176 protein-coding genes and 7 pseudogenes (2 of these 183 cut by a window edge) are annotated in these 230,686 nt (G+C 71.1%); 87 read left to right on the top strand and 96 right to left on the bottom strand.

Features of this window, described 5'->3' with window-relative positions; genetic code table 11:
* On the top strand, nucleotides 1-1,408 hold the 3' portion of the coding sequence (gene htpG, locus MQE23_RS39110; protein WP_243381603.1) for a molecular chaperone HtpG. It extends 491 nt beyond the left edge of the window; only the last 1,408 of its 1,899 coding nucleotides appear in the window; the start codon falls outside the window, past its left edge; it ends in the stop codon at nucleotides 1,406-1,408.
* 12 nt (nucleotides 1,409-1,420) lie between these two features.
* On the opposite strand, the gene MQE23_RS39115 is transcribed toward htpG, so the two are convergent.
* Together MQE23_RS39115 and MQE23_RS39120 are read right to left on the bottom strand one after the other, a co-directional pair.
* The gene (locus MQE23_RS39115) at nucleotides 1,421-1,651 is read right to left on the bottom strand and encodes a twin-arginine translocase TatA/TatE family subunit (RefSeq protein ID WP_020270641.1); all 231 of its coding nucleotides are present in this window, start codon (nucleotides 1,649-1,651) and stop codon (nucleotides 1,421-1,423) included.
* On the bottom strand, nucleotides 1,639-2,292 hold the full coding sequence (locus MQE23_RS39120) for a hypothetical protein (RefSeq protein WP_243381604.1): 654 nt from the start codon (nucleotides 2,290-2,292) through the stop codon (nucleotides 1,639-1,641). Before MQE23_RS39120 ends, MQE23_RS39115 begins: the two co-directional genes overlap by 13 nt.
* A gap of 143 nt (nucleotides 2,293-2,435) precedes the next feature.
* Here MQE23_RS39120 and MQE23_RS39125 point away from each other — a divergent pair, with 143 nt between their 5' ends.
* A complete protein-coding gene (locus tag MQE23_RS39125) occupies nucleotides 2,436-2,822 on the top strand; it encodes a BlaI/MecI/CopY family transcriptional regulator (protein ID WP_020270639.1) in 387 nt (128 codons plus the stop codon).
* A gap of 6 nt (nucleotides 2,823-2,828) precedes the next feature.
* The gene (locus tag MQE23_RS39130; RefSeq protein WP_243381605.1) at nucleotides 2,829-3,980 is read left to right on the top strand and encodes a M56 family metallopeptidase; all 1,152 of its coding nucleotides are present in this window, start codon (nucleotides 2,829-2,831) and stop codon (nucleotides 3,978-3,980) included.
* 13 nt (nucleotides 3,981-3,993) lie between these two features.
* Here the strand turns inward: MQE23_RS39130 and MQE23_RS39135 are convergent, their stop codons facing one another.
* The 6 genes from MQE23_RS39135 to MQE23_RS39160 all read right to left on the bottom strand — a co-directional run bounded on the left by MQE23_RS39135 (nucleotide 3,994) and on the right by MQE23_RS39160 (nucleotide 11,934).
* Nucleotides 3,994-5,022, bottom strand: a complete 1,029-nt coding sequence (locus MQE23_RS39135; protein WP_037667589.1) for a sporulation protein — start codon at nucleotides 5,020-5,022, stop codon at nucleotides 3,994-3,996.
* A gap of 143 nt (nucleotides 5,023-5,165) precedes the next feature.
* Nucleotides 5,166-7,631 (bottom strand): CBM35 domain-containing protein, encoded by a 2,466-nt coding sequence (locus tag MQE23_RS39140; protein WP_020270635.1) that lies wholly within the window; start codon nucleotides 7,629-7,631, stop codon nucleotides 5,166-5,168.
* Between the two features lie 100 nt (nucleotides 7,632-7,731).
* Entirely contained in the window at nucleotides 7,732-8,556 is an 825-nt protein-coding gene (locus MQE23_RS39145; RefSeq protein WP_020270634.1) for a carbohydrate ABC transporter permease, read from the bottom strand.
* Nucleotides 8,553-9,476, bottom strand: coding sequence for a sugar ABC transporter permease (locus tag MQE23_RS39150; protein ID WP_243381606.1), 924 nt, complete (start codon nucleotides 9,474-9,476; stop codon nucleotides 8,553-8,555). The genes MQE23_RS39145 and MQE23_RS39150 overlap by 4 nt, the downstream gene beginning before the upstream one ends.
* 2 nt (nucleotides 9,477-9,478) lie before the next feature.
* On the bottom strand, nucleotides 9,479-10,810 hold the full coding sequence (locus MQE23_RS39155; RefSeq protein WP_020270632.1) for an ABC transporter substrate-binding protein: 1,332 nt from the start codon (nucleotides 10,808-10,810) through the stop codon (nucleotides 9,479-9,481).
* 86 nt (nucleotides 10,811-10,896) lie between these two features.
* On the bottom strand, nucleotides 10,897-11,934 hold the full coding sequence (locus tag MQE23_RS39160; protein ID WP_020270631.1) for a LacI family DNA-binding transcriptional regulator: 1,038 nt from the start codon (nucleotides 11,932-11,934) through the stop codon (nucleotides 10,897-10,899).
* A gap of 133 nt (nucleotides 11,935-12,067) precedes the next feature.
* Between MQE23_RS39160 and MQE23_RS39165 the strand changes: the two genes are divergently transcribed.
* Nucleotides 12,068-14,173, top strand: a complete 2,106-nt coding sequence (locus MQE23_RS39165; RefSeq protein ID WP_037667596.1) for an alpha-galactosidase — start codon at nucleotides 12,068-12,070, stop codon at nucleotides 14,171-14,173.
* Nucleotides 14,174-14,261: 88 nt separating this feature from the next.
* On the opposite strand, the gene MQE23_RS39170 is transcribed toward MQE23_RS39165, so the two are convergent.
* From MQE23_RS39170 to MQE23_RS39180, 3 genes are all read right to left on the bottom strand, one after another.
* Entirely contained in the window at nucleotides 14,262-15,410 is a 1,149-nt protein-coding gene (locus MQE23_RS39170) for an acyltransferase family protein (RefSeq protein WP_243381607.1), read from the bottom strand.
* Nucleotides 15,411-15,585: 175 nt separating this feature from the next.
* Nucleotides 15,586-17,220, bottom strand: a complete 1,635-nt coding sequence (locus tag MQE23_RS39175) for a cellulase family glycosylhydrolase (RefSeq protein ID WP_243381608.1) — start codon at nucleotides 17,218-17,220, stop codon at nucleotides 15,586-15,588.
* A 112-nt stretch (nucleotides 17,221-17,332) separates the two neighbouring features.
* Nucleotides 17,333-18,433, bottom strand: coding sequence for a GDSL-type esterase/lipase family protein (locus MQE23_RS39180; protein ID WP_243381609.1), 1,101 nt, complete (start codon nucleotides 18,431-18,433; stop codon nucleotides 17,333-17,335).
* 139 nt (nucleotides 18,434-18,572) lie between these two features.
* Between MQE23_RS39180 and MQE23_RS39185 the strand changes: the two genes are divergently transcribed.
* From MQE23_RS39185 to MQE23_RS39220, 8 genes are all read left to right on the top strand, one after another.
* Nucleotides 18,573-19,121, top strand: coding sequence for a GNAT family N-acetyltransferase (locus MQE23_RS39185; RefSeq protein ID WP_037667577.1), 549 nt, complete (start codon nucleotides 18,573-18,575; stop codon nucleotides 19,119-19,121).
* Between the two features lie 185 nt (nucleotides 19,122-19,306).
* Nucleotides 19,307-21,610 (top strand): iron uptake transporter permease EfeU, encoded by a 2,304-nt coding sequence (efeU, locus tag MQE23_RS39190; RefSeq protein WP_243381610.1) that lies wholly within the window; start codon nucleotides 19,307-19,309, stop codon nucleotides 21,608-21,610.
* Nucleotides 21,611-21,657: 47 nt separating this feature from the next.
* Nucleotides 21,658-22,941, top strand: a complete 1,284-nt coding sequence (gene efeB, locus MQE23_RS39195) for an iron uptake transporter deferrochelatase/peroxidase subunit (RefSeq protein ID WP_037673234.1) — start codon at nucleotides 21,658-21,660, stop codon at nucleotides 22,939-22,941.
* Between the two features lie 265 nt (nucleotides 22,942-23,206).
* Entirely contained in the window at nucleotides 23,207-24,061 is an 855-nt protein-coding gene (locus MQE23_RS39200; protein WP_037673232.1) for an ABC transporter permease subunit, read from the top strand.
* Nucleotides 24,058-24,945: a carbohydrate ABC transporter permease gene (locus MQE23_RS39205; RefSeq protein ID WP_037673227.1), complete on the top strand. Its 888-nt coding sequence runs from the start codon at nucleotides 24,058-24,060 to the stop codon at nucleotides 24,943-24,945. The genes MQE23_RS39200 and MQE23_RS39205 overlap by 4 nt, the downstream gene beginning before the upstream one ends.
* A gap of 27 nt (nucleotides 24,946-24,972) precedes the next feature.
* The gene (locus MQE23_RS39210) at nucleotides 24,973-26,625 is read left to right on the top strand and encodes an extracellular solute-binding protein (RefSeq protein ID WP_020276682.1); all 1,653 of its coding nucleotides are present in this window, start codon (nucleotides 24,973-24,975) and stop codon (nucleotides 26,623-26,625) included.
* A gap of 43 nt (nucleotides 26,626-26,668) precedes the next feature.
* Nucleotides 26,669-27,724 carry a LacI family DNA-binding transcriptional regulator gene (locus MQE23_RS39215; RefSeq protein WP_037673230.1) on the top strand — a complete coding sequence of 352 codons (1,056 nt, stop codon included), beginning with the start codon at nucleotides 26,669-26,671 and terminating at the stop codon, nucleotides 27,722-27,724.
* 22 nt (nucleotides 27,725-27,746) lie between these two features.
* Nucleotides 27,747-29,675, top strand: a complete 1,929-nt coding sequence (locus MQE23_RS39220; RefSeq protein ID WP_243381611.1) for a DUF2264 domain-containing protein — start codon at nucleotides 27,747-27,749, stop codon at nucleotides 29,673-29,675.
* Between the two features lie 5 nt (nucleotides 29,676-29,680).
* Here MQE23_RS39220 and MQE23_RS39225 read toward each other — a convergent pair whose 3' ends face one another.
* From MQE23_RS39225 to MQE23_RS39250, 6 genes are all read right to left on the bottom strand, one after another.
* On the bottom strand, nucleotides 29,681-31,174 hold the full coding sequence (locus tag MQE23_RS39225; RefSeq protein ID WP_020276678.1) for a tripartite tricarboxylate transporter permease: 1,494 nt from the start codon (nucleotides 31,172-31,174) through the stop codon (nucleotides 29,681-29,683).
* Between the two features lies 1 nt (nucleotide 31,175).
* On the bottom strand, nucleotides 31,176-31,715 hold the full coding sequence (locus MQE23_RS39230) for a tripartite tricarboxylate transporter TctB family protein (RefSeq protein ID WP_020276677.1): 540 nt from the start codon (nucleotides 31,713-31,715) through the stop codon (nucleotides 31,176-31,178).
* Entirely contained in the window at nucleotides 31,712-32,695 is a 984-nt protein-coding gene (locus MQE23_RS39235; protein ID WP_037673228.1) for a tripartite tricarboxylate transporter substrate binding protein, read from the bottom strand. The genes MQE23_RS39230 and MQE23_RS39235 overlap by 4 nt, the downstream gene beginning before the upstream one ends.
* 150 nt (nucleotides 32,696-32,845) lie before the next feature.
* Complete coding sequence (locus MQE23_RS39240) at nucleotides 32,846-36,163, bottom strand: M48 family metalloprotease (RefSeq protein ID WP_243381612.1); 3,318 nt, start codon at nucleotides 36,161-36,163, stop codon at nucleotides 32,846-32,848.
* On the bottom strand, nucleotides 36,160-36,693 hold the full coding sequence (locus MQE23_RS39245; RefSeq protein WP_082320061.1) for a hypothetical protein: 534 nt from the start codon (nucleotides 36,691-36,693) through the stop codon (nucleotides 36,160-36,162). The genes MQE23_RS39240 and MQE23_RS39245 overlap by 4 nt, the downstream gene beginning before the upstream one ends.
* A 128-nt stretch (nucleotides 36,694-36,821) precedes the next feature.
* Entirely contained in the window at nucleotides 36,822-38,369 is a 1,548-nt protein-coding gene (locus tag MQE23_RS39250) for an alpha/beta hydrolase (protein ID WP_020276673.1), read from the bottom strand.
* Between the two features lie 334 nt (nucleotides 38,370-38,703).
* Here MQE23_RS39250 and MQE23_RS39255 point away from each other — a divergent pair, with 334 nt between their 5' ends.
* The 7 genes from MQE23_RS39255 to MQE23_RS39285 all read left to right on the top strand — a co-directional run bounded on the left by MQE23_RS39255 (nucleotide 38,704) and on the right by MQE23_RS39285 (nucleotide 45,233).
* Entirely contained in the window at nucleotides 38,704-39,819 is a 1,116-nt protein-coding gene (locus tag MQE23_RS39255; protein WP_037673207.1) for a Gfo/Idh/MocA family oxidoreductase, read from the top strand.
* Nucleotides 39,816-40,742 carry a PmoA family protein gene (locus MQE23_RS39260; RefSeq protein ID WP_243381613.1) on the top strand — a complete coding sequence of 309 codons (927 nt, stop codon included), beginning with the start codon at nucleotides 39,816-39,818 and terminating at the stop codon, nucleotides 40,740-40,742. The genes MQE23_RS39255 and MQE23_RS39260 overlap by 4 nt, the downstream gene beginning before the upstream one ends.
* The gene (locus tag MQE23_RS39265; protein ID WP_243381614.1) at nucleotides 40,736-41,497 is read left to right on the top strand and encodes a cupin; all 762 of its coding nucleotides are present in this window, start codon (nucleotides 40,736-40,738) and stop codon (nucleotides 41,495-41,497) included. The genes MQE23_RS39260 and MQE23_RS39265 overlap by 7 nt, the downstream gene beginning before the upstream one ends.
* A gap of 61 nt (nucleotides 41,498-41,558) precedes the next feature.
* Nucleotides 41,559-42,842 carry an ABC transporter substrate-binding protein gene (locus tag MQE23_RS39270; protein WP_037673205.1) on the top strand — a complete coding sequence of 428 codons (1,284 nt, stop codon included), beginning with the start codon at nucleotides 41,559-41,561 and terminating at the stop codon, nucleotides 42,840-42,842.
* Nucleotides 42,839-43,777, top strand: a complete 939-nt coding sequence (locus MQE23_RS39275) for a sugar ABC transporter permease (protein WP_020276668.1) — start codon at nucleotides 42,839-42,841, stop codon at nucleotides 43,775-43,777. The genes MQE23_RS39270 and MQE23_RS39275 overlap by 4 nt, the downstream gene beginning before the upstream one ends.
* Complete coding sequence (locus MQE23_RS39280) at nucleotides 43,774-44,634, top strand: carbohydrate ABC transporter permease (protein WP_243381615.1); 861 nt, start codon at nucleotides 43,774-43,776, stop codon at nucleotides 44,632-44,634. Before MQE23_RS39275 ends, MQE23_RS39280 begins: the two co-directional genes overlap by 4 nt.
* A gap of 5 nt (nucleotides 44,635-44,639) precedes the next feature.
* Nucleotides 44,640-45,233 carry a hypothetical protein gene (locus MQE23_RS39285; protein WP_243381616.1) on the top strand — a complete coding sequence of 198 codons (594 nt, stop codon included), beginning with the start codon at nucleotides 44,640-44,642 and terminating at the stop codon, nucleotides 45,231-45,233.
* 196 nt (nucleotides 45,234-45,429) lie between these two features.
* On the opposite strand, the gene MQE23_RS39290 is transcribed toward MQE23_RS39285, so the two are convergent.
* On the bottom strand, nucleotides 45,430-46,137 hold the full coding sequence (locus MQE23_RS39290) for a phosphatase PAP2 family protein (RefSeq protein ID WP_020276665.1): 708 nt from the start codon (nucleotides 46,135-46,137) through the stop codon (nucleotides 45,430-45,432).
* A gap of 131 nt (nucleotides 46,138-46,268) precedes the next feature.
* On the opposite strand from MQE23_RS39290, the gene MQE23_RS39295 reads away from it, so the two are divergent.
* Nucleotides 46,269-46,925: a class I SAM-dependent methyltransferase gene (locus tag MQE23_RS39295; RefSeq protein WP_243381617.1), complete on the top strand. Its 657-nt coding sequence runs from the start codon at nucleotides 46,269-46,271 to the stop codon at nucleotides 46,923-46,925.
* A 12-nt stretch (nucleotides 46,926-46,937) separates the two neighbouring features.
* On the opposite strand, the gene MQE23_RS39300 is transcribed toward MQE23_RS39295, so the two are convergent.
* Nucleotides 46,938-49,190 (bottom strand): heavy metal translocating P-type ATPase, encoded by a 2,253-nt coding sequence (locus MQE23_RS39300; RefSeq protein ID WP_243381618.1) that lies wholly within the window; start codon nucleotides 49,188-49,190, stop codon nucleotides 46,938-46,940.
* Nucleotides 49,191-49,193: 3 nt separating this feature from the next.
* The gene (locus MQE23_RS39305; protein ID WP_020276662.1) at nucleotides 49,194-49,406 is read right to left on the bottom strand and encodes a cation transporter; all 213 of its coding nucleotides are present in this window, start codon (nucleotides 49,404-49,406) and stop codon (nucleotides 49,194-49,196) included.
* A gap of 195 nt (nucleotides 49,407-49,601) precedes the next feature.
* Between MQE23_RS39305 and MQE23_RS39310 the strand changes: the two genes are divergently transcribed.
* Complete coding sequence (locus tag MQE23_RS39310; protein WP_243381619.1) at nucleotides 49,602-50,561, top strand: DUF748 domain-containing protein; 960 nt, start codon at nucleotides 49,602-49,604, stop codon at nucleotides 50,559-50,561.
* A 77-nt stretch (nucleotides 50,562-50,638) separates the two neighbouring features.
* Here the strand turns inward: MQE23_RS39310 and MQE23_RS39315 are convergent, their stop codons facing one another.
* From MQE23_RS39315 to MQE23_RS39325, 3 genes are all read right to left on the bottom strand, one after another.
* Nucleotides 50,639-54,475 carry an HEXXH motif-containing putative peptide modification protein gene (locus MQE23_RS39315; RefSeq protein WP_243381620.1) on the bottom strand — a complete coding sequence of 1,279 codons (3,837 nt, stop codon included), beginning with the start codon at nucleotides 54,473-54,475 and terminating at the stop codon, nucleotides 50,639-50,641.
* A 360-nt stretch (nucleotides 54,476-54,835) separates the two neighbouring features.
* Nucleotides 54,836-56,671 carry a glycoside hydrolase family 15 protein gene (locus MQE23_RS39320; RefSeq protein WP_243381621.1) on the bottom strand — a complete coding sequence of 612 codons (1,836 nt, stop codon included), beginning with the start codon at nucleotides 56,669-56,671 and terminating at the stop codon, nucleotides 54,836-54,838.
* 74 nt (nucleotides 56,672-56,745) lie between these two features.
* Nucleotides 56,746-57,525 carry a DeoR/GlpR family DNA-binding transcription regulator gene (locus MQE23_RS39325; protein ID WP_037673186.1) on the bottom strand — a complete coding sequence of 260 codons (780 nt, stop codon included), beginning with the start codon at nucleotides 57,523-57,525 and terminating at the stop codon, nucleotides 56,746-56,748.
* Nucleotides 57,526-57,643: 118 nt separating this feature from the next.
* Between MQE23_RS39325 and MQE23_RS39330 the strand changes: the two genes are divergently transcribed.
* Both MQE23_RS39330 and MQE23_RS39335 read left to right on the top strand, forming a co-directional pair.
* A complete protein-coding gene (locus MQE23_RS39330) occupies nucleotides 57,644-58,525 on the top strand; it encodes an SIS domain-containing protein (RefSeq protein ID WP_020276657.1) in 882 nt (293 codons plus the stop codon).
* Between the two features lie 13 nt (nucleotides 58,526-58,538).
* A complete protein-coding gene (locus tag MQE23_RS39335; RefSeq protein ID WP_020276656.1) occupies nucleotides 58,539-59,399 on the top strand; it encodes a class II fructose-bisphosphate aldolase in 861 nt (286 codons plus the stop codon).
* Here the strand turns inward: MQE23_RS39335 and MQE23_RS39340 are convergent.
* Nucleotides 59,389-60,522, bottom strand: a complete 1,134-nt coding sequence (locus MQE23_RS39340; RefSeq protein WP_243382900.1) for a methyltransferase — start codon at nucleotides 60,520-60,522, stop codon at nucleotides 59,389-59,391. The two genes, MQE23_RS39335 and MQE23_RS39340, sit on opposite strands and share 11 nt — an antisense overlap.
* Before the next feature lie 77 nt (nucleotides 60,523-60,599).
* Between MQE23_RS39340 and MQE23_RS39345 the strand changes: the two genes are divergently transcribed.
* The 7 genes from MQE23_RS39345 (at nucleotide 60,600) to MQE23_RS39375 (ending at nucleotide 66,988) form a co-directional block, all read left to right on the top strand.
* On the top strand, nucleotides 60,600-61,241 hold the full coding sequence (locus MQE23_RS39345; RefSeq protein ID WP_243381622.1) for an alpha-ketoglutarate-dependent dioxygenase AlkB: 642 nt from the start codon (nucleotides 60,600-60,602) through the stop codon (nucleotides 61,239-61,241).
* A 37-nt stretch (nucleotides 61,242-61,278) separates the two neighbouring features.
* Nucleotides 61,279-62,520, top strand: a complete 1,242-nt coding sequence (locus MQE23_RS39350) for an ROK family protein (protein WP_243381623.1) — start codon at nucleotides 61,279-61,281, stop codon at nucleotides 62,518-62,520.
* Nucleotides 62,521-62,639: 119 nt separating this feature from the next.
* Entirely contained in the window at nucleotides 62,640-63,224 is a 585-nt protein-coding gene (locus MQE23_RS39355) for a TetR/AcrR family transcriptional regulator (RefSeq protein WP_243381624.1), read from the top strand.
* A 76-nt stretch (nucleotides 63,225-63,300) separates the two neighbouring features.
* Nucleotides 63,301-64,647 carry an MFS transporter gene (locus tag MQE23_RS39360; RefSeq protein ID WP_243381625.1) on the top strand — a complete coding sequence of 449 codons (1,347 nt, stop codon included), beginning with the start codon at nucleotides 63,301-63,303 and terminating at the stop codon, nucleotides 64,645-64,647.
* 25 nt (nucleotides 64,648-64,672) lie between these two features.
* Entirely contained in the window at nucleotides 64,673-65,431 is a 759-nt protein-coding gene (locus MQE23_RS39365) for an SDR family oxidoreductase (protein WP_020274721.1), read from the top strand.
* Nucleotides 65,432-65,655: 224 nt separating this feature from the next.
* On the top strand, nucleotides 65,656-66,546 hold the full coding sequence (locus MQE23_RS39370; protein WP_243381626.1) for an NAD(P)-dependent oxidoreductase: 891 nt from the start codon (nucleotides 65,656-65,658) through the stop codon (nucleotides 66,544-66,546).
* Nucleotides 66,547-66,565: 19 nt separating this feature from the next.
* Nucleotides 66,566-66,988 (top strand): PPOX class F420-dependent oxidoreductase, encoded by a 423-nt coding sequence (locus MQE23_RS39375; RefSeq protein WP_243381627.1) that lies wholly within the window; start codon nucleotides 66,566-66,568, stop codon nucleotides 66,986-66,988.
* 19 nt (nucleotides 66,989-67,007) lie between these two features.
* Here MQE23_RS39375 and MQE23_RS39380 read toward each other — a convergent pair whose 3' ends face one another.
* The 3 genes from MQE23_RS39380 to MQE23_RS39390 are packed head-to-tail and all read right to left on the bottom strand — an operon-like array spanning nucleotide 67,008 to nucleotide 69,066.
* Nucleotides 67,008-67,916 carry a phosphotriesterase gene (locus MQE23_RS39380; protein ID WP_243381628.1) on the bottom strand — a complete coding sequence of 303 codons (909 nt, stop codon included), beginning with the start codon at nucleotides 67,914-67,916 and terminating at the stop codon, nucleotides 67,008-67,010.
* Complete coding sequence (locus tag MQE23_RS39385) at nucleotides 67,913-68,491, bottom strand: DUF4865 family protein (RefSeq protein WP_243381629.1); 579 nt, start codon at nucleotides 68,489-68,491, stop codon at nucleotides 67,913-67,915. Before MQE23_RS39385 ends, MQE23_RS39380 begins: the two co-directional genes overlap by 4 nt.
* An 11-nt stretch (nucleotides 68,492-68,502) precedes the next feature.
* Complete coding sequence (locus tag MQE23_RS39390; protein WP_243381630.1) at nucleotides 68,503-69,066, bottom strand: TetR/AcrR family transcriptional regulator; 564 nt, start codon at nucleotides 69,064-69,066, stop codon at nucleotides 68,503-68,505.
* Between the two features lie 186 nt (nucleotides 69,067-69,252).
* Here MQE23_RS39390 and MQE23_RS39395 point away from each other — a divergent pair, with 186 nt between their 5' ends.
* From MQE23_RS39395 to MQE23_RS39405, 3 genes and pseudogenes are all read left to right on the top strand, one after another.
* Nucleotides 69,253-69,534, top strand: coding sequence for an SHOCT domain-containing protein (locus MQE23_RS39395; RefSeq protein ID WP_037671134.1), 282 nt, complete (start codon nucleotides 69,253-69,255; stop codon nucleotides 69,532-69,534).
* Nucleotides 69,531-70,019 (top strand): annotated as a pseudogene (locus tag MQE23_RS39400) (ATP-binding cassette domain-containing protein); the annotation flags it as partial. The gene MQE23_RS39395 and the pseudogene MQE23_RS39400, both read left to right, overlap by 4 nt.
* Nucleotides 70,019-70,798, top strand: a pseudogene (locus MQE23_RS39405) (ABC transporter permease); the annotation flags it as partial. The pseudogenes MQE23_RS39400 and MQE23_RS39405, both read left to right, overlap by 1 nt.
* 53 nt (nucleotides 70,799-70,851) lie before the next feature.
* Here the strand turns inward: MQE23_RS39405 and MQE23_RS39410 are convergent.
* Nucleotides 70,852-71,385, bottom strand: a complete 534-nt coding sequence (locus MQE23_RS39410) for an ATP-binding protein (protein ID WP_243381631.1) — start codon at nucleotides 71,383-71,385, stop codon at nucleotides 70,852-70,854.
* Nucleotides 71,386-71,568: 183 nt separating this feature from the next.
* Complete coding sequence (locus MQE23_RS39415; RefSeq protein WP_020274729.1) at nucleotides 71,569-71,892, bottom strand: hypothetical protein; 324 nt, start codon at nucleotides 71,890-71,892, stop codon at nucleotides 71,569-71,571.
* Between the two features lie 402 nt (nucleotides 71,893-72,294).
* Between MQE23_RS39415 and MQE23_RS39420 the strand changes: the two genes are divergently transcribed.
* Entirely contained in the window at nucleotides 72,295-73,419 is a 1,125-nt protein-coding gene (locus MQE23_RS39420; protein WP_020274730.1) for a PLP-dependent cysteine synthase family protein, read from the top strand.
* A 34-nt stretch (nucleotides 73,420-73,453) separates the two neighbouring features.
* Here the strand turns inward: MQE23_RS39420 and MQE23_RS39425 are convergent, their stop codons facing one another.
* Both MQE23_RS39425 and MQE23_RS39430 read right to left on the bottom strand, forming a co-directional pair.
* Nucleotides 73,454-73,924 carry an SRPBCC family protein gene (locus tag MQE23_RS39425; RefSeq protein WP_037671138.1) on the bottom strand — a complete coding sequence of 157 codons (471 nt, stop codon included), beginning with the start codon at nucleotides 73,922-73,924 and terminating at the stop codon, nucleotides 73,454-73,456.
* A 63-nt stretch (nucleotides 73,925-73,987) separates the two neighbouring features.
* On the bottom strand, nucleotides 73,988-74,818 hold the full coding sequence (locus MQE23_RS39430) for a DeoR/GlpR family DNA-binding transcription regulator (RefSeq protein WP_020274732.1): 831 nt from the start codon (nucleotides 74,816-74,818) through the stop codon (nucleotides 73,988-73,990).
* A 281-nt stretch (nucleotides 74,819-75,099) separates the two neighbouring features.
* Here MQE23_RS39430 and MQE23_RS39435 point away from each other — a divergent pair, with 281 nt between their 5' ends.
* Nucleotides 75,100-77,511 carry a hypothetical protein gene (locus tag MQE23_RS39435; RefSeq protein ID WP_243381632.1) on the top strand — a complete coding sequence of 804 codons (2,412 nt, stop codon included), beginning with the start codon at nucleotides 75,100-75,102 and terminating at the stop codon, nucleotides 77,509-77,511.
* On the opposite strand, the gene MQE23_RS39440 is transcribed toward MQE23_RS39435, so the two are convergent.
* The 4 genes from MQE23_RS39440 to MQE23_RS39455 form a co-directional block, all read right to left on the bottom strand.
* Nucleotides 77,481-79,922: a right-handed parallel beta-helix repeat-containing protein gene (locus MQE23_RS39440; protein WP_243381633.1), complete on the bottom strand. Its 2,442-nt coding sequence runs from the start codon at nucleotides 79,920-79,922 to the stop codon at nucleotides 77,481-77,483. The genes MQE23_RS39435 and MQE23_RS39440 overlap by 31 nt on opposite strands.
* Nucleotides 79,923-80,151: 229 nt before the next feature.
* Nucleotides 80,152-80,757: a hypothetical protein gene (locus MQE23_RS39445; protein ID WP_243381634.1), complete on the bottom strand. Its 606-nt coding sequence runs from the start codon at nucleotides 80,755-80,757 to the stop codon at nucleotides 80,152-80,154.
* 173 nt (nucleotides 80,758-80,930) lie between these two features.
* Complete coding sequence (locus tag MQE23_RS39450; protein WP_243381635.1) at nucleotides 80,931-81,758, bottom strand: MOSC N-terminal beta barrel domain-containing protein; 828 nt, start codon at nucleotides 81,756-81,758, stop codon at nucleotides 80,931-80,933.
* Nucleotides 81,759-81,803: 45 nt separating this feature from the next.
* Nucleotides 81,804-82,232, bottom strand: a complete 429-nt coding sequence (locus MQE23_RS39455) for a DUF6643 family protein (RefSeq protein ID WP_020274738.1) — start codon at nucleotides 82,230-82,232, stop codon at nucleotides 81,804-81,806.
* 296 nt (nucleotides 82,233-82,528) lie between these two features.
* Here MQE23_RS39455 and MQE23_RS39460 point away from each other — a divergent pair, with 296 nt between their 5' ends.
* On the top strand, nucleotides 82,529-83,797 hold the full coding sequence (locus MQE23_RS39460) for a TerD family protein (RefSeq protein ID WP_051185649.1): 1,269 nt from the start codon (nucleotides 82,529-82,531) through the stop codon (nucleotides 83,795-83,797).
* Nucleotides 83,798-83,825: 28 nt separating this feature from the next.
* On the opposite strand, the gene MQE23_RS39465 is transcribed toward MQE23_RS39460, so the two are convergent.
* Nucleotides 83,826-85,019: a glycosyltransferase gene (locus MQE23_RS39465; protein WP_243381636.1), complete on the bottom strand. Its 1,194-nt coding sequence runs from the start codon at nucleotides 85,017-85,019 to the stop codon at nucleotides 83,826-83,828.
* Nucleotides 85,020-85,058: 39 nt separating this feature from the next.
* Between MQE23_RS39465 and MQE23_RS39470 the strand changes: the two genes are divergently transcribed.
* Complete coding sequence (locus MQE23_RS39470; protein ID WP_243381637.1) at nucleotides 85,059-85,844, top strand: aspartate/glutamate racemase family protein; 786 nt, start codon at nucleotides 85,059-85,061, stop codon at nucleotides 85,842-85,844.
* A 190-nt stretch (nucleotides 85,845-86,034) separates the two neighbouring features.
* On the top strand, nucleotides 86,035-86,589 hold the full coding sequence (locus MQE23_RS39475) for a hypothetical protein (protein WP_020274095.1): 555 nt from the start codon (nucleotides 86,035-86,037) through the stop codon (nucleotides 86,587-86,589).
* Nucleotides 86,590-86,601: 12 nt separating this feature from the next.
* Here the strand turns inward: MQE23_RS39475 and MQE23_RS39480 are convergent, their stop codons facing one another.
* A complete protein-coding gene (locus MQE23_RS39480; RefSeq protein ID WP_243381638.1) occupies nucleotides 86,602-87,627 on the bottom strand; it encodes an O-antigen ligase family protein in 1,026 nt (341 codons plus the stop codon).
* A 298-nt stretch (nucleotides 87,628-87,925) separates the two neighbouring features.
* Here MQE23_RS39480 and lnt point away from each other — a divergent pair, with 298 nt between their 5' ends.
* The 4 genes from lnt to MQE23_RS39500 all read left to right on the top strand — a co-directional run bounded on the left by lnt (nucleotide 87,926) and on the right by MQE23_RS39500 (nucleotide 92,959).
* Entirely contained in the window at nucleotides 87,926-89,542 is a 1,617-nt protein-coding gene (gene lnt / locus MQE23_RS39485) for an apolipoprotein N-acyltransferase (RefSeq protein ID WP_243381639.1), read from the top strand.
* 67 nt (nucleotides 89,543-89,609) lie between these two features.
* Nucleotides 89,610-90,089 carry an NUDIX domain-containing protein gene (locus tag MQE23_RS39490; RefSeq protein WP_020274091.1) on the top strand — a complete coding sequence of 160 codons (480 nt, stop codon included), beginning with the start codon at nucleotides 89,610-89,612 and terminating at the stop codon, nucleotides 90,087-90,089.
* A 54-nt stretch (nucleotides 90,090-90,143) separates the two neighbouring features.
* Entirely contained in the window at nucleotides 90,144-90,944 is an 801-nt protein-coding gene (locus tag MQE23_RS39495; protein WP_037670531.1) for a 3-hydroxybutyrate dehydrogenase, read from the top strand.
* Between the two features lie 74 nt (nucleotides 90,945-91,018).
* On the top strand, nucleotides 91,019-92,959 hold the full coding sequence (locus MQE23_RS39500) for a GAF domain-containing protein (RefSeq protein WP_037670529.1): 1,941 nt from the start codon (nucleotides 91,019-91,021) through the stop codon (nucleotides 92,957-92,959).
* Between the two features lie 79 nt (nucleotides 92,960-93,038).
* On the opposite strand, the gene MQE23_RS39505 is transcribed toward MQE23_RS39500, so the two are convergent.
* The 7 genes from MQE23_RS39505 to MQE23_RS39535 form a co-directional block, all read right to left on the bottom strand.
* A complete protein-coding gene (locus MQE23_RS39505) occupies nucleotides 93,039-94,424 on the bottom strand; it encodes an MFS transporter (RefSeq protein WP_243381640.1) in 1,386 nt (461 codons plus the stop codon).
* Nucleotides 94,425-94,707: 283 nt separating this feature from the next.
* On the bottom strand, nucleotides 94,708-96,198 hold the full coding sequence (locus MQE23_RS39510) for a glycoside hydrolase family 43 protein (RefSeq protein WP_279345172.1): 1,491 nt from the start codon (nucleotides 96,196-96,198) through the stop codon (nucleotides 94,708-94,710).
* Between the two features lie 14 nt (nucleotides 96,199-96,212).
* Nucleotides 96,213-97,022, bottom strand: a complete 810-nt coding sequence (locus MQE23_RS39515) for a cupin domain-containing protein (protein ID WP_243381642.1) — start codon at nucleotides 97,020-97,022, stop codon at nucleotides 96,213-96,215.
* On the bottom strand, nucleotides 97,019-97,942 hold the full coding sequence (locus tag MQE23_RS39520) for a PmoA family protein (RefSeq protein ID WP_020274085.1): 924 nt from the start codon (nucleotides 97,940-97,942) through the stop codon (nucleotides 97,019-97,021). The genes MQE23_RS39515 and MQE23_RS39520 overlap by 4 nt, the downstream gene beginning before the upstream one ends.
* On the bottom strand, nucleotides 97,935-99,062 hold the full coding sequence (locus tag MQE23_RS39525; RefSeq protein WP_020274084.1) for a Gfo/Idh/MocA family oxidoreductase: 1,128 nt from the start codon (nucleotides 99,060-99,062) through the stop codon (nucleotides 97,935-97,937). Before MQE23_RS39525 ends, MQE23_RS39520 begins: the two co-directional genes overlap by 8 nt.
* 268 nt (nucleotides 99,063-99,330) lie before the next feature.
* Nucleotides 99,331-101,046, bottom strand: coding sequence for a substrate-binding domain-containing protein (locus MQE23_RS39530; RefSeq protein ID WP_243381643.1), 1,716 nt, complete (start codon nucleotides 101,044-101,046; stop codon nucleotides 99,331-99,333).
* A gap of 91 nt (nucleotides 101,047-101,137) precedes the next feature.
* Nucleotides 101,138-103,138, bottom strand: a complete 2,001-nt coding sequence (locus MQE23_RS39535; RefSeq protein ID WP_243381644.1) for a DUF4978 domain-containing protein — start codon at nucleotides 103,136-103,138, stop codon at nucleotides 101,138-101,140.
* Nucleotides 103,139-103,620: 482 nt separating this feature from the next.
* Between MQE23_RS39535 and MQE23_RS39540 the strand changes: the two genes are divergently transcribed.
* The 6 genes from MQE23_RS39540 to MQE23_RS39565 all read left to right on the top strand — a co-directional run bounded on the left by MQE23_RS39540 (nucleotide 103,621) and on the right by MQE23_RS39565 (nucleotide 112,541).
* Complete coding sequence (locus MQE23_RS39540; protein ID WP_243381645.1) at nucleotides 103,621-105,420, top strand: RICIN domain-containing protein; 1,800 nt, start codon at nucleotides 103,621-103,623, stop codon at nucleotides 105,418-105,420.
* A 270-nt stretch (nucleotides 105,421-105,690) separates the two neighbouring features.
* A complete protein-coding gene (locus MQE23_RS39545) occupies nucleotides 105,691-106,719 on the top strand; it encodes a LacI family DNA-binding transcriptional regulator (RefSeq protein ID WP_279345173.1) in 1,029 nt (342 codons plus the stop codon).
* Between the two features lie 548 nt (nucleotides 106,720-107,267).
* A complete protein-coding gene (locus MQE23_RS39550; protein ID WP_243381646.1) occupies nucleotides 107,268-108,581 on the top strand; it encodes an extracellular solute-binding protein in 1,314 nt (437 codons plus the stop codon).
* A 55-nt stretch (nucleotides 108,582-108,636) separates the two neighbouring features.
* Nucleotides 108,637-110,697: a beta-galactosidase gene (locus tag MQE23_RS39555; RefSeq protein ID WP_243381647.1), complete on the top strand. Its 2,061-nt coding sequence runs from the start codon at nucleotides 108,637-108,639 to the stop codon at nucleotides 110,695-110,697.
* 37 nt (nucleotides 110,698-110,734) lie between these two features.
* Nucleotides 110,735-111,640, top strand: a complete 906-nt coding sequence (locus MQE23_RS39560) for a sugar ABC transporter permease (RefSeq protein WP_243381648.1) — start codon at nucleotides 110,735-110,737, stop codon at nucleotides 111,638-111,640.
* Nucleotide 111,641: 1 nt separating this feature from the next.
* Nucleotides 111,642-112,541: a carbohydrate ABC transporter permease gene (locus MQE23_RS39565; RefSeq protein ID WP_020274075.1), complete on the top strand. Its 900-nt coding sequence runs from the start codon at nucleotides 111,642-111,644 to the stop codon at nucleotides 112,539-112,541.
* Nucleotides 112,542-113,277: 736 nt separating this feature from the next.
* On the opposite strand, the gene MQE23_RS39570 is transcribed toward MQE23_RS39565, so the two are convergent.
* On the bottom strand, nucleotides 113,278-113,736 hold the full coding sequence (locus MQE23_RS39570; protein WP_243381649.1) for a hypothetical protein: 459 nt from the start codon (nucleotides 113,734-113,736) through the stop codon (nucleotides 113,278-113,280).
* Nucleotides 113,737-113,768: 32 nt separating this feature from the next.
* Here MQE23_RS39570 and MQE23_RS39575 point away from each other — a divergent pair, with 32 nt between their 5' ends.
* From MQE23_RS39575 to MQE23_RS39585, 3 genes and pseudogenes are all read left to right on the top strand, one after another.
* Nucleotides 113,769-114,794, top strand: coding sequence for a maleylpyruvate isomerase family mycothiol-dependent enzyme (locus MQE23_RS39575; protein ID WP_243381650.1), 1,026 nt, complete (start codon nucleotides 113,769-113,771; stop codon nucleotides 114,792-114,794).
* Nucleotides 114,795-114,820: 26 nt separating this feature from the next.
* Nucleotides 114,821-115,498 carry a M15 family metallopeptidase gene (locus MQE23_RS39580; RefSeq protein ID WP_243381651.1) on the top strand — a complete coding sequence of 226 codons (678 nt, stop codon included), beginning with the start codon at nucleotides 114,821-114,823 and terminating at the stop codon, nucleotides 115,496-115,498.
* A 10-nt stretch (nucleotides 115,499-115,508) separates the two neighbouring features.
* Nucleotides 115,509-116,339: pseudogene (locus MQE23_RS39585) on the top strand (MerR family transcriptional regulator); the annotation flags it as partial.
* Between the two features lie 840 nt (nucleotides 116,340-117,179).
* On the opposite strand, the gene MQE23_RS39590 reads toward MQE23_RS39585, so the two are convergent.
* The 13 genes and pseudogenes from MQE23_RS39590 to MQE23_RS43705 all read right to left on the bottom strand — a co-directional run.
* Complete coding sequence (locus MQE23_RS39590; RefSeq protein ID WP_243381652.1) at nucleotides 117,180-119,111, bottom strand: glycosyl hydrolase 53 family protein; 1,932 nt, start codon at nucleotides 119,109-119,111, stop codon at nucleotides 117,180-117,182.
* A 107-nt stretch (nucleotides 119,112-119,218) separates the two neighbouring features.
* Nucleotides 119,219-119,623: pseudogene (locus MQE23_RS39595) on the bottom strand (carbohydrate-binding protein); the annotation flags it as partial.
* A 639-nt stretch (nucleotides 119,624-120,262) separates the two neighbouring features.
* Nucleotides 120,263-121,261: pseudogene (locus tag MQE23_RS39600) on the bottom strand (family 43 glycosylhydrolase); the annotation flags it as partial.
* A gap of 136 nt (nucleotides 121,262-121,397) precedes the next feature.
* On the bottom strand, nucleotides 121,398-122,747 hold the full coding sequence (locus MQE23_RS39605; RefSeq protein ID WP_128092613.1) for a right-handed parallel beta-helix repeat-containing protein: 1,350 nt from the start codon (nucleotides 122,745-122,747) through the stop codon (nucleotides 121,398-121,400).
* A 506-nt stretch (nucleotides 122,748-123,253) separates the two neighbouring features.
* Nucleotides 123,254-124,123, bottom strand: coding sequence for an SGNH/GDSL hydrolase family protein (locus MQE23_RS39610; protein WP_243381653.1), 870 nt, complete (start codon nucleotides 124,121-124,123; stop codon nucleotides 123,254-123,256).
* A 33-nt stretch (nucleotides 124,124-124,156) separates the two neighbouring features.
* On the bottom strand, nucleotides 124,157-125,227 hold the full coding sequence (locus MQE23_RS39615; protein WP_243381654.1) for a rhamnogalacturonan acetylesterase: 1,071 nt from the start codon (nucleotides 125,225-125,227) through the stop codon (nucleotides 124,157-124,159).
* A gap of 69 nt (nucleotides 125,228-125,296) precedes the next feature.
* Nucleotides 125,297-126,355 (bottom strand): glycosyl hydrolase 53 family protein, encoded by a 1,059-nt coding sequence (locus MQE23_RS39620; RefSeq protein WP_243381655.1) that lies wholly within the window; start codon nucleotides 126,353-126,355, stop codon nucleotides 125,297-125,299.
* A 982-nt stretch (nucleotides 126,356-127,337) separates the two neighbouring features.
* Entirely contained in the window at nucleotides 127,338-128,576 is a 1,239-nt protein-coding gene (locus MQE23_RS39625; RefSeq protein ID WP_243381656.1) for a glycoside hydrolase family 5 protein, read from the bottom strand.
* Between the two features lie 242 nt (nucleotides 128,577-128,818).
* Nucleotides 128,819-129,703 (bottom strand): alpha/beta hydrolase, encoded by an 885-nt coding sequence (locus tag MQE23_RS39630; protein WP_243381657.1) that lies wholly within the window; start codon nucleotides 129,701-129,703, stop codon nucleotides 128,819-128,821.
* A 522-nt stretch (nucleotides 129,704-130,225) separates the two neighbouring features.
* Nucleotides 130,226-131,218, bottom strand: a complete 993-nt coding sequence (locus tag MQE23_RS39635; protein ID WP_243381658.1) for a PaaX family transcriptional regulator C-terminal domain-containing protein — start codon at nucleotides 131,216-131,218, stop codon at nucleotides 130,226-130,228.
* 235 nt (nucleotides 131,219-131,453) lie between these two features.
* Nucleotides 131,454-132,725 (bottom strand): serine/threonine-protein kinase, encoded by a 1,272-nt coding sequence (locus MQE23_RS39640; protein ID WP_279345174.1) that lies wholly within the window; start codon nucleotides 132,723-132,725, stop codon nucleotides 131,454-131,456.
* Nucleotides 132,726-133,079, bottom strand: a complete 354-nt coding sequence (locus MQE23_RS39645) for a putative Serine/threonine-protein kinase AfsK (RefSeq protein ID WP_020274060.1) — start codon at nucleotides 133,077-133,079, stop codon at nucleotides 132,726-132,728. It lies immediately after the preceding gene.
* A 21-nt stretch (nucleotides 133,080-133,100) separates the two neighbouring features.
* Nucleotides 133,101-133,384, bottom strand: a pseudogene (locus MQE23_RS43705) (hypothetical protein); the annotation flags it as partial.
* Between the two features lie 292 nt (nucleotides 133,385-133,676).
* On the opposite strand from MQE23_RS43705, the gene MQE23_RS39655 reads away from it, so the two are divergent.
* Nucleotides 133,677-134,291, top strand: coding sequence for a GPP34 family phosphoprotein (locus tag MQE23_RS39655; protein ID WP_243381660.1), 615 nt, complete (start codon nucleotides 133,677-133,679; stop codon nucleotides 134,289-134,291).
* Between the two features lie 42 nt (nucleotides 134,292-134,333).
* On the opposite strand, the gene MQE23_RS39660 is transcribed toward MQE23_RS39655, so the two are convergent.
* The 3 genes from MQE23_RS39660 to MQE23_RS39670 all read right to left on the bottom strand — a co-directional run bounded on the left by MQE23_RS39660 (nucleotide 134,334) and on the right by MQE23_RS39670 (nucleotide 139,187).
* Nucleotides 134,334-135,476, bottom strand: a complete 1,143-nt coding sequence (locus MQE23_RS39660; protein WP_243381661.1) for an acetamidase/formamidase family protein — start codon at nucleotides 135,474-135,476, stop codon at nucleotides 134,334-134,336.
* A gap of 271 nt (nucleotides 135,477-135,747) precedes the next feature.
* Entirely contained in the window at nucleotides 135,748-137,970 is a 2,223-nt protein-coding gene (locus MQE23_RS39665; protein ID WP_243381662.1) for a cytochrome P450, read from the bottom strand.
* A gap of 134 nt (nucleotides 137,971-138,104) precedes the next feature.
* Nucleotides 138,105-139,187, bottom strand: a complete 1,083-nt coding sequence (locus MQE23_RS39670; protein WP_243381663.1) for an NAD(P)-dependent alcohol dehydrogenase — start codon at nucleotides 139,185-139,187, stop codon at nucleotides 138,105-138,107.
* A gap of 73 nt (nucleotides 139,188-139,260) precedes the next feature.
* On the opposite strand from MQE23_RS39670, the gene MQE23_RS39675 reads away from it, so the two are divergent.
* The 8 genes from MQE23_RS39675 to MQE23_RS39710 all read left to right on the top strand — a co-directional run bounded on the left by MQE23_RS39675 (nucleotide 139,261) and on the right by MQE23_RS39710 (nucleotide 150,072).
* Nucleotides 139,261-140,709: an aldehyde dehydrogenase family protein gene (locus MQE23_RS39675; RefSeq protein ID WP_020274055.1), complete on the top strand. Its 1,449-nt coding sequence runs from the start codon at nucleotides 139,261-139,263 to the stop codon at nucleotides 140,707-140,709.
* A gap of 10 nt (nucleotides 140,710-140,719) precedes the next feature.
* On the top strand, nucleotides 140,720-141,919 hold the full coding sequence (locus MQE23_RS39680; protein ID WP_243381664.1) for a helix-turn-helix domain-containing protein: 1,200 nt from the start codon (nucleotides 140,720-140,722) through the stop codon (nucleotides 141,917-141,919).
* Nucleotides 141,920-142,172: 253 nt separating this feature from the next.
* Entirely contained in the window at nucleotides 142,173-143,195 is a 1,023-nt protein-coding gene (locus tag MQE23_RS39685) for a zinc-binding dehydrogenase (RefSeq protein WP_020274053.1), read from the top strand.
* Nucleotides 143,192-144,571, top strand: a complete 1,380-nt coding sequence (locus MQE23_RS39690; RefSeq protein ID WP_243381665.1) for an amidohydrolase family protein — start codon at nucleotides 143,192-143,194, stop codon at nucleotides 144,569-144,571. Before MQE23_RS39685 ends, MQE23_RS39690 begins: the two co-directional genes overlap by 4 nt.
* A gap of 738 nt (nucleotides 144,572-145,309) precedes the next feature.
* Nucleotides 145,310-146,398, top strand: a complete 1,089-nt coding sequence (locus MQE23_RS39695) for a BMP family ABC transporter substrate-binding protein (RefSeq protein ID WP_020277371.1) — start codon at nucleotides 145,310-145,312, stop codon at nucleotides 146,396-146,398.
* 28 nt (nucleotides 146,399-146,426) lie between these two features.
* Nucleotides 146,427-147,983 carry an ABC transporter ATP-binding protein gene (locus tag MQE23_RS39700; RefSeq protein ID WP_243381666.1) on the top strand — a complete coding sequence of 519 codons (1,557 nt, stop codon included), beginning with the start codon at nucleotides 146,427-146,429 and terminating at the stop codon, nucleotides 147,981-147,983.
* Nucleotides 147,980-149,161 (top strand): ABC transporter permease, encoded by a 1,182-nt coding sequence (locus MQE23_RS39705; protein ID WP_243381668.1) that lies wholly within the window; start codon nucleotides 147,980-147,982, stop codon nucleotides 149,159-149,161. The genes MQE23_RS39700 and MQE23_RS39705 overlap by 4 nt, the downstream gene beginning before the upstream one ends.
* Complete coding sequence (locus tag MQE23_RS39710) at nucleotides 149,158-150,072, top strand: ABC transporter permease (RefSeq protein ID WP_243381670.1); 915 nt, start codon at nucleotides 149,158-149,160, stop codon at nucleotides 150,070-150,072. Before MQE23_RS39705 ends, MQE23_RS39710 begins: the two co-directional genes overlap by 4 nt.
* Before the next feature lie 131 nt (nucleotides 150,073-150,203).
* Here the strand turns inward: MQE23_RS39710 and MQE23_RS39715 are convergent, their stop codons facing one another.
* Nucleotides 150,204-151,238 (bottom strand): aldo/keto reductase, encoded by a 1,035-nt coding sequence (locus tag MQE23_RS39715; RefSeq protein WP_243381671.1) that lies wholly within the window; start codon nucleotides 151,236-151,238, stop codon nucleotides 150,204-150,206.
* A gap of 187 nt (nucleotides 151,239-151,425) precedes the next feature.
* Between MQE23_RS39715 and MQE23_RS39720 the strand changes: the two genes are divergently transcribed.
* Nucleotides 151,426-151,878 carry a VOC family protein gene (locus MQE23_RS39720; RefSeq protein WP_020277377.1) on the top strand — a complete coding sequence of 151 codons (453 nt, stop codon included), beginning with the start codon at nucleotides 151,426-151,428 and terminating at the stop codon, nucleotides 151,876-151,878.
* Nucleotides 151,863-152,258 carry a nuclear transport factor 2 family protein gene (locus MQE23_RS39725; protein ID WP_020277378.1) on the top strand — a complete coding sequence of 132 codons (396 nt, stop codon included), beginning with the start codon at nucleotides 151,863-151,865 and terminating at the stop codon, nucleotides 152,256-152,258. Before MQE23_RS39720 ends, MQE23_RS39725 begins: the two co-directional genes overlap by 16 nt.
* Nucleotides 152,259-152,649: 391 nt before the next feature.
* Here the strand turns inward: MQE23_RS39725 and MQE23_RS39730 are convergent, their stop codons facing one another.
* The 3 genes from MQE23_RS39730 to MQE23_RS39740 form a co-directional block, all read right to left on the bottom strand.
* Nucleotides 152,650-153,171 (bottom strand): flavin reductase family protein, encoded by a 522-nt coding sequence (locus tag MQE23_RS39730; protein WP_243381672.1) that lies wholly within the window; start codon nucleotides 153,169-153,171, stop codon nucleotides 152,650-152,652.
* A 229-nt stretch (nucleotides 153,172-153,400) separates the two neighbouring features.
* The gene (locus MQE23_RS39735) at nucleotides 153,401-154,063 is read right to left on the bottom strand and encodes a nicotinamide mononucleotide transporter family protein (protein WP_020277382.1); all 663 of its coding nucleotides are present in this window, start codon (nucleotides 154,061-154,063) and stop codon (nucleotides 153,401-153,403) included.
* Nucleotides 154,064-154,274: 211 nt separating this feature from the next.
* On the bottom strand, nucleotides 154,275-155,369 hold the full coding sequence (locus MQE23_RS39740; RefSeq protein ID WP_243381673.1) for a substrate-binding domain-containing protein: 1,095 nt from the start codon (nucleotides 155,367-155,369) through the stop codon (nucleotides 154,275-154,277).
* A 290-nt stretch (nucleotides 155,370-155,659) separates the two neighbouring features.
* On the opposite strand from MQE23_RS39740, the gene MQE23_RS39745 reads away from it, so the two are divergent.
* Genes MQE23_RS39745 through MQE23_RS39760 form a run of 4 tightly spaced genes read left to right on the top strand, consistent with a single transcriptional unit; the run spans nucleotide 155,660 to nucleotide 158,872 of the window.
* On the top strand, nucleotides 155,660-156,520 hold the full coding sequence (locus tag MQE23_RS39745; protein ID WP_243381675.1) for a fumarylacetoacetate hydrolase family protein: 861 nt from the start codon (nucleotides 155,660-155,662) through the stop codon (nucleotides 156,518-156,520).
* Nucleotides 156,521-156,554: 34 nt separating this feature from the next.
* Nucleotides 156,555-157,718: an amidohydrolase family protein gene (locus MQE23_RS39750; protein WP_243381676.1), complete on the top strand. Its 1,164-nt coding sequence runs from the start codon at nucleotides 156,555-156,557 to the stop codon at nucleotides 157,716-157,718.
* A gap of 27 nt (nucleotides 157,719-157,745) precedes the next feature.
* Entirely contained in the window at nucleotides 157,746-158,519 is a 774-nt protein-coding gene (locus MQE23_RS39755; RefSeq protein WP_243381678.1) for an aldolase/citrate lyase family protein, read from the top strand.
* Complete coding sequence (locus MQE23_RS39760) at nucleotides 158,516-158,872, top strand: cupin domain-containing protein (protein WP_243381679.1); 357 nt, start codon at nucleotides 158,516-158,518, stop codon at nucleotides 158,870-158,872. The genes MQE23_RS39755 and MQE23_RS39760 overlap by 4 nt, the downstream gene beginning before the upstream one ends.
* Nucleotides 158,873-158,947: 75 nt before the next feature.
* Here MQE23_RS39760 and MQE23_RS39765 read toward each other — a convergent pair whose 3' ends face one another.
* From MQE23_RS39765 to fdxA, 3 genes are all read right to left on the bottom strand, one after another.
* A complete protein-coding gene (locus tag MQE23_RS39765) occupies nucleotides 158,948-159,742 on the bottom strand; it encodes an IclR family transcriptional regulator (protein WP_020277388.1) in 795 nt (264 codons plus the stop codon).
* Nucleotides 159,743-159,943: 201 nt separating this feature from the next.
* Nucleotides 159,944-160,942, bottom strand: coding sequence for an NAD(P)/FAD-dependent oxidoreductase (locus tag MQE23_RS39770; RefSeq protein WP_020277389.1), 999 nt, complete (start codon nucleotides 160,940-160,942; stop codon nucleotides 159,944-159,946).
* Nucleotides 160,939-161,253, bottom strand: coding sequence for a ferredoxin (gene fdxA / locus MQE23_RS39775; RefSeq protein WP_037674122.1), 315 nt, complete (start codon nucleotides 161,251-161,253; stop codon nucleotides 160,939-160,941). The genes MQE23_RS39770 and fdxA overlap by 4 nt, the downstream gene beginning before the upstream one ends.
* Before the next feature lie 205 nt (nucleotides 161,254-161,458).
* Here fdxA and MQE23_RS39780 point away from each other — a divergent pair, with 205 nt between their 5' ends.
* The 6 genes from MQE23_RS39780 to MQE23_RS39805 all read left to right on the top strand — a co-directional run bounded on the left by MQE23_RS39780 (nucleotide 161,459) and on the right by MQE23_RS39805 (nucleotide 167,238).
* Nucleotides 161,459-162,811, top strand: a complete 1,353-nt coding sequence (locus MQE23_RS39780; RefSeq protein WP_243381681.1) for an aromatic ring-hydroxylating dioxygenase subunit alpha — start codon at nucleotides 161,459-161,461, stop codon at nucleotides 162,809-162,811.
* Nucleotides 162,808-163,332: an aromatic-ring-hydroxylating dioxygenase subunit beta gene (locus MQE23_RS39785; protein WP_020277392.1), complete on the top strand. Its 525-nt coding sequence runs from the start codon at nucleotides 162,808-162,810 to the stop codon at nucleotides 163,330-163,332. The genes MQE23_RS39780 and MQE23_RS39785 overlap by 4 nt, the downstream gene beginning before the upstream one ends.
* A gap of 21 nt (nucleotides 163,333-163,353) precedes the next feature.
* Complete coding sequence (locus MQE23_RS39790; RefSeq protein WP_020277393.1) at nucleotides 163,354-164,565, top strand: VOC family protein; 1,212 nt, start codon at nucleotides 163,354-163,356, stop codon at nucleotides 164,563-164,565.
* Nucleotides 164,562-165,722 carry a hypothetical protein gene (locus tag MQE23_RS39795; RefSeq protein WP_243381683.1) on the top strand — a complete coding sequence of 387 codons (1,161 nt, stop codon included), beginning with the start codon at nucleotides 164,562-164,564 and terminating at the stop codon, nucleotides 165,720-165,722. The genes MQE23_RS39790 and MQE23_RS39795 overlap by 4 nt, the downstream gene beginning before the upstream one ends.
* Nucleotides 165,723-165,814: 92 nt before the next feature.
* Nucleotides 165,815-166,591 carry a CoA transferase subunit A gene (locus MQE23_RS39800; protein ID WP_037674092.1) on the top strand — a complete coding sequence of 259 codons (777 nt, stop codon included), beginning with the start codon at nucleotides 165,815-165,817 and terminating at the stop codon, nucleotides 166,589-166,591.
* On the top strand, nucleotides 166,591-167,238 hold the full coding sequence (locus tag MQE23_RS39805) for a CoA transferase subunit B (protein ID WP_037674095.1): 648 nt from the start codon (nucleotides 166,591-166,593) through the stop codon (nucleotides 167,236-167,238). Before MQE23_RS39800 ends, MQE23_RS39805 begins: the two co-directional genes overlap by 1 nt.
* Before the next feature lie 244 nt (nucleotides 167,239-167,482).
* Here the strand turns inward: MQE23_RS39805 and MQE23_RS39810 are convergent, their stop codons facing one another.
* Both MQE23_RS39810 and MQE23_RS39815 read right to left on the bottom strand, forming a co-directional pair.
* Nucleotides 167,483-168,556, bottom strand: a complete 1,074-nt coding sequence (locus MQE23_RS39810; RefSeq protein ID WP_037674098.1) for a TauD/TfdA family dioxygenase — start codon at nucleotides 168,554-168,556, stop codon at nucleotides 167,483-167,485.
* A 114-nt stretch (nucleotides 168,557-168,670) separates the two neighbouring features.
* On the bottom strand, nucleotides 168,671-168,811 hold the full coding sequence (locus tag MQE23_RS39815) for a hypothetical protein (protein WP_020277398.1): 141 nt from the start codon (nucleotides 168,809-168,811) through the stop codon (nucleotides 168,671-168,673).
* 1,017 nt (nucleotides 168,812-169,828) lie between these two features.
* Here MQE23_RS39815 and MQE23_RS39820 point away from each other — a divergent pair.
* Nucleotides 169,829-170,317 carry a GNAT family N-acetyltransferase gene (locus MQE23_RS39820; RefSeq protein WP_082320100.1) on the top strand — a complete coding sequence of 163 codons (489 nt, stop codon included), beginning with the start codon at nucleotides 169,829-169,831 and terminating at the stop codon, nucleotides 170,315-170,317.
* A gap of 258 nt (nucleotides 170,318-170,575) precedes the next feature.
* On the opposite strand, the gene MQE23_RS39825 is transcribed toward MQE23_RS39820, so the two are convergent.
* The gene (locus MQE23_RS39825; protein ID WP_020277401.1) at nucleotides 170,576-171,199 is read right to left on the bottom strand and encodes a TetR family transcriptional regulator; all 624 of its coding nucleotides are present in this window, start codon (nucleotides 171,197-171,199) and stop codon (nucleotides 170,576-170,578) included.
* On the opposite strand from MQE23_RS39825, the gene MQE23_RS39830 reads away from it, so the two are divergent.
* Nucleotides 171,198-171,566, top strand: a complete 369-nt coding sequence (locus MQE23_RS39830; protein ID WP_082320101.1) for a helix-turn-helix transcriptional regulator — start codon at nucleotides 171,198-171,200, stop codon at nucleotides 171,564-171,566. The genes MQE23_RS39825 and MQE23_RS39830 overlap by 2 nt on opposite strands.
* Here the strand turns inward: MQE23_RS39830 and MQE23_RS39835 are convergent.
* Together MQE23_RS39835 and tal are read right to left on the bottom strand one after the other, a co-directional pair.
* Nucleotides 171,511-172,761: an FAD-dependent oxidoreductase gene (locus tag MQE23_RS39835; protein ID WP_243381684.1), complete on the bottom strand. Its 1,251-nt coding sequence runs from the start codon at nucleotides 172,759-172,761 to the stop codon at nucleotides 171,511-171,513. The two genes, MQE23_RS39830 and MQE23_RS39835, sit on opposite strands and share 56 nt — an antisense overlap.
* Before the next feature lie 2 nt (nucleotides 172,762-172,763).
* On the bottom strand, nucleotides 172,764-173,885 hold the full coding sequence (gene tal, locus MQE23_RS39840) for a transaldolase (protein WP_243381685.1): 1,122 nt from the start codon (nucleotides 173,883-173,885) through the stop codon (nucleotides 172,764-172,766).
* 373 nt (nucleotides 173,886-174,258) lie between these two features.
* On the opposite strand from tal, the pseudogene MQE23_RS39845 reads away from it, so the two are divergent.
* The 6 genes and pseudogenes from MQE23_RS39845 to MQE23_RS39870 form a co-directional block, all read left to right on the top strand.
* Nucleotides 174,259-174,360: pseudogene (locus MQE23_RS39845) on the top strand (regulator); the annotation flags it as partial.
* A 336-nt stretch (nucleotides 174,361-174,696) separates the two neighbouring features.
* Complete coding sequence (locus MQE23_RS39850; RefSeq protein ID WP_279345203.1) at nucleotides 174,697-174,930, top strand: GTP cyclohydrolase I; 234 nt, start codon at nucleotides 174,697-174,699, stop codon at nucleotides 174,928-174,930.
* A 152-nt stretch (nucleotides 174,931-175,082) separates the two neighbouring features.
* A complete protein-coding gene (locus tag MQE23_RS39855; protein WP_243381687.1) occupies nucleotides 175,083-175,595 on the top strand; it encodes a dihydrofolate reductase family protein in 513 nt (170 codons plus the stop codon).
* Nucleotides 175,596-175,724: 129 nt separating this feature from the next.
* Nucleotides 175,725-178,586, top strand: coding sequence for an ABC transporter permease (locus MQE23_RS39860; RefSeq protein WP_243381688.1), 2,862 nt, complete (start codon nucleotides 175,725-175,727; stop codon nucleotides 178,584-178,586).
* Between the two features lie 44 nt (nucleotides 178,587-178,630).
* Nucleotides 178,631-179,344 (top strand): ABC transporter ATP-binding protein, encoded by a 714-nt coding sequence (locus tag MQE23_RS39865; protein WP_020277407.1) that lies wholly within the window; start codon nucleotides 178,631-178,633, stop codon nucleotides 179,342-179,344.
* Nucleotides 179,345-179,457: 113 nt separating this feature from the next.
* Nucleotides 179,458-179,664: a hypothetical protein gene (locus MQE23_RS39870; RefSeq protein WP_020277408.1), complete on the top strand. Its 207-nt coding sequence runs from the start codon at nucleotides 179,458-179,460 to the stop codon at nucleotides 179,662-179,664.
* A gap of 557 nt (nucleotides 179,665-180,221) precedes the next feature.
* On the opposite strand, the gene MQE23_RS39875 is transcribed toward MQE23_RS39870, so the two are convergent.
* Genes MQE23_RS39875 through MQE23_RS39890 form a run of 4 tightly spaced genes read right to left on the bottom strand, consistent with a single transcriptional unit; the run spans nucleotide 180,222 to nucleotide 183,986 of the window.
* On the bottom strand, nucleotides 180,222-182,123 hold the full coding sequence (locus tag MQE23_RS39875; RefSeq protein ID WP_243381690.1) for an ABC transporter ATP-binding protein: 1,902 nt from the start codon (nucleotides 182,121-182,123) through the stop codon (nucleotides 180,222-180,224).
* Nucleotides 182,120-182,671 carry a hypothetical protein gene (locus MQE23_RS39880; RefSeq protein WP_243381691.1) on the bottom strand — a complete coding sequence of 184 codons (552 nt, stop codon included), beginning with the start codon at nucleotides 182,669-182,671 and terminating at the stop codon, nucleotides 182,120-182,122. Before MQE23_RS39880 ends, MQE23_RS39875 begins: the two co-directional genes overlap by 4 nt.
* Before the next feature lie 8 nt (nucleotides 182,672-182,679).
* A complete protein-coding gene (locus tag MQE23_RS39885; RefSeq protein WP_243381693.1) occupies nucleotides 182,680-183,243 on the bottom strand; it encodes a MauE/DoxX family redox-associated membrane protein in 564 nt (187 codons plus the stop codon).
* 5 nt (nucleotides 183,244-183,248) lie between these two features.
* Nucleotides 183,249-183,986: a BTAD domain-containing putative transcriptional regulator gene (locus MQE23_RS39890; RefSeq protein WP_243381695.1), complete on the bottom strand. Its 738-nt coding sequence runs from the start codon at nucleotides 183,984-183,986 to the stop codon at nucleotides 183,249-183,251.
* A gap of 299 nt (nucleotides 183,987-184,285) precedes the next feature.
* On the opposite strand from MQE23_RS39890, the gene MQE23_RS39895 reads away from it, so the two are divergent.
* Nucleotides 184,286-184,852, top strand: coding sequence for a PadR family transcriptional regulator (locus MQE23_RS39895; protein WP_020275198.1), 567 nt, complete (start codon nucleotides 184,286-184,288; stop codon nucleotides 184,850-184,852).
* A gap of 80 nt (nucleotides 184,853-184,932) precedes the next feature.
* Entirely contained in the window at nucleotides 184,933-186,651 is a 1,719-nt protein-coding gene (locus MQE23_RS39900) for an acyl-CoA dehydrogenase family protein (RefSeq protein ID WP_020275199.1), read from the top strand.
* Nucleotides 186,652-186,756: 105 nt separating this feature from the next.
* Here MQE23_RS39900 and MQE23_RS39905 read toward each other — a convergent pair whose 3' ends face one another.
* On the bottom strand, nucleotides 186,757-189,426 hold the full coding sequence (locus tag MQE23_RS39905; RefSeq protein WP_243381696.1) for a SpoIIE family protein phosphatase: 2,670 nt from the start codon (nucleotides 189,424-189,426) through the stop codon (nucleotides 186,757-186,759).
* Nucleotides 189,427-189,626: 200 nt separating this feature from the next.
* Here MQE23_RS39905 and MQE23_RS39910 point away from each other — a divergent pair, with 200 nt between their 5' ends.
* Nucleotides 189,627-190,748 carry a PP2C family protein-serine/threonine phosphatase gene (locus MQE23_RS39910; RefSeq protein ID WP_051185662.1) on the top strand — a complete coding sequence of 374 codons (1,122 nt, stop codon included), beginning with the start codon at nucleotides 189,627-189,629 and terminating at the stop codon, nucleotides 190,746-190,748.
* 93 nt (nucleotides 190,749-190,841) lie between these two features.
* Here the strand turns inward: MQE23_RS39910 and MQE23_RS39915 are convergent, their stop codons facing one another.
* Genes MQE23_RS39915 through MQE23_RS39930 form a run of 4 tightly spaced genes read right to left on the bottom strand, consistent with a single transcriptional unit; the run spans nucleotide 190,842 to nucleotide 194,117 of the window.
* Nucleotides 190,842-191,771: an ABC transporter substrate-binding protein gene (locus MQE23_RS39915; RefSeq protein ID WP_243381698.1), complete on the bottom strand. Its 930-nt coding sequence runs from the start codon at nucleotides 191,769-191,771 to the stop codon at nucleotides 190,842-190,844.
* Nucleotides 191,772-191,780: 9 nt separating this feature from the next.
* A complete protein-coding gene (locus tag MQE23_RS39920; protein ID WP_020275204.1) occupies nucleotides 191,781-192,443 on the bottom strand; it encodes an ABC transporter permease in 663 nt (220 codons plus the stop codon).
* Between the two features lies 1 nt (nucleotide 192,444).
* A complete protein-coding gene (locus MQE23_RS39925; protein WP_243381700.1) occupies nucleotides 192,445-193,086 on the bottom strand; it encodes an ABC transporter permease in 642 nt (213 codons plus the stop codon).
* On the bottom strand, nucleotides 193,083-194,117 hold the full coding sequence (locus MQE23_RS39930; protein ID WP_243381701.1) for an ATP-binding cassette domain-containing protein: 1,035 nt from the start codon (nucleotides 194,115-194,117) through the stop codon (nucleotides 193,083-193,085). Before MQE23_RS39930 ends, MQE23_RS39925 begins: the two co-directional genes overlap by 4 nt.
* Before the next feature lie 141 nt (nucleotides 194,118-194,258).
* Between MQE23_RS39930 and MQE23_RS39935 the strand changes: the two genes are divergently transcribed.
* Nucleotides 194,259-195,821 (top strand): aromatic amino acid ammonia-lyase, encoded by a 1,563-nt coding sequence (locus MQE23_RS39935; protein ID WP_128092646.1) that lies wholly within the window; start codon nucleotides 194,259-194,261, stop codon nucleotides 195,819-195,821.
* Between the two features lie 94 nt (nucleotides 195,822-195,915).
* On the opposite strand, the gene MQE23_RS39940 is transcribed toward MQE23_RS39935, so the two are convergent.
* Complete coding sequence (locus MQE23_RS39940; RefSeq protein WP_037671618.1) at nucleotides 195,916-196,524, bottom strand: GPP34 family phosphoprotein; 609 nt, start codon at nucleotides 196,522-196,524, stop codon at nucleotides 195,916-195,918.
* Between the two features lie 333 nt (nucleotides 196,525-196,857).
* Here MQE23_RS39940 and MQE23_RS39945 point away from each other — a divergent pair, with 333 nt between their 5' ends.
* On the top strand, nucleotides 196,858-198,969 hold the full coding sequence (locus tag MQE23_RS39945; protein WP_243381703.1) for an acyltransferase family protein: 2,112 nt from the start codon (nucleotides 196,858-196,860) through the stop codon (nucleotides 198,967-198,969).
* A 33-nt stretch (nucleotides 198,970-199,002) separates the two neighbouring features.
* On the opposite strand, the gene MQE23_RS39950 is transcribed toward MQE23_RS39945, so the two are convergent.
* The 8 genes from MQE23_RS39950 to MQE23_RS39985 form a co-directional block, all read right to left on the bottom strand.
* A complete protein-coding gene (locus MQE23_RS39950) occupies nucleotides 199,003-201,558 on the bottom strand; it encodes an amino acid adenylation domain-containing protein (RefSeq protein ID WP_243382907.1) in 2,556 nt (851 codons plus the stop codon).
* 113 nt (nucleotides 201,559-201,671) lie between these two features.
* Complete coding sequence (locus MQE23_RS39955; protein ID WP_020275212.1) at nucleotides 201,672-202,496, bottom strand: SDR family oxidoreductase; 825 nt, start codon at nucleotides 202,494-202,496, stop codon at nucleotides 201,672-201,674.
* Between the two features lie 36 nt (nucleotides 202,497-202,532).
* Nucleotides 202,533-203,261, bottom strand: coding sequence for an alpha/beta fold hydrolase (locus MQE23_RS39960; protein ID WP_020275213.1), 729 nt, complete (start codon nucleotides 203,259-203,261; stop codon nucleotides 202,533-202,535).
* 50 nt (nucleotides 203,262-203,311) lie between these two features.
* Nucleotides 203,312-203,524: an MbtH family protein gene (locus MQE23_RS39965; protein ID WP_020275214.1), complete on the bottom strand. Its 213-nt coding sequence runs from the start codon at nucleotides 203,522-203,524 to the stop codon at nucleotides 203,312-203,314.
* 22 nt (nucleotides 203,525-203,546) lie between these two features.
* A complete protein-coding gene (locus MQE23_RS39970) occupies nucleotides 203,547-207,545 on the bottom strand; it encodes a non-ribosomal peptide synthetase (RefSeq protein WP_243381704.1) in 3,999 nt (1,332 codons plus the stop codon).
* A 57-nt stretch (nucleotides 207,546-207,602) separates the two neighbouring features.
* Nucleotides 207,603-213,851, bottom strand: a complete 6,249-nt coding sequence (locus MQE23_RS39975; RefSeq protein ID WP_243381706.1) for a non-ribosomal peptide synthetase — start codon at nucleotides 213,849-213,851, stop codon at nucleotides 207,603-207,605.
* Between the two features lie 6 nt (nucleotides 213,852-213,857).
* Nucleotides 213,858-221,489, bottom strand: coding sequence for a non-ribosomal peptide synthetase (locus tag MQE23_RS39980; RefSeq protein ID WP_243381707.1), 7,632 nt, complete (start codon nucleotides 221,487-221,489; stop codon nucleotides 213,858-213,860).
* On the bottom strand, nucleotides 221,486-222,784 hold the full coding sequence (locus MQE23_RS39985) for a cysteate synthase (RefSeq protein ID WP_037673769.1): 1,299 nt from the start codon (nucleotides 222,782-222,784) through the stop codon (nucleotides 221,486-221,488). Before MQE23_RS39985 ends, MQE23_RS39980 begins: the two co-directional genes overlap by 4 nt.
* Before the next feature lie 429 nt (nucleotides 222,785-223,213).
* Between MQE23_RS39985 and MQE23_RS39990 the strand changes: the two genes are divergently transcribed.
* Together MQE23_RS39990 and MQE23_RS39995 are read left to right on the top strand one after the other, a co-directional pair.
* Entirely contained in the window at nucleotides 223,214-224,164 is a 951-nt protein-coding gene (locus MQE23_RS39990; RefSeq protein WP_243382909.1) for a thiamine pyrophosphate-dependent enzyme, read from the top strand.
* Nucleotide 224,165: 1 nt separating this feature from the next.
* Entirely contained in the window at nucleotides 224,166-226,340 is a 2,175-nt protein-coding gene (locus tag MQE23_RS39995; protein ID WP_243381709.1) for a 2-oxo acid dehydrogenase subunit E2, read from the top strand.
* 97 nt (nucleotides 226,341-226,437) lie between these two features.
* Here MQE23_RS39995 and MQE23_RS40000 read toward each other — a convergent pair whose 3' ends face one another.
* The 5 genes in view from MQE23_RS40000 to MQE23_RS40020 are tightly spaced (each overlapping or abutting the next) and all read right to left on the bottom strand, a layout consistent with a single transcriptional unit that may run on beyond the window.
* Complete coding sequence (locus tag MQE23_RS40000; RefSeq protein WP_243381711.1) at nucleotides 226,438-226,860, bottom strand: hypothetical protein; 423 nt, start codon at nucleotides 226,858-226,860, stop codon at nucleotides 226,438-226,440.
* Complete coding sequence (locus MQE23_RS40005; protein WP_243381712.1) at nucleotides 226,857-227,801, bottom strand: Gfo/Idh/MocA family oxidoreductase; 945 nt, start codon at nucleotides 227,799-227,801, stop codon at nucleotides 226,857-226,859. The genes MQE23_RS40000 and MQE23_RS40005 overlap by 4 nt, the downstream gene beginning before the upstream one ends.
* Nucleotides 227,798-229,027 carry an Ldh family oxidoreductase gene (locus MQE23_RS40010; protein WP_243381714.1) on the bottom strand — a complete coding sequence of 410 codons (1,230 nt, stop codon included), beginning with the start codon at nucleotides 229,025-229,027 and terminating at the stop codon, nucleotides 227,798-227,800. The genes MQE23_RS40005 and MQE23_RS40010 overlap by 4 nt, the downstream gene beginning before the upstream one ends.
* On the bottom strand, nucleotides 229,024-230,460 hold the full coding sequence (locus tag MQE23_RS40015; protein ID WP_243381715.1) for a M20/M25/M40 family metallo-hydrolase: 1,437 nt from the start codon (nucleotides 230,458-230,460) through the stop codon (nucleotides 229,024-229,026). The genes MQE23_RS40010 and MQE23_RS40015 overlap by 4 nt, the downstream gene beginning before the upstream one ends.
* A protein-coding gene (locus tag MQE23_RS40020) for a sugar phosphate isomerase/epimerase family protein (RefSeq protein ID WP_020277127.1) crosses the window boundary here: on the bottom strand, nucleotides 230,453-230,686 show its end. It continues 726 nt past the right edge of the window; 234 of the gene's 960 nt are visible here — the last part of the coding sequence; its start codon lies off the right edge, out of view; its stop codon occupies nucleotides 230,453-230,455. Before MQE23_RS40020 ends, MQE23_RS40015 begins: the two co-directional genes overlap by 8 nt.

A 230,686-nucleotide genomic window follows, 5' to 3' on the forward strand; every position in this document is an offset into this window, starting at 1 on the left:
GAAGGTCGACGACGCCCCGCAGGGCACCTCCGTGACGCTCCACCTCAAGCCCGCCGACCCGGAGAACCAGCTCCACGACTACACCTCGCCGTGGACGATCAAGGAGATCGTCAAGCGGTACTCGGACTTCATCACCTGGCCCATCCGGATGGTTCCGGAGCAGGGCGACGGCCAGGACGCGCCCGAACCCGAGACACTGAACTCGATGAAGGCCCTGTGGGCGCGGTCGCGCGACGAGGTGTCCGACGACGAGTACCACGAGCTGTACAAGCACATCAGCCACGACTGGCGCGAGCCGCTGGAGACGATCCGGCTCCAGGCCGAGGGCACCTTCGAGTACCAGGCCCTGCTCTTCGTGCCCTCGCACGCCCCGCACGACCTGTTCACGCGGGACTTCAAGCGCGGCGTCCAGCTGTACGTGAAGCGCGTCTTCATCATGGACGACTGCGAGGCGCTGCTGCCGCCCTACCTCCGCTTCGTGAAGGGCGTCGTCGACGCGCAGGACCTCTCGCTCAACGTCTCCCGCGAGATCCTCCAGCAGGACCGGCACATCCGGATGATGCAGCGCCGGCTGACGAAGAAGGTCCTCTCCACGGTCAAGGAGATCAAGACCAAGGACGCCGACCGCTACGCCACGTTCTGGCGGGAGTTCGGCACCGTCCTGAAGGAGGGCCTGGTCACCGACTCCGAGAACCGGGACGCCATCCTCGCCGTCGCGTCGTTCGCCACCACGCACGCCGAGGACGAGCCGACCACCCTCGCGCAGTACGTGGAGCGGATGAAGGACGGCCAGGAGGACATCTACTACATCACCGGTGAGTCCCGGCAGAGCATCGAGAACTCCCCGCACATGGAGGCGTTCCGGGACAAGGGCATCGAGGTCCTGCTGCTCACCGACGCGGTCGACGAGGTGTGGGTCGACGCCGTCGGCGAGTACGAGGGCAAGAAGCTGCGCTCCGTCGCCAAGGGCGAGATCGACCTGGACGGCGAGAAGGACGAGAAGGCCGACGGGGAGCGGGAGAAGCAGGCCGAGGAGTACGCCGGACTGCTCGGCTGGATGCGGGAGCAGCTCGACGAGGACATCAAGGAGGTGCGCCTGTCGGCGCGGCTCACCGTCTCCCCGGCCTGTGTCGTCTCGGACGCGCACGACCTGACCCCGGCCCTGGAGAACATGTACCGGGCGATGGGCCAGGAGGTGCCGCGCACCAAGCGGATCCTGGAACTCAACCCCGACCACCTGCTGGTGAAGAACCTGAACCAGGCGTACAAGGAGCGCGAGGACCGCTCGGGCCTCGTCGAGTCCGCCGAACTGCTCCACACGCTGGCGGTGCTCGCCGAGGGCGGCCAGCCCAAGGACCCCGCACGCTTCGTCAAGCTCGTGGCCGACCGCCTGGAGCGCACCCTGTAGGCAGGGGCAGGATCAGCGGGGGTCCGGGGCGTCCGCTGCCCGCGCGCCGGGCGGGACGACCTCGCCCTGGACCACCCGCGGCGCGGGGGCCGTCCCGGCCTCCTCCTCCTTCGCGGCACGGGCCTCGGCCTTGAGGATGCGGGCCGACTTGCCGGCCGACCGGGCCAGTTCGGGCAGCTTCCTGGCCCCGATCACGGCTATGACGACGATGAGGATGATCGCGAGCTCGCTCAGTCCGAACATGGTGTCCTGTCCTTTCTCGCCCGGGCCGGGCACGGCGCGAGCGTATCGGGCGGGGAGCCCGGTGTGATCCCCGCCTCGGTGGGCGCGACCGCCGGATGCCCGAGCAGATGGGGCAGCATGCCGCGGTCGAGCAGGGCCTGCCGCCAGGCGAGCCGGGCGTGCTCCACGCGCTCGGCCTGCCGGCCCAGTGCCGAGAACAGCAGCGCGCCCAGGGCGAGGAGGCCGGTCACGGCCGCGACGAGCGCCATCGTCCAGCCGGCCGCGACGAGCGAGCCGGGCAACGGGCCCGGCGCGTCCGCGACCTGCAACAAGCAGCCGAGCAGTAGCAGGCCCCCGGCGGACGCCCCCGCCACGAGCGGCGTGAGCACCGCGAGGGCGGGCAGCAGACTGCCGGTGGCGAGCGGGCGCCGCGCGTCCAGCCGGGCGGCCGTCCGTACGGCGAGGTAGGCGCGGTACGGCTCGCCGGCCGCCGCAGTGATGTCGTCGGCGTGCGCGAGCGCGTGGGCGCGCAGGTGCGCGGCGGTCCGGCCGGTCGGGTCGGCGCGCACGGCGCCGTGGATGTCCGCGGTGCGCAGAGCCTGATCCAGTACCGCTTCGAAGTCCGCGCGGTCCTCGGGGTGGAGGCGGGGCGGATCGGCCACAAGGTCTCCTTCTCGGTTGCTGTGTCGGACGTCGGTACCGAGCGCATTTAAATCTACAGCACTGTAGAAGTAGGCGGGGTCGGGTCCGCGGATCTATACGATGTCCGCACGGGCACGGCAGGGCGGCGAAGGGAGGCAGGGCGGTGACGGATCCCGGGCAGCGGCCCCGGCGGGGGCAGGGCGAGCTGGAGGCGCTGGTGCTGTCGGCACTGCGGGAGGCGGACGGTCCGGCGACGGCCGGCTGGGTGCAGGAGCGCCTCGGCGGCGACCTCGCGTACACGACGGTGATCACGATCCTGACCCGGCTGCTGGGCAAGGGCGCGGTCACCCGGGAGCGGGTGGGCCGGTCCTTCGCCTGGACGCCCGCCTCGGACCAGGCGGGCCTGGCCGCCCGGAAGATGCGCAAGGTGCTGGACGCCGAGAGTGACCGCGAGGCCGTGCTGGCGAGCTTCCTCACCGGCCTCGACCCGGACGACGAACGGCTGCTGCGCGACCTGCTGGATCAGGCTCACGGCGAGGGGGAAGGCTGAAGCCTCATGGGGGTCTTCGTCTTTCTGCCACTGGTTCTCCCGCTCACGGCCTGGCCGGTCGCACGCCTGGCCGAACAGCATCTGCACCCGCGTACCGCGACCCGGTTACTGACCGCGATGGCGGCGGTGCTGGCGCTGTGCAGCACGGTGTGCCTGGGGCTGGTCATGGTGGTCGGCACGGCCCAACTGCCCGGCAACCCGCTGCCCGACGGCTGGTCGGACCCCGAGGTGCGGGCAGCGGTGCCGTACGACGAGGTCGTCGGAAAGGCCGCGATTCCCGCGCTGTGCGTGGTGGTCGTCGCCTGCGCCCGCACGCTGTGGCGGCACGCCCGGGTGCGCCGCCAGGCCCACCGCGCACTGTCCGGGCTGCCGGACACGGAGGTGGCCGTCCTGCCGGACGGCATCCCGTACGCGTATGCGCTGCCCGGTGGCCGCCGGGGCGGTGGTGTGCTGCGAGGCCTTCGCGAGGGCGGTCGAGTGCTGCGTGGCGGGCGCCATGGCAGTGGTGTGCTGCCGGGCCGTCGCGAGGACGGTGGTGGGCTGGATGTCGGTCGCCAGGGCGGCGGGTGCCAGGACAGTAAAGGCCTGGGTGAGGGTCGCCGGGGCGGTGGTGCTCCGCGCGGCGGTGCCGGGCGCCGTGTCCGTCGTCGGCGTGGCGGGCGGGTCGTGGTGACCACCGCCCTGCTGGAGCGGCTCCGGCCGGCCGAGCGGCGGGCCCTGTTCGCCCACGAGCGGGTGCACCTCGCCGCCCGGCACGACCGCTTCCTGCTCGCCGTCCAGCTCGCGGCCCGGGCGAACCCGTTCCTGCGGCCGCTGCGCACCGCCGTGGCGTACACGGCCGAGCGGTGGGCGGACGAGGAGGCGGCCCGGGCGATCGGCAGCCGCCGCACGGTGGCGCGTGCCATCGGCACGGCCGCCCTCGTCTCCCGTGGCACCCCCGCGCCCACGCTCGCCGGACTCGCCGCTCCGGGCCCGGTGCCGCGCCGGGTGGCGGCCCTGCTCGGCCCGCCACCCGCCGTACGCGCCTGGCCCCCGGTGTCCACCTCGGTCGGACTGGCGGCCTGGGGCGCGGCCGCCGGGACGGCCGTGTCGGCGATGTCCTCCGCGAACTCCGCCGTCACGATGGTGCTCATCCTGCATGCGGCGACACCTCTTTGAGGGGGGCGGGGCCTCAGCCCTCCTCTTCCTCCTCGCCCTCGAAGAAGTCCCCGACCTCGTCGATCACTTCGTCCGCGACCATGCCGCCGACGACCCCGGCCGCGAGTCCGGCCGCGCCCGCCGCGACGGCGGTTCCCATGCCGGGACCCGAGCGGTGGCCGTCATGGTGGTGCCCGCCATGCCCACCGTGCCCGTGGCCGCCCGGGCCGAACGCGACGGGAGAGTCGTGGCCCATGGGTGAGCCGTATCCCGCGGGGGAGCCGTACGAGGCCCGGTGCTCGACCAGTTGCCGGATCCAGCCCTCGACGGTCGCGGCCCAGTCCTGGTGCTCGGTCCCCTCGTGGGAGACCGTGAAACGGGTCAGCGCGTCGTGGCCCGGCGACAGGAAGCCGCCGCGCTTGTCCGCCTCCAGCACGACCTCCATACCGCCCGGGCTCGCCAGGAACGTCAGCTCGATCTCGTTGACCTGGTGTGCGTACCGGGGGGACGGGACGAGTTCGATCTCCTGGTAGAAGGGCAGTTGCTGGCCGGTGCCGCCGATGCGGCCGTATTCGAGGTCGGCCGACCTGAAGCCGAACCCGAGCCCGCCGAGGGCTTCGAGTACTGCCTCCTGCACGGGCAGCGGTGTGACGTTCAGCTGGTCCAGGTCGCCCTTGTCCTTCGCGCCGGCCACCGACAACTCGGTGCGCACACCCAGGACGACGCCCAGGCTCTGGCCGTGCAGCTCGGTGACCGGCGTCTCCCAGGGCAGGGTCACGCTGAACGGCACGCCACGCCGCTCGCCCTCGGCGAGCCGGAAGCCGCCGCCGACGGTGAAGCGGCCGAAGGCGACGAAGCCCTCACTCTCGCCGCCCTGGTGCTCGGCCTCGACCCGGGCCACCAGCTCCAGGGTGATGTGCTCGATGTCGAAGTCGGCTTTGCCGCCCACCAGTCGGACCTCACCGGTGAGCGTGCCGCCGGGCCGGACGGGAGCCGGGTCGAGGACCGTGTCGACCGTGGGGCCGCCCACGCCGAGCGCGCCGAGCAGTCGTTTGAACACCATGGTGGCGTTCACTCCTCACATGCGTGTACGAACGTTCTACAAGCATGTAGAAGTATAGGGGACGCATGACGGACGTGATCTTGCGCGTCGGTTGCGGAGGAGAACCGCTCACTCCTCCGCAACCGCACCCGTCATCGTGCGCTTCAGCCCACGACCCGGCCCAGCTCGATCCGGTCGATGTTCGGCGCCCAGGCGCTCGCGTTGCCGAACGTCACCTTGTTCGCGCCCTTCGCCAGATCGACCGGGACACCGACGGTCCAGTAGTCGTCCCAGCTCCAGGTGTTCTTGAAGGTGACCTTCACCGGGTCCGCGGTCCCGACCGTGATGTCCGCCGTACGGGACATGATGTCCGTGTTGTAGGCGTGACCGTTGTCCCGGCGGTCGTTGTGCGCGTAGTGCACGACCAGCAGATAGCGGCCGGACCGGGGTGCGTCCACCGTGAACTCGGCGGTGCTGGAAGCGCTGTTGCCGAGCCAGCCGATGTACGAGCCGGCCGACGCGTGCGGGGAGTCGACGAGCTTGGCCCCGCCGGCGAGCGTGGCCTTGGCGCCCTCATAGGTGAGGGTGCCGGCGGCCGAGCCGTCGCCGGAGACGTCGAGCGAGCGGACGGCGGAGTGGCCCGACGTCATCGCGATCCGGTTGTTGCCCGCGACCAGGTAGAGCCGCAGCGGGCGGCCGGGCGCGGCCGTGACCGTCTCCCCGTGCAGCGAGAGCTTCACGGCCGCCGAGGTCCGCGGCACCACCGTGTAGTAGCCGTCGCGCGGGGCGTAGACGTCGAACACCGCCTTGTCACCGGAGCGCAGGACCAGGGAGCCCGTGCCCACGCCGGCCGACGAGGTGTAGTCGTACGACGGCTTGCCGCCGATGTCCGCCAGCGTGGCCTCGTAGGAGGCGGAGGGCGCGCCCGTCCGGCTGGTCAGGTCGATCCGGTCCAGGGTGACCTCGGCGTCGCCCTTGGACAGGGTCAGCTGGTGTGTGCCCGCCTTCAGCTGGACGCGGACGTCCTTCTTCGCGCGGTACGTCCAGTTCTCGGTGGAGGGGTAGGTGACCGTCACCGGGTCGCCGCCGTCGACCGACAGCTTCTGCGTGGCGGGGCCGCCGGACTGGTTGCCGTACAGGATCGCCAGGTCGTACGTGCCGTCCTTGGGCACCGTCACCGAGAAGGCGACCCTGCTGCCGGGCTGGTTGAGCGAGCCGACGTCCTTGGTGCCGGAGGCCGCGTAGCCGTTGGCGTTCTGGACCGTGCCCTGCGTGTAGACCTTGCCGTCGGTGATGGCCGCGTCCTCGGCCTCGTACGAGGCGGACCACGGGACGGAGGCGGCGGACGGGGTGCCCGAGCCGCCGGGAGTGAGGACGACCCGGTAGGCCGACATCTTGTGCAGGCCGCGCAGCGGCACGGTCACCGAACCGTCGTCCGCGACCTTCACCTTGGTGCGCGCGAGGACCTGCGGCGCCGCGTGCTGCCCCTCGTAACCGGACCAGGCGGCCTCGGCGACGGTCGCGGTGACCGTACGGCCGAACACCGACCGGGGGACATTGCGCACGACCACGTCCGAGTCGGCCGCGGAGCCGCCGAGCAGGACCTGCGCCTGGCGGCGGGAGGTGTCGAGGGAGGCCAGCCCCTGGAGTGTGTCGATGGTGTTGGGCTGCGGCGGCGTCACCTTCACGGTGTTCCCGGTCATGCCCGCGTACCAGCGGAACAGCCACCAGCCGCCGTTGGGGATGTTCGAGCGCACCACGTGGCCGCTGAGGTTGCCGGCCGCGTCCCAGTAGGCCATGTTGGCGTACACCTTGTTGCGCTCGAACATCGAGACCCACTGCACGAGCTGCCCGGGCACGGACAGGTCGCGGCGGTTGGCGTACTCGTCGATGTTGATCTTCAGCGGGGCTATGCCCGCCTCGCGCTCCAGCTTGCGGTAGTCGTCGTAGTGCGCCTGGAAGTCGCGCAGCGAGCCGGAGCCCAGCTCGTGCCAGGTCATCACCTGGGGGAGCACGTTCTCGCGCTTGGCGAAGGCGAGGAAGTCCTTCAACAGGCGGGTGTGGTACGCGGCTTCGTTGGGACCGGCGATCCGTGCGTCCGGGTCGATCGCGCGGATCCGCTGGTACACCGTCTTCCAGTCCTTGAAGAACCGGTCGCGGTTCTTCTCGTACTGGGCCTGGTCGGAGACGTCGAGCTTGTACCAGATCTGGTCGGGCTCGTTGAACGGGATGTAGACGAAACGCTCGCTGTTCGGGTCGGCCGAGACCTCCTTGGCGATCTTGTCGACCTTGGGGAGGTAGTCGTCGATGCCGAGGTCCTCGTACGGCCACTTGGCGTAGATGTCCTGCATCATCACGTTGATCTCGCCGCCGCCGGTGCGGAAGAACGACTTGGAGACGGTGAGCGCGTCGCCGTTGGGGTGCTGCGCGCCGCCCTCCGGCTTCTGCGAGATGCTGGTGATCTTCAGCGGCTCCATCGCGGCGTCGCTGGGCACACCGTCGTCACTGAGGCCGTACAGCGAGCCGTTGGCGCCGAGCATCACCGGGCCCTCGGAGGCTTTGAGGTCGACGGTGAGGCGCTGCGGGTCGGCTGCTGCCGCGTTGCCGGCTGCGGGGAGGGTGGCTGCCATGGCGGCTGCTCCAAGTAGTGCTGCTATCAAGGCGGTTCTGGGACGAGACCTCGTACCGGCTCTCGTGCGGGCGGGGGTGATCACGCTGCTGGACCTCCAGTCACTTCACGGCTCCACTGGTGATTCCGGACACGATCTTTCGCTGGCCGACGAGGAACACGGCGACCATGGGCAGGCTCATCACCACGACGTACGCGAAGACGAGATGCCAGTTGTTGAGGTAGAGCTGGGCGCTGGCGACCTGGTAGAGGTTGAGCGGCAGGGTCGCCCGGTCTCCGCCGCCGAGGACGAAGAACGCGTAGAAGATGTCGCTCCAGGCGTAGAGCATCACCATGATCGTCGCGGTGGCGATCACGGGCCGGAGCAGCGGCAGGACGATCCGCCAGAAGATGCGCGACGGGCTCGCCCCGTCCATCCGGGCGGCCTCCTCCAGTTCCATGGGGATGGCCCGGATGAAACCGGTCATGAAGAAGATCGACGTCGACAGGTACATCCCGGTGTAGACGGCGATCATGCCGGGGCGGGTGTTGGACAGCCCCAGTTGCCGCAGCTCCATCACGATGGTGATGACGGCGGGCGGCAGCAGCAGTCCGCTGATGCACAGCGCGTACGCCGCCGAGACCAGCTTCGACTTGCGCCGGGCGAAGACCCAGGCGGCGCCCGCGCCCAGGATCAGCACCAGGATCACCGAAGGCACCACGACCAGCAGCGAGTTGAGGAAGCCGCGCAGCATCTCGCCCTGGCTGACGGCGTCCGCGTAGTTGCTCGCGGGCTGCCAGTGCCGGGGCAGGTCCAGGTTCGGCTTGATCGCCTCGGCCTGCGGCTTGGCCGAGGTGACGGCGACCAGCCACAGCGGCACGCCCACGGCCAGCGCGGCGAGCAGGACGACGAGGGAGGGGCGGCCGTACCGCCACACCGCGGTCACAGCAGCTGCTCCCTTCGCCGGAGCCCCACGACCAGCGGGATCGCCACGGCGACCACCACCAGGAACAGGACGAGGCTCATCGCGGAGGCCTGCGCGTACAGGCCCTGCCCGAAGATCCGGAACATGTAGATGTTGAAGACCTCGGTGGAGGCCGCGGGGCCGCCGCCCGTCGTGGCCTGCACGATGTCGAAGGTGTTCATCGAACCGATGAGCGCGGTGGTGACGTTGAAGGTGACGGCCGGCGCGAGCATCGGCCAGCGCACCGACCAGAAGGTCCGCCAGGGCCCCGCGCCGTCGCACTTCGCGGCCTCCAGCATCTCGCCGGGGATGCCCTTGAGCCCGGCCAGATAGATCAGCATCGACAGGCCCATCCACTTCCACCCGTGAATGAGCGTGACGATCACCAGCGTCCAGGTCGTCGAACCCAGCCACGGAATGTCCGTGCCCAGGACGGAGTTGACGGCCCCGTCCTGGTCGAGCAGCGCCTGGAAGACGTAACCGGTCGCCAGCGCCGAGATCAGCACCGGCAGGAAGAAGACCGCACGGAAGAACCGGTTGAAGCGGCTGTCGTCCTCCAGCAGCAGCGCCAGCACGAGCCCGAAGCCGTTCTGGAACAGTGCCGCCAGCAGCGCGTACACCAGGGTCGTGCGGATCGCCCGCAGCAGCGAACCGTCCTCGGCGATGGTCCGGAAGTTGTCCAGGCCCGTGAAGGCGATGTCCGCGTGGTACGAGGACCAGTTGGTGAACGGGTAGTAGAAGTTGAGCAGGTTGGGCACCAGGAAGAAGCCCGCGAAGACGACGATCGCGGGGAGCGCGAACCACCAGGGGTGGTGCACTGCGGCGCGAGGCAGCCGTCCCACGCCCTTCGGTGCGCCTTGTGCAGCCGGCTGCTTGCGCGTACGTACGACCGTGTCCGCCATGGTCAGAACCCGGGGGCGCCCTGGGCCTTGGCCACCTGCGCGAACTGGTCCTGGATCGCCTGCGCGACCTGCTGCGGGCTCTTCTTGCCGAAGATCATGTCGGCCAGGTAGAGGTGGGTGTCGGGGGCGACGATCGCCTTGGCCTGGAAGACACCGATGGCCTTGGGCAGGGCGGCCACCTGCGCCTTGGACGTCTCGGGCAGGCCGTCGGGGGTGGGCACGGACGGCTGCACGGACGGGATCTTCATCGTCTTGATGTAGTCCGGGTAGTCCGGGCCGAGCCAGAAGGCGAGGAACTGCCGGGCCGCGTTCTGCCGCTTCTCGTCACCGGTCTTGAAGGCGACGACACCGTTGGTCTGGTCGGGGGAGTACAGGCCGGTGGCCGAGGAGTTGGCGACCGGGAACCAGCCGATCTTCTTGTCGAGCTCGGCGGTGGAGTACTTGGCCTGCAACTGGCTCTGGAAGGACGTGACGTTGAGGACCATGCCGGCGTCGCCCTTCCACAGGGCGTCGGCCTGCCCGGTGAAGGTGCCCGTCCGGTAGTTCTTCTGGGCCAGCCCGGCGTCGAGCAGCTTCTCCTTGTACTTCTTGATCGCGCCGACGACGACCGGGTCGGTCCACTTCTTCTTGCCGGCGTTCAGGTCCGCCCACCACTGCCGGTCGAGGTCGGTGAGCTGGACCTGCATCTGCCACTGGAGCGGCCACTTGTCGCCGCCGGCCTCGTAGAAGGCGGCCGCGTCCGTCTTGTCGACGACCTTGTGCCCGAGGGCGAGCAGTTCGTCGTAGGACTTCGGGAAGTCCTTCTCGCTCAGCCCGGCCTGCTTGAAGACGTCCTTGTTGTAGTAGACGCCGAGCATGGCGGGGCTGGTGACGATCGCCGCGTACCGCTTGCCGTCGATCATGCCGAGGGACTTCTCGGTGTCGCCGAGCTTGGACTCCCACGGCTCCCCGTCGAGGGTGAGCAGGTTCTGCTTCGGCTGGACGAACGGCAGCGTGGAGATGGACGGCTGCCAGAACATCAGGTCGGGGCGGTCGCCGGAGGCGAGCTTCGTCGGCACGTTCTGCTCGTAGAGGTCCGGGATCGCCTGGGTGTCGACCTCGGCGCCGGTGGCCTTCTCGAAGGCGTCGATGACCTGCTTGGGCGCGTTCACCGTGTTCTGCGCGGTCCACATGGTCAGCTTCACGCCGTCCAGCCGGGCGGTCGGATTCACCGCCGTCCGCTTGGCGTCCGAACCGTCCGAACCGGAGTCCCCGGCGGTGGGGTCGCTGCACGCGGTGGCGGCCAGGCCGGCGGCGCATATCAGCGCCAGGGCGGGGAGAGCTCTTCTCTTCATCTCGTGCCTTTCGGAGCAGGCGGTTCGGTTCACAAAGCGGGACTCACAACTGCTGGGCTCGTGCTGGCTGTTCAGGCATCGGTGGTTCAGGCCCCGGCGGGCGGTGGCCCCGAGCTCTCCCGCACCACCAGTTCCGGCACGGACACGGGGTGCGGGGCGACCGGCGCGGACTCCTCCAGCACGCCGTGCAGCAGGGCGAACGCGGACCGCCCGAGGCCGGTGAAGTCCAGGCGTACGGTCGTCAGGGACGGGGTGAGGAAGGCGGAGTGCGGGGCGTCGTCGAAACCGGCCACGCTGACCTCGCCCGGCACCGAGCGGCCGGACTCGTGCAGGGCGCGCAGCACGCCGAGCGCGAGGTCGTCGTTGCCGCACAGGATCGCGGTGACGGACTGGTCCTTCGCCAGCTTCAGCCCGGCCGCGTGCCCGCCCGCCGGACCCCAACTGCTCTGCACGGGGCGGGGTTCCGGGGCGCCGGCCTCCTTCAGCGCCTGCCGCCAGCCGCCGGTGCGGGCGCTGGTGCGGCGGGTGCTGGACGGGATGGCCACGTAGTGCACGGTCGCGTGGCCGAGCGAGAGCAGATGGCGGGTCGCCTGGTAGGCCGCCTCGCGGTCGTCGGCCCACACCCACGGGCGGTCGCCGCCGGGCGGGGTCGCCGGAGTCTCGACCACACCCACCACCGGCAGCCCGGCGGGCACGGCTCCCAGCGCCCGGACACCGGCCGGATCGTAGGCGATCACGATGATCCCGCCGCCGGCATCCGCCGCGCGCTGCACCTCGGCGGCGACGGCCGCGTCCTCGGCGGATTCCAGGACCCCGATCCCCACCGCGTACGACGCCGCGCGGGCGGCCTCCTCGATGCCCTGGAGGATCGAGGCGTAACCGTAGTGGGTGGTGTTCGCGGTGAGCACGGTCACGGCCCGGCTGCGGCCGCTGGCCAGGGCGAGGGCGGTCGCGTTGCGGCGGAAGCCCAGCTCGTCGATGGCGGCGAGCACCCGCTCCCGGGTGGACGGCCGGACGCTGGGATGGCCGTTGATCACCCGCGAGACCGTCTGGTACGAGACCCCCGCGGCGGTCGCGACGTCCCTGATGCTCGCCGGGCGCCTTGTGTGACCGGTCACATTCATGCGAGGATTGTGACCGGTCACACTTGGGTCGTCAAGAGACCGTAACGAGGGATTCACGCGGACCTCCGCTCCCCGAGGACGGGACGGGGTCAGGAGGGGGAGCACCTTGACCGGCACGGCGGATGCGGCGCACATGGCCTCCAACCAGCGGCAGGACGAGTTCACTTGGGGACATCAGGCCCTCCGGGCCGGGTTCGCGATCGCCGCCGACGGGACCCTGCGGCTGGTCCGCCTGGCCCACCCCGACGACGACCGCCCCGCCGCCCCGCACTCCGCGCTCCCGCTCGTGGAGCTCACCGCCCTCGGCCACGGCAGCGGCTGGTCCGGCCCCCGCTTCACCGGCACGGCCTTCGGCGCCCGGCTCGCCTACCGGACCCACCGCACGGAAAGACGCGACGGCTGGGAGTGGCTGACCATCGAACTCCACGACCCGGACACCGGGTTGACGGCCTCAGTCGAACTCACCTCACCCACCGGCGTGTCGGCCCTCCGCTCCCGGGTCCGCCTCCGCAACGAGGGCAGTGCACCCCTGGTCGTCCAGTCCGTCAGCAGCCTCCTGCTCGGCGGCCTGCCCGCGCCGGACACCCTCGACGTCCACCGGGCCCGCAACGACTGGCTCGCCGAGTGCCGTTGGTACACCGAGCCGCTGCGCGCCGCCGTCGCCGACATCCACGTCGACGTCCACCAGCACGACAGCCGGGCCGCCCTCGCCCTCACCGGGCGCGGCAGCTGGCCCACCGACGGCCATCTGGCCATGGGCGCGCTGACGGAGCGCGGCGGCGGCCGGGCCTGGGTCTGGCAGGTCGAGTCCCCCGCCGGCTGGCGCTGGGACCTGGGCGAACACGCACACGGCACCTACCTGGCGCTGAACGGCCCGACCGACGCGGAACACCAGTGGCGGGTCCGGCTCGCCCCGGGCGAGGAGTTCACCACCGTGTACGGGGCCCTGGCGCTGGGCTCCGACCTCGACTCCGCCATGGGCGCCCTGACCTCCTACCGCCGGGCGGTCCGCCGTCCGCACCCGGACCACACCGCCCTGCCCGTCGTCTTCAACGACTACATGAACACCCTGATGGGCGACCCGACCACGGCCAAGCTCCTGCCGCTGATCGACGCCGCCGCCGACGCCGGCGCCGAGTACTTCTGCATCGACTCGGGCTGGTACGACGACGACACCCGGGGCTGGTGGGACAGCGTCGGCGCCTGGCAGCCCTCGCCGCGCCGCTTCCCCGACGGCGGCATCCCGGCCGTCCTGGACCGGATCCGGGAGCGCGGGATGGTGCCCGGGCTGTGGCTGGAGCCGGAGGTCGTCGGCGTGCGCAGCCCCGTCGCGGCAGAACTGCCCGACGAGGCGTTCTTCCAGCGCGACGGCGTGCGCCTGGCCGAACAGGGCCGCCACCAGCTCGACCTGCGGCACCCGGCCGCCCGCGCCCACCTCGACAAGACCGTGGACCGCATCGTCGGCGACTGGGGCGTGGGCTACCTCAAGCTGGACTACAACATCGTGGTCGACCCCGGCACCCAGGCACCCGGCGACCTCGCACCGGGAGCCGGGCTGCTGGGCCACGCCCATGCCTACCTCGACTGGCTGTCCGGCGTACTGGACCGCCACCCCGAGCTCGTCGTGGAGAACTGCGCCTCGGGCGGCATGCGCATGGACGGCGCCACCCTGGCCGTCGCCCAGCTCCAGTCCACCAGCGACCAGCAGGACCCCCTGCGCTACCCGCCCATCGCTGCCGCCGCGCCCACCGCCGTCCCGCCCGAACAGGGCGCCGTCTGGGCCTATCCGCAGCCCGGCTTCGACGACGACCTGATCACCACGACCCTCGGCGGGGCGCTGCTCGGCCGTATCCACCTCTCTGGCCACCTCAACCGCATGTCGGAACACCAGCTGGCCCTCGTGCGGGATGCCGTCGCGGTCTACAAGTCGATCCGCGGGGACCTCGCGCGGGCCCTGCCCTTCTGGCCGCTCGGCCTGCCCGGCTGGACGGACGAGTGGCTCGCCCTGGGGCTGGGAGTCCCCGGGGGCCGCACGGCGTACCTGTCGGTGTGGCGGCGCGGAGGACCGGCCGAGCTCCGCGTCCCCGTCCGGCACCTGGCGGGCCGGACCGTCCGCGCGGACGTCCTGCACCCGTCCTCCGCGCAGGCGGGCCGGGCCGTCTGGGACGGGGACGGGCTGACGGTGTCCGTGCCGCGCACGCCCGGTGCGCTGCTGATCCGGCTCACGCAGGACGAGTAGGCGGGACGCCGGACGGTTGGCGCTGCGCGGACGGTCGGCGGGACGCCGGACGGACAGCGGGGCGTGGCGGTTGGCGGGGCGCCGGGCGTCAGCCGTGTGCGGTGCTTCCCTCGCGGACGGCGTTCCGGTCCCGCGCCTGCTGATGAGCGTCCCGGCGGAACGCCCACGTCATGTCGGGCTCCATCACCCAGCGGAACAGCCGTCGCACCGGCGGGGTGCACAGCGCGGTCACGAGCACCGCGGCGAAGACCGTCACCACGACCACGCCCCCGGGCTGGTGAACCCAAGCCGGTTCGTACCAGCCCCAGAACTTGGAGCCCTGGGCGACGAAGCCGTGCAGCAGGTAGCCGTACAGCGTCCCGGCGCCCAGCACCGTGAACCACGCCCGGCGCCCGGGCACCCACGCCAGGAAGCAGGCCACCAGGACCAGCGAACAGCCGAAGGTCGCCAGCGTCATCACGGGACCGTACCAGGCGGGCGCGCCGAGTTCCCCGGCACTGTCGCGGTGGTAGAACCAGGCGCCGGTCATCCGCGGGACCGCCCAGTAGGCCACGACGACCGCGGCGGCGAAGACCGGCACGGCCAGCACACGCGCCGAGCGGCGGCGCACCAGCCGGAAGTGCTCGGGCTTCAGCAGCAGACCGAGGACGAAGTACGGCAGGAACTGAAGGGTGCGTTGCAGGTCGAGATCGTTGCCGACGGACGACGAGAGCGTCGCCAGCATCGCGATGACGAGGGCGATCGGCAGCGGCCACCGCACGCGTCGCCACACCGGCGTCGTCAGCCGCCAGATGAACAGCGCCGCAAGGAACCACGTCAGATACAGCGGATCCAGCAGGCTGACCGGCCGGTCGGGCTCCTGGTCCGTCCAGCGGGTGAACAGGGTGTACGCCGTCTCGAAGACGACGTACGGCACCGCGAGCCCGGTGACCAGACGCCTGATGCGCCCCGGGCTCGCGTCGAAGGAGCGCGAGAAGTAGCCGGAGATGACGATGAACGCCGGCATGTGGAAGGCGTAGACGACCATGTAGAGCGCGCTGACCGCCCGGCTGCCGTCCCGCAGCGGCTCCCAGGCGTGCCCCATGGCCACCAGCACGATCGCCAGGTACTTGGCGTTGTCGAAGAACGCGTCGCGCTGTCCGGCCTCCTTCGGCGGGGCGGCGGCGCGTGAGGTACCTGCCCCGGTCTCGCCGCTTCTGCTCCTCACGGCCTGCATGCGCAGGGTGTCCTCGCTCATCGCACCTCCCGCGCACGGTGCTGGGGACACGGACGGGCGGGTACACGTCTTGCCGGAGTGACGGCGGTGGGGTGCCGGTGCGACATCCCCGCCGCCTCACCACTCCGGCCTGGCGTAAACCGCTTTCTGGTGCGGATGTTGCGCGGATCACACCCAGGTGGGTGACGCCGCCCGGTCAGCTCACCGAGCAGGCCGCGCCGTTCAGCGTGAACGCCGTCGGGCTGGGGTTCGCCGTCGCCCGGGAGGCCGTGAAGCCCAGGGTGACCGAGCCCGCCGCGGGGATCGTCGCGGTGTACGAGGCGGCCGCGACGCTGACCTCGGAGCCGCTCTGCGTCGCCGTGCCGCCCCACAGGTTGGTGATGCGCTGGCTGTCCGGGAAGGCCCAGCGCAGCGTCCAGCCGTTGATCGCCGACGTGCCGGTGTTGCGCAGGGTGATCTCGCCCTGGAAGCCGCCGGGCCAGCTGCCCGTCACCCGGTAGCCGACGCCGCAGGACGACGATGAGCCGCCGGAGGAGGTCGTGAACGTCACCGTGGCCGAGCGGGGCGAACGGTTGCCGGCGGCGTCACGGGCGTAGACGGCGAAGGTGTAGGAGGTGGCGGGGGACAGGCCGGTGAGGGTGGCGGTCGTGGTGGCCGTGCTGGTGGCGACCGTCTCGCTGCCGCCGCTGACCCGGACGACGTCGTAACCCGTGACGCCGGTCGCGTCGGTGGCGGCGCCCCACTTCAGGGTGGCGGACGAGGAGGTCACGCCGGAGGCGGCCGGGGCGCCGGGAGCCGTCGGGGGAGTGGTGTCACCGCCGCCCGAGGAGTAGATCGCGGCCTCCTTGGCGGTGGCGGCGATGCCGTTCGCGCCGTTGAAGAGCCGCTGCCCCCAGCTGGTGAGCTGGTCCGGGTCGAAGTTCGTGACCATGTCCAGGTACTCGACCCCGCCGCCGTTGCCGCTCCAGGACCAGCCGAGGTAGCCCAGGCGGAGCTGCTGGGCGACGGCCAGGATGGTGTCCTCGTCGGGATTGCCGTCCGAGTGGTCATGGCCGAACTCGCCTACGACGATGGGCAGTTTCGCCGTGACGAAGCGGTTCAGATAGTCGGTGATCTCGGCGGCGGTGTCGAAGACGCCGTACATGTGGATCGAGAAGATCGTGTTGGCGTCCGGGTCCGCGGCGAAGACCGAGGCGGCGTTGTCCCGCATGGTGAAGGCCCAGTCCTGACCCCAGTTGGGCGCGTCGACCATGATCGTGTGGTCGAACCCGGCGGTGCGGAGCTTCTGGATGGCCGCCTTGGTGTCGGCCGTCCAGCTCGCGTAATTGGTGTTGCCGTACGGCTCGTTGCCGATGTTGACGATGACGTAGTCCTCCTGACCGGTCAGCGCGCTCTGCACGCTGATCCAGTAGTCGGCGGCACGGGCGAGCGTGGCGGCTCCGCTCTGTTCGCCGTACCCGGTGGTGTCGTGTACCTCCAGCACACAGATCAGCCGGTTCTGCTTGCACTGGGAGACGACGTTCGCCACGTCGGCGGTGTCGTTGCGGGTCCAGCGGTCACCGCTGGAGAGGACCACGCGGACGGTGTTGGCGCCCTTGGCCTTGATGTGCGCGAGGGAACTGATCCGGTCCGGGAACCAGGTGTGGGCGTGGTTGACGCCACGCATCACGAAGTCGTTCCCGGACGCCTCCAGCAGCCGGCCGTTGTCGATGCGGAAGCCGGTGGGGGCGGCGTGCGCCGGTGTGCCGAGGGAGAGGAAGGAGAGCAGGAGGGCGAGGAGGGCGACGGCCACGGTGGCCACGCGTGGGGTGGGGGCGGTACGGGATCTCATGGCGGCTCCAGAGGTGGGGGGCGAATGGGATGGGGCCTGTTCCGGGTCTCGTCCGGTCCCGGGGAGGGAGCGGTGGGTGTGCTGCCGGGCCGGTCCTGACCCGTGCCGGGTGTCAGTTGGCGGAACTCTTCGCCGTGCACGTGACGGTCGCCGCCGGGGCGCCGGCCGTTGCCGGGGCGGTGGCGACGAAACCGAACGTGGCGCTCGCGCCGGGCGCCAGCGCCCCGTTCCACGCCGCGTTCGTGACCGTCGCCGTACCGTCCGCGGCCGTGGTGAGGGTGCCGTTCCAGACCTGGCCGATGCGCGCGCCGCCCGCCGGTACGACCGTCGCGGTCCAGCCCGAGGCGGCGGAGGCGGACGTGTTCGTCACGGTCACCTCACCCTGGTAGCCGCCCTGCCACGTGGAGACGGCTCGGAAGCGCGCGGTGCAGGCCGCGGGTTCACCCGGGCCACCGGGGTTTTCCGGGACACCCGCGTCGAGGACGGCCTTGAGGGCCGGGAACCAGCGGGCGGCGATCTTGTCGTCACCGGAGGCGTTGGGGTGCACACCGTCGTTGGTGTCCGTGGCCGTGCTGAAACCCGTCCACTGGTCGACCACGGTGATCGGGGAGCGCTCGGTGCCGGTCGCCCGGGCCCAGTCGGGGATCCGCGCGTTGAAGTCGACGACGCGTTGCGCGCAGGCCGCGCAACTGGCCGGGTTCATGGGGATGAGCTGCGCGACGAGGATCCGCATGTCCGGATTCGAGGCCCTCATCTGCGTCACGAGCTTGGTGTAGGCGGCGAGGATGCGGTCGGGGGTGATGCTGCTCCAGACGTCGTTCGTGCCGAAATGCATGACAACGATGTCCGGGCGCGTGGCCGCGAGCCTGCCCGGCATCAGGTTCTGGTCGGCCACGTTGGTCACCAGCTCGCCGCCGTGACCCTCGTTGTCGCCGTCGTGCGCCTGTCCGCAGCCCTGCGGCGGGAGGGTGCCGACGAAGTCGATGTCCGTGTATCCGCTGTTGTGCAGCCGGTTCCAGAGCACCGCCCGCCAGCAGCCCGGCGAGCCGGTGATCGAGTCGCCGAGCGGCATGACGCGGACGGGGTCGGCCGCCGCCGGTGCGGCAGTGGCGCGGGGCGCCAAGGTGATGCCGAGGGGGAGGAGCAGGGCGGCCAGGAGGCCGAGAACCGGGACGATCCGTAAGTGTGAGGACGAGCGGCGGGTTCCGCGCATGGTGATCCCTTCCCTGGATGAGGTGGGAGCGCTCCCATGCATCAAGCCATTGTTGTCATTGACGCGTCAAGGGGGGCGGGTACGCAACCAGGTCATTTCTTTCGGATCGCTCTCGCGCGCCTGCGATAGGTTGCCCGCCATGACTGGATTAGGACCTGTCGCCTGGCCACCTGCCCCGACAAAGACCGAACGGCTGGTGCTCCGCGAGTCAGAGGCCCGCGACCGGGCGGCGTTCATCGAACTGTTCGCCTCGCCGGAAGTGGGCACCTACCTCGGAGGCCCTCGGCCGCGTGCTGAGCTCGAACGCGCGGTGCCCGAGGTGCCTGGGAGGCGCCCCGGCCTGTTCGTGATCGATCTCGACGGAGCGATGATCGGCACGGTCACGCTCGACCGGCGTGACGCGGAACGCCCGGGTCGCGTCCGTCCGGAGGGCGGAGACGCCGAGCTCGGCTACATGTTCCTGCCTCAGGCGTGGGGACGCGGGTACGCCGCCGAGGCGTGCGCGGCGGCACTCGACTGGTTCGCCGACGCGCTTCCCGGTGAGCCGGTGGTGCTCTGCACCCAGACCGCCAACGACCGCTCGATGCGCCTCGCGGCGAGGCTGGGGTTCACCGAGGTGGAGCGGTTCGAGGAGTTCGGCGCCGAGCAGTGGTTCGGCGTGTGGTCCTCGGCCGCGTCGTCCGGTTGAGCCGGGCCCGGCACCCTCCGCCGGGCCCTGACGGGGAGTTCGGGCTTGGACTTTTGCCGTGCCATGAGGCATTCATGACCGGATGCCCAGAGAGCCGAGGTCATGATGGTCGGCGTCGGTAAGGCATGCCTTGGCTAACTCGCTTGCGCGGTGGCCGGGGCGGAGGGCCGGGAGGGCCGCAGCACATGTGGGACGACGCGTTTCCCAGCTTTCTGATCGGGCTGAGGGAGGGACTGGAAGCCGGTCTCATCGTCTCCGTGCTGGTCGCCACCCTCGTGCGGGCGGGCGCCAAGTCCCGTCTGCCGCAGGTGTGGACCGGCGTGCTGGCCGCGATCGCGCTCTCGATGAGTTTCGGCGCGGTCCTCACGTTCACCGCGGCGTCCCTGTCCACCGCCGCACAGGAGGCCTTCGGGGGAACGCTGAGCATCGTGGCAGTCGCCTTCGTGACCGCGATGGTGTTCTGGATGCGCCGCTCGGCCCGCAGCCTGGCGGGCGAGATCAAGGAGAAGGTCACCGGGGCACTGACCATGGGCGCGGGCGTGCTGGTCCTCACCTCCTTCCTGGCGGTGGGGCGCGAGGGCCTGGAGACCGCCCTGTTCCTGTGGACCACGGCCCGCGCGGCACACGAGTCCGCCGGGCCGCTGACCGGCGCGGGAATCGGGCTCGTGCTCGCGGCGGTGCTGTGCTGGGGGCTCTACCGCCGGGTGCTCTCCATCAACCTCACCCGCTTCTTCACCGCCACCGGCGCCGTCCTCATCGTGATCGCCGCGGGCGTGCTCGGCTACGGGCTGCGTGACCTCCAGGAGGGCGGGGTCCTGCCCGGCGGGGCGGCCTACGCCGTCGACCTCAGCGGCAGCGTCGACGCCGGGTCCTGGTACAGCACCCTGCTCCAGGGCGTGCTCAACCTGACGCCGACGATGACGTGGCTTCAGGTGGCCGGGTACGCCGGGTATCTCGGCGTGGTGATGACGCTGTTCGTGAGGGGGGTACGGGGGGCTGCCCCGGCCCTGAGCCCGAGCCCGACACGGCCCGCACCCGGGACACCGGCCCCGTCCGGGCCCGCGTCCGTGACACCGGCTCCAACTGGTGCCGCGCCCGCGACGGGTACGCCCGCGCTCGCAGCCCCGCGTACGGCCGAGCCCGCGACGCCGGCCCCGTCCGGGCCCGCGTCCGTGACACCGGCTCCAACCGGGGCCGCCCCCGTGACGCGTACGGCCGAGCCCGCGACATCGGCTCCGTCCAGGCCCGCGCCCGCGACACCGGCCCCGTCGGGGCCCCCGCCCCGCCCCGCGAAGGCCCCATCGCCCAAGCACACTCCCGCACCCACCCGCCACCGCCCCGCCTGGCTCATCCCCGTCGCCGTGGTCGCCGTGCCCGCGATTCTCGCCGGGCTCGTCGTCGCCCTGGCACGCCCCAAGCCCGCCGGGGGCGAGACGGTCGCCGTCTCCGCCAAGGACTGCGGTCAGGGCTTCACCGCGCCCGAGCCGGGGCGGCAGACCTTCCAGATGCGCAACACCGGCGACCAGACGTCCGAGGTGTACCTCATCGACCCGGGCACCAACGCGGTCTACGGCGAGATCGAGGGCCTGGCCCCCGGCACCACCCGGGACCTCGTCGCCACCGTGGCGGGCGGTACGTACGCCTGGCGCTGTGTCCCCACCGACGGCAAGGCCGTCACCTCCAGGGCGGTCCGGGTCGCCGGCGCCGCCGGTGCCAGGGCCGTCGCTCCCGTCTCCGCGAAGGATCTCGCGGGACCGCTGCGGGCGTACAAGGCGTACGTCGACCGGGGCCTGGCCACCCTCGTCACCGAGACCCGGACACTTGGCGACGACATCCGCAGCGGGCACCTGGACCGGGCACGCGCCGACTGGCTGACCGCGCACCGCACCTACGCCGCCCTCGGCGCCGCCTACGGCACCTTCGAGGACTTCGACCAGAAGATCAACGGCCGGCCCGACGGGCTGCCGGGCGGGGTCCACGACAAGGACTTCACCGGCTTCCACCGGATCGAGTACGGGCTGTGGCACGGTCGGCCGGCCGGTGAGCTCAAGGGCCCGGCGGGGCAACTCGCAGCCGACGTAGCCGGGTTGCGGAAGGCCTTCCCGCATCAGGACTTCGACCCCTCCGACCTGCCCCTGCGTGCCCACGAGATCCTGGAGAACACCCTCCAGTTCGAGCTGACCGGCGACACCGACCAGGGCAGCGGCACCGGACTGGCCACGGCCGAGGCCAACCTCGCCGGTACCCGCGAACTGCTCACCGTCCTGCGGCCGTTGCTCACCACCCGGGCCCCGCATCTGCTCCCGACCGTCGACGCGGACAGCGCACGGCTGCGGACCCTGCTCGACGCCCAGCACCGCGACGGCCGCTGGACCCCCGTCGACCGGCTCGGCCGGACCGCCAAGGACCGGATCGACGGCGCCATGGGGCAGCTCCTGGAAGACCTGTCGCCCGTGCCGGACCTGCTCGAGATCAGGAAGTCCGCGTGAGCACCGGACGCCGCGGGCACCACGAACACACCGAAGGGAACGTCCCCATGCCGTCCGCCGACACCCCTCCGCAGGGCTGCCCCGCCCACGCCGGCCGCCGTTCCTTCGTCAAGACGGCCCTGGGCGCCGGAGCCGCGGGCGCGGTCCTCGCCGGGGGAGGCGCGGCCCTCGCCGAGACGGGCGGCAGCACGGCACAGGCGGCCGGGGCGTCCGAGGAGGCGAATGCCGCCGCCGTGCCCTTCCACGGCACCCACCAGGCCGGAATCCTCACCCCTCAGCAGAAGGCCGCCGCCTTCGTCTCCTTCGACGTCATCGCCGGCGACCGCGCGGAACTGGCCGACCTGCTGCGGACCCTGACCCAGCGGGCCCGTTTCCTCACCGCCGGCGGTACCCCCGCCGACCTCGGGGTCGGTGCCCCGCCCTCGGACAACGGCATCCTCGGCCCGGTCGTCCCGGCCGACGCGCTCACCGTGACCGTCGGCGTCGGCGCCTCCCTCTTCGACGACCGCTACGGACTCGCCGAGGCGAAGCCGCGCCGGCTGACGCCCATGCGCACCTTCCCCAACGACAACCTCGACCCGGCCCAGTGCCACGGCGACCTGTCCCTCCAGATCTGCGCGGCCCGGCAGGACACCGTGCTGCACGCGCTGCGCGACATCGCCAAGCACACCCGGGGCGCGATGCAGATCCGCTGGCGTGTCGACGGCTTCCAGAACGAGCCGCGGCCCAGCGGCGCCCAGCGCAACCTGCTGGGCTTCAAGGACGGCATCGTCAACCCGGACGTCGCGTCGGCCCGCGAGATGGACCACCTCGTGTGGGTCGGCGACGGGCAGGGCGAACCCGGCTGGGCGACCGGAGGCAGTTACCAGGTCGTCCGGATCATCCGGATGCTCGTGGAGTTCTGGGACCGGGTCTCGCTGACCGAGCAGGAGCAGATGTTCGGCCGGCGCAAGGACACCGGTGCCCCGCTGGACGGCGCCAAGGAGACCGACAGCCCGAACTACGCCAAGGACCCGCACGGCACGGCCATCCCGCTCGACGCCCACATCCGCCTGGCCAACCCGCGCACCACGGCGACCGACGACTCCCGCATCCTGCGCCGGGGTTACAACTACGACCGGGGCGTCGACAGCGTCGGCGACCTCGACATGGGCCTGGTCTTCTGCTGCTACCAGCAGGACGTACGGCGCCAGTTCGAGGCCACGCAGACCCGGCTGATCGACGAACCCCTCGTCGACTACATCTCCCCGACCGGCGGCGGATACTTCTTCGCCCTGCCCGGCGTGCGCTCGTCCTCCGACTGGCTCGGCCGGGGACTGCTCTCGGCCTGAAGTCCCGTTGTCCCGGCCTGAAGTCCCGTCGTCCCGGCCTGAGATCCCAAAGTCCTGGCGTGAAGTCCCGCCTGTGTCAGAAGTGTTGACCGCACAGTGAAAGCGTTTTAACTTCCCTTCACCGGACACGCCGAGGTGAGGGGGAGCCGTGGCAACTGCTTTACGGGAACGAGCAGGTACAAAGGGGGTGAGCCCGGGTCGACGCGATCCTGATGGGGTGAAGCGTCAGCGTAAAGGTTTTCAGAGCCGGACGTTGTTCCTGCTCATGCTGCCCGGCGTCGCCTACTTCCTGCTGTTCCACTACGGCGCACTCGTCGGCAACGTCATCGCGTTCAAGGAGTACGTGCCGTTCGACGGCCTGTGGGGCAGCCCCTGGGTGGGCCTGGGCAACTTCCAGCGCATGTTCGAGGACGCGGCGTTCTGGGACTCGGTCCTCAACACCCTCTGGATCGCAGTCCTCCAGCTGGTCTTCTACTTCCCGGTGCCGCTCGGTCTCGCCCTGCTGCTGCACACCCTCACCTGGAGCTCGGTGCGCCGGTTCGTGCAGTCGGTGGCGTATCTGCCGCACTTCATCTCGTGGGTGATCGTCGTCGCGCTGTTCCAGCAGGTGCTGGGGGACACCGGCCTGCTCAACAGCGGCCTGAGCGGGGCCGGTCTGCACACCGTCGACATCATCGGCAACCCCGACGCTTTCCAGCCGCTCGTCGTCGCCCAGGTCATCTGGAAGGACGCCGGCTGGGGCACGATCATCTTCCTCGCCGCGCTCGCCCAGGTCGACGAGCAGCAGTACGAGGCCGCCGCCATCGACGGCGCCGGGCCCTGGCGGCGCTTCTGGCACGTCACCCTGCCCGCCATCCGCCCGGTGGTCGTGCTGCTGCTCATCATGCGGCTCGGTGACATCCTCTCCGTCGGCTTCGAGCAGATGCTGCTGCAACGTGACGCGGTCGGCCCGGAGACCGCCGAGGTCATCGACACCTTCGTGTACTACCAGGGCATCGTCGGCGGTGACTACGGATTCGCGGCCGCAGCGGGCCTGTTCAAGGGTGTCGTCGGCGCCCTCCTCGTCTACGCGGCCAACAAGGTCGCCCACCGCCTCGGCGAACAGGGGGTCTACAAGTGAGCGCGTCCGCCCGGCCCGGCTGGATGGAGAAACCCCGGCCGCTCACCCAGGCCGCGAAGGCCCTCGCCCTCGCCACGGTCGTGCTGCTGGTGTGCGTGCCGTTCCTGGTGATCGTGTCGACCTCGCTGGCGTCCACCCGGGAGGTCGTCGACAACGGCGGCTGGGTGCTGTGGCCCACCGAGCCCTCGTTCGACGCCTACCGCGACATCTTCGACGGCGGCATCGTCACCCACGCACTCGGTGTCAGTGCGGGCGTCACGATCGTCGGCACCCTGCTCAGCCTCGCCTGCACGGTGGCCCTGGCCTACGCGCTGTCCCGCCCGGGCGTCTTCGGCGGCAAACCGGTCCTGCTGCTGGTGCTGTTCACGTTCCTCTTCCCGCCCGGCATGATCCCGAGCTTCCTGCTCGTCAAGGAACTCGGCCTGCTCGACTCGTACGCCTCGCTCGTGCTGCCCGTCCTGGTCAACGTGTTCAACCTGGTCGTCCTGCGCGGCTTCTTCCAGTCGATCCCCGAGGAGCTGTACGAGGCGGCCCGGCTGGACGGGGCGGGGGACTGGCGGGTGCTGGTGTCGGTGGTGCTGCCGCTGTCCAAGGCCGCACTCGCCGTCGTCGGCCTGTTCTACGCCGTCGCCTACTGGAACTCCTGGTTCTACGCCTCGCTGTACTTGGAGAGCGACCACTGGCCGCTCCAGCAGGTGCTGCGCACCTATGTGGTGGCCGGTGCCGGACTCACCGACGCCACCACCGGCGAGGCCACCGTCACCGCTCCGCAGACCGTGCAGATGGCGGTGCTCGTGATCGCCACCGTTCCGATCCTGCTCGTCTACCCCTTCCTGCAGAAGTACTTCACCAAGGGCGTGCTCACCGGCGCCATCAAGAGCTGACCCAAGCCGACACGAGGTGATTCACCCATGCCCAGCATGTCCCGACGCACGCTGCTGCGTACCGTGGCCGCCGGTGGTGCCGCCGTCTCCGTCCCCGGTCTGCTGACCGCCTGCTCCTCCTCGGACTCCGGGGACAGCGACGTCTCCAACGCAGGCAAGAAGCTCGCCCCCTGGCCCGCCTACCGGCCCGCCGCCGGGCCCAAGCCCGACCTGGCCCCCACCGACGCCGGTGTCCAGGCCGGATACACCACCTACCCGTCCGACCTGGTCAAGTCCGTCTCCCGCACCCCGGGCGACGGCTCCACCGTCCGCGTCATGACCGTCTCCTTCGGCACCCCGCCCAAGCCCGCCTCGCAGAACCGCTTCTGGGCGGCCGTGGAGAAGGCCCTCGGCGTGAAGATCGAGTACACGATCATCTCCCAGGCCGACTACCAGAAGAAGATGGCGACGGTCATGGCGGGCGACGCCGACGCCCTGCCCGACATCATCAACATGTTCGCCGGCTTCACGCTGCCCCGTGAGGCGCAGTTCGTGCAGCGCCGCGCCCAGGACCTCACGCCGTACCTGTCGGGCGACGCGATCGTCGACTACCCCAACCTCGCGGGCATCCCCACCCACGCCTGGCGCGACATGGGCCGCATCGGCGGCCGCATCTACGGCATCCCGCTGGAACGCCCGCTGCCCGGCTCGACCCTCTGGATCAACCAGGACATGTTCGCCGACGCGGGCATGAAGGAGGGCTGGACCGCCGACGACTTCACCGCCGTGGCCCGGCAGGGCACCCGCGGCCGGACGTACATGCTCGGCGCCGCCAACGGCTCCCTGTTCGGCAACGGCTTCCACTCCGCCGCCCACAACGCGCCACAGCGCTGGGCCGTCACCAAGGACGGCACCTTCCTGCCGGCCGCCGCCGACGAGCGCTACAAGGCGTCCATCGCCTTCCAGGCACAGCTGCGCAAGAACGGCTCCTACCACCCCGACGCCACGTCCATCTCCCAGATCGACCTGACGACCCTCTACTACAACGGCACCGTCGGCTCCATGCAGGACGGGTTCGGCGCCTACCTGCCCAAGTACCGGGAGTCCCAGGGCAAGATGAGCCCCGCCGCGGCCCTGCCGTACAGCGTCGGCGGCGAGCCCGGCGGCATCGTCGCCGCCCGCCGCTCCTTCGGCTACACCGTCCTGAAGCAGGCCAAGAAGGAGCGCATCGAACTGCTGCTGCGCATCCTCGACTACCTCGCCGCGCCCTTCGGCAGTCAGGAGTGGGAACTCGTCCACTACGGCGTCGAGGGCGTCCACTTCACCCGCGCCAAGGACGGCTCGCCCGAGTTCACCAAGCTCGGCGAGGTCGAGAACAACACCAACCTGCCCCTCAAGTACCTCGCCGAAGGCCCCCAGGTGCTGTTCGTGCCCGGCATGCCCGACGCCGTGCGCGCCCTGCACGCCTGGCAGCAGAAGGTCGTACCGCACGCCATCCGCGACGCCTCCTTCGGGCTCCAGTCCGCGACGAACAACTCCCAGGGCGCCACCCTCAAGACCTTCCTGGACGACACGATCACCGGAATCATCGCCGGGCGCCTGCCCATGTCCGAGTGGGACGCGGCCGTGAAGAAGTGGCGGAGCCGGGGCGGCGACAGAATGGCCGAGGAATACGCCAAGGACTACGCGGCCAACACCTGAACAGCGGTGGTCGGAAGAGGAGACGCGGGGGATGGAGAACGACATGGGGTCCAAGGGACGGGTCACGATCCGCGAGGTCGCCGAGCGGGCGGGCGTGTCGACGGCCACCGCCTCCCGCGCGCTCAGCGGCAACCACCCGGTGCCCCCGGCGACCCGGGCCCGGGTCCTGCGCGCGGCCCGCGACCTCGACTACGTGGCCAACGCGCACGCCCGCGCCCTGGTCGGCGGCGGCCGCAAGATGGCCGCCGTCGTGGTCCGCCAGGTCACCAGCCCCTTCTACGCCCAGGTCGCCGAGGGCGTGGAGGCGGAGGCCGCCGACCGCGGCTGGCTCTGCGTGGTCGGCGCCACCGGCGGCGACGCCCAGCGCGAGATGGAGTTCGTGCAGCTCATGCGGGAGGAGGGCGCCCGGCTGGTGATCCTGGTCGGCGGGGTCGTCGAGGACGACGCCTACCGCGAGCGTGTCGCCCACTACGCCCACGCCCTCGACTCCTCCGGAGCCCGGCTCGTGCTCTGCGGCCGGCCCGCGCCCGACCCGGAGATCCCGGCGCTCGTCGTCGAGTTCGACAACGAGGCCGGGGCCCGCGCCATCACCGCCCATCTGCTGTCGGCCGGCCACCGCGGGATCGTCTTCCTCGGCGGACTGCCCGGCAACACCGCCCTCGACGCCCGCGTCGCCGGCTACCGGGCAGCCCTCGCCGAGCACGGGCTGCCACCCGAGGCCGCACACGTCGTCGACTGCGGACTCGGCCGGGCCGCCGGCCACCGTGCGATGACCGAACTCCTCAAGTCGGAACGGGAGTTCACCGCGGTCTTCGCAGGGGACGACATGGTCGCCGCCGGTGCCCTGCGCGCCATCGCCGACACCGGACTGCGCGTCCCCGGCGACATCTCCGTCGTCGGCTACAACGACATCCCGCTCGCGGAGGACTTCAACCCGCCGCTCACCACCGTCCGCACCCCCGCCGAGGAACTCGGCCGCGCCGCCGTGCGCATCGCGCTGCGCGACCCCGAGCACGCCGCCGGGGCCCACCATCTGCTCGGCACCCACATCGTCGTACGCGACAGCGTCGGCGCGCCCCCGCCCGGGCGCGCCCTGTGACCAACGGAGGAACCGCACCCGCATGAGCGCGCCGCACGTGTCGCTCCCCGACCCGACGCACCTCCCCAACCTGCCCCACCTGCCACCCCCCGACCCGCTGACCTCGCCCCTCACCGGCTGGACCCGCGCCCACTGGGAGGCCATCGCCGACCGCCTCCTCGACGCCCTGACGCCCTACGCCTCCCCGGGCCTGGCCCAGTACCGGCTGCCCGGCCCGCCCAGCCACTCCGGGCCCTGGTCGGACGGGCTGGAGGGCTTCGCCCGCTCCTTCCTGCTGGCCGCGTTCCGCATCGCCGGTGCAGGCGGGCAGGGCGTGCCCGGCCTGATCGAGCGGTACGCGGCCGGGCTCGCGGCCGGCACCGACCCGCACGGGCCCGACCGCTGGCCGCCCATCACCGACCGCTCCCAGCCCATGGTGGAGGCCGCGTCCCTCGCGATCGCCCTGCACGAGACCCGCCCGTGGATCTGGGACCGGCTCGACGACCGGGTACGGCAGCGGGTCGCCGACTGGCTCGGCGGCTTCGTCGGAGCCGTGGTCAACGACTCCAACTGGCGGCTGTTCCAGGTCATCACCGAGGAGTTCCTCGCCTCCGTCGGCGCCCCGCACAGCCGCACCGAGATCGACGCCGGCCTCGCACGCCTCGAGGACTGGTACCGGGGCGACGGCTGGTACACCGACGGCGACGGCCGCAAGTTCGACTACTACAACGCCTGGGCGCTGCACCTCTATCCGGTCCTGTGGGCCCGTATCGCGGGGCCGCGCGCCGACCCCCGGCTGGTGGCGGTACACCGCACGCGCCTGCGGTCGTTCCTCCACGACCACCAGCACTTCTTCGGCGCCGACGGCGCGCCGGTCCACCAGGGACGCTCGCTCACCTACCGGTTCGCGACGGCGGCCCCGCTGTGGGCGGGTGCCCTCGCCGACGCCACCCCGCTGCCGCCCGGCCGCACCCGCCGTCTCGCCTCCGGCGCGCTGAAGCACTTCGCCGAACGCGGCGTGCCCGACGCGCAGGGACTGCTCACGCTCGGCTGGTACGGGCCGTTCCTCCCCGTCACCCAGCGGTACTCGGGCCCGGCCTCCCCCTACTGGGCGAGCAAGGCCTTCCTCGGCCTGCTCCTGCCCGCCGACCACCCCGTGTGGACCGCGCCCGAGGAACCCGGACCGGTGGAGACGGCCGACGTGCGCCTTGAGTTACCGGCGCCGGGCTGGCTGCTGCACTCCACCGCCGCCGACGGGATCGTCCGGCTCGTCAACCACGGCAGCGACCGGCTGCCGCCCCCACCTGCAACGGCTGAGGACAGCCCGCACTACGCCCGGTTCGCCTACTCCAGTGCGACGGCGCCCGAGACACCGGGCCCCGACAACCACATCGCGCTCCTCGCCCCCGACGGCACATCCACCCCCCGCGGGCGTATCCACCCCCTCGGCGTCCAAGGCTCCCGCGCAGCCTCCTGGCACCGCGCCCTGCTCCCGGGCGAGGGCGAAGGCCACCGCATCGAGACGGTCAGCGTGGTGCACGGCCCCTGGGAGGTCCGCGTGCACCGCGTCGACGCGCCGCCCGGCACACCCGTGCGCGAAGGGGGCTGGGCCGTCGCCGACGACAGTGCGCCGCCGGTCGCGTCGACCGGCCCCGGCTGGGCGCTGGCCCGGCGCGCGGACGGGCTGACCAGCACGGTCGTCGGCCTTCACGGGTGGCAGGACGCCGGGACGGCGGTGGCACAGGCGGTCGGCACCAATGCCTGCGGCCACCACTCGGCGACTCCGTACCTCACCCTGCCCGCCCACCCGGGCGGCACCCACCTTCTGGTGACCCTGGTCGTGCTGAGCGCCGACCCGGAGACGAACGGCGACCCGCACGCGCGGCGTTCAGGACCACGCGTACGGGTCGCCGCGACCGGCGACGTGGAGATCCGCTTCCCGGACGGCACCCGGGAGCGGGTGCCGCGATGACCGGGTCAGGCCGCGGCGCGGCCCCGCGTCACCGCCTTCCTCACCAGCGGCCAGGCCAGCAGCAGCACGATCACCGCGTACACCGTCACCGCGAACGGCGTGTTGAACAGCCCCGTCACGCTGCCGTCGCTGATCTGGAGCGCGCGCCGCAACTGCTGCTCGGCGTTCGGGCCGAGGATCACGCCGATGACGGCGGGCAGCACCGGCAGGCCGTAGCGGCGCATGCCGAAGCCGATCAGGCCGATGATCAGCAGGATGACCAGGTCGATCACCTCACCGCCGACCGCGTACGCGCCGACCGCCGCGAAGAACATGATCCCGGCGTACAGGTACGGGCGCGGAATGCGCAGCAGCTTCGCCCACAGCGGCGCCAGCGGCAGGTTGAGCGCGAGCAGCAGCACCATGCCGACGAAGAGCGAGGCGATCAGGCCCCACACCAGGTCGGGTTCGCGCTCGAAGAGCAGCGGGCCGGGCTGGATGCCGTACTGCTGGAAGGCGGCCAGCATCACGGCCGCGACCGCGGTGGTCGGCAGGCCCAGGGTCAGCATCGACACCAGCGTGCCCGCCGCCGAGGCCGACGCCGCCGACTCCGGCCCGGCCACGCCCTCGATGGCGCCCTTGCCCCACTCGTCCTTGTGCTTGGACAGGCGCTTCTCCGTCACGTACGACAGGAAGGTCGGGATCTCCGCGCCGCCCGCCGGGATCGCGCCGAACGGGAACCCGATGAACGGGCCGCGCAGCCACGACTTCCAGGTCCGGTTCACATCCCCGCGCCCCAGCCACGGACGCCCCACCGGGATCGGCTCCGGCGGCCTGCGCCGCAGGTGCGCCGCCACCCACAGGGCCTCCCCGATCGCGAACAGACCGACCGCGACGATCACCACGTCGATGCCGTCGGCCAGTTGGAGCGAGCCGAAGGTCAGACGCTGCTGGCCGGTCATCTGGTCCAGGCCCACCAGGCCCAGCGTGAGACCGATCAGCAGGGAGGCGAGGCCCCGGATGCGGGACGAGCCCAGCACCGACGTCACCGCGATGAACGCCAGGACCATGATGGCGAAGTAGTCCGGCGCGCCGATGTCCACGGCCAGCTCGGCGACCGTCGGGGCGAGCGCGACCAGCAGGATCGTGCCGATCAGGCCGCCCGCGAAGTGCCCGACGGCGGCCGCCGCCAGGGCCTGCGCGCCGCGCCCGGACTTGGCCATGGGGTTGCCCTCCATGGCCGCCACCACCGCCGCGCTCTCGCCGGGCGTGTTGAGCAGGATGGAGGTGGTCGAGCCGCCGAACATCGCGCCGTAGTAGATACCGGCGAACATGATGAACGCGCCGATCGGGTCGAGCCCGTACGTCACCGGCAGCAGCAGCGCCACCGCCATCGCCGGGCCGATGCCGGGCAGCACGCCGATCGCCGTGCCGAGCAGCACTCCGATCGCGGCCCAGAGCAGGTTGACCGGGGTGAGGGCCGTACCGAAGCCGTCCAGAAGGGAGTTGAAGGCATCCATGTCACAGCACTCCCATCAGCGGACCGCCGGGCAGGGGCACTCCGAGCAGGTTGTTGAAGACGACGTAGGTGACGAGGGACAGCCCGGCCGCGATGAGCGGATCGCGGTCGATCCTGCGGCTGCCGAGCGCGAACGCCGCACCCCAGAACAGCAGCGCGCCGGCAATGGGAAAGCCGAGCGGCTCGATCAGCACGGCCGAGCCGAGGAACACCCCGGACAGCAGCAGCACCGTGCGCCAGTCGGCGGGCTCGGACAGGTCGATGTCCTCACCGCCCTCGGCCTGGCCCCGGCCGCCGCGCAGCACGTCCACGGCGAGCAGCGCGGCGATCACCAGCAGGCCGGCGCCGACCACGACCGGCACGGTCTTCGGGCCGACCGGGCCGCGCTGGGCGATGTCGACGTCCATGGTGAGCGCGTCGGTCAGGACGAGCACGCCCAGGACGAGCAGCAGTGCGCACACGCCGAGTTCGGAGTGCTCCCGCAGCCACGAGCGCTGCTCGCCCTGCTCCGCGGGGGGAATGTCGGTGGTCTGCGTCGTCACAGTCCCAGCTCCTTCAGCACCGAAACCACGCGCTTGTCCTCGGCGTCGAGGAACGCGCCGAACTTCTCACCGGTGAGGAAGGCGTCGTCCCAGCCGTTCTGCGCCAGGGACTTGCGCCATTCGTCCGAGCCGTGCAGTTCCTCGAGCAGCCGCACGAGTTTGTCGCGCTCTCCGTCGGTCAGTCCGGGCGGGGCGACGATGCCGCGCCAGTTGGTGAAGTTCACGTCGTACCCGGCCTCCTTCAGCGTGGGCGCGTCCAGCCCCTCGACGCGCTCGGGGCCGGTGACCGCGAGGAGACGCAGCTCGCCCGCCTTGATCTGGTCCAGGTACTCGCCGACGCCGGACACGCCGAAGGCGACCTTGTTGCCGAGGATCGACGCGAGCAGCTCGCCGCCGCCGTCGAACGGGATGTAGTTGACCTGCTTCGGGGGGATCCCGGCGGCCCGCGCCATCAGCATCGGCGCGAGGTGGTCGGGCCCGCCGGGCGACGAGCCGCCGCCCACCGGGAGCTTGCCCGGGTTCTCCTTCCAGGCGCCGATGAGATCGTCGATCGTCTTGTACGGGGAGTCCTTGGCGACCACGACGACGTCCTGCTCCTCGGTGAGCCGGGCGATCGGCGTGGTGTCGCCGAGTGTCTTCGGCGCGTCGTTGGAACGGACGGCGCCCACGACCCCGAGGCCCATGGACATGGCGAGCTTGCCGTTGCCGTGCTCGCTGACCAGCCGGCTCAGGCCGACGGTGCCGCCGGCGCCGGGCAGGTTGAACACCTCGATGTTGTGGGTCAGTTTGGCGTCCTCGGCGTTCTTCGCGGCCGTCCGGGCCGTGATGTCGTAGCCGCCGCCGGGCGTGTTGGGGACCATGAAACGCAGGCCCGGGATCTGTGTGCCGGTCTCGGAGCCGCTGCCGGTGGTCAGCAGCGGCGGTCCGACGAGCACGAGCACGGCGGCCCCGAGCAGGGCGAGGGGGGTGCGCAGGCGCACGAGTGCCACCACCTGTCGGTACGTCGTTGCGGGTAGGTAAAGGCCCTGTGGGGGAGGGTGACGTGGGCCACATGGTGCCCGGACGTCGACGAGGTGTCTCGCTTGCGGAACCAACGGAGGTTTTGGTCTTTGCGGTCGCAGGGTGCCGTGTCAGGTGTCCCCGCGTTTGTTCGCGGGCAGGGCCACTTTCTCGATCTCGGTCAGCAGCTCACCGAGGGCCTCGGTGGATTTCTGCACACCTTCCACGGACGTGGTGAACGCCTGCGAACGCTCGGCGTCGGTCCGGTACGTCTCATCGCCCGGGGCCGTCGCGTCCCGGCAGGTGCTCGCGTGGTGCGACAGCGCGGTGAGGGTCTCGGACCACTTCTTCTGTATGCCCTGGTCGGGCACGGGAAAGTAGGCCATGGCGTCCTCCGTGCGGCGGACCAGTGTGCCGCAGATGCGGTGGAACTCCTTCTTCTCCACCCGGGCCTGTCCGTTCGGGCCGGGTTTCTCCATGGCTGCGATGAGTGCTTCGCCGAACTCCCCTGCCGACGTGTTGATCGCAGCGAAGTGATCGAGGCCGCCGTGCGCGAGCCAGGCGAGTGCCTGCCACGCGCGGATCCTGGCCGATCTGGCGCGCGGCGGGGCTTCGACGACATCGGTCACCGTGTCGCCCGGCACGCCGGACGCGTCCACCTTCTTGGCCGACGACGACTTGGTGGGCGCGGAGTGGGCGGCGGCGGTGAGCAGCAGAGTGGGCACGACCAGGGCGACGACCGCACCGGCGGGAGCGAGCCGCCGCCACCGCGAGACGGGCCCGGCGACGGGACCGTGCGCCCCCTTGTCCGGCGTCACTTGGGCGTCGGGGGTGGCCGGGGCTGCCGCTGCCGGGACGTGCGGGGTGGTGCCGTCCGCCCTTGTGGGGGCGGACGGGGTGGCCCTGTCCGCCCCCACTGGGGTGTCCGGGGTGGCCTGGTTCGCTACGGGGGCGTGCGGGGTGGTGTCGTCCGTCGTTGTGGGGGCGGACGGGGCGGCCCGGCCCGCCGTCACTTGTGCGCCCGGGGCGACCCGGTCCGCCGCCTCAGGGTCATGTGGGGCGGCCCTGTCCGTTGTCACCGGTGAGCCCAGGGCGACCCCGTTCGCCTTCGCGGGGGCGTGCGGCGTGGACCCGCCCGCCGTCGCGGGGGTGCCCGGGGTGACCCCGTACGTTGTCATCGGAGCCCCCGGCGTGACCCCGTCCGCCCCTGGCCGAGCGGCGTGTTCCGGCTGCCTGCGGCGCAGCCGCACCAGCCGCCCGACCACCCCACGCACCCCCGCACCGCCCACCGCCGCGCACGCGGCGAGCAGTACCGCCGGGGTCAGGGCGTTCAGCGCGATCCGTCTGGCGAAGGGCCAGCCGGCCGGGGGCACCCAGGCACACCGGTCCACGAACGCGCTGAACGGTCCGAGGCAGCCGTCGGCCGAGAACATCACGAATATCGCGGCATACCCGAAGAGTTGGGTGACGGCCACGGCCGCCAGGGCCCGCGGCAGCCACAGGTGCCGGGACAGAGCGGCCACGGCCGCGGCGGTGAGCAGGCAGGCCGCGAGAACAGCGGCGATCAGCAGCCAGCGGTGAACGAAGAGGTACGGCCCGGTGCGTTCCGCCCAGGTGGCCGGACGGCGTTGGCGCTGGAACAGGTTCACCGCGAACAGCAGCACCCAGCACAGCAGCCCGCCCACCACGCCCGCACCCAGCGTCCGGCGCAGCCGCAGCCCGGACGCCGCGGACGTCGACACGCGCAGCACCAGGGGGAAGATCCACAGAACCGGGGCTGCGACCAGGAGCAGCACGCCGGCGTTGAGCGTCGTGAGCGTCGGCAGGGCCTGGGTGATGGCCGACAGCTCACGGGAAAACGCGTCCCACGAACCCGGGCTCACCTGCCGCACCATGTCGCGGTGCTCCTCGACCTGGCTGTAGACGCCCATCGTCTGGTACCAGCCCACCACGTACCACCAGTACAGCCCGCCCCACAGCAGCGCCGCGGTGACCAGCAGGTTCAGCAGCCCGGCCGCGCGGCGCAGCCATGTCCTCGCCAGACCCAGCGCCAGGTGTGTGCATTGCGCCGACCATGCCGCCGCGACGGCGGCCGTGAGGAGCAGACCGAGCAGGAAGCCCGGTTCGGGACCCAGCCAGTCGGTGCCGTGCTTGCCGTTCGCGAGCTCGCCCAGCACCAGGCCGCAGCCGAGCCAGAGCCCCGCACGGAACCCGGACTCCTTCCGGCCCGAGATCTGCGCCGCCGTCACCGAACGGGCCAGCGAGACGTACAGCACCGGGGCGAGGAACGCCGTCGTCAGCCATGCACCGCCCTCGCTCGTCGATGCCCGGGGCACCACGTCCCCGGCAGTGTTGACCAGAAGCGTTCCGCTCGCCCCGACCAGCAGCATCGCCAGCGCGCCCACCCCCGACAGCCGTCCCGGCTCCGCCAGGGCACGCCGTCTCTCGGCCCAGCTCGGATGAGTCCGCAGCAGCGCGGTCACCCGCCGGACCGAGGTGGCGACGGCGCTGTCACGGTCCCGGTGGGCCCACGCGGAGGCCGGTGCGCCGCAGCCCACAGCCCATGCGTCGGCGTACAGTTCGCGCCGGCGCAACAGGTCGGCACGGGCGAGGTGTACCAGCCCGACCAGCAGGAGCCCGGCCAGGACGGATCGGGTGAGCATGGACGCCACCCCAGGCCAGAACGGCGAGGTGGTCCGGCCGGTGAGGCCGTCGACGAGCAGTGTGCCCTCGTGCCAGAGGTACGGCAGCAGAGCCAGCACGACGAAAACCCGCCACAGGGAGGTACTGGCCGAGGCGTACTCCACGTCGCGGTTGCGGATGTGGGCGAGCTCGTGCAGCACGACCGCGCGGAAGCCCTCGGGATCCGTGGCCCGCCGCACCAGCAGCCCCGCGTGCAGACACACGGTGTACTCCCCGAACCGCCCGTACACCACGGCCCCGGAGGTCGTCCGCGTCGGATCCACCCGGAACCGCACGCCCGACGTGAGGCCGGCGAGCTCGCGCAGGGCGCGGAGTTCCGGGACCAGGGAACCGTCGGTGTCCAGAGACTCGGCCGGCACCGTGCGCCGCCACCGCTCACGCAGGAGCGGCTGCCACCAGTACACGAGGGCCGCGACCGCCAGCAGGGCGGCCGTCGCGGCCATGCCCTTCCAGTACTCCACCCTCGGCACGCCGGCCATGCACTCCGCGAGCGCTTCCGGACGGCGCATGGTGACCAGCACGTTGTCCAGGTTCCGCCCGTCGGGATCCATCCCGGCCGCCAGCAGACAGCCCAGCGGGTCCCCCGGGGTGTCGTTGGGATCCGGAGCCAGGACCCCGTTGAGCATGCGCACGCTGGACGCGACGACGACCGTCATCAGCAGCGCGAAGCGCGGGCCGGTGTCGGCCAGCCCGTACCGCCCGGTGCGCGCACGCGCGGCGGCCGTCACCGAGGGCGGCGTGCTCACGTGCCGTCCCCGGCGGCCGTGGAGGTGGTGCCGCCCGCGCGGTCGGAGGGCTCGGGGGACTCCGGCTCCGCCGTGGCGAGGTGTGCCACGACGGCATCCGCGAGGGCCTGTGCCTCCGCACCGTCGATGCCGCGCTCGGCCGCCCGCTCGACGATCTGTGCCCGTACGGTGGCCAGCTCGGTGCGGTCCCACTCCGGCACGAGCCGGGGCGGTTCGGCGGGAGCGCGGCGGAGCAGCCGGCGCAGTCCGCTCCGGCTCCGCTCGATCGCGCTGTCGGCCGCCGTGTCGATCGCCCGCCGGGCCGCCTGATCCAGCACCAGCCACACCACGGCGGTGACCAGCCCGGTGGCCTCCGCCAGACCGAACCCGAGGGGTTCCCTGCGCACGCCCTGCCCGGCCAGGATCCGGACGGCCCGCTCGTCGTCCAGCGGCCACAGCGCCTCGAGGAGCGGCAGCTCATGGGATGCGCGTTCGGTCACCACCGCCCGTACGACGCCCCGTACGGTTGTCGCCTCCGCCGGTTCGATCACTGTGAACTCCCTTGTCCCCAGAAGCCGTTGGGACCCTATGCGAGCACAGTGACACGTCCGCCGCCACCTGTCCCGGCCACGACGCGGGGGAGGGGGCGCACAACGTTCGCGTCGTGCGCCCCCCGGCCTCACCGGGCGGGCGCGGCGCAGCCCACGTCCCGGGCCGGCAGCCGGCCCGTGGCGAGGTACGCGTTGACCGTGTCGTCGACGCACGGCACGCCGTACACGCCGTACACCGCGTGCTGGTCGGCGCCGGTCACGGTGATCAGCCGCGAGGAGGGCCACATGCCGCGGACTGCCCGGGCGCCGTCGTAGTAGGTGCGCGGGTCCCCGGTCGCGTTGACCAGCAGGGCCGGCAGGTCGTCCCGGATCGTGGTCGGGCGCTCGCGCGGCCGGTCCCAGAAGGCGCACGGGTTGAGGTTGTTCGTCACGGGCGCGAAGAGCGGGTCCTGCGCGCGGGTGCGCTGGACGTCGCGCCAGTAGATCTCCGGGTCACGCGGAGCGGCTCCGTCACCGCACACGATCGCCGTCTGCGCGCTGCCGTAGGGGGAGTCGGTGCCCGTGAGCACGAATTCGAGCACCCCCGCGAGCCACGGGGACGGCGTCACCTTCCGCCCCTCCGAGGCCCGGAGCATGTCTCGCACGCCCTGGGCGAAGTCCCCGTAGGCGGCGTCATTGTCCTGCGAGAGGCCGTTGAGGGCGACGATCGGCATGACGTGCTCGTCCAGGCGGTGTTCGCCGAGCCGCAGCGGGGTGCGGGCGGCGGCGCGCCGGACGCGTTCCACGGTGGCCAGCACCTCGCTCCGCGTACGGCCCAGACCGTAGGTCGCGTCGCGGGCGGCCGCCCAGGAGGCCCAGCCCTTGAGGGCCTGGCGGTTGGCCCGCTCGACGCCCAGCCACAGCCGGGCACCGTAGCGGTCCGGGTCGATCACACCGTCGAGGACGACCCGGTCGGTCCGGCCGGGGAACATCGTGGTGTACACCTCGCCGAGGTAACTGCCGTACGAGTAACCCAGGTAGGAGATCCGCCGCTCGCCGAGCGCGGCCCGGACGACGTCCATGTCACGGGCGGTGTTGCGGGTGGTGGCGTGGGGGAGGACATCGCCCGCGTGGGTGCGGCAGCGCTCGGCGAGGTCCTTCGAGAACGCGGCCATGCGGTCGAAGCCGGCCCGGTCCTCACCCGCCCCGCGCCACGCCGAGCCGGTCGGCCAGTGGCAGTCGAGGGGTGTGCTGCGGCCGACGAAGCGGGGGTCCACGCCGACCACGTCGTACCGGGCGGCGACGTCCTTCATCGCCTTGCGCACCCACGGCGGGTCGCCGAGGGTCTGCCCGCCGGGTCCGCCGCCGTTGAGCAGCAGCGGGCCGACGCGGCGGTCGGTGTCGGTGGCGGGGATCCGGGAGATCGCGACGGTGATCGTGCGGCCGCCGGGGTCCGAGTAGTCCAGCGGGACGGTCACGTCGGCGCAGCGGGCGCCCGCCTGCTCCAGTTCCTTGCCGGTCGTGTCGTCCGGTCCGATCACGCAGCTTTTCCAGGCGAGGCGCTGGTGGTGGTAGCGGGCGAGGGGGTCGGAGCCGGGACTCGCCCCGGCCGTGGCGGGCAGTGCGGTGAGGGCGAGGGCGGCGGCCGTCAGGGCGAGGGTGGCTCGTCGCGCGGTTCCCGGGAAGCGGGATAACACGGGGTGGGTGTCCTTTCTGTCGCCGATGCCCCCTCGTGAATGGCAGGGACATGCCGGAGAGGAGGGCTCGGTGCGACAGAACGTTAGGGACGGGCCGCGGTTCGATCACTCCGGCTGGCAGCCCGGTTCCTGGTGGGGTCAGCACCAGCGTCCATGGTGGTGACAGCAACCCGAATCTCACCCCCGAGCTGGGAGAACGCTCGGGCAGACCTTGTGCAGGTCGCTGCAGGGGGGTTGTCCAGACATTCGCTCACGCCTAGGGTCGCCTTCCGGGTGCAAGCGCTTTCCAAGTGCTGTCCCAGCGTGTGTCCGCCGGCCGTCCGAGGAGCGCCGCATGTCCTTGTCCCCCGCCCGCCGCCGCGTGGCCGTCGTCGGCACCGGTGCGATCGTCAGCGGCAGTCATCTGCCCGCGCTGCGGGCCCACTCCGACCGGGTGGAACTGGTCGCCGCCGTCGACGTCGACCAGGAGCGGCTCGACGCCTTCCGCGAGCTGGCCGGCGGCCAGGTCGCCGGGTACACCTCGGTGGACGCGATGCTGGACGCCGTACGCCCCGACCTCGTCCTCATCGGGACGCCGCCCGCCCTGCACCGCGACCAGACGGTGGCCTCGCTCAAGGCGGGTGCCTGGGTGCTGTGCGAGAAGCCGCTCACCCTGTCGCTCGCCGAGTACGACGAGATCGCCGCCGCCGAGGAGGCCTCCGGAGCGTACGCGGCGGTCGTCTTCCAGCACCGCTACGGATCCGGCGCCGTACACGCCCGCGAGCTGATCGCCGGCGGCGAGCTGGGCGCCCCGCTGGTGGCGCACTGCCAGACCACCTGGCACCGGGACGCCGCCTACTACGCCGTGCCGTGGCGCGGCAAGTGGGCCAGCGAGGGCGGCGGGCCGACCATGGGTCACGGCATCCACCAGTACGACCTGATGCTGCACCTGCTCGGCGAGTGGGAGGAGATCCGCGCCATGGCCGCCCGGCTCGTCCACGACACCGAGAGCGAGGACGTCTCCACCGCCCTGGTGCGTTTCCGGAGCGGTGCCCTCGCCACCGTCGTCAACAGCGTGCTCTCCCCGGACGAGGTGAGCCGTATCCGCATCGACTGCGCGGACGCCACGGTCGAACTCACCCACCTGTACGGCCATTCCAACGACAGCTGGGTCTACACCCCGGCCCCGCACGTCGCCTCCGACCGCGCCATCGCCTGGCGGACCCCCTCCAACGACGTGCCCAGCTCGCACACCGCCCAGCTGGGCGCCCTCCTGGATGCCTACGACAACGGCACCCGGCCACCGGGCAGCGGCCAGGACGCCCGCGCCACCCTGGAGTTCGCCGCCGCCCTGTACAAGGCGGCGTTCACCGGCCGCTCCGTGCACGCGGGAGAGATCGGCCCGGGCGACCCCTTCTACGAGGCCATGCACGGCGAGTACCCCGACTGGGCCCCCAAGGAGCGCGCATGAGCATCCGAGTCACCCACACCCACGGCGAGGACATCGCCGTCACGGCGGCGAACGGCACGGAGATCCTCCGCTACGTCTACCGCCCGGACCCGAATCCCTTCGAGTCGCGCAAGCCGTACGCCCACCCGGTGCGCACCCTGTCCGGCCGCACGGTCACCGGCTACCGCCCGAACGACCACCGCTGGCACAAGGGCCTGCAGATGACCGCGAGCCATCTGTCCGGCCAGAACTTCTGGGGCGGCAACTGCTACGTCCACGGCCAGGGCTATCTGCCCCTGCCCGAGCGCGTCGGCTCCATGCGGCACGACGGCTTCCCGGAGTTCACGGTCGAGGACGACCGCCTCGCCTTCACCGAGGAACTCACCTGGGTCGAGAACGGCGGCGAGGAGTGGGCGCGCGAGGTGCGGGGGCTGACCGTCCACTCGGTGGACGAGGAGGCCGGCGCCTGGGCCCTGGACTGGTCGATCCGCCTCACCAACGCCCGTTACGAGCCCCTGGCCTTCGGTTCCCCGACCACCGCCGGCCGGGAGATGGCCGGCTACACCGGACTCCAGTGGCGCGGCCCGCGCGACTTCACCGGCGGCACGGTCTTCGCCCCGGACACCGACGCCGACGCGGGCAAGCTCATGGGCACCCAGGGCCCCTGGCTCGCCTTCACCACCGAGCACGATGACGTGGACGGCCACTCCACCCTCGTCTTCGCGCACGCGCCCGAGAACCTCGACCAGACGTCCGCGATCCACGAGTCGCACTGGTTCGTCCGCTCCGAGCCCTTCCCGACGGTCGCCTTCTCCTGGGCGTTCTTCGAGGAGTTCGAACTCCCGCCGGGCGGGTCCTTCGCCTTCCGCTACCGGCTCGTCGTCGCCGACGGCGCCTGGGACCGCGACCGGGTCGGCACGCACCTGGAGGGTCTGCCGTGGTGAACGACGCCAAGCCCGCCCTGCCGCACCCGTTGCCCGGCGCGATCGGCCTGTCCCATCTGAGCGCCTACGACTGGGAGGCCGCCGACGGCGTCTGCGGCGGCAGCCCGCATCTGCACCTGGTCTGCACCGAGGCGTACGTCGTCACCGGCGGCCGGGGCGCGGTCCAGACGCTCAGCCCCGACGGCTACCGGGACATCCCCCTCGAGGCCGGCTCCCTCGCCTGGTTCACGCCGGGCACCGTCCACCGCATGGTGCAGGGCGGCGATCTGCGCATCACCGTGCTGATGCAGAACAGCGGCCTGCCCGAGGCCGGGGACGCCGTGTTCACCTTCCCGCCCGAGGTGCTCGCCGACCCGGAGCGGTACGCCGCCGCGGCGGCCCTGCCGCCCGGCACGGGACCGGAGACTGCGGCGGCCGCCCAGCGCCGCCGGGACCTCGCCGTGGAGGGCTACCTCGCCCTGCGCGAGGCGCTCGTCGCCGGCGACAACGGCCCGTACCTGGAGTTCCAGCGGGCCGCCGCCCGGATCGTGCGCGACAAGGTGCCCACCTGGCGCTCCCTGTGGCGGGCGGGCGCCCTGGCCACCGCCGAACGCACCGGCGCCCAGCTCGACGCGCTGGCCGGCGGCGAACCCGCCTACCTCGGCGAGGCCACCGCCTACGAGGCGGCGCCCACCCGGCTCGGCGGCTTCGGCATGTGCGGCCGGCGGGACGAGTACAACCTGCCCGGGACGACGCTGCCGCACCAGAGCGAGTAACGCAGCAGGGGGGCGAGGGGGGCCCACAGAAAGTCCGAGGAAAGGAAGAGGTGACCTCGGCATGCCGCGACACAGGACAACGGGGTTCTGCGCGTCGGCCGCCGCACTGGCACTGTGTGCCGTGCTGGCGGGCTGCGGAGGATCCGGGGAATCGGCCGGCGGCGGCAAGGTCGTGCTGCGCTACACGTGGTGGGGCAACCCCGACCGCGCGGAACGCACCGAGCAGGCCGTCGCGCTGTTCGAGAAACAGCATCCGGACGTCGACGTGACGACGTCGTTCTCCGGCTACGACGCCTACAAGCAGAAGCTCGCCACCCAGGCCGCCGGCGGGGACGCGCCGGACGTGATGCAGCTGGACTACCGCCAGATCGACCAGTACGCCTCCGGTGGCGTCCTGCTCGACCTGGCGAAGCAGAAGTCCGTCCTGCGCACCTCCGAGATCGACCAGGGCCTGCTCGCCACCGGCCGCGTGGACGACGTCCAGTACGCGATCCCCCAGGGCCGCGGCACCGAGACCGTCGCCTACGACGTCGGGACCTGGAAGAAATCGGGCGTGCCCCTCCCCGGCAAGAGCTGGACCTGGAGCCAGTGGGCCGACACCATGCGCGCCCTGGCCAAGAAGACCGGCAAGCCCGGGGCGACCGACCCCGGCCAGAGCGAGGACGCCTTCGAGGTCTGGCTGCGCGGGCAGGGCAAGACCCTCTACACCGAGGACGGCGGGCTCGGCTTCACCGCCGACGACCTCACCCGCTGGTGGACCTTCACCGACAAGCTGCGCCGCGAGGGCGCCGTCTCGCCCGCCGAACAGACCACCCAGCTCGACGGCTCCGTCGAGAACACCCCGCTGGGACGCGGCACATCCGTCACCGACGCCAACTGGGACGCCCCGGCCAGCGGCTTCCTCGCCCTCGTCAAGGGCGGCGTCGCGCTCGCCCCCATGCCGTCCGGCGAGGACGGCACCCCCGGCCAGTACTTCAAGCCGTCCATGTTCGTCGGAGTCTCCGCGAACACAGCCCATCCGAAGGAGGCGGCACAGCTCGTCGACTTCCTGATCAACGACCGGCAGGCCGCGAAGATCCTCGGTGCGAGCCGCGGCATCCCCGTCAACGAGACGATCCGCGCCGAGATCGGCCCGCAGCTCAAGGACTTCGACAAGACCATCGCCGACTTCCAGGCGTCCCTGGAGGGCAAGCTCAAGGACCCGCCCCAGGCACCGCCGGCGGGCGACAACGCCCTCCAGAGCACCTTCCAGCGCGACTACGACCAGGTGTCCTATGAGCGCATGTCGCCCCGCGAGGCGGCGGAGAACTACATCACCGAGGCGAAGGCGGAGCTGAGGTCATGACCACCACCGCGATCCCCACGGAGACGAAACGCGTCCCCGCCGCCGCCCCGAAGCGCCGCCCCAAGCGCGAACGCGAGGGCGCCGCCTGGGTGTTCCTCTCGCCCTGGGTCCTCGGCGCGATCGTCCTGACCCTGCTGCCGATGGCCGTGTCGCTGTACCTGTCGTTCACCGACTACGACCTGTTCAACCCGCCGAAGTGGGTGGGCCTGCGCAACTACGTCCAGATGTTCACCGAGGACCCGCGCTACTGGCGCTCGGTCGTGACGACGGTGACGTACGTCGTCATCGCCGTGCCCCTGCAACTGGCCCTCGCCCTGGTCGTCGCGCTCGCCCTGAAAGGCATGAAGCGCGGCAAGGCCTTCTACCGTTCAGCCTTCTACGCGCCCTCGCTGCTCGGCGCGTCGATGTCCATCGCCCTCGTCTGGCGGGCGGTCTTCAACGACGGCGGCACGGTGGACAACCTGCTCGGCACCGGCGGCTGGGTCAACAAGCCCGGCTGGTCGCTGCTCGCCGTCGCGCTGCTGACGGTGTGGCAGTTCGGCGCGCCGATGGTCATCTTCCTCGCCGGTCTCCAGCAGATACCGGCCGAGCTGTACGAGGCGGCGGCGGTCGACGGGGCCGGGAAATGGCGGCAGTTCCTGTCCGTCACCGTGCCGATGCTGTCCCCGGTGCTGTTCTTCAACCTGGTCCTCCAGACCATCCAGGCGTTCCAGGTGTTCACGCCCGCCTTCGCGGTCAGCGCGGGCAAGGGCGGACCGGCCGACTCGACCCTCGTCTACACCATGTACCTCTACGACCGCGGCTTCGTCGCCTCCCACATGGGCTACGCCTCCGCCATGGCCTGGGTGCTGCTCCTCGTGATCGGAGTGGTCACGGCGGTGCTGTTCCGCACCTCCCGCTCCTGGGTCTTCTACGCCTCCGAGGGGGACCGATGACCTCGACCGCCGTTTCCCGCAAGCCCGTCCGCTGGGGGCGGGTCGCCGTCCACCTGGGCTGCCTGGCCGCCCTGCTGGTCATGCTGTACCCGCTGGCGTGGCTGCTGGCCACCTCGCTCAAGCCCGCGGACGAGGTCATCGCGAGCCTCAACCTGCTGCCCAGCCACCTGGAGTGGTCGAACTACTCCACCGCCATGGAGGGCGTCAACGACGTCTCCATCTGGCGGCTGCTCGGCAACTCCCTGCTGATCGCCGGCGGCGCGGTCCTCGGCAACGTCATCAGCTGCTCGCTCGCCGCCTACGCCTTCGCCCGCCTCAGGTTCCGGCTGCGCGGGCCGCTGTTCGCCTTCATGATCGCCACGATCATGCTGCCGCACCACGCGGTGCTGATCCCGCAGTACATCATCTTCAACCAGCTCGGCCTGGTGAACACCTACTGGCCGCTGATCCTGCCGAAGTTCCTCGCCACCGAGGCGTTCTTCGTCTTCCTCATCGTGCAGTTCATGCGCGGTCTGCCGCGCGAACTGGAGGAGGCTGCGCGGATCGACGGCTGCGGACCCTTCCGCAGCTTCTTCCAGGTCGTGCTGCCGCTCACCCGGCCGGCCCTGATCACCACCGCCATCTTCACCTTCATCTGGACCTGGAACGACTTCTTCACCCAGCTCATCTACCTGTTCGACCCGGACAAGTTCACGCTGACCCTCGCGCTGCGGTCCTTCGTGGACGCCTCCAGCACCTCCGCGTTCGGCCCGATGTTCGCGATGTCGGTGATCGCGCTGCTGCCGATCGTGCTGTTCTTCCTCGCCTTCCAGCGGTTCCTGGTGGAGGGCATGGCCAGCTCCGGACTGAAGGGGTGAGCGGGATGCGGACACGTGAGGCCGGCGAGGTGTTCGGGCCGCGCATGACGCTGTTCGCGGACGTGCTGAGCGTCGGCCTCGCCACGTCGGTGGCGTGCCTGCCGCTGGTGACGGCACCGGCCGCGCTCTCGACCGCGTGCGCCGTACTGCGCGGCGCCGGACAGGACCGCCCTGTCACGGCCGGGAGGTACGTCGCCCTGCTGCGGCAACGGCTGCGGGCCGGTGACCTGCTGGCGGGGGCGGTCGCCCTGGCGGGGCTGCTGCTGTTCGCGGCCGACCTGGCGCTGGCCGGGGCCGGGCTGCCCGGGGCGCCGCTGTTCGCGGTGGCCGCCGCCGCCATCGGCGCCTGTGCGGCGGTCGTCGGCCTGCGGGCCTGCGCCCGCCCCGAGTCGCTCACCGACTGGCGCGCGGCGGTGCGCGGGGCCGCCCGGGACGCCGTGGCGGACGCGGGCGGCAGCGGGCTGGTCCTGCTCGCCGTGGCGACGGCCGCGCTGTGCGCCTGGATGCTGCTGCCCCTGGCCTTCCTGGCCCCGGGGCCGCTGGCCCTGGCGCTCACGGCCGTCGACGTACGCAGGTCCGCTGCCGTTCTCCTGGAATAGCGAAGCGCCGAGGGGCCGATGAACGGGCCCGCGGCTTCAGTGCCGTAGGGCTGCGCCGATGCTGATCCGGGGCCATGCGCGGGCGGCTGTGAGGGGCGCCTGTGTCCGCTCCGACGGAGTGACGGCGACGGAGTGGCGGCCGCCGCTGCCGGGGCCGCCGTGGCGCTTGCGATTCCGTTGGAGCGGGCCCGCGGCTTCAGTGCCGTAGGGCTGCGCCGATGCTGATCCGGGGCCATGAACGGGCCGCGGTGAGGAGCGCCTGTGTCCGCTCCGAGGGAGTAGCGGCCGCCGCTGCCGCCGCCAGGGCCGCCGCGGCGCTCGCGATGCCGAGGACCGCGCCCGCGGCCACGTCGCCCGGATAGTGCACGCCCGTGTGGATACGGGAGTAGCCGACGGCGCTCGCCAGCGCCCCGAGCGGCACCGCGGCGGGCGGCAGGACCACGCCGACGGCGGTGGCGAACGCGACCGCCGACGCCGTGTGCCCGGACGGGAACGAGGCCGACGTCGGCATCGGAACGTGCCGGTCCACCGTCACCCGGGCCGCCTCCCGGTCCGGCCGGGCCCGGCGTACCAGGCGCTTGCCGAGCAGGTTGGCGGAGGCCGAGGCCACGGCGATCGCCCCGACGCCGGCGAACGCGGCCCTGCGCGGCCGCTTCCCGCCCAGCGCCAGGGCCGCGGCGATACCGAACGAGATCTTGGAGTGGTCGGCCGCGTGCGACAGATGGCGCAGCGTCCGGTCGAGCGTGGGCGTGGGAGTGGCGGCCACCGCCGCGTACAGGGCGCCGTCCACGGCCCTGAGATCGCCCATGACGGCGCTCAGGAGCCGGCGGGGCCCGCCCGAGGGCTTCCCGTCCGCCGGGAGCGGACGAAGGGCGTCCTCGTCTGTGGTCGTCGGATCGGTCATGTGCTTCTCCCCGCAGTGGCCTTCCCCAGCAAGGTACCGGCTCACGCCGGGCGCACGCTCGGCGCCCCTGCGAGCCGGTACCTCCCGAGTGCCCACGCAGGGCGACTGAACCCGTCTGCTGAACTGAGGACATGACGCCCTCGACACGCCGGGTCCTGCACGCACTCGAACGGTTCCACGCCGCCCGCCCCTGGGATCACAACGCCCACTTCCACTGCTGGATCCTGCGCCGGCTCCCCAGGCGTGTCGGGAGCGCCCTGGAGGTGGGATGTGGCAGCGGTGATCTCGCCCGGCTGCTGGCCGGCCGGGCCGAGCGGGTGCACGGGGTCGACGCCGACCCGGCGATCATCGCCCGGGCGCGGGAGCTGACCCCCACGGCGGCCCCGGTGACGTACACGGTGGCCGACGCGCCGGCCGGGCTGCCCGCCGGCCCGTACGACGTCATCACCTGCGTCGCCGTGGTCCACCACCTGCCGTTCACCGAGGCGCTGGAGGCCTTCCGGGACCGTCTGGCCCCCGGCGGCACGCTGGTGATCGTCGGTGTCGCCCGGGAGCGGACACCCGTCGACCACCTGCTCGGCGTCGCGTCGATCCCGCTCAACATCGTGATGGCCCTGCTCAAGAACCGGGGCCGCCCGGTGCCTCGCCCCGTCTCCATGACGGCCCGTACGCGTCCGCCGGACATGACCTTCCCGGAGATCGTCCGCGAGGCCCGGACCGTCCTGCCCGGCGCACGCCTGCGCCGCCGCCTGCTCTGGCGGTACACGCTGGTGTGGCACCGCCGCTGACCCGCCACCGCCTCAGCCGGCGGCCCGGAACGTGCGCAGCCGCAGCGAGTTGCCCACCACGAAGACCGAGGAGAAGGCCATGGCCGCCCCGGCGATCATCGGCGTGAGCAGACCGGCCGCCGCCAGCGGCAGAGCCGCCACGTTGTAGGCGAACGCCCAGAACAGGTTCGAGCGGATGGTGCCGAGGGTGCGGCGCGCGAGCCGGATGGCGTCCGCAGCGGCCCGCAGATCGCCCCGGACGAGGGTCAGGTCACCGGCCTCGATCGCGGCGTCCGTGCCGGTGCCCATGGCCAGACCGAGATCGGCCTGGGCGAGAGCCGCCGCGTCGTTGACGCCGTCTCCGACCATGGCGACCGAACGGCCCTCGGCCTGGAGCCGCTTGACGACCTCGACCTTGTCCTGCGGGAGCACCTCGGCGACGACGTGCTCCGGCGCGATGCCGACCTCGCGGGCGACGGACCGGGCCACCGCCTCGTTGTCCCCGGTCAGCAGGATCGGGATCAGTCCGAGATCGCGCAGCCGCCGGACGGCCTCGGGGCTGGTCTCCTTCACCGCGTCGGCGACCTCCAGCACCGCACGAGCCTCGCCGTCCCAGGCGACCGCGATGGCGGTGCGCCCGGCGTCCTCGGCCGCCGCCCGGGCCCGGGCCAGCCCCTCCGGCAGCTCCATCGCCCAGTCGGCCAGCAGCCTCTCCCGCCCGACGAGCACCGCGTGCCCCTCGACGACGCCCTGGACGCCGAGTCCGGGCACGTTGGCGAAGTCCTCCGGCGTGGGCAGCGCGCCCAGCTTCGCCAGTGCCCCGTCGGCGACGGCACGGGCGATCGGGTGCTCGGATGAGTGCTCCAGCGCCCCGGCCAGCCGCAGCACCTCTGCCTCGTCGGTGCCGTCGGCGATGTGCACGGCCAGCAGGGTCATACGGCCGGTGGTCACGGTGCCGGTCTTGTCGAGGACGACGGTGTCGACCCGGCGCGTGGACTCCAGCACCTCCGGGCCCTTGATGAGGATGCCGAGCTGCGCGCCCCGTCCGGTGCCGACCATCAGCGCGGTCGGCGTGGCCAGACCCAGGGCGCACGGGCAGGCGATGACGAGGACGGCGACCGCGGCGGTGAACGCGGCCGTCAGCCCGGCGCCGTTGCCGAGCCAGAAGCCCAGCGTGCCCAGCGCGAGGGCGATCACCACCGGCACGAACACGGCGGAGATCCGGTCCGCGAGCCGCTGCGCCGCGGCCTTGCCGTTCTGCGCGTCCTCCACGAGCCGGGCCATCCGGGCGAGCTGGGTGTCGGCGCCGACCCGCGTGGCGCGCACCACGAGCCGCCCGCCGACATTGATCGTGGCGCCGGTGACCGGATCGCCCGAGCCCACCTCCACCGGCACGGACTCGCCGGTGAGCATCGAGGCGTCCACGGCGGAGGAGCCCTCGACCACGGTCCCGTCGGTCGCGATCTTCTCGCCGGGCCGGACCAGGAAACGGTCACCGACCCGCAGCTCCGTGACCGGAACGGTCTGTTCACGGCCGCCGTCGCGCAGCACCGTGACGTCCTTCGCGCCCAGCTCCAGCAGCGCCCGCAGCGCCGCGCCCGCCTTGCGCTTCGCGCGGGCCTCGAAGTAGCGCCCGGCCAGGATGAAGGCGGTCACGCCCGCGGCGGCCTCCAGATAGATGTTCCCGGCGCCGTCCGTGCGCTCGATGGTCAGCTCGAAGGGGTGCGTCATGCCCGGCGTGCCCGCGGTGCCGAAGAACAGCGCCCACAGCGACCACAGGAACGCGGCCGAGGTGCCCACCGAGATCAGCGTGTCCATGGTGGCGGCGCCGTGCCGGGCGTTGGTGAACGCCGCCTTGTGGAAGGGCCACGCCGCGTACGTCACCACGGGCGCCGCCAGCGTGAGCGACAGCCACTGCCAGTACTCGAACTGCAGGGCCGGGACCATGGCCATGGCGACGACGGGAACCGCCAGCACCACGGCCGTGACCAACCGCTGCCGCAGCGGCCGCAGTTCGTCGGGCTCCTCGGCCGGCTCCTCCCGCCCGGCGGGCGGAGCCGGCTCCTGGGCGGTGTACCCGGTCGCCTCGACGGTGGCGATCAGGTCGCCGACGGAGACGTCACCGCTGTAACTGACCTTCGCCTTCTCGGTCGCGTAGTTGACGGTGGCGGTGACCCCGTCCATGCGGTTGAGCTTCTTCTCGATGCGCGCCGCGCAGGAGGCGCAGGTCATACCGCCGATGGCGAGTTCCACTTCGGCGCCGGTGTCGGTCGTGTCGGTGATCATGGCTCACGCCCGCCCGGTCAGCTCGTAGCCGGCCTCGTCGACGGTCTCGGCGATCAGGGCGTCGTCGGGTTCGGTGGCGGTGGTGACGGTGACGTGCCCGGTGTCGAGATCGACCTCGACACCGCTGACGCCGTCCAGCTCGCCGATGGCCTTGGTCAGCGTGGCCTTGCAGTGGCCGCAGGACATTCCGGAGACGGCGTAGGTGGTGGCGGGCATGGCGTGCCTCCTGGGTGGGGTCGCGATTCTCGAATACGGGGCGGGGGTATGTCCTCGCCGAGTTCCTGTATACCCCCGAGGGGTATAAGATGCAAACGCGAGCACCGCTTGACTATATACCCCCCAGGGGTATGGTGAGCTGTATGGGGGCCCCGCACAGGAGCGGGAGGCCCGGTTCTGAAGGAGATGCCGGCCATGAACACCGGACTGAAGATCACGACCTTCGCCGCCGCCCTGGCAGCGACCTTCGGCACGGCCTACGGCGTCGGCCAGGGCATCGACCCCGTCGTCGCCGACAGCCCGCCGAAACACAAGGACGAGCACACCCGGCCCGCAGCGCCACCCGAGGAGGCCGGCGGCCACACCGGCCACGACACGCCCCCGGCCGGCGGGCTCCAGATCTCCGAGGACGGCGACACCCTCGACCTGGAGACCCCGAGCGTCACCGCCGGGCAGCGGGCCGACCTGCGCTTCACGGTCAGGGACGGCAGCGGCCGCGCCGTCACCGCCTATCAGCGCGAACACGAAAAGGAACTGCACCTCATCGTGGCCTCACGCGACCTGGTCACCTACCGCCACCTGCACCCCACCCGCGCCGCCGACGGCACCTGGAGCACCCCCGTCGACCTGCCCCGCGCGGGCGGCTACCGCGTCTTCGCCGACTTCACCCCGGCCGAGAAGGACGCCCGGAACCTCACCCTCGGCGCGGACCTCGCCGCCTCCGGCCCGTACCAGCCGAAGGAACTGCCCGCACCGGCCTCCACGGCCAGCACCAACGGCTACGAAGTCAAGCTGTCCGGCGCCCTGCGCCCCGGCAAGGCGAGCGAACTGAAGCTGAAGGTCTCCCGCGCCGGCCGGCCCGTCACCGACCTCCAGCCCTACCTCGGCGCGTACGGCCACCTGGTCGCCCTGCGCTCCGGCGACCTCGCCTACCTCCACGTCCACCCGAACGGTGAACCCGGCGACGGAAAGACCAGGCCCGGCCCGGACATCTCCTTCACGGCCACGGCCCCCAGCGCCGGCTCCTACCGCCTGTTCCTCGACTTCCAGCACGACGGAAAGGTCCACACGGCGGCGTTCACCGTCAGGGCCGGGGGAGCGGCGGCCGGTTCCGGTACCCCCGAGGGGCATGCGGACGACGGCCACGGGCACTGAGTCCCAGGGCCGCGAGGGCCGGCAGCGAGCCGCCCCCGAATCGCGCCGCCCGGTAGCCGCTCAAGCCGCCGCCTCGGTCAAGGCCGGCCGTGGAGCTGTTCCCACCGGTCCCGGTGGGCGAGGGCGGCCGCCCGGGCTGCCGCGGCCACGTCGGCGGGTACGGCCGGCTCTGCCCGCCACGCGGCGGCGCTCTCCGCCATCGCGGCGACGAACTGCCGGCCCGTGTCCGTCAACCGAGGCGAGGACCTCACCACCGTGAACGCCTCCCAGACCTGAATGCGCCAGTAGGCCAGCTCGAACTGCGCGCGCCTCAGGTCATCGCCGGTCGACCGAAGGCAGCGCCCATGCCAGAATTCGGCCACCCCGAAGAAGGCGAACACCCCCTGGAACAGCCCGTCGAAAGGCCGCGGATCATCCCGCCAGGGCGCGTAGAACAGCTCTTCCTCACCGTCTTGCTCACTGTGAAGCGACACCATGTCGAGGAGGGCGTGGAGCTTCATGTGCCGGACCTCGTGCACGAGTGTCACGGCGAGTTGTAGCGCGTCCTCCGGTTCGGTGAGGACGATCCCGCCGTACGCGTCGCTCGACGTCAGCGAAGCCGGCGCGCCGCCGGACGCCGGGGCCTGCGGCGTGAGCGTGGTGAGAGCCGCAGCGAGTGCCCCGGCGTCCACGCCGTCCGTGTGGTTCAGCAGGTTCCATGCCGCACCGAGCAGTTCCTGCCAGCGGTCCGCCTGCTCGGGAGTGAGCGGGCGGGGCGCCATGCCGGGGTCGACGACGCGATAGGGGTCGATATCGTCGAGGCAGACCCGGAGGGTTTCACCGGCGGTACGGGCTTCGATGCGGCGCATCGGGTGCCACCCGGGGGACCCGGCCTCCAGCGAGGTGGGAAGTCGCACCTCCTTGCCTGCGGCCCGGACGCACCTCCGGCCGTTCTCCGCCACGACGTCCGCTTCCGTCGTGTGCCGGTCGGTTCCGAGGTCGGCGAAGCCGAGGGTCGGCAGGACGGCAAGGCCCTCGTGTACCGGAATCCGGAGGGTGAAGGACAACTCGGCGTTGATGCCGGCCGTGGCCGCGAGTGCCCGCAGATGACCGGGGTCGGCCTTTGCGGAGTCGTCCTCCAGCGCACGCAGCGTACGGCTCATCCACCGGCCTGTACCGGGGTGCAGAAGGAGTTTGTCCATGAGGACCGGGTCGGCCTGGTCGGCTTCCACGAGCAACGCCCGCACCTGCCGGATCCACGGGGCCCCATCCGACCGGGCGTACCAGGCAAGGATCTCCCTCAGCGCCAGGACACGGATCTTGCGCTGATGGGCGCACAGCTTTTCGACGCCGCTGCGGGTCTCCCGTCCGGCAGCCAGGGCACGCAGCGTATCCGGCCTGATTTTCGTGTCGATCGTCGGTACGGTGGACTTGTCCTTGAAGCGGGACTGTGAACGGTAAGAAAGTACGGGTCGCGAACGCGGATGTGGAGGGTAGGAGTAGCCGCCTGCCGAGTATCCGCCACCGCCTGGTCCCTCACCCGATTTGCTCTGCCGTGGTCGGGCAAACCTTTCAAGGATTCGACGGACATCGGGGGCCGGTTCGTCGCTGTCGGCTGCGAGTGCCTCGTCCAGGGCCATCCTTGCGTCGTCCTCCTCGTTCGCGCCGTTCAGGACAAGCGCGAGGTTCCGGCTGCTGGTCCGCGCATCGGGGTGTTCCTCGCCCAGGAGCCGAACGTTGGCGTCCAGCACCGCACGGAAGTGATCCGCCGCCTCGGTCGGGCGGCCCAACAGATGCAAAGTGGTGGCGAGCTCGTGCCGACTGGCGACCGCGTCGGGGTGGTCTTCGCCGAAACGCCGCTTGTTGATTTTCCAGATCTCGGCGAACTCGGCCTCGGCCTCGGCGAGCCGGCCCTTGTCCCGCATGATGCGCGCCTGTTCGTGACGGGCGATGAGTGTGTCGGGGTGGGCGGAACCCAGCAGGCTCACCGAGTCCGCGACCACCTCCGCTCCGACACATTCGGCCTCGTCGAGCTCCCCGGCATCGCGCAACACCCGTGTAAGGCTGGCACCGACTGCAAGTGTCAGCGGATCGCGGTGTCCGAACAGTTCTCGCCCTGCTCGTCGGATCTCTCGCATTTCGTCGGCGGATTCCCTGAGCAGCCCACGCATGTGCAGGACAGTGGCGATGTCGTACCTGGTACGAAGGGTTTTGCGGGAGTGCGGTCCCGGTTCGCGCAGCCGGATCGCGAGGACGGCGCGCAGATCCTTCTCCGCCACGTCCGGCTGTCCGAGTGCACACAGCACCCGTGCCCGGCCGCCTCGGGCGGACTGGAGATACGGGTGGTCGGACGGCAGCGTCCGTTCGCAAGCCTCGGCTATCGCCGTGTACACGGCCTCGGACTCACGGAACTGCGCGTCGTCGCGCAGAGCCAGGGCAAGGCTCAGACGGCTTTCGATCGTCGCGGGATGGTCGGGACCCAGGCGGCTCTCCCGGAGAGCGACGACGGTGCTGAGCTCGGTGACGGCCAGGGAGTACAGGCCGAGGAAGTTGCGGCTCTGTGCGGCGCGCAAGGCGGGTTCGGTGGCGGCGACGGTCACGTCGTCCGGCACGGAGCCGACCAGTTCCAGGAGGTGCAGGGGCGCGGTGCAGTGCGGGGCGAAATGGCGCCATCGGCGCCAGTGCGTGGGATTGTCCGGTTCGAGCGGGCTCACGGCCCGCTCCAGCAGGGCCGTGACGAGGCCGAGGAGTTTCCCGGTGTGCGTGGTGAAGTCGGCGTGTGCCCGGTTGCTGGCGCGGACCAGCGGGTGGATGTCGAGCTTCCGGCGGATGTCGGCGTCGGACGACTCACCTCTGCCCGGTTCCGGGCTCACGCTCTGAAGACTGACCAGTCGCAGACCGGAGAGCCCCTTCAGTGCGGCCTGGATCCGTTTGTCGGTCGGAGTGGGGAACAGGTCGCAGGTGGCGAGCAACTCCGGGTCGAGCAGTTGCTGGTGCGGAATCGGTGCCGGTCCCAAAGCCGACAGGAGGCGCAACAGCGGCCGGGCGAGGTCGTTGCCCTGGTCGTGGAGGAGATCGAGCGAGATCTCCCAGGTCGTCAGGATGGCCCGGCGGGCCTGTTCCGCCTCCCCGAGCGAGGAGTCCGGGTCGGCGGCCATCTCCGCGATCCGTCCGTCGAAGTCACGGCGGTACTCCGCGAAAGTCTCGGGCGTTCCGGGCACGGGCCATGGCTCGTCGGCTGCCAGCGCGAGGTAGGAGCCGGCGAGGTCCAGCGCCAGGGGCAGGCCGCCGAGGTGCCGGGCCAGCTTCTTCGCCTCCTGCTCATCGCCCGCGTCCGGTGCCAGGTCGAGCAGGATGCGAGCCCCGTCGTCGATGTCGAGCACGTCCACCGGCAGCAGCTGTATCCACGGCGCCCATCGCTCCCGACGCGATTCGCGGCTCGTGACGAGTACCGTCCCGTGCGGGGTGCCGGGCGGCCGCAGCCAGCCGACGCCACGTGCCAGGGGTTGTGACCGGGCGCTGAGGAAGGACGGATCGTCGACGTTGTCGAGAACGAGAAGCCATGGTTCGGTGAGCGCGTTGAGCCGCTTCCACAGCACATCGGCGGCGTGAGCGCGGACGAACTCTCCGCTGTCGGCGCCGGCGTCGAATGCGACGGCGTGCAAAGCGCCCCAGAGGCTCTCACGGTCGGCGGCGGACACCCACCACACGTGGCCCGCCATGGGCGAGAGCCGGTGTGCCACCTCCAGAGCCACCGTGGTCTTTCCGCAGCCGCCGAGCCCGGTCAGCACATGGACGCGGCGGTCGTCCGATCTGTCACCCACATGGCGTCCGATGTCGCCGGTCAGCGCCCTCACCAGGCCGTCCCGCCCGCGCAGCCGGTCCGCGGCGACCCGTCGCTGGGGAACAGCCAGCGGGATCGAGGTGAGGTCCACATGCGAAGGGAACGCCGCTGCGGCCGACCGCTCGTGATACGCGGCCTGCGCAAACGCCTCCTTCGGGAGCAGAACCGCCCGCTCGATGTTCTCGACGTGAACCGCAGCAGCGCCGTCGCCGGTGACAACCTGACCCGCGTCCCCGCCCACGGCGGCCGATCGGTCCCCGGACGAAGACGTGGCCGGCGGATCAGTCCTCGAGCGGTCGTGATCGCGTTGCCCCCGGGCACTCAACGCGGACCTTCCCCATGCCCCAGCGACGCGCCACGCACGGCCGCTCCCGTTTCCCCCGCCATTCTTCGAGTATTTCCCGTGCCTCCCCTTCGCACAGCCAGAACCCGAAAACCCCCCGAATGGTGGTCAGCCGAGCGCCCGGTCCAGATTGAAGGCCGCGCTGATCAGCGCGAGATGCGTGAACGCCTGCGGGAAGTTGCCCTGCTGCTCCCCGGTGTGGCTGATCTCCTCGGCGTACAGGCCGAGATGGTTGGCGTACGTCAGCATCTTCTCGAAGGCGAGACGCGCCTCGTCGATCCGGCCCGCGTGCACCATGGCCTCGACGTACCAGAACGAGCAGATGGAGAACGTGCCCTCGTCGCCGCGCAGTCCGTCCGGGCTGGACTGCGGGTCGTAGCGGTAGACCAGCGAGTCGGAGACCAGTTCCTCGGTGAGCGCGTCCAGTGTCGACAGCCACTTCGGATCGGTCGGGGCGATGAACTTCGTCAGCGGCATCATCAGCACGGCCGCGTCCAGCACGTCGCCGTCCTCGTGCTGGACGAAGGCCCCGCGCGCCTCGGACCAGCCCCGGCTCATGATCCGCCGGTAGATCGTGTCGCGGCACTGGCGCCAGTGGAGCAGGTCGGCCGGCAGGCCGCGCCGGGTGGCCATCCGGATGGCCCGCTCGATCGCCACCCAGCACATCAGCCGCGAGTACAGGAAGTTCTTGCGCCCGCCCCGCGTCTCCCAGATCCCCTCGTCGGGCTGGTCCCAGTTCTCGCACACCCAGTCCACCAGCGCGCACACGTCGTCCCACTGACCGCTGGAGATGGGCTTGGCCCACTTGTCGTAGAGATAGATGGAGTCGATCAGCGCGCCGTAGATGTCGAGCTGGAGCTGGTCGGCTGCCGCGTTGCCGACCCGCACCGGCGCGGAACCCTCGTGGCCCTCCAGATGGCCGAGGGTCGTCTCGGGCAGCTCGGTTCGCCCGTCGATGCCGTACATGATCTGCAACGGGCCGGAGGGCTTGCCGTCACCCGGGCTGACGTGCCGGGTCACGAAGTCCATGAACTTCTCGGCCTCGCCGGTGAAGCCCAGCCGCAGCAGGGCGTAGACGCAGAAGGCCGCGTCGCGCACCCACACGTACCGGTAGTCCCAGTTGCGTTCGCCGCCGAGCCGCTCGGGCAGACTCGTCGTCGGCGCGGCCACGATCGCCCCGGTCGGCGCGTAGGTGAGCAGTTTCAGCGTCAGCGCCGAGCGGTGCACCATCTCCCGCCAGCGGCCCCGGTACTTGGACGCCGCCAGCCAGCGCCGCCAGTACGCCACCGTCGCCGCGAACTGCTCCTCCGCCTCCGTGCGCGCACACCGGCGGGGCGCCACGTCGCCGCCCACCTTGTCCAGCGCGAACACCGCCGACTCGCCCTCGGAGAGCTTGAAGTCCCCGCGCACGTCCGGCCCGTCCGTCTCCAGCGGCACGGTCGCGGTCAGCGCGAGCGCAAGCCCCGCGGACTCGAAGACCGCCGTCTCCCCGGTCAGCCGGACGGTGTGCGGCCGGGTGCCGTAGTCGAACCGGGGAGCGACACGGGTACGGAACGGGATCGAGCCGCGTACGCACACCACCCGGCGGATCAGCCGGTGCCGCTCGGCCTCGGCCGGCTCGCCGTCGAGCGGCATGAAGTCCTGCACCTCGCCGACGCCGTCCTCGGTGAAGAACCGGGTGATCAGCACGTTGGTGTCGGGGAAGTAGAACTGCTTGGTCCGCGCCGGTACCGCAGCCGCCAGTTCGAAGCAGCCGCCGCGGTCCGCGTCCAGGATCGAGGCGAAGACGCTGGGCGCGTCGAAGGCCGGGCAGCAGTACCAGTCGATCGTGCCGTCGGTCCCCACCAGGGCCACGCTGCGCAGGTCGCCGATCAGCCCGTGCTCGGCGATCGGCAGATACCGCCGGCCGCCCGGCACGTCGTGGTCCTGCGCTGCTCCGCCCATGGCCGCCTCCTTGGCCGGTACACGCCTCAGCCCCAGCTTAGGCGGAGGACCGGTGAAGGGGCCGGGAGCGCGGATCACACCGTGACGACCCGCAGTCCGGCCTCCTCGAAGCGCCGCACCGTCTCCGCGTCGGCCGCCGTGTCCGTGACCAGCGTGTCCACCGCATCGGCAGCGCAGATCCGGGCGAAGGCCCGCTGCCCCAGCTTGCTGGAGTCGGCGGCCACGACCACGCGCTCCGCGCGTTCGCACAGCAGCCGGTTGATCGCGGCCTCCGCCTCGTCGTGCGCCGCGGCCCCGTGCGTCACGTCGAAGGCGACCACCCCGAGCACCGCCACGTCGACGGTGATCTGCCCGAGCACCCCGTCGGCGAGCGGCCCGACCAGCTCGTACGACTGGGCCCGCGCCACCCCGCCGGTCAGCACGATCTTGAACTGGGGCCGTACGGCCAGCTCGCTGGCGATGTTCAGCGCGTTCGTCACCACGGTCAGCGCGGGCGAGCCGGACGCCAGGTCCCCGCGCACGGCCAGGGCCCGCGCCACCTCGGTGGTGGTCGTGCCCCCGGTCAGCCCGACCGCCTCACCCGGCGCCACCAGATCGGCGACCGCCTTCGCGATGCGCTGCTTCTCGGAGGCGCGCCGGGCCGTCTTGTAGCGCAGCGGCAGCTCGTACGACACGCCGTGCACCACCGCGCCGCCCCGCGTGCGCACGAGCATCTGCTGCTCGGCGAGCCGGTCGAAGTCGCGGCGGATCGTCGCCGCCGACACCCCGAGCTCCCCGGCCGCCTCCTCGACGTCCAGCCGGCCGCGCTCGACGAGCAGTTCCAGCAGCGCCTTCCAGCGGGCGTCGCGCGACATCCGCACCTCCACGACTCGACCTCCGGGCGACCCTAACGCACCCGATCCGGCCCTCATGCTTGATGATGCTCGAAAGCTGGCGATATCTTGCAGGAACAATCAGAGCGGAGGGTGCGGCATGACACATGTCGAGGACGAGCTCACGAGCCAGCCCGAGTGCTGGACACGCGCCGCGTCACAGGCGGCCGACCATGCGGAGGTGCTGCCGGCGCCGGGGGAGCGGGTCGCGATCGTCGGATGCGGCACCTCGTACTTCATGGCGCAGGCGGCCGCGGCCCTGCGCGAGGGCGCGGGCCAGGGGGAGACCGACGCGTTCGCCGCCTCGGAGTTCCCCTACGGCCGCGCCTACGACCGGGTCGTCGCCCTCACCCGTTCCGGCACCACGACCGAGGTCCTCGAACTGCTCGGCAGGCTGAAGGGCCGCACCCGCACCACCGCGATCACCGCCGACCCGGACACACCCGTGCGGACGGCGGCCGACAAGCTCGCCGTCCTCGACTTCGCGGACGAACGCTCCGTCGTCCAGACCCGGTTCGCCACCACGGCCCTCACCCTCCTCCGCGCCCACCTCGGCCTGCACCCCGACACCGCCGTCACCGACGCGCGCACGGCCCTGACGGAGCCCCTGCCCGAAGACCTGGTGGACTGCGCCCAGTTCACCTTCCTGGGGCGTGGCTGGACCGTCGGCCTGGCCAACGAGGCCGGGCTGAAGATGCGCGAGGCGTCGCTGTCCTGGGCGGAGGCCTATCCGGCGATGGAGTACCGGCACGGACCCATCAGCGTCACCACGAGCGGCACCGCGACCTGGATGTTCGGCGAGGCACCCGCCGGGCTGGCCGACCAGGTGCGCTCCACCGGCGGTTTGTGGATCGAGGGCCGGCTCGACCCCCTGGCCGAACTCGTCCGGGCCCAGTGCCTCGCGGTCGCCGTCGCCGCGGCCCGCGGCCTCGACCCGGACCGGCCGCGCCATCTCACCCGCTCGGTGATCCTCGCCCACTGACCCTGGAGGCACCGTGCCCCTCACCACCACAGGCGCGCTCGTCACCCGTGCCGCCGCAGCCCGTTCGGCCGTCGCCTCCTTCAACGTCATCACACTGGAGCACGTCGAGGCCGTCATCGCGGGCGCCGAGTCCGTGCCCGCCCCCGTCGTGCTCCAGGTCAGTGAGAACGCGGTCAAGTTCCACGGCGGACAGCTGTTCCCGCTCGCCCGCGCGGCCGTCGCAGCGGCCGAACGGGCCGTCGTACCGGTCGCGTTGCACCTCGACCACGTGCAGAGCGAGACCCTGCTGTACCAAGCCGCTGAGGCCGGCTTCAGCTCCGTGATGTACGACGCTGCCCGGCTGCCCTACGCGGAGAACCTGGCCGCGACCCGGGCGGCGGTCGACTGGGCACACGCGCAAGGGCTGTGGATCGAGGCCGAGTTGGGGCAGATCGGCGGCAAGAACGGCAGACCCCCGCTGGACGCGCACGCCCCGGGCGCGCGCACCGACCCCGAGGAGGCCCGGGCCTTCGTCGCCGACTCGGGCGTGGACGCCCTGGCCGTCGCCATCGGCAGCGCCCACGCCATGACGACCCGCACCGCCACCCTCGACCACACCCTCCTCAAGCAACTGTCGGCCGCGCTGGACGTCCCGCTCGTCCTGCACGGCTCCTCCGGCGTCCCGGACGGCGAACTCACGGCGGCGGTCGCGGGCGGCATCACCAAGGTCAACATCGGCACGGCCCTGAACATCGCGCTGACCGGCGCGATCCGGGAGTTCCTCGCCGACCGCCCCGAGGCGGTCGACCCGCGCGGCTACCTGACGGTCGCCCGGGAGGCCATGACCCGGACAGTGGCGCGGACCCTCCAGACCCTATGCGCGGCTACCGCTTGACGGCCTTCAGCACCACGAACTTCGGGTCGCTCGCCACCAGCCGGCTGTTGCCGAACAGCTTGCGCAGCTTGACGTGGTAGCCCAGATGCCGGTTGCCGATCACCCACAGCTCACCGCCCGGCCGCAGCGCACGCCGTGCCCCGGAGAACATCCGCCAGGCCGTGGCGTCCGTCGTCGCCTGATGGGAGTGGAACGGCGGATTGTTCAGGACCAGATCGACACTGCCGGACGGCACACCCGCCAGCCCGTCTCCGACCCGGAACTCGGCGTGCCCCGGCACCCCGTTCGCCTTGTACGTCGCCTCCGCCGAGGCCACGGCCTGGAACGACTCGTCCACGAACAGCACCTCGGCCGCCGGATCGGCCAGCGCCACCGCCGTACCGACCACGCCGTTGCCGCACCCCAGGTCCACCACCCGCCGGCCGCCCCCGCCGCTCGGCAGATGCTCCAGGAAGAACCGGGTGCCGATGTCGAGCCGGTCGGCACAGAAGACACCCGCGTGGTTCACGACGGTGCGCCCCGACGCCGGCCCGATGCCCTCCGGGAGCGTGTAGACGTACGGCCACGGACTGGCGGGCCGCTCCAGCGCGGGATCCGGCGTGCAGAAGATCAGCCGGGCCTTCTTCTCGGCGAGCGAGGTGCGGGTCGGGCCGAGGATCCGCTCGAACAGCCGCAGCGTCGAGGTGTGGATCTCCTTCACCATGCCCGTGCCCACGACGACCGTCCCCGCGTGCACCGCCGGAGCCAGCCGCAGCAACTGGTCCTCCAGCAGCGCCAGGCTCTTCGGTACCCGCACGAGCAGAACGTCGACACGGCCGGGCGGCGGATCCTGCGTGGTGAGCAGCCGGACCGCGCCGGGCTCGACACCGTGCCGCGCGAGGTTGGCCCGGGTCGCCTCCTGGGTCAGGTGGGAGTCCGTGATCTGCGCCGGGCGGTGCTCCGCGAGCGCCGTGGCCAGGGCACCCCAGCGGTCCCCGACGACCACGACCGTGCCCGACAGCGGAATCCCTTCCTGCGCCAGATACCTCAGCAGGTACTCGTCGGAGGCGTCCCAGGCGCGCAGCCTGTCGCGCGGGTCCTCGGGGAAACGGGTCAGCGCGAGCTCGCCCCAGGGCGTCGTCATACGGTCGTTCATCGTGCGTCCAGGCTAGTGCCCCCGGCCGAGCCGCAGCTCAGCGGAGGTCGGCGAGGATGGGAGGCATGGACGGCGAACTGTTCCCCCGAGCCCGTACGCAGGTGGCGCCCGGCGCGGTGCACATGCCGGACTGGCTGGACGCCGAGCGCCAGAGCGAGCTGCTGGAGGCCTGCCGCGCGTGGGCGCGCCCACCGGCCGGCCTGCGCACGGTCCGCACCCCCGGCGGCGGCACCATGACCGCCCGGCAGGTCTGCCTCGGCCGGCACTGGTACCCGTACGGCTACGCCGGCACGGTCGTCGACGGCGACGGCGCCCCGGTGAAACCGTTCCCGGAGTGGCTGGGCGACCTGGGCCGCCGGGCGGTGCGCGACACACTCGGCGGACCGGCGCCGGCGTACGACATCGCCCTGATCAACTTCTACGACGCCGACGCCCGGATGGGCATGCACCGCGACAGCGACGAGAAGTCGGACGCGCCGGTGGTGTCGCTGAGCCTCGGCGACACCTGCGTGTTCCGCTTCGGCAACACCGAGACCCGCACCCGGCCCTGGACCGACGTCGAGCTGCGCAGCGGCGACCTGTTCGTCTTCGGAGGCCCGTCCCGGCTCGCCTACCACGGGGTCCCCCGGGTACACGGAGGCACGGCACCGGCCGGTCTTGGCCTGACCGGACGGCTCAACATCACGCTCCGGGTCAGCGGCCTGTAAGGGCCGCGGCCCTACGGATCATGGGAGACTCGCCCTCATGAGCGGGAAGGCGGACCCCCGGCCGGCGGGGGATGGGAGCACCTCGACGAGGACGCGGCTGGACCGGGGGCGCGGAGCCCTCGGGCCCGCGCTGGAGCTCGTGCACACCGAACGCGCGCCGACCCGGGCCGTGCTCACCGCCGAACTCGGGGTGACACGGGCGACGGCCGGAGCGGTCGCCGCCGAACTGGAGGCGCTCGGGCTGATCCGGGTCGACGCCCGGCCCGGCGCGGCAGCGGGCTCGCAGGGCCGGCCCTCGCACAAGCTGGCCATCGCCGAGGACGGGCCCGTCGCGCTCGCCGCGCAGGTGCACGCCGACGGGTTCCGGGCGGCGCTGGTCGGGCTGGGCGGCCGGATCGTGGCCACCGCGCCGGGCTGCGAGGTCGTCGACGCCGACCCGGCGAAAGTGCTCGCCTCCGTCGTCACGGCGGGCGCCGAGCTGCTGCGGGAGACCGGACGCCGGTGCGTGGGCGCGGGACTCGCCGTACCGTCCGCGGTCGCCGAACCCGAAGGCCTGGCGCTCAACCCGCTGCACCTGGCCTGGCCCGCGGGCGCGCCCGTCAGGGACATCTTCGCCGAGCAGGTGCGCGCGGCCGGCCTCGACGGACCGGCGTTCGCCGCGAACGACGTCAACCTCGCCGCGCTCGCCGAGCACCGGCACGGCGCCGGGCGCGGTGCCCGCGATCTGCTGTGCGTGGCCACCGGCCACCGGGGCGTCGGCGGCGCACTCGTCCTCGACGGCCGCCTGCACCGGGGCAGTTCGGGCCTCGCGCTGGAGGTCGGCCACCTCACCGTGCACCCCGAGGGCCGCCCCTGCCACTGCGGCAGCCGCGGCTGCCTGGACGTGGAGACCGATCCACTGGCCTTCCTCACGGCGGCGGGCCGCGAACCCGGCCCCGAGGTGTCCCTGCTCCAGCAGTCCATCGACCTCGTCCGCCACCACTACGACGACCCGGGTGTGCGTACCGCCACCGAGACCCTCATCGACCGGCTCGGCCTCGGACTCGCCGGTCTCGTCAACATCCTCAACCCCGACCGCATCATCCTCGGCGGCCTGCACCGCACCCTCCTCGACGCCGACCCCGACCGCCTCCGCGCCGTCGTCGCCGACCGCAGCCTGTGGGGCCAGAGCGGCGGCGTCCCCATCCTGCCGTGCACCCTCGACCACAACAGCCTGGTCGGCGCCGCGGAACTGGCGTGGCAGCCGGTGCTGGACGATCCGCTCGGGGCGCTCACGTAGGCAGTGTGACCGATGGCGTCTCTCAACTCCCTCCCGTAATCGTCGGGCAGCACACCACCGGCCGGCGCGCGCTCGCATTTATTTGACCGACCGTTCTGGATACGCCTATGGTCTTCGGTGTGGCCAGGACCAAGGAATTCGATCCGGACGCCGCACTGCAGTCGGCCCTCGAGCTGTTCTGGCGGTGCGGCTACGAAGCGACGTCGATGAGTGACCTCGTCGAGCACCTCGGCATCGGTCGGGCCAGCATCTACGCAACCTTCGGCAGTAAGCACGAGCTGTACCTGAAAGCCATGGACCGGTACGCCGAGATGCGCGACCCGCTTCTCCTGGCCGAGCTGTCCCAGCCGGGCCCCGCACTGCCCGCGGTGCGGGCGGTGGTGCGCCGCTTCGCCGCTGAGGCCGCATCCCCGGAAGGCCGGCTGAACGGCTGCTTCGTCACCAATACCGCAGCCGAGTTGGCCCCGCACGATCCCGCGGCGGCCCGCCGGGTCGAGATCAGCTGGGAGCACGTCGAGACCCCACTGCACTCCGCGCTCGTACGCGCCCAGGCTCAGGGTGAGCTGCCCGAGGACCGTGATCCGCGCGCGCTGGCTCGCATGCTGTTCGTCCTGCTGCAGGGTCTGCGCGTCGTCGGCAAGGCGTCGAACGACCCCGCCCGGGTGCGGGACGCGGCCGAGCAGGCGCTGGCCCTGCTGGACTGAACGACACCCGCCGCAGCACCGGGCGGCCTTCGGCGTGCCAAATACTGGACTGATCGGTCAAAAACCAGGGGGGAGCATGACCGCCACGGACGCCGCAGCCGCTGCCGCCACACAGCAGCGGTGCGTCTTCGTCCTCCTCGGCAGCGTCCAGACCACGCTGATCTTCACGCTTGCCTCGATCGCCGTACCGCTGCCCGCCATCGGGCACGAATTCGGCCTGCAGCGCGCCGACTTGATCCTGCTCAGCGCCGCCTACGGGTTGACCTTTGCCGGACTGCTGCTCTTCGGCGGACGCCTCGCCGACCGCTACGGCGGGCGGCGCGCCCTCACCGCGGGCCTCGTCCTCTTTGCCGCCGCTCTGACCGTCGCCCCGCTCGCCCCCGGCACCGGGACTCTGCTCGCCGCGCGCTTCGCGCAGGGCGCGGGGGCGGCTCTGATCGCGCCCGCCGCCATGGCCGTGCTGCGCGCCGCCTTGCCCTCCGCCGCCGCATACAGCGGGGCGATGGCCACCTGGGGCGGGCTCTCGGTACTCGGCGCGACCGCGGGCAACCTGCTCTCCGGCGTCATCTCGGCGCTGTGGTCCTGGCGTTGCATCTTCGCCGTACCGCTCGTGGTGGCCCTCGCGGCCCTCGCCCTCACGCCCCGGTTACTGCCGGACACCATGCCGAGCCGGGGCAGGACTCTCGACCTGCCGGGTGCTCTTCTCGCCACCACCGGGATCACCCTGGCCAGTTACGGGCTCGTCGTCACCGACACCCGCCCCTGGTGGTCGGCCGGCGTGCTCGTGCCACTGCTCGCCGGGGCCGCGCTGCTGGTCGGGTTCCGGTATGCCGAGCGCCGCGCCCGCGACCCACTGCTGCCGCCCCGCTTCCTGCTCGACCGGCGGCGCGTCCTCGCCCTCGCTGCCATCGCACTGAGCGCCTGCGCAACCTCGATGACCTTCGTGGTCCTCTCACTCCACCTCCAGCAGGTGCGCGACTGGTCACCGCTGCGGACCTCGGCGGCGTTCTTACCGTTCGCTGTTGCGCTGATCGTCTCGGGCCGCGTGGCAGGACATCTCATCGGCCGGCACGGGGTCCGAACCGTCACAGTCGCCGGGCTCGCCGTCGGCGCGGCCGGGCTCGCCCTCCTCGCGCTCACCGGTACCGACGCACACATCCCGTACGGGTCTGGACTGTTGCCGGGCCTCGTGCTGCTGCCGGCCGGCACGGCGGCCGTCTTCGCAGGAGCCGCCGTACTCACCACGGAAGGGGTGCCGCAGCACCAGACCGGGCTCGCGGGCGGCGTGCTGAACACGGCGATGGAATCCGGTCCGACGGTCCTGTTCGCGATCCTGCTCACGCTCGGCGGCGATGCCTCCTCCCTGGCCTCGACCGGGGTTGCTCTCGCCGCCGTCGCCCTCCTGACCCACCGCACCAAGTAACCCATCGTTCAAGGGAGTCATCGAAATGAACCGCTTCACCGGCAAGACCGTCCTCGTCACCGGCGCAGGCTCCGGCCTCGGCCGGGCGATGGCGCTCGCATTCGCCGCCGAGGGCGCATCCGTGGTCGTCGCCGGGCGCACCGCGGCCTCCCTGGACGAGACGGCCGGTCTCATCGAGGCCGTCGGCGGCGCAGCCACCGCCGTCACCGCCGATGTCACCGACTCCGACCAGCTCCAAAGCCTTGTGTGCGAGAGCGTTACCCGCTTCGGCGGGCTGGACATCGCGGTCAACAACGCCGGGATACTCCGCGGCACCGTGCCCGTCGGAGAGGTGAGCGAGAAGGACTGGGACGCGGTGCTGCGGACCAATGTCACCGGGGTCTGGCTGGCCATGAAGCACGAGATCGCGCACATGAAGGAGAACGGCGGTGGCACCATCGTCAATATCTCCTCCAACCTGGGAGCACACCGGCGCATCCCCAACGCCGCCGCGTACATCGCGTCGAAGGCGGCGGTCTCCGCGCTGACCCGGGCCGCCGCACTCGACCACATCCACCAGGGCATCCGCATCAACGCGGTCAGCCCCGGTGCCTCGGCCGCTCCCATGTCGCTGCGGCCCGGCGAGACCGAGGCCGACCGTGCCCGGCGCATGAAGACGGAGAACCCGCTCGGCCGGGTCGCGGAGGCCGAAGAAGTGGCGGCCGCGGTGCTCTATCTCGCCTCGCCCGCGGCCGGTGCGGTGGTCGGCGCCGACCTGGTCATCGACAGTGGATCCTCGGCCTGAGGGTCCGTGGCGTGGCGGGGCACGCTCGAAGGCGTGGCATCTCCGAGGACCGGATCGGCCGCCCCGCCGCCGAACTGGTCCGGCAGACCGAATCCGGTGCCCGACGGGCATCGGGCACGGCTGGAAGGGCTTGCCCGCGCCGCTTCCGGGAAGGCTCGCGCCTGAGCGGGCAGGCTGGACCGCAGGCGGCTCGCCCGCACCGTACGAACGAGGAAGTTGACGTCATGACCGACAAGCTCACCGTGAGCGTCCTGGGCACCGGCATCATGGGCGCCGCGATGGCCCGCAACCTGGCGCGCGCCGGGCACACCGTCCACGCCTGGAACCGCACCCGTGCCAAGGCCGAGCCGCTGGCCGCCGAGGGCGTGCACATCGCCGACACCCCCGCGCAGGCGGTCCGGGACACCGACGTCGTCCTCACCATGCTCTACGACGGCCCCGCCGCCCTGGACACGATGCGGGAGGCGGCCCCCGCCCTGCGCCCGGGCGCCGCCTGGGTGCAGTCCACGACCGCCGGCGTCGAGGCCATCGGCGACCTCGCCGCCTTCGCCCGCGAACACGGCCTGGTCTTCTACGACGCGCCCGTCCTGGGCACCCGCCAGCCCGCCGAGGCCGGGCAGCTGACCGTGCTCGCCGCCGGCCCCGTCGAGGGCCGGGAGACGGTGACGCCCGTCTTCGACGCCGTCGGCGCCCGCACTGTGTGGGCCGGCGAGGACGGGGCGGCCGGCGGCGCCACCCGGCTGAAGCTGGTCGCCAACAGCTGGGTCCTCGCCGTGACCGCAGCCGCAGGCGAGGCCCTGGCACTGGCGAAGGGCCTCGACATCGACCCGCGCGGTTTCCTCGACCTCATCGCCGGCGGCCCGCTCGACATGGGCTATCTGCACGCCAAGTCCGGGCTGGTCCTCGAAGGCCGGCTCACACCGCCCCAGTTCGCGGTGACCACCGCCGCCAAGGACGCCCGCCTCATCGTCGAGGCCGGTGCGGACCACGGCGTCCGCCTGGACGTGGCCGAAGCCGCCGCCGCCCGCATGGAGCGTGCCGCCGCCCAGGGCCACGGCGACGAGGACATGGCCGCCGCCTACTTCGCGAGTTTCGACGAAAACCCGTCCGCCTGATCACCCGGGAGGTTCCCCCATGTCCAAGCCGCCGCTGCCGCCCGAGGCCGAAGCCCTGCTGAGCCGGCCCAACCCGTGCGTCATGGCCACACTGCGCTCCGACGGCACACCGGTCTCCACCGCCACGTGGTACGCGTGGAAGGACGGCCGGGTGCTGATCAACCTCGACAAGGGCCGGGTCCGCCTGAAGCACCTGCGCCGCGACCCGCGCGTGACACTCACCGTCCTCGCCGACGACAACTGGTACACCCACATCACCCTCATCGGCCGCGTCACCGAGATGTACGACGACAAGGACCTGACCGACATCGACCTGCTCTCCCGGCACTACGGCGGCAAGCCCTACCCCAACCGCGTCCGGCCCCGGGTCAGCGCCTGGATCGAGGTCGAGCGCTGGCACGGCTGGGGCGAGATGAAGGACAACGACCAGGCCGCGGGCTGAGACCGGCGGACCACGCCCGTCAGCGCCACGGCACCGCGAACGCCCGGCCCGGGTTCTCCGTGAGGACGCGCCCCACCAGGTCTTCGCCCACCGCCCGGACGAGCCGCGGGCGCACCCGGCGCAGCAGATGTGGCATCCCGGGGCCGCCGCCCACCGAGCGGGCGGCGGCCGTCGTGGTGTCCGCGCCCAGCAGCAGCCGGTCGCCGAACCCGGCGTCGGCGAGGGCTCGTACGGCGTCGGGCATCCGCCAGTCCGTCGCGTGGTGGGCGTGCGACGGGCCGTCGAAGGCCAGATAGCAGCCGGACTCCGCGGCCTGCCGGTGCAGCACGAGGTCGGGGAAGCGGTTGAGGTGCCCGAGCACCACGCGATGCGGCGGCACTCCCAACTCCCCGCACAGCAGATCCAGTACGTCCAGGGCACCGGTGCCCAGCTCCAGATGCACGGCGATGGTCACGCCCGTGGCGTGATGCGCCTCGGCCGCCGCCGTCATGGTCCAGCGGGCGTGCGCGTCCAGGGCGTGGAAACCGCCCGCGACCTTGACGAGCCCCGCCCGCACGCCCGACGTGCCGATGCCCTCGGTGAGTTCGGAGACGAAGACGTCGGCGAGCCGGCCGCGCAGCCCCTTCAGCGTGCCCTCGTCGTAGTGGACGGCCTGGTGCAGCCCGGTCGCCGCCACCACGTGAACCCCGGTCTCCCGGGACAGCGGCGGCAGATCGGCGGCCCGCCGCCCGAGCCCGTACGGCGTCCACTGCACCACGGCACCACCGCCCTGCTCCCGGAACGCGACCAGCTCCGCCCGCGCCGCCACCACGCTGCGCAGCTCCTGGCCGGGCAGCCGGGGACTGCCGAAGAACAGGTGGTCGTGGGCGTCGCACACGCCCAGGTCCGCGGGCGGCACGTCCCCCAGGACCGTGCGGACCGCGCTCACCACCGGCGCCCCCGGGGCAGGTTGTCCCGGCCCGGTGCCGACAGGTGCAGCACCTCGAACACGTCGCCATCGGCGTTGGGCGTGTCGTGCTCCCAGAGGGAGAAGTGCACCAGTTCCCAGCGGCTCGTGTCGACGGCGGCCGCGGCGAGCAGGGCCCCGTCCTCCGCAGCCAGCCGCCGCGCCTCCCGCACCGCGTCCTCCACCGCCTCGGCCAACGGCCCCGAGGCGGGGACGGATTGGCGCCGCCGTACCGCGAACCGCGGGTGCGCACCGCCCCCTTCCTCGTACGCGAGCCCCGTCCACTGCCGTACGGACGGCCGCCCGAAGTCGTCACTGAGCCCCTGGAACCCGCCGCCCCAGAGGAAGGCGTTCATGCCGTCGACGGTGTTCCACAGATAGAAGGGCGCGTACTGGTTGACCGGCGAGCCGCACAGACCGCGCTCGCGCGCCAGATAGGCCTTGAAGCCGAGCCCGTCCCAGTCGTCGAGCAGCCGCCCCCGGCGGGCGACCCGGTCGCGGATGACTCCCATGTCGTAGTCGGCGGGCAGGGTGAGCTCGTACTGCATGGCGTGCATTCAGGCCCTCCTCAGGCGGAACGGGGTGCCAGCAGGGACAGCAGCCCCCGCACCCCCGCGTCGAACGCGGCGGGGGAGCCGGAGGCGCGGGCCAGAACGTATCCGCCCTGGACGGTCGCGACGACCGCCGCGGCGATCTCCCCGCCGTCCAGCGAGGGCGCGAACTGGCCCTGCTCCTTGCCCTCGTCGACGATCCCTGCGATCCGCTCCCGGATCCAGTCGAGCGTCTCGTCGACCGGGGCGCGCAGCTCGGCGCTGGCGATCACGTCCGGGTCCATGGTCAGCCGGCCGATGGGGCAGCCCCGCAGCACGTCCCGCTCGCGCCGCAGATACGCCTCGATGCGCTCGTACGGCGTTCCCGGGCGGTCGAGTACTCCCGCTGCGGTAGCCCGCATCTCCTCGGCGGTCCGCCGGATCGCGGCCAGCGCGAGGTCGGGCTTGCCCTTGAAGTGGTGGTACATGCTGCCCTGCCCGGCGCCCGCGCGCTCCAGGATCGCCTTGGGGCTCATGCCGACGTAGCCGCGCTCCCACAGCAGCTCGCGCGTGGACTCGATCAGCCGTTCCGAGGTGCTCATGACCTAACTGTACATACCAGTAGTTACAGAAGTCGAGACCGCGGGGAGCACCCGGGACCCGCCCGCCTACTCCCCGCGAGGTACGCGCAGTGCCGCTGGCCGTACGACGACCGGGGACCCCTCGCGGGACGACTCTCGGAAGCACAGACAGGACATGGCAGCACAGCATCCGAGGAGTTGGACGACATGCAGACCCTGGCGAACTTCGGTGACGGCGGTCCCGGCCCGTGGATCCTGCTCTTCCCGGTGATCTGGGCCCTGGTCATCGGCGGCGGCATCGCGCTGCTGCGCCGCACGGTGTGGCGCGGCCGCCGCGGCGGTCCCTGGCGGCAGCCCCCGGTCGGGAACGACTCGCCCATCGCCGTCCTCGGACACCGCTTCGCCTCCGGCGAGATCGACGAGGACGAGTACTGGCGCCGGCTGTCCGTGCTGAGCGAGGAGTTCGGCCGCAAGGGAGGTGCGGCATGACCACGACGACCGCCACGACGGCCACGCGGCCCGCCGCCCGGGTCGTCGATGCGGTGAAGGTGTACGGCGGTGGTGGCACCGCCGTACGCGCTCTCGACGGCGTGACCGTGAGCTTCCCGGCCGGCCGCTTCACCGCGATCATGGGGCCCTCGGGCTCCGGCAAGTCCACCCTGATGCACTGCGCGGCCGGTCTGGACACGCTCACCTCGGGCACCGCCCACATCGGCGACACCGACCTGGGCGGTCTCGACGACCGCCGCCTCACGCTCCTGCGCCGCGACCGCGTGGGCTTCGTCTTCCAGGCGTACAACCTGGTGCCGACCCTCACCGTCGCGGAGAACATCAGGCTGCCCCTGGACCTGGCGGGCGGCCGGGGCGATCCGGAGTGGATCGACGCGCTGATCGACGTCGTCGGACTGCGTGACCGGCTCCACCACCGGCCCGCCGAACTCTCCGGTGGACAGCAACAACGCGTGGCCGTGGCGACCTCGGCATGATCGACGGCTCCCTGCGCGACCTCGGCGCCGACGGCATCGCCATCACCGAAGAGGAGGCCGACAGGCAGCACCTCACCACCGGCGAGAAGGCACAGCTCACCTTCACCGACGGCAGGAAGGAGACGTTCACCGTCCGCGCGGTCTACGGGCAGTCCGAACTCGCCGGTGACTACGTCATCACCCGCGCCGCCTGGGCCCCGCACCGCACCCAGGACTCCGACACCCTCGTCGCCGTCACGTTCGAGGACGGCGTGAGCACGGACGCGGGCAAGGCGGCGGTGGAGAAGACCGCCGCCCGGTACGGCAACCCGGAGGTCCAGACCCGCGACGAGTACGCGCAGTCCTCGGCCGGCGGCGTCGACATGATGCTCACCCCGGTCTACGCCCTGCTCGCCCTCGCCGTGGTCATCGCGCTCCTCGGCATCGCCAACACCCTGACCCTGGCGATGCACGAACGCACCCGTGAACTCGGCCTGCTGCGGGCCGTCGGCCAGACCCGCTCCCAGCTGCGGGCCATGGTCCGCTGGGAGTCGGTGCTGGTCGCCGCCTTCGGTACGGCCGGCGGGCTCGCCCTCGGCGCCTTCCTCGGCTGGGTCCTCGTCAGGGCCTCGGACGGCGCCAGTGACAGCGCCTTCGCCTTCGCCGTGCCGCCCGCGCAGCCGGCGGTCGTGGCCCTCGTGGGTCTCGCGGCCGGAGCCCTCGCGGGGCTGCGGCCGGCCCGGCGCGCGGCACGCCTGGACGTGCTGCGCGCCATCGCCACCGAGTGACGCACGAGAGGTCCGCCCACGCGACCCCCGTGCGAACGGTGGTCACCGCCCGGTCAACCGGCAACGGCGGACCGGGCGGGAGCATGTTCGGGCAGCAGCCCGTCGGCGGCGTGCCCGACCTCCGCGAACCTGCGCGCGGGTTTCTCCAGGACCGTGCGCCGCGCCCGGCGCGACGGCGCCGCGACCGCGGCGGAGGACGTCGGGAGGGTGAACCAGACGACCTTGCCGGACTCGCCGTCCGGCCGGACGCCCCAGCTCTCGCTCATGGCGGCCACCATCGCGAGCCCGCGCCCACAGGTCGCCAGCGGCTCGGCGTCGTCGACCACGGGCATCCGAGGGTCGTGGTCGCGCACCGAGACCGTGAGCCGGTCGAGCAGCAGCTCTATCTCCACGGTGCACGTCTTGTCGGGCTGGGCATGCCGGTGGACGTTGGACAACAGCTCCGTCACCCCGAGCGAGGCCCGGTCGATCAGAGCGTCCAGATGCCAGTAGCGCAACTGCGCAGAGACGATTCTGCGGACCTGGCCGATCCGCGACGGCAGGGCTTGGAGCTCCACCGTGCAGTGCCTGCTTGGGTAGCTGATCACGGCTGCGACTCCCCGACGTGAGGTCCGGAAGAACACGGAGTTCGGATCCAGCAGGGCGCCTTCGTGACGCTGTCGCCCGCTGTCGTGGCCGGCGGGCTGGTTCGCAGCGTTATCGCCGGTAAACCCAGAGTGACGTGAGACCAGAGTGACGCAGGGGGTGGGGTACCGCAACTCGCGGACATCTCAGCCGCCGCGCCCCGCCGCCCTGCGCACGGCCTCGATGAAGCGCCGTGCCGCCGGCGGCCCCGGCTCGCCCGGAGCGGGATCGTGGTCGCCCAGGGTGAGCTGGTAGCGGTTGCCGTTGAGATCCGCCGTGGCCCGGTCATCGGGGCCGAACCAGGGCTTGGAAGCGCGCACCGCCTGCACCGGCGCGCTGTCGATCTCACTGCCGTAGCTGGTCAGCAGCTCGAGCCGGCCGTCGCTGATTCGGACCTGTCCGGCCCGGGTGAGCGAACGCAGCCGCTTCCCGATCCGCACGCCCGTGGCCCTGAACTCCGGCTCCGCCATGCCACCCGCCCCCTTGTGCGCGTCGGTGCACCGGCCCGCCCGCTGCGCGGTACCGGCACAGGCTCGTGTCCTGATCCAGTGTGCCCCTGTCCGGAGACTCGCTCCGGTGGTGCGCCCTACCCCTGCCGGTACCCCGTCCGGGGCCCCGGTCCCGCGGTTGAAGTCTGCCCCCACCCGGCGTCGAGCACCAGTACAGCAGACCCCCTCTCCAGGGGGCGCCCGGAGCACACACGCAAGTGCGCCCCCGGGACCGCGCGCCCCCTTGCCCCGGGCCCTGCCCCAGGGGGCGCTTTGGGGGGCTCAAAGGTGCGTTTATGCAGGTGAGAAGCGTGGGGAAGGTGCATATGATCGGGGTGTCGGCCGCGCGACGCGTCGTCGGCGCGCAGCGTTAGGAGCCCCCTCGTGAGCACTCCCCAGCAGACCCGGACCGGTGTGACCCTCGACGTCGACCACAGCGACGCCGCCTACCGCGCATGGCTGAAAGAGGCCGTCCGCAGAGTCCAGGCCGACGCCAACCGCTCGGCCGACACGCACCTCCTCCAGTTCCCCCTGCCCGAGCGGTGGGGCGTCGACCTGTACCTGAAGGACGAGTCCACCCACCCCACCGGCAGCCTCAAACACCGGCTCGCCCGTTCGCTCTTCCTCTACGGCCTGTGCAACGGCTGGATCCGCCCGGGCCGCCCGGTGATCGAGGCCTCCAGCGGCTCGACGGCCGTCTCCGAGGCGTACTTCGCCAAGCTCATCGGCGTGCCCTTCATCGCCGTCATGCCCCGCACGACCAGCGCCGAGAAGATCCGCCTCATCGAGTTCCACGCCGGCCGCTGCCACTTCGTGGACGACCCCCGCACGATGTACGAGGAGTCCGCCCGCCTCGCGGCCGAGACCGGGGGCCACTACATGGACCAGTTCACCTACGCCGAACGGGCCACGGACTGGCGCGGCAACAACAACATCGCCGAGTCCATCTTCCGGCAGCTGCGCAGGGAGCGGTTCCCCGAGCCGGCGTGGATCGTCGCCACGGCGGGCACCGGCGGCACCTCGGCGACCCTCGCGCGCTACGTGCACTACATGCAGTACGACACGCGCGTCTGCGTGGCCGACCCCGAGAACTCCTGTTTCTTCGAGGGCTGGACCACCGGCGATCCGGACGTCACCTGCGACTGCGGTTCCCGGATCGAGGGCATCGGCCGGCCCCGTATGGAACCGAGCTTCGTGCCCGGCGCGATCGACCGGATGATGAAGGTGCCCGACGCGGCCAGCGTCGCCGCGGTGAGGGCACTGGAGCGCGCCATCGGCCGCAAGGGGGGCGGCTCGACCGGCACGGGCCTGTGGAGCGCGCTGAAGATCGCCGCGGAGATGGTGTCCGAGGGACGGCAGGGGAGTGTCGTGACGCTGCTGTGCGACCCGGGGGACCGGTATCTCGACAAGTACTACTCGGACACCTGGCTGGCCGCCCAGGGTCTGGACATCGGGCCGTACACGGCCGCGATCGACTCGCTGCTGGAGACGGGCGTCTGGCCCGACTGAGAAGACCTCCCGAACCCTGCCGGGGCCCGCGGCGCTACGACGCCATCAGCCTCCGGTCCAGCGCCGTGACGGCGTCCCGGAAGGCCTTGGCCTGAGCCGCCCGGACCGGCTTCATGGCGAGCCGGTACGCCGCCGTCCCGTCGGTCGCGAACGTCCATTGCACCCGCGTGCCGGTACCGGCCGGGGCGAGCCGCCACTCCTCGGCGATCGCGCGCACCCCGGGCACGTTGGTGACGTCGACGCGATAGGCGTACACCTCGGGTTCCTGCGCCGCGATGACCGACTCCCGGAACCGGACGCCTCCCATGAGCCGGATGTCGCGGCCCTTCCCGTCGTCGATCGGGCGGGCGGCTGTCACCTGGGGAAACCAGTCGGCCCAGCCGGGCACGTCCTCCAGCGCCCGGTAGACGGCCTCCACCGGAGCGGAGATCTCCCGCACGGAGACGTGCCGTACGGGCGCGGTCCCGACGAAGTCGAGCCCCACCGGGCGCAGACGGTGAGCCATGGACGAAGCCCTCCTGGACGGGAGCGGGCGGTGACCGGCAGCGTCACCCTAGCTGGCGGCCCGTCAGATGTCTGCCCCTTCCTCGGGCTCCCCGGCCACCACCAGCCGTCGCAGGTGTTCCACGACCACACCGCGCGCCTCGTCCGGCAGACCGGCGTCCGTCACGAGCGTGTCGATCCGCTCCAGCGAGGCGAACGAACTCAGGCCCACCTTGCCCCACTTGGTGTGGTCGGCGACCACCACGACCCGCCGGGCCGACTGCACGAGCCGCCGGTTCGTCTCCGCCTCCGCGAGGTTCGGCGTGGACAGGCCGGCCTCGACCGATATGCCGTGCACCCCGAGGAAGAGCAGGTCGAAGTGGAGGGCCGCGATCGCCTGGTCGGCGACCGGCCCCACCAGTGAGTCGGACGGGGTGCGCACACCGCCGGTCAGCACGACCGTGGCCGCGCCCTGCCGGGGACCCGTGGTGCGCTGCGCCGCGTGGAAGACGTCGGCCACCCGCACCGAGTTGGTGACCACCGTCAGGTCCGGCACGTCCAGCAGCTGCTGCGCCAGCGCGTACGTCGTCGTGCCGCCGGACAGGGCGATCGCGGCGCCCGGCGCGACCAGTTTGGCCGCCGCCCGTGCGATGTCCTCCTTGGCGGTCAGCTCCAGCCCCGACTTGGCCTCGAAGCCCGGTTCGTGCGTACTCGCCTCGACCACCGGGACCGCGCCGCCGTGCACCTTCTCCAGCACGCCCTGACGGGCGAGCGCGTCGAGGTCGCGGCGGACCGTCATGTCCGACACGCCGAGCTTGCGGGTCAGCTCGTTGACCCGGACCCCGCCCCGGCGGCGGACCTCGTCGAGGATCAGGGATCGCCGCTGCTCCGCGAGGAGGTTCTGATTCTCGCTCACGTACGCTCCGGTCCTTTCGCCTCAATGCCGTCCGTCAGGCCCAGCACACCTGCCTCAACCAGGACATTCTCCCCGGCTCCGGTGCGCGGACGCCTCATCCTCGCATGTCGCGGAGCCGGTGGCGCCACCGACTGCTCGTCGCGCACATGTCACCTGCAGCTCTCCGCATGGTCACGGATCGGGGAGATTCCGTGACAGGAGGTGTGCGGCGCCGCAGAAGTGGAGATCCTTGTGCCCGCACGGACAGAGCCGACGGCGTGTCACGGGGGAAGTGCGAATCAGTGGAACGTGCGCAGGAACAGGCCTCGACCGGCGGGCCGGACCGGCCTGCCCGGCGGCCCGGTGAGACGGGGACCGCCCTGGAACTCCTGGTCCACGGCGTGGGCGGCACCACGCCGCAGGAGATGCTCGACGATCCGCGCACGGTGCGGATCACCGGCGACGGCATCGCGGCCGTCTTCCGGCGCGCCGACGACGTCGACGCGGAGACCAGCCCCGACGGCCGCCGCCGCGACGGACCGGTGCCCGAGGCCTACGTCTGGTGCAACCTCACCTCCGGCAACGGCACCCGCGCCCTGTGGCTGTTGCTGCTGCCGTTCATGGTCGTCAACCTCGCCCACTGGATGCGCCCCAACGCCCGGGGCCGCCGCCGCACCGTGCGCCTGTACGGCCTCCTGGTGCGGCTTGCGGGGCTCACCCTGACGGTGCTGCTCGTCGCGGCGGCCTGCGAGGTCGCCCTCGACCTGGCGGCCTGGCAGTGCGCGGGCACGCGCGCGTGCGCCGACCGGCACTCCTGGCTGGGCTTCCTCTCACCCACCGTCTCGGACGGCGGCTGGTGGAGCAGCCCCGGCCGCAGACTCGCCCTGGCGTCCTTCGTCCCGACCGCCCTGACCGGTCTGCTGTGGTACCTGTCCCGGCGCACCTGGAGCGACTACGAGTCCCAGCAGCCGCCGGCCCGCGACCCCGAGCCCGACGAGGACGGCGACGGTCCGTCCGCGCTGGGCCGGCCCGGCTTCTGGTACGGACGCCGGCTGGTGGCCCGGCTCCGTGCCGCGCACACCGCCGCCGGACTGGTCACGGTCGCCGCCGCGGTCGCCAGCGCCGCCGCTCGCCACGACCGAGAGCCCGGCGGCCCCGCCGTGCTGAACATCCTGGGCCTGCTCCTGGAGGCCGCTCTGGTGGCCTGCGCCGTCGCCGTGGTCTGGGTGGTGTGCCGCCGGGGGCGCAGCGAGAGACGCATCGACCGGGAACTCGACGAGCGCTTCGTACGACGTCTGCCGCTCGCTGCCCTCGCCCTGCTCGCCCTCGCCCTGCTGTACGCGGGGTGGGAGCGCCCCGGCTGGGAGTCGGCCGGCCGCCTGCCGGGCGACGCCACCTTCGGCGGTCTCGCCCTGGTCCAGGGCCTGCTCGTGATCGTCCTCGCCGGCGTCGCGTACGCACTGCACCGCACCGACCCCGACCGGCGGGCCGTGCTGCGGGGCCTCGGCGGACCGGCCGTCGCGATGCTGGCCTGCGCACTGGGCGGCGTGATGTCCGGCGGCGTGTCACAGCGCGTGTCCGACTGGCTGGACGGCACCGGGACGTCGATCGACGGCCCGCCGGTCCTGCTGACCTGGCAGGCGTCCGTGATCCCGCCCCTGATCGTGGTGCTGCTGGTGCTCTTCGGCTGGCTGGCCCACCGCGCCTGGCAGCTCGCCGGTGCCGAACGCGAGGCGGTGGCCCGCGACTACCCGGACGAGGCCCAGGACCGCGCCCGCACCCGCCGTATCGCCTACACCCGCGCGATGGCCTCCCTCACCGACCGGGGACCCCGCGTCGTCGCCGTCACCTCCGGCGTCACCCTGCTGCTCGGCGCCGGCGCCCTCGTGGGCGCCCTGACCACCGACGAGACGCCGGGCGAGGCGGCGGAGGGCACCTACCCCGTCGTCCACGGCGCCGCCGAGACCGCCCAGGCCCTCGGCTCCTGGCTGATCGGCCTCGGCTTCATACTGTTCGTCACCTGGGGCAGGCGCGCGTACAAGGACGCCGCGGCCCGCCGCACCATCGGCATCCTGTGGGACGTGGGCACCTTCTGGCCGCGCGCCGCCCACCCCTTCGCCCCGCCCTGCTACGCCGAGCGCTCGGTGCCCGACCTGACCTGGCGGATCGCGACCTGGACCCGCGCCACCGGCGGACGGCTGGTCATCTCCGGGCACTCGCAGGGCAGCGTGCTCGCCGCCGCCGCGGCCTGGCAGCTCTCCCCGTCCACCCGCCGACGCGTCGCGCTGCTGACGTACGGCTCCCCGCTGGAGCGGCTCTACGGCCGCTGGTTCCCGGCCCACTTCGGCCCCGCCGCGCTCGGCTCCCTGCACCGGGAGGTCGACTGCTGGCGCAACCTCTACCGGCTCACCGACCCCATCGGCGGCCCGGTGCGCCTGCCCGGCAACCACGACCTCGGGGTCGACCACGTGCCACTGCAGGATCCCCTCTCCTACGGCCGCAACGACCTGCACCCGCTGCCCGCACCGATCCTCGGCCACTCCGACTACCAGGCGGATCCGGTGTTCGCCGAGGAGCGCCGCAAGCTGCTGGCCCGGCTGCGACCGGGCCTGCCGGCGCCCCGTCACACGGCCGAGCAGCCCTGCCCGGGCCCGGAGGCCGAGCCGGGTGCGGAGGCCGGTCCTCAGAGCAGCTCGGGCAGGTCCTCGGCGTAGAGCAGTGTCAGGTCGTCCGTGCTCGGCTCGGGGAGCTGGGCGACCCGGCTCGCGTGCCGCTCCACCATCGCCTCGAAGGTCTGCCGGGCGGTACGGCCGTTGCCGAACGCCGGGCCCTTGGGCATTTCCGTGAAGTACTTCCGCAGGGCCTGCGCCGCGCCCTCCGCCAGCCGGTACTCGTGCTCCTCGGCCTGCTGCTCCACGATCCGCAGCAGGTCCTCGGGGCCGTAGTCGCTGAAGGTGATGGTCCGTGAGAAGCGGGACGCCACCCCGGGGTTGACCGACAGGAAGCGCTCCATCTCGGCCGTGTAGCCCGCGACGATCACCACGACCGCGTCCCGGTGGTCCTCCATCAGCTTCACCAGCGTGTCGATGGCCTCCTTGCCGAAGTCGCGGCCCGCGTCCTCGGGGGACAGCGCGTACGCCTCGTCGATGAACAGCACACCGCCGCGCGCCTTCTCGAAGGCCTCCTGCGTGCGGATCGCGGTCGAGCCGATGTGCTCGCCCACCAGGTCGACCCTGGACACCTCGACCAGGTGGCCCTTCTCCAGCACACCGAGCGACGCGAGGATCTCGCCGTACAGCCGGGCCACCGTCGTCTTGCCCGTGCCGGGGGAGCCGGTGAAGACCAGGTGACGCTTGACCGACGCCGCCTTCAGGCCCGCCTGCTGCCGGCGCCGGCCCACCTCGATCATGTCGGTGAGGGCGCGCACCTCGCGTTTGACGCTCTCCAGGCCGACCAGCGCGTCCAGTTCACCGAGCACGTCCTTGGAGGCGCGGGCCGTCTGCTCGGGCTCCGCGACCGGGGCCGGGACCGGGGGCTCCGGTTCGGTGCGCTGACCCGGGACCGCGCCCAGCAGGCCGGGGGAGTGGCTCACCGTCTGCACGGCCGTCTCCCGCGCCGCCGGTGCCCGCAGACCCGCGCTCTCGTCGCTGGTGCACTCCTCGAACAGGGGGCCCGCCCCGGACGACGCGTCCGCGCCGCTGTCCGCGAACTCGTAACCGCCGCGCGCGCAACGCTCCGTGCGGCACTTCCGCAAGCTCGTACGGCTGCCGTCGATCACATGGAAGCCGTAGCCCCCGCTGCCCGTCACCCGGCAGTTCTGGAAGCTGCCGCGGCCGCCGGCCGAGACGTACACCCCCGCTTCCGCGGGCGAGTCGATCGTGCAGCGCTCCACCGTGGGGTCGGCGCCCTTGGTGACGATGACGCCGGTCTGGGTGCCGTCCAGCGTGCAGTTGCTGAGGGTGCCGCCGCTGCCGTGGTCGCGGAACCAGGCGCCCGTCGCCGCGTCCCGGATCCGGCAGTCGTCGAGCTGCGCGGTCGCCCCGTCGCTCACCGACACGGCCGTGTTGCGCACCTGCGACAGATCGCTGTCGACGACGTCCGCGCGCGAGCCGCGATCGAGGACGAACAGGGCGTCCGGCACGTCGTGCACCCGGCACGAGTCGAGCACCGCCGTGGCGCCGTCGCTCACCCACACCGCCGGGTAGTCGCCCGTGCTGTCGAAGATCTCGCACTGGTTGGCGTCCACGCGTGTGCCCGGGTCCCACACCGACAGGCCGTTGCGCCCGAACTGCCGCACCGTGGTGCGGGTCAGCGTGAGGACGGAGCGGGACCGCAGGTCGACCGCGTTCTCCGGGATGTCGTGGATACGGCAGTCGGCGAGCGTCAGCACCGCGTCCGTGTCGAGCGTGACACCGTCGGCCGTCGTGCGGTGCACATCGCAGTCGGTGAGGTGCGCGGTGGCCCGGCCGGTGATCTGCACACCGCTGCCCCGGACCTCGTAGATCTCGCAGCCCACCGCCTCCAGCGCCGAGTTCTCCCCGGTCGCCGACAGACCCGAGCCCGAGGTGTGGTGCACCCGGCAGCGCTCCAGACGGGGGTGGGCGCCGCCGCGCACCGCCACGCCCGCCTGGCCGGCCGCGACGACCTCGCACTCCTCGAACACCCCGCCCGCACCGTCGAGCACGGCGATGCCGATGCCCGCCGGATTGTCGACCGCGCAGCGCCGGACCGTGGGCCGGGCGCTGCCGCGCACCTCGATCCCGGCCGCCGACCGCGTGACCACCCGTACGTTGCTCAGCTCCGGCGTGCCCTCCTCCACCAGCACCGCGGGGGCCGCCGCGTCCTGGCCCTCCACGTGCAGGTCCTGGACCACCGCCGAGGCGCGCACGGTCAGCGGCACGCCGTCCACGGGCGCGATCCGCACCGAGCCGGGGGAGCCCTCCGGGCCGCGCAGCGTCACCGCGCGTTGCACGACGAGGTTCTCCCGGTAGGTGCCGGGGGCGACCGTGAGGACGTCTCCGTCGGCCGCGGCCTCCAGGGCAGCGGCAAGCGATGCGTACTCACCCGTGCGGCGCCGCCACCGCGACGTGCCGGTGTGCGTCACCTGGACCGTGCCCTGTGCCATGGTGTAGCTGTGCCCCCACCTCGGTCGTACTGATGGCTCGTTCGCCTTCGGGACGGCTTCCACCGGTGTCGGGACCGCGACCGTGCCGGGCCCCTGGGGCCTGCGCGCGCACGCGGCATCGAGACCGGCGCGCCCCTCCTGCTCGCTCGCGCGCGGGTTGTGCCGAACGGTTCGGCCGGACCACCGTAGCGTGCGCGCGGCTGGTGGGTTGACCAGAGCCGGAAGGCTGTCAGCTGCCGGTGCCCGTCCTGCCCCAGTCCGGGCCCGCCTTGTCCCATGCCTGGTCCCAACGGGCGTACCGGCGGCGGACCATGCGCCAGACGATCAGCCGTCTGCCGCCCTCCAAGAGACCGCCGGCCGCCAGGGCCGCGCCGAAGCCGGCGAGGACCGCGTGCGTCGACGCCGTCGCGGAGTCGAGGGGGCGGGCCACCATCCGGCCGTGCCGGTCGGTCCATATCCGGAACTCGTCGCCCTGCTGCGGGTCCTTGAGGCTCGCCAGCACCGAGCCGTGCTGCGCGGTGCCGTCCGGCGCCGTCCAGTCGGCGAGGACGCGGGTGCGCAGATCCCGGCCCGTGGACGTCTCCGGGTCGGCGTCCAGTGGGGAGCGGTCGAGCTTGCGGACCACTGTGGCCGTCACCAGGTGCCGCGCTTGGTGCTGCTCGCGGACGGAGCGCTGAAGGGCGTCCTGGGCGGCGCCCCCCACGAGGAAACCGGCCACCGGGGCGGCCAGGAGGATCAGCACCAGGGCCGCCAGCGCCACCCAGGCCTCGGCCAGATCGGTGGCGCGGCACAGCGGGTTGCGCCGCCAGCGCCAGAGTCCACTGATCGCTCGCACTGCCTGCACCCCCTTCCGCTCCGTGATAACCCCCGGCGGAGCCGTCCACGTGCCGACCCGGCGAAGAGAGAGCGAAATCACCTCTCACCGGCGACTCTCATGAACTTCTCACACAAGGCCAACGCCCGGGCGCACGGGGCGGTTCCCGCCCGGGTGCGGACCTCCGGCGCGGCCTACTCAAGGATCCTGACCGGGTCACCGACGCGGATCGTGCCCCCGGACAGGGGCACCAGATTCTGCCCGAAGACCAGCTTGCCGCCGAGCCGCCGGTGCCGCCCCAGGGTGTACAGGGGCTCGCGGCCGCGCTCGCCGGTGCCCTGGTCGGTGGTGGTCACCACGCATCGGCCGCAGGTCTTGGCGACGCGGAAGGACACGTCCCCGATGGCGAGACGCGACCAGTCGTCCTCGGCCCAGGCGTCGGTGCCCGCCACGACAACGCTCGGCCGGAAACGGTTCATGGGCAGCGGGCCCTCGTCCGCGTGGTCACCCTGCGCGATCAGGGCGTTGAGGGCGTCGAGGGAGGCCGTGGTGGTGAGCAGCAGCGGAAAGCCGTCGGCGAAGGAGACGGTTTCGCCGGGACGTGCGTACTCCGGGTCGACGGGCCGGCGCGTGGCCGGGTCGTCCATGTACGCGAGGCGCACGCCGATGCCGAGATAGGCGCTGCACCAGGCGTGCGAGGCCTCGTCCTCGGCGGGGACCGCGTCGACCTTGTCGCGGAAGATCTCCACCGGCACCATGCCCAACGGCCGGGGAACCGGCACCGTCAGGGGCTCCATGCCGGGCGCGGACAGCCGGACGCCGCCGTCCGGCAGAAGCTCGGCGACGGCCAGTGCCAGGCGCGGCTGCTGGCGTTGCGTGACGACCTTGCCCCCGTCGTCGATCAGCACCCAGCGCCGGTCTCCGGCCAGTCCCCAGGGCTCCACGGCGGCCTCCCGGGGCGCGAGGCCCCGGACCGCCTTGACCGGATGGACGTGGATCGAGTGCAGGTGTGCGTTCCCCATGGGGCCATCGTGCCAGCCGGCACCGACAGCCCCCGGGCGGGCGGCTCAGTAGCCGCGGTACTGCTGGTTGTTGTACGGGTCCTGATAGGGAGCCTGGGCGGGCCGGGGAGCCGCGGGACGCATCGCCTCGTAGCCCGCGGGTGCCGCCGGGCGCGGCTGCTGCGGCTGGGGGCCGGGGTAGCCGCGCGGTGCGGTGGCCTGCTGCGGGATGTACGCCGCGGGCGCCTGCTGGAGCGGGGCGGGTTGCTGCGCCTGCGGATACCCGTAGGCGGGCTGGGACGGGGCTGCCGGGAGAGCGGGCAGCGCCGAGGGGAGGGCGGGCAGGTTGCCGCCCGGCGTGTCGTACTGCGCGGGGACCCGGATCGGGGCGATCTGCGGGGTGCCCCGCTCGGCGACGAGCTTGTCGTAGATCGGGGTGTCCGGGAAGGAGGCGGAGTAGTAGCCGCCGCCATAGGTGGAGCGGGGGGAGGTCATGGCACATAAGTTAAGCCCACGATGTGCTGGTTGGGGAGACCGATAAGAGGGTTGTTTTCCGTGTCCGCAGTGACCCGGTATCCCCAATGCGAGCGAACTCGGCAAAAAGGGGCACCGAACAAGGCTCCGATCGTGTAAAGGCCGAGTTCCGGGCGGGTTACCAGAGGTTGGCCACCGGTCTTCCGCCGACGGTGCATGGGAGTTCGCCGCGGGGAGGAATAGGTTGTGCGGACGGAACTCGACGGACGGCCGGGATGTGCCTGGCGCGGTGACACGCAATGGGGGCGGACGTGCAAATGCTGAAAGGTTCAAATACTCCGGTGCCCACCTCGCCGCTGCGCGTGGAATTGGGCTGGCGGGCCGGCCCGGGGGTGCCCGACGCCGACGCCTCCGCTTTGCTGCTGGTAAGCGGAAAGGTGCGCTCGGACGCGGACTTCGTCTTCTACAATCAGCCCGCGCACTCCTCCGGCGCGATCCGGCACGAGGGCAAGCGGACCGCCGGCGGCCGGGTGACCGACACGCTCCTCGTCGACCTCACGCGCGTGGAGTCCGCGATCGAGACGATCGTCCTCGCCGCCTCCTCCGACGGCGGCGCCTTCGGGCAGGTACCGGGGCTGTACATCGAGGTCCAGGACACCACTCAGGGATCGCCGGTCGCCCGTTTCGACAACCCGGGCGCCACCACCGAAACCGCTTTCGTACTCGGCGAGTTCTACCGCCGCCAGGGCGCCTGGAAGTTCCGCGCCGTCGGCCAGGGCTACAGCAGCGGACTCGAAGGACTGGCCACGGACTACGGCATCACGGTGGACGAACCGCAGCAGGCGGCCCCGGCACCGACTCCGGCCGCGGCTCCCGTGGCCGCGCCCTCGGCGTACACGCCCCCGCCGCCCCCGCCGGCCGCGCCCCCGGCGGCACCGCCCGAGCCCGTCCGCCTCACCAAGGTGACGCTCACCAAGGCGGCCCCCTCGGTGTCGCTCACCAAGCAGGGCGGCACCTCGGGCACCCTGCACGTGAACCTCAACTGGCAGGTGCGCAAGCAGTTCTCGGGGTGGAGCAGCAAGTTCGGCCGCCCGGCCGCGATGCACTCCGACCTCGACCTCGACCTGTGCGCGCTCTACGAACTCACCGACGGCAGCAAGGGCGTCGTACAGGCCCTCGGCAACGCCTTCGGGGCGCTGCACCAGCCCCCGTACATCCACCTCGACGGCGACGACCGCACCGGCGCCGTGTCGACCGGTGAGAACCTCACCGTCAATCTCGACCGCAAGAACGCCTTCCGGCGCATCCTCGTCTTCGTCACCATCTACGAAGGCGCCCGGTCGTTCGCCGACCTGAACGCCACCGTCACCCTCCAGCCGCAGCACGGCGCCCCCGTCGAGTTCTTCCTCGACGAGTGCACCGTCCCCTCGCCCGTGTGCGCGCTCGCCCTGATCACCAACACGGGCGGCGACCTCGTCGTACAGCGCGAGGCGCGCTATCTCGTGCCCGAGCGCGGGGTGAGCCCGCAGCGGACCGTCGACTACGCCTACGGGTGGGGCATGAACTGGACCCCCGGCAGGAAGTGACGCCTCCCGGCGGCCGTGAGCGCGGCCGTCAGCTCTCGTCGGGCACGGCGTCCGGGCGGGCGTAGGTGCGGCCCTTCCAGGCCGCGCCGCGTCCCCGGTAGTGCTGCACCGCCGAGTCGACCGTCATGAGGAGGTAGAGGAACGCGGTGAACGGCAGCAGGGGAGCGAGCCACAGCGGCTGCCGGTAGTAGCGGAGCATCGGGACGTACGTCCCCGTCATCACGAGCCAGGCCGAGGCTCCGGCGACCGCTGCCGCCGCGTTCCCCGTCGCCAGGCCGGTCACGACCGCCACGGGCGGCACCAGATACACCAGCGCCAGCCCGGCGACCGTCCCGGCCAGCAGCAGGAGGTTGTGCCGCAGCTGGGCGTACGCGCTGCGCGACACCATCCGCCACAGGTCGCCCAGCCGCGGATACGGCCGGACGCTGTCCACCCGGTCGGCCAGCCCCAGCCAGACACGGCCGCCGCTGCCCTTCACCGCCCGCGCGAGCGCCACGTCGTCGATCACGGCGTGCCGGATCGCGTCCGGGATCCGCGCCCGGTCGGCGGCCTCCGCCCGCAGCAGGACGCAGCCACCGGCCGCGGCCGCCGTCCGGGTGCGCTTCCTGCCGATCCGGCGGAAGGGGTAGAGCTGCGCGAAGAAGTAGACGAAGGCCGGCACGACGAGCCGCTCCCAGGTGCTCTCCACCCGCAGCCGGGCCATCTGCGAGACGACGTCGAACCCACCCGTACGGGCCGCCGCCACCAGCTCCCGCAGGCTGTCCGGCGCGTGCGCGATGTCGGCGTCCGTCAGCAGCAGGTACTCGGGGTCACGCGCGCGTGCCAGGCCGATGCCGTGGCGCACCGCCCACAGCTTGCCGGTCCAGCCGGTGGGCGGCTCGCCCGGCGAGTCCACCGTCAGCGGCAGCCCGCCGTGCCGCCGCGCCAGTTCTCGCGCCAGTTCACCGGTGCCGTCCGTACTGCCGTCGTCGACGAGGAGGACCTCCGCGCGCCCCGGATAGTCCTGCCCGAGCAGCGACGGCAGTGCGTCGGGGAGCACCGCGGCCTCGTCGCGGGCCGGGACGACGACGCACACGGACGGCCAGGCGTCCGGTTCCCGGCGCGGTGGCAGTCGCACATCCGTGCGCCAGAAGAAGCCCTGACAGAGCAGCAGCCACAGCCAGGCGAGGAGTGATCCAGCGGCAGTCCACACAACGGCGCTCACGCGCGCAGTCTGCCCCACCGGAACCGCCCGGCACCGCTCATCGTCTATCGTGATCGGGTGAAGATCGCGCTCATGGACTCAGGAATCGGTCTGCTGGCGGCCACCGCCGCGGTTCGGCGGCTGCGCCCCGACGCCGATCTCGTCCTCTCCCTGGACCCCGACGGCATGCCGTGGGGCCCGAGGACCCCGGAGGACCTGACCGAGCGCGCCCTGGCCGTCGCCGAGGCGGCCGCCGCGCGCCGCCCCGACGCTCTGATCGTCGGCTGCAACACCGCGACGGTGCACGCGCTCACCGCCCTGCGTGCCCGCCTCGAACCGGAGCTTCCGGTCATCGGCACCGTCCCGGCGATCAAGCCGGCCGCGGCCGGCGGCGGACACCTCGCCATCTGGGCCACCCCGGCCACCACCGGCAGCACGTACCAGCGGACCCTGATCCGGGACTTCGCGGGCGGGGTTCCCGTCACCGAGGTGCCTTGCTGGGGCCTCGCCGAGGCCGTCGAACGCGCGGACGAGGCGGCGATCGACGCCGCCGTGTCCGCGGCTGCCGCCCTGACCCCCGACGAGGTGACCACCGTCGTCCTGGGCTGCACCCACTACGAACTGGTCGCCGAGCGCATCAGGGCCGCGGTCCAGCGCCCCGGCCGGCCGCCCCTCGTGCTGCACGGCTCCGCGGGCGCCGTGGCCGCGCAGGCCCTGCGCCGGCTCGGCCGGCAGCCCGCGCCGGGGGCCACGCCGCACGGCAGCCTGACCGTCCTGCTGAGCGGGCGCGAGGGCCCGCTGCCCGCGACCGCCCTGGCATACGCCGAAGGACGGCTGTTGCAGGCGGTCACGCCGGCCGGCTGACCGGCAGCGGCCACCCGGCGTCGCCGACGTGCGGATACGCGCCGCGTCGTCGGCACCCCGGGTCGGCCCGGGGTGCCGACCCGGGTCGGCCCGGCAATGTCGGCGTACGGGATCCGCGCAGCCCCCGGCCAGCGCAGTAACGCTCCGCCACGAGGTACCAGCGGAGCGAAACCTGAGTAACCTCATAGGCATGAGGGACCACCGCCACGGCGAGAACGCTCCCCACGCGCACACCGACGTCTGGACCGGCCGCGCCACCAACCGCGTCCAGTGGCTGCTGGCGCTCATCGGCGCCGCATGCATGGCGCTGGGCATCGCACTGGCCGTCGACTCGGCCTGGACGTCCGGCATCGCCCCGTTGGCCATGGCCGTGGTCGGCTGCATCGCCGCCGGGCTGCTGGTCCTGTTCGGAACGCTCGCCTTCGTGCACGTCGCCCTGCGGGTCGACCAGGAGCACCTCGAAGTGCGCTGCGGCCACATCGGACTGCCCCGCCGCCGTATCCCGCTCTCCCAGGTGGCGGGCGCCACGTACATCTCGCACGTCACGCCCCGGCACTGGGGTGGCTGGGGTTATCGATGGCGGCCGGAGAAGGGCACCGCGGTGGTCGTGCGACGGGGTGAGGGCGTCGTGCTGGAGCTGTGGGACGGACACACCTTCACGGTCACCGTGGACGACGCGGAGGCGGCCGTACAGGTGATCAAGGCGCGGCTGGGGCGGACCAAGCCGGGCGCTCCCGCGCACTGAGCGGACGTCCGGTCACCACGCCGGGGTGCGTCCGGCGCCCCGGGGGCGCGTGTCCGGCGCGGGGCTCGACGGTTCCTCGGTGAGCGGCCGGGCCGTGGCCATGCCCGCCAGCAGGCCCGCACCCACCGACACCGCGGTGAAGCTGAGCGCGTTGCCGATCGCGGCGATGACCGCGACCGCCGTCAGGGCCGCGCCCGCGGTGAGCGCCACCGGGGCCGGGCGGGGGCTGCGCCACAGCGCGTACAGCACCCAGACGAACGCCGCAGCCAGCAGGGCCACGCCCACGATCCCCTGTTCGGCCGCCTGCTGGAGGGATGCCGAGTGGGGCTTGCCGTCGGACAGCAGCGACTGAGCGGACGTCGTGCTCAGCTCCCCGAAGCGCCCCGGGCCGACACCCAGGGCGGCGTCGTCGCGCAGCAGATGCCATGCGTCCTGCCAGAGCTGCACGCGGTGCGGTGTCAGCCGCTCCTCCAGGGCTGCCGCGAGCCCGCCCGGTACGGTCCTTGCCGCGACCGCCCACGTCAGGCCGGTCACCAGGACGGCGACCGCGCCCAGTGCGGCGAGGCCCGCGCCGCGGTGACGGGTGCGGCCGGCGGCCAGCGAACACAACAGCACCGCGAGACAGGCGACGCATCCGGTGGCCGAGCCGAGCACGGCCGCCACTCCCGCGGCCCCGGCAGCCGTCAGCCGCAGGGCGAACCGCACGGCCGGAACGCGAGCGGCCCAGGCCGCGCAGCACGCGGCACCGGCTGACAGCGTCAGCACGGCAGCCGTCGCCCCGGCGTGCCCCAAAGGGGTGGTGATCTGCGGGCCCGGCGCGAGGTGCGGCACGGCCACGGTCAGCCCGATACCCGCCAAGGCCCCGGCGCAGGGCGCGCCGACCGGCAGCAGCGCCCCGCCGATCCGCCCGGCTGCGTAACCGGCCGCCACGGCCAGCACCGCGAGCAGCACACCCTCGGGCCGGCCGTCGTGCATCGCCGCCGTGATCAGGGACCAGCCGGCGCAGGCCCCCAGCACCACGACGCCGGCCGCGTCCACAACGATTCGTCTGTCACCGTCCGCGTCCTGCCCGGACGCGGACGTCAGCCCACTGGAACCCACCCCGCCCCGCCCCCCGCGCCACGTCGCCCCCGACCTGTGAAGACCCCGGTCGCACGGGCCGCCACCGGGCCGCGCGACTGAGGCTTCGGCACACCGTAGCCGCTGGTGGACGGTTTGTGGATGTGTCGTGACGAAATGAGCAGGAACGTTGCAGCAGACACGCGGCGAGGCCGGGACGCCGCCACCTCGTGGACCGCGCTGTCGGCGTCAAGGTCGCTCGCCTTACACTCCGGGAGTGACCGTCACCGCAACCTCCGTCGGCGAGTCGGACCAGCTGGAACCGCGGACCGCGCCCGGGGCGCGGACGTGGACCCGGCGGCTCGTGCGCCTCCTCCCGGCCGCCGCAGCCGCGCTGTCCGGCCTGCTCCTCTACGTCAGCTTCCCGCCCCGCACCCTGTGGTGGCTGGCCCTGCCGGCCTTCGCGGTCTTCGGCTGGGTGCTGCGCGGCCGTGGCTGGAAGGCGGGGCTCGGACTCGGCTACCTCTTCGGGCTCGGCTTCCTGCTGCCGCTGCTGGTGTGGACCGGAGTGGAGGTCGGACCGCTCCCCTGGGTCGCCCTGGTGGCGATCGAGGCGATCTTCGTGGCGCTGGTCGGCGCGGGTGTCGCAGTCGTGTCGAAGCTGCCGGGATGGCCGGTGTGGGCGGCGGCCTTGTGGATCGCCGGCGAGGCGGCACGCGCGCGTGTGCCGTTCGACGGCTTCCCCTGGGGGAAGATCGCGTTCGGGCAGGCGGACGGTGTGTTCCTGCCGATCGCCGCGGTGGGCGGCACCCCGGTGCTCGGCTTCGCGGTGGTCCTGTGCGGCTTCGGACTGTACGAAGTCGTCCGCCTGGCCGTGATGTGGCGGCGCACCGGCACCGTGCGCCGGACCGCGGCGGCCTTGGGGCTGGTGAGCCTGGCCGTCCCGGCCGTGGCGGCCGTGGCGGCCCGCCCGCTGGTCAGTGACAAGGCCGAGGACGGCAGCGTGACCGTCGCGGCGATCCAGGGCAACGTGCCCCGGGCGGGTCTTGAGTTCAACGCCCAGCGACGGGCCGTGCTCGACAACCACGCGCGCGAGACGGAACGCCTGGCCGCGAAGGTCAAGGCCGGCGAGGTCGCACGGCCCGACTTCGTGCTGTGGCCGGAGAACTCCTCCGACGTCGATCCGTTCGCCAACCCCGACGCCCGTGCCGTGATCGACGCAGCGGCCAAGGCCATCGGCGTGCCCATCTCGGTCGGCGGCGTCGTGGAGCGGGACGGCAAGCTCTACAACGAACAGATCCTTTGGGACCCGGCGAAGGGGCCCGTCGACACCTACGACAAGCGTCAGATCCAGCCGTTCGGCGAGTATCTCCCGCTGCGCTGGCTCGTCGGGGCGATCAACAAGAACTGGACGGAGATGGCCCGCCAGGACTTCAGCAGGGGCACCAAGCCGGGCGTGTTCACCATGGACGGCGCCAAGGTCGGTCTCGTCACCTGCTACGAGGCCGCCTTCGACTGGACCGTGCGCTCCGAGGTCACCGACGGCGCCCAGATGATCTCCGTGCCGAGCAACAACGCCACCTTCGACCGCAGCGAGATGACCTACCAGCAGCTCGCCATGTCCCGTGTCCGCGCGGTCGAGCACAGCCGGACCGTGGTGGTGCCGGTGACCAGCGGTGTCAGCGCGATCATCATGCCGGACGGGAAGATCACGCAGAAGACCGGCATGTTCGTCGCCGACTCACTGGTGCAGAAGGTGCCGCTGCGTTCCTCGCAGACGCCCGCCACACAGCTCGGCGTCCTGCCGGAGATCGCCCTCGTGCTGGTGGCGGCCGGCGGACTGGGCTGGGCCGTCGGCGCCGGTCTGCGCGGGCGACGCGCCGGTGACGTGTAGGCGTACGCCGGTCGCACGCCGCCTGAAACCCGCCGGGGCGCCGCAACCCGCCTATTAGGGTCGGGCCATGGCTACTCCCGACTTCATCCGCACCCTCCGCGCCTCGGCCGGTCACCAGCTGCTCTGGCTCCCCGGCGTCACCGCCCTCGTCTTCGACGACGAGGGCAGAGTGCTGCTCAACCGCCGGGCCGACACCCGCAAGTGGTCGGTGATCGGCGGCATCCCGGAACCGGGGGAGCAGCCCGCGGCCTGCGCCGTGCGGGAGGTCCACGAGGAGACGGCCGTGCACTGTGTCGCCGAACGGGTCGTCCTCGTCCAGGCCCTGGAACCCGTCACCTACGGGAACGGCGACATCTGCCAGTACATGGACATCACCATCCGCTGCCGTGCCGTCGGCGGCGAGGCACGGGTCAACGACGACGAGTCGCTGGACGTGGCCTGGTTCGACATCGACGCCCTGCCCCAGCTGGACGAGTTCGGGCTGTTCCGGATCAAGCAGGCCCTGTCGGACGCCCCCACATGGTTCGACCCCACTGCATCGGGCTGAACTGTAGGGCGTGACCACATGGGGCGCGGCAGTCGTGCTGCCTAGGGTCGAGGCATGACCGCGCCCCATGTCCTTCCGGCTCCCCACGCCTTGCCGCTCGACCTCGGCGGCCGCACCGCGCTCGTCACCGGCGCCGCCGGCGGCATCGGCCGCGCCTGCGCGCTGCGGCTCGCGGCCGCCGGGGCGAAGGTGAGAGCGGTCGACCGGGACGCCGCGGGCCTGGAGGCGCTCGCCGGACAGTGCCGCGACCTCGCGGGCACCGTGGAACCGCACGTCCTCGACCTCACCGACCTGGACGCCGCCGAACTCGCCGCCGCGGGCACCGACGTCCTCGTCAACAACGCCGGGATCCAGCTCGTGCGCCCCATCGAGGAGTTCCCGCCCGACGTCTTCCACACGGTGCTCACCGTGATGCTGGAGGCACCCTTCCGGCTCATCCGCGGCGCCCTGCCCCACATGTACGGACAGGGCTGGGGGCGCATCGTGAACGTGTCGTCCGTCCATGGGCTGCGCGCCTCGGCTTACAAGTCGGCCTATGTGGCCGCCAAACACGGGCTGGAGGGACTCTCCAAGACCACCGCCCTGGAAGGCGCGTCCCACGGTGTCACCTCGAACTGTGTGAACCCCGCCTATGTGCGCACCCCACTGGTCGAGAAACAGCTCGCCGACCAGGCCCGGGCGCACGGCATCCCCGAGGAGCGCGTCCTGTCCGAGGTGCTGCTCCAGGACAGTGCCGTCAAGCGGCTCATCGAGCCGGATGAGGTCGCCGAGGCCGTGGCGTATCTGTGCGGTCCGCAGGCGTCCTTCGTGACCGGTACCTCACTCGTGCTCGACGGCGGCTGGACCGCCCACTGAGCCTCCGGCCCCGTCCGCCCAGGAGTTGTCCACAGGGCTGACGGGACGGCCCGGTCATGGTGAATCCTGTGAGCATGCCCAGCGATCACGTGCAGTCAGCCGACCGCTCCGCCGGCCGCGCCGAACCGCCACCGGCCGGCGCGGAGACGCCGTATCTCGAGCTCCTGGCCCGGGGCGCGTCCGCCGACGCCTACGAGCAGCCGGTGCTGCTCGCGCGCGCCGAAGGACGGCCGGCGGAGTGGATCGCCGCTCTCCAGCGGGCCAAGCCGCTCGCCCTGCGCGTCCGCTCGGAGCTGGAGGGACGGCGCCGCCGCGAGGCCGAGCTGTCGGCACTGTTCGAGACCGCCCACGACCTCGCCGGGCTGCGCGACCTCGACGCAGTGCTCCAGGCGATCGTGCAGCGCGCCCGGTCGCTGCTGGGCACGGACGTCGCCTACCTCAGCCTCAACGACCCGGCGCGGGGCGACACCTACATGCGGGTCACCGAGGGCTCGGTCGCGGCCCGGTTCCAGCAGTTGCGGCTCGGCATGGGAGAGGGGCTCGGCGGCCTCGTCGCACAGACCGCACGCCCCTATGTCACCGACGACTACTTCAAGGACGACCGCTTCCAGCACACCCTCACCATCGACGCCGGCGTGCGGGACGAGGGGCTCGTGGCCATCCTCGGCGTGCCGCTCACGCTCGGGCACCACGTCATCGGCGTGCTGTTCGCCGCGGACCGCCGCGCCCGGGTCTTCGAGCGGGAGCAGATCGCCCTGCTCGGCTCCTTCGCCGCCCTCGCCGCGGCCGCCATCGACACCGCCAACCTGCTCGCCGAGACCCGGTCGGCCCTCGCCGGTCTGGAGCGGGCCAACGAGATCATCCAGGACCGCAGCGGCGTCATCGAACGCGCCTCCGACGTGCACGACCGGCTCGCCGAGCTCGTCCTGCGCGGCGGCGGTGTCCACGACGTGGCCGCCGCCGTCGCCGAAGTCCTCGACGGCACGGTCGAGTTCACCGAGGCCGCCGCGGCACCGGCCGAGGCCCTGGAGGCGTCCCGCGCGGAGGGCCACGCCGTGCGGTACGAGGACGACTGGATCGCCGCCGTCGCAGCCGGCGGGGAACTGCTCGGCGCACTCGTGCTGCGGGGCCACCCGGGGCTCGACCCCGTCGACCAGCGCACCCTGGAGCGCGCCGCCATGGTCACGTCCCTGCTGCTCCTGGCCCGCCGGTCCGCGGCCGAGGCCGAACAACGCGTGCGCGGCGAACTCCTGGACGACCTGCTCGACGCCCGCGACCGCGACCCGCGCCTGCTGCGGGAGCGCGCTGCCCGCCTGCACGCCGACCTCGACGCGGTCCACGTGGTGCTGGCCGCACGCCTGGAGGGCGACGCGCCCGACGCCGACCAGGAGGCGGACGCCCGCAGACGCCTGGCCGCCGCCGCGTCCCACCTCGCCGCGACCCGGCACGGCCTGGCCGCCGCACGCGACGGCGGCACCGTCCTGCTGCTGCCCCTCGGCCCCGGCGACACCGCCACCGAACTGGCCCGCCGCGCCGCCCGGCACCTGGGCACAGCGGTCCACGCACCGGTCACCGTCGGCGCCTCCGCACCCGCCGAGAACCTCGCCACCCGCCCCGACACCGTGGCCACGGCCTACTCCGAGGCCCGGCGCTGCCTCGACGCCCTGCGGCTCCTCGGCCGCTCCGGGGACGGGGCCGCGGCCGAGGACTTCGGCTTCCTCGGGCTGCTCCTGGCCGGCGACCGGGACATCCCCGGCTTCGTCGACCGCACCATCGGCCAGGTCGTCGCGTACGACCGGCGCCGCGGCACGGAACTGCTGCGCACCCTCGACGCGTACTTCGCCTGCGGTATGAGCCCGGCCCGCACCAAGGACGAGCTGCACGTCCATGTGAACACGGTCGCCCAGCGCCTGGAGCGCGTCGGCCGTCTCCTCGGCGACGACTGGCAGAGCCCGGCCCGCGCCCTGGAGATCCAACTCGCCCTGCGGCTGCACCGGTTGTCGGCGCGGCACTGACACCTGTGGGCGGGCCCTGTCACCCGTAGGCGGCCCCCGTACGCGGTGAGGCAGGCACGGGGGCCGGTGCCGGGACGGCTCAGAGAGAACGGGCGTCCGCCGCCGGTGCCGTCGTCCGGTCGGCGTCGGCCGGAGGAGCGACATCGGCCAGATCCCGGTGGCGGGTCTCCTTGGCCGCCGCCACCGAGATCACCGTGAGCACGGCGGCGGCGATGACGTACAGGGCGATCGGCGTGGAACTGCCGTAGTCGGACAGCAGCGCGGTGGCGATCAGCGGCGCGGGCGCGCCCGCCGCGACCGAGGCGAACTGGGCGCCGATGGACGCGCCGGAGTAGCGCATCCGCGTCGCGAACATCTCGGAGAAGAACGCGGCCTGGGGCGCGTACATCGCCCCGTGCAGCACCAGCCCGACGGTGACGGCGAGGATCAGGTTGCCGAAGCCGCCGGTGTCGATCAGCGCGAAGAACGGGAACATCCACAGCCCGACCCCGACCGCGCCGATCAGATACACGGGACGGCGGCCGAGCCGGTCGGAGAGCGCGCCCCACGCCGGGATGGCGGCGAAGTGCACGGCCGAGGCGATCAGTACGGCGTTGAGCGCGGTCTGCTTGGAGAGCCCGGCCGAGGTGGTGGCGTAGACGAGGATGAACGCGGTGATGACGTAGTAGCTGATGTTCTCCGCCATGCGCGCGCCCATCGCGACCAGGACGTCACGCCAGTGATGCCGCAGCACGGCGACGAGCGGCAGCTTCTCGGCAACCGCGGCCCGGTCCGCCTTGCGGGCCTCGGCCTGCGCCAACGCCTGCTTGAAGACGGGCGATTCATCGACAGACAGACGAATCCACAAACCGACGATCACCAGCACGCCGGAGAGCAGGAACGGGATCCGCCAGCCCCAGCTGCCGAACGCGGCGTCCGACAGCACGGCGGTCAGCACGGACAGCACGCCGGTGGCGAGGAGTTGTCCCGCCGGTGCGCCGGTCTGCGGCCACGAGGCCCAGAACCCACGTCGGCGCGCGTCCCCGTGCTCCGACACCAGCAGCACGGCACCGCCCCACTCGCCGCCGAGCGCGAACCCCTGGACCAGCCGGAGCACGGTGAGCAGGACCGGCGCGGCCGTCCCGATGGTGGCGTGCGTGGGCAGCAGCCCGATCGCGAAGGTCGCCCCGCCCATCAGCAGCAGACTCAGCACCAGCAGCTTCTTGCGCCCCAGCCGGTCACCGTAGTGCCCGAACACCAGCGCACCGAGCGGCCGGGCGGCGAACCCGACCGCGTACGTCAGGAACGACAGCAGTGTGCCGACGAGCGGGTCGGAGTCGGGGAAGAACAGCTTGTTGAACACGAGGGCGGCGGCGGAGCCGTACAGGAAGAAGTCGTACCACTCGATGGTGGTGCCGATGAGGCTGGCGGCGACGATGCGTTTGAGGCTGGCGGGGGGTGGGGGAGCGGTCGCGGGGGTGGACATCGGCACCACTTCCTGACGGTTGGCGGGGACGGTTTCGTGTCGCCATACCGTAGGAATCCGCAGGTCAGGGGCACATGTGGCGGGGCAACATAGTTCGAGGGTTGGCTATGCGTGTGGCCACCATGCCGACGTATGGGACGGCGGTTCAGGGGCTCGATGGCGGTCGAGACGAGTGCCGTCCGGGACGCGTAGTTCGGGGTGATTTGACGGTGCGGTGCTGGCTCCCGTGCCGGAGGTCGGCCCCAGAGCACTCTTTGCGGCCTGCATCCGCTACGGGGCGGTGTCACACCCGCCGTTCGGTGAACCGGACCCGGCGCACGAGGACCTCCCTCGACTCGGCCCACACACCGACCAAGCGCCCGGTGAACCCGCCCGCCACTTCGGTGGAAAGGTAGCGTCCGTCCAGGCGGGCGAGGACATCCATGCCGGTTCCGTGACCGATGCCCAGTTCGATGTCGTCCGGTCCGTGCCAAGTGGGCTCCGTGGAGCGGACGCGCAGGGTGACAGGGGAATCGGGCAGCGGGCGGGAGCCGAGAACCGACCGGACCTGTCCGATCCGTGCGACGGCGGTGACTTCGCCCTCGGCAACGTGCAGGCCGTACCAGTGGGCACCGTCGAGCCGTAGGGCGACGGTGAACGCGCCCTCGCCCGGATCGACGACGAAGTCGGCCTCCCATCGGTCGCCGCCGACCCGCGTGAACAGTCCCGAGGGCTCGCCGGTCTCGCTCAGGGCGTGCCCCACGACCACCCCTTCCGGCGCGCTGTGCACGAACCGGTCGGGACGCTGCCCTGGTGAGACCCACCTGGGATCCAGTCCGGGCGCGCAGAAGTCGTCCTCGAAGTCCCGCTGTCCCGTGGGGACATGGCCTCTGGCCGGTTCGAACCGCGGCCAGTCGTCCACCCAGGTGACATCGGCGAGGAACGTCTCACGCCCGTTGACGTGGAAGCGGGGACTGCGGCCTCGTGGCCGGGTGCCGAGATACACCGCTGCCCACGTGCCGTCGGGACGCTCGACCAGATCGGCATGACCGACGTTCTGGACGGGATGAGCCGTGCTGCGGTGGGTGAAGACCGGATTGTGCGCTGCGTCCTCGAAGGGCCCTCGTGGGCTCCGCGAGCGTGCCACCGACACCACGTGGCCCCGGTCGGTGCCGCCCTCGGCGATGACCAGGTACCACCATGCGCCGCGCCGGTACAGGTGCGGCCCCTCGGAATGGGCCAGGCCGGTGCCGTGCCAGATCCACCGCGGCTGTTCGAGGAGCACGCCCTGCTCCAGATCGAACGCCACCTGCCTGATGCCGATCTCGGTCTCCGACCACGAGCAGTACGTGACCAGGCACGTACCCTCGTCGTCCCAAGCCAGGTCCGGGTCTATGCCGTCGAGTTCGGTGAGGCACATCGGCGCGGACCACGGCCCGGCCGGGTCGCTCGCCCGGTAGATCTGATGGCCGCCGCGAGGGTCGTCGATGTTCGTGGTGATCAGCCAGAACCGGCCCCCGTGATGGCGCAGCGTCGGGGCGTAGATGCCGCGACTCGATGGCGACCGGCCCGCGGGGAACTGCTCCTCCCGCGTCAGGGCGTTGCCGATCTGACGCCAGGACACCAGGTCCCGGGAATGCCAGATCGGAATGCCGGGGCTGTACTCGAACGACGAATTCGCCAGATAGAAGTCCTCTCCGACCCGGCATACCGATGGATCGGGGTACATCCCAGACAAGATCGGGGTGGTCGCGGCATCCGCGCTTCGACCGCCCTCCGGCAGTATCGAACTCATGCGAAACGCCTTCCTCAGCTCAACCCGGGCAGATCAGCACCCGGTCCGACACGTTCATCGACGTCGTCCGCGAACAGGCCTGACTTCGGCCCGGCCGATGAGCCGGCCCGGCGGGCCGGGTCGTAGGCACGCAGGAAACCGCACATGCCCAGCGTCTGCACGGAAGGGCGGGCGATACGCGAGACCTCCGCGCTGAACAGGTGGTCGAAGCGGCACTGCCGCAGTGCGTCGATCTGCTGGAGTGCGGTGTGCGCGGCGGCCAGCGCACCGTCGCTGACCGTCTTCTGCCAGGCCTCCAGGCGGGGCTGGACGAGGCGTACCGCTGCCGCGCAGAAGTCCTCGTACGCCGAGCGGTTTCCTCGCCGCCACTGCCGCTTCAGTTCGGTGAAGCCTGCGACGGCCAGATCCCTGCGAGCCTGAGCGCGCTCGTGGCTGGGGTTGCCGTCGGTGTCGACGAGTGAGGCCGCGTCCGGGTAGGTCTCGGGGGACAGGTACTCGGGCGGGAACGTCATGACCGCGTCGCCCGCCTCGGGCAGACCACTGTTCTGCATGACGACGATCACGCGCAGGTCCTCGTCGTTGATGGCTCGGTGGATCGTGCCGGGGGTGAACCAGACGACGTCTCCGGGACGCAACTCGGTCGTCGTGTGGCCCTTGTAGTTGAGGGTCTCCAGTCGGCCGCGGCCGCTGACGACGACGTAGCACTCCGCGCAGGTGAGGTGCATGTGCGGCGAGCCGCCGTGTTCGCCGTCCGCTGTGGGCCAGGGGTACACCTGGAGCCGGCTGAGCCCCACGGCTCCGGGGAAGTCGGGGAGGGGGGTCACAGCGCGAACCTCCGCGCGATCGGTTCGAGTTCGTGGCGGCCCACCATGCGGTCGAGGAACACGAAGCGGTGGGTCAGGTGCAGGGTCTTGCCGGGTTCCAGCTTGATCTCCGTGTCGAAGGCGGGCGAGGGGTTGAGGCAGGCGAAGGCGCTGCTGCGGGCGAACCACGTCAGCGGGGTGGACGCGCTGGTGGTGCCGGCGTAGGCGAGGACCGTGGCGCCGCCGTCGAGTTCGTCGTGCTCGCCGCTGATGGCCGCCCAGGCGCCCCGGGTGCCCATGACGGCGTCGCCTTCGTGGCCCCCGTCGGCGATGATGTCCGCGCCGGTCCAGGCCCGCGGCCCGCGCCAGAAGAGTCCCGTGTAGCCGGCGCCCGGGCGGCCGTGCGTGGTGGGGCTGCCCATCTCCAGCGGTTCGCGGTGGACGTTGGTCAGGGCGGTGGTGAAGTCCAGCGCCCAGACTCCGTCGGCGGTGTCGGCGCTGTGGAAGCGGAGGGTGCGCGTCTCGTCGATCCACACCTCGTCGCTGGAGGAGACCCAGTCCAGGCTCTGGACGACGGACACTCCACCGCCGACGGGGTCCTGCGGCTCGAAGGCGCGGTGCACCTGTCGACCGTGGTTCTCACGCCAGACGTAGCCATGGCCGGGCGCGCCCTGTTCGAAGGTCGGACCGCCCCAGAAGTTGTCGCCGGACAGATGCGACCAGGTCATCTGCAGACCCTTGTGCCAGCGGTGGTCCCAGGGCCGGTACACGCCCACGGGTGCGCCGGAGAGGGTTCTCAGCGGATAGAGGTAGGGCTTGGGGGACTCTTCGAGGGGGGTGTCCGGCCGATAGACGTACGTGGCGAGTTCCGTGCCCGCGGCCGAGACCACGAACTGGCTTCCGGCGGCGTCGTGGTCGATGTGGATGTGAGTGTCAGACACCGGTCTTCTCCTTGGCGGCGTTGTCCCGGGCGGTGTGGGGGCGACCGCTCATGGAGTGGTAGATGGGGCTGGCCGGGGTGATCATGTCCGGGGTGACGGGGCGTCCGGTCCGCGCCGACTCGTACAGGGCGGCGATGAAGGCCAGGGCGCGGCGGCCGTCGTCGCCGCTGGCCTCGGGGCGTTCCCCCGCGCGCAGCGACCGCAGCAGCACGCGCAGTTGCGCGGCGTGCGAACTGGCTTCGTCGTCGAGCGGCGCTCCGAGCTCCACGGCCGTGGCGCCGACCCGGTGGGGCGCGGGGGTCCACGTCCAGTGGGAGTTGTCGTAGCCGTACAGGTGGGACAACTCGACCGTGGCCTCGGGGAAGTCGAGGCGCAGGTAGCTGGTCTCGCGGGGGGAGAGGAGGCTGTTGACCACGGACACCATGGCACCACTGGCGAAGCGGACCATGGCCATGGAGACGTCCTCGGTCTCCACGTCGCGGGCCAACGTGCCCATGGCGGCGCGGACTTCGGTCCATTCGCCCATCAGGGACAGCATGAGGTCCATCTGGTGGATGCCGTGGCCCATGGTGGGGCCACCGCCCTCGGTCTCCCACTTGCCGCGCCAGGGGACCTCGAAGTAGGCGTCGTCCCGGTACCACAGGGTGTGGCAGACGCCGACCAGGGGAGTGCCGAGGCTGCCGGTGCGGATGTGTTCCCGCAGGGCCCGGGCGGCGGACCCGAACCGGTGCTGGAAGACGTAGGAGACATACGGGCCGCCCTCGCGCTCGTGGGCGGCGACGGCGTCGTACTCGGCCACCGAGAGGGTGGGAGGCTTCTCGCACCACACCGACGCGCCGGCGTCCAGACAGGCGGTGATGGCCTCGCCGTGGGCGATCGGGGGCGTGCAGACGATGACCAGGTCCGGGTGTTGCTCCCGCAGCATGTGGTCGAGGCTGTCGTAGGCGGCGGGAATGCCCCAGCGGGCGGCGAAGGCCTCGGCGCGCCGCAGGTCGACGTCGACGACGGCGGTGACGGCCGCCTCGCCGCTCTGGGCCTGGACGGCGGGCATGTGGCAACCGTCGGCGATGTTTCCGGCGCCGACGATCGCCACCTGCGCGGGCTGGCTGTACTCAGTCATGTGGCTCTCTCGTGGAAGCTCGGGCGGTGCCTGGGCGCGGCACAGGGGGCGTCACACCGCTTACGGAGAAGGTGAATTCGACCTGCTCAGCCCAGGACGTGCACGCATGGCCGTGCCGTCGAGGGGAACGGCTCTGTCGGACGAACTCGGCTCGCGCCGATGTGAACGGCGGCAGCATGAACGTAGTGAACGGTCACCTTTGTGGTCAAGAGTTTCTCAGTGATCGTTCACTTTTCGCGTTGACGTCCCTGCGGGAACGTTGTCGGGCTCAGCCGGGGGCCGGGCCGCTCGACCCACGCGGCACGAGGTGGAACAGATCCTCGACCTCGGACTCCGGCGCGGGCTCGCCGCGCAGAAGCGCGAGCAGCGACAGCATCGAACGGCGGCCTACTTCTTCCTTGTTGATGTGCACCGTCGAGATGCTCGGCGAGAAGTACCGAGTGAACTCCTCGTCGTCCCAGCCGAAGACACTCATCTCCTCGGGCACCCGCACACCGCGGTCCTGGAAGCCGCGGAGTACGCCCAGGGCGACGTAGTCGTTGGCGGCCAGTACGGCCGTGACGCCGGAGTCGGCCGGCAGGTCCCGCGCGGCCTCGTAGCCGGAGCGCACGGACCAGTCCCCGTCGACGACGCCGTAGGACGTGAGGCCCAGTCGCTCGACCGCCTCCACGTAGACCGCCCGCCGGTTGCGTGCCGAGGCCCAGTCCTGTGAGCCGGCGACGTGGAGGAACCGGCGGTGTCCCTGGTCCGCGAGGTGACGCAGGATCTCCTCGGCGGGCCGTCCGTCGGCCAGCCGTCCCCGGGACTGGAGGTTGTCGTCGTACTCGCCCAGCACCACCACGGGCCGCTGCCCGGTGCCCTGGCCGCCGGCGAGGTCCCCGAGCGGCACCAGGGACAGCACCCCGCCCGCCTGCCGGGTCTCCAGCAGGGACAGCACGCTGCGGGCGCGCCGCGACTCGCCGCCCTCCAGCCCGACGACGTCGGTCATGTACCCGGCCTCGTGCGCCGCGGTCGAGGCACCTCTCAGCAGAGGAATCGGAACAAAGCCGCTCAACTCGGGCAGTACGATGGTGATCCGGTGGGACCGCTGTGTGCGCATCGACCGCGCCATGAGGTTGGGCCGGTAGTCCAGCTCGGCGACGGCGCGCTCGATCCTCGCTCGCGTCGCCGGCTTCATGCCGCTGTCGTTCTTCAGGAACCGGGACACGGTCTGGTGCGACACGCCGGCCCGCTCGGCGACCTCCCATATGGTCGGCCGCTTCCTCTCCGGGGTGGAGGCCGCCCCCGGGCCGGCGACTTTCTCGGTGGACCGACCGGCCTTCCGCGCCCGCAGAGGGCGCCCCGCCTGCTCGCACAGGAACTCCAGCAGCTCCGCGCCGGATGCCTCCGCGGGCAGTCCGTAGGCACCGGCGAAGCCCGCGACCCGTGGCGCGAGGTCGTCGACGCGCACCAGGTCACGGTCGGCGGCTTCGGCGACGAACGCGCCCGCGCGGGCCGCGTCGGCACGGGCTTCCAGCAGGTCGACGACGGTACGCGGCACGGTGGTGACGGGCAGCCCGTCGACGACGGTGATGTCCTCGGCGTCCATGGCGGCGCGGTGCAGCACGACGGTCTCGTCACGCGTGGTACGGCGTGACGAGACCGTCAGTTCCACAGGGTCGTGAGGCCGGCCGCCCAGGCCGTGCACCGCACACGCGGAGGTGTGGGAGACGACGCCCGACCTGGGGCCGTCGGTACGGCGGTCCCGCACCGGGGTCCCGGGATCCAGCCGCAGCCACGCGACCTTGATCCTGAGGTGCTCCGGCGGGGGAGAGGCGGCCAGGCGGTACACCCCGTGGCCGACACTCTCCAGCGCCCCGGACCGCTCCAGCCGCAGGAGCTGGACGCCCTGCACACCGTCCAGCTTGGCCTGTGCGGTGGTCACCAGACCCCACTGGCCGGCGGCCCTGGCGTCCAGAGCCCGCAACACGTCGGCCTGAGTCATACAGCAATCATTACACGACCACCCTGCGCCGCCCCTTCCCTCCGCGTGGACCGCCTTTCCGGCCTTGCGGGAGAAGGGACGGCGGGGGCGGCTACTTCGGCTGGAATTCCCAGACCGTGCTCGCGTCCTGCGTCCCCGTGTTCCACTTCGCCTCACCCGCGGAGTTCCCGTACAGGTAGGCCCTTCCCGTGTGGGTGTTCCTGACGCGGAGCCCGCCTGCCGCGACCCCTTCCAGGTCCCAGAGCGAGGTGTCCGAAACCGTGCCGGTGTTCCATACGACGTCGTTGTCGGCGGCGCCGGTCTCCAGATAGAAGCGTCCCGTTCGCGCGTTCTTGATGGTCCAGGCTCCGGACGAGTCCTTGGCGACGATCCAGTCCTGGTCGTCGTAGGTGGTCGCGGCCGAGAGGATGACGACACCGTTCGCATCGGTGTCGAGGTACTTGCCCGAGGACGTGTTCCTCAGCTTGTACCGCGCTCCGCTGACGAGGTAGGAGACCCGCACGCACTCGCCGCCCGCCAGGGCGACGACGGTGTCCCCGGACGCGGAGCTGTACGCCTTGGTGCCGGACTTCACCCAGTTGTCGTTCGCGTCGTACTGGCCGGTTTCGACGGACCGTACGACGCCGATGGTGCCCGGCAGCGTGAACGTGGCCTGGGTCGTGGTGGTGAAAGCGAACTCGGCCGCACCGCGCCTGACGCCGAATGCCTGCGCACCGCTCGATGTCGTGAACGTGATGTCGACGCCGCCCACGGGCTTGGTGGTGGTGGTGCCGGCGGTCGCGCTCCGGTTGAAGGTCTGCAGGTTGGTTCCGCCGCGTTCCACCGGAAGCTTGCTGGCCAGGTCCCGATGGATCTTGTTCAGCACGTGGTTGAGCCGGGCGACCTTGTCCGAGACGGCCTTGCGGCTGACGACCTTGGTGGTGGGGTTGAAGTCGTACAGGCCGAAGTTGCTGCTGCCCGTGCTGGAGTCCGGGTCCAGGGAGGCGTACAGGTTGAAGGCGGTGTTGCCGGCGATGCCGTTGAACTTCTCGACGTCCGCTGCCGGGGTTCCTCCGAAGTTCTCCATGATCATGGGGAAGTTCTTGCCCTGGGCCCAGACCGCGTCCCTGCCGTAGTTGTAGAGCGTGTCGAGGCCCGTGGTGTACGGGTCCTTCCCGAAGAAGTCGATGGTCGACGTCCCTTGGGCCCTGAGGGCCTCGTTCTCGGCGACCGGCACCGTGTCCCCGCTGCCGGCGATGTTGGTCCGGGTGTACACCGAGTAATCCGACTGCTTGATCACCTGTCCCAGCTGGGTCAGGTAGTTCAGCAGCACGTCCTTGCGGAACTTCGTCGCATCGGTGTACCCGCCGCTGTTCCAGCGGTCGGTGCTGTAGGTGCTGTAGCTCCGGTCGATGGACGAGCCGCCCTGCTGCTTCGACACGTTCGGTTCGTTCAGCACCTGGATGCCGACGACGGTGTGAGCGGTGTCGGCGGACGCGAGGTGGGTCATGAGCCGGCCGAGTACGAACTTCTCCCTGGCGAGCAGGTTCGGATCGGTCTTGTCCAGGAGAGGGTTGCCGTTCAGGGTCAGCTTGGTGCCGTCGGACCTCACCACGCACTGGTAGTCGTTCATCACGTAGGCCGGCATCCGGGCTGCAAGGGAGGAACCGGTCGATTCGTGGCCGAACCACAGGAGTTCCAGCTTGAGGCCGTACTCCCCGCACCAGGCCAGGTACCGGTCGATGTCGGTGAAGTCGAAAACGTCCTTCGAGGTCTCCACCTTCGACCACCAGATCGGGATGTTCACCACGGTGAACCCGTCGTCGCGGATCATCCCGAGCACCGGCTTCAACTGGGCGTCCGTCCAGCCGAACGTGTACTTGTGCTTCTCGTACCGGAACTGGACGCCACTGTGGAAGAAGGGCTTCCCGTCGACCATCAGGGTGATCTTGTCGTACGTGGACCTCGATGTGTCGACGTGGGACACCACGCCGCCGGCCGCGGCGGCCCGCGGGAGGCCGCCGACGAGGTTCAGCGCCATGCCCCCGAGGGCTGCCGCCCCGCTCGTGGCGAGGAATCTGCGGCGCGACCAAGGGCCGGTGTTCGACTTCATTGCACTACCTCCGTGTCAGGTGAACTTCCGCCGGATAGTGAACGATCACGATCGAGGGTTCGACGGTGCCCCTCAGGAACCTTCGAGGCGGGGGTGTCGGGCGCAGCGCGATCGAGCCGACAGGCGATGGCGGAGCCCTGGCGATCAGATGGTGACCGAAACCAACGATGGCGCACATGAGACTGGCTGAAACACTTGCGTGTCAATGGTGTGAACGGGGAGAGTTTCGCCGCAGTCCGGAGTGGGGCGACTCCGGACGTGTCGGTGGGTCCCCGCGTAGTGAACGATCACCCGCAGACATCTTGACCGCTCAGGTGAACGATCACTAAGTTGCCCCTGCTGTTGTCGGACACCTCGTCCTTCCCGGTACTTCGTGGCTTTTCTGTGCGGCTCTCGGGCCGAGCCGCGGCCGGGCCCTCTTCCTCCCCGCCGGGCACCGGTCGGCATCACCAGAGATCAAGGGAGATCACGTGTATACGGTCATGCGCAGAACGGGCCGTCGGCCCCGAAGATGGGCCGGCTCCCTGGCCGCCGGCATCCTGCTCCTCGCACCCTTCCTCGCGACTCCGGCAGCCTCCGCCGCCGAAACCCCGGGCGCGACGTTGATCAACGAGACGTTCGACGCTCAGACGTCCCCCGCGAACTTCGGTTTCCCGGTCGGGGCCGCCATAGGCAACGGCGTACTGGAGGTCACGAAGGGCATGGGCAACTACACGACGTCCGTGCGGCCGTTCGCGTCGTCGATCACCCAGGAGAAGACGCTCGACCTGCGGTTCGACTGGAAGACGGCCATCACCAGCACCGGCATGAAGACCGGGCTGGAACTGCGCGACAGCGCCGGACGCCTCGTCTTCGGCCTGGCCGCGACCGGCGCGGAGTTCCGCCACGCCGCGACCGGACCCGACTCGGACTCCGCCTCCGCCCCGGACTCGCTCAATCCCACCTGGACCAAGATCGGCTTCGACCGGGCCAAGTGGTACACGGTCGATCTGCACATGGACTTCACCCTCGGCAAGGTCCAGTACACGGTCACCAGCAAGGAAGCCGCGCCGACGGTGCTGGTCTCCACCACGAAGAGCATCACGGGACAGAACCTGGCGAAGCTCGTCGCCTGCAACTACTACGGCACCGGCGTGCAGTCCATCGACAACGTCCGCCTGACCCGCCCCGCGAACCCCGCCTACGGCTCCCTCGCCGGCTCGTCCGTCTACGCCTTCGGTGACAGCATCGTCTACGGGCACCAGTACGCGCGCAGCTTCGTGAACTTCGTCGCCGAACGCGAGGGCATGACGCTGACGAAGTACGCCCGCAACGGCGCGACCGTGGGACCGGCGCCCACCGCCATCGGTGGACAGATCCTGAACCAGGTGAAGTCGGCGAGCTCGCAGGCGCCCGACTTCGTCGTCTTCGACGGCGGCACGAACGACGCGATGGAGATCCACGACTCGCACACCTACGAGGTCGGCACCGTCAGCGGCTCCCAGGACCCCGCCACCCTCGACCCCGGCACCTACGCCGGGGCACTCGAAACCACCATCCACACGATGCGGCAGAAGTGGCCGACCGCCCAGCTGGTCTACGTGGCCGCCCACAAGATGGGCTCGCGCGACTGGGACACCCAGCTCGCCCTGCGCCAGGTGCAGTTGCAGGCCGCCCAGAAGTGGGGCGTGGCGGTGGCCGACGTCTTCGGGGACGCGACGCTGGACACGCGCGTCGACGCCCAGCGGGTGGCGTACACCTTCGACGGACTCGTGGGCGGTTACCCGGGCAGCGGCGGCAGCGGCACGCATCCGAACATCGCCGGGATCACCGACTTCTACGTCCCCGTGCTCTCGTCGGAACTGTCCCGGCTGGCCGACACGACGACGATCGAGGCGCGGCACTCGGGCAAGTGCGCCGAGGCGGCCGGCTCCTCGACCGCTGCCGGGGCCGCGATCGAGCAGGCCGGCTGCTCGGGCGGCGACGACCAGCGGTGGCAGTTGCACGAAGTCGGCGGGGGCTACTACCAGATCCTCTCCCGCCACTCGGGACTGTGCCTCGACGTGGCCGGCTCCTCCACGGCGAACTCGGCCGCGATCGTCCAGCAGACCTGCGACGGCCGCACCAGCCAGCAGTGGCGGCTGAGCGACACCGGCACCGGCTACGTCGAGATCATCGCCCGCCACTCCGGCAAGTGCCTCGACGTGGACCGGGCCCTCACGACGGACGGGGCCCGGTTGCTGCAGTACACCTGCTGGAACGACGAGCAGCACACGAACCAGCACTGGAGTGTGCAGGTCTGACATGAGGAACACGTACCCGGTGACGGCGGACCCGGCGGCCCGCCGCACGGCCCGGACAGGGCCCATGCGGCCGGCCGGGCCGGACGATCCGCAGGGCAGCCGGGCTCGCCCGGCCGATGCGGTCGGCTCCGGAGAGAGAGCAAGAGCCAAGGGCCCGGCCTGCTTTGGCATACCGGGCAGTACAGTACCGATGGGCGCGCGGGGCATGGAGATGCGGCGGGGGGCGGCACGGTGGACGCGGACACGGGACCGGAGAGAGCGGAGCGGGACGTGAAACGCCCGAACCCGCCGTCCAGAAAGCGTCCCACCATCCTCGACGTCGCGGCGCACGCGGGGGTGTCGCATCAGACCGTCTCGCGCTTTCTGCGGGGCAACGGAGGCATGAAGCCGCAGACGGTGGCCCGCATCGAGCAGGCCGTGGCCGAGCTGGACTACCGGCCCAACCTGGTGGCGCGGTCGATGCGCACCCGCAAGTCGAACCGTGTCACCGTGGTCCTGCCGGCCATGACGACCTTCGTGCCCTCGCAGATCCTGCGGGGAGCGTCCGCCGAGGCACAGGCGGCCGGTTACCTGCTGGACATCGTCGGCCTGGAAGGCGACGAACGGGTCAGAGGCGACCGCGTCCGCGCCCTGCTCGACTCCGGTCAGGCAGACGGAGTGCTGACCTTCACCCCCATCGGCGACCTGGAGAAGCTGGGGCTGGACCATACGCCGACCGTCGTCATAGGCGAGTACGACGACCAGATGCGGTCCCACGGAATCACGGCTGACGGCGAGCCGGCCGCCATGATCATCGATCACCTCGTCTCCTTGGGCCACCGGCGTTTCGTCCATGTCGCCGGCAGCACGGACTGGATGTCGGCACGCAAGCGACGCGAGGTCTACCTGCGGACGGTCGCCGATCGGGGCCTGGAGAACTACGCCGTCATCGACGGTGACTGGTCCGTGCGGTCCGGGTACGACGCGGCCCGGGGCCTGTCGGCGGACTCCGGTGTCACCGCGGTCCTCGCCGCCAACGACGACGTCGCCATGGGCGTCATCCGAGGCTTCCAGGACCGCGGGTGGCGGGTCCCGGAGGACGTGAGTGTCTTCGGCTGGGACAACCAGGAGTTCACCGCGTACTTCAACCCGTCCATCTCCACCGTGGATCTCGACCGCGAGGCCATGGGCCGGCGGGCCATGCAGGCCCTGCTCGCCCGCATCCGCGAGGAGACCGAGCCGGAACTGCATCTGGACCTCGACTGCCGTCTCGTGCTGCGCGAGTCGTCCGGACCGGCGAGGACGAACCACACCCTTTAGCCCGTCGGCCCCACCAACAAGCCGTCGTGCCACGGGGATTCGGGCGGACGGGAGCCCTCGAACACCCCGTCCGCACCGGGCGGAACGCGCTGACCCGGCCTGTTCCCGCGCGGTCCGTTCCGCTTCCGTACCGACCCGGAACCGGTGAAGTCTCACTAAGTGCCCAAGTGTTACGTACAGAACCCTTGACCGAGATGTAGCCGATTACTACGCTCCCCGTGTGAACGTTCACTATTGCTGACGCACACAGCCCTCAGCTCGGTGCGATGCTCGCGGTCAATCCCGCGGATCAGCTCGGCACACCGACCCAAGGTTCCAGCGTACGTTCACGGCAACCCCTTCCAGAGCCGCTGCAGCCCACCCGGATCTCGACGAGCCGGGCCGGCTGTCGGCAAGCGGATCGCAGGTAACTTTCGCGGCCCGCAAAGCAGCCGAGTTGTGCAGTCCGCCGCCACGGCGAGAGGGCCGGCGTCGCACGCCGGCTTCTTGAGACGAAGTTCCCCCGGTCTGGGCGCACCGCCCAGCGATGTCAGCAGAGGAGCCCCAACATGAACCACTCGTCCCGTCTGAGCAGACGCTCTCCACTCCGTGCGGTCGGGCTGACCTGTTCGGTCTTCGCCCTCGTCCTGACCGCGGGCTGCGCCGGAGACTCCTCCGGGAGCAGCGGCGGCAAGACCGTCATCCGGTTCAACTGGTGGGGCTCGGACTCCCGGCACGAGATGACCAAGCAGATGATCGCGATGTTCGAGAAGGAGCACCCGAACATCGACGTCCAGCCCGAGTACTCCAACTGGGACGACTACTGGAAGAAGCTGTCGACCAGCGCGGCCGCCAATGACATGCCCGACGTCCTGCAGATCACCGACCCGTTCATGTACTCCTACATCGACAACGGGCAGCTGATGGACCTGAAGAAGGTCAAGGACGTGCTCCACATCGACAAGCTGCCCGCGAACTCGATGGCGATGACGACCGTGAAGGACGGCCTCTACGGCGTTCCGGCCGGAGACAGTGCGTTCGGCATCGCCGCGGACCCGGCGGCGTTCAAGAAGGCCGGTGTGCCCATGCCGGACGACACCACGTGGTCGTGGGACGACTACGTGAAGGTCTCCAAGGCCATCTCCAAGACCAAGGGCCTGGTCGGCACCGTGATGCCGCTCTACCCCAACGACCTGGGCCCGTGGCTGCGACAGCACGGCGAGGACTACTGGACCGAGGACGGCAGCCAGATCGGTTTCACCGAGGGCACCATGGCCGCCTACTGGGAATGGGTCGTCAAGCTGCGTGACAGCGGCGGCACCACCAGTGCCGACGCGGCGGTCGAGGCGCTGTCGTCAGGAGCCGGTGTCGAGCAGAGCCTGGTCGCCCAGCACAAGGCGGCCATGACCGACGTGTCCGTGACCCAGCTCGGTGCGCTCGAAAGCGCCAGCGGACGCGAGGCCAAGCTGCTCCTCTTCCCCGGCGAGAAGGGGGCTTCCCAGGTCGGCGCCTACACCAAGCCCGGCATCTTCTTCGGCGCCTCCGCGCGGACCGAGCACCCGAAGGAGGCCGCGGAGCTGCTCGACTTCCTGGTCAACTCGCCCGAGGCGGCCAAGATCCAGAAGTTCGACCGCGGCGTTCCCAACAACCCCGACGTGCTCAAGGCGATCACGCCGGAGCTGTCCCCCACGGAGAAGCGGATCGCGGACTACCTGGGCCGTGTCAACGCCCTGAAGCCGACCGCTCTGCACATCCCCAACGCGAAGGCCGGCCCCGCTGTCCCCGAGATCTTCCAGCGCCTCAACGAGGACGTTCTGTTCGACCGTCTGTCGCCGAAGGCGGCGGCCGAGAAGTTCATCTCCGAGATCAAGTCCCAGCTCTGAGCAGCCCTTCGTAGGAACACTCCTGAAAGGAGTCCCCGCTGTGTCCGATCCGCGCATGAGCGCCTTTCACCGTCGACTGCCGGGAGTCGTCTACGGCGGGGACTACAACCCGGAGCAGTGGCCGAGGGAGGTGTGGCAGGAGGACGTCCGGCTCATGCGAGCCGCAGGAGTGCGGCTCGTGAGCCTGGGCATCTTCTCCTGGTCCGTGCTGGAGCCGGCCGACGGCCGGTTCGACTTCTCGTGGCTCGACGAGATCATGGACCTGCTGTGGGCGAACGGCATCCACGTCAACCTCGCGACCCCGAACGCCGCACCGCCGCCGTGGCTCGCCACGGACTTCCCCGAGATCCTGTCGGTCGACCGGCAGGGAGTGCGGCACGGCATCGGGAGCCGGGGGCACTTCTGCCCGTCCTCCCCGGTCTACCGGGACCGCAGCCGGCGCATCGCCACCGAGCTGGCCGAGCGGTACGGGAAGCATCCTGGTCTGGCCATGTGGCACATCGGCAACGAGTACCACTCCGACTGCTTCTGCGACCGGTGCGACGACCGCTTCCGCGCGTGGCTGCGGCAGCGGCACGGCACGCTGGACGAACTCAATCGCCGGTGGGGCACGGCATTCTGGAGCCAGCGCTACAGCGACTGGTCCCAGGTGCACCTGCCCCAGCCCGTGCGCGGCTGGGTCAACCCCTCCCGTGAGCTGGACTTCTCGCGCTTCACCTCCGACAACCTGCTGGAACTCGTCACGCAGGAGCGTGACCTGCTCCAAGTGATCACCCCCGACGTGCCGGTGACCACCAACTTCTTCGGCTGCCGGCTGACCGACAGCCACCGGTGGGCGAAGGAACTCGACGTCGTCGCCTTCGACTGCTACCCCGACCCGGGAAAGCCCCACTCGCTGGCCGTCGCCGCCTTCCAGTACGACCTGATGCGCTCGCTCGGCAACGGCCGGCCCTGGATGCTGATGGAACAGGCGGCCGGCCCGGTGAGCCAGTGGAAGACCAACCAGGTCAAACAGCCCGGCCGGATGCGCCTGGGCTCCTACCAGGCCGTCGCGCACGGCTCCGACGCGGTGATGTTCTTCCAGTGGAGGGCCTCACCCCAGGGCCAGGAGAAGTTTCATTCGGCGATGCTCCCGCACGGAGGTGAGAAGACCCGGACCTGGCAGGAGGTCAAGGCGCTCGGCAACGAGCTGCGGGCCATCGACGAGGTCGCCACGGCACGGACCCGCGCGCAGGTCGCGATCGTGTGGGACTGGCAGAACTGGTGGGCCGTGGAAGGCTGCGCCCACCCGGACAACACCTTCGACTACCGCGACACCGTGGCCCGGCACCACCGAGCCCTGTGGAACAGCCACGTCGCCGTCGACGTCGTCACCCTCGACGACGACCTGTCGCCCTACCGTGTCCTGGTCGTCCCCAACCAGTATCTGATGACACGCCAACACAGCGCTGCGGTACGGCAGTTCGTGGAGGACGGCGGCCATCTCGTCGTCTCGTACTTCTCCGGGATCGTCGACGAGGACGACCGGATCGTCGAAGGCGGATACCCGGGCGCCCTGCGCGAGATCATCGGAGCGCACATCCAGGAGTTCTCTCCGTTGCCCGCCCAGGCCGCGGTGCCGGTCCAGGCGGCAGCCGAGAAGACCGCGCTGAACGGATTCTTCGCAACCGCCTCGGTGTGGCAGGACGACCTGGTAGCGGAAACCGCCCGACCGCTCGCCGTCTACCGCAAGGGCCATCTCTCCGGCAAGGCGGCGGTGACCGAGCACGAACTCGGCCGGGGCCGTGCCGTGTACATCGGCACACGTCTGGACGACGACGCCCTCGAGGCGCTGGTGCAGCACGTCCTGGACCTGGCCGGGGTGCGACCGGCGCACGCCGCACCGCGGGGCGTAGAGGTCACCGAGCGACGGAGTCGGACGAGCGCGTACCTGTTCCTGCTGAACCACCGGCAGGACAAGGCGACGGTCACCCTCGACCGCTCCGGCACCGACCTGATCACCGGACGCCGCGTCGAGGCCGGGGAGACCCTCGTCCTCGACGCGGCGGACGTCGCCGTCGTGCGCAGTCCCCTGGCCGGGGCACAGCACACCGAACCGTCACCCAGCGGCTCCTGAACCCCGCACCCGATCCAAGAACCCGAGGACGATGACTGTGCTTCGCAGACCCCTGAGCCGGGCGGCCAGGAAAGAAGAACGGACCGCATGGGTCTTCCTGCTGCCGTGGTTCGTCGGCATGGCCGGCGTCACGCTCGGTCCGATGATCGCCTCGCTGTACTTCTCGATGACGGACTACAACCTGCTGAGCTCTCCGCAGTGGGTGGGCTTCGAGAACTACAGCAAGATGCTCGACGACCCCCGATTGCGTCAGTCCCTGAGCGTGACCTTCGTCTACGTCGCCCTCAGCGTGCCGTTGCTGCTCGCGGTCGCCCTCGCCCTGGCGATGGTCCTCAACCGGGGCATCAAGGGGCTGGCGTTCTACCGGTCCGTCTACTACTTGCCGTCGCTCCTCGGCGCCTCGGTCGCGGTGGGCATCCTGTGGCGGCAGGTCTTCGGCACCGAGGGCCTGGTGAACAAGTTCCTGGGACTGTTCGGCGTGCAAGGCCCCGGCTGGATCTCCAACCCGGACACCGCGCTGTACAGCCTCGTCGTCCTGCACGTGTGGACCTTCGGCTCCTCCATGGTGATCTTCCTGGCAGGCCTGCGGCAGATCCCCGAGCAGTACTACGAAGCCGCCGCCCTCGACGGCGCCGGCCGCCTGCACCAGTTCCGGCACGTCACCCTGCCGCTGCTCACCCCGATCATCTTCTTCAACCTCGTCCTCCAGGTCATCAGCTCCTTCCAGTCCTTCACCCAGGCCTTCGTCGTCAGCGGGGGAACGGGAGGCCCCTCGGACTCGACCCTCTTCTACTCGCTGTACCTGTACGACGAGGGCTTCGGCCGACTCCACATGGGCTACGCCTCGGCCATGGCATGGCTGCTCGTGGTGATCGTCGGCGCCTTGACCGCAATCAACTTCTATTTCAGCAAGAGATGGGTGTTCTACGGTGACGGTAAGTGAGATGACACCCCTGAAGGCCGCAGCCCCGGCCCCTTCGCCCGCTCCCGCGCCTGCCGCGCACCGACACAGGCGGGCGGCCCGCATCCGCGCCAGGCTCAAGCACGTGGTGCTGATCGTCTTCGGGCTCGTGATGGTCTACCCGCTGTTGTGGATGATCGCCAGCTCGGTCAAACCCGACGCCCTGATCTTCCGTGACCCCTCACTGCTGCCCACGAAGACCGACTTCAGCCACTACGCCGACGGCTGGAACGCCCTCTCCCACCCGTTCGGGCTGTACTTGCTGAACTCGGCGATCGTCGTGCTGGGGGCGCTGCTCGGCAACCTGGTCAGCTGCTCCATGGCGGCCTACGCCTTCGCGCGGCTGAAGTTCCGCGGGAGGGCCTTCTTCTTCGGCATGATGATGCTGACCCTCATGGTGCCGGTCTACGTGCTCATCATCCCGCAGTACGTCATGTTCTCGAAGATCGAGTGGGTCAACACGTTCCTCCCGCTGATCGTTCCCAAGTTCCTGGCCACGGACGCCTTCTTCATCTTCCTGATGGTCCAGTTCTTCCGGGGTCTTCCCACCGAGCTGGACGAGGCGGCCAAGATCGACGGAGCAGGGTACTGGCGCATCTACTTCCGCATCCTGCTGCCCATCTCGTTGCCGGCCCTGGCCACCACCGCCATCTTCACCTTCATCTGGACGTGGAACGACTTCCTGAGCCAGTTGATCTACCTGACCAAACCCGAACTGCAGACTGCGCCCGTGGCCCTGCGCAACTACGTCGACGCCACCAGCGGAGCGTCATGGGGATCGCTGTTCGCGATGTCCGTCATCACGCTGATCCCGGTCTTCATCGTCTTCCTCGTCGGCCAGCGCTATCTCGTCAAGGGAATCGCCACCACGGGAATGAAGTAACCGCCGCCGCAAGGCCAGCAGGGATTCGACAGGCGACCCGACCGTCGACCAGATCGCCGGGGAGGTGGGGCCGAACGCGCTTTCCGGGGCCGCGCTCGCCTGTCTGGACGCGGCCTCGACGGGCTGGGTGGCCTGTGGGGGCACCGATCCCCGGCCGTACTGCTCGACCGGGCGATGGGCACGCTGACGGAACAGCCCCAGGGCAGGCAACGTTCTGTGCGGGGCGTGCGTCGGGCGGCCGTTGCCATGGAGCAACGCCCGCCCCGCCGGCGGTGGTCGCGGCCCCGGCCATGTGGTTCAGGACGCGGTGTCGTGGGCCTCGCCGAGGCCGAGGAGTGCGGTGAAGCGGGCTCCGGCCCGGTCGATCTCACCGAGCTCGCGTCCCGGACCGGTCGCAGAGCGCGCGGCGCGTGGTGGAAGAGCTGCCCGAGGATGTAGGCGTGCTGGGACTGCCGGGCGGTGTGCGGTTTGCGGGGGGCCTCGAAGGCGTCGAGTGCCCGGCGGACAGCGGCGTAGTCGCTCAGGTCCACCTCTGCCAGGCGCGGCCGATGAAGTCGCCGACGAGAGTGGCGCGGGCCCTTGGACCACTGCTTCAGCGGCTTGCGGTCGCGGATCGGTTGTGACCGCGCTTTCGTGATGACTACGGTCAATGCCCTCTCGGGCTGTCCTGCATCGAGCCGACCCCTCACGGAAGCAACGGCCGACTTGGCCCCTTGGCGTCTGGTCCAGGGAGTGTTCAGGATTCGGCCCGCAGCGCGAGCGCGGAGTCAATGGTGACGTCCAGGAAAGCGAGGGTATCGCGGCGGCGGGTCAGGGCGTTGCGGTAGTGCCGGCGGCCCTCCGCGCCGCTGGTGCGCAAGTACAGGCTCTCCTCGACGATGGGGTGCAAGCGCGGGTCGAACGCTTCATGTGCGTACCGGCCGGCGCCGCACTTGGAGGTCATGCCTCCCGTGGCGAGCGTGCAATGCAACCGGCTTACGCCGAGCACCGACCACACCGGGAACCACCCGCTGAGCCCGATGGCGAGCGATAAGGGGCGCGGCTGTCGTTTCTGTTGCCACCGGGGCCGCCAGTAGGAGCTGAGGTTGTCGGCGGTGAAGGCCCGCAGGGCATCCTGCTCTGCCCATACGCCCGCCTCGGCCGGCTGTGGCCCGCGCACCGCGATGCCGTGCCAGGCCGGCTCGCAGAAGGTCACCGGGTTGATGCCGAACCGTCCAGCCTGTCGGCGTGTCGACTGACTACCCGTTCGACCACGAGGACTTCAACGCGATGCTCGTACAGAGCCCGGAGTTGTTCCCCGACTGCTACACACGCTGGGGGCCGATCGACTTCATGCCTCCGGAGGGGCTGCTGACCGTCGAGAACGCGTTGCTCGCCCGCGGGTATCCCGAGGACGCCATCACCCCGATTGTGGGCGGCAATTTCCGTCGGGCCGCCGCGATGGTCTGGCAGTTGCTCAACTACACCCTTGCTCCATGCATTGATCCATTCGACCGCCTCACCATTTCCAGCTGGAGCTCATCGGATTGCTGCGATCTGCGCCAGTTCTGGTCGGGTAGCTTGATCGGCATGGATCAGGGGCGGGTAGTTGAAGCGTTTCGTTGCGAGGCTGGACGGCTCGCTCGAGCGATGAGCGGGCTCTCGCAGGCTGAGTGGCGTCTGCCCACACGGTGTGCGCCATGGACGGTAAGCGACTTGATGGCGCACGTCCGGGTGGTGATCGCCTGGCTGCCCGGCATGCTCGCTGCACCGGAGCCGATCCGCGCCGAGGTGTCGGCAGTGGAGTACTACCGGCCTGATGGGCGTTTCGCCCCGGACGCCAACGCGGCCCGGATAGCACTGGCCCAGGATCATGCGGCCGAGCAGCTCAGCGGGGCCTCGCTCGCCGAGGGATTCGACGCCACCTGGCAGGAGGTGGACCGTCTGTGCCGGGCCGAGCCGGAGGGGCGTGTGGTGCGCACCCGGCACGGTGACCCGATGCTCCTGTCGGAGTTCCTGCTGACGCGGGTGGTCGAGGTCGCCGTGCACGGCCTGGACCTGGCCGACGCCCTGGGGCGCGAGCCGTGGATGACCCCGCAGGCCGCTGACGTGGTGCAGGATCTTTTGCTCGGTCCGGACAACGCGGCAGCTCCGGAGCATCTGGGCTGGAGCCGGCTTCGCTTCCTGCGCAAGGCGACGGGGCGTGACCCGATCACCAGAGAGGAAGCGGCGGAGGTTGACCGCCTGGGCATCCGTTGGCTCACGTTGGGCTGAGCCTGGCCTTGCGTCATGATCAGCGCATGACCGAGATCGTACTGATGTCAGATCCCAGGATCGCGGCGATCCCTGTGGTCGACTGCGGCGAAAAGCTCATCGATGTCCGGCTGCAGGCGTCCATCGCCGTCGACCCACGCAAGGAAGACCGATCGGGCGCTTTCGCACACCTGCGGGAGGGCGTCCTGGCCCGCCTTCTGCAGGTTCAGCAACTCCTGCCGGATGGCGTCCGTCTGCTGTTCGTCGAGGGGTACCGGCCGCCCTCCCTCCAGCGTTTCTACTTCGAGCAGTACGCCGACGAACTGCGGGCGGACAACCCGGGCTTGTCGGCGGAACAGATGCGCCAGGCCGCGAGCCGCTACGTGTCACCGCCCGAGATCGCACCGCACAGTGCCGGCGCAGCCATCGACCTCACCCTCATATCGGCCGATGGGCAGGAACTCGACATGGGGACGCGGGTGAACGCCAGTCCGGAGGAGAGCGACGGCGCCTGTTATACGGACGCCCGCACCATCGGGCAGCAGGCACGCGACAACCGGCGGATGCTAGGAGCCGCTCTGGCTGCTGCGGGCCTGGTCAATTACCCGACGGAGTGGTGGCACTGGTCGTACGGTGACCGGTACTGGGCCCTTGCCACTTCTGCTGGGCACGCGATCTACGGACCGCGGGAGGCGGACTTGAGTCTCCCGCAGGGGGAGACGTGAAGGTGAGGTCATGGACGACGGCACCCCCTACTCGATCGGTGAACTGGTCCGGCGCACGGGGCTGACGGTCAAGACCATCCGCTTCTACTCCGATCGCGGCATCGTGGTGCCGGCCGACCGTACCCCCGCCGGCTATCGCCGCTATGGTCCCGAGGCCGTCACCCGACTGGCCTTGGTGCGTACGCTGCGCGAACTCGGACTCGGCCTCGACGCGATCCGGCAGGTCGTGAACCGAGAGCTGACGCTTGGCGACGTCGCCGAGCAGCACGCAGCCGCGCTGGAGGTACAGATCGCCACCCTGCGGCTGCAGAGGACGGTGCTGGCGGCCGTGGCCAGGCGCAGACCCACCCCTGAGGAGATGGAACGCATGCACCGGTTGGCCCAGCTCTCCCAAGCCGAACGCCGACGCCTGATCGACGGCTTCCTCGACACCGTCTTCGAGGGACTGGACGGCGGTCCCGGCCGTGCCGCGGCCCGACGCTCCATGACTCCCGGGCTGCCCGACAACCCCACGGACGAACAGATCGAGGCATGGGTGGAGCTGGCCGAACTGACGCTGGGCCCGGACTTCCGCGGCCGTATGCGGAGCGCGACCGAAACTCACGCCGCCGACCTCTCCGACAGCGCGTCCACACCGCCGCGCCCCGACGTCGTGGCCCTCGTCCGCGACCTTGCCACAGCAGCCGTCGAGTCGGGAATCACACCGGAATCGCCCCAGGCCGATCCCGTCGTCAGGGCGCTCACTGCAGTCTGTGCACGCACCCTCGGCCGTCCCGACGACACCGAGCCGCACCGATGGCTACTACCGCGTCTGGAAGCCGTGAACGATCCACGCCGAGACGACCCGGCGGCGCCCGCGGGTGTTGCGGAACTCGGACGCGGTGATGTCGTCGCCGCCGTCGGCAGTCCGACGAGGTGTTCGGCGGGGACGGGCGAGCAGTTCAGCCGTGCTGCCGTCCGGCGGTGTCAGACCGCCGAAGACGACCCGGCAGCCGTCCTCGGTTTGGCCGAGCCCGTTGAAGCCCGGCACCAAGTGAGGGACCTCGGTGCTGGTGTAGTGGGTGCCTGTCGCGCCGGAGCGCGCCCGCGAATGCAGGCCGGCGGACTGGCAGCAGGTACGGCTACCCGAAGGCGCTGACCGCGCCTCACCAGGCCGCCCTCCTGGGACCGGCGCGGCCAGCCGGCCGGCGGCGGCCCCGGGGCTGTGCGGCCGCCATCCCTGCCCGACCCTCGTGGTCTTCGGGCGCCCATGCCCTTCTTGTCCGGAGCCGTCGGCGTCTCGTCGTCCCGCGAGCCGGATGCGTTCGCCGACCCGCACATACACACGGCGTCGCGCGTTCGTCGCGACAGCTCGCCCAGAACGGGGTGGGTGCTCCTGCCACCGCGAGGGGCGGCAGGAGCGTTGTGCGGGCTTGTCGGGCGAGCCACCGAATGCCGGGGTCGGTGCGGCCGTTCCGGTCGCGCACGGCCTGCTGCTCCCCGGCGCTGCCGCAGTCGTTGATGTCGGCCGCCGAGTGACCGGAACACTGCTGTGAAGCGGTGATGATGTCGCCGGTGCCGTCGTGGCCGTCGTGGTGTACGGGCCGTCGGCTCGGCAACCGCGCCATCCCTTCACGGGCTCCGTCCGCTGATCTGCCCGTGCCGGCATCGTGACTGCCTCGCCGACGTCGCACCGCCGAGGCTATGAGGTGGTCAAGTCGTGTTCGCCGTCTCCGGTCACGACGTCGATGACCGCCGTGACCGGTCCTGTGCGGGTCGTCCCGGTGACTGTCACCTCACCCGGCCTGTCGGTCGCGCCAGGTGGCAACGGCTGCCAGCGGACGGGGACACGGGTGATCGTGTTGTTCGCGGTGGTGAGCATGCGGATGGAGGAGGGCAGCTTCGGGGCGGCTCCCACCACGGTGGCGGTGTGGACGGTGTCCTGGAGGATGTACTTGGCGCGGCTGGCGTTGAAGACGTTGATGGACGCATGCGGCTCCCATGTGTTCGCCAGTCCGGGCACGGCCCGGAACATGGGCTGGTAGCCGGCCGGCTCCCACACGAGGACACCTGAACCTCGGTTGTCGACCACGTCGTTGGCGGCCTGGAACACCCTCCGGATGGCGTCCGCCTGCCCCTGAATGGTTCGCGGGTACGGCGAGTTGGGCAACGGCGAGCCATCGCCGCCCGACGCGGGGTAGGCGGTTTCTGCGATGTCGATCTCGTAGCCGGGGTAGGTGGTGGCCATGGTGTTGAGGTTGAGATCCAGCGCCTCGGGCGTACCGTGCCATTCCGGGTAGTACGAGATGGCCAGCACATCGGGGTTCTGGCCCTTCGCCTTCACCCGGGTGAGGAACTGGTTCCAGAACTCCATGGTTTTGGCGAGCTTGTCCTTGTCGACGATCACGTGTATCTCGACCTTGGATGTCGGTGACGCGTCTCGGACGGCCTTGATCCCTGCCGCGGCCAGGGTGGTGAACCGGTCCCACGACTGGTCGTAGAGCTGCCGCTCCACCGGGTCGGTCGACCGCCAGTACTTCCACAGCAGGCCACCGCCCGCCTGGGACTGGTACACATTGGCCTGGTCGACGAAATACGGCGGATTCGTCGTGCCGATGTGGGCCGCCTCGCTGCCGTACATGAAGCCATTGATGATCTCGTTGCCGACGGCCACCTTCTCCGGCGTGGTGCCCTGCCGCTTCAACCGCTTCAGGTAGTCGGCGGTGAAGTCGTACACGGCCCGGGACAGGTCCGCGAACTCCAGCTCGGCCCAGGCGCGTGGTTTTGGCTGCTTGCTCGGGTCCGCCCATGAGTCCGCGTAGTGGAAGTCGATCCCCAGGCCCATGCCCCGCTGCTTGATCCGCTTGGCCGAGACCAGTGAGCGCTCCGGACCCTGGCGCGGTATCGGCGTCGGTTGACCGGTGCTCTCGCTGCGCGGCTCGTTGAAGATCCGCAGCCGGGTGTGCTGCATGCCGCGGTCCTTGGCCACGTCGAGCAGGTGTGGCCCGGCGCCGCGGTCTTGGGCCAGGGGGTCGACCCAGTACTGCTGGTCCTGGACGTCGTCCATCCAGGACAGATCGGCGCCGAGGGTGAGGTCGTCGCGGAGGTAGTTGAAGACCTGGAGCTCGCTGACACCAGCCCGGGCACGGTCCTGCCCGCCTGTGAACACCAGCCGGACGAAGCGCGTTCCCGGCCGGGTGAACAGGTGCACCTCCCCCCGCGACACGGCTCTGTTGCGGGACCTGTCGGCGATGGTCTTCCACCGGCGACCGTCGGATGAGGCCTCGACGACGTACCGGTGGGCCACGCCACGGTCCGGGAACATCACCTTGACCTTGCGCAGGTTGTCGTAGGTGCCACCGAGGTCGACGGTGAGCCACTGCCGGGTGCCGGCACGACCGGGTTGCCAGGACGTCGACGGGTCGCCGTCGATGGCCAGACGAGCGTTGGACGAGCCGGTGGCGGCCGTCGCCGCGGCCCATGGCTTGGCAGCGATATTGCTTTCGATCGGCTTGATGTCCGCGGTTCCGAAGGTCGCGTGGGCCGGCCTGGGCACCATGAGTAGATTCGCGGACACCATGGTGACCAACGTCGTCGTGACCGCGAGGGCGCGGGGCAGACGCTTGCTGCTCATGTCCTTCTCCTGACGATGTGACGTATGTGCGGCATGGGCTGTTCCGTACGCTCTGCCGGTCGAGGAGACCGGCAGAGCGCGGGATGTCAGCCGGCCGCGGCACCGACATCGAGGTAGTCGACGTTGGGCAGTCCGGCTGCCGTGGTCGGATCCAACCGGATCGTGTTGCTGCCGGCGTTCAGCGAGACGGTCACGGTCTTGGTCGTCCACGTCGTCCACGCACCGGTGGACTCGAACGAAACCGTCCCCACCGTGGATCCGTTGACGATCAGGTTCGCCGGCCTCGCACCGCTGGTGGAGCCATTGGCGAACCGGACCGCCACCGTCGCCGTACCAGCGGTCGCCGGAGTCACCGTGAACTGCGCGAAGGCCCCCGCAGCGGCACTGCCGTTGCAGAACCCGCTACCGGAAAAGCCCGCTTGGTTCGAGTCGATCGTGCCCTGGCACACCGCCGGCGCGGTCTCCGCCTCGTAACGCTGTCCCGATGGCGCGTCGGCAGAGGTCTTGACCAGTGAGAGCTGGTCGACGGTGACGCCGCCCGAACCCGACGCCCGCACGGTGACGGTGGCCGCCCCGCTGGGCAGCGCTATGCCGGTGAGCTCGCGCTTGGCCCAGCCGCTCGACGCCGGGATGCCGAGGGTGCGTTGGCTGCCGTTGGCGCCGGTGATCACGACCTGTCCGGCGCTACCCCGAGCGTGCAGGGACAGGGTGTAGGTGCCTGCGGGCACCGACTCGATCCGCTGCTCGACGCCGCCGCCGTTGCTCACCTGGAGGGCGAAGCGAGAGCCGTTCACACCACCGTTGACGTTGGTCACCGAACCGCCGAGGTTCCGCCATCCCCGCACACTGGAGACGATGATGCGGTCGGCCTGGATGTCGGGGTTGAGGATGTAGTTGTTCGCCGGCCCGACACGCCACTCTCCGGTCGTGGCGTTGAACTGCCACTGGCTCACCGAGTGGAACTGCGGCCTCGCGCCGGTCTTGGTGATCGGCACCCACTGGTTGTACCCGATGCCGTTCCAGGCGAAGTCGGCCCAGCGGTCGCCGGCGTAGATCACCGTGTTCTGCTTGGTGCCCTTGACCGTCACGAAGAACCCGGTCTGGGTCACGTGGCTGTAGTCCATCTCGGTGCCGGCAAGGACGTACTCGCTGCTGTACGAGCCCTGAACGTTGCTGCTCGTCGACTCATTGACGTAGTTGACCGAGGTGTTCCAGCCGTGCAGGTCCGACGCCGCGTGGTAGTACTTGCCGTCGAGTTTGAACATGGCGTTGCCCTCGCGACCGGCGCCGCGGCGGATCTCCACGCCTGGCTCGATCCGCAGCGAGTCGGACTCCCGGAACTTGGCCACGAAGCCGCGCGACCGTCCTTCGCGGTTGGAGAAGATCAGGTAGTCCTTGCCGTTGTCGTCGGTGAAGACGGTCTGATCCCCGGTGCCGGTCGTGGGCGAGTTGGTGATCTGGGTCTGGAAGTAGCCGTAGTCGAAGGTGTCGGTGGGTGAGTCGCCCTGCAGCAGCAGAACGCCGTGCCCGCCCCTGCCCGTGTGCCACATCTGCACGGCGAGCACGTACTTGCCGGTGTTCTCGTTGTACGAGACGCCGAGCCGCCCGACCCAGCCCGCACCACCCAGGTTGGCGCCGCTGCCCACGCCGGTGGAGCGCGTCGCGACCCGGTTCTCGAACTTCCAGTTCACCAGGTCCTTGGACGAGTACACGGGGATCGAGACGAAGCTGACGTTCCCGTCGTACTTCCTCGTCGGATTGGCGCGGTAGAGCTCGGCGCCGGTGTAGTGCACGCCGTACCAGTAGTAGGTGTCACCGAACTTGAAGACCCCACCGCCCTGCGAATAGATGGGATTGCCGCTGGTGTCGTTCCAGAAGGTGTTGTTCGTGATGGTCTGGAACGTGCCCTCGTCGGCGGCCTTCAGATCGGCGGCGGCGGTCATCAGGGCCGTCTTCGCGTCGGCGACCTCCGACGTGGTGGCCGACGTGTCGCCGGCGACATCGGCCGCGGCGGTCAACGCCTTGGCGAAGGGCTTCCAGGAGTCAGCCGTGTACTTCGTCGGAGTGCGCGTCTGGTAGTCGGACACCAGGTACTTGAGGCCGCGATCCACCACCGGTCCCGCAGCCGCCCCCTGGTCCTGGAGCTCCATTGCCTGGCTCTGCGTTGCAGGTGTCTCCGCCGCGGCGGTGCTCGCCGAGAGCGGCGCCGCCAACGCCACGGACAACAGGGTGGCGGCGGCCAGCTTCCAGTACTTCGAAACGACACGCGATCGTTGCCTCAAGAGGTCACCTTCCGTCACTCTCAAAGGCGCCGAGATCCGGCGCGCTTCCGTTGAAGGGCAGTCCCACGTCGGTGCCCTTGTCGATCAGGGCACTGTTCGCCGCGAGACGGAGGTGGGGCAGCACGGGCAGGTTCCCGTCGGTCTGGCGGAGCGCGTCCCAGCCGGACGTCGACACACTGCGGAACTGGGAGTCCGACAGGGGGACGCCGAGGTTCCAGGAGTTGTACGCGGCGTTCGTGCCGCTCATGTTCGACGTCGCCGTTCCGGTGTAGGCGATGTTGTTGCGCAGGTTGCCCCGGCCGACGGCGGCGCCGCGCGAGTCGACTCCCAGCATGTTGAAGTTGGGGTGGTTTCCATAGCCGGTGTTGTTGAAGAAGTCGTTGGCCACCGGGTGGTGGTTGGCGTAGAAGCCGGCCGCCTTGTTGAGGAACGCCACCGAAGAGCGGACGGTGTGCTTCGGCGCGTTGGCCTCGTAGTCGCCCCCGTAGCCGCCGGACTTGAAGCCGGCTCCGTTGCCGGAGGGCGTCGTCGTCCCCGGCACGTACCCGTTGCGCCAGGCCCACGAGTCCTCGATGATCACGGGCGAGTAGGTGGAGATGAGGTCGAACCCGTCATCGGCGTTCCACCACGCGCGGCAACCCCGGAACACGTTCGCGGGGCGGCCGGCCGGCGTGTAGTGCGAACCGAACCCGTCGGCGTTTTCGCCGGGCCCGTCGTTGCTGCGCGGGTCGTAGTTGTCATGCGCGTCCGAGTTGAGGACGAGGTTGCCGCCCCCGCCGCTGATGAACAGGCCGGTACCCATGTGGTGGTGGGTGTTGATCTGCTCGAAGACGTCATTGCTGCCGGAAACCCAGATCCCCCAGGACTCGGCGTTGCGGTTGTTGTTCTGCGGAACGCCCTTGACTTCCAGTCCTTTGAGGTGGATCCAGTTGCCGGTGACGTTGAAGCCCTTGATGCGGCAGTTGTCCGTCATCCGCGAGAAGTCGAAGACCGGTTTCTCGCCCGGCTGGGCCCAGTACCGGATCGGGTTGCCCGAGCTGCCGCTCTTGTTGAGGGTGATCGCGTCGACCTTGGCGGTTTGGCTCGGACAGGCGCTGTTCGCGCGGGTGTAGGCGTAGGTGCCGCCCCGGAAGTAGACCGTGTCGCCCGCCTTGGCGACGGCCTGTGCACGGGCGATCGATGCCCAGGGAGCGGCCTGCGTACCTGCTGCTCCGTCGTTCCCGTTCGGGGCGACGTAGTAGATGCTTCCGGCCGCCGCGGCGCTCGCGGACGCCGAGCCGGTGGGCATGGCGACGGAACTCGCCATGACCACCGAGAGCAGAAGGGCAGGGGTGCCATACTTCGCGGTTCTCACAGCGTCATCTCCCGAGTGGACCGTCTTCGTGACACTGCCATGGACGCGTGTACCACCTTCCGAGTGAGCGGCCCACTCCCTGATCGCTCGGGCGGGGGCCGAACAGACATCGCGAAACGGCTGCTCTGGTTGAACGGGGGCGGCGTGTTTGAGGAGGCTCAGCACTGCCGCCGACACGCCGCACACATCGCTGACCACGAGCGGCGGTGCGGACCTCATGGCCCACGGGACGAAGTGGCCGCGCAGTCCGTGTCCGCAGGCCCGGGCGGCCGACCTCCGGCCATGGAGAGGCCTCCTGCCACCACCGATGCGGAGATTGCTCAGCCGGTCGTACCCTCGCCCCGGCCTCCGTCTTCGTCGCACGCCCCGCGGCCCGGTCGGAGCCAAGCCGTTTCGGTACGCCACCGTCAGGTTGGCAGGGACGACTGCGTCCTAGGTCTGCTGCACCGCCGTCATCGAGGCCACCCGCGAACCGACCGGCCTCGGTTCGCGCCCACCGCCGCGTTCTACGTGAGATACGCGGCGAGCGGGAGGTTCTGGCGGCGCACGTCACCGGCGACGAGCCCTGCGACCCGCTGGGCGCCGTAGGTGTCGAAGTGGGTGTGGTCGTTGCAGAAGAAGGTGCCCAGGGGACCGCTGCCTCCGTAGTCGCCGTTGTTCGGGCAGAAGCGCAGACTGTTGTAAAGCGAGACACTGAGCGTCTGCAGGTCGATGACGGGGGCCCTGGTGGCGGATCCGGCGGCGAAGGTCTGGGAGACGAAGCCGCGGTTCTTGGTCGCCGTGCTGCCGGAGCAGGTGATGGCGGCCACCGGGGTGAGCAGCACCGGGTGCGCGCCCCGGGCCAGGGCGGCCTGGGCCATCATGGTCATCAGCTGCTGGTACCGGGCCGGGCCGACGTGCCGGGGGCAGGTCGAGGAGGAGTCGTTGATGCCGAACTGGATGAACAGGTAGTCACCGGCCTTCATTCCGGTGGTCGAGTTCAGCATCGCCTGCCAGCGGGACGAGTATGTGGTGGACGTGAGGCGGCACTCACCGTCCGCGCCCTTGGTGCTGCTCACGTTCCCCTCGTACAGCCAGGTCTGGATGCTGCGGCCTCCCACCGCCTGGTTCCTGACCGTCACGTCGCTGTTGAACAGGGCGTCGAACTGGCTGCCCCAGCCGACCGGACAACGGCCGGAACTCGGGTTGGCCATGGTGGAGTCGCCGGCCAGCCACACGGTGACCGGTGCGGCGATCGCCCGTGCGGCCGGGGCCTGGGCGCGGGAGGCACTGGTGCAGTTCGTGGCGACGCGGTCCGCCGCGGACGCGGCGCTGACACCGAGGCTCGACAGGGCGATCACGAGCGCGGTCGTGATGAGAATCCGTAAGTTCCTCAACGGGTCCCTCCTTGGGACTGGCGCCGGGCGTCGTCAGCGCAGGTACGCGGCCAGGGGCAGGCGCTGCTCGCGGATGCTCTGGAGCACCAGCCCGCCCATCTGGCTCGCGCCGTACTGCGAGAAGTGGGTGTTGTCCGTGACACCGTCGACGGATGAGCGCAGGAAGAGCTGTGCGGAGGCGGACGGGCCGAGGGACTCGACCAGCGTCTTGCTCTTGGTGGTCAGATCGATCACCGGCACGTTCTGCGCCGTGCCGACCGAGCGCATCTCGGCGGGCAGGTTCACTCCGACGCCGTTGACGTGCAGTGCCGTGGGCGTGAGCCGGCTGCCGTTGAACTGCCGACGGACCGGCGGGGTCACCAGAACGGGGACGCCGCCCTTCGCACGGACCTGCGTGATCATGGAGGTGAGGTTGCTCCGGAAGGCCGACGCGCTGGTCTGCTTGTCGTTGTGGCCGAACTGGATGAAGACCGCGTCGTTTGCCCTGACCTTCGGCAGCAGCGCCGGGAAGAGCGCCGAGTTCCTCAGGAAGCTGCCCGAACTCTCCCCAGAGTCGGCGTAGTTGGCGACGGACGCTCCGGGACCCACCGCCGGCGTGATCATCTGGCCCCATCCCGTGTACGGGGCCATGAACTGGTCGCACACGGTCGAGTCACCGGCCAGGTAGGCGACCATCGGCTGGTTCGCCGGTTTCACGGAGACGGCCGACACCTGCGGGTTGGTCCCCGCGAACCGGATGTCCAGACCGGGGTTTCCGGTGCCGCCCTGGCCGGTCGGCTGCCCCTCCGGCTGCCGCACATTGACCGTGAACGAGTACGTGGCGACGGCACCGGCCGCCGTCTTCGTCGCCGGCAGCATCAGGCGCCGGGCCTCCACCCACATGTCGGTCTCGGCGGCAGTGGCACCACCGAGGGAGACCGTCACGTCGTAGTTGCCGGGCGAGACCGCGTAGTGACACTTGATCGGCGCAGTGCCGGAACAACCGGCCGGCAGGGCCCGCGTGGCGGTATCGGCATGTGCCGCACCGGTGCCGACCAGCGTCGCCAGGGTCAGCAGACCCACTGCTCCCAGCCTGACTCCGTGCCCTTCGAGACGCAATGTCATGCTCATTACAATCACCAATCCCAGTTCTCGACCGGAGAGTTGCCCGGGTTGAGGTCCATGGCCCGTCGCTCAGGCCTGGGTGAAGCCGTTCATGATGATGGAGGGCCGCTGCGTGGCGGAGTCCCAGGCGCCCATGGTGTAGCCGGTGAACGGGGACATGCACTCCGGCTCCCAGTAGAAGATGCCCTGCCCGCCGTTGGCCTTGAGGGCCTTGATGTAGGCGACCAGCGCGGCCTGGGTGGAGGAGGCGCGGTCCACCCGACCACCGAACTCGCTCTGCAGGAACGGTTTGCCGTAGGCGTCGGAGATCCTCTTCATGTTCCCCACAATCCCGGCCGCGACGTCAGCGCTGCCGTAGGAGGAGAACACCGACATGTCCCACTTGCCGCCGTTCGCCGCGAAGCGACTGAAGAACGTCGTCATCACGTCGTACTTCTGCGGCTGGGCCAGGTGGATACACACGGTCGAGTTCGGTGACACCGCCTTGACCTGGTCGTATGCGGCGTTGAGCAGTCCGGTCAGCTGCGCCGGGCTGGAGATGCTGCCGACGGGGCGGCAGATCCCGCTGTTGATCTCGTTGCCGATCTGCACCCAGGTGGGGAGCACGTCGTTGTTCCTCATGACCGTCATGGTCTGGTTCACGTACGTGCCCATCGCGGTGCGCATCTGGCTGTAGGTCATGTTCCGCCAGGCGGCGGGCGGGTTCTGCACGCCGACGGAGTTCCAGGTGTCGCCGAACATGTAGTCGAGCATGATCGACATGCCGGCGGCCTTGACCCGCTTGGCGAAGGCGGCCACCTCGTTGATGCCGCAGTGCCCGTTGGCCGGGTCGTTGGAAGGGTTGACGAACGTACGCAGGCGTACGGCGGTGACGCCGTATCCCTTGAGGATGGTCAGCAGGTCTTGGGTCTGCCCGCCGGCATTCTTCCAGGAGTAGCCGCGCGCCTCCATCTGAGGTGCCCAGCTGATGTCGACGCCCTTGACGAAGCTCGCCGCGGCCTCGGCGGGCGTCTCGAGTTCGGCGAACGCGACGGCGGTGGCGAGCGCCCCGGCGGTGGCGGTGGTGGCCTTGAGCAGGGTTCGCCGGGTGATGCGCCCGGCAACTGGTGTGGGGGGTTGCGGGAACATGATCGGTCCTTTCCTTCCGTCGGTCGCGGGTGAGACGTCGCGGGCGGCGGAGAGCGGGTCAGTGAGAGACCTCCAGGAGCGAGGCGGGTTCTTGGGCAACTGACGCTCAGGTCCAAGGAGTTCGTGTAGCCGCGTGCGATCCCAGCCGATGCGCCTCCCTCGGAGTGGCCACACTGAGGCTGGAGTGCTCACGAGTGGCACGTGTCGAAGGGGGCGGCCTTGGCGTGCCAGGGCGCTCCTCCAGGTCGGGACTGTGAGCGATCACAGAGGTGGTGCGCAGTCACATCACAACGAACTTGAGGTGCTTCACGCAGCTTCTCGATCGGGCACGAAGCTGTCAACCATTACTCACCAATCCATGGAAGAAGCAGTGCGATCCTGTGGGCCGGGGGCTCGCCGTGCCTCGGCCGTGAGCTGCCTGAAACGGCGGGAGTCAGCCCAGTTCAAGTGCCCTTTCAGAGGAGTGCGACGACGAGGACGGGACTGTGCACGGGACCTCTCGTTGGCTCGCACCCGCACACGCTCGAACAGAGAAAGCCAACAGAATGCTTGACGGGCTATCAATGAATTTCTACGCTCCTCGCCTCTGACCACCTCGACGAACTACAGCCGGATCAGATGGTCCCTTGACACTCCGGCCGGCCTGCGCCGGCTCCTCGTGCCGCAGGCCGGTACCCGCCGCCGCTCGTATGAGGGCAGGCCGATGTCCTCGGGGTCGAGCCGGGCTCTGAGAGACCGCAGAAGCTCCTTGAGCTCGGCACGCCGGTCAGTCCGGCAGACACCTCGTCGTCGGTCGCCACATGTGAAGACTGCGCTGTCGTCCGTTTGCCGAACGTGCTCCCAGATGCAGAGCAGCGTGGCGTCTCCGGCTGGTCGGCGCGCAGTTGACGAGATGGCACACCGGGTGGCATCGCCACCCTGCCCAACTGCGCGCCCACGAGGTATGCAGAGGTACGTAGCCGTCGCCGAGATTCGGGTCCTGCTACGTGCCGGACGGATGGCCGGAGCCGGCAGCACTGCCGCTGACGCCGGTCATGATGGCGTTGATGATGCCCTGCTGGGTGACCGTGAGGGAGCGCCGGTTGAACAGCCCGAACCCGTACCGATCGGTTGCCCCGTTGTCCCAGTAGACGGTGGCCGCGCCGTATTTCTTGGCCGTGGCCACGACGGCCCGTGCGAAGTCCGCGCGGTACCTGTTGTTCGACGAATCGAACGATGACTTGTCGATGGCACCGTATTCGCCCACCACCACTGGATACCCCTTCGAGACGAACACATCGCGCATCATCTTGAGCTGCGCGTCCAGATAGTCCTCCTGTCCCCAGGTCGACGTCCTTGATGGGTTGGTCGCTGCTCGGCCCCATTGCGTGATGGTGCCGCTTTCCTCTCCGGCGAAGTCCCAGGGGCTGTAGTGATGAACGGAGATCATGATCCGCCGCTCATTTGCGGGAATGGAGGGGGAGCGGTACTGATCGGACGGAAGCGCGAAGCCGTAATTCCCCGCGGTGTAATCGATGTTCGTGTTCCAGCCGGCCACGAGCAGCCACCTCGAACTGTTGTTTCCGCCCGTTTTCCGCACGGTGTCCACGAAGATCTGGTTGTAGCTGTTGATGTTCGAGTAGCACGGTTGGGTCGGGCGGCCGTACTGCCCGTCGAACTCCTCGTTCATGGACTCCAGGATCAGGCGCTGGTCGTAGTTCTTGAACCTGTTCGCGATCTGCTGCCAGGCTTTCTCGTACTTGGCCTTGATCGTCGCCTGGAAAGGCGAATCGCAGATCAGCCAGGAGCCGTTGACGGTCTTGTACCCGTCGCCGTGCATGTTGATCAGCACATGCAGGCCCCTGTTGTAGGCATAGTTGACGACTTCTTGGACTCTGTTCAGCCAGGAGGCGTTGATCGTGTAATTTGGGCCGGGCCCTATGTATCCCAGGTAGGAGACCGGGATCCTGATCGTCTTGAACCCTGCCGCTCTCACTTTGTCGATGAGGGCCTGCGTCACCGTCGGCTGGCCCCACGCTGTTTCGCTCGGGTATCCGTTGGTGGTGGCTTCGAGTTGGTTCCCCAGATTCCATCCCGCGCCCATGTCGGCCACGATCTGTGAAGCGCTCGACTGTGCCGCGGTATCGGCCGATGCCTGAGGCGCCGCGCCGTACACCGATGCGGCAACTGCCAACAGGGCGGCAAGGAAAATGACTCTGATCTTCCCTGCGAGTGAAACCATGAGCTTTCCTCTCTTGCGTCCTTGAGGGCGTCGGGCCCCCAAGTGGATCCATCTGTGCGAGTGGGAGCGGCCGGAGCCGTCGGCTGTTCGGGCGGTGGCGTCCACGCCGGCCTGGAAACGAGCACAGTCGATTGCGCAGCGGCTGACCTCACGGGCGTCCGTGGGTGGCCACGCACTCTGCACGGCCCGGATGCGAGGCGAGCACGGCAGACGCGCGCACCCGGGCCGTGCGTGGTTGCTCCTCAGCTCAGGGCGGATTCCCAGGTGGTCGTGCTGGAGGTGGCGTCGGCGCGAAGGCGGTCGCGGGCCGCGGTGTCGCCGTACAGGCTCCACCGCATCCAGTCCACGGACGTGTTGACGGTCCGGGAGTCGCCGAAGTAGTTGCTGTGGCCGGCGCCGCGGAAGGTGAGGAACGCCTTGGCGGCGGGCAGTTCCCGGTACGCCTGGCGGGCGGAGGAGATCGGGCACGTTCCGTCCCGGTCGCCGTGCGTGAACAGGACCTTGGCGCGGACCGCCGGGCTCGGGTTGCCCATGTCCACGCAGGACATGGGGATCGCGGCGGTGATCCGTGCGTCGGGCCAGGACGTGAGCAGGCCGTGGGTGGTCATGCCGCCCATCGAGTGGCCGGAGACACCGACTCCGACCGCTGTGTTGATGTGGCCGGCCAGCGGGTCGCCGGCCGTGTTGAGGGCGAGGGTCCGGGTGATGACTTCGGAGACGTCCTTGGACTGGTTGCCGTTGTAGACGTCTTGGTCGTTGAGGTTGGCGAAGTGGGGGGCGGGGACGATGAAGCCGGCCTCGGCCAAGGGGCGGATGATCGCCAGGGACTTCTGCGGGCTGCTGCTCAAGCCGTGCATGAACTCGCAGACCGGGAAGACGCCCTGGGCGACGGGGGCGCTGGTGACCGGGGAGCCACCGGGAGTACCGGTGGCGGGGTAGTAGACGTAGGTGGTCCACCGGCGGCTGCCGCGGCTCCAGGCGTACTGACGTACGCCGACCGCGAACCGCTGGGTCGGAGCGCCGGCGCTCGCGGTGGCACCTGCGTGTCCCGTGCCGAGCAGGGACATGCCTACGCCCGCGGCTCCGGCTGCGCTCAGCGTCACGAAACTACGCCGTTGCATGGTCATGAAGACTCCTGGTGGGGGGTGCGGAGCGCTGTTCGGTCAGGTGCCGGGAAGAGGCGTCGGTGATGCCGCGGCGGTGAGACTGACCTAGGTGGTGGGGGGAGTAGTGGTGGGGGTGGTCAGGTCGGCGAATCGCGCACGGTGGAGGACGTTCCGGTCCTGCCTGTGGTGGTCATCGGCGTGGTGTGGCTTGCCGGCGGAGATGCGGCAAGCCGCTGAACACCGGCCGAACCGTGACTCATTGAGGGAGCAGCCCTTCGGGCCCACCCGCCGGCTTCTCTGATGGGGAGGTGTTGATTCTGCGGGAACGGCGCAGGGGTGCCTCTCCTTCCATGCGTCGTGTGCTGCACCTCTGGGAGCGTTCCCACATGTCTTGCAACAGGTACATTCCCGATCGGGTGCCGATCTGTCAATCGTCGGCGCTCAACTCTGTTGTCTTCGACGCGCATTCGACAGATCGCAGGCGCGGGAGGTCCGGTGTGGCGTCTTCGAGGCCCGCCCGATCACCCTCGCGACGGTCCGTCGTCAGCCGTGGCCGATACCCGCACTCATGCCGGCGATCGTATGGGCCCTGATGTCGGGGTGCGGTCCCTCCGCGAATCGGGTTACCACGGAGCGGACGTGGTCCTGGGCCGGCTGGAGGAGACCGTCGTACACCGCGACGCAGACTTCCCGCGCCCGTGACCGGGGCCAGCCGGGCGGCAGCAGCCCGATGGGGAGCAACGGGTCCAGGATGGGGAAGTGCCGGTAGGCGTGCATGACCTCGGTCCGGGCGCGCACCGCGTCGGCGCCGGAGACGTCGTCGGCGCTGATGTGCGGAAGCAAGCCGCTCCAACGGCTGATGAAAGCCTGGTAGTGCTCGGCGATGCCGGGCAGGTCCCACGCCTGGACCGGGTTGCGGTCAGCCTCGGTGTCCAGATCCTCCTGCCGCGCGCGGAACACGGTCACCGCTCCCCGCGCCAGGTCTGCCACCTCGATCCGCCCTTTGGGGGTCAGGGGGTGCGGTGACACCCAGAGCGCGTCGTACAGCGGCGCGAATCCGCGCCAACGCAACGCGGTGCGCAACGCGCGCCGCCGCGTGCTCTCCTGTTCCGGGACGGAGAAGGCGATCAGTGTCCACTGTCCGTCCCATGAGTCGGGTTGGGTGGTGAAGGTGGCGATCGAGCTGGCACCGCTCCACAGGTCGACGGCGGCCTGCGACGTCAACCGGTAAGAGCTGTACCGCCCTTGCCGACTGCTCTCCAGTACCCCTCGGCGCATCAGCCTGCTGATCGTCGTACGGGCTGCGCCCGCGGTCACCTGGAACTCGCCGAGCAATGCCACGATCGCCGCCGACGGCAACCAGGCCCGAACGGGGAACGTGTAGTCGGCGATCAAAGTCACCGCGAGTCCCTGCGGCGAGACGCTGCTCTGCCAGCCGGGCGACCGCACGGGTCCGGCGGCGCCGTCACCCTCGTCGGAGAAGATCTCCTCGAGGTTGGCCAGGTTCGGCAAGGTCGGCTCCGACGCGGTGGACACGGTCGGCACCACACTAATGGTTGTGAAATCGCCGGGTGGGGCCCTGCCTCGATTGCTCCACCACGACTGCGGCAGCCCGGTCCGCACGGTGGTGACCTGCGCCTCCGGGCACGAGATCACCACACCCGGACAGGTCAGCGCGAGGCCGGGCCCCGGGGCCCGGCCTGCGTCCGCGTCCGACTGACCGGTGCAGGACGGCAAGGGCTCGGCACCGCCGTGTCGGCGGGCGAAGCCGTCAGCGCCGGGTGAGGGTGGACGGCGCCCCGGCGGACTGGTCACCTTCTTTGTGCAGGCCCAGGGTGTCTCGGCCGGTCATCGTGACGACGTAGGTACTGCCGTTGGGGCAGGCGACCTCGGCCCCTTGTTCGGTGGACTGGCTGCTGACCACCTTGAGGACCATCGACGCCTTGCGTATCTCCTGCAGTCGCAGGGTGTCGGTGCATCCCAGCTCACGTTTGGTGTTCACTTCGGTCACCCTGCTGACCTGCTTGCCCGCCAGCTCACCTCTTTGTGCCGGGTGGAGAGTCAAAGTGACGGTGAACCGGTTGGTGCGGGGCTCGGTGAAGCCGTCAGAAGTGGGATTGCCCGGCCCGGTGCCGACCCATGTACCTGCCCAGGCCTCGGGAAGCGAAGTGGCAGTGGATGACGGCGAAGGCGTCCCGTCGGAGGCGCCATCGCCGGAGAAATGCCGCACGAGGAACGTGCCCGCAGCGGCCATCAAGGCCACGGCCAGGGTCCCGGCGACCGCCCGGCCGGTACGGCCGGACACCCGCCGTCGCACGGGGCCGACAGGCGGCAGGACGGCGGTCTTTGCGTCGGCGGAAGCCGGGCCGTGTTCGGGCTCACGTGACACAGCCGCCACAGACGACGGTTGCACTGTTGCGGAGATCAGCGCTTGCGCCTCCTCCTCCCGCACGGCGATCTCTCTCTCCAGCCCTTCGGGCAGCACCTGCGGCCAGGTACCGCACCGGCCGCCCAAGCGTTCCAACAGCACGCTGACGGTGCCGGGCGTGGGCCGCTGCTCGGGGTCCTTGGCCAGACAGGACCGCAAGAGTGGGATCAGGGCCGCCGGAACGCCGTCGAGGTTCGGCTCCTGGTGCACGATGCGGTAGAGCAGCACCGCAGGCGAGAACTCGTCGTCCGGGCTGGAGAACGGGCCCCGTCCCGTCGCCGCATACACCAGTACCGCAGCCAGCGCGAAGACATCACCCGCTGCACCCGATTCCCCGGCACTCACCTGCTCCGGCGCCAGATAGCCGGGAGAACCGATCACGCCGCCGGTCCTCGTGTGACGCGTGTCCTCCCTCGCGCGCGCGATCCCGAAATCGATGAGCAGAGGACTACGGCGGCCCAACAGCACATTGGACGGCTTGACATCCCGGTGGGTCAGCCCCGCCGCGTGTACCGCTGCCAGCGCCCCGAAAAGCTCGGCCGCCAGTGCCAGGACGCACTGCTCGGACAGCCGCCCGTACTGCTGCACCCACTCCGACAGGGACGGCGCTGCCACCTACTCGGTGGCGAGCCACTGCGGCCGCTGCCCCATCGGGCTGTAGTCCACCACCGCAGGCGTCCAGGGCGAGCGCACCCGGTCGCTGTTACGGATCTCCCGCGCGAACCGCTCCTCGAACCCCGGCTCCCGTCCGAACTCGGCACGCACGGTCTTGAGCGCCAGCGGACGCCCCGACACCGTCCGGGACAGATACACCCGCCCCATCCCACCCTCACCGAGACGCGCCAGCAGTGGATAGCCACCAACAGCTTCCGGATCCGCCCCGTCCAGCAACTCCACGTCCTGCCGCCCTCTCAGATTTCCACTGCCGATCAGGTTCAGCTCCGGGACCAGCGCAGCCGAGCGCCGCATCCGTAGCATCGGCACCAAGCATCACGTGCCACACCCGCAAGAGACCATTCTCAGCCACGGCGTCCGGCAGCCCGAGAACCCGTCACCGGGCGAGAGGCCACGTGGGCGGTCGGGAGGGCACGCTTTGGCATAGCTCCCGATTTGTTCGGATGTGTGCACGTCGTGGCGTCGGGTTGGGGCGGTGTTCCTGCGGCCTCGCGGTCGTCCAGGGGCCGGGGGTGTGAGGGTTTCGGTGCTCCGGCCGGGTGGGCGGTCTTCCAGCAGATGTGCCGGAAGTCACGGCGGACGCGGGCAGGGGCGAGTCGCGATCCGCCAGGTCACTGCGCACGGACGCCGATCCGGCGCTTGTCTCCTGCTACGGCACCATCGGCGAACTGTTCTGGGTCATTTGCATGGCTGAAACGGGGCGTCGCCGATGGGTTCATGGTCCATGTCTGTGTCCAGGCGCGTTCTGCATGCCGGGACGGTGTCTTGCATTGACGAAGATGCTGCCTGACCTCCATAGTGCTGTGTCAGACCCTTCGGGATCTGGTTCGGCTACCCAGCCCGGAAGCACCCGGAAGCCCAAGCCGACGCGCCGCGAATGAGAGAACGGGAATGAAAGCCGGTTCTACGACGAGCCTTGCGGGCGACTTCATGTTGGCCGTGTACTTGGACGGGCACGGGCGTGTTCCCAGCTATCGCACCGGTCTCGACTTCGGTCTGAGCGGTGCGACGCTGATGGAACTGGCTATGGACGGCCTCATCCACACAGTTGACGGACACATTGTCGCCGTCCAGGGCGCGCAGTCGCGCGACCGCGTGCTGGGCGAGGTTCTCGTTCAGATCCAGTCGTCGCGCAGGCTTCGCACAGCATCGCACTGGGTCAGGGCCCTGAGCGGCAGCGCGCACAAGCGTCTCGCGGCCGGTTTGATCACTGAGGGCGTCCTTGTTCGCACGCCGCGGCGGTTGCCTTTGCCGGCCGATTCGGCCCGTCGCTACGACGTCATGTGCGAGGAGCAACGGGGTGCTGCCGTCCGGTCTTTGCGCAGTGGGGCCGATGAGCGCTCCGCCGCGCTGGCCGCACTTGCGACGGCCTGCGGAGTGACCTCTGAGGACCAGGATGGGAGCGAATACGGGGCGATCGTGCGGTCCCTGCCGCCGGCCTGCGCCCAGATCCTGGCCGCGGTCGCCGCGTGCGTGTTGTCCGTAGCGCTCTGCTCCTGGGTCTGAACCCGCCGCCCCGGCGTGTCCCCATGCCTGGCGACCCATCGGTCAATCCGGTCGGCCGACTTCGCGGAAGTCCGACTTTCGGATCTTCCCGTGAACGCCCTTTACGCCGTCGACGACCTGAGAGACCGCGAAGTCGCCTGCCGCGCTGAGGTACGCCATCGCCACATGGCGGTCGATACCGTAGTCGGTTGCGAGCAGGTTCAGCGCGCAGCGCACGCAGTCGCGCATCGCCTCGTTCAGGTCCTCGTCCAGGCCGATCGGCACGAGGTACTCGTCCGTCTCGGCGAACGGGGCGACGCGGCCGTGACCAGGGCGCACAGCCGCACCACCCGGCACCACCTCGAGCTTCACGGTGGCGCGCAGCGACGCCTCGAACGCTGTCAGGGCGACTTCGCCATCGCCCTGCGCGAAGTGGGGATCCCCGAAGTAGACCAGCGCGTCGTCGACCTGCACCGGAAGGAACAGCGTGGCGCCCTCGCCGAGCAGAGAGACGTCGATGTTGCCCCCGTGACGCCCCGGCGGGACCGAGTGCGGTCGCCTGTCCCCGGGCACCGCCACGCCCATGACACCGAGGAACGGCCGCAGCGGGAAGCGCAGTGAGCCGCGGGCGGAGTCCGTCGGGTCGACCGCGATCCGGCCCCACGCGCCGTGGTGAGCCGTGTGTGCCGTGGCGAAGGTGAACACGGGGCCAGGCAGCGACGGCATCTCGCCAGGGAGCGCGCCGAAGCCGTGGCGTGCGGAGACCATGCCGTACGGAACTCGCGGGGTGAGGTCGAGGACGGTCACGGCGAGCAGATCGCCCGGCCTGGCGCCGGCCACGGCGATCGGCCCGGTGACGAGGTGCGGCCCGTCATCGTCGAAGTCGTGCGGCATGCCGGATTCCGCCACCTGCTGGGCGTCGTCGAGCACGTGGCCGCCGCTGACGCCGTAGCGGCCGAAGAACTCGCGCGGGTTGCGGCCCTGGTCCTCCAGAACTCCCTCGTGACTGATCGTGTCGACCGTGATGACGGAGCCCGGTTGCACGACCGCACACGGTGCGTCCGCCTCGCACGGAAGGCGACCCCACAGGGTGTTCCCGGGCGTGGCCGGGAGGTATGTCGTCGACGCGATCTCCCCACGACCGGGCTGGAGGATCGGGAAGCCGGTCGCGGCAACGTCGAGCAGGGGCGAGTCGGTCACGGTCATGGCCCACCTTTTCTGTAAGCGATGACTCGACGCTAGGAACGCCCTGTTGCCGTGGTGTTTCACCTTGAGGGCGACACGGTTAAAGTGTCTCGTATTGCAATATGCCATCTCGGGAATAGGGATGGGCGTAGGCGTAGGGACGGGAGTCTGTTCGCTCGTCCGGCAGTGGGGCGGGCACATCGACGATGGGCCCCGACCGTTGTTCGGACGGAGCCCATGTCGTGCCCGGAGGTGTTGCGCGCGGCGGTGGACGCGTCCGCCTGGCCGGCCCTCAGAGATCGAGGACGAGCCGGTCGCCCTGACAGCGGCCGACGCAGATCATCATCGTGCGTCCGGCAAGGCGTTCCTCGTCGCTGAGGACGGAGTCCCGGTGTTCGGGTGTCCCGGCGAGGACACGGGTCTCGCAGGCGCCGCAGTATCCCTTCTCGCAGTCGTAGGACAGGCCGCTGACGGCATCGCGCAGAACCTCGATGAGGCGGCGGTCGGCCGGCACGGGGAGCGTGACTCCCGTGCGAGCGAGCTGGACCTCGAAGGTCCGGTTCTCAGCGGCGTCGAACGCCGTCTCGAGGTCGTCCCCGGCGGCGAAGCGTTCCAGGTGCAGCCGGTCGGTGAGGTTCAGGCGGGCGCACTCGCGCTCGACGGCCGCCAGCATCGGCCCCGGCCCGCACGCGTAGACGGCGGTGTCCGCGTTCAGGCCGCCCAGCAGCCGGGGGAGGTCCGGCAGCCCGGCCTCGTCCTGGGGGAGCAGGGTGAGCGCGTCGCCGGCGACGGCGGCCAGTTCGTCGGCGAACGCCATCGTCGAGCGGGTGCGTCCGCCGTAGACGACGGTGAAGGGCGTGCCGCGTCCGGCGGCCTCGCGGACCATGGCGAGGATCGGGGTGACGCCGATGCCGCCGGCGAGGAACAGGTAGGACGACGCCGGCGTGAGCGGGAAGTGGTTGCGCGGCCCGCGCACCGCGAAGGTGACTCCGGGGCGGGCGAGTTCGTGGAGTTCGACCGATCCGCCCCGGCCCTCCGGTTCGTGCAGGACGCCGATGCGCCACGTCGCGGCGTCGGCGGGGTCGCCGCACAGCGAGTACTGGCGCAGCCTGCCCGAGGGCAGGCGCAACTCGACGTGCGCGCCGGGCTGCCAGGCGGGCAGTTCCCCTCCGTCCGGCAGGCCGAGGCCGACGGCGACGACGCCGTCGGCCGCCGCGTGCACCTCGGTCACCCGCAGCGGGGTGGGCGTGGTCAGCGCGCGGATCGATCCTGCCGCCGCGGTCGCCCGGGGACCGGACGTGAAGACCGCCGGGATCGCGTCCCAGCCGGACTGGTTGCCGCGCGTCGGGTAGGGGACGAGCCCTTCCTCGATCACCCGGTAGTCGGGCAGCCGGGTCAGGACCTGCGTCATCATCGCGCGGAACATGGCTCGGGCGAGGTGTGCGCCGGCGCACCGGTGCGATCCGATCCCGAAGCTGAGGTGCCGGCTGGCGTCGCGGTCCAGTCGTACCTGCTCGGGGTCGGGGAACACGGCGGGGTCGTGGTTCGCGGCGACCCACGGGATCAGCACCCGGTCGCCCGCGTGCATCGGGCAGCCGCCGACCTCGACGTCCCGGGTGACCGTGCGCGCCATCGACTGCGACGGGGCGAACGCGCGGAGGAACTCCTCGGTCGCGGTGTCCAGCAGATCGGGGGAGTCGATCAGCTTCTGGCGCTGGTCGGGGTGGCGAGCGAGGTGAACGAGGGTCGATCCGGTCAGCGAGGTGGTGGTGTCGACGCCGCCGGCGATGAGCAGGCCGATCACCGACACCAGCTCGTCGTCGCCGAACTCGCTGCCGTCGGCTCGCCGGCCGGCCACCAGCGTGCTGACCCCGTCGGGCTGCGGCTCGGACCGGCGCTCGGCGATCAGCTCGCGGATGCGCCGGTCCATGTAGGCCAGTCCGGCGGCTCCGCGCACGGCGCGTTCGCTGCCTGCCGGTGCGGCGAAGATGTCGTGGATCGGCCCTGCCAGCTTCGCCCAGTCCTCCTCGGGGAAGCCGAGCCAGTCCAAGGTGACCGCAGCCGGCAGCGGGTTGGTGAGGTCGCGGACGAAGTCACAGGAGCCGAGCTCGATGAAGTCGTCCACGACGCGGGCGGCGTGGCGCTCGATCATGGGCACCAGGTGCTCGACCGCCTCCGGGGTCAGCAGCGGGTTGATCAGTTTCCGGTACTCGGTCGCACGCGGCGGGTCGAGCTCGATCGGATACTGCTCCAGCCCCGGTCCTTTGGGGATGACGATGCCGACCCCCTGGCCGCCGTTGTCGCTGCGGGCGGAGGAGAACGTCTCGTCGTCGCGGGCGATGCGGGCCACGTCGGCGTACCGCGTCGTGTAACGGAAGCCGCCATGGGCGGCGGAGCGGCCTACCGGACAGCTCTCGCGGAATCGCGCGTAGTAGGCGACCGGATCGGCGTTGGCCTCGTCGGAGTGGTGGTCGAAGTCGGTGTCACCGGGCATGAAGTCGATGTCGGCGGACATGGTGGGCACGCTCCACGTGCTCGAACCTTGTGCGCGGTGTTGTCCGGCCGCGCCACCGGATGTCTGCGTGCCTCATCGGCGTCGGCCCACCCTAAGGTGTCGCGCCGCGTGCGACAACGTCTCGCGGAAGACGCTCAGAAGGTCAGTACGGCCTTGCCGACCGCGCCGGACCGGACCGCCGCGACGGCCTCGTTGATCTGCTCGAACGGGAAGTAGGTGATCATCTTCTCGACCGGGAACCGGCCCTTGGCGTTGAGTTCGAGCAGTCGTGGCACGAACAGCTGCGGCAGGCTCGACCCGGCGATGATGCCCGTGACGGTGCGCCCGTTGAGGATGCTGCGCCACTCGAAGCTCATCGACTCGCTGGGGCCGATGCCGATGACACCCGCGCGACCGAGCGGTCCGAGCGCCTCCACCGCGGTGCGCAGGACGTCCTCGCGCCCGGTCGTGTCGATCACGAAGTCGAATCCCTCCGGGACCAGGGCGGCCAGCTGCTCGGCGGCCTCCCCGGCCGAGGAGTCGACGGTGTGCGTGGCTCCGTAGCCGCGGGCCGCCTGGAGTTTGGCCGGGTTCACGTCGACGGCGGCGACGACCTCGCAGCCGCTCAGGCCGGCGGCGATGACAGCGGCCACGCCGACAGCTCCCGCCCCGAAGACAGCGATGGACGAGCCGGGGCGCGGCTGAAGGACGTTGAGCACGCCGCCGGCTCCGGTCTGGAAGCCGCATCCGAAGGGGCCGGCCCGTAGCAGGTCCAGCGACGGGTCGATCTTCACGACCGCCCGCTCCGGTGCGACGACGTGGCTGGCGAACGACGACTGCCCGAGGAAGTGGGCGTTGACCTCCCGCCCCTCGTGGGTCACCGCGGTGGAGCCGTCAGGCCGGCGGCCGGAGAAGTTCATCGCGTCGAAGCCGCGGCAGTAGGCGGGCGAGCCGGTGCGGCACAGTGCGCACGTGCCGCAGGACGCGAAGGACATGGCGACGTGGTCGCCCGGGCGTACGGAGGTGACGTGGGCGCCGACCTTCTCGACGATGCCCGCCCCTTCGTGCCCGAGCAGCGCGGGCGTGGGGAAGAAGCCGGCGAACTCGAGATCGGTACCGCAGATACCGACGCCCGCGACGCGGACGAGGACCTCGTCCGGGCGGGGGTCGTCCAGGTCCACCTCTGTCAGGACGAATGGCTGTCCGGCTTGCTCCAGCAGAGCGGCGGTGGCACGCACAGGGCCTCCTCATTGCCTCACATTGCGAGACCGCATATTGACATGCGCGACAATGTCGGTCAAGGTTCGCCCTATGGCGGCTGTTGACTTTCCTTCTTCCCAGCACTTCATCGACGGCGAGTGGGTTGCGGCCCGCGACGGCGGCACGCTGGACGTCCTCGATCCGGCCACCCAGCAGGTGATCACCGAGGTGGCCCGGGCGGGAGGCGCCGATGTCGATGACGCGGTCGCCGCCGCGCGCCGCGCGTTCCCTGCCTGGGCGGCGACCAACCCGAGCGAACGCGGAGCACTGATCCGGCGCTGGGCCGACCTCGTCATCGCCGAGGTCGAGGCCCTCGCGGCGGTCGAGGCCCAGGACGTGGGCAAGCCCCTGTCGGGGGGCCGGACGAACATCTACATCGCGCACGGCATCATCGACTACTTCGCCGGCGCGGCCGACAAGCTCACCGGCGTCACGCTGCCCACCCGCAGCCCCGACTACCTGGGCTACACGGTGCACGAGCCGTACGGCGTGTGCGCCGTCGTCATCCCGTGGAACGTTCCCGCCGTGCTCACGGCCGCCAATGTCGCGCCGGCGCTCGCCGCGGGCAACACGGTCGTGCTCAAGCCGTCCGAGATCGCGCCGCTGGCACCGTTCGCCCTCGTCGAACTCGCCCGCCGCGCGGGCTTCCCGCCGGGGGTGGTCAACGTCGTCGCGGGCCTCGGCCCCGAGGCGGGCGTCGCACTCACCACACACCCGGGCGTCGACCACATCAGCTTCGTCGGCTCCACCGCCACGGGGCGGGCGATCATGGCGGCCGCCGCACAGAACCTCGTCCCGGTGAAGCTGGAACTCGGCGGCAAGTCGCCGAACGTACTCTTCGCCGACGCCGATCTCGACACGGCGATCCCGGCGATCGTCGCCTCGATCACCGAGAACGCGGGGCAGAACTGCTACGCCGGTTCGCGGCTGCTCGTGGAGGCTTCGGTGCACGACGAGGTCGTGGAGCGGGTCGCCGCCGGCATGGCCGACGTCAAGACCGGGCCCTGGGAAGCCGACCTGGACATGGGGCCGCTGGTCAGTGCCGCGCAGTTCGCCCGCGTCAGCGGCTTCCTCGAGGAGGCGCCTCGCGAGGGGGCGCGGCTGGTCACGGGTGGCGGGCCCACCGGCGAGGGGTGGTTCGTCCGGCCGACCGTGTACGACCGTGTGGACGCGGGCATGCGCGTCGCCCGGGAGGAGGTGTTCGGCCCGGTGCTCGCCGTGCAGTCGTTCCGCGACACCGCCGAGGCGACCGAGCTGATGAACGCGACGGACTTCGGCCTGCTGGCCTGCATCTGGACCGACGACATCTCCCGGGCGCTCCGGCTGGCGAAGGACGTCCGCTCCGGGCAGGTGGCGGTCAACCAGTTCCACGACGCCGGAGTGATCGGCTTCCCGTTCAACATGCAGAAGGACAGCGGCTTCAGCCGGGGCGGCGGATACGCGGCGCTGCGCGAGTACACCCAGGAGAAGGGCGTGGCCATCCGGCTGCTGGCCCGCTGAGAGCGACACCATGGGAACCATTGCCGGGGCACGGTCGGAACCGGCCCGGGAAGGACCGGGGCCGGAGGTCTCGACAGCTGCCCTGCTGGAGCGGGAACTGACCGAGGCGGTGCTCGCCGGCGCCGCGCGCTCGGACATACTCCACGCGCTTCGCCGGGCGACCGGTCGGCACGTGCGCCTGCTGTCCGCCGAGGGCGCGCCACTGGCCGCCACCGACGGCGGCGCGGGAGTGCCGCCGGCGGTGGCGGACGGCGTGCTCGCCGAAGCGACCGGACCGGTGGTCCACACGCTGGACGGGCTGCGGGCCACGGCCCTGCCCGTGCGTGCGGGGACGACAGTGGCCGGTGTGCTGCTGACCGTCGGCCCCGGTGATCCGCGCGTGCGGGCGCTGGCCGGTGCCGCCGTCACCGCGCTGCTCATCGACGCCGTACGCGCGGGGGACGGCTCTGCCGAGGTCTCGCAGCACACGCCGGCCGACGTCATCGCCGCGCTGCGGTCAGGGACGGTGAGTCCCTCGGTGTGTACGGCGGCCGCGGGACTGGGCATCGATCTGCGGCGGCCGCCGGCCGGGGCCGTACTGCACTACGGCGGCTCCCGCCTGCGTGCCTGGTCCACCGCCCTCACCTGGCTGGAGCACCCGGTGCGGCAGGAGGGTCGCACCGCGTGGACGGTGGTGCCCGACGAGGCCGTGCTCGACCGCCTGCGGAACCGGCTGCGTCTCATGACCGACGACGACTCCGCCGACCACGTCATGGCAGCGAGCGGTTCCCGTCCCGACTCGCCGACAGGCCTGGCCCGGTCCTTCACCGAGGCCGAGAGGCTGCTCGGACTGGCCCGGATCCGGATGGTCCCGCTGCTCACGTTCGACCGCTGCGGGGTCGTCCAGGTACTCCTGCCCCTTCCGCGCCCGCAACTCGAGGCCTACGCCGAGGCGCATCTCGGGCCGATCCGGCAGCGTCCGGAGCTGATGGCGACTCTGCGTGCCTGGCTGGCCGAGAGAGGCAGCCGGCAGAGCGTCTCCGCGCAACTGCATCTGCACCGCAACTCGGTGGGCTACCGGGTGCGCCAGATCAAGAGCCTCCTGGGCACCGACCCCCTGCTTCCCGCCGCCTCGGCGCAGCTGCACCTGGCGCTCGCGGCCCTGGACCTGCTCGGCGCTGACGACCAGCGGCTGCACGGCGACGATGAGCCGGTGGCGACCGGGCGCTGAGCCGCCGCATGCCGCGCCGTCGCGCGGCGCGGTGACGCCTGCCGGTGCGGTCGCCCTCACCTGCCTCCGTACCCTCACCCACCTGCCGCGGCCTGGGCTGTCAGCCCTCTGAATGGGCGATACACCGATGAAACCAAGATGTTCCCAAGGAGCGTTGACAGCACCGGCCGACGGGGGCAGAGTACCTCGCATTACGTTCCACCGCCTCGCAATGCGAGACGGCCCAGGGTGAGGAGGCAGTGCGGTGCGAGCCATGGTTCAGACGGATTTCGGCGGACCCGAGGCCGTGTCCCTACGGGATGTCCCCGAGCCGGTCTGCGGACCGCGCGACGTTCTCGTCAAGGTCGTGTACTGCGGGCTGAACCGCCTGGACCTGCTGCAGCGCAAGGGGCCGGCCCTGGTCCCCGGCTTCCGGCTTCCGCACGTGCCGGGCATGGACTTCGCCGGGACGGTGGTGGCGACCGGATCCGCGGTCAGCTCGGTCGTCCCCGGTGACCGGGTCGTCGCGGATCCCACCCAGGGGTGCGGCAGTTGCTCCCGGTGCGCGGTGGGCGATCGTGCGTACTGCTCGAGTCCTCGGATCCTCGGCGGCAACGTCCCCGGCGCCCTGGCCGAGTACGTACTGGCCTCTGCAGAATCGATTGTTCAGGTCCCCGAGTCCTTGCCGCTCGCGGCTGCCGTCACCCTGCCGACCGCCGCGGCGACGGCGTGGCACGCGGTGCACTCGGTCGGGTCACTCGCCGCGGGTGAGACCCTCGTCGTGCACGCCGGCGCCAGCGCCGTGAGCCTGGCGGCCATCGCGCTGGCCAAGCGGGCCGGTGCCTCGGTCGTAGCGTTCGCCGGCAGCGAGGCGAAGCGGGACGCGGCCCGCGCCGCCGGTGCCGACCTGGTACTGCCCAACGGGGACCCCGACGCGGCGAAAACGGTGTCGGCCTTCACCGGCGGCGCCGGAGCGGACCTGGTCCTGGACCACGTCGGCACCCACACCTGGCGCACCTCACTGGACTGCCTGGGCATCCGCGGGCGTCTGCTCCTGATGGGCAACACCAGTGGCGACCAGGTCTCGTTCTCGCTCCAGGAGGTCTTCCACCGCGGCCTGAAACTGCTGGGCACCGGCGGCTACACCTCGGCCGACTTCGTAGCGGCCACCTCAGCCTGCTTCGCCGAGGGCCTGCACCTGCCCACCGCCGCGCGGCTCCCGCTCGAGGACCTGGCCGACGCCTGGGACGTGCTCGCCGCCCGCGAGACGATCGGCAAGGTCGTGATCGAGCCATGACCGACCTTCTGATCGTGGGTGGCGACGTCGTCACGATGGACCCCGCCCGCCGCGTCCTCACCGGTGCGACGGTCGCCGTGTCCGGGGACAGCATCGCCGCACTCGGCACGGCTGAGGAACTGCGCGCCCTCTTCCCGGGCGCGCGGGAGATCGACGCGTCGGGCTGTGTCGTGATCCCGGGCCTCGTCAACGCCCACCAGCACACCACGGTCGACCCCCTCGTGCGCAGCACGATCCCGGACCACATCGGCTCGCAGGAGTCGATATTCGACTGGATCGTCCCGCTGCACGCGCACGCCGACGGTGACGACGACGAACTGGCCGCGACCATCACCGCGATCGACTGCCTGTCCCGGGGCGTCACCACGGTGCTGGAACCGGGCACGGTGGCCTTCCCGGAACGAGTCGCCGCCGGGCTCGGCACCGCGGGTGTCCGCGCCCGGGTCGGCGGCTGGGGCTGGGAGGCCAAGGACGTGCCGTTCGGCGCGCCCGCCGGCGAGGTGCTCGCCCGGCAGGAGGACATCGTCCGGTCCCTGCCGACCACCGGGCCCGTCACCGGGTGGGTGACGCTCGTGGGCCACGACCTCGCGAGCGACCAGCTCTTCACCGGAGCGGTGAGCCTGGCCGAGCGGCTCGATGTCGGACTGACCTGGCATATCTCCCCGGGACCCGCCGACATCGAGGCATACGCCCTGCGCTGCGGGCGCCGGCCGGTGATCCACTTCCGCGAGCTGGGGGTACTCGGCCCACGCGTGCTGCTGGGGCACGCCGTGTGGCTCGACGACGCCGAGGTCGACGCCATCGTCGAGACCGGAACCGCGGTCGCCGCTTGCCCGGGGGCCTACCTTCGTCTTGCCCAGGGGTACACACGCGCCTCCCGCCACGCCGAACTGGTGCGGCGGGGCGGCCGGGTCGCCCTGGGCTGCGACGCGCACAACGCCGGAGACGGTCCGGACGTCCTCCTTGCCGCCTATCTGTTCGCCGCTCTCGAACGCGACCGTGATCTGCCCGACCCGGTCCGCGCCGAGCAGGCGTTCGCCCTCGCGACGATCGACGGCGCCCGGGCGATCGGTCTGGGCGAACGGATCGGTTCCCTCGAAGTGGGCAAGGCGGCCGACATCGTCGTGCTCGACGCCCGCGACCCCGCCTGGGTGCCCCGGGGCGACCTCGCCCGCCAGCTCGTATGGGGCCATGTGTCGCGCACCGTCCGAGACGTGCTGGTCGACGGCCGCGTGGTCGTCCGCGACCGGCGACCGACCGGCGTCGACCTCGCGGCCGTTGCCGCGGCCGCCGCCGAACGATCCGCCGCCCTCCTCAGGCGCGCCGGCATCACGCCCCGCCCCACCTGGCCCACGGAGCGGGCTGCCGACCGGTAAGGAGACCCGCCGTTGAACGTCATCGACAAGTCCGGGCTGCCGCCGGCGAGGAAGCAGGGCCCGCTGTCGCGACCGATGGTCGCCGGCCCGGACGACACGATTCATCCGACGCGACTCCGGCACAGGGGTCGATGGCGCGCCGTACGGCTGCTGCACACAGGTCAGCGAGGGCCGCCGTCGAGCACGGTCACTTCATCGGCACCCGGCGGCCGGACACCCTGAAGCCGAAGGACGCCTGGCTCGACACCGAGCACACCGCCGCGTTCGAACGAACGTCACGACCGGCGAGATTCCCGAGCGCATCGAGGCGCTGGCCCTCGCACACTCACCTGTGCCAGCGCCGGGCCGTCGCCGACCGGCGAACCCGCCCCCGCAGATCGCCGACACGCCGTCGCCGGCCTACGTCCCCGCCCTGGGGAGTGCCGCGTGCACGAGGCGAGGACTGCGGCGACGACAATCCCTGCTTCCCGGACGCGCACATCGCGCTCGCGGAGGCCGTCAGCATCACCACCGACCTTCGGTCACGTCCGCTCCTTGCCGCATCGACCCCACCCGGGTCCGAGCGGTCGGGCGGATGGTCTCCCGTGGTTCGCCGCCGGGGGTGAGGAGCTCCACTCCCACCAGGACCGCATCTCCTGCGCCGAACTCGACCGGGCCGTCAGCCCCGCCGACTGATCCCACCGACGTCACGCCACCGCCCCGACGGGGCAGTGCCACTCAGCGAATGGAACCACGCACATGACTGCGAAAAGCACGCTCCGTCGTCCTCGGGCCGCGGTCGGCCTCGCCCTCGCAGGGGCCCTCGCGCTCTCCGGCTGTGCCAGCAACGCGGCGACGGCGCCCAAGGCGACCGCCCAGCCGAGCGGCGGCAGCGGCTCGGGCCTCAAGGAGCCCGATGTCAACGGTGACGGCAAGGTCGTCATCGGAGTCCTCAGCCCCGGCGACATCAACGACCACGGCTACTACCAGAGCTTCGTCGACTCGGCGGACGCCTTCGCCAAGGAGAAGGGCTGGACAGTCATCAAGCGTGGCAGCGTGCCCCCGAACGACGCGCTCAACGCGGCACGCGCGCTGTGTCAGCAGCACGTCGACATGGTCGCGCTCGCCGCGAGTGAGCTCAAGACCGCCGTACCCGCCTCCCAGGACCCGGTCTGCGCCAAGACCGCCTGGTACATGCCGGGGCAGGCGGGTTCCGCCCCGATCCCGCGGGTTCTGATGTCCACCGACGACCCCAACCAAAGTATGTTCGCCGCCGGCTACGCCGCGGGCCTGAAGATGAAGGCAGCCGGCTACACCAAGGCTGGGTTCATCACCGGCACCAAGGCCGACTTCAGTGTCGCCGCCGCCAATGCCTTCCTGGCCGGGATCCGGGAGGTCGTCCCGAAGGCCAAGCTGACGAGCACCTACACCGGCGACTTCAACGACTCGGCGAAGGCCAAGGAAGCCACTCAGGCACAGATCAGCCAGGGCGCCAAGGTCATCTACCCCTATCTCGGCGGCGCGACCGACGCGTCGGCGAAGCTCGCGAACGCCAACGGCGTGCTCACCCTCACCCCCGGCACCGACCGGTGTGACTCGGCCAGCCCGAAGTTCGACTTCTCGGTGATCTTCGACCCGGGTGACTACTTCCGCGCCGCGCTGGAGGAGTTCGCCAAGGACAACCTGAAGATGGGCACGACGCGCGTGTGGCAGCTGGGCGTCGACCCCTACCCGACCGTCAAGATCTGCGACCCCAAGGGGGACGAGAGCAAGCAGCTGGCGCAGTTCCTGAACAAGATCGGCAGCAAGAAGATCGACACCGCGGCCGAGGTCAAGCGCCTCGGCTGACTGCCGACACCGACGAGGAAGATCAGCAATGACACCGACAGCCTCAGCGGTTCCGTTTCTCGAGCTGCGCGGCATCACAAAGTCCTACGGATCGGTCACGGCCTGCGACGCCGTGGACCTCAGGGTCGACGCCGGCGAGATCCACGGACTCCTTGGGGAGAACGGGGCGGGCAAGTCCAGCCTCATGAAGGTCCTGCTCGGGCTGGTCCGGCGTGACGCCGGCAGCGTCCTGGTGCGCGGCGAGGAGGTCGCGCTGGACAGCCCGCAGGAAGCGGCCGAACTGGGCATCGGCATGGTGCACCAGCACTTCAGCCTCATCAACGGGCTGACCGTGTGGGAGAACGTGGCGCTCGGCGATACCGGCAAGGTGAACAAGCACGCCATCTGCGCCGGCATCGCCGAGGTCTCCGCGCGGTACGGGCTGCCGATCGACCCTGAGGCACGCGTCGACGCGCTCTCGGCCGGCGAGCGGCAGCGGGTCGAGGTGGTCAAGTGCCTGCGGCGCGACCCTCAGATCCTGATCCTGGACGAGCCCACCTCGGTGCTGACCCAGGCCGAGTCGGAGGAGTTGTTCGCCGTGCTCGGCCGCGTGGTGCAGGAGGAGGGGCGCGCTGTCATCCTCATCAGCCACAAGCTCGCCGAGATCGCCCAGGCCACGGACCGGGTGACGGTCCTGCGCAAGGGCCGTGTCGCCTTCCGGGCGGTCACCTCCGAGACCACTCCACAGCTCCTCGCCCAGCAGATGGTGGGCCGTGAGGTGTCGCTGGGCGAGGAGGGCGCGGCCCTCGGCCTGCTGCCGGTGCAGAAGGCACGCACCGGCGGGAGCGGGGCCCAGGATGGGCAGCAGCCCGTCCTGCGCCTCGCCGGCCTCAGCGTCGAGCAACGTGGCGTCAGGGTTCTCGAAGGAGTCGATCTGACCGTGGGCGCGGGTGAGATCGTCGCCCTCTACGGCGTCGAGGGCAACGGCCAGGCGACGCTCGGCGATGTCCTCGCCGGCCTGGTCGCGCCGAACGCCGGCACCGTCGAGGTCGCCGGGAGCAGGGTCGACGTGACCCGGCCCGGCGCGCTCGCCCGGGCCGGTCTCGGCATCGTGCCCGAGGACCGGCACCAAAGCGGCGTCGTCCTCGACATGAGCGTCGCCGAGAACCTGACGATGAAGTCGCTCGACAAGGTCAGCGGCCGGTTCCTGCTGCGGCGGGGCGTGATGCTCGCCGAGGCCCGTCGCCTCGCGGACGAGTTCAACATCATCACACCGTCGCTGGACGCGCCGGTGCGCAGCCTGTCCGGCGGCAACCAACAGCGGGTCGTGCTCGCCCGGGAACTGTCCGGTGACACCCGCATCCTGGTGGCCGCGCAGCCCACTCACGGGCTGGACGTCGGTGCCATCGAGGACATGTATGCCCGGCTGCGCAAGGCGGCCGCCGAAGGCGTCGGGGTGCTGCTCATCTCCACCGAATTCGAGGAAGTCATGGCCCTTGCGACCCGGATCGCGGTGATCTCCTCCGGGCGGATCACCGGAGTACTCTCCGCCTCGGAGGCGACATCCGAGCGGCTCGGCATGCTGGTCGGCGGTGAGGCCGCATGAGTGCCGCCTCACTGATGAAGCCGGAAGACCTCGCCCGGCGCTTCCTCGCCCGGCTCCGACCAGGCCGCGATGGTGGGGTGACAGTCGGCCTCACCGTCGCATTCGTCGCCGTCGCCCTGGGCGCGTCCGCGCTGCTGCTCATGCTGACCGGTGCCTCGCCGAGCGCCTCCCTGTCCGCGATATGGACCGGGTCGGTGGCCAACGCCACCGGATGGACGATGACGCTGCTCAACATGGCGCCGCTGCTGCTGGTCGCGGTCGGCGCGTGCATCTGCTCGTCCGCCGGCACGTTCAACATCGGCCAGGAGGGGCAGGTGCTCATCGGCGGCCTGGCCGGAGCCTGGGTCGGGCTGCGGCTGGCCATGCCCGGCCCCATGCTGATCGTCGTGGTGCTGATCGCCGCTGCGGTCGGCGGTGGCGCCTGGGCCGCGCTCAGCGCTCTGATGCTCCGCTTCCGCGGCGTCAACGTTCCGGTGAGCACCCTGCTGATGACGTTCCTCGCCATCCAGCTCGTCACGTTCGCGGTCAGCACACCCTGGGGCCTGCAGGAGAGTGTGCAGGGCTCCTCGGGCATCGCCGACGCCCAGTCCAACCCCCTGCCGGCGAACGCCCAGCTCGCGAGCTTCGGGCAGTACCCTTCGCTCCAGCTGAACACGGGCCTGTTCATCGCGCTCGTCGCCGCGGTCGGCGTCGCCCTCGTCCTGACCCGCAGTCGGTGGGGTTTCAGGGTCCGCATGGTCGGACTGAACCCGCTGACGGCCAAGCATGCCGGTGTCCGGGTGGGTGCGCTCGGCGGATTCACCCTGGCGCTGTCGGGCGCCTTCGCAGGGCTGGCGGGAGGGCTGCTGCTGGCCAGCCCGGTCAGTACCAACCGGCTGCAGGCCGGGCTCTCGGACAACGTCGGCTGGGACGGCCTGCTCGTCGCGCTCGTCGCGCGCAACCGGCCCATGGCCGCGATCCCGGTGTCGTTCGTGTTCGCCGTGCTGCGTGCGGGCGGCGATTTCCTCTCGGCCACCGGCGTGCCGTCGTATCTCGTCGACATCGTCAAGGCGTTGCTCGTCCTCGCCTTCGTCGCACCGCCCGTTCTCGTCGACCTCTTCCACGGGCGTCGCGGTGCCACCCCGCGGGCGGCGCCCGTCGTTTCCGTTGTCCCGGCCAAGACGGAGGCAGCCGCGTGAGCGTTCTGGACAGCACCACGACCATTCTCGCGAGCGGCGTCCGGCTGACCGTGCCGTTGGCCTTCGCCGCCTGCGGTGAGTACCTGGCCGAGCGCGCCGGCGCGATGAACATCTCCGTCGAGGCGATGATGCTCAGCGCCGCCTTCACCTCGGTCGCCACCGCCAGCGCGACCGGCAGTGCCACCGTAGGCCTCATGGCCGGCGTCATGACCGGCCTCGTCGTCGGTTTCGTGCACGGCAACCTCTCCCACCGGGCCCAGATCAACACCTTCGTCGTCGGCCTCGTGCTGAACGCGCTGGTGCTCGGGCTGACGAGCTACCTGATCACGACCGAGCAGTTCGCCTCGCACCAAGTCGGGGTGCTGTCGATCCCGCTGCTCGAGGACATCCCGCTCATCGGCAAGCCGCTGTTCTTCGAACGCTGGCCCGCCTACCTTCTGATTCTGCTGGTGCCGCTGACCTGGTGGTTGGTGGAGCGCAGCCGCTGGGGCCTGGAACTCCGGGCGGTGGGGGAGAACCCGCAGGCCGCCGACGTCACGGGCATCAAGGTGAACGTGCGCCGCCGGCAAGCCCTGCTGTGGTGCGGCGCGCTGGCCGGCCTCGGCGGCGCGTACCTCGCGGTCGGCGAGGTCGGATCGTTCAACCAGAACATGACCGCCGGACGCGGCTACATCGTCATCGCCGCGGTGATCTTCGGGGCCTGGCGCCTCGGCCGGACCATGCTCGGCTGCCTGGTGTTCGGCCTCTCCGACGCGATGCGCCTGGCGCTCCCCGCGCTCGGTGTCACCCTCAACGCCCAGCTGCTCGTAGCGGCTCCGTATCTGCTCGCGCTCCTCGCCATGCTGCTGTTCACCACCCAGCACCGAGAACCCGCGGCGCTCGGCCGCCCCTTCGAGCGCGGGTCCACCTGACGGCAGCGTCCGAAGAAGGCCCCCTCGGCCGAAACAAGCACGGCCATCCAGACCGACAGCGTCCGGATGGGAACACCACTCGGCGCATGCCGGTCCCGCGAAGGGCCGGCATGCGCTGTGGCACAGCGGTGTCAGCGGCGGCGGAGCGCCGCGGTCTCCAGCGCCGGAGGAGTATGGCCGATGTCCCGTGGGTTGAGCACGCTGCCCGGCGCGACGAGTTCGTCGATCCGGTCCAGCGCCTCGGCCGACAGCGGCCGGTCCACCGCGGTGAGCTGCGTCAGGAGCTGGTCATGGGTGCGCGGGCCCATGAGGGCTGAGGTGACGCCGGGATGGGCGAGCACGAATCGCAGCGCCAGCTCGACGAGTGTGCAGCCCTCGTCGGCGGCCAGGCGCACGAGTTCCTCGACGACCGCCAGCTTGCGCTCGCGTATCCGCTCGTCGGCGTAGTCGAAGTGGTCACCGTGGGTCCGCGCGCGCGAGTCTCCCGCCGGTTCGGAGCCGGCCCGGTACTTGCCCGTCAGCCAGCCGCCGCTCAGCGGGCTCCACACCATGACCCCCAAACCGTGCCGCTGCGCGGTGGGCAGGGCGGCGGCCTCCGCGTGCCGGGCCAGGATCGAATACGACAGCTGCTCCACGGTGAACCGCTCGCGGCCGGCACGCCGTGCCGCCCACTGCGCCTCCACGATCTCCTCTGCCGGGAAGCTCGAGGTCCCGATCGCCCGCACCTTGCCCGCCCGCACCAGGTCGCTCAGCGCACCGAGCGTCTCCTCGATGCCGGTCCGGGGATCGGGACGGTGGACGAGATACACATCGAGGTGGTCCGTCCGCAGCCGTCGCAGGCTGTCCTCCACGGCACGCATGATCCAGAGCCGGGAGTTGCCGCGCCGGTTTCGGTCGAGCGGCCTTCCGGGCATCAGGTTGTGGACTTTCGATACGAGTACGACGTCGTCGCGGCGTCCTTTCAGCGCGCGGCCGAGGATCTCCTCGGACTCGCCGAAGGCGTACACGTCAGCCGTGTCGACGAAGTTGACCCCCGCGTCCAGCGCCGTCGACACGATGCGGTGGCACTCCGTCTCGTCGGTGTTGCCCCAGGCCCCGAACATCATCGATCCGAGGCAGAGCTCACTCACCTCGATGCCCGTCCCACCCAGAATCCGGTAGCGCACGTCTTCTCCTCGTCCTCCCCGGCGACATCTGTCGCCGTCATGCCGCAGGCTTCCACCGCGGCGGGCGCGGAACCGATGTCGCGCGGGGTCAGTGTTCTCGGCGTACGTGTTGTGTCCGCAGCACATCGACCTCCGGGCGCGCGCGGACCTAGGCTCGAGGAAAACCGCACCACTCACTGGAGGTACCGTGGCCACCGGTCTCACCTCGGCCCGCTGGACTCACGTCGCGCTGCCGACCGGCGATCTCGACAAGGCGATCGAGTTCTATACCTCGCTGACTCCCCTGGTCGTCGTCGAGCGTTTCAAGGACGCCGACGGCGAAAGCGTCTGGCTCTCCAACGACAAGCAGGCCGAGACGCCCTTCGTGCTCGTCCTGGTGTCGTTCAACAAGGACAAGGGCACCCAGCAGGGCCTGCTGCACCCGTTCGCGCACATCGGCATCGAGGTGCCGGAGCGCGGGGACGTCGACGCGCTCGCGGACAGGGCCCGCGAACTGGGCTGCCTGCACTGGGAGCCCCGGCAGATGCCCGACCCCATCGGCTACATCTGTGCTCTGAAGGACCCCGATGGCAACGTCATCGAGATCTCCCACGACCAGCGTGTCTTCGACACGGTCCGGGAGAAGTGGGGTTCGTCCTGAACGAAACCCGCGCCGCGGTCGAGGCGTACCTGGCGGCGCTGAACGCACATGACGCCGACGCCGTGGCCGCCCGCGTGGCAGAGGACTTCGTCAACGAACACACCTCGTCGACGGGGCAGAGCCGCAGGGGCCGCGCCGCGTACCGCGCCGCGCTGACCGGGTTCCTCGAGAACTTCGTGGACCTGCACTACGCGCCCGAGCGCTTTCTCGTCGACGGCGAGTCGGCCGCGGTGCCGTACGTCATGACGTTCCGCATGCGCTCTGCGGGCGACCGCCCCGTGCGCATCCGAGGGGTCTTCGTGTTCACCGTCGCCGGCGGTCTCATCACGCGCCGAACGGACTACTGGGACAGCGGCGAGGTGCAGCGGCAGCTCGCGTGACGTCCCGGCCGACAGGCCCGGAATCGGCGCCCTGACCCGGCAGTCTGCCTCTGTGACACCCCGCCCGCTCTTCTGCGGACGGGGTGTCAGGCCTTCCCCGACGGGCGGGGCCCAGGGAGTGCCCTCGACCGTAGGCAGCCGTGTCAGAGGTACGGCTTGGGAGTGGACGCCGCCGAAGTGAGGCTGACCGGCGTCAGCAGCTCGTCCGGATCTCCCGTGACAGAGACTTGGTCCATGCCGCGCCGCCGGTCGCGGAGCCGCCCCACCGACTGGTTGATGCCGGTCGGCAGGGCGGCGGGTCCTTGCGTGAGGTCTTCGACGGGGCCGGGGCGGCCGAGGGGGCGAGGTCGTCCAGGTGGTCATGACGTCCGGCCTGCTCCGGTGCGGCCGGCTACAGCGGGTTCAGCGTGTGGAACCGGCGTCCTTGATAGGTGAGCGGCTCCCCTCCGCCGACCACCACACCGGCCACCTCGATCAGGATGATCGTGTGGTCGCCGGCGGTGAGGCGCTGGTGCACGACGCCCTCGAGCGACACGGTGGCGCCGTCGAGCAGAGGTGGACCGAGCTCACCCGGACTGAAGTGCGCCGCAGCGAACCTGTCGGCGCCGACCGTCGCGAACGCCTGCGCCACCGCGTGCTGGTCGGCCGCGAGGACGTTGACGGCGACCGACTCGGCCTGGCTGAAGGCCGGGTGGACGTCTGCGGTGTCGGCCAGGCAGACCGAAATCAGCGGCGGGTCCATCGACACGCTGGTCACTGAGTTGGCGGTGAAGCCGTACCGCTGCCCGGCCACTTCGGTGGTGACTACACAGACAGATGTGACCATCGAGGACAGTCCGTCGCGGTACGCCTGCGGGTCGTGGTGAGGGGCCGGCCGGCGCGTGACGGCCCGATCCCTGGAGGGGGTGGGCATGTCAGACCACCGCCATCTCGTCGGCGATCCGGGACGGTCGTCGTGTCGCGGGATCGGGCAGGGAGGTCGGCCCGGAGGCCAACGGGGAGAAAGCAGATCTCATCATGTCTTGCCTTTGTTGAGGGATGCCCCGACGCTAGGATGGGCCGTCTCGTATGTCAACACGCCATCTCGCATTATTCGCAGCGGATGAGGCCCGGGGGTGTCGAAGACCTCGCTCCACCGCCCGCTACTGCGGCACTCCCTCGGACGCGTGCGCACCGGGCAGTGGGGCGGGCTGCGGTCCGCTGCGGGAGCGCAGCCACCAGTCGCGCATGCCCCACAGGACGAGCGCGCCATAGATGACGTAGACGAAGCCGGAGAAGGCGTAACCATTGGCGAAGGCCAGCGGGACGCCGACCAGGTCGACCAGCAGCCAGGCGATCCAGAACTCGACCATGCCGCGCGCCTGGGCGTACATCGCGACGACCGTGCCGACAAAGACGTAGGCGTCCGGCCAGGGGTCCCAGGACAGAGTCGGGTAGGCCTTGAACAGGAGGGCCACAGCGACCGTGCAGACGGTGACCGCGCCGACCATCGCCGCACGCTCGCGCCAGGTGGCGAACCGCGGGGCGATCTGGCCGCTTCCGGATCGGCCCTTGTCGCGGTTCCAGCGCCACCAGCCGTACAGGGCCACGGTCATGACGACGGCCTGCTTGCCGGCGCTGCCGGTCAGGTTGCCGAAGAAGGCAGCGAAGAGGATGAGGCCGGACAGGAACTGCACCGGCCAGGTCCACAGGGAGCGGCGCCAGCCGAGGGCGAGGGCGGCCAGGCCGAGGATGTTGCCGATCATGTCCGACCACAGAATGTGCTGGCCGAACAGGACGAACGCCTCGGAGTTCAGCCCGTTCACCGGGCGACCGGACCGGTTTCAGGCGAGTGAAGCGCGAACCTGCCGTCCGGCAGGTCGTCGGGTATCGAGTTTCGGGAGCGATTCATGCGCCACAGCTTCAGGCCCCTATTCCCATATTGTCTAGACTTGACCTCGTAGGACCTGAATGGGCGACCCGGGGGGTGTGACTAGGCCTGGGGCGCGTCCGGCAGGCCGGTGGTGCCGTGGGGGCCTACTTCCTCAGGCCTGTCGCCGCGCAGTCGGCCGCGAGTGCGGGCGTGCATATGTCCGACGCTTTGTACATGCCGTCCCTGATGACCGTGTCCTTGATGTTGCCCTTCGTCAGGGCGACAACGGGCACGAGATGTGCGGGGATGCCCTTGCGGTGGGGGCTGTCGACCTTGTCACGTGTGAGGGCGGCGAACTGTATGTCTCTGCCCTGGGCCCTCGCCACGGCCATCTCCGCGGCGAGTTCGGCCTCCTGTGGGTACGGCTTGTACACGCTCATGTACTGCTCACCTGTGACGATCCGCCGCACCGCCGAGAGCTCGGCGTCCTGTCCGGTGATGGGTGGCAGGTCGGTTACGCCTGCGGCCTTCAGCGCCTCGATGATGCCGCCCGCCAGACCGTCGTTGGCGGCGTAGACGGCCTTGATGTCGTTCTTGCCGATTTCGTTGATCGCCTCGGTCATGTTCTTCTCGGCGGTCTGCGGCTTCCAGTCCTTGGTGTCGAACGACTTGGCGATCGTCACCTTGCCGTCGAGCGCGAGGAGCGCGCCCGCCTTGAACTGCTGGGCGTTCGGATCGATGGGCGAACCGTTCATCATGACGATCTTGTCGGAGATGCCGGCGTCCGCACCGAGGGCCTGCAGCAGGGAACGGCCCTGCACCTCGCCGACGAGCTCGTTGTCGAAGGTGATGTACGCGTCGATCGGGCCCTCGGCCAGCCGGTCGTAGGCGATGACAGGAATACCGGCCTCCTTGGCCTTCCTCACCCCGCCGGCGATGGCGTGCGCGTCGACGGGATCCAGCAGGATCACGTCGACCTGTGCGTTGATCATCTGCTGCAGTTGTCGTGCCTGCTCGTCCGCGTCCGCATCGGCGTTGGCGTACTCGACCCGGCCCTGGCCGCGGGTGAGGGACGCGACCTTGGCCTTGATGACGGGGTGGTGGAACTGCTCGTACTGGGGGTTCGACTTTTCGGGCAGGAGCAGCCCTACGGTGATGTCGTCGCCCTTGGTCGGGCTCGCGTCGCCACTGCGCCCCGTCGCGTTGAGCCCACCGCAGCCGACGAGTGAGACGGAGAGCGCTGTGTTGGCTGCGGACATGGCGATACGGCGCATCGGGAGCTCACTTCAGGCGCGATCCGGACGTGGGTGCCGCATTGCGGCCCACTGACTGAAAAGCCGACACGGAGACGCCCCGGTGTCGAGCGGGGCTACTCTACGAGATGAGAGACGGCATCTCACAATATGTCCACCCGAGGTCGCGGTCGGGCTGCGCCGATCTCGCACCTGACCACCCGCCAATTCTTGCCTGGAGGGGGCGTCGGCCTACTCGCATCTCGCCTACCCGTATCGCTTGACACGATGCCATCTCGCATTGAAAGATGCCCGCCATGCGAGTAGTGACGACGGACGCCGGCCTGGGCCGGATCGAGGACGGGGCTGTCGCCCTGCTGAACACTGCTTTTCCGCACGTCGGCGCGGTCATCGAACAGGAGGGTTCGCTGCGGTGCCTGGCGTCGTGCGCGGTGCGCCGACGCATCCCGCTCGAAGAGGCCACGCTCGTGGCGCCCCTGGGCCGCCCCCGCGCGGTCTGGGGCGTCGGGCTCAACTACATGTCGAAGGCAGCCCGCACCGGCCGCGGACTGCCCGAGCAGCCGATCCTCTACCTGGCCGCGTCGTCCGGCGTGTCGGCACCCGGCGCGCGGGTGGTGATCCCGCAGTCCGCGACCGAACCCGACTACGAGGGCGAGATCGCGGTGGTCGTCGGGCGCCGGCTGTACCGGGCGACCGAGTCCGAGGTATGGCCCGCGATCGCCGGTGTCACCGCGGCCAACGACATGACGGCACGCGACATCATGCGCGCCACAGGCACTCCCGCCCTCGCCAAGAGCCACCCGGGCTTCACGCCGCTCGGCCCGTCGGTCCGCACTCCCGAGGATTTCACCGACCGTGACGCGATCCGCGTACGGACCCGGGTCAACGGTGAGCTCGTGCAGGACGACACGAGCGACGGGATGATCTTCCCGGTTCCCGATCTGCTCAGCAGGCTGTCGTGGTTCACCGTGCTTGAACCCGGCGACATCGTCCTCACCGGAACCCCGGCCGGCACCGGCCAGGACCGCGCGTGCTTCCTCGCCGACGGCGACGAGGTACGCGTCGAGGTGGACGGCGTGCTGCCCCTCGTCACCCGCATCGTGCGTCCCACGGACGCCTCACAGCACGACCACCGGCTGACCGAACCGGCCAGCTGACCGTTCCCCACCCTCCCCCCTGGAGCACACCTCGATGTCCATCTCCTCCCTGTCGTCGTACGACCTCGTCCTGGCCGGCGGCACCGTCATCGACCCGGCGTCGGACACCCATGCCCGGCTCGACGTGGCGGTCACCGGTGACCGCATCGCCGCCATCGGGGAGGGCCTGTCAGCGAACGCGGCCCGCACGATCGACGTCACCGGCTCCACCGTGCTGCCGGGCCTCGTCGAGGGCCACACCCACATCTTCCAGTACGTCTCCGCCGTCGGAGCCCCCGCCGAGGAGGCCCACCTGCGTCGAGGCGTGGTCGCCGCGGCGGATGCCGGGACGGCCGGCGCCTCGACGTTCGCGGCCTTCCGCAAGCTGGTGGTCGAGGCCAACCCACTGCGCATCGTCAACTTCCTCAACGTCTCGGTGCTCGGCCTGATCGACTTCAGGTTCGGCGAGCTGCTGAACCCCGACACCCTGGTCCCCGAGGACGCGCTCGCGACTGCCGAGGCCCACCCCGACATCGTCCGTGGCTTCAAGATCCGCCTCTCCGAGGACGTCGTCGGCGAGAACTGGGAGTCGCTGCTGAAGAAGTCCGTGGCACTGGCCGAACAGGCCGGCCTGCCGCTGATGCTGCACATCGGCGAGACCTCGGAGCCGCTCCCCGTCGTCCTGGACCACCTGCGCCCGGGCGACATCGTGGCGCACTGCTACACCGGCAAGCCGTACGGCATCCTCGACGGCGACCACGTCCAGCCCGCCGTCACCGCGGCCCGTGAGCGCGGCGTCCTGTTCGACTCCGCCCACGGCAAGAGCAATCTCAGCTTCGAGGTGGCACGCCGGGCGATCGCCGACGGATTCCTGCCCGACGTCCTCAGCTCCGACACCAGCGCCCGTAACTGGCGCGGCCCGGTCTTCGACCTGCTCACCAGCATCTCCAAGCTGGTCGCGCTGGGCGCGCCGCTTGAGGAGTGCGTCCGGCGGGCCACCGTGGCGCCGGCCCAGTTGCTCGGGCTCGACGACGAGGGCTACGGGCGCCTGGAGGTCGGTGGGCGGGCCGACGTCACGGTCGTCGACTGGACCGACGAGGTCACCCTGCCCGACGCCGCCGGCAACACGATCGTCGCGCCGCGTCTGGAGCCGACCGTGGTGCTGCACGGCGGCAAGGAGGTCGACATCGTGCCGTGGCGGGGCCTGAAGTCGGCGTGACACGCCCGCACGTCCCAGGAGGACTCCATGAGTGTCGGTGACGTCCATCTGCTGCGGCGCCGGCTGCGCAGGGCCCTGACGGCGGGGCGACCCGCCGTCGGCACGTTCGTCAAACTGGCCTCGCCCGACGTGGTGGAACTCGCCGCGGCGGCCGGGTTCGCGTTCGTGGTCGTCGACCTCGAACACTCCACCCTCACCGAGCGAGACGCCGTCGACCTGGTGCGCCACGCCGACGTGTGCGGGCTCCCGGCTCTGGTCCGCGTGCCCGAGGTGGACGCCGCCGCGGTCAACCGGCTCCTGGAGGCCGGGGCGGCGGGAATCCAGCTCTCCATGCTCACCCGCCTCGCCCAGTCCGAGGCACTCCTGGCGGCGACCCGGTTCGCTCCGACCGGCAGCCGGTCCGTGAGCCTGGCCAACAGAGCCGCCCGGTTCGGTGCGACCCCACTGGCCGGTTTCCTGCGTGCCGAGCAGGACGACCCGCCGGTGCTGGTCGGCCAGATCGAGACGGCGCGGACGGATCCGCTGCCGGAACTGGTCGCGGCCCTCGACGTGTGCTTCGTCGGCAGCACCGACCTCGCGGTCGACCTCGGCCTGCCGGCGGACCCGGCGGTGCTGGGCGCCGCGGTGGACCGGGTGAGGGGCGCCGCCCGCTCCGCCGGGGTGGCGTTCGGCGGCTGGGCGCCGAACCGGAACGCCGCGTCGGACCTGGGACTCGGTGACGCCGACTACCTGGTCGTCGGATCGGATCTGCAGATGTTGGCGGCCGGCCTGCGGGCGGCCGTCGGAGAGGAGAACCAGTGAGCACACGCAACGCGGCCCTGTTCCACACCGTCGTCAACTGGCACGAGATGCCGGTGACCCAGGTACGTCCGGGGGTCCGCCGTCGGGTCTACGCGACGGACGAGGTGATGATCTGCCATCACGAGCTCGACATCGGCATGGCCCTGAACCCGCACCGGCACGAGGACTTCGACCAGCTGGTCCATATCGCCGAGGGGCGTGCGAACTACTACGTGGACGGGGTCGCACACGATATGCGTGCCGGTTCCTTCCTGCTGGTTCCCCGCGGCAGCGAGCACTACGTGGAGCCGACAGAGGCCCCGTGCGTGAACATCGACTTCTTCGTCCCGCCGCGGGCCGACCTGCTTCCCTGAGCGGCGGATCTCGTGCGAGAACGAAAGAGGGCCCACCGCATCGGCGGTGGGCCCTCCCGTCTCGCCGCAGCCGGGTCAGCCGCCGTTGGGCGCGTCTTCGGAGGTGCCCAGCCGCTGCGACAACGCCCGGGCGGTCTCCAGCAGCGCCTGGGCCATCGGCGACGTGACGTCGTCGGAAACGGTCGCCGTCGTGCCGACGATCGCCAGCGTTCCGCTGATCGTGTCGCCCTCGAAAATGGGCGCCGCGACCGTGCGGACACCGTTGACGGTGGGGGAGTTGACCGACAGGCCGTGCTTCCGGATGGCTTCGAGCTCCTCGTTCAGCTCGGATTTGCGGACCGAGCGCGGCAGCGTCGGCACCTGCTCCGGGGGCAGGAACGCGAGGAAGACGCGTCCCTGGGCCGAGGACGTGAGGTTCAGGCGCGAGCCGACGCGGACGCTGATGCGCACCATGTGGTCGGTGTTGTCCACCGAGCGCACCACAGTCGCCGACTCGCCGTCCCAGACCGACAACACGATGGTCTCGTCGATGCGCCTGACGAGTTCCTCCATGTACGGCTCGGCGGCGGCGACGATCGGCAGGCCGGCCCGCGCCGCCGTGGCGAGCGTGAGCACCTGGGGCCCGAGGGAGTACAGCGAGGTGCGCTCGTCGTACCGCAGCAGGTTCGCCGCCCGCAGTGCCTTCGTGTAGCGGTGCGCGGTCGCCTTGCTCGCCCCGAGGCGCGCGGTGATCTCGTTGAGGCTCATGTGCGGTTTTCCGACCGTGAACGAGCCGAGGATCAGCGCCGCACGCTGCACCGTCTGGATCGTCGGCGCTGTCCTGTCCGGACCGTCCTGCTCGCCGGTGCCGCCCTGCGCCTTCGTGGCCATGGAATTCTCGCTCCTGTCCGTGCCCGGTCAATGGTGGGACGTCAAATGAAACGCCGTCTTGTATGAAGCAATGGTAAGGGTCGGGTCATGGTGGGTGAAAGAGCGCTGGGACGCGCATCCCCGTGAGCCGTGGTGGTGAACGGGAGCCTGACGCTTCGCCGTCGTCGGGCTCCCGTTCACCACGCCGCTCAGCGCGGCACCTCACGCGTCCGAGGAGTGCCCCGGTGTGATCGAGCGTGCTGGATCGAGCAGGGCGGCGATGTGGTTGACGGCCAGGGCCGCCTCACCGAAGCCGATGGAGATGAGGCTGACCTTGCCGTCGTGGTCGGCGATGTCGCCGGCCGCGAAGACGCGCTCCCGGTTCGTGCGCATCGTGCGGTCGACGAGGATGCGCCGACGTCGCAGCTCGAGTCCCCACCGTTCGATCGGGCCGAGATCGGCGATGAAACCGAGCGCGGCGACGACGGACTGGGCGGGCAGGATGATCCGGTCGCCGTCGGAGGACGCGACCACGACCTCCGACACGGCCCCCTCGCCGGAGACCTTCTCGACCTCGTACGGCGTCAGCACCCGCACCGAGGAAGCGTGTACCTGCTCGACACTGCGCTCGTGGGCCCGGAACCGCGTGCGCCGGTGCACCAGCGTCACCGACGAGGCGATCGGCTCCAGCGACAGCGCCCAGTCCAGCGCGGAGTCCCCACCGCCGACCACCACGACGTCCTGTCCGGCGAGCTCGTGCAACCGCGGTACGAAATACCGCAGCCCCCGGCCGAGGTACTCGGAGCCCACCGGGAGTTCGCGGGGGATGAAGTTGCCGATGCCGCCGCAGACGAGCACCGCGCCCGCGGTGACGCGCGCGCCGGCGTCGGTGGTGGCGACGATGCCCTCGCCCGTGTCGTCCAGCCGGGTGACCCCGTGCCCGAGCAGGTAGGTGGGGTTCCACCGCCAGGCCTGCTCGGCCAACCGGTCCACCAGGTCCTGACCTCGGACAGCGGGAAAGCCGGCCACGTCGTAGATGAGTTTCTCGGGGTACAGCGCGGCGATCTGGCCGCCCACCGCGGGCAGAGCGTCGGCGACCGCCACGCTCAAGCCGCGGAAGCCGGCGTAGTACGCGCCGTACAGCCCGGTCGGGCCGGCGCCGATGATGAGCAGGTCGACGGAGACTTCGGGGCCGGCTCCCGTGGGCGCGTGGCCGGTCACGCGCCCACCTCCGGGTGGTCGTATCCGACCTGGCCGACCTTGCGGGCTCCGCCGGGCGAGCCGAGCGGTTCGGTCCCGAGGGTGAAGAACTCGGCGTTGATGCGCTCGAAGTGCTTGCTCTCCTCCGGCAGGTCCTCGTGATGGAAGATCGAGATCTGCGGGCAGACGGGTTCGCAGCGCCCGCACTCGACACATTCGTCGGGCTGGATGTAGAGCATCCGGTCGCCCTCATAGATGCAGTCGGCCGGGCACTCCTCCATGCACGACTTGTCCATGATGTCGACGCAGGCCTGCGTGATGACGTACGGCACGAGCTTGTTGCCCTTCACACGGTCGCACAGCATGCGAGACGGTGTATTTCAATGTGGAACAGGATGATGACCGTGCCGGGGCGGGGTGTCAACCGGAAAACGAATGCTTGACACCTTGAGAATGCTGGGGGACTCTGATGCGACATACGAGATGGCGTCTCATAGCACGCCACTCGGGTCGGGACTTGTGAGAGGCAAACTCCCCATGGGAAGCAACCCCCGGACCGTCCCAGCGCCGATGATCGTCGAGGACTGGGACCAGCTCACCTTCCGGGTCAACCGCGAGGCCTACCGAAGCGCGGAAATCTTCGCCCGGGAACGCGGCTGGGTGTGGATGCACACCTGGCTCTACCTCGGGCACGAGACCGAGATCCCCAACCCCAACGACTTCAAGGTCCGCACCCTCGGCGGCCGGCCGCTGATCTTCTGCCGGGACAGCGCCGGCGAAGTGCACGCGTTCCTGAACTCCTGTCCGCACCGCGGCACCGTGCTGTGCCGCGAAAGCGAGGGTTCGACCAGGCTCTTCCAGTGCTTTTACCACGCCTGGACGTTCCGCAACAACGGCGAGGTCGCCGCGATCCCGGACGCCGGGGCGTACGAGTCGAGCGATGAATTCCGGGCCTCGATGGGGCTGCGCGGCGTGCCGCGCCTGGAGACCCACGAGGGGTTCGTCTTCGTCTCCTTCGACCCCGACGTCCCGCCGCTGCTCGACTACCTCGGCGACGCGGCCGACTACATGACGATGATCCAGCAGCAGCACGCCGGCGGCATGACCACCCTGCCCGGCACACAGCTCTACAGCGTGCGCGGCAACTGGAAACTCGCCGTCGAGAACGCCATGGACGGCTACCACTTCGCCCCGACGCACAACACGTTCGTGGGCTACCTGCGCGAGAGCGGCTACGCCGTCACCGACGACAACCAGTACGCGTACAACCTCGGCAACGGCCACGGACTGCTGGTCCTGACCGGGCACGGCGGACGCATCAGCATGATCTGGGAACCGCGCTTCGGTGAGGACGAGCGGGTCCGCACCGAGGCCCACCGAGCGGAGATGACACAGCGGCTGGGGGAGGAGCGGGCGCACTACGTGGCCGACGAGAGTCACATCCTGTTCGTCTTCCCGAACCTGCTGCTGTTCGACATCGAGGGCCTGTCGATCCGGCAGCTGGAGCCCGTGGCACCCGACCAGACCGACGTGCGTGCCTGGCAACTGGTCCCGCGCGAGGAGGACCCGGACACGCGCGCCCTGCGCATGAAGACGGTCGTCAGCTTCGTCGGCCCGGGCGGACTCGCGACGCCGGACGACATCGAGGCGTACGAGGCGGTCCAGCGCGGCATCCAGGCCACGGCGGGCACCACCGCACCCGAGCTGGACTACAGCGACATGTCACGCGGCATGGCCGACGAGGTCAAGGGTGTCCAGGGCAGATCGATCGACGAGGGCGCGATGCGGGGCTTCTGGCGGCAATGGGTCGAAGCCACCGGGCTCGACGACGGCCTCGAGATCCACGGCGAGCGACCGGCGTCCTTCCTGGCAGGGAGGGACGTGCGATGACAACGATCAGCAACCGCGGCCTGGTCCGGTGCGCGGGACGCACCGTCACCAGGCCGGAGGTGGAGGACTTCCTCTACGCCGAGGCGGACATCCTCGACCACTGGGACTACGACAGCTGGCTGGCCCTCTTCGAGCCCGGAGCCCGCTACGAGATCCCGACCACCGACTACCGTCCCGGCTGGTCCCCGCACGAGACCGGATCGTTCGTCGACGACGACTGGGACCTGCTGAACGCGCGGGTCAAGCGACTGAAGTCCCGCAAGGCACATGCCGAGAACCCGCACTCGCGCACGCACCGGCTGGTGTCCAATGTGCGGCTGTCCGAGGAGTCGGAGGACTCCTTCCGGGTGGCGGCGTCCTTCGTGGTGCACCGTGCCCGCGACGGGCACTTCGACGCCTACGTCGGGTGGTACGACCATCTGCTGGTGCCGACCGAGGACGGACTGCGTTTCCGGTCGCGGCGCTCGATCCTCGGCCACGAGTCGCTGGCGGCAGGCGCCCGGCTCAGCTTCATCCTCTAGCCGGCGACGGAAGGCGATCCGATGATCCGACACACCCTGTCCTTCCGTTTCGCCGACGGAGTCGACGAGGCCACGCGGGAGTCCGTGCTGGCCGAGCTGCGCACCTTCCCGGACCGGTACCCGGCCATGTGCGGCTTCGTCCTCGGCGAGAACATCAGCACCCGCGACCAGACCTTCACCCACACCATGGCCGTCGACTTCGACAGTCAGGACGACCTGCTCGCCTATCTCGGCAGCGAGTCACACGAGAGCTTCGTGCGCACACGCTGGCGGCCGGTCATCGCCCAACAGGCCATCACCTCGTTCGAGTTCGCCGAGCGCCCCTCGCTCGCTGCAGGAAGGACACCGCCGGTGAGCACCCGCCCGCACGGCCCGTACGGCATGGAGTACGCCCGGATCGAAGTTCCGGACATGCAGGCCACGATCGACTTCCTCGAGTACCACGTCGGACTGCAGCTGGAGCAGCGTACGGACGAGTACGCCTACCTGCGCGCCGACATCGAGCATCACGCGATCGAACTGATCCACGCCCCCGAGCGCACCGACGGCTGGACGACCGCGATCGGCTACAGCGTCGAGAGCGAGGAGGTCCTCGAACAGCTGCACAAGAGCGTGCTCGACGCCGGACTCGAAGTGCTCGAACTGCAGGAGCGACAGAAGGCGCTGTGCGACAACGGCTTCGCGGTGAAGGACCCCGACGGCCTCATCGTCGAGCTGTTCACCGAGTTCCAGGAGTACGCCGAGCCGCCGCACATCGAGATCCGGCCGCTCGACCTGGTGCACCCCTTCATCGCCACCGCGAAGTTCGAGGAAACGGTGGACTTCTACCAGAACGTCCTGCGGTTCCGGCCCTCGGACCACGTCGTCGGCTCGACCACGTTCTTCCGCGGCGAGGACCGCTACCACCACAGCCTCGCGATCCAGAACAACAAGGAGCACTTCACCGCGCACCTGTGCTTCGCGATGAAGAGCCTCGACCACGTCATGCGGATGCGCGCCCGCGCGCTGTACAAGGGCGCGCCGATCGCCTCGGACATCGTCAACCACTCGGCGTCGACGTCGATCGCGTTCTACCTGCACGACCCCCGCTTCGGCCCGCGTTACGAACTGTGCGACAGGCACCGGGTGTTCACGCCGGAGGAGCACGAGACGCACCGGCCCCGCCGGATGCCGGCCGACCCGCGCAACATCGACGTGTGGCGTCCGGCTTCCGACGACTGGGGACGTTTTTGAGACAGCAGTTGCTCGACGTCCTGCACCTGCTCGATGCGCTCCCCGCCCCACGTGGCGGGGAGCGCACGGCGGCCCACCGGTTGCGCGCCTGGTGCGCCGAGCGGTGGCCGCACGTCGAGTGGCAGGTGCTGGAGCACGGCTCCGCGGGCGGCAGCCTGGTCGCTGACCACGGAGCCGGGCCGCTGCTCTACTCCCACCTCGACACCTCGCTGGACGAGCAAGGTGCGGCTACCCGGCTCGTCACCGGCGACGACGCGCCCGTCGGTCCGCTGACTGTCGACGGCGACAGGGTGACCGGCTTCGGCCTCGGGGTCGCCCGCGGGCCCGCGGCCGCCGCACTGGTCGCCTTCGCCGAGGCGGGTGCCGGGCGGCTCCTGCTCGCGGGCTCCGGGACGCACCGCCGCACGAGCGGGATCACCGGTCTTGAGGCATACATCGACGCCTACCCGCTGCCGCCCTCGGCGATCGTGGCCAAGTGCGGCCCGCCGACGCTGCTGTGGCACGAGCCGGGCGCGTTCTACCTGACCGTCCGGGTGACCGGACGCTCCGGGGCCGCGATGGTGGCGGAATCCGCCACGCCACCCGGGGGAGTCGTCGCTCAGGCCGGCGTCGTCCTGGACGAACTGGCACGCTGGCGCACGGCCTATCTGGCCGCCGATCCCAGGGCGGGGCAGACCGGCCGGGCGTGCGGTATCGGAGCGATCAGTGGGGGATGGCCGGACAAGCCGGACCTGTTGCCGGCCCAATTGCGGGTCGATCTGTACGTCGTCGTCGGTGACCAGGCGGAGCCGAAGACGCTGGCGGCCGAACTGACCGACCGGCTGCGGGCGCGGTGCGCGGCGTCGGACTTGCGTGATTGCGACATCGACGTGGAGGCCGAGCCGGTCGCGTCCGCCGCGGCCACGCCGGCCGACGCCCCGGTGGTGACGGCCGCCCGAGCGGCCTGGCTCGACGAGTTCGGTACGCAGCCGCCGCCGATCACCGGATGGACGGGCTCGACCGACGGCGTCGTCCTGCGCGCTCGCGGCGTCGACACCGTGCGCCTCGGCCCGAGGGCGAGGCCGGACACCGACGAACCGCGTCGCGATGCCCTGTCGTTGACGGAGCTGACCGCCTTCGCGCGCATGTACCGAAAGCTTTTGACCGAACCGGGCTAGCCCGGGCGGTTGCCGACGGTGGACCCAGGGAGTCGCGCGATGCCGAGACCATACGTAGGGCACGGATGCCCTGAAAGGAAGTGGACGGGCCGATGGACAAAGTCATCGCCTCAGCCTCCGAAGCCGTGGCGGACGTCCCTGACGGGGCCTCCCTGACAGTCGGCGGTTTCGGTTTGAGCGGGGTCCCGGACATCTTGATCCAGGCCCTGTACGACGCCGGTGTGACAGGACTGAACGTGTTCTCGAACAACTGCGGCGCTCTGGACTCCGGTCTCGCCGTGCTCCTCGCCGCAGGCCGGATCGCCCGGGTGACCGGCAGCTACATCGGCGGCAACCAGGAGTTCGCCCGTCAGTACCTGGGCGGCGAGATCGAGCTGGAGCTGATCCCCCAGGGCACGCTCGCCGAGCGACTACGGGCCGGGGGCTGCGGCATACCGGCCTTCTACACCCCGGCCGGCGTCGGCACCCTGGTGGCCGACGGCGGCCTGCCGTGGCGGTACGACGGTGACGGCGGCATCGCCGTCGCCTCACCGCCCAAGGAGGTCCGCGAGTTCGCAGGCGGGGACTACGTCCTGGAGCACGGGATCACCACCGACTTCGCCCTGGTGCGGGCGGCGAAGGGGGACCGCCACGGCAACCTGGTGTTCGGCAAGTCCGCCCGCAACTTCAACCCGCTGGCGGCCATGGCCGGCCGCATCACGATCGCCGAGGTCGAGGAGTTGGTCGAGCCGGGCGGCATCGACCCGGACCAGGTGCATCTGCCCGGCATCTTCGTGCAGCGGGTGGTGGCCCTCAGCCCCGAGCAGGCCGCCGACAAGAAGATCGAGAAGCTGACAGCCGTCCCCAGGGACCGGGAGGTGCGGGCCTGATGGCTTGGACACGCGACGAAATGGCCGCCCGGGCGGCCCAGGAGCTGCGCGACGGCGAGTACGTCAACCTGGGCATCGGCCTGCCGACCCTGATCCCGAACCACTTGCCCGAGGATGTCCATGTAGTGCTGGAGTCGGAGAACGGCGTTCTCGGCACCGGCCCCTTCCCGTACGAGGACGAGGTCGATCCCGACCTGATCAACGCGGGCAAGGAGACCGTCACGGTGCTGCCCGGCGCGGCGTTCTTCGATTCGGCGCTCTCCTTCGGCATGATCCGCGGCGGCCACATCGACACCGCCGTACTCGGCGCCATGCAGGTCTCCGAGCGGGGTGACCTCGCCAACTGGGCGATCCCGGGCCGGATGGTGACCGGCATCGGCGGAGCCATGGACCTGGTCCACGGTGCCCGTCGGGTGATCGTCACCATGACGCACACCGCGAAGGACGGCAGCCCGAAGATCGTCCAGGAGTGCGACCTGCCGCTCACCGGGAAGGGCTGCGTGGACCGGATCATCACCGACCTGGCCGTCCTCGACGTGACCGACGGCGGTCTGGTCCTCGTCGAGACCGCCCCCGGCGTCACGCATGAGGAGGTCGCCGCTAAGACGGCGGCGAAGGTGATCACCCCCCACACGACCGCCTGCTGACCCTGCTGAACATGTACGTCGCCGATGCTGTCGGCACCCCGGTCCCTGGTACGGCGGCGCGCTGCCCGTAGGCGCGCCGCCGTACGTTTGGGCAGACAACCGCCGCAGCCCTGCGTCGGCATGGCTGCGGCGTTGGGGAAACTGTCTGGTGGTGCGCGACGGCGTCAGTACGGCCGCTCAGGCGCGCCTTGCTGTGCACCACCCGCACCGGCCGTCAGCGTGAGGGCCGGTGCGGGTGGCGGTGTCACACTCCCCAGTCGTCGTTGACGGTGACCGCGTCGCCGATACGGAACCGGCCGCCAGGCACCAGCGGCGTCGTGGGCTCACCCAACTCGACGACGTGCTTGCCGAACTTGGGAGCCAGCGGGCGGCCGACGTCCCGCTTGAGCCACAGGCGCAGCAGGTGCCGACGGCGCTCCGGCTCCGGGTGGTCGACATAGCTGGTGCGTGAGTGCAGCGCGGCGTAGTTGAGCAGCCACTGCACGTCCCCCGGCTGGAAATCCATGTCGATCGGCAGGCCCGGCTCCTGTGAGATCTCGTCGAAGAGGTTGATGGCCGCGACCTGGTCGGGCGTCAGTTGCGGGACACCGGGGTACTCCTGGGCGCTGAAGATCATCGAGTTGCCCGCGTAGGTGCTGAAGACCCCGTCGACGTAGCCGATGATCGGCGAGGTGTAGGTCAGTTCCGGAGAGTCGGGGTCCTGACGCCGCCAGTCCCAGTGGTACGTGTCGAAGAGCCGAGGAGCGAGGTCCGGCCGGCGGCGCAGCATCTCGTTGTAGATCGTGGTTCCGCTGACCAGGCTGGAGGCTCCACCCTCCTTGGCGCCGCGCAGGCACATGAGGGCGACGACGTCCGAGCTGTCCGAGTGGAACGGCAGCCGGTCCCGCACTCGGGAGGGCAGAGCCCCCTCGTCGGACAACGTCTTGTTCGACGTGGCGATCACGTGGTCGAGCAGGTCTCCACGCTGGTTCTGCCCGATCGGCTGGCCCAGGTGCAGTCCCATGACGAAGAAGATGGCGGCTGCCATGGCGTCGCCGTACTCCTCGGTGCGCAGGCCGCGCACCAGGACGAAGCCGCGTCCGGCGTCCATCTGGGCCGCGCACTCCTCGTTGAGTGCGCGGCAGGCGTCGAACGGGTAGTCGGCGGCGGTGACGGTGCGCAGGTCGGGGTTCTCGGCGACGAAGCGCCGTCCCAGTGCCTCAAGCTCAGCCCGCTCGGCGTCGCTGAGCACGTAGATCCATTCGGTGGACCTCGACAGCTCGTCGCCGCGCCAGGCGGACGGTCCGGAGATCGGCTGAAGGCCGACAGTGGTGGTCATGGTGATGCGCTCCTCGAAAATGCGGTGAAAGCCCGTGGGCGAAGACCCGACGGAAGACGAAGATCTCGGTGCGGCGGGTGTTCGTCGCTCGGCGACGAACGGCACCCGGAACACTCAGAACGGGGTCTGAGGCTCGCCGGCGGCCGTACCGGGGCGCAGTCCTTCCCGGGGCGGGAAGTAACTGAGCGGCTCGTCATAGGTCCGGCGGCCAGCGCACGACACGAGCAGAACGCCGATCAGGGCGACTGTCTCCATGCTGGTTCCGTCCTTTCGAGAAGTGCCTCAACCATAAGTGAGGGCAGAATGCGAGTCAATGGACGTGACGCCGTCTCGTATTGCAGTACAGTGCGTCGGCCGTCCCGGCACATGTGACGGCACCGGGTTCGGCCACAAGCTCCCCTCACGGCTGCACCCAGTACACCAACCTGACGATGCGCGCCCCGGATACAGGAGTGTCCGCGATGCTCTTGGAAGTCGGCCGTGTCAACGAGCCCGTCGACGACCTGGCCAAGTTGCGCCGCTACACCGAGTGGTTCGAGTTCCTGTACCGAAAGCCGACAAGGGCAAGGCGGGCCTGGACGGCGTGGTGGAGGCCGCCGCCCCTTTGGTACTGGGAGACATCGGGCAAGCGCGGGAGCTTCGCACTCAGGCTCCGGGGCCGAGCTGGTCGATGACTTTTGATACGGACGGCCCGGTGACCTATCCCTGTTGGCGCAGGCTGTTGGTGACATTGAGTAATCACGTGCGGATGCCGCCGGGGGCGATGGAGCGAGCTGCGACCCATGTCGGCCAGCACCGAATCAGCACGCCACAAACCGTGCTGGTTCCGTGCTGACTTCGAGGGCCGGAATCATAGAAAACCGCAGGTCGCAGCCCCGATCGAATGATCGAATGAGTTGTCGTACCACTCGATGGTGGTGCCGATGAGGCTGGCTGTGACGATGCGTTTGAGGCTGGCGGGGGGTGGGGGAGCGGTCGCGGGGGAGGGCATCGGCACCACTTCCTGGCGGTTGGCGGGGACGGTTTCGTGTCGCCATACCGTAGGAATCTGCAGGTCAGGGGGCACATGTGGCGGGGCATAGTTCGAGGGTTGGCTATGCGTGCGGCCACCATGCCCGCTCATGGAAGGGCGGTTCAGAGGCTCGATGGCGGTCGAAACGAGCGCCGTCCGGGACGCGTGGTGCAGGATGATCTGACGGTGCGGTGCAGGAATCCTGCCCGAGCAGCCGACCTGCCGCACGAAGGCACGCCCCGGTGCGAAATACTCTCCCGATGAGTTCACGCACTTCCCCGATCAGCCAGCCGATCACGATACGGAGGGCCGTTGCGCGGGATGCCAAACGGCTCACGCGGCTCGTGCGTGGCTCAGGCGCCTACGCGGGTAAGTACGCAGCCGCAGTCGCGGGCTACCGGGTCGGGCCTGATTACATCGAGGCCCACCGCACCTTCGTGGCCGTCGGCGCCGACGAGCATGGCGGCCGGGTCCTCGGGTTCTACTCGCTCGTCCTCGCTCCACCGGAGCTCGACCTGCTGTTCGTCGCCGACGAAGCGCAAGGACGGGGTATTGGACGGCTGCTCGTCGCGCACATGCAGTCCGAAGCCCGTGCCGCCGGGCTCGATCGTGTCAAGGTCGTGTCGCACCTTCCGGCCGAGGGCTTCTACCACCGTGCCGGTGCGGTGCGGATCGGGACCGCGCTTGCGAACCCGCCCGCCATGCCGTGGGACCGTCCTGAATTCGAGTTTCGCGTTTCTTCGGAATGACGCGGCCCTCGGGGGCGGTGAAGACGAACTGGGCGCCCGCGCCCACGCCCGATGCTTCCGGGGCGGGGGTCCGGCGGCCCGAGCGCCGGCGGCGTCTCGATCGATGTGACCGGCTTTATCAGTCGCTCAAGTCGATCGAGCTAGGCGTTCGACTGTTGCTTGGGTCACTCCCGGTGCGCATGGAGGCCGGGTTGGGTTTCCGGGAAAATGAAGACATCCGACGTTGTGCCCTGGCCGCCGGTCGGCGCCTTCTGACTGTCAGCTCGAAGGTACGGACACCAGATCCAGGCGGCCGCCGGCCATGGCCACCACGGCGGACACGAACGCCTGGAGGCAGGCGTGCTCGGCCTCCTCGTCAGGGTATGAGAGACGCTGCATCGTCAGCCCGTCGAAGCCGGCGAGGAAGAACCGCGCGATCGTCTCCGCGGACTGGGCGAGAGGCTGCCCGGTGCGCTCGGCCGCCTCGGCCACCAGTCGCGCCGTCACCTCGGTCACGCCCCGGTTGTGACTTTCCAGAGCTTGGCTCAGGGCGGGGGAGCGGAGCGCGAACATGGTCAGTTCCATGAGGAGCTGATGACTGGCGGGCTGCTCGCGGACCGTCCGCCACAGGGCGGCGGTCAGCGTGGCGACCGTCTCCTCGAACCCGGCCCCGGCCGGCGCCGCCCCTTCGACCTGTGCGATCAGATCCTGGGTGAGCTGTTCCATGACGGCGCGGTACAGCCCTTCCTTCGTGCCGAAGGTGTAGTGCACCGTGGCCTGGGCCACTCCCAGCTCGCCGGCGATGGCACGGGTGCTTCCCGCCGCGACTCCTTCCCTCGCCATGTAGTCGATGGCCGCTTTGATCAGCTGAGGGCGGCGCTCGGCCGCGGGAACGTGAGCCATGGCTGCATGGTACGTGACTGAGTCTCCTGAACAAGTCGATAGACCGGCGTCTCATGAAGAGCGCGGCTACAGCTTGAAGGAGCTCGCCGAACGCAGCGGATTGAGCTTTCGCGGACTGATTTGCATCGAACACGGGCGGCGGAATGCAGGTGTGTTGACCATCCTGATCATTGCCTCCGGGCTGAACGTAGCGTCGCCCAAGCTGTTCGCAGATGTCTCGCAGGCTGCCGACAAGCCGCGTCCGCGCGCACCGACCACCAGCAGTTGGGCCGTGCGGCAGGCCTCTATACAGCGCTCCCGCGCTGAACCGCTCATCGGTGCTGAGGGTCGGGCAGGAGAGACCCGAGGGGTACCTGTGGGTCGGTGAGCATGGGGATGTCTACCGTCTGGGCGGTGCGGACGAGGGTCTGGAGCTGGTCGTTGACGTCCCAGATGTTGACGTTCATGCCCGCGAGCACCCGGTTGCCGGCGAGCCAGAAGGCGATGAACTCACGTCCCGCCACGTCACCGCGGAAGACGACCTGGTCGTAGCCACCGGGCTCGACGTATCCGGCGTATTCCATGCCCAGGTCGTACTGATCGGTGAAGAAGTACGGAATCCTGTCGTATACCGCATCCTCTCGGCCGAGCATCGCCTTGGCCGCGATCTGCGGCTGGTTCAGCGCGTTGGCCCAGTGCTCGACGCGGATGTGCTTGCCCAGCAGAGGGTGGAAGGCATGGGCCACGTCACCGGCGGCATAGATGTCCGGATAGGAGGTGCGCAGCCGTTCGTCGACGCGGATGCCGTTGTCGACCTCCAGGCCCGCCTCCTGCGCCAGCCCGATGTTCGGCTTGATGCCTACCCCGACGATGACCACGTCGGCGTCGATGCGGGTACCGTCGGACAGCCGTACTCCGTCCACCGCGCCGCCGCTGCCGGTGATCTCGGCGACCTGTGCGCCGAACCGCAGATCCACACCGTGGTCGCGGTGCAGGTTCGCGAAAAGCTGAGCGACCTCGCGGCCGAGGACCCGCAGCAGCGGCAGCTCGGCCATCTCCAGCACGGCGACCTCCACACCGGCCGTACGCGCCGCAGCAGTGGTCTCCAGGCCGATCCAGCCCGCGCCGATGACCACTGCCCGTGAGGCGGACTGGAACGCTTCCTTGATCTGGTCGCTGTCCTCGACCCGTCGCAGGTAGAGCACCCGCTCCAGGCCCGCGCCCGGGACCGGCAGGCGGCGCGGTGCGGATCCGGTGGTCAGCAGCAGCTTGCCGTAGCCGACCCGGCTGCCGTCATCGAGGGTCATCTCGCGCGCGGCCGGGTCGACGGCGGTGACTGCCATACCGAGCCGCATGTCCACGTTGTGCTCGGCGTACCACTGCGGCGGATGGACGTAGATCTGTTCCCGTGCGTCCTTCCCCGTCAGGTAGCCCTTGGACAGCGGTGGCCGCTCGTAGGGCCGCTCGCGCTCGTCGCCGATCAGAACCAGCGGTCCGTCGAAGCCCTCCTCGCGCAGGGCCTGCGCGGCCTTGGCGCCGGCCAGGCCGGCCCCGACGATCACACACGCGTCGTTCGCGGGCATCGTCAGTTCCCTTCCCTGGCCGCGGGCCGGCTCCGCAGCGTTTCGGCGAGCTGCTCGGCCAGCTGCTGCCAACTGGTGTCGAACTTCGACACGCCTTCGTCCTCAAGGGTCTGCACGAGGTCGTCGTAGTCCACGCCGACGGCTCGCAACCCGTCGAGAACCCGCTGAGCGTCGTCGTAGTGGGCGCGGACCGAGTCGGCCGGTATGCGGCCGTGGTCGGCGACCGCGCGCAGGGTGGCTTCGGGCATGGTGTTGACGACGCCGGGTGCGACGAGTTCCGTCACGTAGCGGGTGTCGGGGTAGGCGGGATCCTTGACGGAGGTCGAAGCCCACAGCGGACGCTGCGGTCGGGCCCCCGCCTGGCGGAGGGCATGCCAGCGGGGTGAGTTGAAGACCTGCTCGTAGTGTTGATAGGCCAGCCGCGCGTTGGCGATCGCCGCCTGGCCGCGCAGCTCGGCGGCCTGCGCGGTGCCGGCCTTGTCCAGGCGTGCGTCCGCCTCGGCGTCGACGCGGGAGACGAAGAACGAGGCCACCGAGCCGATCCTCGATAGGTCCCGGCCGGAGTCGCGGGCGCGTTCCATGCCGTCGAGGAAGGCGGCCATGACCTCGTCGTGGCGGGCGAGGGAGAAGATCAGCGTGACGTTGATGCTGATGCCCTCGGCCAGGCACGCGGCGATCGCCGGCAGGCCCTGCCGGGCGGCCGGGATCTTCACGAACAGGTTGGGCCGGTCGACCAGCCACCACAGCGCCCGCGCCTCCGCGACCGTCGCCGCGGTGTCGTGCGCGAGCCGGGGGTCGACCTCGATGGAGACCCGCCCGTCGACGCCGCCCGTCGCGTCGTAGGCCGGGCGCAGCACGTCGCACGCCCACCGGACGTCGGTTGTGGTCAGCGCCCGCAGCGCCTCACCCACCCCGACTCCGCGGGCCGTCAGGTCACGGATCTGCTCGTCGTACGCGTCGCCACTCGTAATGGCCTTGGCGAAGATCGTCGGATTGGTGGTCACCCCCACCACCCGGTCACGCGCGACCAGGTCCGCCAGGCTCCCGGAGACCAGCCGCTCCCGGCTGAGATCGTCCAGCCAGATCGACACTCCGGCATCGCTCAGTGAGTTCAAGGGATGCATGACGCGCCGCTCCTCCCGCGAGCAAGGCGGAAGGAGCAGCTCGAGGCTTCTTGCTGCTCGTCCGCGGCCCGCACCAGAGCTTGCCTGTCGCTCCATCCTCTCCGGAAGGTCAGCGGCCCGCAATCCGCCCCCGGGGGGCCCGACGAGTGTTGGCTGACCTGCACAGCCCGCCGACCGCCTGATGCGTTCCGCATTCCTGATGTTCAAGCCGGCGCTCACTGTGGGGCCGGACGGCTCCCCCGAGAGTCTGGCTGCTGCGCGCCGGGGCGCTGCGGCAGCCGACCGCCAAAGCCTCAAACCCTGGTCGCGCCCCTCTGGGGGCCGGCTCCACGTTCCCGGGCAGGACACGGTCCGGGGAGCGTGGAAAACGGACGTTCCCGGCCGCCGAGCGGCCACCGTCGACGCCATCGGCCAGGGTGAATTGCTGGGCTGGCCGTGGCTGGTCCCACCGCACACCTGGCAGCTCGGCGCAGAGACACAGCGGGTGATCGTCTGGCCCAGTACCGGATCTTCCTCGCACAGTGTGAGCACCGCTGACGCGTCGAATTCCAGTGCATGTACGGACCGGCAACTCAATTCATTGTGCTGCTCAGGCAGCGTTGTGAACTCGCGCAGCGCTCGCGCACGGATCGGTCGATAATGGAAGCGACCGACTTCGGCGAGACGTGAGGGCACGTCGCGGGGCTGCGCATGAACGATCAATCCATGCAGATGAACGGTCCCCCGCCGGTCGTAGGGCTGGTCGGCGAGAGCCACGGCGGTTCGGACTGCCGGATCAGCCAGATCGTCGAAGGGCCGATCCCTGTCCAAGCTGACCAGGCTGGTGCGGCTGTTCGCCCGCCGCTTCTCGGTGCAGGAGCGCATCGGTCGCCAACTCGCCGAATCTCTGCAACAGATACTGCTGCCGCACGGCGTCGCGGTTCACTTGGGGGCAGTTCATCTGTGCACGCAGATGCGCGGCGTGCGGGAGATCGAGTCCAGTACGCAACTGCGCGGCGAGTTCTTCACGCTGTGCGGCCAGCGGGGGTTGGCCGGACATGGCTGACCACAACGCCGCGCGCACCGCCGGACCGAGACAGACAACCTCCTTGGAGCACCTGGAGTTGCTGTACGAGAAGGCCGGGCAGCCCCACTTCGGTCTGCCCGCGGCGCTCGCTACGGCCTACGGCGGCGACCCTGGGCTTCACCCCACCGTGCGTGTACGCGAACTTCGTCCGAGCCACGCCCGGCCACCAATGGACACCCGACCATGTCTGCCCGCAGGCCGCGCCCGCCTTCGCCGAGCTGCGGCGGAATCTGCGACGCCCCGCCCAACCGGAACTGGTCGTGATCACCGCGAGCGGTGACCTCCCCACCGAAGACCCAACCCTGGAGTCGGGCGCGCTCGTGGCCACCACCGTGGAAGGCGCCCGTCGACTGGAGGGACGCCTGCCGCCGGCGTGCACGACACTCACCCCGGGCGAAGGGGCCGTCCTCCGTTTGGCCGACGTACTCGCGGCTCTCCACGCTCGCGGACACACCGTGGTGCTCACCGAGGGCGGACCGCACCTCATCGGCAACCTGCTCGGTGAGGGCTTGCTGGATGAGCTGTTCCTCACGACATCCCCGGTACTCGCCGGCCGAGCCGACACCGTCCTCGGTCACCGGGCCAGGACCGCGCAGCCCGGGGCGATTAGGGACAGAACCTTCACAAGCTCGAGCGCTGCGTAGTAGAGGTGGGCGCGGGAGTCTCCTGACCTTCACCGGGCAGCAGCCGAGCGACAACCTCACTCCCTCGCTGCCGTCGTCGTGTATCACCCATGTATGGCCGCTCCCTAGCATGACGCCGATGGAGGCGCCATGTGGGGAATGATCACCGGTCAGCTGCGCAGACAGTCCGTGCGGACGTTGACGTTGCTGGTCGGTGTGCTGGTGGCCACCGCCGGGTTCACTCTGCTGACCGGGTCCGTGGAGACCTCACGCCTGACGGTGAAGGCGTCCGCCGACGCCAACTTCCGTGCCGCGTACGACATCCTCGTGCGGCCCGCCGGTGCGCGGACCGGGCGCGAGGAGTCCGTCGGGCAGGTGCGGCCCAATTTTCTGTCCGGGCAGTTCGGTGGGATAACTCCCGGCCAGTGGCGGGAGATCGCCGGCCTGCGAGGGGTGGAGATCGCCGCTCCCGTGGCGATGCTCGGCTATGTGCAGGCCGGGACGCACGCCCAGGTCGATGTGACCGGGCAGCTCGACCCCGCGGCCGACCGGCAGCTGCTGCGGCTGCGCAACACCTGGACCACGGACCGGTCGCTGAGCAGGGCCCAGGACCCGGGTTCGGTGTACGTCTACGTCACGAGCAATCCGGTCGTGCTGCCGGATGCCAGATCGACGGCCAAAGACCCGAGTTGGAGGAGTCTGTACACGTACCGCGGACGGCACCTGACCGCCGTCGGTGACGCACTGAGCCAGGGGGACAGCCCCTGCGACGATGGTGAGATGCCTCCGCTCGAAGTGCTGCCCGGGGGCAAGTTCGAGCCGCTGTGCGCCCTTCGTACGGTCTCCTCGTCCGGCGGTGGCGCGGTCAACGACCAGCTCGACCCCGCCCAGCGCAGCGAACTCGTCGTCGTGCAGCGGCACGCGGACGGCAGCTTCACCAGCGGGACGGACGTGCACAACCGCACGACCTCCCGCCGCGCGGTGGCCGACATCGACTGGTCGATGACGCTGCTGCTCGCCGCCGTCGATCCCGAGCAGGAGGCCCGGCTGGTCGGGGTGGACGGGGCGATGGCCTCCGGCCGGTATCTGAAGGACGGTGAGAAGCCCGCCGTGGACACGCAGGGCGGGTCGCGGTTCGAGGACATCCCGCTGATCAGTACGGACCGGCCCTATCTGGACGAGCAGTTGAGCACGACGGTCTCGAGCGTCACGGGAACGATTCCGAAGCTCTCCGGGCGCGGTGGGAAGGAGCTGCGCGGTCTGCTGGCCGGGCTGCCCGTCAGCCCGGGGCCGACCACGCGCGCCGACGCCGACACCGTGTTCCGGCGGTCGGTCGCGGACGGCACGATCGACGTCAACCCCTTCGTCGTCCTCCAGGCCGGAGCCCCCCGCTATGCGGCCGGCGGGGGAGTGCTGCGGCCCGCGCCCGTCGCGTCGGACAGCGGTGAGCTGTGGCGGCAGTCGACGTACGGCGGTGATCTGCCGGCGTGGTTCGTTCAGGACACGGCGTTCCGGCCGGTGACCCGACTGCCCGGGACCGACGCGAGCCAGGACCACTTCCCGCAGTTCAGCGTGGTCGGCACCTACGCCGTCGAGCGCCTGAAGGGCTTCTCGAAACTGTCCGAAGTGCCTCTGGAGACCTACCGGCCGCCCGCCGCCCGCGCCGCCGACGAGGCCGGCCGCGCCGCACTCGGCGGCCAGGCGCTGGCCCCCAACAGCAACCCGGGCGGCTACCTCGCCACCCCGCCGCAACTGCTCACCACCCTCCAGTCGGTTCAGGCCGTCACCGGCTCCGAGTCCCCGCATGCGAAGGACCCGATCTCCGCAGTACGGGTCAGGGTCGCGGGTGTGCGCGGAACGGACGAGGCGTCCCGGGAACGTATCCGCGCCGTCGCCGAGGCGATCACCACCCGCACCGGGCTCGACGTGGACATCACGGCAGGTTCCTCCCCGGCGCCGCAGCAAGTGGCACTGGGGGAGGGCAAGTTCGGGCGGCCCGCGCTCGCGCTGACGGAGAACTGGACCGCCAAGGGCACCGCCGTCGCACTCGTCGAGGCCGCCGACCGCAAGAGCGTGCTGCTCTTCGGCCTGGTGCTCGGCGTGTGTGCGCTGTTCCTCGGCAACGCCGTGGCCGCCTCCGTACGCACCCGGCAGCGCGAACTGGCCGTCCTCGCGTGCACCGGCTGGACGGGCGCCCGCCTCGCGGGACTTGTCCTCGGTGAGGTCGCCCTGGTCGCGGCCGTGGCCGGTGCCGCCGGTGCCGCGGCCTCGTTCCCGCTGGGCTGGGCCTTCGGCCTCGACGTCACCGCGGGGCGTGCGCTGCTGGCCATACCGCTGGTGGTGGCCACGGCCCTGCTGGCAGGGGCGCTTCCGGCGATACGGGCAGGGCGGCCGTATCCCGCACAGGCGCTGCGGGGCTCGGTCTCCGGGCCGCGGCGGGCCCGGCGCGCCGGGCGCGGGCGCACGCTGACCGGGCTCGCGGTGAGCGGAGCGCTGCGTACGCCGTCGCGTTCGGCGCTGGGCGCGCTGGCGCTCGCGGTGGGGGTGGCCGCGGTCTGCCTGGTCACGGCGGTCATGTGGACGTTCCAGGGCGCGGTCCAGGGGACGCTCCTCGGCGAGGCGGTGTCCCTCGAGGTGCGCGGGGTCGATGTGGCCGCGGCCGTACTCACCGCGGCCCTGGGGGTGTTCGCCCTCGCCGACGTCCTCTATCTCGACAGCTGTGAACGGGACGGGGAGTTCGCCATGCTGCGGGCCTGCGGCTGGGCCGACACCGAGGTCATGCGACTGGTCGTCGCGCAGGGTGCCGTGATCGCCGTGGCGGGCGCGGTGACAGGCGCGGCGACGGGGCTCGCACTGACCGTGGCCTTCACCGGCTCGATTCCGGCGGGGCTGCCGGTGGCGGTGGGCGTGGTCGCGGTGGCGGGAGTGCTGGCGGCCGTGGCGGGCAGCGTCGTCGCGGCCGGCCTCGCGGTACGGCGGTCGCCGGCGGGGCCGTTGGCCGAAGAGGGATGATCCGAGAAGGATGGACAGAGATACGGAGAGGGAGAGAGAACCCTATGGGGGACGGTGCCTCGGTCCTGGTGGAGGACCTGCACAAGAGCTTCGGCACCGGTGACGGGCTGATCAAGGCCGTCGACGGCATCAGCCTGGACATCCCGGCCGGACACAGCGTCGCCCTCGTCGGCGCCTCCGGCTCCGGCAAATCAACACTGCTGCACCTCATCGGGGCCATCGAACGGGCCGATGCGGGCCGGGTGGTGGTGGACGGCCAGGACGTCACCGCGCTGGGGCGGCGGGCCGCCGCTTCGTACCGGCGCACGGTGGGGTTCGTGTTCCAGCGGTTCCATCTGCTGCCGGGCCTGAGCGCGCTGGACAACGTGCTGGCTCCCGTGCTGCCCCGTAAGGCCGGCTTCGACCGGGACGCACGCGCCCGCGAACTCCTCGCGGCGGTGGGTCTTCAGGGACGGGAGTCGGCGTTGCCCTCGCAGCTGTCCGGCGGACAGCAGCAGCGGGTCGCGGTGGCACGGGCGCTGATCGCCCGGCCCCGGTTGCTGCTCGCCGACGAACCCACCGGGAGCCTGGACTCGGCGACCGGTGAGCAACTCATGGACCTGGTGGGAGAGCTGGCCGCCGAGTACGGCTGCACGCTCGTGGTGGCCACGCATGACATGGGGGTGGCGGAACGCTGCACGGACGTGCTGCGGGTACGGGACGGGCGCCTCGGTGAGGTGGCGGGCAGCGGCGGCTCGAGATCGCGGCGTGCCCGGTGAGAGGGGCGCACGTGGTCCGCGTATCGGCGATGTATGGCAGGCGTATGCCGTCCCCGTAGCGTCTTGGACGAACGCCGTCGTGACGGGCGACGGCCCCAATTGGGGGTTTCGACATGCGCACTCTGAACCGACTCGCAGACTCGGTCCTCGGCCGGGTGGTACCGCGCGCCGAGGCCGAGGCGAGCACCACGGAGTACTGGTGCCGCCGCGACACGAGCTGCGGCCCTCAGTACCCCTCCGCCAAGGGGAACTGGCGCCGCACCTGCCAGTCGCCGGGCACGAACTGCACCGCCTGGACGCTCTACTCCTGCTGCTACTGACGCGGTTCCTGTTCTCCCCGGTGCCGCCTCCCCGTGGCATCTGTCGCGCCCGGCCCCCGTCGCGTCCTGCGGCGGGGGCCGGGCGTTCGTGCCGAGCACCACCGCGACCACCACGTCCACGGGTACGAGGCCGACGGTCCGCGAGTCCGTGCTCACCGCCGCGTTGTCGCCGAGCACCGCCATCCGCCCGGGCGGCACCCGGCCAGGACACCCGGGAACCCCGGCCGGCACCGGGTCGCCCGGCAACGCCGCGACCCGTTTCACCCACAGCCCGTCCCCGTCCGCGACCGGCCCCACCACACGGGCGCCGTTCGGCAGTTGCACCGGCAGGACGACCACCTGGCCCACGCGCAGCCGTCGGCCCGCCGAGCCACGGCGCCGCCCCGGAAGCCGCCCGCCTCGCCCCGTAGGCCGCCCGCCTCCGCCCGGAAGCCGCTCGCCTCCGCCCGCACGACCTCCGAGCCGACGGGCCAGGACCACCGCCCCGTCCCGAAGCCCGGGCTCCATGCTGTGCCCCCGTACGGTCACGAGCATCAGCCACCTGCCGAGCACCCGCTTCACCCCGCGACCTCCTGCTCCCGGCCGGGCTCGACCCCCTGAACCCCCGCCACCTCCCGCTCCGGCCCCGACGAGTCCTCCCAGAACCCCGCCGCCTGCCCTCGGAACAGCTCGGCATACCGTCCCGACGGCAACCTCATCAGCTCCTCATGCGGCCCTTCCTCCCGCACCGCACCCCCGTCGAGGAGCACGATCCGGTCCGCTGTACGAACCTCGCTCAGCCGGTGCGAGATCAGCAGCCGGGCCCGGCCCTGCCCCAACCCCCGGATCACGTCGGACACTTCGGCCTGAGCATCCGGATCGAGGCCCGACGTCGGTTCATCGAGCACGAACAGGTCCCGGTCCGCCCGGAGCAACGCCCGGGCCAGTGCGACCCGTTGCCACTGTCCGCCGGAGAGCACGACACCGCTGTCCCGGTCGTTCGCCCCGAAGAACCCCCGGGTCAGCATCGTGTCGTAGCCGGCCGGGAGACCCACGAGGACCTGGTGCACCCCCGCCTCGCGCGCGGCCTCGACGACCTTGGGGCCGGGTGCGCCGTCGGGAGTGCGGACGGCCAGCGCCGGATCGCCGAGCGCGATGTTCTCCGCCGCCGTCATCTCGTACGAGACGAAGTCCTGGAAGACGACACTGAGCCTGTCCCGCAGCGACTCGGGTGTGAACTCCCGCAGATCCGTCCCGTCCCACAGGATCCGCCCGTGTTCGGGGTCGTAGAACCGGCAGAGCAGTTTGACCAGCGTGCTCTTGCCGGCCCCGTTCACGCCGACGAGACCCACGCTCTCCCCGGCGCGCACCGTCAGCGTCACGCCCCGCAGCACCCACGGCAGATCCGGGGCATAGCGGAACCACACGTCGTCGAGGACGATCCGGTCGCGCAGGGGCCCCGCGGCCCGCCGCGCCGTGCCGGGCCGTGCGCCGCCCTCGGCCAGGGCCACGTACTCGGCGAACACCAGCAGATGCTGATGGCCGTTGGCCACCGCGGTGACCGCCGAGCCGAGTCCGCCCTGTACCGAGGCCACCGCCGCGAGGAACACGGAGAGGTCCCCGACCGTCAGCGTCCCGGCCGACACCCGGCCCACGGCCCACAGCAGTCCGCCGCCCGCGATACCCGAAGCGAGCAGAGTGGGCAGGGAGTTGACGCTCAGACGGCGTACGTCGAGCCGGTGCCGGATCCGGTTGACGGCCCGCCGCTCGACGAGCATGCGCTCCCGCAGTACATCCCCGATGCCGAACAGCCGTATCTCCTTGGCCGCCGTCGTACCGCCGAGCAGCGTCGAGAAGAACGCCTCGCGGCGCTCGCCGGCCGTGACGCCCGCGAACGCCGCGGCTGTCGCCCGGGCCAGCCGTAGCTCCGCGACCAGCTTCGGTACGGCACCGAGCAGCACCAGTCCCGCGAGGACCGGGCTGACGGCGGCCAGAATCCCGGCGAACCCCACCAGCGTCCACCCCGACCGCAGCACGATCAGCGCGCACTGCACCAGCTGTACGGGGGTGTCCTGGCCGGACTGCTGGGCGAGCCGGAGCCGGTCGAGCCGTACCGGATCCTCGTAGAGGTCCAGGCCCGGGTGGGCGTTGACCGCACGGAACAGCCGGTCCTGCGCGGTCAGCGCCACGGCCCGGGTGAGCACGCCCTGGCAGAGATCGTCGACGTACGGCAGGAGCGCGAGCAGCACGCCGATCGCGGCCAGGGCCGCGGCGGTCGCGGTGACCTCCCGCGTCCCGTACCCGGTGAGCGAGTCGATCAGCTGCTTGGTCAGCCAGGCCGCCGCGATCGGCCCGGTGGCCTCGACGACGGCGAGCAGCAGGGTCGCCGAGAGGGCGCGGCGGTGCGCGCCGACCGCGAGCCGCAGCGCCGTGGCCGCGACCCGGGGCCGGGACACGGGGTGCAGTGCCGGGTGCGTCATGCGACCGGCCGGCCCACGATCCCCGCTTTGGCGATGAGCTCCGGCGCGCTCACCGCCGACCAGCGGATCGCCACGCCGTCGCCGGAGTCCTCCAGGCCGCAGACCAGGGGCAGCCCGTCCACCCGGAACGTGGTGATCCATGACTCGACCCAGGGGTCCTTCGGGTCGCCGACGATGACCCGGGCCACCGGTTCCAGGGCCTTGATGAAACGCGCGTTGTCGTCGTCGGTGCCCTCGGAGAGGACGGCGACGACACGTTCGCTGCCGCCGGGCTCGTCCATGGCGCTCGTGACGACCAGCGGCAGCAACTGCTCGCAGGGCTCGCAGCCCGGTGCGAAGAAGGCGACGAGCGTAGGCCGGGTGCCGTCCGGTATGTCCACCATGGCGCCGGCGGTCATCCGGTGGGCCTCGGTGATGCCGGTGACCGGGGCGGGCGCCGCGCTGGCCGGGCGGGCCTCGATCTCTTTGAGCCGGCGGATGACGCCGTACAGGAGAAGGAGATTGAACAGGCCGAGGAGCAGGCCGAGTAGGGAGAGACCGAGGGACACAGGAACTCCTACGGGAGGTCGGCGGAACGGGTGCCGGCGGCGGTGGGCGCGGTGAACAGATCGGCGATGTCGTCCAGGCCGATCACGACGACGGCCAGCACCGCACCCGCGGCCACGGACACGACCAGCTCGCCGCCCGTTGCCCGCACCGGACCGGAGCCGGTGACGACCAGGGCGCCGACGGTGGCCAGCAGCAGTGCGGTGTTCCTGACCAGGTGCAGTACGCCGAGGGGGCGCCCGGTGCGGCCGAAGCAGGCGCAGGTCACGGGCGGACCGCCGCCCCGTACGGCCCGCACCACGCCAAGGGTGAGCGCGGCAAGGACCAGCGAGGCAAGGAGCAGCCCGATCACGCCGGCCCGGGTGCCGGGCAGCAACAGCAGGCCCGCGGCCACGCCTTCGGCCGTGATGGTCGCGTACGCGAGCGGGCGGCGCATTCGCGGAGTGCCCAGGCCCATGTCGGCGAGCGTGGTGAGGAACGCACGGAATCCGGCGGGCCGTGCCTTGCCCACGGCGGATGCGGCGAGGACGACGGCGACCAGGACGTGGCAGCCCGTCAAGAGCGCGGCGGCCATGGCGCTCACCCCGCGAGCAGTTGCTGATGCAGCCGGCCCAGACAGGCATCGGGTTCGGTGCCGAGCTCGCGGCGGAAGACGGTCCGCGCCGACTCGAACGCGTCGGTCACGCGCCCTGGTTCGCCGAGGTGGTGATGGGCGTTCAGGACGAGCAGCCAGCTGCGGATGCGCAGCGGCTCCGCGGCGAGCACCTGCCCCGCCGTACGCAGTGCGGAGTGCGGCTGGCCGACACCGAGCCAGGCATCGGCCAGATCCTCGGTGGCGCGGATGCGCTCGGCGTCCAGGGTGCGCAGCGGGCCGTCGAGCATGCCGTACCGCTCGACTCCGGGGGCCGCGTGGTCCGAACTCCACAGCGCCAGCGCGGCGTTGAGCAGCTCAATCGCCCGGGGCGGGTCGTCGGTGACCGCGCTGCGGCCCCGGTCGGCGAGCCGCTCGAACACCAGGTGGTCGACGGCGTCCGGCGCGACCCGGAGTTCATAACCGCCCTGGTGACTGATCAGCGGGGTGGCCACCGGGAGCCGGCGGCGTAAGAGATGGGCGTACGAACGCAGGTTCGCGACGGCGGAGCGCGGCGGCTCGCCCGCCCACAGGGCGTCCATCAGGTTCTCCAGGGAGACCACGCTCCCCGGCCTGAGCAGCAGCGCGGTGAGCAGTGCGCACGGCTTGATGCCGCGAAGTGGCCCCGGGTGTGCGCCGTCGCTGACCTCGATCGGCCCCAGGATGCGTAACAGCGGTGCCTGCACCTGCGCTCCCCCTCTGTGACGCGTGGTCGGCTTGGGGCACACCGTATTATCGAAGCGCTTCGAACGTAACCCTGCTGCAACGACCAGTGGGTTGAACGCGCTCTGCTTGAGGATGGGTTGAATTGGCGCCTGATCATCGAAGCGCTTGACTCACCACGTCCCGCGGGGAACGCCCCCGTCGGCGAGGACACGCCGGACGGACGCACCGTGGACGAGGCCACCGGTCGCCCCGCGTGAGCCCTGTCTCACCTGGGCGGCGCCCCTTGGCTATGCAACGAGTTGCATATGAGGATCGAGGCATGGCGCTCGAGCACGCGATCCTCGTCTCCCTGCTGGAGAAGCCGGGCTCCGGTTATGAGCTGGCCCGGCGGTTCGAGCGGTCCATCGGATACTTCTGGACCGCCACGCACCAGCAGATCTACCGCGTTCTCAAGCGCATGGAGAGCGAGGGCCTGCTCGCCGTCCGTGAGCTGTCGCAGCAGAGCCGACCGGACAAGAAGGAGTACTCCGTCGTAGGCCCCGGCCGCGCCGCCCTCTCTCAGTGGCTGCACGAATCGATCCAGCCCGAGAGCATGCGGCACGAACTCGCCGTGAAGATCCGCGGCGCGGCCTTCGACGACCCGTCTGTGCTGATCCGCGAGGTCGAACGGCACCGCCAGGTGCACATCGACCGGCTCGCGCACTATCTGGCCGGGGAGCTGCGCGACTTCACCGGCCCGGCGGCTCCCACCCCGCTCGACACCGGTCAGGAACTGCAGCATGTCGTGCTGCGCGGCGGCATCGCGTACGAGCGGATGACGATCGCCTGGCTCGACGACGTACTCGCCACCCTCCGCCGGCTCGGCACGTCACCCCCGCACGCCTGACCTGGCGGCCACCGCCGCCCGCACCCCGCGTCCTTCAGACCTGCACCCTCAACCCTCAACCCTCGGAAGGCGGACCCTCCATGGCCGACTCCCTCCTCTTCAACCCCCGTACCTACGACCCGGCGCAGTTCGACCCCGAGACCCGCAGGTTGCTGCGTGCCACCGTCGACTGGTTCGAGGACCGCGGCAAGCGCAGGCTCATCGAGGACTACCGCTCCCGCGCCTGGCTGGCGGACTTCCTCGCGTTCGCAGCCAAGGAGGGGCTGTTCGCCACCTTCCTCACCCCGGCGTCCGCCGCCGGACACGAGGACCAGCGCTGGGACACGGCCCGGATCGCCGCCCTCAACGAGATCTTCGGGTTCTACGGTCTCGACTACTGGTACGCGTGGCAGGTGACCATCCTCGGCCTCGGACCGGTCTGGCAGAGCGACAACGCCGCAGCGCGTACCCGCGCGGCGGAACTCCTCGCCCAGGGCGAGGTGTTCGCCTTCGGTCTCTCCGAGAAGACCCATGGTGCCGACATCTACTCCACCGACATGTTGCTGACGCCGGACGGCAACGGCGGCTTCAGGGCGACGGGTTCCAAGTACTACATCGGCAACGGCAATGCCGCCGGGCTCGTCTCGGTCTTCGGCCGACGCGCCGACATCGAGGGCCCGGACGGCTACGTCTTCTTCGCCGCCGACAGTCGCCACCCGGCCTATCACCTCGTCAAGAACGTCGTGGACTCCTCGAAGTACGTCAGCGAGTTCCGCCTCGAGGACTACCCGGTGGGCCCGGACGACGTCCTGCACACGGGCCGCGCCGCCTTCGACGCCGCCCTCAACACCGTCAACGTCGGCAAGTTCAACCTCTGCACCGCCTCGATAGGCATCTGCGAGCACGCGATGTACGAGGCGGTGACCCACGCGCAGCATCGCATCCTGTACGGCCGCCCCGTCACCGCCTTCCCGCACGTGCGCCGCGAGCTGGCCGACGCGTACGTCCGCCTGGTCGGCATGAAGCTGTTCAGCGACCGCGCCGTCGACTATTTCCGCTCCGCCTCGCCGGACGACCGCCGTTACCTGCTCTTCAACCCGATGACGAAGATGAAGGTGACCACGGAGGGCGAGAAGGTCATCGACCTGATGTGGGACGTGATCGCCGCCAAGGGCTTCGAGAAGGACACCTATTTCGCCCAGGCCGCCGTCGAGATCCGGGGGCTGCCCAAGCTCGAAGGCACGGTCCACGTCAACCTCGCGCTGATCCTCAAGTTCATGCGCAACCACCTCCTGTACCCGGCCGAGTTCGCGCCCGTACCGACCCGCCTCGACGCGGCCGACGACACGTTCCTCTTCCAGCAGGGACCGGCCCGTGGCCTCGGCTCCGTACGCTTCCACGACTGGCGACCGGCCTACGACGCATACGCCGGCGTGCCGAACGTCGCCCGTTTCCGGGAGCAGGCCGACGCCCTGTGCGAGTTCGTCGCCACGGCAGCCCCCGACGAGGAGCAGAGCCGCGACCTCGATCTTCTTCTCGCCGTCGGCCAGCTGTTCGCGCTGGTGGTGCACGGGCAGCTGATCCTGGAGCAGGCCCGCCTGACGGACCTGGACGAGGATGTGCTCGACGAGCTGTTCGCCGTCCTGGTCCGCGACTTCTCGGCCTTCGCCGTCGAACTGCACGGCAAGGACTCCGCCACGGTGGATCAGCAGCGCTGGGCGCTCGGTGCCGTCCGGCGCCCCGTCGTCGACGAAGCGCGTTCGGGACGGGTCTGGGAGCGTGTGGAGGCACTGTCCGGGGCGTACGAGATGGCGCCGTGACAGTCCGCCCAGAGGGCTCGTCGACATGTGACGGTCAGGGCCCCCGGCAGCAGTGACGCTCGCATCGTGGCCCTCCGCGCGACCTGCCGCGCGGAGGGCCACACGTCACCTGATGGCCTGTTCGGCCCAGATCACCTTGCCCTGCGGGGTGTACCGAGTGCCCCAGCGCTCAGCCATCTGCGACACCAGGAACAGGCCCCGGCCTCCCTCGTCCGTCGTCGCGGCGTACCGCAGATGCGGTGAGGTGCTGCTGCCGTCGGCCACCTCGCAGATCAGCGTGCGGTCGCGGATCAGCCGCACGTGGATCGGCCCGGCGCTGTAGCGGATGGCATTGGTGATGAGCTCGCTAAGGATCAGCTCCATGGTGAAGCCGAACTCCGACAGGCCCCAAGTTTCGAGCTTTCGGGACACAGTGTCGCGCATACCCGAGACGGCGGCCGGGTCCGCTGGTACGTCCCAGTCGGCGACGCGGTCGCGCGGCAGTACCCGGGTGCGGGCGACGAGCAGGGCGACGTCGTCCTTGGGGCGATCGGGGAGCAGGCTGTCCAGCACGTCCTGGCAGGTCTCCTCGGGCGGCCGGCCGGAGTGGCCCGTCAGCGTGGCGCGCAGAATTTCCATTCCCACGTCCAGGTCGCGTCTGCGGTCCTCGATGAGGCCGTCGGTGTACAGGACGAGCTGCGTTCCCTCCGCGAGGCACAGCTCCGCGGTCTGGAACGGCATGCCGCCGAGGCCCAGGGGCGGACCGGCCGGCACGTCCGGGAAGGTGACGGTTCCGTCAGGCCGGACCAGCGCCGGCGCCAGATGCCCCGCACGCGCCATGACGTAGTGGCGCGTCACCGGGTCGTAGATCCCGTACAGGCAGGTGGCGCCCACGACACCCGCTGCGCTCTCTGCCGTCTCGTTCTGGTCGATGCGCCCGACCAGGTCGTCCAGATGGCTCAGCAACTCGTCGGGTGGCAGGTCGAGGGCGGAGAAGTTGTGCACCGCGGTCCGCAGCCGTCCCATCGTGGCGGCGGCGTGCAGGCCGTGCCCGACCACATCGCCGACGGCCAGTGCGACCCGGGTTCCCGGCAGGGGAATCACGTCGAACCAGTCTCCGCCCACGCCCGACTGGGCGGGAAGGTAGCGGAAGGCGATGTCGAGGGCGTTCTGCTCCGGCATGGCCTGCGGCAGCAGGCTGCGCTGGAGGGTGACTGCCAGAGCGTGCTCGCGGGTGTAACGGCGGGCATTGTCGATGCTTATCGCGGCACGGGCCACCAGTTCCTCCGCCAGCGACAGATCCTCTTCGTCGAAGGGCTCATGCGGGTGCGCGCGCCAGAAATTGGCCATGCCCAGCACGACGCCACGGGCCTGGATGGGGGCGCTGATGAGGGAGTGGATGCCGTGGTCGATGATCGCCTTGGCGCGCTCGGGGTCCTGCACGCGCCAGCCCGTGGCGGTCGGCAGATCGCTCACCAACTGGGACCGGCCGCTGCCGTAGCCGCGTGCCTGGGGAGTGGAGGGAAGGTAGTCGAAAAGCCGGCCCTGTTCGGAGAGCGGATGGTCGTCCTGAATGCCGCACACGGCCGCGCGTCGCATGTCCGTCGCCGTGAGGGCCGGCTCCTCGCCGTGCAGGACGGCGTCGGCCAGGTCCACGGTGACGAAGTCCGCGAAGCGAGGAATCGGGACCTGTGCCAACTCGTCGGCGGTGCGCAGCACGTCCAGGGTGGTACCGATGCGGAGTCCGGCGTCGTACAGCAGCCTGAGCCGCTCCCGTGCCACCTCCGCCCTGCCGGTGACCGCCTGCAGCTCGGTGGAGTCGCGCAGTGTCACCACCGTGCCCTCGGGGCCTGACCCGAAGTCCGTGGGCCGTTGGTTGACCGCGAGCAGCCGCTCGCCCGCGAGGTGCACCTCGTCGGTGGCCTCGCGCCCGGAGACGAGCAGCGCCTTCGTCTCGGGATCGAGGCCCGGCAGCTCCGAGACGAGCTGCCCCTCGACGTCGGGGGGCAGTTCCAGCAGGCGTCTGGCTTCGTCGTTCGCCAGCATCAGCTGCCCGTCGGCGGCCACGATCAGTACCCCTTCCCGAACGGAGTGGAGCACCGTGTCGTGGTGCTCGTACATCAGGGTCATCTCGTCCGGGGCCAGGCTGTGTGTCTGGCGTCGCAGCCGCTTGCCCACCAGCGCCGTCACACCGGTGGACAGCGCGAGCGCTGCGGCCCCGGCGCCCAGGATGATCGGTAGTTGCCGGTGCAACTGACTTTCGACGTTCTCGACCTTCATCCCGGCCGAGACCAGGGCCACCACCTGGCTGTCGGCGTTCTCGATCGGGACCGTGGCCTGCACCTCGCGACCGAGCGGGCCGTCGACGCTCTCCACATAGACCTTCCCCGCCAGCGGCTGCCCGATCTCGCCCACGAAGCGCTTTCCGATGCGGTCCGGCAGGGGGTGCGTGTACCGGATGCCCTCGGTGTCCATGACCACGATGAAGTCGACGCCGGCGGCCCGGCGCGCCGCCTCGGTGAGCGGCTGGAGAATCTTGCTCGGATCCGGGGTCTGCAAGGCCGCCAGGACGCCCGGTGAGTGCGCGTAGGTCTGTGCCACGGCCGTGGAGCGTCGCCTGGCCTCGGCGCTGGAGTCCCGCTCCGACTGCAGGATGAGAGCGAAGACGCCGCACGTCACGAGCAGCACTACCAGAGCCACCTGGAAAACCAGCACCTGCCCGGCCACGCTCCGCGTGCCCTTGCTGAGGAGGCGCTTGACTGATAGGTGTCGAAAACGGGCGAAAGGATTCGCCATGCGACCTTTTTAACATCGGTGATCCCAAGTGACCAGAGCTCGGCCGACCCGTGCCCGGCTGACCTCGGGCGCCCGGGAGGCATGTGCTGCCTGGTTTCGGTTCCTCCGGACGTGGCCGTCCGGCGCGCATTCCTCGCGTGCGGCGCATGATCATTCCGCGCCTAATGTCTAATTAGGCCGATATGATGCATTTTGTGATCATGTCTGCACGGCTGTGGCGCCGTCGCCCCGCCTACAGCGGCCGATGGGAAGCTGCCCGGCTGTCACCCCTCATTTTGACCGCCCTCATCGCCGGCCTGGCGTTCTCCACGCCCAGGGAGATCGCCTTCAGCCGCCTTCTGCCCGCCGCGCCCGCCCTGGCCGCCGCGATGTGGCCCGTGTTCCCCACGATCCTGTTGGGCGCGTTCTGCCTGCTGCTCATGATCGTCCTCAGCTTCTTCTACACGGACCTGGGGACGCAGTACACGGCGGCCGCGATCGTCGCGGTCACCCTGGCGGCCGCATACGGGAGTCATGTCCGGCTCCAGCGTGAGGAGATGCTCTTCCAGATCCGGCTCGTCGCCGACGCAGCCCAGAAGGTGCTGCTGCGCCCGCTGCCACGCCGCATCGAGGGCGTCGAGATCGAGTCGCTGTACCTGGCGGCCCAAGAGCAGGCCCGGATCGGCGGCGACTTCTATGAGGCGATCGGTACACCGCACGGGGTCCGGCTGCTCATCGGCGACGTGCGGGGCAAGGGCCTGTCCGCGGTGGGGGCGGCCTCGGCGGTGATCAGTTGCTTCAGAGAGGCCGCTTACGACGAGCCCGACCTGCAGGGCGTCATCCACCGTCTCGAGATCGCCGTCACGCGTCACAGCGCTGCGTTTCCGGCCCAGGACCAGCCCGAGCACTTCGCCACTGCTCTCCTCGCCGAGATTCCGCACGACGGCGGCTGCGTACGACTTCTCAACTGCGGGCATCCCCCGCCGCTGATCGCGCATCACGGAAAGGTCCGGGTCCTGGTCCCGACCATCGCCTCCCCGCCTCTCAACCTCGCAGCGCTCATCGGTGACCGTTACTGGGTCGACGTCGTCGCCTTCGCCCCGGGGGACCAGCTGCTGCTCTACACGGACGGCGTATCGGAGGCCCGGGACCACGCGGGCGAGTTCTTCCCGCTGCCGGACTGGCTGCGGCGGCAGGGCCTGGAGCAGCCCCGCGAGCTGCTCGACCGGCTGCACCGGGCTCTGCTGCAGCACAGCGGTGGCAGGCTCGACGACGACATCGCGGCCCTCGCGCTGAGGTCCTCCGACGCGCAGGATCGGGGAAGCGTCGGCATCGAGGGCTGAGTCTTGGTATCCGCATGCCGGAAAACCGCAGGTCCTGGTTTTGGCCGAACGAGTTGTCGTAGCCATGTCTGCTCGCTCGGATTCCCGACCTCGTCAAGCCAGCCCGTGCTGCCTCGCGTACGCGTTCGCCACGTCCTCCGGGTCCTTCTTGTCCTTGTCCACCTGGCGGTTGAGCTCGGTGAGCTGGGCCGTGGTGAGGACGTTGCCGAGGCGGGCCAGGGCCTTGCGGACCGTGGAGTCGGCCTTGCGGTCGGCGATGAGCGGGACGACGTGCTGGCCGGGGATGAGGTTCTCGGGGTCCGTCAGTACCACCCAGTCGTTGGCCTGGATGTCGGTGTCCGTGGTGAAGAGGTTCGCCACGTCGACGTCGCCCTTCTTCAGGGCGCCCTTGACCAGGGGGCCGGAGGAGTCGAGGGACTTGAACTCCTTGAACTCCACCCCGTAGACGTCCTTGAGGCCGACCACACCCACCTGGCGCTTCTTCACCTCCGGCGCCGCGCCGATGACCAGCCTGCCGTTCTGTTTCTTCAGGTCGGCCAGGGAGGTCAGGCCGTACTTCTTCGCCGTCTCCCGCGTGACCACGAAGGCGTCCGAGTCCTCCGCCATGCCGTACGGCAGCACCTGGAGGCCGGCGGGGAGCGCGACGGCGAGGGCGTTCTGCATCTCGCCCTCCTCGGTCGCCGTCGCCTTCGGGTCGAGGTAGTGCAGGAGGGCGCCCTGGTACTCGGGCAGGAGGTCGATGTCGCCGCCCTTGATCGCGGGGATGAGGATCTCGCGGGTGCCGAGGTTGGGGCGGACGTTCGTCTTCACGCCGGCTGCCGTGAGCACAGCCGCGTACAGATAACCCAGCACCTGGTTCTCGGTGAAGTTGGCGGTGCCGATGGTGACTCCGCCCTTGCTGGAGCCGCCGCCGGAGGCCGTGCCCCCCTGGTTTTCGAGGGAGGTGATGCCGCTCGCGCAGGCGGAGAGGGCGGGGACGGAGGCCGCTGCGAAGAGGCCGCCGAGGAGAGTGCGTCGGTTCATCGAGGGTCCCTAGGCAGTGCGGTGTCGGAAGAGGAAACGCTGGAGGGTGCTCAGCAGCAGATCGAGTACGACGGCCACGACGGCGACCAGCACCGCGCCGCCGAGCACCTGGACGAGGTCGCGCTGGGCCAGGCCGTCGAACACGTAACGGCCGAGGCCGCCGAAGGAGACGTACGCGGCGATCGTGGCGGTGGCGACGACCTGGATGAGAGCCAGGCGCAGGCCCGTCATGATCAGAGGCAGGGCGAGCGGCAACTCGACCTGGAACAGGACCTGGTGGCCGCGCATGCCCTGTCCGCGCGCCGCGTCCTTCACGTCCGGGTCGACGGCGGTCATCCCGGCGTAGGTGTTGGTGACGATCGCCGGGACCGCCAGGGCGACCAGGGCCACGTAGACCGGGAGCATGGACAGTCCGCCGGCCAGGAAGACCAGGACGACCAGGCCGACGGTCGGGAGCGCGCGGCCGAACGACGCCAGGTTGATCGCGAGGAACGCGCCCTTGCCGGTGTGGCCGATCAGCAGGCCCAGCGGGAGGCCGATGGCGGCCGCGATGAGCGTGGCGACGAGGGAGTACTGGAGGTGCTCGGCGAGGCGGTGGGTGATGCCGTCCGAGCCGGACCACTGGGCGCCGCTGGTCAGCCAGCCGCCGAGATGCTTGAAGAGTTCGTACATGTCAGGCTCGCCGCCTCCGCCACGGGGTCAGGACGTACTGGACGGCGACCAGGGCCGCGTCCGCGACCACGGCCAGGAGGATCGTGAGGACCACTCCCGCGATCACCGGCGTCGGGAAGTTGCGCTGGAAGCCGTCGGTGAAGAGCTGGCCGAGGCCGCCGTCGCCGATGTAGGTCGCCACCGAGACGAGGGAGATCGACATGACCGTCGCGATGCGGACGCCCGCCATGATCACGGGGAGCGCCAGCGGGAACTCCACCGTGAGGAGCGTGCGCAGGGGGCGCGTGCCCATTGCCTTCGCCGCCTCCTTCGTCTTCGCGGGGACCGAGTCGAGGCCCTCCACGGTGTTCCGGAGCAGCACGACCAGCGTGTAGACCGTCAGGCCGATCACGGTGGTGGTGCGGGTGAGGCCGCTGACCGGCAGCAGGAGCACGAAGATCGCGATCGACGGGATGGTGAACAGGACGTTCGAGATGCCGAGCAGGAAGCCGCGCAGGGGGCGGATCCGGTGGGCGACCACTGCCAGGGGGAGCGAGATCAGGACGCCGAAGAGGACGGCGGACAGGGCGGCCTGGAGGTGGGAGACCGTGAGGGTGGTGAGGTCGTCGGTGTGGTCGCCGATCCACGACCAGTCGATCGTCATGCGGCCACCCGGGCTTCCGTGTGGGCCTGCCCCGCGTGCTGGTGGATGTCGTCACGGGACGAGACGCCGGTGAGGACGCCGTCGGCGTCGACGCGGGCTATCAGGCCGGTGGGGGAGGCGATGGACTCGTTGAGGGCCGACAGCAGCGAGTCGTCGTCCCTGAGCGGTCGTACGGGGAGTTCGGCATCGCCCGAGGCCCAGTGCAGGGGCTTGTTCGCCGCGTCGAGTACGAGGGCCCAGGGACCGCCCTCCGGGGCCGGGCCCTGCGGGACGGCAGCGAGGGTCTTCAGCGAGAGCAGCTTCAGACCGCGCTCGGCGCCGAGGAAGTCGGCCACGAAGTCGTCGGCGGGGCGGGCCAGGAGCTCGGTGGGTGCGGCGCACTGGACCAGGTGGCCACCGGTACGGAAGATCGCGATCCGGTCGCCCAGTCGTACGGCCTCGTCGATGTCGTGGGTGACGAAGACGATGGTCTTGCTCAACTCCTGCTGGAGCCGGATCAGTTCGTCCTGGAGCTGGGCGCGCACGACCGGGTCGACCGCGCCGAACGGCTCGTCCATGAGGAGCACCGGCGGGTCGGCGGCGAGCGCGCGGGCCACGCCGACGCGCTGCTGCTGGCCGCCGGAGAGCTGGTGCGGGTAGCGCTTGCCGGCCTCGGCCGACAGGCCCACGGTCTCCAGCAATTCGGCCGCGCGGGCCCGGGACTTCCTGCGGCCGTGGCCCAGGAGCAGCGGCACGGTGGCGATGTTGTCGAGCACCGTGCGGTGCGGGAAGAGGCCGGCCTGCTGGATGACGTATCCGATGGAGCGGCGCAGTTCGGCGGCGTCCTGCCGGGTGACGTCCTTGCCACCGACGCGGATGGTGCCGGAGGTCGGCTCGACCATCCGGTTGATCATGCGCAGGGTGGTCGTCTTGCCGCAACCGGAGGATCCGACGAGGACGGTCACGCCGCCTTCCGCCATGTCGAGGGTGAGGTCGTGGACTGCAGTCGTGCCGTTGGGGAAGCGCTTGTGGACCGCGTCGAACTGGATCATGAGATGTCCCTTGCCCGGCTGTATAACGTCATGCAGAGTTCTCGGTACGTGAATAGGTTGTCAACGGTTTGGCGTTAATCCGACGTAACGGCTGACCGCCAGGCAAGATCGAAAGTCCACCTTGAGGGGAGTTTGGGCGTGATGTCGTCTCAGATCGTGGACGCGGCTGGTGCTGTGTCTTCCGGGTATACCGGCCCAGTGGTCCTCGACGGGATCGGACTCCGGGTCGAGGACGTCGTGCGCCTCGCCGACGGGACGGCGCGTCCGGAACCCGGGAGCGACGCGATGAAGCGGGTGGCGGAGTCCTGGGACGCCGCACGGCAGATCGCCGCGACCGGACGCGTCTACGGCCGCTCCACCGGTGTCGGCGCCAACCGGAACGAGGACGTGCCCACCGAGGCGGCCGCCGAGCACGGCCTCCGGCTGCTGCGCAGCCACGCCGGCGCCATCGGGGAGGAGCTGCCCGCCCGCCAGGTCCGCGCGATGCTCGCCGTCCGCGCCAACCAGCTGCTGGCCGGGGGTGCGGGGCTGCGACCGACCGTGGTCACCGCGCTGTGCGAGGCGCTGGAGAGCGGGGCGTATCCGGTCGTCAACGAGTTCGGATCGGTGGGCACCGGGGACATCGCGGCGCTGGCCCAGGCGGGACTGGCGTTGGCGGGGGAGCATCCGTGGCGGGAAGCGGGTTTCTCAGGCGCAGGCGGCGCTTCCGGCGAGCCGCGAGGTGTGGTCGGTGCTCCCGAGCCCCAGCACCTCGACAACAACGACGCCCTCGCCTTCATCAGCAGCAACGCCCTCACACTCGGTCAGGCCGCGCTCGCCCTGCACGAACTGCGAGGGCTGCTGGAGGCCACTCAGGTCGTCGGCGCCCTGTCGGTGCTGGCGGTCGATGGTGCACACGAGGCGTACGCCGCGCCCGTGCACGCCGCCCGGCCGCACCGCGGCTCCGTCGAAGTCGCCCGGCGGATGCGGGAGTTGCTCGGCGCCCCCGACCGGCCCACCCCGCCGCTCGGGCGGCTCCAGGACCCGTACGGCTTCCGCTGCCTCCCCCAGGTCCACGGTCCCGCCCATGACGCGGCCGACGCCCTGGAAGAGGTCGTCGCGATCGAGATCAACGCGGCCGCCGAGAACCCGCTGATCACCCCCGAGGACATGGCGGCCTACCACCACGGCGGCTTCTACCAGTCCCAACTCGCCCTCGCCCTGGACCACTTCAGGCTGGCCCTCACCCAGGTGGCCCGGCTGTCGACATCACGGCTCTCCACCCTCAACGAGCCCGCCTACACCCGCCTGCGCCCCTTCCTCGCCGACCATCAACCCGCCTCCTCCGGCGTCATGATCCTGGAGTACGCCGCCGGCGCCGCCCTCGGCGATCTGCGGGCGTTCTCGGCACCCGCGTCGCTCGGCCACGCCGTACTCTCCCGAGGCGTCGAGGAACAGGCCAGCTTCGCCTCGCTCGCCGCACGTCAGACGCTGCGCGCATGCGGTGCGTACCGTCTGGTCGTCGGCTGCGAACTCGTCGCCGCCGTACGGGCGCTGCGCCAGCGCGAGCTCCGGCCCGATCCGGATCTACCCGTGGGCCGCGCGCAGGAGCTCGCCCTGTCGGTGCTCAACGAGGACCAGGCCGACCGGCCGCTCACGGATGACGTGACGGCGGCGGCCGCACTGCTCGACCGGTTCACGGACATCTGGAGGAGGGGCGAGTGAAGGTGTGAGCTTGGCCCTGGTCGCCTCCAGGAAACGGCGGCCTGACCCGCTCGACAACGAGCGTGCGGACCTTGCGCCATCGAGCATGCTGCCCCTATTCGCCCCGCCAGACGTTGTCGAAGGCCGCCTCGTCGATGGCTCGCCGTTGCCGTTCGGCCTCCAGACCCCTGACCGCGTCCTGGACGGCGGCGAGCACGGTCGCCACGGCCTCGTCGGCCACGCCCGGTGACCCTTCAGTCAGCTCGTCGCCGACGCCGGCGGCCGCCGCGAGGGCGGCGAGGACGGGCTCATCCGACGCATAGCGGTTCGCCGCGTGGCGGCGTGCGGGCGAATCCACCAGCACCGTGTGAGTGGGCTGGAAGATCATCCAGCGATGGTGGCGTTGCCGGCTGAGCTGCCCTTCCGCTTCGAGGACGGCCAGATAGGCCTCGGCCAGGTCGCGGCCCCTGCGCCACAGCCAGGCGTCGACCGAGTCGTACGGCGCCTGCCGCGCGAGCGACGACGCAGCCTCGTCCAGCATCCGATCGGTCATGGAGCGCCGGTCACTCGGCACGATGTGGTCACCGGCCAGTGTGACGGCTCGGGCATCCAGGAGGTCGATCAGCTCGGCTCCCGCGAGCGCGAGTGACAGATCGCCTCGCTCCAGCGCGCGACTGGCCGCCAAATCCATGGCGGTGATCAAAAGGTCCCTTGGTGTGGTCATGAGTGGCTCCACGTCACATCGAGGAGCTGGAGGCGGGCGACGCGGTGCGCCGGATGTGCCTCGGCCCGCCGGCAGCACTCCCGTACGAGCCTACGGAGCCAGGGCGGCAGCCGCACCCCAGGCGGGCCCTGTCCCGGACCGCCTGACGAACCTGCTCCAGTGGCCGGGCCGGCGTGCGTCCTTCCGGGCTGAATCAGGATGAACCCATGGTTTCCCGCGGTTGAACCTTCTCGCGTGAGCGAAGTCGGGGTGCCAACGGTGGAATCGTATGGCGGCCGGACAGGTCTTCTTGGCTGAAACATGCCAGTCAGTCGGCCCGAGGAGTCACCCCCGATGCCCAGCATCATGTCCCTCGAGATACGTACCGTCCCGACGAGCGGCAGATCCGCGCCTACCCGAGGCCACGCCCTGCGGCTCGACATCCAGGGGCTGCGCGCGGTGGCCGTCGGGCTGGTGGTGCTCTCCCACGCCGGCGTGTCCCAGGTCAGCGGCGGTTACATCGGTGTCGACGTCTTCTTCGTGATCTCCGGCTTCCTCATCACGTCGCTGCTGCTGCGCGAACTCGCCACCACCGGCCGGGTGTCGGTCCGTTCCTTCTACGCCCGCCGGGCACTGCGGCTGCTTCCCGCCTCGTCCCTCGTCATCGCCGTCACGCTGGGCGCGGCCTGGCTGTTCCTGTCGGAAGCGCGGCTCGCCGAGTACGCGGGTGACGCCCTCGCCAGTGCACTGTACGCGGTCAACTTCCGGCTTGCGGCGGCCGGTACGGACTATCTCGCCCAGAACAGCCCGCCGTCACCGTTCCAGCACTTCTGGTCGCTTGCCGTGGAGGAGCAGTTCTACCTGGTGTGGCCTCTGCTCCTGCTGCTCGCCTGGCGGGTCACCCGCGGTCGGCGCCGACTGGTCGCGGTGCCGCTCGGGGTACTGTGCCTGGGGTCGTTCGCGGCGGGCGTTCTCGTGACGAACTCCTCGGCGCCCTGGGCGTACTTCGGCTCCCTCACCCGGGCATGGGAACTGGGTGCTGGTGCGCTCCTGGCGCTGGCCACCGGCCGGCTGGAACGGCTGCCCGCCGCCCTCGCGGCCCCGCTGACCTGGCTCGGCTTGGCCTGCGTCACGCTGGCAGCGCTCTGGTACGACGACGAGACGCCCTTCCCCGGCCACCACGCCCTGCTGCCGGTCGCCGGCACCGCGCTCGTGCTGGCCGGCGGCTGCGCTCCCACCTCGCAGGGCGCCGCGTGGTTGCTGGGGCGGCGACCGCTGGTGTGGCTCGGCGGACTCTCGTACGGCTGGTACCTGTGGCACTGGCCGCTGCTGGTCATCGCCCCGGCGGCGCTGGGCCGCGCCGACGGCACGGCCGACGTGCTGCTCGCGATCGGCCTGTCCGCGGCGGCGCTGGGCCTGGCGTGGCTGACTCTCCGCCTCGTGGAGAACCCGGTCCGCTTCCACCGGGTCTTCCGCAGGCGCCCCCGCCGAGCCCTGGTGCTCGGGGCCGCGCTGTCTGCGGGCGCCTCGGCGCTGTCCCTGACGGCGACGGCGGTCCCGCCGACGATCGAGGTGGGCGACCCCGCGCCCGCGCTGGCGCGGGCACTCTCCGACGCACCGGCCCCGCAGGCCCGTCTCACCGAACTCCTGACGACGTCCCCCACCGCCCTGCCGAGTAACCTCGCCCCGCCCCTGCCGAAGGTGAAGTCCTCCCGCTCCGCGGTCTACCGGGACGGCTGCCACGTCGACCACTCCGCCACCCGCGCCCGGCCCTGCGTCTACGGCGACCGGTCATCCTCCCGCACGATCGTCCTCTTCGGCGACTCGCACGCGGCCCAGTGGTTCCCGGCCCTGCAACGGCTCGCGACCGCACGCGGCTGGAAGCTGGTCTCTTTGACGAAGGCCTCCTGCAAGGTCGCCGACGTGACCATCGTCAGCGGCCACAAGCCGTACACCGCCTGCGACACCTGGCGCTCCAACGCCATTGCGAGGATCAAGACACTGCGCCCCGACCTGGTCGTCGTCTCCTCCTCGGACGCCGGCGACCCGGCCCGCCCCGCCGCCAACCCCCTCCACCAGTGGGCCACCGGCTTCGAGAACACCTTCCGTGACCTGGGCATCTCCGGCGCCCGGGTCGCCGCCCTGCTCGACACCCCATGGCCCAAGGGCGACCCGATCGACTGCGCCGCCAGGAACTCCCTGCAACTGCGCTCCTGCGCCCATCACTTGCCGGAGGCGACCCGCGACGCGACCCGTGGCGCAGCCATCCGGACCGCCGCATCGGCAACGGCCACCACAGTCATCGACCCCACCCCCTGGCTCTGCGCCTCCCGCACCGGCATCTGCCCTGTGGTCGTCGCCGACACCGCCGTCTACCGCGACGACAGCCACCTCTCAGAGGCCTACGCCGAGGCGCTCACCCCGGTTCTGGCGCCGTCGCTGGATCATCTCGTTGGCGCGCGCTGAGCACCAAAAGCAAGGGAGAGCCGCGGACGCCCGTCATCCGTCCAAGGTCCTGAGACTCGCAACCGTTTCGCGGATCGTCGGGTGACGGTACAGCTCTCGCAGGCGCAGGGGCGGGAGGCCACGGGTGCGTAGGGCGGCGGTGATGCGGACGGCGAAGAGGGAGTTGCCGCCGAGTTCGAAGAAGTCATCGTCCGGGCCGACAGGGACGCCCAGGATGTCGCTCCAGATCTCTGTCAGGGGCGCGGTGAGGTCGTCAGTGGCCGTAGCCGCCCTGGCGGGGACCGCATTCCCGGGTGCCGGTGGGCGGCCGACCGGGGGGAGCTTCGTTGTGTCGAGTTTGCCGTTGGGCGTCAGCGGGAGCGTGTCCACCGGCGAGACCGTGGCGGGGAGCATGTAGTCGGGCAGGATACCCGCTGCCCGTTCGCGGATCGTGGTGGGGTCGGCCCCGGGCGACAGGACCACGTAGGCGTCGATCCTGGCCGTGGCGGCGTCGGCCGGGTCGTCGCGGCGTACGACGACGGCCGCGGTGCGCACTTGGGGGTCCTCCAGCAGGACGGAGCGGATCTCGTGGAGTTCGATGCGGAAGCCGCGGATCTTGACCTGGCTGTCGATACGGCCGAGGTGTTCGAGGCGTCCGTCGGGGCGCAGGCGGCCGAGGTCGCCGCTGCGGTACATCGGGCCGCCGGTGAAGGGGTCCGGTAGGAACCGTTGGGCCGTCAGTTCCTCCTGGCCCAGGTAGCCGAGTGCCACGCCGGAACCGCCCACGTAGATCTCGCCCGCGACTCCAGGGGGCAGGAGCCGTCCGTACTGGTCCAGCACGTACAGGTGCCAGCCGGGCAGGGCGCGGCCGACCGAGCGGGTGGTGGCGAGCGCCAGCTTCCGGGTGAGGGTCTGCTCGGTGACATGGACGGTGGTCTCCGTGATGCCGAACATGTTCACCACGCGGCAGGCGGACTCCGGGTGCCGGTCGAACCACCGCAGCAGCACCCGGGCGTCGAGGGGTTCGCCGCCGAGGACGACCACCCGTACGCCTACCTCCGTGTGGTCCACCTCCAGTAGCTGCGCGAAGGCCGACGGGGTTTGGCTGAGCACGGTGACCTTCTCGGCCACGAGTAGATCGCGGAAGCGGTCCGGCTCACGGGAGACGAAGTACGGCACCACGACCAGCCGTGCGCCGGTCAGCAGGCAGCCCCAGATCTCCCACACCGAGAAGTCGAACGCGCTGGAGTGGAACCACGTCCATACGTCCGCCCCGGTGAGCGCGTATTCCTCGCGCGTCGCGTCGATCAGGGCGATCACGTTCCGATGCGGTACGACGACGCCCTTGGGGCGGCCGGTGGAGCCGGAGGTGTAGATGACGTAGGCAGGCTCGTCGGGTGACGGGTGCGGCAGGCTCGTGCCGCTCGCGGCGGCCGCCTCGTCGAACAGTTCGTCCGGCGTCACCTGAACGCACCCCGCCACGGACGGGAACCCGGGAAGCCGAGTGACCACCACACCAAGCTCCGCGTCCCGTGCCGTGTGGGCGAGCCGGTCGGCCGGGTAGGCAGGGTCGACGGGCACGTAGGTCGCACCGGCCTTCAGTACGGCGAGCAGGGTGACGACGAGTTCGGCGGAGCGCTCCAGGCATACGCCGACGCGGTCGCCGCCGGTGATGCCGAGCGCCCGCAGGCGCGATGCCGACTGTGTTGCGCGCTCGTCGAGTTCCCGGTACGTCAGACCGGCCTCGCCGTCGGTCACAGCGATACGGTCCGGAGTCGCGGCGACGACCCGGGCGAACGCCTCCGTCACGCTCATCGGCGTGGTGGCCAGGGCACGGGGCGGGCGGCCGAGTGCCACCGTGCGGGTCCGCTCGGCCTCGTCGAGAAGCTCGACATCGTCCATCCGCGTCTGTGGGGCGTGCAGGACCTGTTGGTGCACATGTACGAGGTGCCGTACGAACTGTGCGGCAATGTCCGCCGAGACATGGCTGCTCCGGTGGTCGCAGCGCAGCCGCAGGCCGCCGGAGTCCCGGAAGACGGAGACGGTGAGCGGAAACGGGGGCGCCAGACAGGGCACGTACTCGCCCTCGACCCCACCCTCGCCCAGCCCACTGCCGTCGACAGGGTTGCCGAACAGCAGGCCTGCGAGCGCCGGGCCCGACGCGAGCGACGGTTTCGACTCGCCGAGCGTGGCGGCCGGTTCGACGGTGAATTCGCCCTGATCCGTGCCGATGACCGGCTGGGTATCGGGGTCGTAGCGGCGCAGGGTGACGGCGAGTGCCGTGAGCCAGCTCGCCTCGTCGCCTTCGTGCTCCAGGAGGACGGAGAAGGCGGTCTCGGGGCCGTCGTCGGCCAGGCCCCAGGCCGGAGCGGGCGCGGGAGCCGGCGGTGCTGCCGCACGGTGGGGGCCGCGTCGCGGGGCCACAACGATCAGGTCGGACAGGCCGTCGGCATAACGGAGTTGGACTCGGCGGGGGGTGCGGGCCGGGCGGGCGAGTTCGGTGGCGCGGCGGCGTTCGGCGAGCGGGCCCGTGGACGGAAGGGGGAGGTCATCGATCCACACCCCCTGTCGGCCGGTGGGCTCCTGGGAGGGGGCCGGGCGGACGCGCATCGCGTGGCAGTGGGCGGGGGCGGGGAGGGGATCGGGCGGCGAGGCGGACACGGCCGTACTCCTTGGTGCGGGGAGAGCGGGGGAGCGGGAGATCGATGAGCGGGAAGGGGCGCTCAGCGGATGCTGAACCCGCCGTCCACGGTCAGGACCGACCCGGTGATCTGCCGGGACTCGTCCGAGGCGAGGAAGACGACGGCGGCGGCGACGTCCTCGGGCTCGATCAGCGCGTTCATGGGCTGTGCCGCGGCGAAGGTCTTCTCGTGTTCGTGGACGGGCACCTCCAGCGCCATGGCGATCTCGGCGAGCATCCGGCCCTCGGCCCGCTCGTCGTCGCGCACCGAACCCGGGCAGACCGCGTTCACGCGGACCTTCGTGGGCGCGTAGTCGAGCGCGGCGGCCTTGGTGAGACCGATGACGGCGTGCTTGGCGGCGACGTACCCGGCGAAGTGCCGGTAGCCCACCAGCCCAGCCGTCGACGCCACGTTGACGATGCTGCCGGCGCGCCGGGCGCTCATCGCCTTGCCGACCTCGCGGACCACCCGCCAGGCCCCGGAGAGGTCCACGTCGATCATCAGGGACCACTCGTCCTCATCGATCTCGTGCACCGGTTTGCCCGAGGGAGCGGCGATGCCCGCGTTGTTGACGGCGACGTCGATCCGGCCGAACCGGTCCTCGGCGCGAGTCACGGCCTCCCGCACGGCGCGCAGGTCGCGGATGTCGGCCTCGGAGGTGAGGACCGCCGCTCCCGCCTCCCGGCACAGCGCGGCGGTGTGCTCCAACTGGCCCGGCGTGCCCAGCGGATAGGGCACGCCCGGCAGGTCGGCGCAGATGTCCAGGAGGATGAGGTCGGCGCCCTCGGCCGCGCAGGCGACCGCTGCGGTCCGGCCGAGTCCGCGGGCGGCGCCGGTGATCAGGACCGACTTGCCTTGCAGCCGCATCGGATACTCCTTGGGAGTCGTGAGGGGGGCGAACGCTCAGCGCAGCGTCGAGACGATGAGGCCGACCAGGGCGGGCGCGGACTCGGTCAGGTACATGTGGCCGCCGGGGAGTTCGACGTGCTCGAAGTCGCGGCCGGTCGCCTTGCTCCAGGACGCGGCGTCGTCGTGGGTGACGAGGTCGTCGTCCTCGCCCCGGACGACCGTGAGGGGCGCGTCCAGCGGGAGGCGGGTGCTCGGTACGTAGGTCTCGTGCATCTCGACGTCGGCGCGCAGGGTCGGCAGGACCAGCTCACGCATCTCGGGGTCGTCGAGCGCGGGGTGGCTGTAGCCCGCCAGCTCGCGGACGCGGGCGAGGAAGTCCTCGTCGGACAGGCCGCTGGCCCGCTGTTCACGACCGCGGTCGGGCACCGGCGACCCGCTGACGAAAAGGTGGACGAGCTCGACACCGGGCTCGGCGACCAGACGGTGGGCCAGTTCGTAGGCGAGTACGGCACCGAGGCTGTGCCCGAAGAGGGCAACCCTGTGGTCACCGGCGCCGAGCCGTTCCCGCAGCTGGACCACGAGTCCGTCCACTGCCCTGTGCACATCCCGGTGTGGTTCGTCGTCGATGAGCCTTTCACGGCCGGGCAGTTGCAGAGGCAGGATCTGTGCCGCGTCCCCGGCCATGGCGGCCCAGGGGCGGTAGAACGAAGCGCCCGCTCCGGCATACGGAAGGCACACCAGCTTGAGGGCGCCGGCTGCGTTGGTCTGGTCATCCGTGGGCATGGCCGTCGGTGTCTCCTTGGTGGGGTGGTACGGGTTTCACTGGTCCGGCGTCACTCGCCCATGGCCTCGATCAGGCTGGCCGGGCGCATGTCGGTCCAGTGCGCGTTGACGTAATCCACGCAGGACTGACGGCCGGCGGCGCCGTGGACGATCGTCCAGCCGGCCGGCACCTCGGCGAACGAGGGCCACAGGGAGTGCTGGCCTTCGTCGTTCACCAGGACGAAGTGCTCGATGCTGTCGTCGTCGAAAGGGTTGGTGGTCATCTCTCCTCCTGGGGGCTCGTGGTTACTTCCGGAGGTGGCTGTCCAGCACCGGGCCGACGCGGCTCAGTGACGTGGGACGGGTCATCTCTCCGTGGGTGCAGGGGATGTCGTGGTTGTGGATGCGGCCTTCGACGTACGGCTGCCAGGAGCCGTAGCGTCCGGGCACCGCGTCCGGATCCGCCTCGGCGGTGAAGAACAGCAGGTCGCCGCGGTACGAGGTGGGAGCGAACTCGCCCAGCAGGCGGCGGTTGTTCGCCGTCACGTCGACCAGCGCCGCCAGTTCGGCGTCAGCGAGGCTGCCGGGCATGTCGGGCACACGGCGGACCAGTTCGGCGAAGCTGCTGTCCGTCAGCGGGTCCGTCTCGTCCTCGGGCACCTCGCGGCCCAGGATGGACAGGAGGCTGCGCAGCAGTGCCGGGCGGTCGGACGGGGCGGGGCCCTGCCGAAGCCAGGCCCCCGGGAAGGAGTCCAGCAGCGCGAGGAGTGGGACCTGCTCTCCGGCCGCCTGGAGGCCGACGGCCACGTCGTACGCGACGAGGCCGCCCATGGAGTAGCCGAGCAGGTGGTACGGACCGCGCGGCTGGATCTCGCGGATACGGGCGGTGTGCTCGGCCACCACCTCGGCCAGGCTGCCGGTCGGCTTCTGCCCCGGGATCAGCCCACAGGACTGCAGTCCGTACAGCGGGCGGCCCGGGTCGATGTGGCGGGCGAGCCCCGCGAAGCCCCAGGCCAGGCCGGAGGCCGGGGGGAAGCAGAAGAGGGGGGCGCGGTCGCCTCGGGTACGCAGGGGTAGCAGGGGGCCGAGAGGCGCCGTACCGGACTGGCCGGGCCGGTCGGCGCGCGGTGCTTCGGGGGCCTCGCGTTCGGTGGTCCGTCGGGCCAGCGCGGCCACGGTCGGTGTGTCGAAGAGGGCTTGCATGGGCAGTTGGGTGCCGAGCTCGGCACGGATGCGCGAGGTAAGGCGGGGGGCCAGCAGGGAGTGGCCGCCGAGGTCGAAGAAGCTGTCGTGGACGCCGACGCAAGCGGTGGTGAGTCCGAGGACCTCGGCGAAGATTGCCCGCAGGGTCTCCTCCCGCCCGGTACGCGGCGCCGTCTTCGCCGTGAACCGCTCATCCGGCGCGGGCAGCGCCTTGCGGTCCAGCTTGCCGCTGGCGGTGCGGGGGAGCGAGCCCAGACCGGCGAACGCCGAGGGGACCATATGGGCGGGGAGGGCCCGGGCGAGGTGCTCGCGGAGGTCGTCGGCGGTCTTCGTCGCACCCGGGAGCCGCGATCCTCCTCGGACTCCCGGCTGTGCCCCTTCGGACGGGACAACGTACGCGACGAGTTGTTTCTCGCCGCGGCCGTCCTCGCGTACCGTGACTGCCGCCTGGGCGACGGCGGGATGGGTGGCGAGGACGGCCTCGATCTCGCCCAGTTCGACACGGAAGCCGCGGATCTTCACCTGCTGGTCGGCGCGACCCAGGAAGCGCAGCTGACCGTCCGAGCCGCGCACCGCCAGGTCACCCGTGCGGTACATGCGCTCCCCCGGCCCGCCGAACGGGTCGGCGACGAACCGCTCGGCCGTCAGCCCCGGGTGGTCGAGGTAGCCGCGCGCGGGGCCGCCACCCGCGACGTACACCTCGCCGACAGCTCCGTCGGGCACGGGATGCAGGGCGTGGTCGAGGAGGTGGACGTGGTTGCGGGCGAGGGCGCGGCCGATGGGCGGGCCCGCCTTGTCATCCGAGTCGGCGTCCGACTGCCAGGCAGTGGCGTAGATCGTCGCCTCGGTGGGCCCGTAGAAGTTGACGAGCCGCGCCCCGGGGAAGACGGCCTCGACGTCGGCGCGGAGCTGTTCGGAGATCGGTTCCCCGCCGAGGGCCACTGTGTGCGGGGACACGGCCGGTCGTTCGGTGAGCACAGTCGCCATGACCGTGGGCACGCCGCTGATCAGGCCGACGTCCCGGGCGGTGCCGTCCGTGAGCGCGAGGAGGTTCTCGACGATCTCGATGCGGCCCCCGCACAGCAGCGGCGAGAAGATCTCGAACACCGACACGTCGAAGTTGAGCGAGGTCGAGAACAGCACCCTGGCCAGCCGGTCCGGACCGAACTCGGCATGCGTCCACTCGACGAACTCGACGGCGTTCCGGTGCGTGGCCAGGACGCCCTTGGGGCGGCCGGTGGAACCGGACGTGTAGGTGATGTAGGCGAGGTTGGACGGGCTCAAGTGCTTGGGCTCAATCGCCTGCTGACTGCCTTCCCTGCCTGGATCGAGCAGCGGCGTACCCTCCGGCAACGCTCCCGCCGTCTCCGTCGTGGCGAGGACGACGACCGGCCGGGCGTCGGCGACGATGTACGCCAGGCGGTCGGCCGGGTACGCGGGGTCGAGCGGCAGGTAGGCCGCACCGGACTTCAGCACGGCGAGGACTCCGACGATCAGCTCCGCCGTACGGGGCAGGGCGATGCCGACGACCCGCTCGGGGCCCGCGCCGAGGGCGGCGAGCCGGGCGGCCAACTGTCCGGCCCGGGCGTCCAGTTCCCCGTACGTGAGGTGGGTGCCGCGGTCGCGTACGGCGTCGGCGTCCGGGGTGGCCGCGACCTGGGCCGACCAGAGGTCGCCGAGGGTACGGCCCGGGGGCGGCGGGAGCTCGGCGTGCCGGGGGAGTTGCCCGGGTGCGAGGAGACCCAGGCGGCCCTGCGGGAGCTCGGGGCCGGCCGCCATGGCCTCCAGGATCCGCACCAGACGGGCGAGCGTGGCGTCGGCCCAGTCGGCGTCGAACAGGCCGGGTCGGTAGGCCAGCCGGAAGCGGGGCCGGGGGCCGGGAAGGGCCACGAGGGTCACCGGGTAGTGGGTGGCGTCGCGACCGCTGGAGCCGGTGACGTGGAAACCCTCACGCTCTTCGCTGTCCCCGCCTGCACTGCCCGTGCGCTGGACGACCCCGCCCTCACCCATCGCCTCCGGGTCCACCGGATAGTTCTCGAAGACCAGGAGTGTGTCGAAGAGTTCCGGGACCCCGACGGCCCGATGGATGTCGGCCAGGCCGAGGTAGTGGTGGTCGAGGAGGCGGACGTAGCCCTCCTGGACCTGGTGCAGCAGGTCGCCCAGGGTGTCGGCGGGGCGCAGCCGGACGCGGGTCGGGATGGTGTTGATGAACAGGCCGACCATCGACTCGACGCCGGGCAGTTCGGCCGGGCGGCCGGAGACGGTGGTGCCGAACACGACGTCGTCGCGGCCGGTCAGCCGCCCCAGCAGGATCGCCCAGGCGGACTGAACCAGGGTGTTCATGGTGACGCCGAGGCTCCGGGCGCGGGCCGTGAGCGCGGCCCCGGTGTCGGCCGGCAGCTCGATGCGCGCCTGCGCGAGGTCCGTGGCGCCCGGCGTGGCGGACGGGGCCAGCCGGGTCGGTTCCGTCACGCCGTCCAGCGCGTCCCGCCAGGCGGCCTCGTCGGCCGCGCGGTCCCGGCCCTCCAGCCACTGGAGGAAGTGGCGGTACGGCGGGACGGGCGTGAGCACGCAGGAGTCGCCGTCGGCGGCGTACACGGCGAGCAGTTCCCGAAGGAGTACGGAGACCGACCAGCCGTCGAGCAGGACGTGGTGGTGGGTGACGAGCAGCCGGTGGCGGCGCTCGCCCGTGCGGACCAGGGTGCAGCGCAGGAGGGGAGGGGAGGCCGGGTCGAACCCGTGCCCCCGGTCCTCGTCCAGCAGCCGGGCCCACGCCTTCTCCGTGTCGACGCCCTGAGCCGTCAGGTCGGCCTCCGCCCAGGGAAGCGTCGCCCGGTGCGGAACGACCTGCACCGGCTGGCCGCCGCGACGCCGCCGGAAGGCCGCCCGCAGATTGGGGTGTCGGTCCAGCAGCGCCTGGGCCGAGGCGCGGAGGCGGCCGGCGTCCACAGAGCCTTCGAGTTCGAAGACCAGCTGTACGAGGTACACGTCGGGGGCGTCCCGTTCGTGCTCGTACAGGGCGTGGAAGAGCAGACCCTCCTGGAGCGGGGTCACGGGGAGTACGTCGGCCGGCGCGGGCTTCCGCGTCGCGGGCTGCGTCATGTCGTCTCGTCTCGCTGTCTGGTCCGTTTGGTCCGGGTGGTCCACTGGTTCACGTGATCAGCCGTCGAGGCCCGCGGCCAGTTCGTCGAGCTCGTCCTGCTCCAGTCCCCTCAGCGACATGCCCGAGGCTCTCCGGTCGACCTGGGTGGCGAGAGCGGTGAGCGCGGCGAACCAGGACTCGGCCAGCGCCCGCACCTCCGGCTCGGTGAGCACGCCGTCGGGCCATGACCAGTCGGCCACCAGGTGCGGACCCGAACCGGTGTCACGGACGAGCGAGTTGACCTCCAGGACGTGGGCGGCGGCCAGGTCGGGGTCGGAACCGGTGCCGAGCGCCGACGACTCGGGGGCGAAGGTCCATGCGGTGGCGTCGGCGGTGTCACGGGCGGTGACCCGGCCGAGGTAGTTGAAGCCGATCGCCGGAGTGGGTGCCTTGGCCAACTCGGCTGCCGTGTCGGGGTTGAGGTGGCGCAGCAGGCCGTACCCGGCGCCATGGTCGGGGAGTTCGCGCAGCCGCTCGGCCACCCGGGCGGCGGCGATGCCGGCGGCGGGCCCGGCGGCCAGCGCATCGCTCAGGTCGATGCCCGACAGGTCCAGGTGGACCGGGTAGAGCGAGGTGAACCAGCCCACGGTGCGTGACAGTTCGAGCCCGGGTGCCAGCTCCTCACGGCCGTGCCCCTCGACGTCGAGCACGACGTGCGGGGAGCCCTGCTGTTCGGCCACGGCCAGCGCGAGAGCGGTGATGAGGACGTCCTGGGTGCCGGCGCGGAAGGCGGACGGGACGGTGGTGAGCAGCGGGCCCGTCGTCTCCGGCAGCAGGGTCAGCCGCAGCGAGCGTGTCGTGGCGGCGGTGTCCTGGTCGGGGTCGAGCGGCCGGGAGCCCAGCGGGGCGCGGGGCGCGTCCGCGATGTGGAGCCACAGCTCGGCCTCGGCCACCCGCGACGGCGTGCGCGCCTGCTCGACCAGCGCCAGGGACCAGCGGCGGAACGAGGTGCCGACGGGCGGCAGCTCGGGCCGCCGCCCGGCGGCGACGGCCGCCCAGGCGGCCTCCAGGTCGGGTACGAGGATGCGCCAGGACACCCCGTCCACGGCGAGGTGGTGGACGATCAGCAACAGCCGCCCGGCTCGCTCCGCTCCGGCGTCGAACCACACCGCCCGGATCATCGCCCCCGCCACCGGATCGAGCAGTCCCACGGCCCGTTCGAACTCCTCGGTCACGATCGTGTGGAGTGCGTCCGCGTCCGATGCGAGGTACGTGCCGGAGGTGTCCCGGCGGTCGAGCAGATCGGCGGCACGTACCTGGCCGACCGGGCTGACGTGGAGTTCCCGAGCCGGAGTGAGCCGCGAACGCAGCATGTCGTGGTGATCGAGCACGGATTGCAGGGCGTCGGTCAGCGGCTGCAGACCGGCACCCGCGGGAACCGTCAGCAGGACGGACTGGCTGAACCGGCCGATCGGGCCACCGCGTTCGAACAGCCACCGCATGATCGGAGTGAGCGGGACGGCACCCGTGCCGTCACCGGGCGCGTGGACGGGCCTCATGCCTGCGCCGGCCGCCCCCCGGGCCACCGCCGCCAGTTCCCTCACCGTCTGGTACTTGAAGACGTCCCGGGCGCTGATCACGACCCCGGCCTCGGCCGCCCGGCTCACCAGCCGGATCGTGGAGATGCTGTCGCCGCCGAGGGCGAAGAAGTCCTCGTCGAGCGGGACTTCGGGCAACGTGAGCAGCTCGCGGAAGAGCCCGGCGAGGATGCGTTCGGCCGGTGTCGCCGGTTCCTGTCCGGCGGGCGCGGCCGGGAGGCCCGGCAGGGAGACAGCCGTCTGCCGCACCACTTCCCGGTGCACGTCGTCCCCGTGCAGGTCGACGTCCTCGACGCGCGACCCGGGGTCGGCAGCTACGGCGGTCAGGAAGCGGACCAGTGCTCGGGCGATCCGCTCGGCGGTGGCCGGGTCGAACAGGTCGGTGTTGTACTCGACGGCACCGTCGATGCCCGCCGGGCCGCCGTCGGCGTTGCGGCGCTCACGCAGATAGAGGCAGAGGTCGAAGCGGGCGGCCCCCGTCTCGATGGGCTCGCCGGCGACGATCAGCCCGGGCAGGGACGGCTCCGGCTCGGTGCCGTGGCCGGTGAAGGCGATCACGACCTGGAAGAGCGGGTGGCGGGCGAGGTCGCGCTGCGGGCTGAGGGCGTCCACGAGGACGTCGAAGGGCACGTCCTGGTGGGCGTAGGCCGCCAGGTCGAAGTCCCGGACCCGGTCGAGGAGTTCGCGGAACGTGGGGTTGCCCGAGGTGTCGGTGCGCAGGGTCAGGCTGTTGACGAAGAAGCCGACCAGGTCGTCCAGCCTGCTGTCGTCGCGTCCGGCGACCGGGGTGCCGAGGGTGATGTCGGTGCCTGAGCCGAACCGGGTGAGCAGCGCGGCGAGCGCCGCCTGGAGCACCATGAAGAGAGTGGCCTTGGAGGTGGCGGCGAGGCCGGCGAGGTCCGCGTGCAGTCCGGCGTCGATGGTGAAGCCGGCCCGGCCGCCGTCGCCGCTGGGTTCGGCGGGCCTCGGACGGTCGGCCGGGAGGGGAAGCACGTCGGGGGCGTCCGCCAGCGCCTCGCGCCAGAACGCGAGGTGACGGTTCATCGGGCTGCCGGGCTCGGTCGCGGAGCCGAGTGCTTCGCGCTGCCACTGGGCGAAGTCGGCGTACTGGACGGGCAGGTGCCGCCACTGCGGGACTTCCCCGGCGGTCCGTGCGGCGTACGCCGTCTCCAGGTCGCGCAGCAGCGGTGCCCTGGACCAGCCGTCGACGGCGATGTGGTGGGCGAGCAGCAGCAGCACGTGCGTCTCGTCGTCGAGCGCGTACAGGGTGGTGCGCAGCGGGGTCTCGGCCGCGAGGTCGAAGCGGTGCCGAGCGGCGGCGGTGAGGAGCGCGGGGAGTTCCGCCTCGGTCGCCGCAGCGACGGCGAGCTCCGGGCGGCCCGCCTCCGCGTCGAGGATCCGCTGGTACGGAGTCCCCTGGAAGTCGGGATGGAGCGTGCGCAGCGGCTCGTGCCGGGCCACGACGTCGGCGAGCGCGGCCCGGAGCGCCTCCCGGTCGAGGGGGCCGTCGAGCCGCAGGGCCCAGGGGACGGTGTAGGTGGTGTCGCCCCCGTCGAGGCGGCTCATGAACCACAGCCGCTGTTGCGCGTACGACAGCGGGATCGGGGCGTGTCCGCGTTCCCCCGGGGCGAGTTCGGGGCGCCGTACGTCGTCTCCGGAGCTGAGCTGCCCGGCCAGCCCGGCGGGGGTCGGGTCCTCGAAGACCGCGCGCACGGGCAGTGCCCTGCCGAGGGCGGCCCTGATCCGGTCGGCCAGCCGCATGGCGAGCAGGGAGTCGCCGCCCAGGTCGAAGAAGCCGTCGCCGACACCCACCCGGTGCGCCTGCAGACCGAGCACGTCGGCGAACAGCCCGCACAGGATCTCCTCCTGCGGGGTACGGGGGGCGCGGCCCTCACCGGACGGTGCCACCGGCTCGGGCAGGGCGGCCCGGTCCAGCTTGCCGTTCGCGGTCAACGGCAGCCGGTCCAGGACGACCACGGCGGCCGGGACCATGTGCTCGGGCAGCGTGCGGCCCGCGTGGCGCCGCAGTTCGCCGGCGTCGACGGCGCCTCCTACGACGTAGCCGACCAGCCGCTCGTCCCGTACGAGGACGACTGCCTGTGTGACGTCCGGGTGGTCGGCGAGGGCCGCCTCCACCTCGCCGGGTTCGATACGGAAGCCGCGGATCTTGACCTGGTCGTCGGCCCGGCCCGCGTACTCCAGCTCACCGCCCGCCGACCGGCGCACCAGGTCACCCGTACGGTACATGCGCTCGCCGGGCCTGCCGAAGGGGTCGGCCACGAACCGCCCGGCCGTCAGCCCAGGCCGGCCCAGGTACCCGCGTGCCAGGCCCGCCCCGGCGACGTACAACTCGCCGACCACGCCCGGCGGTACGAGCCGCAGCCCCGCGTCCAGGACATAGGCGCGCAGGTCGGGGATGGCGTGCCCGATGGAGCCGGTGGCGGCGCGTGCCCTGTCCTCGGTCAGGGGCAGGCCCGTGACATGGACCGTCGTCTCGGTGACGCCGTACATGTTGACCAGCACGGGCGCTTCCCGCGGGTGCCGGGTGAACCACTCGGCGACCCGCGCGAAGTCGAGTGCCTCGCCGCCGAACACCACGTACCGCAGGGACAATCGCCGACCGAGCGACGGCGCCGCGGCGTCCGCGCGCAGCAGTTCTCCGAAGGCCGACGGCGTCTGGTTGAGCACCGTGACGTTCTCGCGTACGAGCAGCCGCAGGAACTCCTCCGGCTCACGGCTCACCGTGAACGGCACGACCACGAGCGTGCCGCCCTGCAGCAGCGCGCCCCACAGCTCCCACACCGAGAAGTCGAAGGCGTAGGAGTGGAAGAGGGTCCATACGTCGTCAGGGCCGAATGCGAACCAGTGGCGGGTGGAGTCGAAGAGCCGTACGACGTTCCGGTGGGATATCTCGACGCCCTTGGGACGGCCGGTGGAGCCCGAGGTGTAGATGACGTAGGCCCTGTTGCCGGGGGCGGCGGCCGGGGCGGTCAGCGGTGTGGCGGGGTAGGTGAGCGACTCGGCCACCGTGACGGCGGGGACCGTGCCTGCCACCGGCGCGCCGTCCGTGGTCACCAGCAGCACCGGATCAGCGTCGTCGAGCATGAAGGCCAGGCGGTCCGCCGGGTACTCCGGGTCCATCGGCAGGTACGCGGCACCGGTCTTCAGCACCGCGAGAATGGCCACGACCAGATCGGGCGTGCGCGGCAGAGACAGGGCGACCAGGCGCTCCGGACCCGCGCCTCGCCCGGCGAGCAGGCGGGCCAGGCGGTTGGAGCGCTCGTCCAGTTCGGCGTACGTCAGTCGGATGCCCTCGTACACGACAGCCGTGCTGAGGGGGCTGCGCTCGACTTGGCGGGCGAACAGTTCGGGGAGCGTGGCATCCGGAATTTCCGCTGTACGCATCTCACCGAGCAGCTCTTCCCGCTCGCCCGGCAGCAGCGCCGACACCTCTCGGACGGGACGCGACGGCGCGGTCGCCAGGGCCGCGAGCACAGCGGCGAAACGGTCCAGGAGCGCACGGGCCCCGCTCTCGTCATGGACGTCGGGCCGGTAGGACAGCCGAACCGCCAGGCTGCGGCCGGGCAGTACGGAGAGGGTCAGCGGGTAGTGGGTGGCGTCACGGCCGGTGAGCTGGGTGACTCGCGAGGCGCCCTTGTCGGCGGGCGCGGGGTAGCTCTCGAACGCCAGCAGGGTGTCGAAGAGATCGCCCGTGCCGGTGGCGCGCCGGATGTCGGCGAGGCCGAGGTATTGATGGGGCAGCAGGCCCGACTGCCGGCTCTGGATGCCGGTGAGCAGATCGGCGACCGAGTCGCCGTCGTCCCAGCGGACGCGCGTGGGGACGGTGTTGATGCAGAAGCCGACCATCGAGGCCACGTTCCGCAGCTCCGGCGGGCGGACCGTCACGGTCTGGCCGAACACGGTGTCGGTGCGGCCGGTCAGCCGGCCCAACAGCACACCCCATGCGCCCTGGACGAGGGTGTTGAGGGTCACGCCGAGCGAGCGAGCCGTCCTCTCGGCGGTGGCGGTCAGCTTCTCGGAGAGCTCGACGACGACTTCGTGCGGCAGGACGGTCGTGGCCGGGGCTCCGGGGACGAGCAAGGTGGGCTCGACCACCCCTGACAGGGTGTCCTGCCAGGCTTCCTCGGCGGCCGTACGGTCCTGCCCGGCGAGCCACGCCAGGTAGTCGCGGTACGGCGGCACGTGCGGCAGGACGGTCGGATGCTCACCCCCGTACAGGGCGGTGAACTCCCGGACGAGCAGCTGCTTGGACCAGCCGTCCAGGAGGATGTGGTGGTTGGTGATCAGCAGCCGGTAGCGGTCCGGGGCCCAGCGGACGAGCAGCTGACGCAGCAGCGGGGGCTTGGCGAGGTCGAAGCGCCGAGCACGCTCCTCGTCGAGCAGCCGCTGCCAGGCCGCCTCCCGCTCCCTCTCCCCGAGTGCCGACACATCGGCCTCGGCCCACGGGAGTACGACGTCCGTCGGCACGATCTGGAGCGGCCGGCCGGCGTCCCGGCGGCGGAAGCACGCCCGCAGGTTCGGGTGCCGGTCGAGGAGGGCCTGCCCGGCGGCTCGTACGGCGGCGGGGTCGACGTCGCCCGTGAGCTCCAGGATCTGCTGGGCGGCGTACACGTCGGGGCTCTGGTCGTCGTCGTAGAGGGCGTGGAAGAGGAGCCCCTCCTGCAACGGCGACAGGGGCAGGATGTCGGCGATTCCGGACCGAGTCACCGTGGGTTACCTCCACTCGCTCGCGAACTCGGCTTCGAGTTCGTCGATCTCTGCTTGGGACAGCGACACCAGTGGCAGATCGGACGGGGTGTGCCCGCCCGCCGACGTGGCGCCGGTCATGGCGGTCAGCGCGTCGCACCACAGGTCGGCGAGGGCGCGCACGTCGTCCTCGGACCAGATACCGGGCGCCCACGACCAGGTGGCCCGGAGCCCTTCGTCGCCGGCCACGGCGGTGATCTCCAGGCCGTGGGCGACGGGGAGGGCGGGGTCGTGGGCGGTGCCGCCCAGGTACGGCAGCGGTTCCGGAGCCGGTGACCAGTCGCCGTCCGCCGTACGCCCCGTACTCGCCGTACGGCCGAGGTAGTTGAAGCCGACCTGCGGAGCCGGGTGGGCGGCGAGTGCCGGACCGGTGGCGGGGTCGAGGTGCCGGAGCAGACCGTGTCCGATGCCGTTGTCCGGAACCACGCGCAACTGCTCCTTCACACTTCGCAGCACCTGCGCGCAGTCGTCCGGGTCGAGCCCGGTGAGGTCCAGCCGCGCCGGGACGACGCTGGTGAACCAGCCCACCGTCCGGGAGAGGTCCACACCCTCGGCCACCTCCTCGCGTCCGTGCCGCTCGATGTCCAGCAGCAGCGCCGGGTGGCCCCGCCACCGGGTGAACGCGAGGGCCAGCCCGGCCAGCAGGACGTCCTCGGGGCCGGCGTGGAAGGCGGCGGGGACGGTGGTGAGGACGGTGTCGGCGACTGCGGCGGGCAGCGTGCGCGTGAGGTGGCGCATCGTGCCGATGACGTCCCGCCCCGGGTCGGGCCGGCGCGCGCCCAGCACCGGGTCGGGGGCCTGGAACATCCGCTGCCAGACGTCCAGCTCGGAGGTCCGCGCCCGGGCCTGCCGTTCCAGCAGCAGCGACCAGTGGCGGAACGACGTGCCGACCGGGGGCAGTTCCTCCCCGCGCCAGGCGGCGGCCAGGTCGGTGCCGAGGATGTGCCAGGAAACGGCGTCGACAGCCAGGTGGTGCACCGTCAGCAGGAGCCGTCCGGGACGGTCGGGTCCGGCGTCGTACCAGACCGCACGTACCAGTGCGCCCGCCTCCGGCCGCAGTTCGGGCAGCTGTCCGAAGTCCGGGACGGTCGTGACGCGTTCCAGAAGGGTGTGCGCGTCGACGGAGCCGGGCGGCGGAATGTGGGCTTCCCAGTCGCCGCTCAGGCGCATCCGCAGTGCGTCATGGTGGTCCAGGATCGTCTGGAGCGCCGTCGCGAGGCGGCTCTCGTCGGCCCCGGCGGGCGTGACCAGCAGCACCGACTGGCTGAACGAGCTGATGGGACCGCCGCGTTCGCGCAGCCGGTGCATCGCCGGAGTGAGCGGCAGCTCACCGACGGCGGGCTCCCGCACCGCGGCCACCGGTGCCGGGGCCGGGCGGGTCACCACCACCGCCGCGAGGCCTGAGACCGTGCGCTGCTCGAACACATCGCGGGGGGTGAGGCGCAGCCCGGCCGCGAGGGCGCGGCTCACGAGGTGGATGGAGGCGATGCTGTCTCCGCCGAGGTCGAAGAAGCCGTCGTCGACGCCCACACCGTGCCGGTCGAGACCGAGCACCTCGGCGAACAGCTCGCGCAGGGTCTCCTCCTGCGGTGTGCGCGGGGACCGGCTCTCCGTCTCCACGGCGACGGAGGGGGCCGGCAGCGCGGCCCGGTCCAGTTTGCCGTTGGGCGTCATCGGCAGTGCGTCCAGCACCACCAGCGCCTCCGGAACCATGTGGTCGGGAAGATGGCGCGCCGCATGCGCCCGTACGTCCGCGCCGTCCACCTCGGCCGGCCCCACGAGGTACCCGACCAGCCGTCGTACGCCCGGCCGGTCCTCGCGCACGGCCACCGCGGCCTGCTCGACGTGGTCGTGCGCGGTGAGCACGCCCTCGATCTCGCCGGGCTCGATCCTCAGGCCCCGGATCTTGAGCTGGCCGTCGGCCCGCCCGCGCAACTCCAGCATGCCGTCGGCGCGACGTACGGCCAGGTCGCCGGTGCGGTACATGCGTTCCCCGGGCGGCCCGAAGGGGTCGGCGACGAACCGCTCCGCGGTCAGGCCTGGCCGGTTCCGGTAACCCCGTGCCACTTGGTCGCCGGCCACGTACAACTCGCCTTCGACACCGGCCGGTACGGGGTTCAGCCACGCGTCGAGGACGTACGCCCGGGTGTTCCACATCGGGCGCCCGATGGGCACCGGGCCGGACGGGAGGTCGTCGCCGGGTTCGATGCGGTGGTCGGTGCAACCGACGGTGAGCTCGGTCGGGCCGTAGTGGTTGATCAGCCGTACGCCGGGGTGGTCCCGGCGCCAGGAACGCAGCACCTCCCCGACCAGGGCCTCGCCGCCCAGCATGAACTCCTCGGCGGGCGAGATGTCGTGCGGCAGCGCGGGCAGCAGCGCGAGGTGGCTGGGTGTGGCCTTGAGGAACGTGTAGCCGCCGGACAGCGGCTGCGCGCCCGCCTCGTGGACGGCGGCGATGTGCACTCGTCCGCCCACGGCGAGCGCGCCGTGCAGGGTCGTCACGGTGGCGTCGAACGACATGGTGGCGTGCAGCAGCGAGGCACCGCGCAGGCTCGGATACGCCTCCGCGCAGCGCGCCACGTACGTGGTGAGGTTGCGGTGCTCGACGACGACACCCTTGGGGCGGCCCGTCGTGCCCGAGGTGTAGATCAGGTAGGCCGCATCGGCGGGGCGGGCCTCGGTGAGCTCGATGCCGGGGGCGTCCGCGTCCGGGCTCACGATCGGGCACGCCACGGCGACGGGCGGCTCCTCCCCGGCGATAACGCACACGGGCTCGGCGTCGGACAGCAGATACGCGGTCCGCTCGGCCGGATGCTCCGGGTCGAGCGGCAGATAGGCCGCACCCGCCTTGAGGACCGCCAGCACGGCCACCGCGAGGTCGACGGACCGTGACAGCGCGAAGGCGACGATCCGGCCCGGCCCGGCGCCGTGCGAGGTCAGTGCCCGGGCCAACCGGTCCGTACGCGCGTCGAGTTGCCCGTAGGTCAGGTTCGTACGGGCATCCGTCACGGCCACCGCGTCCGGCGTCTCGGCCGCCCGCGCCTGGAACATCCGGTGGAATGCCGTCACCGGCACCTCACGAGCGGTGTCGTTGAACTCGACGAGCAGGCGCCGCCGTTCGGTCTCGCCGAGGATGTCGAGCGCGCCGATCGGCCGGTCGGGCTCGTCCACGGCGGCCCGCAGCAGTCGCTCCAGCCGGGCGGCCAGCTCCTCGGCCGTCTGCCGGTCGAAGAGGTCCGCGCTGTACTGGAGGATGCCCTCGATGCCGTCCGGGAAGCCGTCGCGGGTGCGGTGCTCGCCGAGGTTGAACGTCAGGTCGATCTTGGTGGCACCGGTCTCCACGGTCAGCGCGCCGGTCGTGAGGCCCGGCAGGTCGAGCCGGGGTTCCGCGCCGCCGGGGCGGAAGGCGAGCATCACCTGGAACAGCGGGTGCCGGGCGAGCGAGCGCGGCGGGTTGAGGGCCTCGACCAGCTGCTCGAACGGCAGGTCCTGGTGGGCGTAGGCCTCGAGATCGGTCTCCCGGACCCGGCCGAGGAGGTCCCGGAAGGTGGGGGCGCCGGAGGTGTCGGTGCGCAGGACGAGCGTGTTGAGGAAGCAGCCGATCAGGTCATCGAGCACCTCGTCGGCGCGGCCCGCGACCGGTGTGCCGAGCGGGATGTCGGTGCCCGCGCCCAGCCGGGTGAGCAGCGCGGCGAGGCCAGCCTGTACGGCCATGAACACCGTCGTGCCGGTCTCGCCCGCCAGCTCGCGCAGCCGCCCGTGCAGCGCCGCGTCCAGCCGTACGGGGATGTCGCCGCCCTGGTGCGTGGCGCGGGTGGGGCGGGGGCGATCGGCGGGCAGGGCGAGTTCGACGGGCAGTCCGGCCAGGGCCTGCTTCCAGTACGCGAGCTGACGACCCATCAGCTCGTCGTCGGCCAGCAGCTCCCACTGCCGGACGCCGAAGGCGGCGTACTGCACCGGAAGCGGCGCCCACTGTGGGTCCCGTCCCTCCAGCCGCGCCCGGTACGCCGTGGCCAGATCACGGACGAGGGGCTCCAGGGACCAGCCGTCCGCCGCTATGTGGTGCAGCACCAGCAGCAGGACGTGGTCCTCGGGACCCAGGGCCAGGAGGTGAGCGCGGAACGGGGCGTCCTCGGTGAGCAGGAACTCGTGGCGCGCCAGCTCAGCGAGGCGGTCCGGAAGTTCGGTCTCCGTGACGCTCTCGGCGTGCAGCCGTGGCCGGGCCCGCGCCGGGTCGAGGAGCAGCTGGCGCGGTGTGCCGTCGGCGTCCGGGTAGACCGTGCGCAGGATCTCGTGCCGGGTGACGACGTCGGCCAGGGCGGCGCGCAGAGCGTCCGGATCGAGCGCGGCGCCTGTCAGCCGTACGGCGAGCGGGATGTGGTACGCCGCACCGGACCCCTCCAGCCGGTCGAGGAACCACAGCCGCCGTTGCGCGGACGACAGCGGAGCCTCGTCGACGACGGTACCCGGCGTGAACGACCGGGAGGCGGGCCGTACGACGGTGTCCGTGCCGATCAGGCCGGCCAGGGCCGCCGGAGTGGACGCCCCGAACAGGTCCCGCAGTGTCAGGTCCGCACCCAGCGTGTCGCGGATCCGGCCGATCAGGCGCAGGGCGAGCAGGGAATGGCCGCCGAGGGCGAAGAAGCTGTCGTCCGGACCGGTGGCGGGCAGGCCCAGGACCTCTGCGAAGAGGCCGCACAGTGCCTCCTCCCGCGGGGTGCGCGGGGCGCGGCTGCCGCTGCGCACCGACGGAACCGGCAGGGCGGCGCGGTCCAGCTTGCCGTTGGGGGTCAGGGGCAGTCCGTCCAGCCGTACGACCGCGGAGGGCACCATGTAGTCGGGCAGGCGGCCGGTGAGGTGGGCGCGCAGGGCGTCCGGGTGCGGTGCCGTGCCCTCGACGGGAACCGCGTACGCGACCAGACGGCGGTCGCCGGGACGGTCCTCACGGACGAGCGCGACCGCCTGGGCGACCTCCGGGTGCGCCGTAAGGGCCGCCTCGATCTCGCCGGGCTCTATACGGAACCCGCGCAGCTTGACCTGGCCGTCGGTCCGCCCGTGGAACTCCAACTCGCCGTCCTCGGCCAACCGCACACGGTCCCCGGTGCGGTACATCCGGCTGCCCGGCGGGCCGTACGGGTCCGCGGTGAAGCGTTCGGCGGTGGCGTCGGGGCGGCCGAGGTAGCCGCGGGCGACACCGGGCCCGGCCACGTGCAACTCGCCGACCGTGCCCGGTGGGACCGGTCGCAGGGCGCTGTCGAGCACGTAGGCGCGCATGCCGTCGAGCGGGCGGCCGATGGGCAGTGCGTCGGGCACCGAGGCCGTGTCGGGGCAGGGGCGGCAGGTGGCGAAGGTGGTGGTCTCGGTCGGGCCGTAGCCGTTGGTGACCGTCAGACCCGGGCAGGCCGCGAGGACCTGGCGAACCGCGGACGCGGGGACGGCCTCGCCACCTGCCCACACCTGGCGCAGCCCGGCGAAACAGCCGGGGTCCTCCTCGGCGGCCAGCCGGAACAGCCCTGCCGTCAGCCACAGCGCCGTCAGCCCGTGCCGTGAGGTGAGGCGGGCGACCGCGGCGGCGTTCACCTCCTCGTCCGCCGGTGCGAGCACGGCCGTGCCGCCGCCCAGGAGCGGCACCCACATCTCGTACGTGGACGCGTCGAACGCGGTCGGCGAGTGGACCAGGACCCGTGCGTGCGCGCCACCGCCGAACGCCGAGTCGGCGGCGAGGGCGGTGATGTCCCGGTGGGTGACGGCGACACCCTTGGGCGTGCCGGTGGAACCGGATGTGTAGCTGACGTATGCCAGCCGGTCCGGGTGCAGCGGCACGTCGGGGTCGGTGTCGGGCTCGGCGGCGAGGGACGGGTCGGTCGCCCCCACCACGCGGAGACCGTCGTACGTGCCGTCCGTGTCGCTCGCGTCGCCGGTGGTCAGCAGGACCTCCGCGCCCGTCTCGTCGAGGATCCGCGCGGTGCGCGCGGCCGGGGCGCGCGGGTCGAGACCGACGTAGGCGCCACCCGCCTTGAGGACGGCCAGCAGAGCCACGATCAGGTCGTCGGAGCGGCGCATCAGGACGGCGACCCGGTCCTCGGGGCGGACTCCGAGCCGGAGCAGGCGGTGGGCGAGCCGGTTGGCGCGGGCGCTCACGTCACGGCAGGTGGTCTCACGGTCGCCGTGGACGACGGCCGTGGCGCCGGGTTCGGCGGCCGTGCGCGCCGCGAAGACGCCGGGGACGGTACGGCTGCTCCCTGTGGCGGGAACCGGCCCGTCGAGCCGGGCCCCCTCTCCGGGCGCCACCAGCTCCACCCGGCCCACCACCGTGCCGGGGCCTACCGCCGCCGCCGCGAACCGCTCCACGAAGCGGAGCAGACGCTGGTGGTGGGCGGTCAGCCCGGCGTCCGTGAAGTGCTCGGGGCTCGCGTCCAGGTCGACCCGGATGCCCTTGCCGTCCGAGCGGTCGTAGACATTGACGGCGAGGTCCTCGACCGGCCCCGTGGACAGGTTGTGGCGGGTGGTCGGATGCCCTGCGAAACGCAACTCGGGCCCGAAGGCCATGATGTTGACGACCGGGCCGAAGAAGCGGCGCCCGTCCTGCGGCCAGTCCAGCGCGCGGCGCAGGTCCTCGCCCCGGAAGCGCTGGTGGGCCAGCAGTTCGCGGGTGGCGCGGGCGGCCTGCCGCACGAGGTCGACGGCGGGGGTGTCGGGGCGTACGGACAGCCGCAGCGGGAGCACGTTGGACGCCATGCCGGGGGTGGTGAGCTCGGTGTGGCTCTCGCGGCCGGTGACGGCGAGGCCGAGGACGACGTCCCGGGCGCCGGTGAGCCGGTGCAGACAGGCGGCGGTCGCCGCGAGGACGACCCGCGACCAGCGGGTGCCGGCGCGTTCGGCGGCCAAGTGCACGAGGTCGCCCGCCGGTCCGGGCAGGTGGCCGGTGCGGCGCAGGAAGCGGTCGGCGACGTGCGGTGGGCGGCCGGCCAGGCTCACCGGGTCGGGCCGGTCGGCAAGGGCACGCGTCCAGTACGCGCGGTCCTGTTCGTGCCGTTCGCCCGCGCGGTAGGCGCCGTCGGCGGCGACCAGCGGGGCCAGGGGAGCGGGCGGCGGGGTGTGCGGGGTGCTCTCGGCGAGCGCGGTGTAGGCGTCGGCCACCCGCTGGGCGATCAGTGAGCAGCTGAAGCCGTCGACGGCGATGTGGTGGTAGGCCTGGTACCAGATCCAGTGGTCGTCCGCGAGCCGCAGCAGCGTGTACCGGAACAGCGGTCCACGGCCGAGGTCGAAGGGCGTGGCGAAGTCGGCCGCCATCCACTCCCGCGCGGCCTCGGCTCCGGCGGCGTCGACGACGGGCATGGTCCAGCCGGGACCGCTCCCACCGGGCTCGGCGTCGACGAGCAGGCGTACGCCGTCGTCGTCGGACGCGAACCGGGACCGCAGCGTCTCGGTCGCGTCCACCACCTGCCGTACGGCCGCGCGGAGCAGCATCGGATCGACGGGGCCGTGGATCTCGGTGTACTCGCCGACGTTGTAGGCGCCGCCGGCTCCGTCGAGCCGCTGGCCGAACCACATCGAGCGCTGGGCGGCGGACGGCGTGAGTGTGCGTGGCACGGTCATCGGCCGGCTCCCGACGTGGTGGTGGACAGCTGCCGCCCCACCTGCTCGGCGACCGTCTGCGGGCCCTCGCCCCCGGGGGACCAGACGGCGCGCAGCCAGGGCTCGGCGGGAACGAGCGCGAGGTCGTCCGCCCGGCGGGCCCGGCCGCCGCCGGTGACGTTGAGGAGGATCAGCTCGTCGCGGCCGACGCGCCCGGCCCCTACGGCGTCGGCGAGCGCGGCCAGCGCGACACCGGCACCGGGCTCGATGTCTATGCCCTCGATCTCCTCGAACAGGGCCATGGCGGCGAGAGCGGCTTCGTTGTCCACGCACAGGATCTCCCCGCCGCTCTCGACCAGCACCTCGCGCACACCGCCCCGGAGGCTGAACGGAGGGCGGCGATTGGTCAGTTCGCGGGCCAGCGGCTCGTGCTCACGGTCGGCGGGGGCCCGCCCGCCCGAGCGCCAGGCCTCGTACAGCGGGGCGAAGGGCGTGTTCTGACACATCAGCAGACGCGGCAGAGGCTCGTCGCCCGAGCGGATGCGGCGTGCCGCCTCATGGGCGCCGATGGCTCCCGTACCGCTGCCGACGGCCTGGACGTACGTCTGGGGAAGGCCTCCGATCGCCTCGGCAGCGGCGAGCATCACGGTGCCCAGACCGTCGCGGCGGGCGACGTTGCGGGAGCCGCCCTCGGCCTGGTGGCCGGGCAGCCGGGCCAGCAGATCGGCGCAGGAGATGGCGTCGCTGTAGGTGGCGTCGCCGTCGAGGACGACGATACGGACGCAGGGGTCGAGCGGGCCGGCGAAGCGCATGCCGTCCAGGGCGGGAGCGGGCACGACGATGAGGCAGGGCATCTGGTGACGGGTGGCGGCCCAGGCGAACGCGGCGGCGGTGTTGCCGGCCGAAGGGATCACGAGGACGGGCGGGGCAGCCGGCAGACGGCCGAGGACCGTGTACGCCTCCAGGTCCTTGAACGTGCACGTCGGCAACTGCGCCCCGCGCTCCGGCCAGTACCCGTTGAACGCGACCCACAGTCGGGTCAGGCCGAGACGTCGGCCGAGCTCCCTCGCGCGGTACACGACAGGGCCGGGTACGCCGGGGAACGTCCGCGCCACGGGCAGCAGTCGGGCGTGACGGAAGAGCCCGGTGCCGCTGTGCTCCGCGGGGCCGTCGTACTCGGTGCGCAGAAACGCCGGTTCATGCCGGCGGGAGCAGTCGAGGATGAGGCCGTCGTCCTCGTACCGGGCTCCGCAGGAGGAGCACACGATCGTGTAGTGCCGATTTCCCGGGCGTACTTGGGGGTGTACTCGGGACATTTTCCATTGCCTTCCGCAGAGCCAGGCTTCGGGGTCAATTCCAGCCGGGGCACTGCGAATTCGAGGCGACTCGGGTATTGCCGTTGCCCTAACGCCCAGTTGACATTCTGCTCATTCACATGACTAGGTCTATACCAATGGAGTGTTCAGTTCCGCTTCATCTGTCCTTCTCGGGAAGGTAGTTGAGCTTGCATGAGCCCTGGGCAACGATCCGTGGCGCACATGTCGCGACGAAGGAACGGCGGGGAAATGGGCGAGAAGTCGACACATGAAGTCGTGACGGAGCGGGCAGATCCTTCACCTTCGCCATGGCTACCTTCCCATGTTCCGGTCAGCTTTTTCCCAATGAATGGAAAAGTCGGGGGCGGTAATCCTTCCGGGGAATACAAGGAGCCCGTGCCCGATGAACTTCTCGCCGCATACCGGAAGATGGTCGTCGGGCGCCGCTTCGACGTGCAGGCGACCGCGCTGGCCCGTCAGGGCAGGCTCGCTGTCCACCCGTCCAGCCTCGGCCAGGAGGCCTGCCAGGTCGGCGCCGCGCTCGCCCTGCGCGACACCGACTGGCTGTTCCCCACGTACCGCGACTGCACCGCCCTGATCAGCCGTGGCATCGACCCCGTCGAGGCGCTGACCCTGATGCGCGGCGACGCCCACTGCGGCTACGACCCGGTACGGCACCGCACCGCGCCCCAGTGCACCCCGCTGGCCACCCACGCCGTCCACGCCACCGGCCTCGCCCACGGCGAGCGCCTCAAGGGCACGGACACGGTTGCCCTCGCCCTCCTCGGCGACGGCGCCACGAGCGAGGGAGACTTCCACGAGGCCCTCAACCTCGCGGGCGTCCTGCGGGCACCGGTGGTCTTCCTCGTGCAGAACAACCGGTACGCCCTCTCCGTGCCGCTCGCCGACCAGACGGCGGCACCGAGCCTGGCGTACAAGGGCGTCGGCCACGGCGTCCGCTCCGAGCAGGTGGACGGCAATGACGCGGCGGCCGTACTCGCCGTCCTGACCACCGCCGTCGAGGACGCGCGGGCGGGCGGCGGCCCCTGGCTGGTCGAGGCGCACACCTACCGCATGGGTCCGCACACCAGCGCCGACGATCCGTCCCGCTACCGTCCGGCCGAGGAGGCCGGGCACTGGCGAGGGCGCGACCCGATCGACCGACTGGAGGCCCGGCTGCGCGACCGCGGCCTGCTCACCGAGGACGACATCACCACCACGGCGGCCGAGGCCGAGGAGTACGCGGGCGGCCTGCGCACCCGCCTCGCCGAGGACCCCGCCCTGGACCCGCTCGCTCTCCTCGACCATGTGTTCAGCGCCCCGACCCCACAACTGACCGAGCAACGGGCCGCCCTGCGCGCCGAGTTGGAAGGACGCTGACATGACGGTGACGACTCGGGCGGCGGCCGCGGCCACCACGATGGCGACGGCCACCACGATGGCGAAGGCCCTGAACTCCGCCCTGCGGGACGCGCTCGACGCGGACGAACGGGTCGTCGTCTTCGGTGAGGACGTCGGCCGGCTCGGCGGAGTCTTCCGGATCACAGACGGGCTCGCGGACACCTTCGGCGAACGGCGCTGCTTCGACACCCCGGCCTGCGAGGCGGGCATCGCGGGTCTCGCGGTCGGTATGGCGATGGCCGGGTTCCGGCCCGTCGTGGAGATGCAGTTCGACGCGTTCGCCTACCCGGCGTTCGAGCAGATCACCTCCCACATCGCCAAGCTCCGCAACCGCACTCGCGGCGCCCTCGCCCTCCCTCTCGTCATACGCGTCCCCTACGGTGGCGGAATCGGCGGAGTCGAGCACCACAGCGATTCCAGCGAGGCGTACTACGCGCACACGGCGGGCCTGAAGGTCGTCACGCCAGCGACGGTGGCCGACGCGTACTCACTCCTGCGGGAGGCCATCGACGACCCGGACCCTGTGGTCTTCCTGGAACCCAAGCGCCATTACTGGACGAAGGACGACGTCCGGCTACCGTCACGCACCGAGCCGTTCGGCACCGCGGCGGTCCGCCGCCCCGGCACCGCCGCCACGCTCGTCGCGTACGGCCCGTCGGTCGCCGTCGCCCTGGAGGCCGCCCGGGAGGCGGCGACCGAGGGCATGGACATCGAGGTACTGGACCTGCGCACCCTCGTCCCGCTCGACGACCACGCCCTCACCGAGTCGGTACGGCGCACCGGCCGCTGCCTGGTCGTGCACGAGGCACAGAGCTTCGCCGGGGTCGGCGCAGAGATCGCCGCACGGGTCCAGGAGCGCTGCTTCGACGCTCTGGAGGCCCCCGTGCTGCGCGTCACGGGCCTCGACATCCCGTACCCGCCACCGCTGCTGGAGAGCGCGCATCTGCCGGGCGTTGGGCGGGTGCTGGACGGGTTGCGGCGACTGCTGCCCGACGGCGGACAGCCGGGCGTGGGTGTACGGCGGGTGTTTCCGGTACCCGTCGGCGGGGCGGGCACCGACGGCCGGACCGTGCGAACCTTCCGACTCCCGGACCTGGGTGAAGGGCTGGCGGAGGCCGAGGTACTGGAATGGACGGTCGCCGTGGGCGATCACGTCACCCACGACCAGACCGTGGCCGAGGTCGAGACGGCCAAGTCCGTCGTCACGCTGCCCAGCCCGTTCGCCGGGACGGTGACCGCCCTGCACTGCGCCGCCGGAGAGATCGTCAAGGTCGGGGCGCGACTGATGTCGGTGGCGCAGGCTTCCGGGGAGGGCGGGGCGAGTGCCGACTCGTCTCCGGAGGCAGGCTCGGGTGCGGGCACATCTCCCGGGACCGGGTCGGGGGCGGTGCTCACGGGGTACGGAACCGGAGCGCGCAGCGGCCACGTGGCGAACGAGGCCGGCCCCTCGGAGAACGGTGAGCTCGGCACCTCTCATCAGCCAGGCATACGCATCCCCCTCGACGCAGCCGCCGAGAAGTTCCACCGCGCCCACCGCGACACACCCGCCGTCACCATCTGGGCGGACGCGGATGCCACGGGCCTGCTCGCCGCCCGTGACACCCGTGGCACGGGTCTGCTTCCCCTGCTGGCCCGCGCATGCCTCTCCGGGCTCGCCGCCTTCCCCGAACTGAACGCCCGGGTGGACACCGGCCGGGCGGAGATCGTCCGGCTGCCCCACGTGCACCTCGGCTTCGCCGCTCAGACCGGTCAAGGCCTGGTCGTTCCCGTCGTACGGGACGCCGACCGGCTGCCGCTCCACGCTCTCGCCGCCGAACTGCGCCGCCTCACCGACTGCGCCCGGCGGGACGCGGTCCCCGCCGGCCACCTCACCGGCGGCACCTTCACCCTCAACAACTACGGCCCCCTCGGGGTCGACGGTGCCACCCCGATCCTCAACCACCCCCAGACGGCGATGCTCGGCTTCGGCCGCCTCGTCGACCGTCCCTGGGCCGTGGACGGCCGCGTGGAGGTACGCAAGGTCGCTCACCTGTCTCTGACCTTCGACCACCGCGTCTGCGACGGCGGCACCGCGGCCGGATTCCTGCGCCATGTGATCGCGCGCATCACCGCCGCCGAACAAGCCAATGGAGGCGAAGACGTCCCAGCTCCATGAACTCACTGTTGCCGCAGCACGACTCGATCCCTGACGAGGGCTCGGTACCAGTCGCGTGCCGGCGCCGATGCGGTTCCCAGCTTTGACGGTGCGGCCGTCATGGCGTCGGTCGGTGCGGCCGCGGCCCGAACCTGACCTCGGTTTCGGGGGCGAGGCCGAGCTGCGGGCCGGTGAGCCGTTCGGGCGCCGTGATGAGGATGTTGTAGTGGTTCGGGAAATGGCAGGCGTCGAATCCCAGGACCGTTCCCACCAATCTCCCGCCGGCCCAGACCTCGTCGCCCCGGTCGATGACGCCGGCGCAGCCGATCTCGACGAAGCCCAGGAATCCGACCCGGTCGATGCGGGCGCCGGCGGCGGTCTTTGTGTGGTCCGTGGTCACCAGCTCGTGCACCTCCCCATGTCGGACACACCGGCTCGCGAACTCCTCCAGGGTCATCCCCCGGTCGTCACGCCGGTGGATGAGGACCTTCACCAGCCGTCCGTACACGGCGCGCTTGGCACCGTCCTCTCCGGGTGTCACGGGTGGCGTACCTCCTGTCGGAGGTGGGGGCGAGCGGGGCCTTCGCAGGCGTACGTGGCGGCCACCAGCTCCAGGGCGGCCAGACCGTCGGGGCAGTTCGGGCGGCGGCCGGACAGGACGTCGGTGAAGTCACGTAGTACGCCCACGTATTCGTGCCAGAGGGACCCTTTGAACTCCGGATGGCCCGCGAGCATGTCGGCCTGGTCGACGGTCCCGTCGGCGAGCCGCACCTCGACCGTCTTGCGTTCGCCGGGCCGGGACCAGTCGAGCACCACCCGGGCCGCCGCGCCGGACGGGGCGGTCAGCAACACCCGCGCCTGCCGGTCGACGCCGCGCGCGTCGCGGTGCACGGTGGCCTCGGTCACCCGTACGTCTCCGAGGAACAGGCGAACCAGATCGAACGCGTTGGGCCCGTTGTCGGCGACGCAGCCGCCCCCGCAGCGCTCCGGGTCGAGATACCAGCGGTCCAGGCCGGCGTGTTCCTCGATCGTCTCCTCGTAGCGCACCGTCAGCGACACGATCGGGGCGCCGGAGGCGATACGCCGGCGGAGCGCGTCGACCTCCCTGTTGTAACGGCGGTGGAAGGAGGTGAACAGCACGGTGCCGTTCTGCCGGGAGAGTCGCGCGAGTTGGCGGCCGTCGTACGCATGCGTGGCGAGTGGCTTCTCCACGCACACCGCGCGTCCGGCTGCCAGCGCGTCCCTGCACACCGGATAGTGCAGGTCGTTGGGCACGTTGACCACCACGGCGTCCAGGTCCGCGGCCCGCAGCAGCTCGCGGTGGTCGCGGAAGCGCGGCACGTGCGCCGGTGCGACGCCGAGCCGGCTCTCGTCGGGGTCGCAGACCGCCACCAGCCGCGCGCACGCGGCGCTTTCGAACGCGGCCAGGTAGAAGCGGGAGATGACACCGAGCCCGATGAGACCGATGCGGGGAAGCGTCATGCCGGGCTCCCCGCCTCTGTGGGCGGGACGGGTTCCGGGAAGCCGAGACCGCTGCTCCGGGCCAGATCGAGCAGCTCCCGGTGCAGGGCCGGCTCCAGCGGGACGCCGTGAGCGCGCCGTTCGCGCGAGCGGGCGTCCTCCGGCCAGCCCGGATAGCTCACCGGTTCGTCCGCCCGGACCGGCGGGCAGCCGAGGAGGGCACCGAACAGGCCGGCCGCGTCGCTGCGGAACGCCGCCTCGGGCCTGAGGCGCCCGGGGGCGACGGCCAGCAGGAAACAGCCGATGTCGTCGTCCGGGCCGGCCGGCTCCGCCGTCTCCTCCCGCGGCCCGATCCCGGCACCGGGGACGAGTGCGGACAGTACTTCGACCAGCAGACCGAGCCCGAAGCCCTTGTAGCCGCCGGTGTCCGGGTCACCGCCGAGCCAGCGCAGGTGCGCCTGGCCGCGGTCGAAGGCGGCCGGATCGGTCACCGGCCCGCCGTCGTCGTCCTGGAGCCAGCCCGCGGGCACGCTCTGCCCGGCGCGTGCGGCGGCCCGGACCCTCCCGGTGGGGGCGACCGTGGTGGCCATGTCCAGGACGAACGGCGGCCGGTCGCCGGCCGGGGCGGCCAGCGCGAGCGGGTTCGTGCCCAGCATGGGGGAGCGTCCGCCGACCGGACGGACGATCCGCTGCCGGCCGCAGTTGGCGGTGACCAGGCCCACCATGTGGTGCCGGACCGCGCGCAGGGCGTGGTGGCCCGCGCAGCCGAAGTGGGTGGCTCCCCGCACCGAGACCATGCCGACCCCGTACCGGCGGGCGCGCTCGACCGCCAGGTCCATCGCCTCGGTGGCGGCCCACAGACCGAGCGCCCGGCGGGCGTCGAGGAGCACCGAGGCACCGCGGTCGGTGACGATGCGCGGCTCCGCGCGCGGGTCGCAGCGGCCCGAGTCGAGCAGGGGCAGATACAGCCGGGTGAGGTTGGTGATGCCGTGGCTGGTGAAGCCCGTCAGGTCGCCGTGGCACAGCGCCTCGGCGGCGGTCCCCGCGCGGTCCTCGGGCAGTCCCCTGGCTCGGAAGACCTGTGTCACGAACGCGAGGAGGCCCGGGTAAGGCACCCGGACGGCGGCGTCGCCGGTGGTGCCGGGGGCCTGGGGCGGGACGGCGCACGGTCCGGAACGGGGCTGCGCGGCAGCCTGGGCGGTCGCGTCCGCGGAGGCTGTGGAGATGGGGGAAACGGTAGAGGTCATCGAGGAGAGATCCTGTCCGCGGCCGCGCCGGGCACGGCAGCTGAGTGAGCGTCGGATGGTTCGTCGGCGCCTTCGCCGGGCGGCCCGTGGCGGACCCGGGCGATGAGAACGCGGGCGATCTCGTCGGCGTAGCGGTCCAGGGCGTCCAGGTCGACGTACTCACCGGGGGCGTGCGCGTGGTTGGTGTCCAGGCCGCCGGGGCCGAAGACCGCCGTGTAGCTGTCGGGTACGTCCGCCATCCAGATCGCGTCGCAGGTGAAGGCCGGTTCCTCGTCGGGCCAGCGCGTCAGGCCCGCGTGTCGTTCCAGCAGTTCCTCGGCCCACGGCGCGCGGCCTCGGCCGTCCAGCGCGGGCAGGCCGCGTTTGTACCAGTGCAGGGAGGTGATCCGTGTCGCGTCGGAGGCCGTCCTGGCCAGGTCAGGGGTGCCGGTGGCCCCGGAGGTGAAGTCGGCGAGTGCTTCGCGCAGGGCCTGCTCCAGCGCGGCCTCGGCGGCCCGGCCGGCCGGCCGGGATCCGTAGGAGAGGTTGAGCAGCAGGCGGCCGGTGCCGTAGACCCGGTTGTGCCGTTCGCCGGTGTGCAGGCCGGCCACGCACACCCTGCCGTCGCCGATCCGCGGCGGCAGGGCCCGGGCGAGGTGGTGGCCGATGTGCCCGAGCAGCACGGTCGCGTTGTGACCGGCTTCGGGGCGGTCGTCCACGGCGTCCTCGCCCGCGACGCGGACCAGGGCCGTCATGGAGGCCGTCGAACGGGGCAGGAAGCGGTGCCCGGTGGGTTCGCAGAACAGGTTCAGCCCGCCGGTGAACCCGTCCTCCACCAGCGGCCTGGTGCCGAACGTGCCCATGGCACCGCCTTCTTCCCCGGCCACTGCCTGGACGAGCACACCGACCCGGCTGCCCAGGGCCGGCTCGGCGGCGCGAGCGGCCCGGATCCCGGCGAGCAGGGCGACGGCGGGGCCCTTGGCGTCGACCGCTCCACGGCCGGTGAAACGCCGGCCGTCGAAGCCGGCCGGCCACCAGCCGGCCACCGTGTCCAGGTGGACGTTGAACATCACCGTGTCCTGCCGCGGGAGTTCGGGGCCGAGGCGCAGCACCAGACTGGGCTGCGAGGCCAGGAACGTCTCGTCGCGCGCCGCCTCCCGGACCGTGAGCGGCACGTCGTCCCTGCGCAGCACCGCAGGATCCGGCGGGGCGTGGCGCAGCACCTTCAGACCGAGGGTCGCGGCGGCGGCCGCAAAGGCCCGGCCGGCCTCCCACAGGCGCACGGGGGGACCATCGGTGCCGGTCTCCAGGGGTCCGGCCGTGGGAGTGCCGAGCAGATCGAGCAGCAGGTCGTGATCGGCTGGTGTCAGCCGGGCGGGCGGCGACAGCGCCGCGGGGGGCGAGTGGGCGGCGGATCCGGCCGGGGGAGCAGGCCGGGCCGGAACGTCAACCATGCCGACCCCCACCGGCGGGAACCCGGTCGGAGAGGAATTCCTGCCGCACGAGCCGCGCCAGGCACCGCCCGTAGCGGACGAACTCCGCCACGCCGTCGGCGGCGGTGGTGTCCTGGCCCTGGTGCGGTTGCAGACGGGTGTGCGGTTCGATGGACCAGGCCCCGGTGTAACCGTGGTCGGCCAGGGCCCTGAGGCAGGAGCGCACAGCGGACTCCCCGGCGCCCGG

Origin of the sequence: Streptomyces sp. HP-A2021 (assembly GCF_022807935.1) — a bacterium.
Classification (GTDB): Bacteria; Actinomycetota; Actinomycetes; order Streptomycetales; family Streptomycetaceae; genus Streptomyces; species Streptomyces afghaniensis.

What these genes read in the sequence shown, in the direction of transcription:
- MQE23_RS39945 (WP_243381703.1), top strand. Translation starts at nt 196,858, where the DNA reads ATGCCCAGCATCATGTCCCTCGAGATACGTACCGTCCCGACGAGCGGC.
- MQE23_RS39525 (WP_020274084.1), bottom strand. Translation starts at nt 99,062, where the DNA reads ATGACTGAGTACAGCCAGCCCGCGCAGGTGGCGATCGTCGGCGCCGGA.
- MQE23_RS39820 (WP_082320100.1), top strand. Translation starts at nt 169,829, where the DNA reads ATGAGTTCACGCACTTCCCCGATCAGCCAGCCGATCACGATACGGAGG.
- MQE23_RS39565 (WP_020274075.1), top strand. Translation starts at nt 111,642, where the DNA reads ATGACACCCCTGAAGGCCGCAGCCCCGGCCCCTTCGCCCGCTCCCGCG.
- MQE23_RS39215 (WP_037673230.1), top strand. Translation starts at nt 26,669, where the DNA reads ATGGGGTCCAAGGGACGGGTCACGATCCGCGAGGTCGCCGAGCGGGCG.
- MQE23_RS39185 (WP_037667577.1), top strand. Translation starts at nt 18,573, where the DNA reads ATGACTGGATTAGGACCTGTCGCCTGGCCACCTGCCCCGACAAAGACC.
- MQE23_RS39310 (WP_243381619.1), top strand. Translation starts at nt 49,602, where the DNA reads ATGAACACCGGACTGAAGATCACGACCTTCGCCGCCGCCCTGGCAGCG.
- MQE23_RS39150 (WP_243381606.1), bottom strand. Translation starts at nt 9,476, where the DNA reads ATGGCGGACACGGTCGTACGTACGCGCAAGCAGCCGGCTGCACAAGGC.
- MQE23_RS39985 (WP_037673769.1), bottom strand. Translation starts at nt 222,784, where the DNA reads ATGTCCCGAGTACACCCCCAAGTACGCCCGGGAAATCGGCACTACACG.
- MQE23_RS39390 (WP_243381630.1), bottom strand. Translation starts at nt 69,066, where the DNA reads ATGAGCACCTCGGAACGGCTGATCGAGTCCACGCGCGAGCTGCTGTGG.
- MQE23_RS39155 (WP_020270632.1), bottom strand. Translation starts at nt 10,810, where the DNA reads ATGAAGAGAAGAGCTCTCCCCGCCCTGGCGCTGATATGCGCCGCCGGC.
- MQE23_RS39660 (WP_243381661.1), bottom strand. Translation starts at nt 135,476, where the DNA reads ATGACCGTGACCGACTCGCCCCTGCTCGACGTTGCCGCGACCGGCTTC.
- MQE23_RS39295 (WP_243381617.1), top strand. Translation starts at nt 46,269, where the DNA reads ATGACGCCCTCGACACGCCGGGTCCTGCACGCACTCGAACGGTTCCAC.
- MQE23_RS39730 (WP_243381672.1), bottom strand. Translation starts at nt 153,171, where the DNA reads ATGCCCACCCCCTCCAGGGATCGGGCCGTCACGCGCCGGCCGGCCCCT.
- MQE23_RS39745 (WP_243381675.1), top strand. Translation starts at nt 155,660, where the DNA reads ATGCGAGTAGTGACGACGGACGCCGGCCTGGGCCGGATCGAGGACGGG.
- MQE23_RS39320 (WP_243381621.1), bottom strand. Translation starts at nt 56,671, where the DNA reads ATGGGCGGAGCAGCGCAGGACCACGACGTGCCGGGCGGCCGGCGGTAT.
- MQE23_RS39140 (WP_020270635.1), bottom strand. Translation starts at nt 7,631, where the DNA reads ATGGCAGCCACCCTCCCCGCAGCCGGCAACGCGGCAGCAGCCGACCCG.
- MQE23_RS39325 (WP_037673186.1), bottom strand. Translation starts at nt 57,525, where the DNA reads ATGTCGCGCGACGCCCGCTGGAAGGCGCTGCTGGAACTGCTCGTCGAG.
- MQE23_RS39765 (WP_020277388.1), bottom strand. Translation starts at nt 159,742, where the DNA reads ATGGCCACGAAGGCGCAGGGCGGCACCGGCGAGCAGGACGGTCCGGAC.
- MQE23_RS39630 (WP_243381657.1), bottom strand. Translation starts at nt 129,703, where the DNA reads ATGACCATGCAACGGCGTAGTTTCGTGACGCTGAGCGCAGCCGGAGCC.
- MQE23_RS39555 (WP_243381647.1), top strand. Translation starts at nt 108,637, where the DNA reads ATGAGCGCCTTTCACCGTCGACTGCCGGGAGTCGTCTACGGCGGGGAC.
- MQE23_RS39860 (WP_243381688.1), top strand. Translation starts at nt 175,725, where the DNA reads ATGTGGGGAATGATCACCGGTCAGCTGCGCAGACAGTCCGTGCGGACG.
- MQE23_RS39940 (WP_037671618.1), bottom strand. Translation starts at nt 196,524, where the DNA reads ATGACCACACCAAGGGACCTTTTGATCACCGCCATGGATTTGGCGGCC.
- MQE23_RS39175 (WP_243381608.1), bottom strand. Translation starts at nt 17,220, where the DNA reads ATGAGATCCCGTACCGCCCCCACCCCACGCGTGGCCACCGTGGCCGTC.
- MQE23_RS39955 (WP_020275212.1), bottom strand. Translation starts at nt 202,496, where the DNA reads ATGCGGCTGCAAGGCAAGTCGGTCCTGATCACCGGCGCCGCCCGCGGA.
- MQE23_RS39790 (WP_020277393.1), top strand. Translation starts at nt 163,354, where the DNA reads ATGATCCGACACACCCTGTCCTTCCGTTTCGCCGACGGAGTCGACGAG.
- MQE23_RS39170 (WP_243381607.1), bottom strand. Translation starts at nt 15,410, where the DNA reads ATGAGCGAGGACACCCTGCGCATGCAGGCCGTGAGGAGCAGAAGCGGC.
- MQE23_RS39835 (WP_243381684.1), bottom strand. Translation starts at nt 172,761, where the DNA reads ATGCCCGCGAACGACGCGTGTGTGATCGTCGGGGCCGGCCTGGCCGGC.
- MQE23_RS39705 (WP_243381668.1), top strand. Translation starts at nt 147,980, where the DNA reads ATGAGTGCCGCCTCACTGATGAAGCCGGAAGACCTCGCCCGGCGCTTC.
- MQE23_RS39910 (WP_051185662.1), top strand. Translation starts at nt 189,627, where the DNA reads ATGTCTGCACGGCTGTGGCGCCGTCGCCCCGCCTACAGCGGCCGATGG.
- MQE23_RS39655 (WP_243381660.1), top strand. Translation starts at nt 133,677, where the DNA reads ATGAAAGCCGGTTCTACGACGAGCCTTGCGGGCGACTTCATGTTGGCC.
- MQE23_RS39305 (WP_020276662.1), bottom strand. Translation starts at nt 49,406, where the DNA reads ATGCCCGCCACCACCTACGCCGTCTCCGGAATGTCCTGCGGCCACTGC.
- MQE23_RS39870 (WP_020277408.1), top strand. Translation starts at nt 179,458, where the DNA reads ATGCGCACTCTGAACCGACTCGCAGACTCGGTCCTCGGCCGGGTGGTA.
- MQE23_RS39210 (WP_020276682.1), top strand. Translation starts at nt 24,973, where the DNA reads ATGCCCAGCATGTCCCGACGCACGCTGCTGCGTACCGTGGCCGCCGGT.
- MQE23_RS39905 (WP_243381696.1), bottom strand. Translation starts at nt 189,426, where the DNA reads ATGGCGAATCCTTTCGCCCGTTTTCGACACCTATCAGTCAAGCGCCTC.
- MQE23_RS39695 (WP_020277371.1), top strand. Translation starts at nt 145,310, where the DNA reads ATGACTGCGAAAAGCACGCTCCGTCGTCCTCGGGCCGCGGTCGGCCTC.
- MQE23_RS39615 (WP_243381654.1), bottom strand. Translation starts at nt 125,227, where the DNA reads ATGACATTGCGTCTCGAAGGGCACGGAGTCAGGCTGGGAGCAGTGGGT.
- MQE23_RS40010 (WP_243381714.1), bottom strand. Translation starts at nt 229,027, where the DNA reads ATGACCTCTACCGTTTCCCCCATCTCCACAGCCTCCGCGGACGCGACC.
- MQE23_RS39495 (WP_037670531.1), top strand. Translation starts at nt 90,144, where the DNA reads ATGACCGCGCCCCATGTCCTTCCGGCTCCCCACGCCTTGCCGCTCGAC.
- MQE23_RS39510 (WP_279345172.1), bottom strand. Translation starts at nt 96,198, where the DNA reads ATGAGTTCGATACTGCCGGAGGGCGGTCGAAGCGCGGATGCCGCGACC.
- MQE23_RS39200 (WP_037673232.1), top strand. Translation starts at nt 23,207, where the DNA reads ATGCTGCCCGGCGTCGCCTACTTCCTGCTGTTCCACTACGGCGCACTC.
- MQE23_RS39535 (WP_243381644.1), bottom strand. Translation starts at nt 103,138, where the DNA reads ATGAAGTCGAACACCGGCCCTTGGTCGCGCCGCAGATTCCTCGCCACG.
- MQE23_RS39285 (WP_243381616.1), top strand. Translation starts at nt 44,640, where the DNA reads ATGCGGACACGTGAGGCCGGCGAGGTGTTCGGGCCGCGCATGACGCTG.
- MQE23_RS39885 (WP_243381693.1), bottom strand. Translation starts at nt 183,243, where the DNA reads ATGGCCGCCGCGCTCTTGACGGGCTGCCACGTCCTGGTCGCCGTCGTC.
- MQE23_RS39580 (WP_243381651.1), top strand. Translation starts at nt 114,821, where the DNA reads ATGACCGAGATCGTACTGATGTCAGATCCCAGGATCGCGGCGATCCCT.
- MQE23_RS39915 (WP_243381698.1), bottom strand. Translation starts at nt 191,771, where the DNA reads ATGAACCGACGCACTCTCCTCGGCGGCCTCTTCGCAGCGGCCTCCGTC.
- MQE23_RS39620 (WP_243381655.1), bottom strand. Translation starts at nt 126,355, where the DNA reads ATGTTCCCGCAACCCCCCACACCAGTTGCCGGGCGCATCACCCGGCGA.
- MQE23_RS39530 (WP_243381643.1), bottom strand. Translation starts at nt 101,046, where the DNA reads ATGACTCAGGCCGACGTGTTGCGGGCTCTGGACGCCAGGGCCGCCGGC.
- MQE23_RS39800 (WP_037674092.1), top strand. Translation starts at nt 165,815, where the DNA reads ATGGACAAAGTCATCGCCTCAGCCTCCGAAGCCGTGGCGGACGTCCCT.
- MQE23_RS39875 (WP_243381690.1), bottom strand. Translation starts at nt 182,123, where the DNA reads ATGACGCACCCGGCACTGCACCCCGTGTCCCGGCCCCGGGTCGCGGCC.
- MQE23_RS39830 (WP_082320101.1), top strand. Translation starts at nt 171,198, where the DNA reads ATGGCTGCATGGTACGTGACTGAGTCTCCTGAACAAGTCGATAGACCG.
- MQE23_RS39135 (WP_037667589.1), bottom strand. Translation starts at nt 5,022, where the DNA reads ATGGTGTTCAAACGACTGCTCGGCGCGCTCGGCGTGGGCGGCCCCACG.
- MQE23_RS39455 (WP_020274738.1), bottom strand. Translation starts at nt 82,232, where the DNA reads ATGACCTCCCCCCGCTCCACCTATGGCGGCGGCTACTACTCCGCCTCC.
- MQE23_RS39970 (WP_243381704.1), bottom strand. Translation starts at nt 207,545, where the DNA reads ATGACGCAGCCCGCGACGCGGAAGCCCGCGCCGGCCGACGTACTCCCC.
- MQE23_RS39995 (WP_243381709.1), top strand. Translation starts at nt 224,166, where the DNA reads ATGACGGTGACGACTCGGGCGGCGGCCGCGGCCACCACGATGGCGACG.
- MQE23_RS39475 (WP_020274095.1), top strand. Translation starts at nt 86,035, where the DNA reads ATGAGGGACCACCGCCACGGCGAGAACGCTCCCCACGCGCACACCGAC.
- MQE23_RS39815 (WP_020277398.1), bottom strand. Translation starts at nt 168,811, where the DNA reads ATGGAGACAGTCGCCCTGATCGGCGTTCTGCTCGTGTCGTGCGCTGGC.
- MQE23_RS39290 (WP_020276665.1), bottom strand. Translation starts at nt 46,137, where the DNA reads ATGACCGATCCGACGACCACAGACGAGGACGCCCTTCGTCCGCTCCCG.
- MQE23_RS39780 (WP_243381681.1), top strand. Translation starts at nt 161,459, where the DNA reads ATGGGAAGCAACCCCCGGACCGTCCCAGCGCCGATGATCGTCGAGGAC.
- MQE23_RS39270 (WP_037673205.1), top strand. Translation starts at nt 41,559, where the DNA reads ATGCCGCGACACAGGACAACGGGGTTCTGCGCGTCGGCCGCCGCACTG.
- MQE23_RS39385 (WP_243381629.1), bottom strand. Translation starts at nt 68,491, where the DNA reads ATGCACGCCATGCAGTACGAGCTCACCCTGCCCGCCGACTACGACATG.
- MQE23_RS40015 (WP_243381715.1), bottom strand. Translation starts at nt 230,460, where the DNA reads ATGGTTGACGTTCCGGCCCGGCCTGCTCCCCCGGCCGGATCCGCCGCC.
- MQE23_RS39930 (WP_243381701.1), bottom strand. Translation starts at nt 194,117, where the DNA reads ATGATCCAGTTCGACGCGGTCCACAAGCGCTTCCCCAACGGCACGACT.
- MQE23_RS39490 (WP_020274091.1), top strand. Translation starts at nt 89,610, where the DNA reads ATGGCTACTCCCGACTTCATCCGCACCCTCCGCGCCTCGGCCGGTCAC.
- MQE23_RS39935 (WP_128092646.1), top strand. Translation starts at nt 194,259, where the DNA reads ATGTCGTCTCAGATCGTGGACGCGGCTGGTGCTGTGTCTTCCGGGTAT.
- MQE23_RS39550 (WP_243381646.1), top strand. Translation starts at nt 107,268, where the DNA reads ATGAACCACTCGTCCCGTCTGAGCAGACGCTCTCCACTCCGTGCGGTC.
- MQE23_RS39375 (WP_243381627.1), top strand. Translation starts at nt 66,566, where the DNA reads ATGTCCAAGCCGCCGCTGCCGCCCGAGGCCGAAGCCCTGCTGAGCCGG.
- MQE23_RS39450 (WP_243381635.1), bottom strand. Translation starts at nt 81,758, where the DNA reads ATGGGGAACGCACACCTGCACTCGATCCACGTCCATCCGGTCAAGGCG.
- MQE23_RS39165 (WP_037667596.1), top strand. Translation starts at nt 12,068, where the DNA reads ATGGCCTCCAACCAGCGGCAGGACGAGTTCACTTGGGGACATCAGGCC.
- MQE23_RS39415 (WP_020274729.1), bottom strand. Translation starts at nt 71,892, where the DNA reads ATGGCGGAGCCGGAGTTCAGGGCCACGGGCGTGCGGATCGGGAAGCGG.
- MQE23_RS39665 (WP_243381662.1), bottom strand. Translation starts at nt 137,970, where the DNA reads ATGTCCGCCGACATCGACTTCATGCCCGGTGACACCGACTTCGACCAC.
- MQE23_RS39965 (WP_020275214.1), bottom strand. Translation starts at nt 203,524, where the DNA reads ATGACCACCAACCCTTTCGACGACGACAGCATCGAGCACTTCGTCCTG.
- MQE23_RS39115 (WP_020270641.1), bottom strand. Translation starts at nt 1,651, where the DNA reads ATGTTCGGACTGAGCGAGCTCGCGATCATCCTCATCGTCGTCATAGCC.
- MQE23_RS39825 (WP_020277401.1), bottom strand. Translation starts at nt 171,199, where the DNA reads ATGGCTCACGTTCCCGCGGCCGAGCGCCGCCCTCAGCTGATCAAAGCG.
- MQE23_RS39740 (WP_243381673.1), bottom strand. Translation starts at nt 155,369, where the DNA reads ATGTCCGCAGCCAACACAGCGCTCTCCGTCTCACTCGTCGGCTGCGGT.
- MQE23_RS40005 (WP_243381712.1), bottom strand. Translation starts at nt 227,801, where the DNA reads ATGACGCTTCCCCGCATCGGTCTCATCGGGCTCGGTGTCATCTCCCGC.
- MQE23_RS39350 (WP_243381623.1), top strand. Translation starts at nt 61,279, where the DNA reads ATGAGCGGGAAGGCGGACCCCCGGCCGGCGGGGGATGGGAGCACCTCG.
- MQE23_RS39590 (WP_243381652.1), bottom strand. Translation starts at nt 119,111, where the DNA reads ATGAGCAGCAAGCGTCTGCCCCGCGCCCTCGCGGTCACGACGACGTTG.
- MQE23_RS39260 (WP_243381613.1), top strand. Translation starts at nt 39,816, where the DNA reads ATGAGCATCCGAGTCACCCACACCCACGGCGAGGACATCGCCGTCACG.
- MQE23_RS39280 (WP_243381615.1), top strand. Translation starts at nt 43,774, where the DNA reads ATGACCTCGACCGCCGTTTCCCGCAAGCCCGTCCGCTGGGGGCGGGTC.
- MQE23_RS39440 (WP_243381633.1), bottom strand. Translation starts at nt 79,922, where the DNA reads ATGGCACAGGGCACGGTCCAGGTGACGCACACCGGCACGTCGCGGTGG.
- MQE23_RS39625 (WP_243381656.1), bottom strand. Translation starts at nt 128,576, where the DNA reads ATGGTTTCACTCGCAGGGAAGATCAGAGTCATTTTCCTTGCCGCCCTG.
- efeU (WP_243381610.1), top strand. Translation starts at nt 19,307, where the DNA reads ATGTGGGACGACGCGTTTCCCAGCTTTCTGATCGGGCTGAGGGAGGGA.
- MQE23_RS39895 (WP_020275198.1), top strand. Translation starts at nt 184,286, where the DNA reads ATGGCGCTCGAGCACGCGATCCTCGTCTCCCTGCTGGAGAAGCCGGGC.
- MQE23_RS39370 (WP_243381626.1), top strand. Translation starts at nt 65,656, where the DNA reads ATGACCGACAAGCTCACCGTGAGCGTCCTGGGCACCGGCATCATGGGC.
- MQE23_RS39395 (WP_037671134.1), top strand. Translation starts at nt 69,253, where the DNA reads ATGCAGACCCTGGCGAACTTCGGTGACGGCGGTCCCGGCCCGTGGATC.
- tal (WP_243381685.1), bottom strand. Translation starts at nt 173,885, where the DNA reads ATGCATCCCTTGAACTCACTGAGCGATGCCGGAGTGTCGATCTGGCTG.
- MQE23_RS39980 (WP_243381707.1), bottom strand. Translation starts at nt 221,489, where the DNA reads ATGACCGTGCCACGCACACTCACGCCGTCCGCCGCCCAGCGCTCGATG.
- MQE23_RS39805 (WP_037674095.1), top strand. Translation starts at nt 166,591, where the DNA reads ATGGCTTGGACACGCGACGAAATGGCCGCCCGGGCGGCCCAGGAGCTG.
- MQE23_RS39990 (WP_243382909.1), top strand. Translation starts at nt 223,214, where the DNA reads ATGGTCGTCGGGCGCCGCTTCGACGTGCAGGCGACCGCGCTGGCCCGT.
- MQE23_RS39900 (WP_020275199.1), top strand. Translation starts at nt 184,933, where the DNA reads ATGGCCGACTCCCTCCTCTTCAACCCCCGTACCTACGACCCGGCGCAG.
- MQE23_RS39645 (WP_020274060.1), bottom strand. Translation starts at nt 133,079, where the DNA reads ATGCGGCGCTCGGCTGCGCTGGTCCCGGAGCTGAACCTGATCGGCAGT.
- MQE23_RS39755 (WP_243381678.1), top strand. Translation starts at nt 157,746, where the DNA reads ATGAGTGTCGGTGACGTCCATCTGCTGCGGCGCCGGCTGCGCAGGGCC.
- MQE23_RS39865 (WP_020277407.1), top strand. Translation starts at nt 178,631, where the DNA reads ATGGGGGACGGTGCCTCGGTCCTGGTGGAGGACCTGCACAAGAGCTTC.
- MQE23_RS39365 (WP_020274721.1), top strand. Translation starts at nt 64,673, where the DNA reads ATGAACCGCTTCACCGGCAAGACCGTCCTCGTCACCGGCGCAGGCTCC.
- MQE23_RS39460 (WP_051185649.1), top strand. Translation starts at nt 82,529, where the DNA reads ATGCTGAAAGGTTCAAATACTCCGGTGCCCACCTCGCCGCTGCGCGTG.
- MQE23_RS39340 (WP_243382900.1), bottom strand. Translation starts at nt 60,522, where the DNA reads ATGACGACGCCCTGGGGCGAGCTCGCGCTGACCCGTTTCCCCGAGGAC.
- MQE23_RS39685 (WP_020274053.1), top strand. Translation starts at nt 142,173, where the DNA reads ATGGTTCAGACGGATTTCGGCGGACCCGAGGCCGTGTCCCTACGGGAT.
- MQE23_RS39225 (WP_020276678.1), bottom strand. Translation starts at nt 31,174, where the DNA reads ATGGATGCCTTCAACTCCCTTCTGGACGGCTTCGGTACGGCCCTCACC.
- MQE23_RS39300 (WP_243381618.1), bottom strand. Translation starts at nt 49,190, where the DNA reads ATGATCACCGACACGACCGACACCGGCGCCGAAGTGGAACTCGCCATC.
- MQE23_RS39750 (WP_243381676.1), top strand. Translation starts at nt 156,555, where the DNA reads ATGTCCATCTCCTCCCTGTCGTCGTACGACCTCGTCCTGGCCGGCGGC.
- MQE23_RS39700 (WP_243381666.1), top strand. Translation starts at nt 146,427, where the DNA reads ATGACACCGACAGCCTCAGCGGTTCCGTTTCTCGAGCTGCGCGGCATC.
- MQE23_RS39540 (WP_243381645.1), top strand. Translation starts at nt 103,621, where the DNA reads ATGCGCAGAACGGGCCGTCGGCCCCGAAGATGGGCCGGCTCCCTGGCC.
- MQE23_RS39160 (WP_020270631.1), bottom strand. Translation starts at nt 11,934, where the DNA reads ATGAATGTGACCGGTCACACAAGGCGCCCGGCGAGCATCAGGGACGTC.
- MQE23_RS39950 (WP_243382907.1), bottom strand. Translation starts at nt 201,558, where the DNA reads ATGCGCGTCCGCCCGGCCCCCTCCCAGGAGCCCACCGGCCGACAGGGG.
- MQE23_RS39675 (WP_020274055.1), top strand. Translation starts at nt 139,261, where the DNA reads ATGGCGGCTGTTGACTTTCCTTCTTCCCAGCACTTCATCGACGGCGAG.
- efeB (WP_037673234.1), top strand. Translation starts at nt 21,658, where the DNA reads ATGCCGTCCGCCGACACCCCTCCGCAGGGCTGCCCCGCCCACGCCGGC.
- MQE23_RS39360 (WP_243381625.1), top strand. Translation starts at nt 63,301, where the DNA reads ATGACCGCCACGGACGCCGCAGCCGCTGCCGCCACACAGCAGCGGTGC.
- MQE23_RS39785 (WP_020277392.1), top strand. Translation starts at nt 162,808, where the DNA reads ATGACAACGATCAGCAACCGCGGCCTGGTCCGGTGCGCGGGACGCACC.
- MQE23_RS39330 (WP_020276657.1), top strand. Translation starts at nt 57,644, where the DNA reads ATGACACATGTCGAGGACGAGCTCACGAGCCAGCCCGAGTGCTGGACA.
- MQE23_RS39505 (WP_243381640.1), bottom strand. Translation starts at nt 94,424, where the DNA reads ATGTCCACCCCCGCGACCGCTCCCCCACCCCCCGCCAGCCTCAAACGC.
- MQE23_RS39425 (WP_037671138.1), bottom strand. Translation starts at nt 73,924, where the DNA reads ATGGCTCACCGTCTGCGCCCGGTGGGGCTCGACTTCGTCGGGACCGCG.
- MQE23_RS39130 (WP_243381605.1), top strand. Translation starts at nt 2,829, where the DNA reads ATGGGGGTCTTCGTCTTTCTGCCACTGGTTCTCCCGCTCACGGCCTGG.
- MQE23_RS39345 (WP_243381622.1), top strand. Translation starts at nt 60,600, where the DNA reads ATGGACGGCGAACTGTTCCCCCGAGCCCGTACGCAGGTGGCGCCCGGC.
- MQE23_RS39960 (WP_020275213.1), bottom strand. Translation starts at nt 203,261, where the DNA reads ATGCCCACGGATGACCAGACCAACGCAGCCGGCGCCCTCAAGCTGGTG.
- MQE23_RS39810 (WP_037674098.1), bottom strand. Translation starts at nt 168,556, where the DNA reads ATGACCACCACTGTCGGCCTTCAGCCGATCTCCGGACCGTCCGCCTGG.
- MQE23_RS39925 (WP_243381700.1), bottom strand. Translation starts at nt 193,086, where the DNA reads ATGACGATCGACTGGTCGTGGATCGGCGACCACACCGACGACCTCACC.
- MQE23_RS39275 (WP_020276668.1), top strand. Translation starts at nt 42,839, where the DNA reads ATGACCACCACCGCGATCCCCACGGAGACGAAACGCGTCCCCGCCGCC.
- MQE23_RS39920 (WP_020275204.1), bottom strand. Translation starts at nt 192,443, where the DNA reads ATGTACGAACTCTTCAAGCATCTCGGCGGCTGGCTGACCAGCGGCGCC.
- MQE23_RS39220 (WP_243381611.1), top strand. Translation starts at nt 27,747, where the DNA reads ATGAGCGCGCCGCACGTGTCGCTCCCCGACCCGACGCACCTCCCCAAC.
- MQE23_RS39680 (WP_243381664.1), top strand. Translation starts at nt 140,720, where the DNA reads ATGGGAACCATTGCCGGGGCACGGTCGGAACCGGCCCGGGAAGGACCG.
- MQE23_RS39690 (WP_243381665.1), top strand. Translation starts at nt 143,192, where the DNA reads ATGACCGACCTTCTGATCGTGGGTGGCGACGTCGTCACGATGGACCCC.
- MQE23_RS39500 (WP_037670529.1), top strand. Translation starts at nt 91,019, where the DNA reads ATGCCCAGCGATCACGTGCAGTCAGCCGACCGCTCCGCCGGCCGCGCC.
- MQE23_RS39255 (WP_037673207.1), top strand. Translation starts at nt 38,704, where the DNA reads ATGTCCTTGTCCCCCGCCCGCCGCCGCGTGGCCGTCGTCGGCACCGGT.
- MQE23_RS39180 (WP_243381609.1), bottom strand. Translation starts at nt 18,433, where the DNA reads ATGCGCGGAACCCGCCGCTCGTCCTCACACTTACGGATCGTCCCGGTT.